At 73.1% G+C, this 230686-nt stretch carries 205 protein-coding genes, 3 pseudogenes and 1 riboswitch (2 of these 209 cut by a window edge); of the genes and pseudogenes, 141 read left to right on the plus strand and 67 right to left on the minus strand.

All coding sequences use genetic code 11. From position 1 onward, the window contains the following. Nucleotides 1–1569: the 3' portion of an MMPL family transporter gene (locus MicB006_RS06855; RefSeq protein WP_116504624.1), read on the plus strand. The gene continues 648 nt to the left of window position 1, outside the view; the window shows 1569 of its 2217 coding nt (coding positions 649–2217); its start codon lies off the left edge, out of view; the stop codon is at nt 1567–1569. 144 nt (nt 1570–1713) lie between these two features. Here the strand turns inward: MicB006_RS06855 and MicB006_RS06860 are convergent, their stop codons facing one another. Together MicB006_RS06860 and MicB006_RS06865 are read right to left on the minus strand one after the other, a co-directional pair. Continuing rightward, nucleotides 1714–2583 carry an endo alpha-1,4 polygalactosaminidase gene (locus MicB006_RS06860; RefSeq protein ID WP_116504626.1) on the minus strand — a complete coding sequence of 290 codons (870 nt, stop codon included), beginning with the start codon at nt 2581–2583 and terminating at the stop codon, nt 1714–1716. A 77-nt stretch (nt 2584–2660) separates the two neighbouring features. Beyond that, the gene (locus tag MicB006_RS06865) at nt 2661–3875 is read right to left on the minus strand and encodes a CAP domain-containing protein (protein ID WP_116504628.1); all 1215 of its coding nucleotides are present in this window, start codon (nt 3873–3875) and stop codon (nt 2661–2663) included. 373 nt (nt 3876–4248) lie between these two features. Here MicB006_RS06865 and MicB006_RS06870 point away from each other — a divergent pair, with 373 nt between their 5' ends. The 3 genes from MicB006_RS06870 (at nt 4249) to MicB006_RS06880 (ending at nt 8972) form a co-directional block, all read left to right on the plus strand. Further along, entirely contained in the window at nt 4249–4443 is a 195-nt protein-coding gene (locus MicB006_RS06870; RefSeq protein WP_013284566.1) for a hypothetical protein, read from the plus strand. 315 nt (nt 4444–4758) lie between these two features. Further along, nucleotides 4759–8358: a chromosome segregation protein SMC gene (smc, locus tag MicB006_RS06875; protein WP_116504630.1), complete on the plus strand. Its 3600-nt coding sequence runs from the start codon at nt 4759–4761 to the stop codon at nt 8356–8358. After that, complete coding sequence (locus MicB006_RS06880) at nt 8355–8972, plus strand: HAD family hydrolase (RefSeq protein WP_116504631.1); 618 nt, start codon at nt 8355–8357, stop codon at nt 8970–8972. Before smc ends, MicB006_RS06880 begins: the two co-directional genes overlap by 4 nt. Nucleotides 8973–8978: 6 nt before the next feature. Here the strand turns inward: MicB006_RS06880 and MicB006_RS06885 are convergent, their stop codons facing one another. The 5 genes from MicB006_RS06885 to MicB006_RS06905 all read right to left on the minus strand — a co-directional run bounded on the left by MicB006_RS06885 (nt 8979) and on the right by MicB006_RS06905 (nt 13911). Then, nucleotides 8979–9506 carry a DinB family protein gene (locus MicB006_RS06885; protein ID WP_116504632.1) on the minus strand — a complete coding sequence of 176 codons (528 nt, stop codon included), beginning with the start codon at nt 9504–9506 and terminating at the stop codon, nt 8979–8981. A gap of 62 nt (nt 9507–9568) precedes the next feature. Further along, on the minus strand, nt 9569–10057 hold the full coding sequence (locus tag MicB006_RS06890; protein ID WP_116504634.1) for a universal stress protein: 489 nt from the start codon (nt 10055–10057) through the stop codon (nt 9569–9571). A 2-nt stretch (nt 10058–10059) separates the two neighbouring features. Then, the gene (locus MicB006_RS06895; RefSeq protein ID WP_116504635.1) at nt 10060–11649 is read right to left on the minus strand and encodes an MDR family MFS transporter; all 1590 of its coding nucleotides are present in this window, start codon (nt 11647–11649) and stop codon (nt 10060–10062) included. Between the two features lie 110 nt (nt 11650–11759). Then, complete coding sequence (locus tag MicB006_RS06900; protein ID WP_073830382.1) at nt 11760–12185, minus strand: MarR family winged helix-turn-helix transcriptional regulator; 426 nt, start codon at nt 12183–12185, stop codon at nt 11760–11762. A gap of 13 nt (nt 12186–12198) precedes the next feature. Continuing rightward, nucleotides 12199–13911 (minus strand): alkaline phosphatase D family protein, encoded by a 1713-nt coding sequence (locus MicB006_RS06905; RefSeq protein WP_116504636.1) that lies wholly within the window; start codon nt 13909–13911, stop codon nt 12199–12201. A 146-nt stretch (nt 13912–14057) separates the two neighbouring features. Between MicB006_RS06905 and ftsY the strand changes: the two genes are divergently transcribed. The 9 genes from ftsY to MicB006_RS06945 all read left to right on the plus strand — a co-directional run bounded on the left by ftsY (nt 14058) and on the right by MicB006_RS06945 (nt 23534). After that, nucleotides 14058–15239 carry a signal recognition particle-docking protein FtsY gene (gene ftsY, locus MicB006_RS06910; protein WP_073830380.1) on the plus strand — a complete coding sequence of 394 codons (1182 nt, stop codon included), beginning with the start codon at nt 14058–14060 and terminating at the stop codon, nt 15237–15239. Between the two features lie 8 nt (nt 15240–15247). Further along, entirely contained in the window at nt 15248–16111 is an 864-nt protein-coding gene (locus tag MicB006_RS06915) for an aminoglycoside phosphotransferase family protein (protein WP_174537508.1), read from the plus strand. 166 nt (nt 16112–16277) lie between these two features. After that, entirely contained in the window at nt 16278–17633 is a 1356-nt protein-coding gene (locus tag MicB006_RS06920; RefSeq protein WP_116504638.1) for an ammonium transporter, read from the plus strand. Between the two features lie 25 nt (nt 17634–17658). Further along, nucleotides 17659–17997, plus strand: a complete 339-nt coding sequence (locus MicB006_RS06925; RefSeq protein WP_174537509.1) for a P-II family nitrogen regulator — start codon at nt 17659–17661, stop codon at nt 17995–17997. Nucleotides 17998–18014: 17 nt separating this feature from the next. After that, on the plus strand, nt 18015–20279 hold the full coding sequence (locus tag MicB006_RS06930) for a [protein-PII] uridylyltransferase (protein ID WP_116504640.1): 2265 nt from the start codon (nt 18015–18017) through the stop codon (nt 20277–20279). A gap of 187 nt (nt 20280–20466) precedes the next feature. Next, complete coding sequence (gene ffh / locus MicB006_RS06935) at nt 20467–22020, plus strand: signal recognition particle protein (RefSeq protein ID WP_073830377.1); 1554 nt, start codon at nt 20467–20469, stop codon at nt 22018–22020. Nucleotides 22021–22086: 66 nt separating this feature from the next. Further along, nucleotides 22087–22284, plus strand: coding sequence for a hypothetical protein (locus MicB006_RS32250; RefSeq protein WP_225980669.1), 198 nt, complete (start codon nt 22087–22089; stop codon nt 22282–22284). Further along, nucleotides 22254–22436 (plus strand): hypothetical protein, encoded by a 183-nt coding sequence (locus MicB006_RS32255; RefSeq protein ID WP_225980670.1) that lies wholly within the window; start codon nt 22254–22256, stop codon nt 22434–22436. Before MicB006_RS32250 ends, MicB006_RS32255 begins: the two co-directional genes overlap by 31 nt. Before the next feature lie 18 nt (nt 22437–22454). Next, entirely contained in the window at nt 22455–23534 is a 1080-nt protein-coding gene (locus MicB006_RS06945; RefSeq protein WP_116504641.1) for an amidohydrolase family protein, read from the plus strand. 25 nt (nt 23535–23559) lie between these two features. Here the strand turns inward: MicB006_RS06945 and MicB006_RS06950 are convergent, their stop codons facing one another. Next, the gene (locus MicB006_RS06950) at nt 23560–24135 is read right to left on the minus strand and encodes a TetR/AcrR family transcriptional regulator (RefSeq protein ID WP_073830374.1); all 576 of its coding nucleotides are present in this window, start codon (nt 24133–24135) and stop codon (nt 23560–23562) included. A 92-nt stretch (nt 24136–24227) separates the two neighbouring features. Between MicB006_RS06950 and proS the strand changes: the two genes are divergently transcribed. The 12 genes from proS to MicB006_RS07010 all read left to right on the plus strand — a co-directional run bounded on the left by proS (nt 24228) and on the right by MicB006_RS07010 (nt 32589). Further along, entirely contained in the window at nt 24228–25643 is a 1416-nt protein-coding gene (proS, locus tag MicB006_RS06955) for a proline--tRNA ligase (protein ID WP_116504643.1), read from the plus strand. A gap of 75 nt (nt 25644–25718) precedes the next feature. Next, nucleotides 25719–26366 carry a DUF402 domain-containing protein gene (locus tag MicB006_RS06960; RefSeq protein ID WP_116511232.1) on the plus strand — a complete coding sequence of 216 codons (648 nt, stop codon included), beginning with the start codon at nt 25719–25721 and terminating at the stop codon, nt 26364–26366. A 242-nt stretch (nt 26367–26608) separates the two neighbouring features. After that, the gene (gene rpsP / locus MicB006_RS06965; RefSeq protein ID WP_116504645.1) at nt 26609–27067 is read left to right on the plus strand and encodes a 30S ribosomal protein S16; all 459 of its coding nucleotides are present in this window, start codon (nt 26609–26611) and stop codon (nt 27065–27067) included. Then, nucleotides 27042–27302 carry an RNA-binding protein gene (locus MicB006_RS06970; protein WP_030500803.1) on the plus strand — a complete coding sequence of 87 codons (261 nt, stop codon included), beginning with the start codon at nt 27042–27044 and terminating at the stop codon, nt 27300–27302. Before rpsP ends, MicB006_RS06970 begins: the two co-directional genes overlap by 26 nt. Further along, complete coding sequence (rimM, locus tag MicB006_RS06975) at nt 27302–27841, plus strand: ribosome maturation factor RimM (RefSeq protein WP_073830371.1); 540 nt, start codon at nt 27302–27304, stop codon at nt 27839–27841. The genes MicB006_RS06970 and rimM overlap by 1 nt, the downstream gene beginning before the upstream one ends. Before the next feature lie 27 nt (nt 27842–27868). Continuing rightward, entirely contained in the window at nt 27869–28657 is a 789-nt protein-coding gene (trmD, locus tag MicB006_RS06980; protein ID WP_116504647.1) for a tRNA (guanosine(37)-N1)-methyltransferase TrmD, read from the plus strand. A 143-nt stretch (nt 28658–28800) separates the two neighbouring features. Continuing rightward, nucleotides 28801–29160 carry a 50S ribosomal protein L19 gene (gene rplS / locus MicB006_RS06985; RefSeq protein WP_073830369.1) on the plus strand — a complete coding sequence of 120 codons (360 nt, stop codon included), beginning with the start codon at nt 28801–28803 and terminating at the stop codon, nt 29158–29160. A 168-nt stretch (nt 29161–29328) separates the two neighbouring features. Beyond that, nucleotides 29329–30213 (plus strand): signal peptidase I, encoded by an 885-nt coding sequence (lepB, locus tag MicB006_RS06990; protein WP_116504649.1) that lies wholly within the window; start codon nt 29329–29331, stop codon nt 30211–30213. Then, complete coding sequence (gene lepB, locus MicB006_RS06995) at nt 30210–30842, plus strand: signal peptidase I (RefSeq protein ID WP_043325910.1); 633 nt, start codon at nt 30210–30212, stop codon at nt 30840–30842. Before lepB (MicB006_RS06990) ends, lepB (MicB006_RS06995) begins: the two co-directional genes overlap by 4 nt. Nucleotides 30843–30932: 90 nt before the next feature. After that, nucleotides 30933–31400, plus strand: coding sequence for an NUDIX hydrolase (locus MicB006_RS07000; protein WP_116504651.1), 468 nt, complete (start codon nt 30933–30935; stop codon nt 31398–31400). Further along, complete coding sequence (locus MicB006_RS07005) at nt 31394–32269, plus strand: ribonuclease HII (RefSeq protein ID WP_116504653.1); 876 nt, start codon at nt 31394–31396, stop codon at nt 32267–32269. Before MicB006_RS07000 ends, MicB006_RS07005 begins: the two co-directional genes overlap by 7 nt. Next, nucleotides 32266–32589 (plus strand): DUF2469 domain-containing protein, encoded by a 324-nt coding sequence (locus tag MicB006_RS07010; RefSeq protein ID WP_011905215.1) that lies wholly within the window; start codon nt 32266–32268, stop codon nt 32587–32589. Before MicB006_RS07005 ends, MicB006_RS07010 begins: the two co-directional genes overlap by 4 nt. Nucleotides 32590–32614: 25 nt before the next feature. On the opposite strand, the gene MicB006_RS07015 is transcribed toward MicB006_RS07010, so the two are convergent. Then, complete coding sequence (locus MicB006_RS07015; RefSeq protein ID WP_116504655.1) at nt 32615–33721, minus strand: sulfite oxidase; 1107 nt, start codon at nt 33719–33721, stop codon at nt 32615–32617. Beyond that, entirely contained in the window at nt 33718–34377 is a 660-nt protein-coding gene (locus MicB006_RS07020) for a methyltransferase domain-containing protein (RefSeq protein ID WP_116504657.1), read from the minus strand. The genes MicB006_RS07015 and MicB006_RS07020 overlap by 4 nt, the downstream gene beginning before the upstream one ends. A gap of 269 nt (nt 34378–34646) precedes the next feature. On the opposite strand from MicB006_RS07020, the pseudogene MicB006_RS07025 reads away from it, so the two are divergent. Beyond that, nucleotides 34647–35120: pseudogene (locus MicB006_RS07025) on the plus strand (murein hydrolase activator EnvC); the annotation flags it as partial. Nucleotides 35121–35228: 108 nt separating this feature from the next. Here MicB006_RS07025 and MicB006_RS07030 read toward each other — a convergent pair. Continuing rightward, nucleotides 35229–36410: an aminotransferase class V-fold PLP-dependent enzyme gene (locus tag MicB006_RS07030; RefSeq protein WP_116504659.1), complete on the minus strand. Its 1182-nt coding sequence runs from the start codon at nt 36408–36410 to the stop codon at nt 35229–35231. A gap of 49 nt (nt 36411–36459) precedes the next feature. Further along, the gene (locus MicB006_RS07035) at nt 36460–37386 is read right to left on the minus strand and encodes a tyrosine recombinase XerC (RefSeq protein ID WP_192900266.1); all 927 of its coding nucleotides are present in this window, start codon (nt 37384–37386) and stop codon (nt 36460–36462) included. A gap of 422 nt (nt 37387–37808) precedes the next feature. On the opposite strand from MicB006_RS07035, the gene MicB006_RS07040 reads away from it, so the two are divergent. Next, nucleotides 37809–38150 (plus strand): hypothetical protein, encoded by a 342-nt coding sequence (locus MicB006_RS07040; protein ID WP_073830362.1) that lies wholly within the window; start codon nt 37809–37811, stop codon nt 38148–38150. Nucleotides 38151–38196: 46 nt separating this feature from the next. Here the strand turns inward: MicB006_RS07040 and MicB006_RS07045 are convergent, their stop codons facing one another. The 4 genes from MicB006_RS07045 to MicB006_RS07060 all read right to left on the minus strand — a co-directional run bounded on the left by MicB006_RS07045 (nt 38197) and on the right by MicB006_RS07060 (nt 41899). Then, nucleotides 38197–38583, minus strand: coding sequence for a hypothetical protein (locus tag MicB006_RS07045; RefSeq protein ID WP_116504663.1), 387 nt, complete (start codon nt 38581–38583; stop codon nt 38197–38199). A gap of 259 nt (nt 38584–38842) precedes the next feature. Next, nucleotides 38843–40021 (minus strand): DNA-processing protein DprA, encoded by a 1179-nt coding sequence (locus MicB006_RS07050; RefSeq protein ID WP_116504665.1) that lies wholly within the window; start codon nt 40019–40021, stop codon nt 38843–38845. After that, the gene (locus MicB006_RS07055; protein ID WP_116504667.1) at nt 40018–41538 is read right to left on the minus strand and encodes a YifB family Mg chelatase-like AAA ATPase; all 1521 of its coding nucleotides are present in this window, start codon (nt 41536–41538) and stop codon (nt 40018–40020) included. Before MicB006_RS07055 ends, MicB006_RS07050 begins: the two co-directional genes overlap by 4 nt. 1 nt (nt 41539) lies before the next feature. Continuing rightward, nucleotides 41540–41899 (minus strand): YraN family protein, encoded by a 360-nt coding sequence (locus MicB006_RS07060; protein ID WP_116504670.1) that lies wholly within the window; start codon nt 41897–41899, stop codon nt 41540–41542. Nucleotides 41900–42142: 243 nt separating this feature from the next. Between MicB006_RS07060 and MicB006_RS07065 the strand changes: the two genes are divergently transcribed. The 11 genes from MicB006_RS07065 to MicB006_RS07115 all read left to right on the plus strand — a co-directional run bounded on the left by MicB006_RS07065 (nt 42143) and on the right by MicB006_RS07115 (nt 63124). Then, the gene (locus tag MicB006_RS07065; RefSeq protein WP_152037827.1) at nt 42143–42643 is read left to right on the plus strand and encodes a hypothetical protein; all 501 of its coding nucleotides are present in this window, start codon (nt 42143–42145) and stop codon (nt 42641–42643) included. Nucleotides 42644–42776: 133 nt separating this feature from the next. Continuing rightward, nucleotides 42777–53591, plus strand: a complete 10815-nt coding sequence (locus tag MicB006_RS07070) for a LamG-like jellyroll fold domain-containing protein (protein WP_152037828.1) — start codon at nt 42777–42779, stop codon at nt 53589–53591. After that, entirely contained in the window at nt 53588–54139 is a 552-nt protein-coding gene (locus tag MicB006_RS07075) for a hypothetical protein (RefSeq protein ID WP_116504676.1), read from the plus strand. Before MicB006_RS07070 ends, MicB006_RS07075 begins: the two co-directional genes overlap by 4 nt. Before the next feature lie 128 nt (nt 54140–54267). Continuing rightward, entirely contained in the window at nt 54268–55347 is a 1080-nt protein-coding gene (locus MicB006_RS07080; protein WP_116504677.1) for a hypothetical protein, read from the plus strand. A 329-nt stretch (nt 55348–55676) separates the two neighbouring features. Continuing rightward, entirely contained in the window at nt 55677–56579 is a 903-nt protein-coding gene (gene rpsB, locus MicB006_RS07085; protein WP_116504679.1) for a 30S ribosomal protein S2, read from the plus strand. A gap of 127 nt (nt 56580–56706) precedes the next feature. After that, nucleotides 56707–57534, plus strand: coding sequence for a translation elongation factor Ts (gene tsf, locus MicB006_RS07090; protein WP_073830340.1), 828 nt, complete (start codon nt 56707–56709; stop codon nt 57532–57534). A 157-nt stretch (nt 57535–57691) separates the two neighbouring features. After that, on the plus strand, nt 57692–58459 hold the full coding sequence (gene pyrH / locus MicB006_RS07095) for a UMP kinase (RefSeq protein ID WP_116504681.1): 768 nt from the start codon (nt 57692–57694) through the stop codon (nt 58457–58459). Nucleotides 58460–58546: 87 nt separating this feature from the next. Next, nucleotides 58547–59104: a ribosome recycling factor gene (frr, locus tag MicB006_RS07100; RefSeq protein ID WP_030504243.1), complete on the plus strand. Its 558-nt coding sequence runs from the start codon at nt 58547–58549 to the stop codon at nt 59102–59104. 252 nt (nt 59105–59356) lie between these two features. Further along, nucleotides 59357–60661 (plus strand): phosphatidate cytidylyltransferase, encoded by a 1305-nt coding sequence (locus MicB006_RS07105; RefSeq protein ID WP_116504683.1) that lies wholly within the window; start codon nt 59357–59359, stop codon nt 60659–60661. 104 nt (nt 60662–60765) lie between these two features. Further along, nucleotides 60766–61911 (plus strand): 23S rRNA (adenine(2503)-C(2))-methyltransferase RlmN, encoded by a 1146-nt coding sequence (gene rlmN / locus MicB006_RS07110; RefSeq protein ID WP_116504685.1) that lies wholly within the window; start codon nt 60766–60768, stop codon nt 61909–61911. A 22-nt stretch (nt 61912–61933) separates the two neighbouring features. After that, entirely contained in the window at nt 61934–63124 is a 1191-nt protein-coding gene (locus MicB006_RS07115) for a DivIVA domain-containing protein (protein WP_116504687.1), read from the plus strand. A gap of 75 nt (nt 63125–63199) precedes the next feature. Here MicB006_RS07115 and MicB006_RS07120 read toward each other — a convergent pair whose 3' ends face one another. Beyond that, on the minus strand, nt 63200–63424 hold the full coding sequence (locus tag MicB006_RS07120) for a hypothetical protein (RefSeq protein ID WP_073830336.1): 225 nt from the start codon (nt 63422–63424) through the stop codon (nt 63200–63202). A gap of 247 nt (nt 63425–63671) precedes the next feature. Between MicB006_RS07120 and MicB006_RS07125 the strand changes: the two genes are divergently transcribed. Both MicB006_RS07125 and MicB006_RS07130 read left to right on the plus strand, forming a co-directional pair. Then, the gene (locus tag MicB006_RS07125) at nt 63672–65252 is read left to right on the plus strand and encodes a Rieske 2Fe-2S domain-containing protein (protein ID WP_116504689.1); all 1581 of its coding nucleotides are present in this window, start codon (nt 63672–63674) and stop codon (nt 65250–65252) included. Nucleotides 65253–65360: 108 nt separating this feature from the next. After that, entirely contained in the window at nt 65361–65999 is a 639-nt protein-coding gene (locus tag MicB006_RS07130) for a TMEM175 family protein (RefSeq protein WP_192900268.1), read from the plus strand. A 55-nt stretch (nt 66000–66054) separates the two neighbouring features. Here MicB006_RS07130 and MicB006_RS07135 read toward each other — a convergent pair whose 3' ends face one another. Then, nucleotides 66055–67653, minus strand: coding sequence for an NAD(P)/FAD-dependent oxidoreductase (locus tag MicB006_RS07135; RefSeq protein WP_116504692.1), 1599 nt, complete (start codon nt 67651–67653; stop codon nt 66055–66057). 67 nt (nt 67654–67720) lie between these two features. Here MicB006_RS07135 and MicB006_RS07140 point away from each other — a divergent pair, with 67 nt between their 5' ends. Beyond that, a complete protein-coding gene (locus MicB006_RS07140; protein WP_116504694.1) occupies nt 67721–68140 on the plus strand; it encodes a ribosomal protein L7/L12 in 420 nt (139 codons plus the stop codon). A gap of 104 nt (nt 68141–68244) precedes the next feature. Beyond that, complete coding sequence (locus MicB006_RS07145) at nt 68245–69414, plus strand: alkaline phosphatase PhoX (protein WP_116504696.1); 1170 nt, start codon at nt 68245–68247, stop codon at nt 69412–69414. A 10-nt stretch (nt 69415–69424) separates the two neighbouring features. On the opposite strand, the gene MicB006_RS07150 is transcribed toward MicB006_RS07145, so the two are convergent. Next, a complete protein-coding gene (locus MicB006_RS07150) occupies nt 69425–70267 on the minus strand; it encodes a YhjD/YihY/BrkB family envelope integrity protein (RefSeq protein WP_116504698.1) in 843 nt (280 codons plus the stop codon). 51 nt (nt 70268–70318) lie between these two features. On the opposite strand from MicB006_RS07150, the gene MicB006_RS07155 reads away from it, so the two are divergent. The 7 genes from MicB006_RS07155 to ispG all read left to right on the plus strand — a co-directional run bounded on the left by MicB006_RS07155 (nt 70319) and on the right by ispG (nt 76060). Then, nucleotides 70319–70864 carry a GNAT family N-acetyltransferase gene (locus MicB006_RS07155; protein ID WP_116504700.1) on the plus strand — a complete coding sequence of 182 codons (546 nt, stop codon included), beginning with the start codon at nt 70319–70321 and terminating at the stop codon, nt 70862–70864. Between the two features lie 46 nt (nt 70865–70910). Beyond that, nucleotides 70911–71384, plus strand: a complete 474-nt coding sequence (locus MicB006_RS07160) for a YcxB family protein (protein WP_116504702.1) — start codon at nt 70911–70913, stop codon at nt 71382–71384. A gap of 125 nt (nt 71385–71509) precedes the next feature. Continuing rightward, complete coding sequence (locus MicB006_RS07165) at nt 71510–71707, plus strand: hypothetical protein (RefSeq protein WP_116504704.1); 198 nt, start codon at nt 71510–71512, stop codon at nt 71705–71707. After that, entirely contained in the window at nt 71667–72287 is a 621-nt protein-coding gene (locus MicB006_RS07170) for a Uma2 family endonuclease (protein ID WP_161565912.1), read from the plus strand. Before MicB006_RS07165 ends, MicB006_RS07170 begins: the two co-directional genes overlap by 41 nt. 129 nt (nt 72288–72416) lie before the next feature. Further along, nucleotides 72417–73631, plus strand: coding sequence for a 1-deoxy-D-xylulose-5-phosphate reductoisomerase (dxr, locus tag MicB006_RS07175; protein WP_116504708.1), 1215 nt, complete (start codon nt 72417–72419; stop codon nt 73629–73631). Further along, nucleotides 73628–74875 (plus strand): RIP metalloprotease, encoded by a 1248-nt coding sequence (locus MicB006_RS07180; RefSeq protein WP_116504710.1) that lies wholly within the window; start codon nt 73628–73630, stop codon nt 74873–74875. Before dxr ends, MicB006_RS07180 begins: the two co-directional genes overlap by 4 nt. Nucleotides 74876–74884: 9 nt before the next feature. Next, the gene (ispG, locus tag MicB006_RS07185) at nt 74885–76060 is read left to right on the plus strand and encodes a flavodoxin-dependent (E)-4-hydroxy-3-methylbut-2-enyl-diphosphate synthase (protein ID WP_116504712.1); all 1176 of its coding nucleotides are present in this window, start codon (nt 74885–74887) and stop codon (nt 76058–76060) included. Nucleotides 76061–76115: 55 nt separating this feature from the next. Here the strand turns inward: ispG and MicB006_RS07190 are convergent, their stop codons facing one another. After that, entirely contained in the window at nt 76116–76790 is a 675-nt protein-coding gene (locus MicB006_RS07190) for a helix-turn-helix domain-containing protein (RefSeq protein ID WP_116504714.1), read from the minus strand. Nucleotides 76791–76919: 129 nt separating this feature from the next. On the opposite strand from MicB006_RS07190, the gene MicB006_RS07195 reads away from it, so the two are divergent. Continuing rightward, entirely contained in the window at nt 76920–77738 is an 819-nt protein-coding gene (locus tag MicB006_RS07195; protein WP_116504716.1) for a class I SAM-dependent methyltransferase, read from the plus strand. Between the two features lie 49 nt (nt 77739–77787). Here MicB006_RS07195 and MicB006_RS07200 read toward each other — a convergent pair whose 3' ends face one another. After that, a complete protein-coding gene (locus tag MicB006_RS07200; RefSeq protein ID WP_116504717.1) occupies nt 77788–78375 on the minus strand; it encodes a PadR family transcriptional regulator in 588 nt (195 codons plus the stop codon). A gap of 121 nt (nt 78376–78496) precedes the next feature. On the opposite strand from MicB006_RS07200, the gene MicB006_RS07205 reads away from it, so the two are divergent. The 6 genes from MicB006_RS07205 to MicB006_RS07230 all read left to right on the plus strand — a co-directional run bounded on the left by MicB006_RS07205 (nt 78497) and on the right by MicB006_RS07230 (nt 87760). Continuing rightward, nucleotides 78497–79723, plus strand: coding sequence for an MFS transporter (locus MicB006_RS07205; protein WP_116504719.1), 1227 nt, complete (start codon nt 78497–78499; stop codon nt 79721–79723). A gap of 76 nt (nt 79724–79799) precedes the next feature. Beyond that, the gene (locus tag MicB006_RS07210; protein ID WP_073830321.1) at nt 79800–80639 is read left to right on the plus strand and encodes a DUF4081 domain-containing GNAT family N-acetyltransferase; all 840 of its coding nucleotides are present in this window, start codon (nt 79800–79802) and stop codon (nt 80637–80639) included. Nucleotides 80640–80731: 92 nt separating this feature from the next. Continuing rightward, complete coding sequence (locus MicB006_RS07215; RefSeq protein ID WP_116504721.1) at nt 80732–81433, plus strand: ATP-binding cassette domain-containing protein; 702 nt, start codon at nt 80732–80734, stop codon at nt 81431–81433. Beyond that, complete coding sequence (locus MicB006_RS07220) at nt 81430–83580, plus strand: YhgE/Pip family protein (RefSeq protein WP_116504722.1); 2151 nt, start codon at nt 81430–81432, stop codon at nt 83578–83580. The genes MicB006_RS07215 and MicB006_RS07220 overlap by 4 nt, the downstream gene beginning before the upstream one ends. A 10-nt stretch (nt 83581–83590) precedes the next feature. Continuing rightward, nucleotides 83591–84184: a TetR/AcrR family transcriptional regulator gene (locus tag MicB006_RS07225; protein WP_073830318.1), complete on the plus strand. Its 594-nt coding sequence runs from the start codon at nt 83591–83593 to the stop codon at nt 84182–84184. 90 nt (nt 84185–84274) lie between these two features. Continuing rightward, nucleotides 84275–87760 (plus strand): ABC transporter ATP-binding protein, encoded by a 3486-nt coding sequence (locus MicB006_RS07230; RefSeq protein ID WP_116504724.1) that lies wholly within the window; start codon nt 84275–84277, stop codon nt 87758–87760. An 88-nt stretch (nt 87761–87848) separates the two neighbouring features. On the opposite strand, the gene MicB006_RS07235 is transcribed toward MicB006_RS07230, so the two are convergent. The 4 genes from MicB006_RS07235 to MicB006_RS07250 all read right to left on the minus strand — a co-directional run bounded on the left by MicB006_RS07235 (nt 87849) and on the right by MicB006_RS07250 (nt 92028). Next, nucleotides 87849–88916, minus strand: coding sequence for an NADH:flavin oxidoreductase/NADH oxidase (locus MicB006_RS07235; RefSeq protein WP_116504726.1), 1068 nt, complete (start codon nt 88914–88916; stop codon nt 87849–87851). 68 nt (nt 88917–88984) lie between these two features. After that, a complete protein-coding gene (locus MicB006_RS07240; RefSeq protein WP_181373726.1) occupies nt 88985–90265 on the minus strand; it encodes a dicarboxylate/amino acid:cation symporter in 1281 nt (426 codons plus the stop codon). A 136-nt stretch (nt 90266–90401) separates the two neighbouring features. Then, a complete protein-coding gene (locus MicB006_RS07245) occupies nt 90402–91070 on the minus strand; it encodes a DUF998 domain-containing protein (RefSeq protein WP_116504729.1) in 669 nt (222 codons plus the stop codon). Next, the gene (locus MicB006_RS07250; protein WP_116504731.1) at nt 91063–92028 is read right to left on the minus strand and encodes a glutathione S-transferase family protein; all 966 of its coding nucleotides are present in this window, start codon (nt 92026–92028) and stop codon (nt 91063–91065) included. The genes MicB006_RS07245 and MicB006_RS07250 overlap by 8 nt, the downstream gene beginning before the upstream one ends. Nucleotides 92029–92127: 99 nt before the next feature. Between MicB006_RS07250 and pcaF the strand changes: the two genes are divergently transcribed. The 6 genes from pcaF (at nt 92128) to MicB006_RS07280 (ending at nt 99256) form a co-directional block, all read left to right on the plus strand. Next, nucleotides 92128–93333 carry a 3-oxoadipyl-CoA thiolase gene (gene pcaF, locus MicB006_RS07255; protein WP_116504733.1) on the plus strand — a complete coding sequence of 402 codons (1206 nt, stop codon included), beginning with the start codon at nt 92128–92130 and terminating at the stop codon, nt 93331–93333. 117 nt (nt 93334–93450) lie between these two features. Further along, nucleotides 93451–94269, plus strand: coding sequence for an SAM-dependent methyltransferase (locus MicB006_RS07260; protein ID WP_116504735.1), 819 nt, complete (start codon nt 93451–93453; stop codon nt 94267–94269). A gap of 4 nt (nt 94270–94273) precedes the next feature. Then, complete coding sequence (locus MicB006_RS07265) at nt 94274–96421, plus strand: bifunctional diguanylate cyclase/phosphodiesterase (RefSeq protein WP_116504737.1); 2148 nt, start codon at nt 94274–94276, stop codon at nt 96419–96421. Between the two features lie 90 nt (nt 96422–96511). Next, a complete protein-coding gene (locus MicB006_RS07270) occupies nt 96512–97012 on the plus strand; it encodes a DUF456 domain-containing protein (RefSeq protein WP_116504739.1) in 501 nt (166 codons plus the stop codon). Between the two features lie 262 nt (nt 97013–97274). Continuing rightward, complete coding sequence (locus MicB006_RS07275; RefSeq protein ID WP_116504741.1) at nt 97275–98849, plus strand: amino acid permease; 1575 nt, start codon at nt 97275–97277, stop codon at nt 98847–98849. 29 nt (nt 98850–98878) lie between these two features. After that, nucleotides 98879–99256 carry a nuclear transport factor 2 family protein gene (locus MicB006_RS07280; RefSeq protein WP_116504743.1) on the plus strand — a complete coding sequence of 126 codons (378 nt, stop codon included), beginning with the start codon at nt 98879–98881 and terminating at the stop codon, nt 99254–99256. Nucleotides 99257–99296: 40 nt separating this feature from the next. Here the strand turns inward: MicB006_RS07280 and MicB006_RS07285 are convergent, their stop codons facing one another. Together MicB006_RS07285 and MicB006_RS07290 are read right to left on the minus strand one after the other, a co-directional pair. Beyond that, on the minus strand, nt 99297–99491 hold the full coding sequence (locus tag MicB006_RS07285; RefSeq protein ID WP_116504745.1) for a DUF397 domain-containing protein: 195 nt from the start codon (nt 99489–99491) through the stop codon (nt 99297–99299). Further along, nucleotides 99482–100282: a helix-turn-helix transcriptional regulator gene (locus tag MicB006_RS07290; RefSeq protein WP_116504747.1), complete on the minus strand. Its 801-nt coding sequence runs from the start codon at nt 100280–100282 to the stop codon at nt 99482–99484. Before MicB006_RS07290 ends, MicB006_RS07285 begins: the two co-directional genes overlap by 10 nt. A 407-nt stretch (nt 100283–100689) precedes the next feature. Between MicB006_RS07290 and MicB006_RS07295 the strand changes: the two genes are divergently transcribed. Both MicB006_RS07295 and MicB006_RS07300 read left to right on the plus strand, forming a co-directional pair. Continuing rightward, on the plus strand, nt 100690–100983 hold the full coding sequence (locus tag MicB006_RS07295) for a hypothetical protein (RefSeq protein ID WP_225980672.1): 294 nt from the start codon (nt 100690–100692) through the stop codon (nt 100981–100983). Beyond that, on the plus strand, nt 100983–101231 hold the full coding sequence (locus MicB006_RS07300) for a flavin reductase (protein WP_116504750.1): 249 nt from the start codon (nt 100983–100985) through the stop codon (nt 101229–101231). Before MicB006_RS07295 ends, MicB006_RS07300 begins: the two co-directional genes overlap by 1 nt. Before the next feature lie 30 nt (nt 101232–101261). Here the strand turns inward: MicB006_RS07300 and MicB006_RS07305 are convergent, their stop codons facing one another. Then, nucleotides 101262–102440: a sorbosone dehydrogenase family protein gene (locus MicB006_RS07305; RefSeq protein WP_116504752.1), complete on the minus strand. Its 1179-nt coding sequence runs from the start codon at nt 102438–102440 to the stop codon at nt 101262–101264. Between the two features lie 86 nt (nt 102441–102526). On the opposite strand from MicB006_RS07305, the gene MicB006_RS07310 reads away from it, so the two are divergent. The 6 genes from MicB006_RS07310 (at nt 102527) to MicB006_RS07335 (ending at nt 112147) form a co-directional block, all read left to right on the plus strand. Continuing rightward, nucleotides 102527–103891, plus strand: coding sequence for a glutamine synthetase family protein (locus tag MicB006_RS07310; RefSeq protein WP_116504754.1), 1365 nt, complete (start codon nt 102527–102529; stop codon nt 103889–103891). A gap of 116 nt (nt 103892–104007) precedes the next feature. Next, the gene (locus tag MicB006_RS07315) at nt 104008–105354 is read left to right on the plus strand and encodes an aldehyde dehydrogenase (protein ID WP_370013467.1); all 1347 of its coding nucleotides are present in this window, start codon (nt 104008–104010) and stop codon (nt 105352–105354) included. Nucleotides 105355–105359: 5 nt separating this feature from the next. Then, nucleotides 105360–106127: a 3-oxoacyl-ACP reductase gene (locus MicB006_RS07320; RefSeq protein WP_116511234.1), complete on the plus strand. Its 768-nt coding sequence runs from the start codon at nt 105360–105362 to the stop codon at nt 106125–106127. Continuing rightward, nucleotides 106124–106843 carry a gamma-glutamyl-gamma-aminobutyrate hydrolase family protein gene (locus tag MicB006_RS07325; RefSeq protein ID WP_116504757.1) on the plus strand — a complete coding sequence of 240 codons (720 nt, stop codon included), beginning with the start codon at nt 106124–106126 and terminating at the stop codon, nt 106841–106843. The genes MicB006_RS07320 and MicB006_RS07325 overlap by 4 nt, the downstream gene beginning before the upstream one ends. Nucleotides 106844–107049: 206 nt before the next feature. Beyond that, the gene (locus MicB006_RS07330) at nt 107050–110718 is read left to right on the plus strand and encodes a SpoIIE family protein phosphatase (RefSeq protein WP_116504759.1); all 3669 of its coding nucleotides are present in this window, start codon (nt 107050–107052) and stop codon (nt 110716–110718) included. A 67-nt stretch (nt 110719–110785) separates the two neighbouring features. After that, nucleotides 110786–112147: an aromatic acid exporter family protein gene (locus tag MicB006_RS07335; RefSeq protein ID WP_116504761.1), complete on the plus strand. Its 1362-nt coding sequence runs from the start codon at nt 110786–110788 to the stop codon at nt 112145–112147. On the opposite strand, the gene MicB006_RS07340 is transcribed toward MicB006_RS07335, so the two are convergent. Both MicB006_RS07340 and MicB006_RS07345 read right to left on the minus strand, forming a co-directional pair. Next, nucleotides 112137–112760: a DUF4352 domain-containing protein gene (locus tag MicB006_RS07340; protein WP_116504763.1), complete on the minus strand. Its 624-nt coding sequence runs from the start codon at nt 112758–112760 to the stop codon at nt 112137–112139. The two genes, MicB006_RS07335 and MicB006_RS07340, sit on opposite strands and share 11 nt — an antisense overlap. 374 nt (nt 112761–113134) lie before the next feature. Beyond that, the gene (locus MicB006_RS07345) at nt 113135–113449 is read right to left on the minus strand and encodes an STAS domain-containing protein (protein WP_225980673.1); all 315 of its coding nucleotides are present in this window, start codon (nt 113447–113449) and stop codon (nt 113135–113137) included. Between the two features lie 95 nt (nt 113450–113544). On the opposite strand from MicB006_RS07345, the gene map reads away from it, so the two are divergent. Together map and MicB006_RS07355 are read left to right on the plus strand one after the other, a co-directional pair. Next, nucleotides 113545–114402 carry a type I methionyl aminopeptidase gene (gene map, locus MicB006_RS07350; protein ID WP_073830294.1) on the plus strand — a complete coding sequence of 286 codons (858 nt, stop codon included), beginning with the start codon at nt 113545–113547 and terminating at the stop codon, nt 114400–114402. Continuing rightward, nucleotides 114399–115115, plus strand: a complete 717-nt coding sequence (locus MicB006_RS07355) for a VIT1/CCC1 transporter family protein (protein WP_116504764.1) — start codon at nt 114399–114401, stop codon at nt 115113–115115. The genes map and MicB006_RS07355 overlap by 4 nt, the downstream gene beginning before the upstream one ends. A 19-nt stretch (nt 115116–115134) precedes the next feature. Here the strand turns inward: MicB006_RS07355 and MicB006_RS07360 are convergent, their stop codons facing one another. The 7 genes from MicB006_RS07360 to MicB006_RS07390 all read right to left on the minus strand — a co-directional run bounded on the left by MicB006_RS07360 (nt 115135) and on the right by MicB006_RS07390 (nt 121632). Then, entirely contained in the window at nt 115135–115863 is a 729-nt protein-coding gene (locus MicB006_RS07360) for a nucleotidyltransferase domain-containing protein (RefSeq protein WP_116504766.1), read from the minus strand. 105 nt (nt 115864–115968) lie between these two features. After that, entirely contained in the window at nt 115969–116436 is a 468-nt protein-coding gene (locus MicB006_RS07365) for a nitroreductase family deazaflavin-dependent oxidoreductase (RefSeq protein WP_116504768.1), read from the minus strand. A gap of 175 nt (nt 116437–116611) precedes the next feature. Further along, entirely contained in the window at nt 116612–119284 is a 2673-nt protein-coding gene (locus MicB006_RS07370; protein ID WP_116504770.1) for an FtsX-like permease family protein, read from the minus strand. Further along, the gene (locus MicB006_RS07375) at nt 119281–120012 is read right to left on the minus strand and encodes an ABC transporter ATP-binding protein (RefSeq protein WP_116504772.1); all 732 of its coding nucleotides are present in this window, start codon (nt 120010–120012) and stop codon (nt 119281–119283) included. Before MicB006_RS07375 ends, MicB006_RS07370 begins: the two co-directional genes overlap by 4 nt. Nucleotides 120013–120031: 19 nt before the next feature. Next, entirely contained in the window at nt 120032–120613 is a 582-nt protein-coding gene (locus MicB006_RS07380) for a PadR family transcriptional regulator (RefSeq protein ID WP_073830288.1), read from the minus strand. A gap of 69 nt (nt 120614–120682) precedes the next feature. After that, nucleotides 120683–121129 (minus strand): ferritin-like domain-containing protein, encoded by a 447-nt coding sequence (locus MicB006_RS07385; RefSeq protein WP_116504774.1) that lies wholly within the window; start codon nt 121127–121129, stop codon nt 120683–120685. Further along, complete coding sequence (locus tag MicB006_RS07390; RefSeq protein ID WP_370013427.1) at nt 121126–121632, minus strand: hypothetical protein; 507 nt, start codon at nt 121630–121632, stop codon at nt 121126–121128. Before MicB006_RS07390 ends, MicB006_RS07385 begins: the two co-directional genes overlap by 4 nt. 206 nt (nt 121633–121838) lie before the next feature. Here MicB006_RS07390 and rimP point away from each other — a divergent pair, with 206 nt between their 5' ends. From rimP to MicB006_RS07450, 11 genes and pseudogenes are all read left to right on the plus strand, one after another. Continuing rightward, nucleotides 121839–122495 (plus strand): ribosome maturation factor RimP, encoded by a 657-nt coding sequence (rimP, locus tag MicB006_RS07395; protein ID WP_116504778.1) that lies wholly within the window; start codon nt 121839–121841, stop codon nt 122493–122495. Then, the gene (gene nusA, locus MicB006_RS07400) at nt 122492–123535 is read left to right on the plus strand and encodes a transcription termination factor NusA (RefSeq protein ID WP_116504780.1); all 1044 of its coding nucleotides are present in this window, start codon (nt 122492–122494) and stop codon (nt 123533–123535) included. Before rimP ends, nusA begins: the two co-directional genes overlap by 4 nt. A 15-nt stretch (nt 123536–123550) precedes the next feature. Beyond that, nucleotides 123551–123887: pseudogene (locus MicB006_RS07405) on the plus strand (YlxR family protein). A gap of 93 nt (nt 123888–123980) precedes the next feature. Further along, nucleotides 123981–126956, plus strand: coding sequence for a translation initiation factor IF-2 (gene infB, locus MicB006_RS07410; protein WP_116504781.1), 2976 nt, complete (start codon nt 123981–123983; stop codon nt 126954–126956). Nucleotides 126957–127038: 82 nt separating this feature from the next. Beyond that, entirely contained in the window at nt 127039–128082 is a 1044-nt protein-coding gene (locus MicB006_RS07415) for a TRM11 family methyltransferase (protein WP_116504783.1), read from the plus strand. A gap of 41 nt (nt 128083–128123) precedes the next feature. Next, nucleotides 128124–128417, plus strand: coding sequence for a DUF503 domain-containing protein (locus MicB006_RS07420; protein ID WP_116504785.1), 294 nt, complete (start codon nt 128124–128126; stop codon nt 128415–128417). 181 nt (nt 128418–128598) lie between these two features. Next, complete coding sequence (gene rbfA, locus MicB006_RS07425) at nt 128599–129084, plus strand: 30S ribosome-binding factor RbfA (protein WP_116504787.1); 486 nt, start codon at nt 128599–128601, stop codon at nt 129082–129084. Next, a complete protein-coding gene (locus MicB006_RS07430; protein ID WP_116504789.1) occupies nt 129081–130127 on the plus strand; it encodes a bifunctional oligoribonuclease/PAP phosphatase NrnA in 1047 nt (348 codons plus the stop codon). The genes rbfA and MicB006_RS07430 overlap by 4 nt, the downstream gene beginning before the upstream one ends. 136 nt (nt 130128–130263) lie before the next feature. Further along, on the plus strand, nt 130264–130671 hold the full coding sequence (locus MicB006_RS07435) for a hypothetical protein (RefSeq protein ID WP_116504790.1): 408 nt from the start codon (nt 130264–130266) through the stop codon (nt 130669–130671). Beyond that, nucleotides 130671–130880: a DUF6186 family protein gene (locus tag MicB006_RS07440; RefSeq protein ID WP_175438725.1), complete on the plus strand. Its 210-nt coding sequence runs from the start codon at nt 130671–130673 to the stop codon at nt 130878–130880. Before MicB006_RS07435 ends, MicB006_RS07440 begins: the two co-directional genes overlap by 1 nt. 1095 nt (nt 130881–131975) lie before the next feature. Beyond that, nucleotides 131976–133298 (plus strand): MATE family efflux transporter, encoded by a 1323-nt coding sequence (locus MicB006_RS07450; RefSeq protein WP_116504792.1) that lies wholly within the window; start codon nt 131976–131978, stop codon nt 133296–133298. Between the two features lie 6 nt (nt 133299–133304). Here the strand turns inward: MicB006_RS07450 and MicB006_RS07455 are convergent, their stop codons facing one another. From MicB006_RS07455 to MicB006_RS07465, 3 genes are all read right to left on the minus strand, one after another. After that, complete coding sequence (locus MicB006_RS07455) at nt 133305–134243, minus strand: hypothetical protein (RefSeq protein ID WP_116504793.1); 939 nt, start codon at nt 134241–134243, stop codon at nt 133305–133307. Between the two features lie 85 nt (nt 134244–134328). Beyond that, complete coding sequence (locus MicB006_RS07460) at nt 134329–134628, minus strand: hypothetical protein (protein WP_116504795.1); 300 nt, start codon at nt 134626–134628, stop codon at nt 134329–134331. Nucleotides 134629–134668: 40 nt separating this feature from the next. After that, nucleotides 134669–135664 carry a hypothetical protein gene (locus tag MicB006_RS07465; RefSeq protein ID WP_116504797.1) on the minus strand — a complete coding sequence of 332 codons (996 nt, stop codon included), beginning with the start codon at nt 135662–135664 and terminating at the stop codon, nt 134669–134671. Between the two features lie 108 nt (nt 135665–135772). Here MicB006_RS07465 and truB point away from each other — a divergent pair, with 108 nt between their 5' ends. The 7 genes from truB (at nt 135773) to MicB006_RS07500 (ending at nt 143555) form a co-directional block, all read left to right on the plus strand. Next, nucleotides 135773–136657 (plus strand): tRNA pseudouridine(55) synthase TruB, encoded by an 885-nt coding sequence (gene truB / locus MicB006_RS07470; protein ID WP_116511236.1) that lies wholly within the window; start codon nt 135773–135775, stop codon nt 136655–136657. A gap of 31 nt (nt 136658–136688) precedes the next feature. Continuing rightward, the gene (locus MicB006_RS07475) at nt 136689–137615 is read left to right on the plus strand and encodes a bifunctional riboflavin kinase/FAD synthetase (protein ID WP_116504799.1); all 927 of its coding nucleotides are present in this window, start codon (nt 136689–136691) and stop codon (nt 137613–137615) included. A gap of 181 nt (nt 137616–137796) precedes the next feature. Continuing rightward, nucleotides 137797–138066, plus strand: coding sequence for a 30S ribosomal protein S15 (rpsO, locus tag MicB006_RS07480; RefSeq protein ID WP_013284678.1), 270 nt, complete (start codon nt 137797–137799; stop codon nt 138064–138066). Nucleotides 138067–138286: 220 nt separating this feature from the next. After that, complete coding sequence (locus MicB006_RS07485) at nt 138287–140689, plus strand: polyribonucleotide nucleotidyltransferase (RefSeq protein WP_116504801.1); 2403 nt, start codon at nt 138287–138289, stop codon at nt 140687–140689. Nucleotides 140690–140810: 121 nt separating this feature from the next. Next, nucleotides 140811–142184: a pitrilysin family protein gene (locus MicB006_RS07490; protein ID WP_116504802.1), complete on the plus strand. Its 1374-nt coding sequence runs from the start codon at nt 140811–140813 to the stop codon at nt 142182–142184. Nucleotides 142185–142238: 54 nt separating this feature from the next. Further along, the gene (dapB, locus tag MicB006_RS07495; RefSeq protein WP_116504804.1) at nt 142239–143000 is read left to right on the plus strand and encodes a 4-hydroxy-tetrahydrodipicolinate reductase; all 762 of its coding nucleotides are present in this window, start codon (nt 142239–142241) and stop codon (nt 142998–143000) included. 84 nt (nt 143001–143084) lie between these two features. Beyond that, nucleotides 143085–143555, plus strand: a complete 471-nt coding sequence (locus MicB006_RS07500) for a GNAT family N-acetyltransferase (protein WP_116504806.1) — start codon at nt 143085–143087, stop codon at nt 143553–143555. A 167-nt stretch (nt 143556–143722) separates the two neighbouring features. On the opposite strand, the gene MicB006_RS07505 is transcribed toward MicB006_RS07500, so the two are convergent. Beyond that, on the minus strand, nt 143723–144316 hold the full coding sequence (locus tag MicB006_RS07505; RefSeq protein ID WP_116504808.1) for a GNAT family N-acetyltransferase: 594 nt from the start codon (nt 144314–144316) through the stop codon (nt 143723–143725). 35 nt (nt 144317–144351) lie between these two features. On the opposite strand from MicB006_RS07505, the gene MicB006_RS07510 reads away from it, so the two are divergent. Beyond that, nucleotides 144352–145656: a glycosyltransferase family 87 protein gene (locus MicB006_RS07510; RefSeq protein WP_116511238.1), complete on the plus strand. Its 1305-nt coding sequence runs from the start codon at nt 144352–144354 to the stop codon at nt 145654–145656. Here MicB006_RS07510 and MicB006_RS07515 read toward each other — a convergent pair. Then, the gene (locus tag MicB006_RS07515) at nt 145561–146106 is read right to left on the minus strand and encodes a GNAT family N-acetyltransferase (protein ID WP_116504810.1); all 546 of its coding nucleotides are present in this window, start codon (nt 146104–146106) and stop codon (nt 145561–145563) included. The two genes, MicB006_RS07510 and MicB006_RS07515, sit on opposite strands and share 96 nt — an antisense overlap. A 97-nt stretch (nt 146107–146203) precedes the next feature. Here MicB006_RS07515 and MicB006_RS07520 point away from each other — a divergent pair, with 97 nt between their 5' ends. The 6 genes from MicB006_RS07520 (at nt 146204) to MicB006_RS07545 (ending at nt 153545) form a co-directional block, all read left to right on the plus strand. Then, nucleotides 146204–147427, plus strand: coding sequence for a winged helix-turn-helix domain-containing protein (locus tag MicB006_RS07520; RefSeq protein WP_116504811.1), 1224 nt, complete (start codon nt 146204–146206; stop codon nt 147425–147427). Beyond that, nucleotides 147417–148124: a DUF2752 domain-containing protein gene (locus MicB006_RS07525; RefSeq protein ID WP_370013428.1), complete on the plus strand. Its 708-nt coding sequence runs from the start codon at nt 147417–147419 to the stop codon at nt 148122–148124. Before MicB006_RS07520 ends, MicB006_RS07525 begins: the two co-directional genes overlap by 11 nt. Before the next feature lie 239 nt (nt 148125–148363). Then, the gene (gene thyX / locus MicB006_RS07530; protein ID WP_064447262.1) at nt 148364–149101 is read left to right on the plus strand and encodes an FAD-dependent thymidylate synthase; all 738 of its coding nucleotides are present in this window, start codon (nt 148364–148366) and stop codon (nt 149099–149101) included. A gap of 52 nt (nt 149102–149153) precedes the next feature. Further along, nucleotides 149154–150080 (plus strand): 4-hydroxy-tetrahydrodipicolinate synthase, encoded by a 927-nt coding sequence (gene dapA / locus MicB006_RS07535; RefSeq protein WP_116504813.1) that lies wholly within the window; start codon nt 149154–149156, stop codon nt 150078–150080. 51 nt (nt 150081–150131) lie between these two features. Next, a complete protein-coding gene (locus MicB006_RS07540; RefSeq protein ID WP_073830262.1) occupies nt 150132–151820 on the plus strand; it encodes a ribonuclease J in 1689 nt (562 codons plus the stop codon). 174 nt (nt 151821–151994) lie between these two features. Continuing rightward, nucleotides 151995–153545 carry a S1 family peptidase gene (locus MicB006_RS07545; RefSeq protein WP_116504815.1) on the plus strand — a complete coding sequence of 517 codons (1551 nt, stop codon included), beginning with the start codon at nt 151995–151997 and terminating at the stop codon, nt 153543–153545. A 92-nt stretch (nt 153546–153637) separates the two neighbouring features. Here the strand turns inward: MicB006_RS07545 and MicB006_RS07550 are convergent, their stop codons facing one another. Then, entirely contained in the window at nt 153638–155290 is a 1653-nt protein-coding gene (locus tag MicB006_RS07550; protein ID WP_116504817.1) for a YbjN domain-containing protein, read from the minus strand. Beyond that, the gene (locus MicB006_RS07555) at nt 155287–155766 is read right to left on the minus strand and encodes a YbjN domain-containing protein (protein WP_073830259.1); all 480 of its coding nucleotides are present in this window, start codon (nt 155764–155766) and stop codon (nt 155287–155289) included. Before MicB006_RS07555 ends, MicB006_RS07550 begins: the two co-directional genes overlap by 4 nt. Before the next feature lie 113 nt (nt 155767–155879). Here MicB006_RS07555 and MicB006_RS07560 point away from each other — a divergent pair, with 113 nt between their 5' ends. After that, nucleotides 155880–158336: a DNA translocase FtsK gene (locus tag MicB006_RS07560; protein ID WP_116504819.1), complete on the plus strand. Its 2457-nt coding sequence runs from the start codon at nt 155880–155882 to the stop codon at nt 158334–158336. A 63-nt stretch (nt 158337–158399) separates the two neighbouring features. On the opposite strand, the gene MicB006_RS07565 is transcribed toward MicB006_RS07560, so the two are convergent. Next, on the minus strand, nt 158400–158642 hold the full coding sequence (locus MicB006_RS07565) for a hypothetical protein (protein ID WP_013474454.1): 243 nt from the start codon (nt 158640–158642) through the stop codon (nt 158400–158402). 84 nt (nt 158643–158726) lie between these two features. Continuing rightward, entirely contained in the window at nt 158727–159041 is a 315-nt protein-coding gene (locus tag MicB006_RS07570) for a multidrug efflux SMR transporter (protein WP_116504820.1), read from the minus strand. A gap of 57 nt (nt 159042–159098) precedes the next feature. Next, a riboswitch (guanidine-III (ykkC-III) riboswitch) is annotated at nt 159099–159164 on the minus strand. Between the two features lie 96 nt (nt 159165–159260). Between MicB006_RS07570 and MicB006_RS07575 the strand changes: the two genes are divergently transcribed. From MicB006_RS07575 to MicB006_RS07605, 7 genes are all read left to right on the plus strand, one after another. After that, nucleotides 159261–160184, plus strand: coding sequence for an ornithine cyclodeaminase family protein (locus tag MicB006_RS07575; RefSeq protein WP_116504822.1), 924 nt, complete (start codon nt 159261–159263; stop codon nt 160182–160184). Nucleotides 160185–160234: 50 nt separating this feature from the next. Then, nucleotides 160235–161737, plus strand: coding sequence for a 30S ribosomal protein S12 methylthiotransferase RimO (gene rimO, locus MicB006_RS07580; protein WP_116504824.1), 1503 nt, complete (start codon nt 160235–160237; stop codon nt 161735–161737). A 47-nt stretch (nt 161738–161784) separates the two neighbouring features. Beyond that, nucleotides 161785–162366, plus strand: a complete 582-nt coding sequence (gene pgsA, locus MicB006_RS07585) for a CDP-diacylglycerol--glycerol-3-phosphate 3-phosphatidyltransferase (protein ID WP_192900200.1) — start codon at nt 161785–161787, stop codon at nt 162364–162366. A 49-nt stretch (nt 162367–162415) separates the two neighbouring features. Continuing rightward, complete coding sequence (locus MicB006_RS07590) at nt 162416–162961, plus strand: CinA family protein (protein WP_116504828.1); 546 nt, start codon at nt 162416–162418, stop codon at nt 162959–162961. Nucleotides 162962–163168: 207 nt separating this feature from the next. After that, nucleotides 163169–163618 carry a helix-turn-helix domain-containing protein gene (locus MicB006_RS07595; protein WP_073830252.1) on the plus strand — a complete coding sequence of 150 codons (450 nt, stop codon included), beginning with the start codon at nt 163169–163171 and terminating at the stop codon, nt 163616–163618. 127 nt (nt 163619–163745) lie between these two features. Beyond that, the gene (locus MicB006_RS07600) at nt 163746–164597 is read left to right on the plus strand and encodes a PspA/IM30 family protein (RefSeq protein WP_116504830.1); all 852 of its coding nucleotides are present in this window, start codon (nt 163746–163748) and stop codon (nt 164595–164597) included. An 18-nt stretch (nt 164598–164615) separates the two neighbouring features. After that, nucleotides 164616–165377 carry a hypothetical protein gene (locus MicB006_RS07605; protein WP_116504832.1) on the plus strand — a complete coding sequence of 254 codons (762 nt, stop codon included), beginning with the start codon at nt 164616–164618 and terminating at the stop codon, nt 165375–165377. Nucleotides 165378–165660: 283 nt separating this feature from the next. Here MicB006_RS07605 and MicB006_RS07610 read toward each other — a convergent pair whose 3' ends face one another. Then, nucleotides 165661–169392, minus strand: a complete 3732-nt coding sequence (locus MicB006_RS07610) for a multicopper oxidase domain-containing protein (RefSeq protein ID WP_370013429.1) — start codon at nt 169390–169392, stop codon at nt 165661–165663. 78 nt (nt 169393–169470) lie between these two features. Then, nucleotides 169471–170262 (minus strand): DNA-formamidopyrimidine glycosylase family protein, encoded by a 792-nt coding sequence (locus MicB006_RS07615; RefSeq protein WP_116504836.1) that lies wholly within the window; start codon nt 170260–170262, stop codon nt 169471–169473. Between the two features lie 108 nt (nt 170263–170370). On the opposite strand from MicB006_RS07615, the gene MicB006_RS07620 reads away from it, so the two are divergent. Next, the gene (locus MicB006_RS07620; protein WP_116511242.1) at nt 170371–171621 is read left to right on the plus strand and encodes a hypothetical protein; all 1251 of its coding nucleotides are present in this window, start codon (nt 170371–170373) and stop codon (nt 171619–171621) included. Between the two features lie 144 nt (nt 171622–171765). Here MicB006_RS07620 and MicB006_RS07625 read toward each other — a convergent pair whose 3' ends face one another. From MicB006_RS07625 to MicB006_RS07635, 3 genes are read right to left on the minus strand one after another with little or no spacing between them, the layout of a single operon-like run. Then, entirely contained in the window at nt 171766–172626 is an 861-nt protein-coding gene (locus tag MicB006_RS07625; protein WP_225980674.1) for an S-adenosyl-l-methionine hydroxide adenosyltransferase family protein, read from the minus strand. Beyond that, nucleotides 172623–173126: a GNAT family N-acetyltransferase gene (locus MicB006_RS07630; protein ID WP_116511246.1), complete on the minus strand. Its 504-nt coding sequence runs from the start codon at nt 173124–173126 to the stop codon at nt 172623–172625. Before MicB006_RS07630 ends, MicB006_RS07625 begins: the two co-directional genes overlap by 4 nt. Nucleotides 173127–173166: 40 nt before the next feature. After that, complete coding sequence (locus MicB006_RS07635; protein ID WP_116504838.1) at nt 173167–177900, minus strand: DEAD/DEAH box helicase; 4734 nt, start codon at nt 177898–177900, stop codon at nt 173167–173169. Between the two features lie 178 nt (nt 177901–178078). On the opposite strand from MicB006_RS07635, the gene MicB006_RS07640 reads away from it, so the two are divergent. The 10 genes from MicB006_RS07640 (at nt 178079) to MicB006_RS07690 (ending at nt 188761) form a co-directional block, all read left to right on the plus strand. Next, the gene (locus tag MicB006_RS07640; RefSeq protein ID WP_116504840.1) at nt 178079–178399 is read left to right on the plus strand and encodes a hypothetical protein; all 321 of its coding nucleotides are present in this window, start codon (nt 178079–178081) and stop codon (nt 178397–178399) included. A 532-nt stretch (nt 178400–178931) separates the two neighbouring features. Next, nucleotides 178932–181766 carry a Na+/H+ antiporter subunit A gene (locus tag MicB006_RS07645; RefSeq protein WP_116504842.1) on the plus strand — a complete coding sequence of 945 codons (2835 nt, stop codon included), beginning with the start codon at nt 178932–178934 and terminating at the stop codon, nt 181764–181766. A gap of 115 nt (nt 181767–181881) precedes the next feature. Beyond that, complete coding sequence (locus MicB006_RS07655) at nt 181882–182361, plus strand: Na(+)/H(+) antiporter subunit C (RefSeq protein ID WP_116504844.1); 480 nt, start codon at nt 181882–181884, stop codon at nt 182359–182361. Next, the gene (locus MicB006_RS07660; protein ID WP_116504846.1) at nt 182358–183863 is read left to right on the plus strand and encodes a Na+/H+ antiporter subunit D; all 1506 of its coding nucleotides are present in this window, start codon (nt 182358–182360) and stop codon (nt 183861–183863) included. Before MicB006_RS07655 ends, MicB006_RS07660 begins: the two co-directional genes overlap by 4 nt. Continuing rightward, nucleotides 183860–184507, plus strand: coding sequence for a Na+/H+ antiporter subunit E (locus MicB006_RS07665; RefSeq protein ID WP_116504848.1), 648 nt, complete (start codon nt 183860–183862; stop codon nt 184505–184507). Before MicB006_RS07660 ends, MicB006_RS07665 begins: the two co-directional genes overlap by 4 nt. Beyond that, the gene (locus tag MicB006_RS07670; RefSeq protein ID WP_116504850.1) at nt 184504–184767 is read left to right on the plus strand and encodes a monovalent cation/H+ antiporter complex subunit F; all 264 of its coding nucleotides are present in this window, start codon (nt 184504–184506) and stop codon (nt 184765–184767) included. Before MicB006_RS07665 ends, MicB006_RS07670 begins: the two co-directional genes overlap by 4 nt. Beyond that, entirely contained in the window at nt 184764–185099 is a 336-nt protein-coding gene (gene mnhG, locus MicB006_RS07675; RefSeq protein WP_116504851.1) for a monovalent cation/H(+) antiporter subunit G, read from the plus strand. The genes MicB006_RS07670 and mnhG overlap by 4 nt, the downstream gene beginning before the upstream one ends. Nucleotides 185100–185262: 163 nt before the next feature. After that, complete coding sequence (locus MicB006_RS07680) at nt 185263–186618, plus strand: hemolysin family protein (protein WP_116504853.1); 1356 nt, start codon at nt 185263–185265, stop codon at nt 186616–186618. Next, complete coding sequence (locus MicB006_RS07685) at nt 186615–187679, plus strand: hemolysin family protein (protein ID WP_116504855.1); 1065 nt, start codon at nt 186615–186617, stop codon at nt 187677–187679. Before MicB006_RS07680 ends, MicB006_RS07685 begins: the two co-directional genes overlap by 4 nt. A gap of 152 nt (nt 187680–187831) precedes the next feature. Continuing rightward, nucleotides 187832–188761, plus strand: a complete 930-nt coding sequence (locus MicB006_RS07690) for a sporulation protein (RefSeq protein ID WP_116504857.1) — start codon at nt 187832–187834, stop codon at nt 188759–188761. A 60-nt stretch (nt 188762–188821) separates the two neighbouring features. On the opposite strand, the gene leuE is transcribed toward MicB006_RS07690, so the two are convergent. Continuing rightward, a complete protein-coding gene (gene leuE / locus MicB006_RS07695) occupies nt 188822–189484 on the minus strand; it encodes a leucine efflux protein LeuE (protein WP_073830236.1) in 663 nt (220 codons plus the stop codon). Beyond that, nucleotides 189481–190729: pseudogene (locus tag MicB006_RS07700) on the minus strand (bifunctional pyridoxamine 5'-phosphate oxidase family protein/GNAT family N-acetyltransferase). The gene leuE and the pseudogene MicB006_RS07700 overlap by 4 nt, the downstream one beginning before the upstream one ends. A 38-nt stretch (nt 190730–190767) precedes the next feature. Here MicB006_RS07700 and MicB006_RS07705 point away from each other — a divergent pair. Next, on the plus strand, nt 190768–192105 hold the full coding sequence (locus tag MicB006_RS07705; protein ID WP_116504861.1) for an aminotransferase class I/II-fold pyridoxal phosphate-dependent enzyme: 1338 nt from the start codon (nt 190768–190770) through the stop codon (nt 192103–192105). Nucleotides 192106–192186: 81 nt separating this feature from the next. After that, nucleotides 192187–192885 carry a UdgX family uracil-DNA binding protein gene (locus tag MicB006_RS07710; protein ID WP_116504863.1) on the plus strand — a complete coding sequence of 233 codons (699 nt, stop codon included), beginning with the start codon at nt 192187–192189 and terminating at the stop codon, nt 192883–192885. A 1-nt stretch (nt 192886) separates the two neighbouring features. On the opposite strand, the gene MicB006_RS07715 is transcribed toward MicB006_RS07710, so the two are convergent. Continuing rightward, nucleotides 192887–193543: a 4a-hydroxytetrahydrobiopterin dehydratase gene (locus tag MicB006_RS07715; RefSeq protein ID WP_116504865.1), complete on the minus strand. Its 657-nt coding sequence runs from the start codon at nt 193541–193543 to the stop codon at nt 192887–192889. A gap of 82 nt (nt 193544–193625) precedes the next feature. Between MicB006_RS07715 and MicB006_RS07720 the strand changes: the two genes are divergently transcribed. The 8 genes from MicB006_RS07720 to rny all read left to right on the plus strand — a co-directional run bounded on the left by MicB006_RS07720 (nt 193626) and on the right by rny (nt 202067). Then, nucleotides 193626–194153, plus strand: coding sequence for a hypothetical protein (locus tag MicB006_RS07720; RefSeq protein ID WP_152037829.1), 528 nt, complete (start codon nt 193626–193628; stop codon nt 194151–194153). Nucleotides 194154–194173: 20 nt separating this feature from the next. Further along, nucleotides 194174–195316, plus strand: coding sequence for an acyl-CoA dehydrogenase family protein (locus MicB006_RS07725; protein WP_116504869.1), 1143 nt, complete (start codon nt 194174–194176; stop codon nt 195314–195316). Nucleotides 195317–195383: 67 nt separating this feature from the next. Further along, nucleotides 195384–196682, plus strand: a complete 1299-nt coding sequence (locus MicB006_RS07730) for an MFS transporter (protein ID WP_116504871.1) — start codon at nt 195384–195386, stop codon at nt 196680–196682. A 4-nt stretch (nt 196683–196686) separates the two neighbouring features. Next, nucleotides 196687–196887: a DUF3046 domain-containing protein gene (locus MicB006_RS07735; protein ID WP_073830228.1), complete on the plus strand. Its 201-nt coding sequence runs from the start codon at nt 196687–196689 to the stop codon at nt 196885–196887. 185 nt (nt 196888–197072) lie between these two features. Beyond that, the gene (gene recA / locus MicB006_RS07740) at nt 197073–198122 is read left to right on the plus strand and encodes a recombinase RecA (RefSeq protein ID WP_073830227.1); all 1050 of its coding nucleotides are present in this window, start codon (nt 197073–197075) and stop codon (nt 198120–198122) included. An 11-nt stretch (nt 198123–198133) separates the two neighbouring features. Then, nucleotides 198134–198826, plus strand: a complete 693-nt coding sequence (locus MicB006_RS07745) for a regulatory protein RecX (RefSeq protein WP_073830226.1) — start codon at nt 198134–198136, stop codon at nt 198824–198826. 51 nt (nt 198827–198877) lie between these two features. Next, on the plus strand, nt 198878–199576 hold the full coding sequence (locus MicB006_RS07750; protein WP_116504873.1) for a 3-keto-5-aminohexanoate cleavage protein: 699 nt from the start codon (nt 198878–198880) through the stop codon (nt 199574–199576). A 724-nt stretch (nt 199577–200300) separates the two neighbouring features. Next, complete coding sequence (gene rny / locus MicB006_RS07755) at nt 200301–202067, plus strand: ribonuclease Y (RefSeq protein WP_116504875.1); 1767 nt, start codon at nt 200301–200303, stop codon at nt 202065–202067. Nucleotides 202068–202123: 56 nt separating this feature from the next. On the opposite strand, the gene MicB006_RS07760 is transcribed toward rny, so the two are convergent. From MicB006_RS07760 to MicB006_RS07775, 4 genes are read right to left on the minus strand one after another with little or no spacing between them, the layout of a single operon-like run. After that, entirely contained in the window at nt 202124–203089 is a 966-nt protein-coding gene (locus tag MicB006_RS07760) for an amino acid ABC transporter permease (protein WP_116504877.1), read from the minus strand. Further along, nucleotides 203086–203793, minus strand: a complete 708-nt coding sequence (locus tag MicB006_RS07765) for an amino acid ABC transporter permease (protein WP_073830222.1) — start codon at nt 203791–203793, stop codon at nt 203086–203088. Before MicB006_RS07765 ends, MicB006_RS07760 begins: the two co-directional genes overlap by 4 nt. Nucleotides 203794–203829: 36 nt before the next feature. Further along, nucleotides 203830–204708 carry a glutamate ABC transporter substrate-binding protein gene (locus MicB006_RS07770; protein ID WP_116504879.1) on the minus strand — a complete coding sequence of 293 codons (879 nt, stop codon included), beginning with the start codon at nt 204706–204708 and terminating at the stop codon, nt 203830–203832. 52 nt (nt 204709–204760) lie between these two features. Continuing rightward, entirely contained in the window at nt 204761–205516 is a 756-nt protein-coding gene (locus MicB006_RS07775) for an amino acid ABC transporter ATP-binding protein (protein ID WP_116504880.1), read from the minus strand. A 198-nt stretch (nt 205517–205714) separates the two neighbouring features. Between MicB006_RS07775 and selD the strand changes: the two genes are divergently transcribed. Both selD and MicB006_RS07785 read left to right on the plus strand, forming a co-directional pair. Continuing rightward, complete coding sequence (gene selD / locus MicB006_RS07780) at nt 205715–206704, plus strand: selenide, water dikinase SelD (protein ID WP_116504882.1); 990 nt, start codon at nt 205715–205717, stop codon at nt 206702–206704. A gap of 215 nt (nt 206705–206919) precedes the next feature. Continuing rightward, the gene (locus tag MicB006_RS07785) at nt 206920–207399 is read left to right on the plus strand and encodes a hypothetical protein (RefSeq protein ID WP_073830218.1); all 480 of its coding nucleotides are present in this window, start codon (nt 206920–206922) and stop codon (nt 207397–207399) included. Nucleotides 207400–207526: 127 nt separating this feature from the next. Here the strand turns inward: MicB006_RS07785 and MicB006_RS07790 are convergent, their stop codons facing one another. Continuing rightward, entirely contained in the window at nt 207527–207754 is a 228-nt protein-coding gene (locus MicB006_RS07790; protein WP_013284740.1) for a DUF2277 family protein, read from the minus strand. A gap of 52 nt (nt 207755–207806) precedes the next feature. Between MicB006_RS07790 and miaB the strand changes: the two genes are divergently transcribed. Continuing rightward, nucleotides 207807–209306, plus strand: a complete 1500-nt coding sequence (gene miaB, locus MicB006_RS07795; RefSeq protein WP_116504884.1) for a tRNA (N6-isopentenyl adenosine(37)-C2)-methylthiotransferase MiaB — start codon at nt 207807–207809, stop codon at nt 209304–209306. Between the two features lie 98 nt (nt 209307–209404). Here the strand turns inward: miaB and MicB006_RS07800 are convergent, their stop codons facing one another. Then, complete coding sequence (locus MicB006_RS07800) at nt 209405–211039, minus strand: cellulase family glycosylhydrolase (RefSeq protein WP_116504886.1); 1635 nt, start codon at nt 211037–211039, stop codon at nt 209405–209407. A 329-nt stretch (nt 211040–211368) separates the two neighbouring features. Then, a complete protein-coding gene (locus MicB006_RS07805; protein WP_116504888.1) occupies nt 211369–212577 on the minus strand; it encodes a DUF349 domain-containing protein in 1209 nt (402 codons plus the stop codon). 205 nt (nt 212578–212782) lie between these two features. Between MicB006_RS07805 and MicB006_RS07810 the strand changes: the two genes are divergently transcribed. Genes MicB006_RS07810 through dapF form a run of 3 tightly spaced genes read left to right on the plus strand, consistent with a single transcriptional unit; the run spans nt 212783 to nt 215275 of the window. Continuing rightward, on the plus strand, nt 212783–213502 hold the full coding sequence (locus tag MicB006_RS07810; RefSeq protein WP_116504890.1) for a class III extradiol dioxygenase subunit B-like domain-containing protein: 720 nt from the start codon (nt 212783–212785) through the stop codon (nt 213500–213502). Then, the gene (miaA, locus tag MicB006_RS07815) at nt 213487–214404 is read left to right on the plus strand and encodes a tRNA (adenosine(37)-N6)-dimethylallyltransferase MiaA (RefSeq protein WP_370013469.1); all 918 of its coding nucleotides are present in this window, start codon (nt 213487–213489) and stop codon (nt 214402–214404) included. Before MicB006_RS07810 ends, miaA begins: the two co-directional genes overlap by 16 nt. Before the next feature lie 7 nt (nt 214405–214411). Next, nucleotides 214412–215275: a diaminopimelate epimerase gene (gene dapF / locus MicB006_RS07820; RefSeq protein ID WP_116504893.1), complete on the plus strand. Its 864-nt coding sequence runs from the start codon at nt 214412–214414 to the stop codon at nt 215273–215275. A 574-nt stretch (nt 215276–215849) separates the two neighbouring features. Here the strand turns inward: dapF and MicB006_RS07825 are convergent. Further along, nucleotides 215850–217322 carry an NAD-dependent malic enzyme gene (locus MicB006_RS07825; protein WP_116504895.1) on the minus strand — a complete coding sequence of 491 codons (1473 nt, stop codon included), beginning with the start codon at nt 217320–217322 and terminating at the stop codon, nt 215850–215852. Between the two features lie 196 nt (nt 217323–217518). Here MicB006_RS07825 and hflX point away from each other — a divergent pair, with 196 nt between their 5' ends. Together hflX and MicB006_RS07835 are read left to right on the plus strand one after the other, a co-directional pair. Then, on the plus strand, nt 217519–218982 hold the full coding sequence (hflX, locus tag MicB006_RS07830) for a GTPase HflX (RefSeq protein WP_116504897.1): 1464 nt from the start codon (nt 217519–217521) through the stop codon (nt 218980–218982). Nucleotides 218983–219032: 50 nt separating this feature from the next. Next, the gene (locus MicB006_RS07835; RefSeq protein ID WP_116504898.1) at nt 219033–220784 is read left to right on the plus strand and encodes a hypothetical protein; all 1752 of its coding nucleotides are present in this window, start codon (nt 219033–219035) and stop codon (nt 220782–220784) included. Nucleotides 220785–220839: 55 nt separating this feature from the next. Here the strand turns inward: MicB006_RS07835 and lexA are convergent, their stop codons facing one another. After that, entirely contained in the window at nt 220840–221622 is a 783-nt protein-coding gene (gene lexA, locus MicB006_RS07840; protein WP_116504900.1) for a transcriptional repressor LexA, read from the minus strand. Nucleotides 221623–222111: 489 nt separating this feature from the next. Between lexA and nrdR the strand changes: the two genes are divergently transcribed. Continuing rightward, nucleotides 222112–222612, plus strand: a complete 501-nt coding sequence (nrdR, locus tag MicB006_RS07845) for a transcriptional regulator NrdR (protein ID WP_073830207.1) — start codon at nt 222112–222114, stop codon at nt 222610–222612. Between the two features lie 34 nt (nt 222613–222646). Beyond that, a complete protein-coding gene (locus MicB006_RS07850) occupies nt 222647–225544 on the plus strand; it encodes a vitamin B12-dependent ribonucleotide reductase (protein WP_116504902.1) in 2898 nt (965 codons plus the stop codon). A gap of 70 nt (nt 225545–225614) precedes the next feature. Here MicB006_RS07850 and MicB006_RS07855 read toward each other — a convergent pair whose 3' ends face one another. Continuing rightward, nucleotides 225615–225782: a DUF397 domain-containing protein gene (locus MicB006_RS07855; RefSeq protein WP_116504904.1), complete on the minus strand. Its 168-nt coding sequence runs from the start codon at nt 225780–225782 to the stop codon at nt 225615–225617. A gap of 316 nt (nt 225783–226098) precedes the next feature. On the opposite strand from MicB006_RS07855, the gene MicB006_RS07865 reads away from it, so the two are divergent. From MicB006_RS07865 to MicB006_RS07875, 3 genes are all read left to right on the plus strand, one after another. Further along, on the plus strand, nt 226099–226278 hold the full coding sequence (locus tag MicB006_RS07865; protein ID WP_116504908.1) for a hypothetical protein: 180 nt from the start codon (nt 226099–226101) through the stop codon (nt 226276–226278). A 49-nt stretch (nt 226279–226327) separates the two neighbouring features. Further along, nucleotides 226328–227272 (plus strand): DUF2332 domain-containing protein, encoded by a 945-nt coding sequence (locus MicB006_RS07870; protein WP_116504910.1) that lies wholly within the window; start codon nt 226328–226330, stop codon nt 227270–227272. Nucleotides 227273–227377: 105 nt separating this feature from the next. Then, nucleotides 227378–228013, plus strand: a complete 636-nt coding sequence (locus tag MicB006_RS07875; protein ID WP_116504912.1) for a class I SAM-dependent methyltransferase — start codon at nt 227378–227380, stop codon at nt 228011–228013. 62 nt (nt 228014–228075) lie between these two features. Here MicB006_RS07875 and MicB006_RS07880 read toward each other — a convergent pair whose 3' ends face one another. Next, nucleotides 228076–229029 carry a hypothetical protein gene (locus tag MicB006_RS07880; protein ID WP_116504913.1) on the minus strand — a complete coding sequence of 318 codons (954 nt, stop codon included), beginning with the start codon at nt 229027–229029 and terminating at the stop codon, nt 228076–228078. Continuing rightward, nucleotides 229026–229622, minus strand: a complete 597-nt coding sequence (locus tag MicB006_RS07885) for an RNA polymerase sigma factor (protein ID WP_073830488.1) — start codon at nt 229620–229622, stop codon at nt 229026–229028. Before MicB006_RS07885 ends, MicB006_RS07880 begins: the two co-directional genes overlap by 4 nt. 164 nt (nt 229623–229786) lie before the next feature. On the opposite strand from MicB006_RS07885, the gene MicB006_RS07890 reads away from it, so the two are divergent. Further along, nucleotides 229787–230020 (plus strand): DUF5522 domain-containing protein, encoded by a 234-nt coding sequence (locus tag MicB006_RS07890; protein WP_116504915.1) that lies wholly within the window; start codon nt 229787–229789, stop codon nt 230018–230020. 86 nt (nt 230021–230106) lie between these two features. Further along, the gene (locus tag MicB006_RS07895; protein ID WP_116504917.1) at nt 230107–230655 is read left to right on the plus strand and encodes a hypothetical protein; all 549 of its coding nucleotides are present in this window, start codon (nt 230107–230109) and stop codon (nt 230653–230655) included. Nucleotides 230656–230668: 13 nt separating this feature from the next. Here MicB006_RS07895 and MicB006_RS07900 read toward each other — a convergent pair whose 3' ends face one another. Beyond that, nucleotides 230669–230686, minus strand: partial view of a metal-dependent transcriptional regulator gene (locus MicB006_RS07900; protein WP_116504919.1) — the final stretch only. It continues 669 nt past the right edge of the window; 18 of the gene's 687 nt are visible here — the last part of the coding sequence; the start codon falls outside the window, past its right edge; its stop codon occupies nt 230669–230671.

Here is a 230686-nt window from a genome sequence, read left to right on the forward strand (position 1 = left end):
GGACTCTCCACACTCGCCTCGCACCTGGTGCCGGCCACCGACACCACCGCCAGCGTCATCCTGCTGATCGGCATGGCGGTCGGGGTGGACTACTCGCTGTTCTACGTGCGGCGGGAGCGTGAGGAACGAGCGAAGGGCCGGTCCGGCCTGGACGCGGTGGAGATCGCGGCGGAGACCTCCGGGCACGCCGTGGTGGTCTCCGGCACCGCCGTGATCATCTCGATGGGCGGTCTGCTGCTCGCCCAGGACGCGATCTTCTCGTCTCTGGCCGTCGGCTCGATCCTGGTGGTGGCGGTCGCCGTGATCGGCTCGCTGACCGTGCTGCCGGCGCTGCTGGCGAAGCTGGGCCGCTGGGTCGACCGGCCCCGGGTGCCGCTGCTCTGGCGTCTCACCGCGCCGCGCGACGGTCGGCCCGCCCGGCCCCGGTTCTGGCCGGCGGTGCTCAAGCCCGCGCTGCGCGCGCCGGTGGCCACGCTGCTGATCTCGGTGGCGCTGCTGCTCGCGCTGGCCGCGCCCGCGCTCGGCATGAAGCTGAAGTTCCCCGGCCCGGAGGACGTGCCGCGCAACACCGCGGCCATGCAGGAGTACGACCGGCTCACCGCCGCCTTCCCGAGCAACGGCACCAGCCACACCGTCGCCGTGCGGGCGCCCGCCGAGCAGGCCGACCGGGTGCGGGCCGCGCTCACCGACCTGGCCGGCCGGACCGCCACGGACACGCTCTTCGCGCCAGCCGAGGCGGACGGCCCGGAGATCCGGGTGTCGGCGGACCGGCGGGTGTCGGTGCTGGAGGTGGCGACGCCGCACGCCAGCCGCTCCGACGAGGCGTCCCGGTCGCTGCACGAGCTGCGCGAGGACCTGGTCCCGGCCACGCTCGGCGGCATCCCGGGCGTGGAGTACGCGGTCGGCGGCGGCGTGGCCGCCAGCGAGGACTACGCCGCCCACATCTGGGCGAAGCTGCCGATCGTCGCCGCGTTCGTGCTGGCGCTGACGTTCCTGGTGATGGCGTGGACGTTCCGGTCGGTGGTGGTGGCGCTGACCTCGATCATGCTGAACCTGCTCTCCGCCGGCGCCGCGTACGGGCTGCTGGTGCTGGTCTTCCAGAGCACCTGGGCGGAAGGGCTGCTCGGCTTCACCTCGATGGACGCGATCGTCACCTGGCTGCCGCTGTTCCTGTTCGTGGTCCTCTTCGGACTGTCCATGGACTACCACGTCTTCGTGGTCAGCCGGATCCGCGAGGCGGTCGACCGGGGCATGCCCAACCGGGAGGCGGTGGCACACGGCATCACCTCCTCGGCCGGGGTGGTGACCAGCGCGGCGGTGGTGATGGTGGCGGTGTTCTCCATCTTCGCCACGCTCAGCATGATCGACTTCAAGCAGCTCGGCATCGGCCTGGCGGCGGCGATCCTGCTGGACGCCACGATCATCCGAGCGGTCGTGCTGCCCTCGGTGATGACGCTGCTGGGGGACGCGAACTGGTGGGCGCCGCGCTTCATGCGCCGCCGCACGGTCGTCGCCCCGGCGGTCGAGCCGCCGCCCGCCCCGGCGCCGGAGTTGGTCGGCGCCCGCTGAGCCCGATCGGACCCGCGCCGGCTCGTGCCGACCGCCGAGAAGGCATCCGTGTTCGCGCGGTATACCTGAGAGTCATAGTTCAGCGACGCCGCCACCGGCTGAGCTGTGCCCCGGCGCCCCCGTTCCCACCCGGGAGCGGGGGCGTCACGGCAGCACGCAGGGTTCCCGCCAGGCGTCCAGTTGCCGATCCTTGCGGATCGAGGCGAAGCCGTAGCCGACCGAGGTGACGCAGAAGTCCGCCGGCTCACCCGTGTACTCGACGTGGAAGACCGGCTTGCCGGCGTCGACGAACGGCAGCAGTTTCGCGCACTCGCGGTGGCGTACGCACTCCTGGTTGACCGCGAAGTCGAAGTCGGGCGCCAGCGCGGCCACCTGCGCCACGTCGTCGACCAGTCCGGGGGAGAGGCCGAGCTTGCGGGCCAGCCCGGCCAGCCGGCGGTTGAACAGCAACTGGTCGTCGAAGTCCAGCGGGAAACCGGAGCGGTACCGGTAGCCGTCCGCGTCGGCCAGCGCCACCGCGCCGAAGCCCTTGCCCCGGCACAGCCGGAACCGGTCGGCCAGCACCGGTGACAGCGCGTCCCAGCGCCGTACGTCCAGGAAGCGGCTCCCCGGCCGCCCGGGCACTGCCGAGCCGCGTACGGCGGCGGGGAAGCGGGTGGCGTCCGGATCGTCGGCGGCGTACGTGCCGACCCGGACGTGGCAGACCAACCGGCGGCCCTGCTCGCGCAGCGCGGCGGTCTCGGTCGAGGTGGTCGCCACCGGGTCGAGGAGGAAGACGTCGGCGTCGACGGTGACGTCCACCGGGGTGGCGAGCTGCCACTGCCACCGCCACCTGTCGGCCTGCGCGACCGGCCACGGCGTGGGCGCGCCGGGCGGCGTGATCGGCCGCCGGCAGGCCGGCGCCGGGGCGAGCAGCAGAGCGGTCAGCGCGAGCGCCACGCCCCGGCGCGGGCCACGTCGGCGGACGCGGGCCGGCCGGGCGCGCGGCACGGCCCACCCCGGCCGGATCCGCATCGACGACTCCCCGGACGCGGGCGGCCCGACGCCGCCCCCGACCGGTCAACGAGCGCCGGGCCCGTCACGACGCGCGGTCAGCGCGGCGTGCCGAAGACCTGCGTCCAGTACGGCCCGTTGCTGCGCGCCAGACCCATTCCGATCTGGGTGTACCCGCAGTTGAGGATGTTCTTCCGGTGCCCGTCGGATTTCATCCAGCCGTCCATCACCTCGGCCGCGCTCTGGTAGCCCCAGGCGACGTTCTCGCCCACCATGCTCCAGCTGTAGCCGGCGCGCTCCACCCGGTTCTTGGGCTCGCTGCCGTCGCTGCCGTTGTGGTCCATCTTCTTGTGGTCGGCCTGGTCCTGGCTGTGCCGCTGGGCGGCCAGGTTCAGCTTGGCGTTCACGGTCAGCGCCTTGCAGCCGGCCTTCGCCCGCTCCTGGTTCACCAGCGTGACGACCTTCTGGAGTTCCGCGCTCAGCGCGGTCGTGGCGGTGGCCTTGGTGGCCCCGGTGCCGCCGCCGCTCGGGGCGCTGCTGCGCTCCTGCTGCCGCGACGGCGCGGTGCTGCGGCTCGGCTTCGGGGTGGCCTTCTTCGACGGGCTCGGCGCGGCGGTGGTCGGTGCGGCCGACGGGCTGCCCGACTCGGCAGCGAGCGCCTCCGCGGGGCCGTCCCCGGCATCCTCGGGAGCCTGCGGTGCGGCGGCCACCGGGGCGTCGGCGGAGGACCGCTTCGTGCCCTGGTCGTCGCCGGGCAGCAGGACCGCGCCCACGCCGAGACTCACCACGAGCGTCGCCGCGGCGGCGGCCCCGCCGATCACGAGCGGCCGGGACAGGCGCCGCTTGCGGGGTCGCGGCTCGTCGGCCGGGATGTCGCTCGCCGGCTGCCAGGTCGCGGCGGGCTGCTCCCAGCCGCCGGCCGGCTGCTCGTGGCCGTGCCACGCGGGCTCCTGGCCGTGCCACGCGGCCGTGGGCTGCTCGTGGCCGGTCCTGGCCGGCCCCTGGGCGTGCCAGGCATCGGCGGGCTGCTCCTGGCCATGCCAGGCATTGGCGGGCTGCTCCTGGCCGGGCCAGGCGGCGGTGGGCTGTTCCTCGCCGTTCCACCGGTCGCGGGGCGGCGGGTAGGAGCCGGCGGGCTCGGGGTCGTAACCGGCCGGGCCGTAGCCGGCGGGCGGCTGCTGCGCTCCGTCTCCGAAGAGGTACGACGACCGCGGCTCGGGCCGGTCGGTGAGCCACGCCGGACCCTCGTCGGTCGGCTGCTCGGGGCGCCGGGCGGTGCCCTCCGGGTCGATCGGGTCGTTCCAGCGGTACACGCCTGTCCCCTTCACGGGTTGGTTGCGGGCCGGGGTGACGCTACGGGCGCGCTCGGAGCTGCAGCAACGTGGCTAAGGAAGAGTTAAGGCGAAGCAGCCGCCGGGAGTGAGGCGTTCACACATTTCCGGCGTACAGTAAAGGCGTCCGGACAGAGCGTGTCCGCGCCTTGTGGCAGCCCCCCGGTGAGTGGCCCGGCCGACGTGGAGATGATCTACGGCCTTGGTCAACTTGACGAAGCAGGGGGTTTCGGCTCAATATAGTGGTGTCGCCAGTCGCGCCCAGCCATGCCCCGATGCAGTGGGAATGGTAGCCGCGAACATCATGGGCGCGCGTTGGCCGGCCTTTCCGGCAGCGCACATCAAGGAGTTCAGCATGGCGAAGGCCCTCTACGGCCACGTAAGTGCAGCGCCCGACCGGCGCCTGCTCGACGAGGTCACCCGTCTGCGTGCCAGGGTTCAGGCACTGGAGTTCGAGATCACGCGTCTGCGTGCCGACAACGATCGGCTTGCGGCGGCAGCGGCGGAGGCCGACGACCTCCTCCGTCTGGCCGAGCCCGCGCTGACCTGATCTCCAGTCGCCGGAAAACTGAATCGCACCACACCGAAAAGCGCGCCGACACTCAAGTGCCGGCGCGCAGCCATGTGCGTACCCCTTTTCGTGGTTCCCGCCGTAATTCTCGATCTTGCGAAACCGCCCGGAATTGCGCCCGGTAATTGTGATCATGCATTTCCGTTCCCCCCACGACGGCCGGGCGGAAAACGGACACCGCGGGCGTCGGGTGGGTCGCGTCGCGGCGGCGTCGCGGTCCCGGGTTAGTCTGCGGGTTCACCAGGTCCGCGCAGCCGGCGACGGTACGGCGGCCACCGGACGAGGATCGAGAAGGTGCATCTCAAGAGCCTGACGGTGAAGGGCTTCAAGTCCTTCGCCTCCGCCACGACGTTGAAGCTGGAGCCCGGGATCACCTGCGTGGTGGGCCCGAACGGCTCCGGCAAGTCCAACGTCGTCGACGCCATCGCCTGGGTACTCGGCGAGCAGGGCGCCAAGGCGCTGCGCGGCGGCAAGATGGAGGACGTCATCTTCGCCGGCACCGCCGGACGCGCGCCGCTGGGCCGGGCCGAGGTCACCCTCACCATCGACAACACCGACGGCGCGCTGCCGATCGAGTACACCGAGGTCTCCATCACCCGCCGGATGTTCCGCTCCGGCGAGAGCGAGTACGAGATCAACGGCGACTCCTGCCGCCTGCTCGACATCCAGGAGCTGCTCTCCGACTCGGGCATCGGCCGCGAGATGCACATCATCGTCGGGCAGGGCCGGCTCGACGGCATGCTGCACGCCAAGCCGGAGGACCGGCGGGCGTTCATCGAGGAGGCGGCCGGCGTCCTCAAGCACCGCAAGCGCAAGGAAAAGGCGCTGCGGAAGCTCGACGCGATGCAGACCAACCTCAACCGCCTGACCGACCTCACCGCCGAGCTGCGCCGCCAGCTCAAACCGCTGGGCCGGCAGGCCGAGGTGGCCCGCCGCGCCGCCGCCATCCAGGCCAACCTGCGCGACGCCCGGCTGCGGCTGCTCGCCGACGACCTGCACACGCTGCGGACCACACTGGACAAGGAGATCGCCGACGAGACGGCGCTGCGGGAGCGGCGCGAGGTGATCGAGGCCGAGCACGGCGAGGTGCAGGGCCGCCTCGGCGAGCTGGAGGCGGCGCTGGCCGAGGACGCGCCGCTGCTGGCGGCGGCGCAGGACACCTGGTACCGCCTCTCCGCGCTCCAGGAACGGTTCCGCTCGATCGAGCAACTGGCCCGGGAACGGCTGCGTCACCTCAGCGCAGCCGGCGACGACGAGCGCCCCGGCCGCGACCCGGAACAGCTGGAGGCGGAGTCGCGGCGGGTCCGTGAGCAGGAGGAGGAGCTGCGCGCCGCGCTCACCGAGGACCAGATCCGGCTGGCCGAGGCGGTCGAGCACCGGCAGGAGCTGGAACGGCAGCTCGCCGCCGCCGAGCGGGAACTGGTCGCCGCCGCCAAGGCGATCGCCGACCGGCGCGAAGGGCTGGCCCGCCTGACCGGCCAGGTGAACTCCGCCCGGGCGCGGACCACCAGCGCCGGCGAGGAGATCGAACGGCTCGCCGCCGCGCACGCCGACGCGATGGGCCGGGCCGAGAAGGCGCAGGCCGACGTGGACGCGGTCGCCGAGCAGTCGACCGAGGCCGACCGGGACAACGCCGACCTGGACGCCCGGCACGACGAGGCGGTGGCCGTACACGAGCGGGCCCAGGCGGCGGTGCGCAGCCTGACCGACGGGGAGCGCGCCGCGGAGAAGGACGCCGCCACCTGGAAGGCCCGCGAGGAGGCGCTCGCGATGGGCCTGCGCCGCAAGGACGGCGCAGGTGAGCTGCTGGCCCGCGCCGACCAGGTGCCCGGCCTGCTCGGCAGCCTCGCCGGGCTGCTCACCGACGCCCCCGGCGACGAGGCGGCGCTCGCCGCCGCGCTGGGCGGGCTCGCCGACGCGGTGGCCGTCACCGGCGTGGACGAAGCGGTCGAGGCGATGCGGCTGCTCAAGATCTCCGACGCCGGCCGGGCCGGGCTGCTGGTCGGCAGCCCCGCCGGGCCGGGCATGGACGGCTCCGCGGACGCCCTGCGCCCGAAACTGCCCGAGGGCGCGCGCTGGGCGCCCGACCTGGTGGAGTGCTCGGCCGCGATCCGGCCGGCCGTGCACCGGGCGCTGCGCGACGTCGCGCTCGTCGACGACCTGGCCGCCGCGTCCGCGCTCGTCGCCGCGAACCCGGAGCTGCGCGCGGTCACCCCAGACGGCGACGTGGTCGGTGCCTGGGCGGCGGCGGGCGGGTCGGCGAAGGCGCCCAGCTTCATCGAGGTGCAGGCCGCCGTCGAGGAGGCGCGGGCGAACCGCGCCACCGCCGAGCGGACCGCCGCCGAGCTGCGGGAACAGCTCGCCGAGGCGCGCGCCGAGGTGGCTGCCGCCAAGGAGGCCGTGCAGCACGCCGCCGCCGCCAAGCGGGAGGCGGAGAGCCACCGCAACGCCGCCGCGCGCCGCCTCGCCGAACTGGGCGCGGCCGCCCGGTCGGCGAAGGCGGAGACCGACCGGCTCGGCGAGTCCCGGGCACGCGCCGAGGCGGCCCGGGAACGGGACCTCGCGGCACTGGCCGAGCTGGAGGAACGGCTGCGCCTGGCCGAGGCCACCCCGCTCGACGCCGAACCGTCCACCGAGGAACGCGACCAGCTCGCCGCCATGGTGCCGCAGGCACGGCAGAACGAGATGGAGGTCCGGCTCGCGGTGCGTACCGCCGAGGAGCGGGTGGCCTCGATCGCCGGACGTGCCGACTCGCTGGCCCGGCAGGCCACCGCCGAACGCGCGGCGCGGGAGCGCGCCGCCGCCCGGCGCGCGGCCCGCGCCCGCGGCGCCCAGATCGCCCGGGCCGTGGTCGGCGGCGCCCGGGAGGCGCTCACCCGGCTCACCGTCTCGATCGCCCGGGCCGAGGAGCACCGCGACGCCGTCGCCCGCGAGCGCGCCGCCCGCGAGGCCGAGTTGTCCGAGGTACGCGGCGCGGCCAAGCGCCTCGCCGCCGAGCTGGAACGGCTCACCAGCCAGGTGCACCGCGACGAGGTGGCCCGCGCGGAGCAGCGGATGCGCATCGAGCAGCTGGAGGCCAAGGCCGCCGAGGACTTCGGCCTGGACGTGGCCACGCTCGTCGCCGAGTACGGCCCGGACCGGCTCGTCCCGCCCACCGACGCGGACGTGGCGCTGGCCGAGAAGGACGGCCGGCCGGTGCCGGACCCGGTGCGCTACGAGCGGCCGGTGCAGGAGAAGCGGGCCGCCAAGGCGGAACGGGAACTGGCCCTGCTGGGCAAGGTGAACCCGCTCGCGCTGGAGGAGTTCGCCGCGCTGGAGGAGCGCTTCAAGTTCCTCTCCGAGCAGCTGGAGGATCTCAAGGCCACCCGGCGTGACCTGCTCACCGTGGTCAAGGACGTGGACGACCGGATCCTGGAGGTCTTCGCCAGCGCGTTCGAAGACACCGCGCGGGAGTTCGAGCAGGTCTTCACGGTGCTGTTCCCCGGCGGCGAGGGCCGGCTCGTGCTCACCGACCCGGAGGACCTGCTCACCACCGGCGTCGAGGTCGAGGCCCGGCCGCCGGGGAAGAAGATCAAGCGGCTCTCGCTGCTCTCCGGCGGCGAGCGGTCGCTGACCGCCGTGGCGATGCTCGTGGCGATCTTCCGCGCCCGGCCCAGCCCGTTCTACATCATGGACGAGGTGGAGGCGGCGCTCGACGACGTGAACCTGGGCCGCCTGATCACGCTGCTGGCACAGTTGCGGGAGAAGAGCCAGCTGATCGTGATCACGCACCAGAAGCGGACCATGGAGATCGCCGACGCGCTGTACGGGGTGACCATGCGGGCCGGCGTGACCCAGGTGATCAGCCAGCGGCTCAACCGGGCCGACGACGAGGAACAGGTGACGAGCGAGTGAGTCGGGAACGCGCCACGGCGCTCCTGGTGGACTTCGACGGCGTGCTGCGCCGCTGGGATCCGGCGGTGGCCGCCGGCGTCGAGCGGGAGTACGGGCTGACCGAGGGTGTCCTCGGTGAGATCGCGATGTCCTGGGGACTGCTCCAGCCGGTGCTGACCGGCCAGGTCAGCCACGCCCAGTGGATGGTGAGCGTGGCCGACGCGCTGACCCCCGCGGTCGGCGCGGACCGGGCCCGTGCGGCGGTCCAGGAGTGGCAGAGCTACCGCGGCGAGGTGGACCCGGACGTGCTGGCGTTCATCCGCGAGGTGCGGGCGGGCGGCATCCGGGTCGGGCTGGGGACCAACGCCACCGACCTGCTCGACGCCGACCTGGCCGCGCTGGGCCTGACCGAGGAACTGGACGTGATCGTCAACTCCTCTGTCGTCGGAGTGCACAAGCCGGCGAAGGAGTACTTCCAGGCCGCCTGCGAGGCGCTGGGGACGCCCCCGGCCCGGGTGCTGTTCGTCGACGACGAGGACCGCGCGGTGGCCGGGGCCCGGGTGGCCGGGCTGTCCGCCCACCGCTGGAGCGGCCCGGCCGACCTGCGCTACCTGCGGGCGGCGCTGGCGTACTGATCCGGCTCAGGTGCCGGTGACGCCGTCGATGCGTTCCCGGATCAGATCGGCGTGGCCGTTGTGCCGGGCGTACTCCTCGATCATGTGGACGTACACCCAGCGCAGGCTGATCTCGTGCGTGGTGTCGCCCCGGCGGTGGCGGAACGTGTGCTCCAGCGGCAGGCCGGCCACCGCTGCCTGGGCCGCCTCGATCTCGGCGCGCAGCGTGGCGAACGCCTCGGCCGGGTCGGCGTCGGCGATGTCGTTGAGGTCCGCGTCCGGGTCGGCGTCGTAGTCGTAGAGGTCGGGCAGTTCCTGGCCGGTGGCGCGGACGCGGAACCACCAGCGCTCCACGTCGGCCATGTGCCGGACCAGGCCGAGCAGCGTCAGCCCGGAGGGCTCCACGCTGCGGGTACGCAGTTGCTCGGCGGTCAGCCCGGCGCACTTGTGCACCAGCGTGTCGCGATGGTGGTCGAGCCAGCCTTCGAGCATGGTGCGCTCGTCGGCGACGTAGGGCTCGTGGCGGCGGTCGATCTCAGGCACGGTCCAGGTCATGGGCGCAGATGTTAAGAGGGGTCCCCTGTACAACGCGAGGCGTTAACAGGGGGCCCTTCCTTTCAGGGCACCACGACGACGGGCCAGCGGCCGGTGCGGACCAGCCGGGTGGCGACCGAGCCGACCAGCTTGTGCCCGGCCTGCTCGGAGGAGCCGACCACGACCATGTCGGCGCGGTGCTCGTCGGCGGCCCGGCACAGCTCGGTGTAGGCGTCGCCGCGCCGGCACAGGAACGTCACCGGCAGGTCCAGTTCCTCGGCCCCGCGCCGGCACTCGTCGCGCAGCTCGGCGGCCAGCTCGTCGTGGGTCTGCTGGAGCGCGCCGGCCACCACGCCGGAGAGCATCGCGCTGTACGTGGCCGCCGCGCTGACGAACACCGCCACCAGCGCGGCGCCCTGGCGGCGGGCCAGGGCGGCGGCGTAGGCGGCGGCACGCATCGAGGTGCGGCTGCCGTCCACGCCGACGAGCACCACCCGCGGCCCGTCCGTACCCCGCTCGTAGGGCGACGGCCGGGTCTGCGGGCCGTACCGCTCACGTTCCGCGGCGTCCATCGTCAGTCCCCCGCTCCGGCCGGGACCGCCTCGGCCGTCTCCCGCGCGGCGGGGACCGGCTCGGCGTTGGAGCGGCGCAGCGGCACCTCCCGGATGAGGACCACAGCGACCAGGGCGAGCAGCCCGAACGGGGCGGCGGCCAGGAAGATGTCACCGGCGGCGTGCCCGTACGCGGACTCGACGACGGTCCGGATCGGGCCGGGGAGCGTGTGCACGTCCGGCAGGCCGCCGCCACCCGAGCCGGTGGCGGGGATGCCCAGCCGGCTCAGGCCGTCGGCCAGGTAACCGGTGACCCGGTGCCCGAGCACCGCGCCGAGCGCGCTCACGCCGATCGCGCCGCCGAGGCTGCGGAAGAAGGACACCACCGAGCTTGCCGCGCCGAGTTCGTCCGGACGGACCGTGTTCTGCACGGCGAGCACCAGGTTCTGCATGGACATGCCGACGCCGAGACCGATGAGCGCCATGAACACGGCGAGGTGCCAGTACGGCGTGTCCGCCCGCATGGTGCCCATCAGCGCGAAGCCGGCGGTGAGCAGCACCGAGCCGATGACCAGCCAGCTCTTCCAGCGGCCGGTGGCGGTGATGATCCGGCCGACCACCGTCGAGGAGACCAGCAGGCCGCCGATCATGGGAAGCGTCATCAGGCCGGACATGGTGGGGCTGGCGCCGCGGCTGATCTGGAAGTACTGCCCGAGGAACACCGAGGCGCCGAACATGCCGACGCCGACCGCGATGCTGGCGATGACGGCGAGCGTGATGGTGCGGTTGCGGAACAGGTGCGGCGGGATCATCGGGTCGGCGGCACGCTTCTCGACCCGGACGGCGAGCGCGCCGAGCAGCGCGGCGCCGGTCACCATCGCACCGCTGGTCCAGGAGATCCAGTCGTACTTGTCACCGGCCAGGGTGATCCAGACCAGCAGCAGCGACACGGCGGCGGTGATGAGCGTGGCGCCCCACCAGTCGATCTTCACGTCGCGCTTGACCACCGGCAGCCGCAGCGTCCGCTGGAGCACGATCAGGGCGAGCACGGCGAACGGCACGCCGACGTAGAAGCACCAGCGCCAGCCGAGCCAGGAGGTGTCCACGATCACGCCGCCGATCAGCGGGCCGCCGATCGTGCCGACGGCCATGACGGCGCCGAGGTAGCCGCTGTACCGGCCGCGCTCACGCGGGGCGATCATCGTCGCCATGATCACCTGGGCGAGGGCGGTGAGGCCGCCCGCGCCGACGCCCTGCACCACCCGGCAGGCGATCAGCTCGCCGGTGGTCTGGGCCTGCCCGGCGAGCACCGAGCCCAGCACGAATACCACCAGGGAGATCTGGACCAGCAGCTTCTTGCTGAACAGGTCGGAGAGCTTGCCCCAGATGGGCGTGGTCGCTGTGGTCGCCAGCAGCGTCGAGGTGACCACCCAGGTGTACGCGGACTGGCCGCCGCGCAGGTCCGTGATGATCCGCGGCAGCGCGTTGGAGACGACCGTGGAGGAGAGGATCGCGACGAACATGCCCAGCAGCAGGCCGGAGAGCGCCTCCAGGATCTGCCGGTGGGACATGTCGACGGCGGTCGCCCGGGCGGGCGCAGTCGCCTGAGTCATCGTGGATTGCCTCCGGAACGGGGGAGAAATGTTGCCTCGGGCAACCGTAGGGTGTGGTTGCCTAAAGCAACAACTTGTGGCGGGGCGGCTTTGTTCCGGAACGGGCCCTGTCAGAACGACTCGTTGAAGCGGTGCATCAGCCGGGCGAGGTCCGCCACATCCTCTTTCGGCCAGCTCTCCAGCGAACGCCTTATTTGTCCGAGTCGGGCCGCGCGAGCCGCGTCAAACCGCCGGGTGCCCTCCTCGGTCAGGCTGAGCTGGGCCGCCCGCCGGTCGGTGGGGTCCGGGTCCCGGCGTACCAGGCCCAGCGCCTCCAGCCCGCCGATCTGCCGGCTCAGCGTGCCCTTGCCGATGCCCAGCTTGACGGCCAGGTCGGTGAGCCGGGTCGACCCCGACCGCCGCAGCCAGAGCAGCAGGCCGTACGCGTTGGGCTCCAGGTTCGGATGGACCTCGCGGGCGATCTCCCAGGACAGCGCCCGGCCGCGGCGCAGCAGCGCGGTCAACTCGTGCTCCACGGCGCGCAGCGTCTCGTCCACGCTCAGAGGGTACTCAGTCGCCCTCGCTGAGTTGCTGTTGCGCCACCGGTCGCAGTTCGCCGTCGCTGGTCGTGCCCTCGATCACCACGGCGGCCCGACGGCCCTGGTGGGTGAGCGTGGCCACGGCGTTGCCGAAATAGGGCCCGGCCAGCTTCCGCCAGCGCACCGGCGGGCGGCGTACCCCGGCCGAACGCGCCAGCGCCCGGGTCGCCCCGGCCGGCCCCGGATTCCAGCCCAGCGTCATCAGCGGGCGCATGCCGGCCGGCACCTGGTTGTGGATCGGCGAGCAGGTGAGCTGGTGCACCGGCGTGCGGACGTCACGGTCGGCGAACCGGGCCCGCGCCACGTACGAGTGGTGCACGTCGCCGGAGAGCACGCTGATCGACGCCGGTCGCGCGTACGCCGGCCCGGCGCCCACCCGCGCCCCGGTGCGCGGCGCGGTGCCGCTGCCCAGCCGCGCGAACAGCTCGCCCAGCGCCTCGAACGAGCGCCGGAACGCCGCCCAGTGCTCCAGGTCCAGGCCCCGGCGGATCTGCTCGGAGATCCGGGCCACCCAGGGCCGGCTGGAGTCGGCCAGGCGCTCGTTCCACGCCTCGACGTGATGGATGCCGGGCGGCAGCAGCCACGGCAGCGAGCTGCCCACCACCAGGTGGTCGTACTCGCCGTGCGCCTGGTCGAGGAACCACGACCACTCGCCCGGCGGCAGCATCGCCCGGCTGCCGGGCAGGAGCACCCGGCTGGAGCGGTTGTCCAGCATCACCAGGCGGGTGCGGCCCAGGTCCAGCGCGTAGCTCCACTGGTACTGCACGGCCCGCCAGCGCTCGGTGTCGTGCGCCAGGTCGGCTTCCTTGTCGACCCGCTCGCCGAACTCGTGCAGCACGCCGGTGGCGTCCTCGGCGGCCATCACCTTCGCGTACACCGGGTCGGCGGCGATCTCGTCCGGGCTCAGGTTGCCCAGGTGCTGGTAGACCCAGTAGGAGGCGAGGCCGCTGCGGATCCGCTCGGCCCACCACGGCTGCTCGCGCATGTCCGCGCGCCACGACTGCGAGGTGTTCCAGTCGTCGATCACCTCGTGGTCGTCGAAGATCATCACGCTCGGCACGGTGGCGAGCAGCCAGCGGATCTCCGGGTCGCGCCACGACTCCAGATAGAGCTTCGTGTACTCGTCGAAGCTGACCACCTGCGTCGCCGGGGCGTCCTTCGGCCGCTTGCGGCGACGCTTGAGCAGCCGCCGCACGGTCGGCGAGGTCTCGTCCGCGTACACCTGGTCGCCGAGCAGCACCAGCAGGTCGGGCAGCACGGCCTGCTCGGGCGCGGCCATCACCCGCCGGGCGTACGCGTCCAGCGCGTCCGGCGGCAGCTTGCGCGCGGTGGAGTGCTGGGTGGTCTCCCGGCAGGAGCCGAACAGCAGCCGCACCGGCTGGTCGGCGTCGTCGAGCGCGCGCGTCCGGATCACGCTGGGCGGGAACGACGAGTCCGGCAGCGGCCAGGCCACCTCGCCGTCGATCAGCACCTCGTACGTCGTGGCGCTGTCGGGGGTGAGCCCGGTCACCACGACGATCGCGTAGTGGTGGTCGTACGCGGAGAAGGTGGGCGCGCTGCCGGTGGCGCCGTCGGCGGTGCGGACGGTGACCACGGCGGGCGAGCTGGTCTCCACCCAGACGGTCGCCCGCGTGTCGACGACCCGGCGCAGCAGCGGGCCGATGAGCAGGCGGGAACCGGGCACGACGCACCTCCGTCAAGATCGTTTCGGCTGTTCCCTACCCGGCCGGCGGTTGCGGTACGCCTTCCGGTGCGAGCGTACCCGCAGGTTGTTCGCGTGCCGAGGCGGTGAGTGGGACGCCGTCGCCGGCATCTGACAGGATTTCGGGCATGACGGAATACCTCCTCGTCGCTCTCGCCCTGCTCGGCGTGCTGATCATCGGCGGCCTGAGCCTCGTGGTGCCCCGGCTGCGCCGGCGCCCGGAGCCTCCGCTGCCGCGCACGGAGGTCGACACCCGGGCCGAGGAGGATCTGGCCGGCCCGCCGGTGGAGGCCCCGGAGGCGGATCTCACCACCGGCGTGGTGGTCGAGGTCCCACCGGTGGAGGCCCCCCCGGTCGAGGTGCCGGAGCCGACCGCCGGGCGGCTGGTCCGGCTGCGTTCCCGGCTGTCCCGCTCGCAGAACGCCCTCGGCAAGGGCCTGCTCGGCCTGCTCAGCCGCGACCGGCTGGACGAGGACACCTGGGAGGAGATCGAGGACAGCCTGATCACCGCGGACGTCGGTATCGACGCCACCCGGGAGATCGTCGACCGGCTGCGCGAGCGGACCCGCGTGCTCGGCACCCGCACCGGGGAGGAGCTGCGCGCGCTGCTCGCCGCCGAGCTGGTGAACGCGCTCGACCCGAGCCTGGACCGCTCGCTGCGGACCGCGCCGAAGGAGGGCGTCCCGGCGGTCGTGCTGGTGGTCGGCGTCAACGGCGCCGGCAAGACCACCACCTGCGGCAAGATCGCCCGGGTGCTGGTCGCGGACGGCCGCAGCGTGCTGCTCGGCGCGGCCGACACGTTCCGGGCCGCCGCCGCCGACCAGCTGGAGACCTGGGGTGGCCGGGTGGGCGCCGAGACGGTCCGCGGGCCCGAGGCCGCCGACCCGGCCAGCGTCGCGTTCGACGCGGTCAAGCGGGGTATCGACACCGGCGTGGACACCGTGCTCATCGACACCGCCGGCCGGCTGCAGAACAAGATCGGCCTGATGGACGAGCTGGGCAAGGTCAAGCGCGTCGTGGAGAAGCACGGCCCGATCGACGAGACGCTGCTGATCCTCGACGCCACCACCGGCCAGAACGGGCTGGAGCAGGCACGGGTCTTCACCGAGGTGGTCAACGTGACAGGCGTCGTGCTGACCAAGCTCGACGGGACGGCCAAGGGCGGCATCGTGATCGCCGTGCAGCGCAAGCTGGGCATCCCGGTCAAGCTGGTCGGCCTCGGCGAGGGCAAGGACGACCTGGCCCCGTTCGACCCGGCGCAGTTCGTCGACGCGCTGCTCGGCACCGAGCCGCTCGCCCGGGACGCGTAGCCTCTCCCGTGACGACTGACGATCGCGCCTACGCGGGGTGGCGCGACCCCAGCCACCCGTCGCCACGCCTCGGGAGACCGTACGTGACTTCGCAGGAGATTCCGCTGCACGGCGGGAACGTGAGCACAGTGGTCCGTGTGGGAGACACGGTCCGGCGCAACGCCGGCCCGTGGACGCCCTCCGTGCACGCGCTGCTGCGTCACCTGGAGTACGTCGGCTTCACCGGCGCGCCCCGCGCGCTCGGCATGGACGAGCGCAACCGGGAGGTCCTGTCGTACCTGGAGGGGGAGTGCGGGGAGTACCCGCTGGCCCCGCACTGGGTCACCGACGAGGCCCTGGTCACGGTGGCCACCATGCTGCGGATGTTCCACGACGCCCAGTACGGATTCACCCCGCCGCCCGGCGCGGTCTGGCGCTCGTTCGGTCCGCCCCCGCCGGACACCGAGGTGATCTGCCACCACGACGCCGCGCCGCACAACGTGATCTGGCGGCCGGACGGCACGCTCGGGCTGATCGACTTCGACCTCGCCTCGCCCGGCGCCCGCATCTACGACGTGGCGTACGCGGCCTGGACCTGGGTGCCGATCTTCTCCGACCGTGACTCGGTGACGCTCGGCTGGAAGCGCCCCGACCGTCCGCGCCGGCTGCGCCTGTTCGCCGACGCGTACGGGCTGATCCCGCGCGACCGGCACCGGCTCATCCGGACCATCCGCAAGCGCATCGTCGACCACGTCGAGGGCATCCGGCGGATGGCCGCCGCCGGTGAGCCGGCGTTCGTCCGGATCGTCCACAAGGGCCACCTGCGTCGCCCTATGCGTGACCTGCGGCTGCTCGACTACGAGCGGCACCAGCTGGAGTACGCGCTGCGCTGACCAAGATCGGCGTTCTTCACACGCCGGAAACAACCCGTCACGCGTCGGAAATCGCGCGGTGTCGCTGAAGGAAACAGCCGGCGACAAAGCTTCCGCGCAACCGGCTGACGGGCGATGCTGCCAGGACTCAGTCGGAGGGAGGAATACGACAACGAGAGGAGGCAGCGTGGAGATCGACACCGGGAACACTGCCTGGTTGCTTGTCTCGACTGCCCTCGTGCTGCTCATGACCCCCGGTCTCGCGCTGTTCTACGGCGGCCTGAACCGGTCCAAGGGCGTTCTGAACATGATGATGATGAGCTTCTCGTCCATCGGGCTCGTCAGCATCCTGTGGCTTTTCTACGGCTTCACCGTCGCCTTCGGCGAGGGCGGCAAGTTCTGGGGTGACCTGGGTCAGTACCTGGGCACCAAGACCTTCGTCGGCGAGAACGACCTGTGGGGCGAGACCGGCATCCCGATCTACGTCTTCATCGCCTTCCAGATGATGTTCGCGGTCATCACCGTGGCGCTGATCAGCGGTGCGCTCTCCGACCGGGTGAAGTTCGCCGGCTGGCTGCTGTTCGCGTTCGGCTGGGCCACACTGGTCTACTTCCCGGTCGCCCACATGGTCTGGGGCGGCGGGCTGATCGGCGGCGACATCGGCGCGCTGGACTTCGCCGGTGGTACCGCTGTGCACATCAACGCCGGCGCCGCGGCGCTCGCGCTGGTGCTCGTGCTCGGCAAGCGGGTCGGCTGGCCGCGCGAGAGCATGAAGCCGCACAACGTCCCGATGGTCGCCCTCGGCGCCGCGCTGCTGTGGTTCGGCTGGTTCGGCTTCAACGCCGGCTCCGAGCTGACCGCAGACGGGGTCACCGCGCTGGCGTTCATCAACACCCAGGTCGCCACCGCCGCGGCGCTGCTCGGCTGGATCGTGGTGGAGTGGGTGCGCGACGGCAAGCCGACCCTGGTCGGCGCCTCGTCCGGCGCCATCGCCGGTCTGGTCGCCATCACCCCGGCCTGTGCGTTCATCACCCCGGCCGCAGCGGTGCTGCTGGGCGTGGTGGCCGGTGCGGTCTGCGCCCTCGCGGTCGGCCTGAAGTACCGGCTCGGCTACGACGACTCCCTCGACGTGGTCGGCGTGCACTTCGTCGGCGGCTGGATCGGCTGCCTCTGGATCGGCCTGTTCGGCACCGCCTCGGTGAGCTCGCTGGTGGAGACCGACGGCCTGTTCGTCGGCGGCGACGCCACGCTGCTCGGCAAGCAGGCGATCAGCGCGCTGATCGTCAGCGTCTACTCCTTCGTCGTCGCCTTCGCCCTGGGCTTCGTGATCGACAAGACGATCGGCCTCCGGGTCTCCGCCGAGTCCGAGGTCGACGGCATCGACATCGCCGAGCACGCGGAGAGCGGCTACGACCTGTCGCCCACCACGGGCAGCAGCGGTGGCGCGTTCGCGATGGCCGGGATCGGCGCCGGCAAGCCCGGCTCGGATGCCGCCGTCGAGCCGGACGAGTCCGCGCCGGTCAGCGAGAAGGTCGCCGGTTAACGTTCCTGGGATGGAGGGGTTGGACATGAAGCTGGTGACCGCGGTCATCAAGCCGTACCAGCTGGACGCGGTGAAGGAGGCTCTGCACGCCCTCGGCGTGGCCGGGCTGACGGTCAGCGAGGTCCAGGGCTACGGCCGGCAGAAGGGGCACACCGAGGTCTACCGGGGTGCCGAGTACACGGTCGAGTTCCTGCCCAAGATCCGGGTCGAGGTGCTCACCGACGAGATCGACGTCGACAAGATCGTGGACGCGATCGTCGGCGCCGCCCGGACCGGCAAGATCGGCGACGGCAAGGTCTGGGTGACCGGCGTCGAAGAGGTCGTCCGGGTACGCACCGGCGAGCGCGGGCTCGACGCCCTCTGACGGCCGAACCCGCTGACATGACCTCGTTGACCACGGCCGCCGCCCCCACCGGGGACGGCGTGCCCGTGGTCAACGAGGTCGTCGGCGTACCCGGAGGCATCGGTGAGCCGGCCCGGATCGCGCGGGCCGAGGCGCTCGAGGCCTGGCTGCGCCGGACCTTCCCGGCCCGGGACGGGGTCGCGCTCGTGGCGGTGGGCGGGCTGGGCCGCCGCCAGTGCGCCCCCTACGGCGACCTCGACCTGGTGCTGCTGCACGCCGGGGTACCCGGCATCGACGAACTCGCCGCGTCGCTCTGGTATCCGATCTGGGACGCCGGGCTGCGGCTGGACCACTCGGTGCGTACCGTCGCCGAGGCGCTGTCGGTGGCCCAGGACGACGTCAAGGTCGCCCTCGGCCTGCTCGACGCCCGGCACGTGGCCGGCGACCCGGCCCTGACCGACCAGCTCGCCCGGACCGCCACCGACCACTGGCGGCGGACCGCGATCCGCCAGCTCCCCGGCCTGCGCGAGATCACCGCCGCCCGGTGGGAGGCGCACGGCGAGCTGGCGTTCCTGCTCGAAGGGGACCTCAAGGAGGCGGCCGGCGGGCTGCGGGACGTGGGCATCCTGCGGGCCATCGCCACCGCCGGGGTCACCGACGCGCTCCGCCCGGCCGTGTACGCCGCGCACCGGCGGCTGCTGGACACCCGCGACGCGCTGCACCAGCAGGTGGGCCGGCGGGTCGACCGCCTGGTGGCGCAGGAACGCGACGGCGTGGCGCGGCTGCTCGGCGCCGAGGACGGCGACGCGCTCCTGCGGCTGGTGGCCGGCGACGCCCGCACCGTCAGCCACGCCCTGGACGACGCCTGGCGCGCCGCCGACCGGCTCCGCTCCGGCCGGCACCGCGCCGCCCCGGGCCGCCCGCTGCGCCGCCCGGTCGCCCGGGACGTGGTGGAGCAGGACGGCGAACTGGTGCTCGCCCGCACCGCCATCGGGGCCCGCCCCGACCCGAGCCTGTCACTGCGGGTGGCCGCCGCTGCCGCCACCACCCGGCTGCCCATCGCGCGCGCCACCTGCGAGTGGCTGGCCGCGTACTGCCCACCGCTGCCCGCGCCGTGGCCACCGGCGGCCCGGGCCGCGCTGATCACCCTGCTCGGGGCCGGTCCCGGCCTGGTGCCCGCCTGGGAGACCTGCGACCGGTACGGGCTGATCGACCGCTGGCTGCCCGAGTGGACCCGGATGCGCAGCCTGCCCCAGCACAACCCGGTGCACCGGTTCACGCTCGACCGGCACCTCGTGCAGACCGCGTACGAGGCGAGCCGGCACACCCGCGACGTGGAACGCCCCGACCTGCTGCTGCTCGGCGCGTTCCTGCACGACATCGGCAAAGGGCTGGACGGGGACCACTCGACTGTCGGCGCGCCGCTGGCCGGGGCGGTGGCCACCCGGATCGGGCTGCCGCCGGCCGAGGCGGACCTGATCGGCACGCTGGTCCGGCTGCATCTGCTGCTGCCCGACGTGGCGACCCGCCGGGACCTGTCCGACCCGAAGACAGTCGCCGGTGTCGCCGAGCGGGTCGGCGACACCGCCACGCTGGAACTGCTGCACGCCCTGGTCCGCGCCGACGCCGACGCCACCGGCCCGGCCGCCTGGTCCGCCTGGAAGGGCCGGCTGATCGCCGAGTTGGTGGCCCGGGTGCGGACCACGCTGGACACCGGCGAGGTGCCCGCCCCGCCGGCCCCCGACCCGGCGCTGGTCGCCGGGCCGCTGCCGGTCGTACACCTGGGGGAGGACCGGGTGTCGGTGGCCGCCGCCGACCGGCGGGGGCTGCTCGCCACTGTGGCCGGTTGCCTGGCCCTGCACCGCCTGGAGGTGATCTCCGCGGACGCCGCCACCGTCGACGGCCGCGCCCTGGTGCAGTGCCGGGTGCAGCCGCGCTACGGGCTGGCCCCGAACCCGATCGCGCTCAGCGCCGACCTGCGCCGCGCGGTCAGCGGCGACGTCTCGGTGATCCAGCGGCTGCGTGGCCGGGCGCTCGCCGCCCGGAGCCAGGGCGCCGCGCCCCGGGTCGTCTGGCACCGGGAGGCGGCCACCGACGCGGTGCTGCTGGAACTGCGCGCCGCCGACGCGGCCGGGCTGCTGTACCGGGTCACGTGCGCGCTCGACGACGCGGGCGCCCAGGTGCGGGCGGCCCGGATCTCCACGCTCGGCGGTGACGTGGTGGACGCGTTCTACCTGGTCGGCGGCTGGCCGCCGGACGAGGAACGGTCCCGGATCGAGGCCGCCGTGCTCGCCGCCGTGTAAGGAAGGGCCCCCTGTTAACGCCTCCGGTAGAGGAAGGGACCCTTGTTAACACCCCGCCGACGAGCGGCGCGGGCCCGTGGACGGCCGGGCCGGAGCGGGGGTGCGGGCGGCGGGCTACCCTAACGGTGGGCTGGACCACCGGCCCGACCAGCATGTGCCCGCCGAAAACGACAAACGGGATGTTCGCGTGTTTGACACCTTGAGTGACCGCCTGTCCGGCATCTTCACCAAGCTCCGCGGCAAGGGCCGGCTCACCGACGCCGACGTCGACGCCACCGCGCGCGAGATCCGGATGGCGTTGCTGGAGGCCGACGTCGCCCTGCCGGTGGTCAAGGGCTTCATCGCGAACGTCAAGGAGCGGGCGCGCGGCGCCGAGGTCTCCCAGGCGCTGAACCCGGCCCAGCAGATCATCAAGATCGTCAACGAGGAGCTGATCAACATCCTCGGCGGCGAGGGGCGGCGGCTCCAGTTCGCCAAGCAGCCGCCGACCGTGATCATGCTGGCCGGTCTCCAGGGCTCCGGCAAGACGACGCTCGCCGGCAAGCTGGCCCGCTGGCTCAAGAGCCAGGGCCACCAGCCGCTGCTCGTCGCCGCCGACCTCCAGCGCCCGAACGCCGTCGGGCAGCTCCAGGTGCTCGGTGGCCGGGCCGGCGTCGAGGTGTACGCCCCGGCGCCCGGCAACGGCGTCGGCGACCCGGTGCAGGTCGCCCGCGACTCGATCGAGCACGCCCGCCGCGCCGCCCGGGACATCGTGATCGTCGACACCGCCGGCCGGCTCGGCATCGACGCCGAGATGATGCAGCAGGCCGCGAACATCCGCGACGCGGTACAGCCCGACGAGGTCATCTTCGTCATCGACGCGATGGTCGGCCAGGACGCGGTCCGCACCGCCGAGGCGTTCCGCGACGGCGTGGGCATCACCGGCGTGGTCCTGTCCAAGCTCGACGGCGACGCCCGCGGCGGTGCCGCGCTCTCCGTCCGCGAGGTCACCGGCCAGCCGATCCTGTTCGCCTCCACCGGCGAGAAGCTGGAGGACTTCGACGTCTTCCACCCCGACCGGATGGCCAGCCGGATCCTCGGCATGGGCGACGTCCTCACTCTGATCGAGCAGGCCGAGGCGGCCTTCGACTCCGATCAGAAGGACAAGATGACCGCCAAGCTGATGGGCGGGGAGACCTTCACGCTGGAGGACTTCCTCGATCAGCTCATCGCGGTCCGGCGGATGGGTCCGATCGCCAACGTGCTGGCCATGATGCCGGGCATGGGGCAGATGAAGGACCAGCTCGCCGAGCTGGACGACAAGCACTTCGACCGGGTGACAGCGATCATCAGGTCGATGACCCCGGCCGAGCGCACCAACCCGAAGATCATCAACGGCTCCCGCCGGGCCCGGATCGCCAGCGGCTCCGGCGTCACCGTCATGGACGTCAACCAGCTGCTCAACCGCTTCACCGACGCGCAGAAGATGATGAAGCAGATGGGCGGCATGATGGGCCTGCCCGGCGGTGGCCGGCGCAAGGCGACCAAGTCGCCGAAGAACAAGCGCAAGGGCACCAAGGGCGGCGGGCGGCCGCGTACCGGCGCCGGGATGCCGGGTGGCTTCCCGGGCGGGATGCCGCAGCTCCCGCCGGGCCTGGACCCGGGTGACCTGGCCGGTGGGCAGGGCCTGCCGCCGGGCTTCAAGCTTCCGAAGATCGACTTCAACAAGCTGGGCAAGGGCGGTGACAAGGGCCCCCGCTAGCGTGTCGGTGACGGTGGGTGATGTGATCATCACCTAGGGCCGGCTCGCCCCCTGGGAGGAGATGTCATGACCGCGGCGCCGATCTCCGAGCGGCACGAGTGGACGGTCGACGACCTGGGCGACCTGCCCAAGGACCTTCCGTACGAACTGATCAACGGAAGGTTGATCGTGCCGTCGCCCACCGCCCTGCACCAGGATCTGTGTGTCCGTCTCCTACTCGCGCTTGAGGTCAGGTGGACCCGCAGCACGAGCGGATCGCGCTGACCGAGTACACGCGCGACGGCGCCGCCCGCGAGTACGAGCAACTGGCACACACCGAGGACCTCTTCGTCACCGAGCGGCCCTGGAAGGTCTCTGTCGATCTGCCGGCGCTGACCGCGCGCCGCAACGACCTGCCCGCCGTCGAGGAGGACTGATCGGGTAGGACTGTGCACATGGCTCTGCACGTGCGCGGTGTGTTCCTCCCCGACGACGAGGTCCGGGACGTCTGGCTGGTCGGCGACCGGGTCACCTTCGAACCGGTGCCCGGCGCCGAGACGGTGGCCGACGGCGGCTTCGTGCTGCCCGGCCTGACCGACGCGCACTGCCACATCGGCATCGCCCGCGGCGGCAGCCCGATCACCTCCCTCGACCAGGCGCGGGACCTGGCCCGGATCGACCGGGACGCCGGTGTGCTGGCGATCCGGGACGCCGGCTCGCCGTACCCGTACCCCGAACTGGAGGACGAGCCGGACCTGCCGCGACTGGCCCGCGCGGGCCGGCATGTCGCGCCGCCCAAGCGCTACCTGCGCGACATCGGCGTGGAGGTCGGCGCGGCGGAGGTGGCCGAGACGGTGGCCGCGCAGGCCGCGGCCGGCAACGGCTGGGTCAAGCTGGTCGGCGACTGGATCGATCGCGGGGTGGGCGACCTGGCGCCGGCCTGGGACGCCGACTCCATGACCGCGGCGGTCGCCGCCGCGCACGCCGCCGGGGTACGCGCGGCGGTGCACACGTTCTCCGAGTCGGCGGTGGAGATCATGGTGCGGGCCGGGGTGGACTCGGTGGAGCACGGCACCGGGCTGAGCCTCGACCTGATCGACCTGATGGCCCGGCAGGGCACCGCGCTGGTCCCCACGATGATCAACATCCGGACGTTCGGCCACATCGCGGAGCAGGCCCGGCCCAAGTTCCCCGGGTACGCCGACCACATGCTCGCGCTGCGCGACCGCTTCCCCGAGGTGGTGCGCGCCGCGCACGAGGCGGGCGTGCCGATCTACGTCGGGACCGACGCCGGTGGCGGCATCGACCACGGGCTCGCGGCCGAGGAGATGCTGCTGCTGCACGAGCAGGCCGGCATGTCCGCGCCGGACGTGCTCGCCGCCGCCTCCTGGCGGGCCCGGGAGTGGCTCGGCTTCCCCGGGCTGGTCGAGGGCGGCCTCGCCGACCTGGTGGTCTACCCCGAAGATCCGCGCCGCGACCTGCGGGTCGTCCGGACGCCGAGCCGGATCGTGCTGCGCGGCCGGGTCGTCCGCTGACCGGCCGCCGTCGTCGCGGTCGGCTCTAGCGGGCCGTCGCCGCCATCAGGAACAGGCGCACGGCCAGGTCGGCCAGCCGGTCGGCGGTCTCGTCGACCGGGCCGCCGGGCAGCACGATGTGGCTCACCACCAGGCGTACGACGCTGTCCGCCGCGAACGCGAGGGCCGCCGGATCGGCGTCAGGCAGGCGTTTCCCCGTCCACTCCAGCAGCGCCGCCGCGGCCTCGGCGAGCACCAGTTCCGAGCGTGTGGTCAGGTACGGCAGCAACTCCTCCGAGCCGCCCCGGGTGCTGGTCAGCACGGCGCGTACCAGCGGGTTCTCGGCGGCCGAGGCGAGCGTGCGGTGGATCGCCGCGTACGCGGCCGCCCGCACGTCGGTGTCGTGCTCGCCGAGCGCGGCCCGGACCTCGCCGACGAAGCGGTCCACCTCGTGCCGGGCGAGCGCCTCGCCCAGGCCCGCCTTGGTGCCGAACTCGTTGTAGACCGTCTGCCGGCTGACGCCGGCGACGGCGGCCACCGCGCCCATCCGGACGCGGTCCCACCCGAGGGCCACGGTCTGCGCCCGGGCGGCCTCGACGATCGCGTCCCGTGTCTCACCCATCGCCGTCGAAGTCTACGGCCGCGCCGCACGACACGGCGCGGCCCGGCTCCCCGGCGCACCCCCGCCCCGCGCGGCGCATAGGATGTGCGGTCATGGCACGCGTGCTCACTCCCCGTGCGGAGGACTTTCCCCGCTGGTACCAGGACCTGATCGCCAAGGCGAAGCTGGCCGACAACGGCCCGGTCCGGGGGACCATGGTGATCCGACCGGCCGGCTACGCCATCTGGGAGCGGATGCAGGCCGAGATGGACGCCCGCATCAAGGCGGCCGGCGCGGAGAACGCGTACTTCCCGCTGTTCATCCCGGAGAGCTACCTCAAGCGGGAGGCCGAGCACGTCGAGGGCTTCTCGCCGGAGCTGGCAGTCGTCACGCACGGTGGCGGCAAGCAGCTCGCCGAGCCGGTGGTGGTGCGCCCCACGAGCGAGACGGTCATCGGCGAGTTCATGGCCAAGTGGATCGACTCGTACCGCGACCTGCCGCTGCTGCTCAACCAGTGGGCGAACGTGGTCCGCTGGGAGCTGCGCCCGCGGATCTTCCTGCGCACCAGCGAGTTCCTCTGGCAGGAGGGGCACACCGCGCACGCGACCCGCGAGGACGCCCGCGCCTACGCGCGGCGGATCCTGCACGAGGCGTACGAGGACCTGATGGTCAACGTGCTCGGCATCCCGGTGGTCGTCGGCCTGAAGACCGCCCGCGAGCGCTTCGCCGGCGCCACCGCCACGTACACGTGCGAGGGCATGATGGGCGACGGCAAGGCGCTCCAGCTCGGCACCAGCCACGAGCTGGGCCAGAACTTCGCCAAGGCGTTCGACATCAGCTACTCCTCGGCCGAGGGCGGCCGGGAGCACGCGTGGACCACCTCCTGGGGCACGTCCACCCGGATGCTCGGCGGCCTGATCATGTGCCACGGCGACGACAACGGGCTGCGGGTGCCGCCGAAGCTGGCGCCGATCCAGGCGTACGTGATGATCGTCAAGGACGGCGAGGGCCCTGGCGGCCCTGCCGAGGCGGCACAAAAGCTTTGTGACGCGCTGCGCGACGCCGGGGTGCGGGTGGCGCTGGACGACCGGACCGACACCGCGTTCGGCCGCCGCGCCGTCGACGCCGAGCTGCGCGGCTACCCGGTACGCGTCGAGGTCGGCCCGCGTGACCTGGCCGCCGGCAACGCGGTGGTGGTCCGGCGTACTGACGGTTCGAAGGCCCCGACGGCGGTGGCCGACGTGGTCGGCGCGGTCCTGGCCGCGCTGGAGGCCGACCAGCGGGCGCTGCACGACCAGGCGCTGGAGTTCCGCCGGTCCCGCACCGTCGAGGTGTCGACGCTCGCCGAGGCGATCGAGGCGTCCGCCACCGGCTGGGCGCGGGTGCCGTGGTCGGCGGTCGGCGTCGAGGGCGAGGCCGAGGCGAACGGCCAGGGCGTGACGGTCCGCTGCCTGGTACGCGCCGACGGCTCGGTGCCGGACTCGGAGGACGAGCCCGACCTGGTGGCGATCCTCGCCCGCGCCTACTGAGGTGTAAGGAAGGGCCCCCTCTTAACGCATTCCGCATAGGCGGGGGCCCTTGTTAACACGACACCGGGGGTGAGCGTGCGGTTCGAACCTGGGCGGCTGATCATGCACCGGAACGTGCGGCACGGCCGGATCGGCTGGGTCCGGTCGGCCCGCGTGGTCGCCGACGACGAGCGCGGCCTGCTGCTCTGGGTGGCGCGGACAGCGCCCGTCGCGCACGAGGTGACGGCGGCCGGCCTGGGCATGCGGGCCGTGCCGTTCGCCGAGTGGGTGACGTCGTCCTACCGGCTCGCGCAGGGGCTGTGGAACGGGCCGCCGGTGCTGAAGTTCCTGCCCGCTGGCGCGGCCCACTCGGTCTGGTGGTTCCGCGACGCGGCGGGCCGCTTCCAGAACTGGTACGTCAACCTGGAGGAGCCCGGCGTCCGCTGGGACGACGGCGCGGTGGCCGGCGTCGACATGGTCGACCAGGACCTCGACGTCGTGGTCCACCCGGACCTGAGCTGGGAGTGGAAGGACGAGGACGAGTTCGCCGAGCGGCTGGCGTTCCCGGAGCACTACTGGGTGACCGACGAGAAGGCGGTACGCGCCGAGGGCGAGCGGGTGATCCGGATCGCCGAGGCGGGCGAGTTCCCGTTCGACGGCACCTGGTGCGACTTCACCCCGCCCGCCGAATGGGACGTACCGGACGAGCTCCCGCCCGGGTGGGACCGCCCGCCGGTGCGCTGAGCGAGTGTCGTCCGTCACGGCCCGGCCCGCCCCGGGCGTGGTGTCCGGGTCCGGTGTGAGAGTTCCGGGCCGGATCTGGCAGAATGGTCCGCTGGTATCCGGCACGCGTCCGGCGCCCTCTAACCCGGGCGCGTCGCCAGTTCACCGAGCAGTCTCCGGCCCAAACCCCACTGTGCCGGTCGGCGCTCACCCGCCACACCGCCCGTACGGGCCGGTGAGATCGCAACAGGAGCGAAACAACTGTGGCCGTAAAGATCCGGCTCCTGCGGATGGGCAAGATCCGCAACCCGCAGTACCGCATCGTCGTCGCCGACTCGCGCACCAAGCGTGACGGTCGCGCGATCGAGTTCGTCGGTGTGTACCAGCCGAAGGAAGACCCTTCGGTGATCGAGGTCAAGTCGGAGCGGGTCCAGTACTGGCTGTCGGTCGGCGCTCAGCCGAGCGAGGCCGTGCAGCGCCTGCTGGAGCTGACCGGTGACTGGCAGAAGTTCAAGGGCCTGCCGGCCCCGCCGCCGCTGAAGGTCGCCCCCGAGCGGGCCGACCGCAAGGCGGCGTACGAGGCCGAGGCGAAGGCCGCCGCCGGCGTGGCGGACACCCCGGCCAAGCCGGCCAAGAAGGCCGCCGTCAAGGCGGAGGAGCCGAAGGCCGCCGAGGCCAAGGCCGAGGAGCAGACCGGTGCCGAGTCCGGCGAGCAGGCCTGACATGGCGCTGCGTCCCGCCCTGGAGCACCTGGTCAAGGGGATCGTCGACCACCCGGACGACGTCCGGGTGCGAATGGTCGACTCGCGTCGGGGCAAGCGCCTCGAAGTCCGCGTGCACCCCGAGGACCTCGGCACGGTGATCGGGCGGTCCGGCCGGACCGCCAAGGCGCTGCGCCAGGTGATCGGCTCCATCGGCGGGCGTGGGGTACGCGTCGACATCGTCGACTCGTACTGATGCTTCTCGTCGTCGGCCGCATCGGCAAGCCGCACGGCATCCGCGGTGAGGTCACCGTGGAAGTGCGCACCGATGAGCCCGAAGCACGGTTCGCCCCCGGTTCGGTGTTGACCACCGAGCCGGGGGTGGTCCCGTCGGAGCCCGGCGCCTGGCGGGTGCCGCCGACGCTCACCGTCGAGTCGGCCCGCTGGCACCAGGGGCGTCTGCTCGTGGTCTTCGAGGGCGTGCTGGGCCGCGACGTCGCCGAGGCGCTGCGCAACACGCTGCTCGGCGTGGACAGCGCCGACGTCGCCCCGCCGGAGGACCCGGAGGAGTTCCACGACCACCAGCTGGTCGGGCTCACCGTGGTCACCCGGGACGGGGAGCACGTGGGCGAGGTGGCCCGCATCGACCACGCGCCCGCGTCCGACATGCTGGTGCTGCGGCGTCCCGAGGGGCGTACCGCGCTGGTTCCGTTCGTCAAGGCGATCGTGCCCGAGGTGGATCTGGCCGGCGGTCGCGTCGTCGTCGACCTGCCCGGTGGCCTGCTCGACCTCTAGCTCTCGACCTCCGGCTGGAGCCACCGCATGCGCGTCGACATCGTGTCGATCTTCCCCGAGTACTTCGCCCCGCTGGACCTGTCGCTGATCGGCAAGGCCCGCGCGATCGGCACGCTGCGGCTGGCCGTACACGATCTGCGGACCTGGACCCACGACGTGCACCGCACCGTCGACGACACGCCCTACGGGGGCGGTCCGGGCATGGTCATGCGGCCGGAGCCGTGGGGGGAGGCGCTGGACGCGCTGGCCCCGGGTGAGCTGAGCCCGGACGGGCACACGCTGCCCCGGCTGCTCGTCCCGTCCCCGGCCGGCGTGCCGTTCACCCAGGCCATGGCGCACGAGCTGGCCGCCGAGTCGCACCTGCTCTTCGCCTGCGGCCGGTACGAGGGCATCGACCAGCGTGTTCTGGACCACGCCGCGACCCGGATGCCGGTGACCGAGGTCTCCCTCGGCGACTACGTGCTCTTCGGCGGCGAGGTGGCCGTGCTGGTGATCCTGGAGGCGGTCACCCGGCTGCTGCCCGGCGTGCTGGGCAACGCCGGCTCGCTGGACGAGGAGTCACACGCGCACGGGCTGCTGGAAGCCCCGCTCTACACCAAGCCGGCGACCTGGCGCGGGCTCGACGTGCCGGAGGTGCTGCGCTCCGGCGACCACGGCCGGATCGCCCGCTGGCGCCGGGACGAGGCGCTGCTGCGCACGGCCGAGCGCCGGCCCGACATGCTCGGCGCGCTGGCCCCGGAGACGCTCGACAAGCGGGACCGGGCGGCGCTGGACCGGGGCGGATTTTCCTCGCCACCCGGGCATGTGGCAAAGTAGAGGGGTTGCCGCATCCGCCCACGCCGTGAGCGGCTGCGAGGACCCTCGACCGGGGCCGGCGAAGCCGGTCACCACCCGGGGGTCAGAATCACCCGTTCGCGCATCGACTGACGATGCGCCGTGAGCCTCACGAGGACGCAGCGATGAACATCCTGGACGCCCTTGACGCCCAGTCGAAGCGTACCGACCTGCCCGACTTCCGTGCCGGTGACACCGTCAAGGTGCACGCGCGAGTCGTCGAGGGCGCCCGGTCCCGGGTCCAGATCTTCCAGGGCGTCGTCATCCGCCGCCAGGGTGACGGTCTGCGCGAGACCTTCTCGGTCCGCAAGGTCAGCTTCGGCGTCGGCGTGGAGCGGACCTACCCGCTCAACGGCCCCGGCATCGACCGGATCGAGATCGTGACCCGCGGTGACGTGCGCCGGGCCAAGCTCTACTACCTGCGCGAGCTGCGGGGCAAGAAGGCCAAGATCAAGGAGCTGCGCGAGAAGCAGCCGGCGAACTGACTTTCGCTCGCCACGCCGCCCGAGCTGCGCGGATGTCGTATCGACCAGACCGCATTACCCTGGTCGGTACGGGCGCAGCCGGACGGCGCGAAGCGGTCCACTGCCGCCCGTGGGGTCTCCGAGGAGACTCCCGGGCGGTAGTGTCGTTTCCGCGGACCGGAGAGTGGCATGGTGCAGATGGTTGACGAGGACGGCGCCGTCGATCCCTGGCGCCGGCGAGCCCGGCGCGGGCGTCGCCAGATGCCGCTCTGGCAGGAGTTGCCGCTGCTGCTCATCGTGGCGTTCTGCCTCGCGGTGCTGATCCGTTCGTTCCTGCTCCAGGCCTTCTTCATCCCCTCCGGGTCGATGGAGAACACGCTGCTCGTCGGCGACCGGGTGCTCGTCAACAAGGTCGTCTACGACGTCCGGGACCCGGTCCGCGGCGAGGTGGTGGTGTTCCGCGGCACCGACCGCTGGGTCGCCCAGGAGGCGCCCGCGCCGCCGACCAACTTCGCCGGCCAGGTCAGCCGCACGCTCGGTGACCTGGTGGGCGTCAGCCGCCCCGGTGAGAAGGACTTCATCAAGCGGGTCATCGGCGTGCCGGGCGACAAGATCTGGTGCTGCGACGACGGCCGGGTGGTGGTCAACGGGACCCCGCTGGACGAGCAGGCGTACGTCTCCGAGGACTCGCCCGCCGAGCTGCCGCCCAACCCGAAGGAGTGCCGGTCCCGGCAGTTCACCGAGGTGGTGGTGCCGCCGGGGCAGATCTTCGTGATGGGTGACCACCGGCTGGTCTCGCAGGACGCCCGATGTCAAGGGCCGGTGCCGATCGAGAACGTGATCGGCCGGGCCTTCATGATCGTCTGGCCGTCACAGCGGTGGACCACCCTGCCCGTACCGGAGACGTTCACGAACGTGCCGCGCGCGGACGCCGCGGCCGCCTCCGGCCCGGTCCCGGTGGACCCCGACCCGGTGGGCGGAGTCGTCCTGATTGTGCCGGTCGCGGCGACGCTCGCCGTTCTCGCGGGTTCGGGGCGACTGCGCCGCACCCGGGGACGTAGGCTCCTCCCGTGATCGACGAGCAGACCGAGAAGCCACGCAACTCCTTCTGGAAGGAGCTGCCCATCCTCCTGGGTGTGGCGATCCTGGTCGCAGTGCTGGTTCGCGCCTTCGTGCTGCAGACCTTCTTCATCCCGTCGCCGTCCATGGAGAACACGCTCAAGATCGACGATCGGGTGCTGGTCAACAAGCTGGTCTACGACTTCCGCTCGCCGCACCGGGGCGAGGTGATCGTCTTCAAGGCGCCCACCGAGTGGAGCGGAAACCCCGACGGCGAGGACTTCATCAAGCGGGTGATCGGCGTCGGCGGCGATCACGTGGTCTGCTGCGACCGTACGGGCGGGCAGGACCGGCTGGTCATCAACGGCAAGCCGGTCGACGAGCCGTTCATCTTCCCCGGCAACAAGCCCGCCGACCAGGACTTCGACATCACCGTGCCGAAGGGCCGACTGTGGGTCATGGGCGACCACCGGGAGGCCTCCGGCGACTCGCTGGAGCACTGGCAGCAGTCCGGCGAGGACATCACCGTCGCCACCATCCCGGAGGGCGAGGTCGTCGGGCGGGCCTTCACCATCTTCTGGCCGGTCAGCCGCGCCACCTGGCTCAGCGTCCCGAAGCAGTTCGAGGGGATCCCCAATCCCTGACCCGACGGCTTCCGCGCACCCCCACGCCCACCCCCGGCCGCCGGCGGGAGGGCGTGGTCGTTCGTCGCAGCCGTCTGGCAGGCTGGTGCGGTGACCGTCTACACCCCTCGTCGCGCGGCCCGGGTGCTGCTGGTCGACGCGTCCGACCGGGTGCTGCTCTTCGAGGGCAGTGATCCGGCCCGGCCGGGTCACCGCTACTGGTTCACCCCCGGCGGCGGGCTGGACGCGGGGGAGTCCCCGGCCGACGGCGCGGCCCGCGAGCTGGCCGAGGAGACCGGCCTGCGGCTGGCCCCGGCCGAGCTGGGCGCGCCGGTCTGGTCGGAGACTGTCGAGTTCCCGTTCGACGGCGTCTGGTACCGCCAGGAGCAGCAGTTCTACCTGGTCCGGGTGGCGGGCTGGGAGGTCGACACCACCGGCTTCAACGAGGTCGAGCGCGCGAGCGTGCACGGGCACCGCTGGTGGACGGTGACCGACCTGGCCACCTCCGCCGAGCGCTACTACCCGCCGGACCTGCCCGGCCGGCTCGGCGCCGTGCTGACGGGAGGCGGCGCATGCTGACCCCGCCGCGCACCGTGGTGCGCCGCGACGGCGGCCTCTACGCGCTGGAGCGGGCCCTGCAACGGCGGGGCTTCCGGTACGTGGCGGGCGCCGACGAGGCGGGCCGTGGGGCCTGCGCCGGGCCGCTGGTCGCCGCCGCCGCGGTGCTGCCCGAGGGGCGCCGCGGCGAGATCGACGAGCTGGCCGACTCCAAGCTGCTCACCCCGGCCGCCCGGGAGCGCGTCTACGACGAGGTGGTGGCGCGGGCGCTCGCGTACGCCGTGGTGGTCATCCCGGCCGAGGAGGTGGACGCCCGCGGGCTGCACGTGTGCAACCTCGCCGCGATGCGCCGGGCGCTCGCCTCGCTGACCACCCGCCCGGAGTACGTGCTGACCGACGGCTTCGGCGTCGACGGGCTCGACGTGCCGGGGCTGGCGGTCTGGAAGGGTGACCGGGTGGCCGCCTGCGTGGCGGCGGCGAGCGTGCTCGCCAAGGTCACCCGGGACCGGATCATGGTGGAGCTGGACGAGCGGTTCCCCGGCTACGGCTTCGCCGAGCACAAGGGCTACATCACCGCCGAGCACAGCGCCGCGCTGCGCGCGCTCGGGCCCTGCCGGGAGCACCGCTTCTCGTACGTGAACGTGGCCGCCGTCTCCGGACGGGACGGCCGGCCTCCCCGCGCCCGCCGCCCGGCGGGCGCGGACGCGGCGCCGCCCGAGCCCGCGGCCGGGCTGCCGGGACTCGGGCCCAGTGCGTTCGCCGGGCGCCCGGACGAGCCGATGGGGCGCTCCGGCGCGCCAGGGGGTACCGTCGGCGTGGCGTTGGGCGAGCAGCCGCGACCTCCGGCGTCGGTGGGGGAAGATGTGGTCATGGAAGGCGGAGTGCGATGAGCGCGGAAGATCTCGAGAAGTACGAGACCGAGATGGAGCTGCAGCTCTACCGGGAGTACCGCGACATTGTCCGCCAGTTCTCCTACGTGGTGGAGACCGAGCGCCGTTTCTATCTGGCGAACCAGGTCGACCTGCACGTCCGCAACTCGGACGGTGAGGTCTACTTCGAGGTCGAGATGCACGACGCCTGGGTGTGGGACATGTACCGCCCTGCCCGTTTCGTCAAGAACGTCCGAGTAATGACGTTCAAGGACGTCAATGTGGAAGAGCTCGAAAAGCCCGACATCTCGCTTCCCGCAGATTCCGGATTCGGGAGCTGAGCCCCGGGCGGCCCGCCGCCCCGGATCACCGCTCCGGCACGACCACGTCGACCCGCTGCACCAGGTTGTTCGCGAACCCGCCCCGGTTCCACGGCTGCTCCACCGGCTGGGTACGCCCCGAGGCGTCGGTCGCCCGGGCGCCCAGCACGTACCGCCCCGGGGTTGCCGTCCAGCTCACCGACCACCGGCGCCACGCCCACTCGCCTCCGGCCGGCTCGTCCAGGACCGCCGGCGTCCACGTCCCGCCACCGTCCATCGTCACCTCGACGGACGTCACCGGCGCGTGCCCGGACCAGGCCCGGCCGTCCACCGTGCACGGCCCGGGCCGCACCACCCGGGTACGGGACATGAAGTCCGGGAAGCCGGGCGGGCGAACCAGGGCACGCGGTTCGATCCGGGTCACCGGCACGCCCGGGTCGTCGGCGTCGCGCCGCAACCGGTACGCCACCGCGTTCTGGTAGCCGTCGAACGGCTCGGTCGTCACCGTGATGTCGCGCAGCCACTTCACGTGCGCCATGCCGTACCAGCCGGGCACGATCAGGCGCAGCGGCGCGCCGTGCTGCGGCAGCAGGGGAGCGCCGTTCATCTCGTACGCCAGCAGCACCTCCTCGCGCAGCGCGTCGCCCACCGGCAGCGCCCGCTGGTAGTCCTGCTCGACGCCGCGCTCCACGCCGTGGTCCGCGCCGGTGAACACCACGTCCACCGCGTCGCCGGACAGCCCGGCCTCGCGCAGCAGCGGCGCCAGCGGCGTACCGGTCCACTCGGCGTTGCCCACCGCCTCGACCAGCCAGGGCTGGCTGACCGGCCGGGGATGCAGCAGCGCGCGGCCGTTGCCGGCGCACTCCAGCGTGACCCGGTGGGTCACCCGGGGCCGGTCGCGCAGCGCCGCCAGGTCCAGCCGCAGTGGACGCTCGACCGCGCCGGACACGGTCAGCGCGTACGCGGCCGGGTCGACGTCCGGGATGTCGTAGTGGATGAGCAGGTAGTGCAGGCCCGCCGGGGTCACGTCGTAGCGCAGCGCCTCCAGCGGAATGCCGTGGTTACGCGCGGCGAGCTGAAGCTCCTCGGCGCTGATCGCCTCGCCCGGCCCGGCCACCCGGGCGGGCCGGCTGGCGTCGTCCACAGTGGTCATTGCCGCTCCGTCCGCTCCAGCACGTCGTAGCCCACGAACTCGAACATCCGCTCGCCCCGCGTCAGCGGGCGGGGAGTGCCGGTGAAGCGGTGCGCGCCGACGCCCACGCCGTCGGCCGGGCTGCCCACCGCGACCGGCGTGAACCCCTCCTCGGCGAACCACTCGCAGATGACCGGCACCAGATCCGGCTCCCGCCGGTGCCGCGTCCACAGCACCGTGCCGCCGGTGGCGCAGAGCGAGGCGCAGTGGCGCACCGTGGCCCGGATGTCGTCGTCGGTGATGTTGCCGAAGATGCCGCAGACCAGCACGAGATCCGCCGGGGCCAGGTCGGCGTAGCTGTCGGTCAGCGCGGCGTCCCCGGTCACCACCTCGACGCCGGTGAGCCCGGCGTCGGCGGCGGCGCGGCGGGCCAGATCCGCGTTGCGCGGGTCCAGCTCGACCAGGCGGGCGGTCACGTCGCCGCCGCGGGGGTGGGCGGCCAGCACCGGGATCAGGTCGCGGCCCTGGCCGGCGCAGAGGCTCAGCGCACGCAGCGGACCGGGTGGCGCGGCATCGAGCGCCTCGGCGACGCGCTGCCGTACCTCGGCGAGCCGCCGGGCCAGTGCGGATTCGGGCTGGTCGTAGTCGCGGTGCCAGGCGTACCAGTCCTTCGTCACCCGGCCAGCATAGGCGTCCCGGCCGTAGCAGATCGGCCCCGATTTCGGCGCTCGTCCACAGTGGGGGCGTCGTCCACAGGACGGCCGCGTGGTGCGCGCGGGGCAGCGCGCGGCCGGTCAGGGTACGCGGTGTGCGAATCTCGATCGGTCGGGCCGGCAAGGGTCTGGTGCTGGTGCTCGTGCTCGCCTTCTGGTTGCCGGGCGGCTCGGCGGCGGACCTCGACGGTCCGGCGGCAGCGGGCGGCTCGGCGGCGGGCCTTGACGGTCCGGTGTTAGCGGGCGTCTCGGCGGCGGGGTACCAGGGCGTGCCCGGCGGGCCGGCGACCGCCGGACGATTCCGGTGGCCGCTGCCCGGTCCGCCCCGCGTGGCACGCCGGTTCGACCCGCCGCCGCAGCCGTGGATGTCCGGGCACCGGGGCGTGGACCTGGCCGCCGCGCCGGGTGCGCAGGTCCGCTCGGCCGGCGCCGGGACCGTCCTGTTCGCCGGCTCGGTCGCCGGCCGGCCGGTGCTCACCGTCGGCCACCACGACGGGCTGCGCACCACCTACGAGCCGGTCCGGTCCCGGGTCACCGCCGGCACCCGGGTGGACGCCGGCACCCCGATCGGTGACCTGCTCGCCGGGCATCCCGGCTGCGCCGATGCGGCCTGCCTGCACTGGGGGCTGCGGCGCGGTGCGGAGTACCTGGATCCGCTCGCGCTGCTCGGGCTCGGCAGCGTCCGGCTGCTGCCGCTCGATCCGGGAGCCGACGCCGGTCCCCTGAGTCGTGGCGCCACTGCCGGCCCGGGTCCGCCCGCTGCCGGCCCGGGTCCGCCCGATGCCGGTGGGGCCGACCCGCGCCGGACGCGCCGCTCAGCGTTGAGCGAGCAGCGTGGGCAGCCGCACGGCCAGCCGGTCGTACTCGTCCGGGGTGTTGTAGACCTGACCGCACAGCCGCAGGTAGCCGCGCCCGTTCCAGCCGGCCACCGACACCTCGGCGGAGAGCCGGTCGGCGATCCGGGCCCGTAGCTCCCGGGCCGCGTCCAGGGTCGTCGCGACGCCCGGCGGCAGCGGCACGAGACGCATGGCGACCGCCGGTCCGCCGGGCTTCGGCAACCGCTCGGGCGCCACACCCAGCGCGTCCCCGACGACCCGTTGCCCGTACGCGGCCAGCGCCGCGTTGTGCGCCCGTACCCGGTCCACCCCGAGGCTGCGCAGCGTGAACAGGCCCACCGGGGCGGCCAGCCAGCCGGTGTAGTCGAGCGTCGCCTGCCATTCCACCCGGGTCGGGAAGCCGCTGTCCTGCTCCCACGAGACGACGAGCGGCTGGATCTTCTCCCGCCACTGCGGCGCCACCACGAGCGCGGCGGTGCCGCGCGGCGCGTACGCCCACTTGTGCAGGTTGCCCACCCAGAAGTCGGCGCCGATCGACGCGACGGTGGCCGGCAGCATGCCGGGTGCGTGCGCGGCGTCCACCAGCACCGGCACGCCCTGCTCCCGGGCCACCGCGACGAGCGCCGCGGTCGGGAACAGCCGGGCGGTCGGCGAGGTCAGCTGGTCGACGATGAGCAGCCGGGTCCGCCCGGGCCGCAACCCGGTGCGGACGATCTCGACCACCTCCTCGTCGGTGGCGGTCAACGGCACCGGGAGGGTGCGCGAGACCGCCCCCGTGCGGGCGCACTCCCGCGCGATCGAGAGGGCCACCGCCCCGTACCCGTGGTCGGTGGTCAGGATCTCGTCGCCGGGGCGCAGCGCCAGCGACTGCAACACGACCGCCGCGCCGGCGGTGACGTTGCCGACCAGCGCGGTGCCGTCCGGGTCCGCGCCGAGGAACGCGGCCAGATGCCGCCGGGCGTGGGCGATCCGGTCGACCAGGCCCTGGGTGAAGAACCGCAGCGGGTTGGCCTCCATCTCGTCGCGCAGGCGCTGCTGGGCGCGTTGCACGGCGATCGGCACGGCGCCGAACGAGCCGTGGTTGAGGTGGCTGACGGAGGGATCGAGGGAGAAGAGCAGCCGAGCACCGGGAATCGGCTCGGGCGGCTGCGGCACCGTCATCCGTCGATCCTAGCCCGGGATGGATCATCACCCGGACGGATTGCGTCGGTCAGGCGCGGGGGTGCGCCTGCCGGTACGCCGCGCGCAGCCGCTCCACGGACACGTGCGTGTAGATCTGCGTGCTAGCCAGCGACGAGTGCCCGAGCAGCTCCTGTACCGCCCGCAGGTCCGCGCCCCCTTCGAGCAGGTGGGTGGCGGCCGAGTGACGCAGCCCGTGCGGCGTCACCCGGGGCACTCCGGCGGCCTCTGTCCAGTCGGCCACGATCCGCCGTGCGGTGGTCGGGTTGAGCCGTCCGCCCCGCGCCCCGAGCAGCAGCGCCCGGCCCGAGCCGGGCGTTGCCAGAGCCGGCCGCCCGAGGTTCAGCCATGTGTCGAGCGCCCGCTGCGCCGGCACCCCGTAGGGCACCGACCGCTCCCGGCCACCCTTGCCGAGCACGCGCACCACCCGGCGGCCCTGGTCGACGTCGGTCACGTCCAGGCCGCACGCCTCGCTGATCCGTACCCCGGTGCCGTAGAGCAGTTCGAGCAGCAGCCGGTCACGCAGCAGCACGGCCTCGGGCGTGTCCGCGCCCGGTGCTCCCTCGGGCTGCGGGGCGTCGGCGGGCCGAGGCGCATCCATCAGGGCGGCGGCCTGGTCGGCCCGCAGCACGGTGGGCAGTTCCCGCCGGGCCCGAGGGCTCGCCAGCGGCGCGGCGATGTCGTCGGCGAGCAGACCGGTGCGGTGCGCCCAGGCGCTGAACGTCCGGGCCGCGGCGGCGCGGCGGGCCATCGTCGTCCGGGCCGCGCCCATGGTCCGCTGCTTCGCCAGCCAGGTGCGCAGCACGGCGAGGTCCAGCTCCGGCAGCTCGGCGCAGCCCATCCGGACGGCGTGGTCGAGCAGCGACACGAGATCCGTGACGTACGCCCGGACGGTGTGGACGGACCGGTTGCGCACCCGCGAGAGGTGGTCGGCGAAGTCGTCCACCGCCTCGCGCATCGACGCCGGGAGTTCCTCGTGCGCGGCCCTGGTGCCACGCCGCCCCTGGCTCACCGCGGCGCCCCGACCTGGCGCACGCGGTAGTGCCGGAGGCGGACAGCGATCACCGGTCCAGCGTACGGCCGGAGCACCGCCGCGCGCTGAGCCGCCGCACCGCCCTCACCGCGCCGGCCGGGTCGTCCCCGTCGCGTCCGCGGTATGCCCTGGGCCGCCGCGCCCGTGCCTTCGGTATGACGATCGCGCCGCGCCGAGCGGGGGTGGCTAAAGCGGGCCTGGACCGAGGAAACTCATGCTGCGGCCAGGCACAGGGCGGCAACCGGACGGCAGCGTGGCTGAGCCGGCGCCCCACGGGTGGCCGATCCGGCCGCGATCGGACAGCCGCGTCCCGCGACGGTGACGCCCGGTACGAAATGGGGCCGACAGTGGGAGTGGACGCGGTCCTCTACCGACAGATATCGGCGGGCAGCAGTCGCCGCCGGCCCGCGTACGTCTCGATCGAGGTCGTCGCGGACCCGCAGGACGTGCTGCTCGGCCTGCTGGCGCGGGTCCGCGGAGGTGGCCGGACGCCGCTGCTGGATCGCGTCGACCCGCTCGGCGAGCTGAGCGTGGACACCGAGCGGATGTCGCAACTGCTCGCCGACCTGCGGTGCCTGGCCGAGGTGGCCCGGGCGCCGGCGGAGGCCGACCACATCCGCCGGCTGGCCCGGCTGGCCCGCCGCTGCGCGGAGCGCCGCGACACCGAGATCCGGTTCGAGGGCGACTGACACCGCGACGATCGCGCGTCCCGTCCCGTCGCGGCGCCGTGCCGGCTCAGGTCGCGGCCGGCTGCCGCGTGGCCCGGATCCGCCGCGTGCCCCACACGATCAGCAGGACTCCGGCCACGAACAGCGCCGGACCGGCGACGAAGCCGATGTCCCGGACCATCAGGTCGAGGTCGTGCTGCTTCTCCGCTTCGGCCTTCTGCGCCTGGTAGGAGCCGTCGCCCGCGCCGAACATGCACCGGTCCCGGGGCGTCATCACGTCCTCGCCGCACATCGTCGGGCCGTTCGGGTCGTAGTCACCGATGTCGCGGTGGGACAGGAACGCGAAGAACAGCACGAAGAGGCTGACGACGGCCAGCATCCCGCCGAGCGCCCGCCGCCCGGATCCGGGTGGGCCCGCCGCCGGGTTGCGGCGCGAGGTCTCCTGCGTGCTCATCGGCCACCTCCGCGCGCCAGCGGGATGGCCGACGCCGGCACGGTGAGCCGTGCCTCGGCGCGTGGTCCTGGCCATTGTGGACGTATTCGACGGTTCGCTGCCCCAGTCATCCTTCTCCCCGTGACGGCGCCCGGCATTCGGCCCGGCGCGATCGTTCCCGCAACGGCTTCCGCCGCGCGGGAAATGGTGATCCTAGAAGACCGAGGCCGGTCCCACGGCCCCGTCGCAGGGCGGTTCCGAGGGGGCGCGCGCCGGCCGTTCACGTCGGGCCGGCCGTTGCCGGGGCGAGCGCGTACCCGCCGTCGCGGCGCACCACCATCGCGAGTTCCTCGAGCAGGGACAGCTTGCGCATGGCGGTACGCAGGTCCACGCCGGCCCGGGCGGCGACGCTCTCCAGGTCGAGCGCCCGGCGGCGGGGCAACGCCTCCAGCACCTGGGTGGCCTCCTCGTCGAGCCGGTCCCGTGGGCGCTCCGGCGCGCGGGCCGGCGGGGCCAGGTCGTACCCGATCCGCCCCACCTCCTCCAGCACGTGCGCCAAGCCGGTGACCAGCCGGGCGTCCGGCCGCTCGCGCAGCACCTCGTGCCCGCCGACCGACATCGCGGAGGTGACCGGCCCGGGAACGACCATGCCGTGGCGCCGGAGGCCGAGCGCCCGGTTGAGCGTCTGGGTGGCGCCGCTGCGCGCCGCCGCCTCCACCAGCACCGTGCCGCGTGTCGCCGCCGCTATCACCCGGTTGCGGATGAGGAACCGTGGCCGCAGCGGCTCCGCGCCCGGCATCCACTCGCTCACCAGGAGGCCGGTCTCGGCGATCCGGTCGAACAGCGCGGCGTTGCCCATCGGGTACGGGCGGTCCACCCCGCACGCCAGCACGGCGACCGTGCGCCCGCCCGCTGTCAACGCGCCACGATGTGCGGCGGAGTCGATGCCGAACGCCCCGCCCGACACCACTGTCCACTCCCGGTCGGCCAGGCCGTAGCCCAGTTCGGTGGCGACGTGTGAGCCGTAGGGGGTGGCCGCCCGGGCGCCGACCACCGCCACCGAGTGCGCCAGCGTCTCGCCGAGCGGCCACGCGCCGCGTACCCAGAAGCAGAGCGGCGGGTCGGTCTCCACGTCGACCCGGCGGGTGGCGCCGGACAGCGCCAGCCGCCGGAGGTCACGGACCTGGGCCGGCCACTCGTCGTCGTCCGGGGTGACCAGCCGGGCGCCCAGCCGCTCGCCCCGGGCCAGCGCCTCCGCCGCGACCGCGCGGGCGTCACCGGCCGCGACCCGCGCCGCCACGGCCGAGCGCAGGGTCCGCTCCGGCGCGCCGCCGGACAGCAGCAGGTCGAGCGCGGCGACCGGGCCGATCCGCTCGACCAGGGCGTACACGGATCGGGTGCCGGGCTCGGCGAGCCAGGTGAGCGCGACCCGCGCCAGCTTGGTCTCGTCGGTGCTCACGCGGCCTCTCCCGTCCGCAGCTGGATGGCCTCCGCGACGTCGTCGTGGCCGGGCCGGTCCCGCCCGTCCAGGTCCGCGATGGTCCAGGCGATCCGCAGTACGCGGTCGTAGCCGCGCGCGGACAGCGAACCGGTGTCGAGACGGTGCCGCAGGTCCGCGGTGACCCGGGCCGGCAGGTGCCACGGCGGGCGGCGCAGGTGCGGGCCGGGGACGTCGGCGTTGACCCGGTGACCGGTGGCCGCCCAGCGATCGGCGGCAGCCTGCCGCGCGGCGGCGACCCGGGCGGCGACGGTGGCCGAGGACTCGTGCGCGGCGTCGGTCCGCAACAGTTCCGCCGCGCGTACCGCCTGCAGTCGGACCTGCACGTCCACCCGGTCGAGCAGCGGCCCCGACAACCGGCCCAGGTAGCGCCGCCGGGCCAGCGGCGTGCACTCGCAGTCGACGTCGCCGGACGGCTTCGCGCAGGGGCACGGGTTGGCAGCCAGCACCAGTTGGGTGCGGGCCGGGTACTCGGTGGCGCCACGAGTGCGTGCCACACGTACCCGGCCGCTCTCCAGCGGCTGCCGCAACGCCTCCAGGGCGCCCTTGCCGAACTCGGGCGCCTCGTCGAGGAACAGCACCCCGCGGTGGGCCAGCGACACCGCTCCGGGCCGGGCCAGCCCGGAGCCGCCACCGACGAGGGCGGGCACCGTGGCGGTGTGGTGCGGCGCCTGGAACGGGGGACGGCGCAGCAGCCCGCCGCCGGGCGGCAGCAGGCCGGCGATCGAGTGCAGCGCTGTCACTTCCAGGGCGGCCTCGTCGTCCAGTTCGGGCAGCACCGACGGCAGCCGTTCGGCGAGCATGGTCTTGCCGGCCCCGGGCGGGCCGAGCAGCGCGAGGTGGTGACCTCCGGCGGCGGCGATCTCCAGCGCGCGCCGCCCGAGCGGCTGGCCGGCCACGTCGACGAGGTCCGGCCCGGGTGGGGTCCCGGCCGGCGCCGGAGCGGGCGGGGTGAGCAGTGGCGCGCCGGTGCGGACGTGGGCGACGAGCCGGTGCAGCGTGTCGACGGCGTGCACCCGTACCCCGGGGATGACTGCCGCCTCGGCGGCGTTGCCGGCGGGCACGACGACGCGGGTGTGCCCGGCGCGGGCGGCGGCGGCGACCATGGGCAGCGTGCCGCGTACCGGGCGCACCGCGCCGTCGAGGCCGAGTTCGCCGAGCACGACAGTGGCGTCCAGCGCGACCGGCGGCAGCTCGCCCGAGCCGGCAAGCACGGCGACGGCGATGGCCAGGTCGAACGCCGAGCCGTACTTGGGCAGGGTGGCGGGAAGCAGGTTGAGGGTGATCCGACGGTTGGGCCACTTCTGGCCGGAGTTGACGATCGCGGCGCGGACCCGGTCGCGCGCCTCGTGCAGCGCGGTGTCGGGCAGACCGGAGATGACCACGGCGGGCAGGCCGGGGGCGAGGTCCGCCTCGACCTCGACGACGTGCCCGGCGACTCCGGCCAGGCCGACGCTCAGCACTTTCGCGTACCCCATGTCAGAACGCGCCACGGAGGTGCTCGACGCGGGCGGGGCCGGTGAGCGGGAGCCGGACGGACAGCACGTCGAAGCGGACCTCGTCCGCGGTGGTGCCGGTCTCGGCGAGCCACCGGGCGGCCAGGCCGCGCAGCCGCCGGGCCTTGGCCCGGACGACGGCCTCGGCGGGGGAGCCGAACTGCTCGGTACGGCGGGTCTTGACCTCGCAGATGGCGAGGACCGGGCCCTCCCAGGCGATGATGTCGATCTCGCCGTCAGGGCAGCGCCAGTTGCGGGCGACCGGGCGCAGGCCCGTCTCGATCAGGTGCCGCAGCGCGCACCGCTCGCCGTACGCGCCGACGGCTCGGTTCCGGTTCGTCATGCCGGCCAGGATGCGTGCGGCGGGTCCGGCGGAGGGGATGCGCGGGCTCGGCCTGTGGACGAGGACCGTTCTGTGGACGGGCTCACGATCATGCACCCGACGTGCTACGGCTGCGACTGCGACCCGCTGCCGCCAGGTTGTCGGCGGTCCTGTTCCTGGGCGACCGGGCCCCGGCCCGGGGCCGCGAGCCGTATCTTGCTCCCGCCGGGTGTCGCAGCCGGCGACGGCGGAGGGAGTCTCGCGGTGTTCGCAGTGGACAGACGGTGGCGGTTGGTAGCGGTTGTGACGGCGGGCCTGTTGGCCGTCGCGGCGCTTGCGTGGCTGCTCTGGCCCGAACCCGCCCCGCCGCCCCGGGAACGGCAGTACCGGGCGTTCACGGCCTGCATGCTGACCGACGACAGGGGTCTGGCAGGGCCCGAGGCGGCGGCCAGCTGGCAGGGGATGCAACGGGCGTCGTCGGCCACCTCGATCAAAATCCAGCACCTGGCGGTGGTCGGAAAGCAGACGCCGGAGAATGCCGAAGGCTTCTTCAATACGCTCGGCGTCCAGCGCTGCCGGATGGTGGTCGCGGTGGGCGCAGCGCCGGTCGCAGCCCTGGTCGCGGGGCACAAGCGTTTCCCCGACGTGCAGTACCTCGTGGTCGGCGTGTCGCCGGACCCGGCCGTTCCGGCGGTGTCCGGCGAATCGGCCGAGGATCTGGCGGCGGGCGTGGAGCGCCAGGTGGCCTCCGCCGCCGATCGATGATCTTCTAGATTGACCATTGCTTTTTCAGCAAACCTCCAGGAAGCTTCCGCTGGGTTCGATTACCACGGGGGAGGCTGCCATGGGCGGTCAATACGATCCTGCCCTGCGCCCGACGGCGGCCAGGCAGATCTCTGTGCGAAGCGGCGTGCGCCGGGTCGCGACAGTGCTGATCCTGGCGCTGGCGCTACTCACCGCAGCACCACGTGAGCCGCTGCCGCCGGTCGCCGGAAACGGATGGCCGACCAGTTGGCTCACCGACATGCTGTCGCTGCGTCCGTCGTGGGGCTCCGAGCCGCCCACCCCGAAGCAGACAGCGGGCCGGGCACCCGGCGGGCACTACGTCGCCGCGGCGCGCGACCGCGCCCGGCCCAGCGGCGAGCGGGCCAAGGGCGAGCTGCCCCGTTTCCAGCCCCACCGGCCGGCCGGACAGGTGCGCCAGACCGGTCCCGGACGGCAGGGTTACCAGCCCCGCACCAGCAAGCGGTTGCCTGCGGCGTCGACCACCACGTCAGACATCTTCCAGAACGCCGACGGGTCGGTCACCCGGCGCGTCTACCAGCGGCCGGTCAACTGGCGCGACGCCGACGGCACCTGGCGCTCCATCGACCCGGCGATCGTCCGGCGGCCCGACGGGCGCTTCACCGTCAAGGCGCATCCTCTCGGCGTCACCTTCGCCGCCGCTGGTGAACCCGGGCAACCCCTGGTCGACCTGGCGCTCGACGACGATCGCAGCCTCGGCTTCGACCTGGCCGGCTCCGTTGCGCCCACCGCCCGGGTGAACGGCAACGAGCTCACCTACGAACGCGCGTTGCCGGACGTGGACGTCACGATGGCCGTGACCGGAACCGACGTCAAGGAAACGCTGGTCCTGCACTCGGCGAAGGTGCCGACCGAGTACGTCTACCCGCTGCGCCTGCGTGGGTTGACCGCCGGCATCGACAAGGACGGCGACGCGGTGTTCCTCCGGGCGGACGGCACCGAGGCGGCCCGGATGCCGGTCGGCTACCTGGAGGACGCGAGCGTGGACGCGTCCGGCACGGGTGCGATCTCGCACTCGGTGCGCTACGCCCTCGTCCCGCACGGCACCGGGCAGGCGCTGAAGGTCACGATCGACGGCGCGTGGCTGCGCGACCCGAAGCGGAAGTTCCCGGTGCTGCTCGACCCGTCCACCGGCACGATCAAGACGGCGACCGGTGACACGTACGTGCAGTCCGACGTCACGGAGACCCAGCGCTCCGGCGAGGACAACGTGGCCGCCGGCACCTTCGACGGCACCGCCACCGGCAAGGCGCGGGCCCTGCTGCCGTTCTCCACCTTCGGCAGCACCTACGCGGGCAAGAGGCTCAGCGCGGCCGACCTGAACATCTTCATGAGCTACCAGGGCGTCGGCACCGGCTGTGTCGCCCGCCGGTTCGACGTCTACCGGGTGACGCAGAACTGGGCCGCCTCCACCGTCAAGTTCGGCACGTTCCCCACCCTGTCCGCCTCGATCGGCAACGCCTCGCCCTCGAACACGGCTGCCTGCGGGAACACCGCCAAGACCCGGAACGTGGGCACGTGGGTCTCGGTGCCGCTGAACGCCACCGAGGTCAACGAGTGGGTGACCGGCGCCGGCACCTACGGGCTGGCGATCAAGGCCAGCGAGACCGACTCCACGGCCTGGAAGCGGTTCACCTCGGCGAACTCGCCGTTGAACTGCGCGCACTCCACGTACGGCACGATCTCCTGCACGCCGTTCATCGACGTCACCTACACCGACAACGTGGCGCCGCAGATCGACGTGCGGTACCCGGCGGACAACTACACGGTCTCCACGCTGACGCCGGAGCTGGCCGCGAGCGGCCGTGACTCGGATGCCTGGCCGAACAAGGGGCTGCGCTACACGTTCGTGGTCAAGGATTCCGCCGGCACGCAGGTGGCCGCCTCCGGGTGGGTGACGAGCGGGGTGTGGAAGGTACCCGCCGGCGCGCTGTCCTGGGGCAAGACCTACACCTACACGGTCCAGGTCAACGACTGGTCCTCCACGGCGCCTGCCACACCGGTGGCGTACGCGTTCACCACTGCCGTTCCGCAGCCGATGATCAGTGCGGACCTCGGTCAGAACGGCGGCAAGGGGTTCGAGCCGAGCACCGGCAACTACACCACCTCGGACAGCGACGCCGAGGTCGCCACCGCCGGTCCGGCGCTGTCGATCACGCGGGACTACAACAGCCGCGACGTACGGGCCGACAGCGCGTTCGGTCAGGGCTGGTCGTCGCTGCTGGACATGCAGGTGCGGGAGCAACCCGACGCCTCCGGCGCGGTGCAGACCGTCGCGGTCCGCTATCCCTCCGGCGAGGAGGTCGCGTTCGGGCGCAACGCGGACGGCGTCTTCGTTCCCCCGTCCGGCCGATTCTCGGTGTTCAAGCCGATCACCGGCGGCTACTCGCTGACCGACAAGGACGCCACCGCGTACGAGTTCACCCGCTCGGTCGGTGGTGGCGTCTACCGGCTGACCCGGATCGCCGACTCCTCCGGGCGCGCGGAGACCCTGCGGTACGACGCGAACGGGCTGGTCGACCTGCTCACCTCCGTCTCGTCCGGCCGGACGCTGGCGGTCAGCTGGTCGACCCCGGCCGACGCGGGGTATCCGCACGTCACGCAGGTGACCTCCGACCCGGTGACCGCCGGCGATGCGACCACTCGCCTGACCTGGCAGTACAGCTACGACAAGGATCTGCTGAGGACGGTGTGCCCGCCGGGCACGACGACCGACTGCACCCGGTACGACTACACCACCTCCTCGCAGTACGAGGCGACCACGCTCAACGCCGGGCCGTACTCGTACTGGAGGCTGAACGAGCCGGCCGGCGCGACCAGCGCGATGAGCACGGTGCTGTCGAACGACGGCGCGGACAACGCCGCGTATACGAACGTCACCCTCGGCTCGCCGGGCCCGCTCGCGGGTTCGTCGGCGACGGCGGCCGGGTTCAACGGCACCACCTCCAGCGTGCAGTTGCGGCAGAAGGCGATCAACGAGGCGTCGTACCAGTCGGTCAGCCTCTGGTTCAAGACCGGTACGGCCGGCGGGGTGCTGCTGGGCTACTCCGACGATCTGGTCACGCCGGGCGCCACGACGACGAAGGCGTACGTCCCGGCGCTGTACATCGGCACCGACGGCAAGCTGCGCGGCGAGTACCTGGTGAGCCCGGCCTCGGCGATGGCCTCGGCGGCGGTGGTCACCGACGACCGCTGGCACCACGTGGTGCTCGCCGGCAACGGCGGCAGCCAGACGCTGTACCTCGACGGCTCGGTTGCCGGCACGCTGACCGGCGCCATCAACATGGCTTTCAGCGGCGTGCCGAACGTCTACGTCGGCGCCGGGTTCCTCGGCGGTGCGTGGCCCGCGCAGCCGAACACCACCGGGACGGCCTCGTTCTTCAACGGGTCGGTCGCCGAGGTGGCGATGTTCAACAGCGCCGTGACCGCGAGCACCGTGACCGCGATGTGGAACAGCGGCCGCGCGGCCGCCCCCTCGCTGTCGAAGATCACCAGCGAGGCCGGCCGGGTCCAGGCGCAGGTCACGTACGACCCGGTGTCCGGCCGGGTCGGCCAGGTCACGGACGAGAACGGCGGCACCTGGAAGATCGGTGTGCCGCAGGGCATCTCGTCCAGCCAGGGCTACGTCTCCGCAGTCCTCGGCACCCGCCCGCGCGACTACTTTCGCCTCGGCGACATCGACGCCCCGGCCCAGGCGGTGAACGAGGTCGTCGGCGGTTCGATGCAGTACCACAACGTCACGTTCGACACCTCGCAGCCGAACACCACGAGCCCGTTCCCGGACCGGTTCGGCGCGAGGTTCAACGGCACCTCGTCGTACCTCAGCGGCACCGGCACGACCGCGGCCGGAACCGTGGAGTTCCCCGCGTCGGTGGAGATGTGGTTCCGGATCCCGGCCGGCACCACCAAGAGCGGCGTGCTGTACAGCATCGACAGCACGCCCACCGGATCGTCGAACATCCCCGCCTTGTACGTCGGGTCGGACGGTGTGCTGCGGGGCGGCCTGGAGCAAACCGGAGCCGCCATCACGATGACCTCGGGCTCCACGAAGGTCAACGACGGCAAATGGCATCACGTCGTGCTGGGCAAGCACTGGCCCAACGGGCAGGCGCTCTTCCTGGACAACAAGCTCATGGCGACCAAGAACGAGGGATACCAGGGGATCGGTGGGCCGGCCTTCATCGGAGCTGGCTACACCTCGGGGCTTCCGGGGTCGTCCGGCACGACGAGCTACTTCACCGGTGAGATCGCCGAGTTCGCGTTCTACGACAAGCTGCTCACCGCCGCCCAGGTCAACGCGCACTACGAGGCGTCGAAGGCGGTCGGGTCGCCGACTGCTGACACCACCGGCCCGACCTTGACCCCGGTCTCCAAGGTCACCGTGACGGACCCGGGTAACAAGGTCTCCAGCCGCTACTTCGACCTGGTAAACGGCAACCGGCTGATCGCCGAGACCGACGTGCTCGGCAACACCACGAGCTACGGCTACGACGTGGGCGGCTTCGCCTCAGTGGAGTACGACCCGCTGGGTCAGCTCACCGAGTCCGGCAAGGACGTGCGGGGCAACACGATCCGCTCGACCACCTGCGCGCGACCGCACGACGACTGGCTCAGCGAGTGCGACACCACCTACTACAGCTTCTGGCCCGACGCGACCACCACCCAGCTCACGCCGGACGCGCGCAACGACCAGATCACCGACATCCGGGATCCGCGCTCTCGCAACGACAAGGACGAGCGTTACCGCACGAAGTTCACCTACGACACCGCCGGCAACCGCACCTCGATGGTGTCGCCGCCGGTGGCCGACTTCCCGGCCGGTCGTACCGTGTCGATGACGTACACGACGGCTACCACGCCCGCCGTCGGTGGCGGCGTCACCCCGCCGGGGCTGCCGCTCACCACGACCTCGGCCGCCGGGTCGGTCCAGCAGACCGACTACAACGCCGCCGGCGACGCCGTCAAGATCACGGATGCGGCGGGGCTGGTCACCGAGTTCGCGTACGACGGTCTGGGGCGTGCGACGAGCCGCAAGGTGATCTCGGACGCCTACCCGGCCGGGCTGGTCACCACGTTCCGCTACGACGCCGACGGGCAGGTGACGGAGTCCACCGAGCCGGCGGTGACCAACCGGGTGACCGGCGCGGTGCACACGCTGCGCACCGTCGACACGTTCGACGCCGACGGCAACGTGCTGACCCGTACCCAGCAGGACCTCACCGGCGGCGACGCCAGCCGGACCGTGACGAACAGCTACGACGAGCGCGGCCGGCTGGTCAAGGTGGTCGACCCGGTCGGCGTCGTCACGCTCCAGGAGTACGACGCCTACGGCAACCAGACCACCGAGACGACCTGTGACAGCAACCCCGCGCCGTCGTCTCCCTGCCCGAGCGGTGACGTGCTGCGCCGGCTGCGCACCACGTACGACGGCGAGGGCCAGGTTCTCACCGCCACGCTGACCGGCAAGGACGGCACCACCACGCAGATCCTGTCCCGCGCGTACTACGCCAACGGCGACCTGGCGTCCGAGACGGACGCGATGAACTGGACCACGAAGTACGACTACTACACCGACGGCAAGCTGAAGAAGGTCAGCCGGACCGACGGCACCACCACCCAGGTGCTGGAGGAGAACACCTACGACGAGGCCGGCAACCTCGCCGTCAAGAAGGAGAACAACGGCGCGACCACCACCAGCTACCTCTACGACCCGGCCAGCCGGGTGGTCTCGTCGACCGTCAGCCCGGACGGGGTCGACCGGGTCAGCACGTACGCCTACGACGGCGACGACCGCGTCACCGCGACGCGCACCATGTCGGGTGCGAAGCGAACGGTGCTGAGCACCACCCGCACCGGCTACGACCCGATGGGCCGGCCCACGTCGAGCAGCGTGGGGCGGAGCGCCGACAGCGGCCCGGTCGGCTGGTGGAAGCTCGACGAGACCAGCTACGACGACAACGCGGGCTTCATCGCTATGCGCCCGTTCATCAGCTACGACTCCTCCCCGTCGCACAACGACATGGAGTTTCCCGCGTACAGCGTGACCACAAGCGGCGGCGTGGCGACGTTCACCACCGCCGGATACATGCAGACCCCGAACAAGTTGCTGGACACCACGGCCTCGTACTCGGTGTCGGCCTGGGTCCGGGCCGGGAACCTGACCGCCACGCAGACCGCGCTCGGGCAGGGCGGCACCAAGAACGCCGCGTTCTCCCTCCAGTACAACAGCAGCCTCGCGAAGTGGGCGTTCAGCGCTCCGGCCACCGACGTAGCCTCGCCGTCGACCACCTACTCGGCGACGTCGGCGACCGCTGTCGCCGCGAACACCTGGGTGCACATGGTGGCGGTGTTCGACGCCCCGACCAAGCGGATGTCGCTGTACGTCAACAACGTCGCCGGCACCTCGGTCACCAATCCCACCCCGTTCGCCTCGGCCACCGGAATGACCATCGGTGGCAACTCGTGGAGCACCGGCGGCAGCACGTTCGTCGGTTCGGTCGACAACGTGCAGGCGTACCAGCGGGCGTTGTCGACCGCCGAGGTGTCCACCCTCTACAACGGCGGCAACGGCCGGACCGCGGCGGCGCTGTGGACCAACGAGATGACCACCGTCAACACGGTGGACAAGCGTGGTCTCACCACCGCGGTCAAGGACCCGCTCAACAACGTCACCAACTACGACTACGACGAGGCGGACCAGGCCGTCCAGACTGTCGCGCCCGCCGTCACCACCGAGTCGTACGGCGCCGAGACGGTCAACTCCCGCCCGGTGAGCCGGATCGGCTACAACACCTTCGGCGAGCAGGTCGAGGTGCAGGACCCGCTCGGCAACGTCACCCAGAGCCGGGTCGACGCGCTGGGCCGCCCGCACCAGATGATCCTGCCCGACTACACGCCGCCCGGCGGCGGTGCCCCGATCGTGGGCGCCCGCACCGTGACGACCTACGACAAGCTGGGCCAGGTCGTCGCCAGCACCGATCCGCTCGACAAGACCACCGCCTTCGAGTACGACATGTTCGGCAACGTCACGAAGGTGACCGGGCCGACCGGCCGCTCCGCGACCGCCCTCTACGACAAGGTCGGTGACCTGCTCGAATCGGTCGACGCGACAGGTGCGAAGACCACCGCCACCTACGACATGCTCGGTCGCACGCTGACCAGCAGCGAGGTGGTCCGCCAGCCCACCCCGGCCACCAACACCAGCGTCAACGACTACGGCACCGGCGCGTACGGCACCGGTCCCTGGCTGCAGAAGACCACCACCCCCGAGGGCGTGGTCACCTCGTACGGCTACAACTCCGCGGGTGAGACGATCAGCGTCAAGGACGGCGCGAACAACGTCACGCTGCTGGAGTACGACGGTCTCGGGCAGGTCGTCAAGACCACCAACCCGGACTCGACGAAGCAGGTCGTCACCTACGACGGTGCGGGCCGGCAGACCCGGGTGCAGCAGCTCGATCCGGCGAACGCGGTGCTCACCACCCAGTCGGCGGGCTACGACGACAACGGCAACCTCACCTCGGCCACCGACGCCCGCACCACCACGACCACGTTCACGTACGACGCGATGGGGCGGATGACCGGCGAAACCCAGCCGATTACGCCCACCACGTCGATCCAGACCTCGTTCGGCTACGACGCGGCCGGCAACCGCACCAGGTTCACGAACGGCCGGGCACTGGCGTTCTGGACCACGTACAACTCGTGGGGCAAGCCGGAGTCCCAGATCGAGCCGGCCACTCCGGCGTTCCCGGACGCGGCCGACCGCACCTTCAGGCTGGTCTACGACGCGGCCGGCCGGGTGACCGACCAGCTTGCGCCGGGCGGCGTGCGGGTGCACAACGACTACGACGACCTCGGCCGGCTGACCGGTCAGACCGGCAGCGGCGCCGAGGCGGCCACCGCGACGCGCAGCTTCGACTACGACGACGCGGGCCGGATCACGTCGCTGTCGGTTCCCGTCGGCACCAACACCATCACGTACGACGACCGCGGCCTCCCGCTGTCCATCACCGGCCCGCAGGACAACGTCTCGTACGCGTACAACCGCGACGGCAACGTCACCTCGCGGAGCGACGCGGCCGGCGCCACCACGTTCGGCTACGACGGCGCGGGCCGGCTGCGGACCGCCGCCAACACCACGACGGGCGTCAACCTGACGGTCGGCTACAACGTCATGTCGCAGATCGCCACCATGACCTACGGGTCCGGCAACGTGCGGACGCTGGGCTACGACTACCTGCAACGGCTGAAGACCGACACGCTCAAGAACGCAGCGGGCACCACGACGCTGGCCTCCATCACGTACGGCTACGACAACAACGGCAACGAGACGTCGAAGGTGACCACCGGCTTCGCCGGGTCGGGTTCGAACACCTACACCTACGACCTGGCCGACCGGCTGACGTCCTGGAACAACGGCAGCACCACCATCGGGTACGCCTACGACGGCGCCGGCAACCGAACCCAAGCTGGCTCCCGGACCTTCACGTACGACGCCCGCAACCAACTGGCGACGGCCAGCGACGGCGTGACGTACGCCTACACCGCGCGGGGCACCCTCCGGCAGACGTCATCCGGCGGCGGCGTCCTCACCACGGTCGCGGACGCGTACGGACAGGTGCTCTCGCAGCAGTCCGCGACCGGGACCAGCACCTACTCCTACGACGCGCTGGGCCGGGCGATCCAGCCCGGATTCCGCTACAGCGGCCTCGGCAACGACCTGGCCCAGGACTCCGGGACCACCTACACCCGCGGAACGAACGGCGAGCTGCTGGCCACCGGCGCCGGCAACGGGGCGAACTCGGTCTACACCTGGACCGACCAGCACGACGACGTGGTGGGGCAGTTCACCGCCACGGGCACGGCGCTGAGCGGCTCCCGGACCTACGACCCCCTGGGCAATGTCGTCGCCGGCTCCGGGTTGTTGGGCAACCTCGGCTACCAGTCCGAGTGGACCGACTCGGCCACGGGCCGGGTCAACATGCTTGCGCGCTGGTACAACCCGGCGACCGGGCAGTTCGACACCCGGGACACCGCCGCCAACGACCCGGTGCCGGACTCCATCGCCGCGAACCGCTTCCAGTACGGCGACGGGAACCCGCTCACCACCACCGACCCGACGGGGCACTGGGGCCTGCCGAGTTGGAAATCAGTCGTCAACGTGGTGACCCGCCCGGTCGCGGCCGCGCAACAGGTCGTCAACTACACCTACAAGGCAGCAGTCAACACGTACCGCGCGACTGTGAACACCTACCACTACGTCGCCTCGGGCAAGGCGTGGAAGGACGTCAAGAAGGGCGCCAAGAAGGTCCAGAAGAAGATCAAGAAGGCCAGCCGGGTGGCCTGGGACTCGACCAAACGCTGGGCGAAGAAGAAGGTCCAGAAGGTCTCCGACGCCTACAACGCCACGAAGAAATGTTTGAAGAAGGGCACCTCCAAGTGTGTGCGGGAGGCCGCCAAGAAGACGGTCAAACGCGCCGTGGCGAGCGTGAAGTCCACAGTGGCGGCGATCAAGAAGGATCCCTGGAAGTTCGTCGCCACGGCAGCGGTGGCGATCGCCGCCACTGTCGCGGTCGGCGCGCTCTGCGCCACCGGGGTCGGCTGTCTCATCCTGGCCGGCGCGGTCGCCGGGGCCATGTCCTCCGGCGCCGGCTACATGGTCGACGTCTCCCGGGGTGACGAGGAGTTCTCCTGGAGCGGGCTGGCCGGCACCATGATCGAGGGCGGCCTGGACGGCGCGCTGTCGGCCGGCATCAGCAAGTTCACCGGCGGCGCGAGCAAGATGCTCGCCGGCGGGGCCAGCCGGGCCCCGGGGCTCGGTGGAAAGCTGCCGTCGCTGGGGCGCGGCAATGACCTGCACGGCGCGGGCGGACCGAACCCTGCCGCCCGGCCGCGCTCAAGCGCGAACTCCTCGTCCAGCAGGTCCGCCGAGGGGTGTCCCACCCCGCACAGCTTCGATCCCTCGACCCGGGTGCTGATGGCCGACGGGTCCAGCAAGGCGATCAAGGACGTCGCTCTGGGGGACAAGGTCGCGGCGACTGAACCCGAGGGCGGGCGGACGGCGGCGAAGCCGGTCACCGCCCTGCACCAGAACCGGGACCGTGACCTCACCGACGTCACCGTCAAGGACGGCACCGGCAAGACGACGGTGCTGAAGACCACGCAGCACCATCCGTTCTGGGACGCGACCGACAGTGCCTGGGTGGACGCCGCAAAGCTCGCCGTGGGCCACCGGCTGCTCGTCCACGACGACAAGCGGCTGGAGGGTGACGGCACCGGCGCGGGCATGGGCGGCGGTGGACCCGGACTCGAGGTCACCGTCGTCGCTGTCGACAACTTCGCCGGCGACGAGGAGATGCGTGACCTGACGGTCGCCGACATCCACACCTACTATGTGTTTGCCGGCGAGACGCCTGTTCTTGTGCACAACTGCAACCGTGACTTCTACGACCACGGCGGCAGGGTCAAGTACGGGAAGCTCGACAGCCTCAACCGGCCCACGGGGGTCCACGCCTCGATCAACAAGGCGATGCTCGACAGCGGGCAGCCGGCCAAGGGGTTGTCGATCACCGGCTTCCCGAAGGGCAAGGGCACTCTTCTCAACCTGGCTCGGGGCCACCTGCTCGCCGACCGGCTCGGGGGCAAGCGAAACAAGCACAACCTGGTTGCGTTGACGCAGGACCCGGTCAACTCGCCGATCATGCGTGACGGCATCGAGCAGGCCATCTACGACGCGGTCAAGGGTGGCCAGACGGTCCAGTACAATGTTGTCCCGAAGTACGACGGTGATTCGCTCATTCCGCGGGCTCTGGAAATCAGCGCCTATGGAAGCGGTGGTTTACGAATCGATCCGTTTGAGATCAAGAATCCGGCCGGAATGTTTGGCGTTGGGGATGAGGACTGGTGACCGAGTTTCAGGAGTTGCTGGCGGCCGTCCCGCCGCCGGCAGGTCGCTCGTCCCGCTTCGACCAATGGGATGAACTCGACCGTCGGCTGGGTTTCGTCGTGCCGCAGGACTATAGGCTTGTCATCGACGCCTACGGCCCGGGCTGCTTCGACGGCTATCTGCACGTGCTGCAGCCCAAATCCCCGTTCGAGTCCATCCGTTTGGGCTCATTCGGCGCGCAATACCGGGAGCGGATACGAGCTCAGAACGAAACGGGGAGAGTGATCCCGTACGCTCCTGACCGGCTGCAACCGGTTGCTCGCACCGAGGACGGTGACGTCGTCTCATGGGTGGTGGCGTCAACCGGAGAATCGGACTCCTGGAGTTTGGCGATAAACAACTCAAGTCGCTCGGAATGGTTGAGCTTCGAGGGTGGTATCGCATCGTTCCTTCATGCAGTGTTTGTCGGCGGGCTGCGGCTGCCCTTCTTTCCCGAAGGGTTTCCGTCGAGCAGTCCGGTCTTCGAGACGTATCCCTCGGTGGAGGAAGTCCGGTCTCTGATCCAGTAGTCGACACCACCGCGTCGCTGATGCTCGTCCGCCGCCGCTGTGTCCCGGCGGCAGCTCGCGGGCGTCCCGCTGAGCTGGGCTGACAGCCGAGGTGACCCGAATGGCGCGGCTGGAGCCGGTCGCATACCGTGCCCGTCGTGGACGGACGACGGAGCTATCCCGAGGATGAGCAGGGGTCGCGATGGGGCGACCGCGGATACGAGTCGGACTGGCGCGCCGCGGGTGAGCCCCGCTACCGCGACGACGACTACCGCACGCCGGAGCAGCGCGCCGGTGAGAGCCGGTACGCCGAGCCGGGCCGGTACTCCGCCGCCGACCCGCTGGTGGACGACACGAGCAGTTGGCGGTCGCAGCGGCCGGACGACCCGGAGGTCTCCGGTGAGCTGCCCGGGACGCGCGCCGGCCGGCGCGCGGCGCGCGAGTCGGCGACCCCGCTCGGTGGGGACGACCCGCTCGCCGCGGTGTCCCGCAGCGGTGTGGACGCGCTCGGTACCGCCGCGCACGGCAACCCGCTGAGCGCGGTGCCGGCAAGCCCGCTCGGCGCCCCGGCCTCCGACGACGCGTCCCGTACCGGCGGTGACCCGTACGGCCTGGCCGCTCACAACGCCGACCCGCGCGGTGGCGGTAACGCGCTGGCCCTCGGCGCCGCTGCCGGCCAGGCTCGTCCGGGGCCGCTCGGCGGTTACCCGATCGTGGACACCGGCCGTTCGGCCGAGCCGCCGGCGACCGGTGGGGCGGACCCGTCGGCCGCGGCGCGGCTCAATCCCGGCGAGGCGACTCCGCTGCGGATCGGTGAGCGCCCGGCCGGTCCGGCCGAGCCGGCGGCGGCCCCGAACCCGCTGGAGATGCCGACCGGCCCGATGCCGGCACTCATGCCCCGGCCGGAGGGTCCGCCGCCCGGTGACGGCGTGTACCGGACCCGGCGCCCGGCGCTCGCGGTGCTGCTGGCGGTGATGGTGCTGGTGCTGGAGGTGCCGGCGGTGCGGGTGTTGCTGCACGGCCTGTTCGGCGACCCGGTGTCGACGTCGCACGTGGTGGTGGGCATGTTCCTGGTGGTCGGCCTGCCGATCTTCGGCACCGGCCTGTACGGGCTGCGTACCGGCGGGCTGGCGCTCGCCGACGGCAGCCGGGGCTGGCTGCGCCCGCCGACGGCCTACCTGACCGTCGGGCTGGTCCTCTTCCTCGCCGCCGCGCTCGCAGCGGGCTGAGCTTTCGCTGAACCAGTACGCCGGAGTGGCGGTGTCACCGACAGGTCGATGCCGCCACTTCGCCGTACTGGAGACGATCAAGCGAGACGATCAAGTCGAGGCGGCCTTCCGCACCCGAGGGCCGTGCGGCGGACAGGGCGCGTACACTGGTCGACTGGCGACCGCCTCGCGCGGTCGACCTCGCGTGCCCTCTCCACGGTCTCCTCCGTGGGGCGACGGCCTCCCTGGTCCCGGTTCTTCATCCGGGCCCACCCAGGCCGGCGATCGGGCGCCAGGCGTCCGGTCGCCGACCGGACGGACAACCAGGGACAAAGTAGGAGTAACCCACCATGGCCGTCGTGACCATGCGTCAGCTGCTGGAAAGCGGTGTGCACTTCGGGCACCAGACCCGGCGCTGGAACCCGAAGATGAAGCGCTTCATCTTCACCGAGCGCAACGGTATCTACATCATCGACCTGCGCCAGACGCTCGACTACATCGAGAAGGCGTACGAGTTCGTGCGCACCACCGTCGCCGGTGGCGGCAGCATCCTGTTCGTCGGCACCAAGAAGCAGGCCCAGGAGGCCATCGCCGAGCAGGCGACCCGGGTCGGCCAGCCGTACGTCAACCACCGCTGGCTCGGTGGCATGCTGACGAACTTCCAGACCGTGTACAAGCGGCTGCAGCGGATGAAGGAGCTGGAGGCCCTGGGTGACCTGAGCGGCACCGCCGCCGGTTACACCAAGAAGGAGACGCTCCAGCTCTCCCGCGAGAAGATCAAGCTCACCAAGACCCTCGGTGGTCTGCGGGACATGCAGAAGCTCCCGGCCGCGGTCTGGATCGTCGACACCAAGAAGGAGCACATCGCCGTCGACGAGGCCCGCAAGCTGGGCATCCCGGTGATCGCCGTGCTCGACACCAACTGCGACCCGGACGAGGTCGACTTCCCGATCCCGGGCAACGACGACGCCATCCGCTCGGCCGAGCTGCTGACCAGGGTCGTCGCCGCCGCCGTCGCCGACGGTCTGATCGCCCGCTCCGGCCGTAACCGGGGCGCGGACGAGAAGCCCGAGGCCGGCCAGGTCGCCGCCGACGAGCCGCTGGCCGAGTGGGAGCGCGAGCTGCTCGAGGAGCCGAAGAAGGCCGACGAGCAGCCCGCCGCCGCGCAGCCGGCGCCCGCCGCCGCCGAGCAGCCCGCCGCTGCCGAGCAGCCGGCCGCTGCCGAGCAGCCGGCGACCGCCGCCGCGGAGTGATCTCGCCGTCGCGTCCCCACCGTCCGGATCCCCGGCGGTGGGGCGCGACGGGTACGCCGGGTCAGCACCGGCCCGGAACCGGGTAACCAGCACCCCAGACCACCTCACTGACACCGAAGAGAGAGTCATGTCCAACTTCACCGCCGCGGACGTCAAGAAGCTCCGCGACCTCACCGGCGCCGGCATGATGGACTCCAAGAAGGCGCTGACGGAGGCCGAGGGCGACTTCGACAAGGCCGTCGAGATCCTGCGCGTCAAGGGCGCCAAGGACGTCGGCAAGCGGGCCGGCCGCACCGCCGCCAACGGGCTCGTCGCCCACTCCGGCCAGGCGCTGCTCGAGCTCAACTGCGAGACGGACTTCGTCGCCAAGAACGACGCCTTCATCGCGCTGGCCCAGCAGCTCGTCGAGCACGGCGTGGCCAGCGGCGCCACCAACGCCGAGGAGCTGCTCGCCAGCAGCATCGACGGCAAGAGCGTGGCCGACCTGATCCAGGAGCAGTCCGCCAAGATCGGCGAGAAGCTGGTGCTCAACCGCTTCGCCAAGCTCGACGGCACCACCGCTGTCTACATGCACCGCAAGAGCCAGGACCTGCCCCCGGCGGTCGGCGTGCTCGTGGAGTTCACCGGCAAGACCGACGAGGCGGCGGACGCCGACGCGCGCGCCGTGGCCATGCAGATCGCCGCGATGCGGCCGAAGTACCTCACCCGCGACGAGGTGCCGGCCGAGACCGTCGAGTCGGAGCGGCGCATCGCCGAGCAGACCGCCCGCGAGGAGAACAAGCCCGAGGCGGCGCTGCCGAAGATCGTCGAGGGCCGGGTCAACGCCTTCTTCAAGGACTTCGTCCTGCTGGAGCAGGCGTCGGTTGCCGACAACAAGAAGACCGTCAAGCAGGTGCTGGCCGACGCCGGCATCGAGGTGACCCGCTTCCTGCGGTTCGAGGTCGGCCAGGCCTGAGCCGCCGCGCCGGGCCTTCCGGGCCCGGGCACAGGGGAAACGTCGACGAGGAGGCCGCCGGTGTACGTGACAGGCACCGCGGCCTCCTCGTCACATAGGGTCGGCAAGGGCACGTACGCGACGCTCGCGCGATGCGCGGGGAGAAGGGGCGGGGCGGATGACGCAGGTTGTGAGTGACCGGAGCCTGGCGATGGAGGATCCGACCGCGCCTCCTCCCGGTCGGTCCCGCCGGGTGGTGCTGAAGCTCTCCGGTGAGGTCTTCGGCGGCGGCGCGATCGGCGTCGACCCCGACGTCGTGCAGGGCATCGCCCGCCAGATCGCCACCGTGGTACGCCTCGGCGTGCAGGTCTCCGTGGTGGTCGGCGGCGGCAACTTCTTCCGGGGCGCCGAGCTGCAGAAGCGGGGCATGGACCGGGCCCGCGCCGACTACATGGGCATGCTCGGCACGGTCATGAACTGCCTGGCCCTCCAGGACTTCCTGGAGAAGGAGGGCATCGAGACCCGGGTGCAGACCGCGATCACGATGGCCCAGGTCGCCGAGCCGTACATCCCGCTGCGGGCGATCCGGCACCTGGAGAAGGGCCGCGTGGTCATCTTCGGCGCGGGCGCCGGCATGCCGTACTTCTCCACCGACACGGTGGCAGCCCAGCGGGCGCTGGAGATCCGCGCGGACGTGGTGCTGATGAGCAAGAACGGCGTGGACGCGGTGTACACCGCCGACCCCCGGATCGACCCGACCGCGAGCAAGCTCGACTCGATCACCTTCTCCGAGGTGCTGCGCCGCAACCTGCGGGTGGCGGACGCCGCCGCGTTCAGCCTCTGCATGGAGAACGGCCTGCCGATGCTGGTCTTCGGCGCCCAGGGCGACGACACCATCGTCCGGGCCGTCGCCGGTGAGAAGATCGGCACCCTGATCACCGCCTGACCGGCCCGCCGGATCGACAAGCGGTCCCTCTGCCACGGCGGCACCCGCACTACCCACGACGAGCGACAGAAGGAGGCGAGGAGACCGGTGATCGACGACACCCTCCTCGAGGCGGAGGAGAAGATGGAGCGTGCCATCGAGCACGCCAAGGAGGAGTTCGGCGGGATCCGTACCGGTCGCGCCAACGCCGCCATGTTCTCCCGGATCGTCATCGACTACTACGGCAGCCCGACCCCGCTGCCGCAGATGGCCTCCATCGCGGTGCCCGAGCCCCGCATGGTGATCATCAAGCCGTACGACAACTCGCAGCTGGGCGCCATGGAGAAGGCGATCCGCGACTCGGACCTCGGGGCCAACCCGAACAACGAGGGCAACCAGCTCCGCATCGTCCTGCCGCAGATGACCGAGGAGCGGCGCCGGGAGATGATCAAGGTCGCCCGGCAGAAGGGCGAAGAGGCCAAGGTCGCCGTCCGCAACATCCGCCGCAAGGCCAAGGAAGAGCTGGACCGCCTGGTGAAGGACGGCGAGGTCGGCGAGGACGAGGGCCGGCGCGCGGAGAAGGAACTGGACGACCTGACCCACCGTTTCGTCGCAGGAGTCGACGAGCTGGTCAAGCACAAGGAGAGCGAGCTGCTCGAAGTCTGAGCGCGCGCGTACCCCGCACGGCACCGCCGCCGTCGCCCGCACGGGCGGCGGCCCGGTGCCGTCGTCGTGCCCGGCGGCGCACACCCTCGGGGCTCCGGCGGGTGCAGTAGGCTCGGCACGATTCCCGACCACCACGGGGTGAACGGCGGGGGTCGCCCGGCCGTCGGTCGGTCAACAGGAAGTCTCACGCCGGTAGGGGATGGTTTTGGTCTTGCGTCATGTGGTGGCTCTCGTACCGGCTGCCGGTGCGTGATGTCCCACCCCGACCCCTACGGCAGCACCGAGCCGCGTGGCTGGGACCGTCCGGCCCCCGCCCTGCCCTGGCCGGACACCGACCTGGAACCCGGCCCCTGGCGGCCCGGTCCGGCGGCGCCCGCCCACCCCGCCGAGCCGGACACCTACGCCCGCCCGGACGCGTACGACACGTACGCCGGCCCCGACAACACGTACGCCGGGCCGTACCCGACGACGTCGCGGCACCACGACGGACCGGGCCGGTACGACGGACCGCAGGCCGGCGACCGCGGCCGGCCCGGCGGGCCGGAGCACGGCGGCCCGGGGGGTGAGCCGCCCCGCGACGACGAGTACCCGACCGCGCAGATCGCGCCGGTGCGCGACGAGCCCACCGACCAGATCCCGGCGGTACGCGACGAGCCCGAGCCCGAGCCGCAAACCGGCCGACGGGGCCGGGGGCGGCGGCGGGCGAGCGCGGAGCGACCGCCGACCGTCGTGCCGAAGACGTCCCGGGCGGGGCGCAACCTGCCGGCCGCGATCGGCGTCGGGGTGGCCCTCGGCGCCGCGGTGGTGGTGCCGCTTTTCTTCTTCATGCCGGCGTTCCTCGCCGTGCTCGCGACAGCGGTCGGGATCGGCATCTGGGAGATGGCCCGGGCGGTACGCCGCAGCGGCGCCCACCCGCCGCTGGCGCCGCTGGTCGCCGGCGGTGTGATCACGGTGGGCCTGGCCTGGTTCGCCGGCCCGGACGCGCTCTGCCTCGGCCTGCTGGTCACGGTGCTGGGCACGATGATCTGGCGACTGGGCGACGGGCCGGGTAACTACCAGCGCGACCTCACCGCGGCCACCCTGATCGCGGTGTACGTGCCGTTCCTCGCCGGGTTCGCGGCCATGCTCGCGGCGGCGCCGGGCGACGGGCACCTGCGGGTGCTCGTGACGCTGGTCGCGGTGGTGCTCTCCGACACCGGCGGGTACGCGGCCGGGGTGACGTTCGGCAAGCACCCGATGGCGCCCACGATCAGCCCGAAGAAGTCCTGGGAGGGCTTCGCCGGCTCGGTGGCCGCCGCGGCGGCGGGCAGCGCGGTGCTGTTGTGGGTGTTGTTCGACGTGGCGCCCTGGTGGGGCGCGCTGTTCGGGATGGCGATCTCGGTTTCCGCGGTGCTCGGCGACCTCGCCGAGTCGATGATCAAGCGGGATCTGGGCGTCAAGGACATGAGCAACCTGCTGCCCGGGCATGGCGGTCTGATGGACCGGCTCGACTCGGTCCTGTTCGCGGTGCCGGTGGCCTACCTGCTGCTCGCCGTGTTCGTCCCGGTGGTGAGCTGAGGCATGCGTCACGGCGGCGACCCGTGGCGGGCCGGGCGGCCGGGGGCGATTCGACACGTACGGACGGGTGCGTCCGGGCGGGAGCGTGTCAGACTGGACGCGCCATGACGAGTCTTCCGCTGATCTCCGTAGACCCCGACGCCCGCGGCCGCCGACCCTCGATGCCCCCGCGCCACCTCGCCGACCTGGACCTGCCCGGCCGGCAGGCGCTCGTCGCCGAGCTGGGCGAGCCGGCGTTCCGCGCCAAGCAGGTCTCCAACCACTACTTCGGCCGCCTCGTGCGCGACCCGGAGCGGATGACCGACCTGCCGGCGGCGACCCGGGAGCGGCTGGCCGGCACGCTGCTGCCCACCCTGCTCACCCCGGTGCGCGAGCTGGCCTGTGACGACGGCGCGACCCGCAAGGCGCTCTGGCGGCTGCACGACGGCTCGCTCGTGGAGAGCGTGCTGATGGGCTACCCGGACCGGGTGACCGTCTGCATCTCCAGCCAGGCCGGCTGCGGCATGGCCTGCCCGTTCTGCGCGACCGGCCAGGCCGGGCTGACCCGCAACCTGTCCACCGCGGAAATCGTCGACCAGGCGGTCTACCTGGCCGGGGTGGCCGCGTCCGGCGCGGTGGCCGGCTCGCCGCCGCGGCTGTCGCACGTGGTGTTCATGGGCATGGGCGAGCCGCTGGCCAACTACTCGCGGGTGGTGGCGGCGATCCGCCGGCTGGTCGCTCCGGCGCCGGAGGGTCTGGGCCTGTCGCAACGGCACATCACCGTCTCCACTGTCGGGCTGGTCCCGGCGATCCGGCGACTGGCCAGCGAAGACCTCTCCGTGACCCTTGCGTTGTCGCTGCACGCCCCCGATGATGAGCTGCGCGACGAACTCGTCCCGGTCAACCAGCGCTGGAAGGTGTCCGAGGTGCTGGACGCGGCGTGGGACTACGCGGCCACGACGGGGCGTCGCGTGTCCATCGAATACGCGATGATCAAGGACGTGAACGACCAGCCGTGGAGAGCAGATCTGCTCGGGCGGCTGTTGGCCGGCAAGCTGGCCCACGTGAACCTGATCCCGCTCAACCCGACTCCGGGCAGCCGCTGGGACGCCAGCCCGAAGCCGGTCGAGCGGGAGTTCGTCCGGCGGTTGCGCGACGCCGGGGTGTCGACCACCGTGCGGGACACCCGGGGGCGCGAGATCGACGGGGCGTGTGGCCAACTCGCCGCCGCCGGGGACACGGACGGCGACTCACGCGCGGCAACGGCGTAGCGGTACGAGACCAGGAGACATAGTGGCGAGTCAGGGTCAGCGTTTCCGGCGTAAGGCGCTCCGCCGGGGATACAAGGTCGACGAGGTCGACGCCTTCCTGGACCGGGTCGAGGCGACACTCGCCGGTCAGCCGGTCGGCGCGCCCGTGGCCTCCCAGGAGGTCCACGACGTCGTCTTCCGGGTCCGCTTCAACGGCTACGACGAGTGGCAGGTGGACCTGCACCTCGACCGGGTCGAGCGGCAGCTCGCCGAGCTGGAGGAGCGCGGTGGCGCCCCCGCCGGGCGCGGTGGCGACCCCCGGATGGCCGACCGGCTCGGCCCGCCGATGCGCGACGACCGGGGCATGTCGCCGGTGCCGCAGCCGCCGATGCCGCCCCGGCAGATGCCGGCCCAGCCCGGCCCGCCCGCCGCCCGCTACGGCAGCCGCTACGACGAGCCGACCGGCGCGTTCGCCGGCGGGTACGACGGTCCGCGCGGTGGCTACGACGGCCCGCGTGGCCCGGGCGGCCCCGGCCCGATGGGTCCGGGCGCGCCGATCGGGCACGGCGGCCCGCCGCCGCGCGGCCTGCCGCCCGGCCCTGGCGGCTACGGCCAGGACACCGGCCCGGGCGGGTACGGCCAGGACAGCGGCCCGGGCGGCTACGGCCAGGACAGCGGCCCCGGCGGGTACGGCCAGGAGGAGCGCTTCGACGGCTTCGAGGCGGGCCGGCGCGGGCGTGCCGACATGACTGCCGAGATCCGCATGCCCGAGCGTGAGCTGCGCGGTCGTGGCCCCGGTGGCCCGCCGGCGCTGCCGCAGCAGGGTTACGGCGCGCCGGAGCCCGGTTACGGGCCGCCGGACCCGGGTTACGGACCGCCGGACCAGGGCTACGGCCCGGGCCCTTCGATGACCGGCCCGCCGCTGGTGACCCCACCGGTCGCCGGCCCGCCCATGGTGGGACCGCCGATGGCCGGCCCGCCCGGCAGCGACCTCTACCGGGTCGACCAGATCCGGCGCAGCTTCCAGGTCCGCCGGTTCGGCAGCGGGTACGACCCGGACCAGGTCGACCGGTTCTTCGACACACTGCTCGGCGGCATGCAGGGCCGCAACCCGATGCCGGTGAACCCGAAGGAACTCGACACGCTGCGCTTCGGGCTGGTGCCCGGCGGCTACTTCGAAGCCGAGGTCGACGCCGCGCTCAAGGACGTGCAGGACATCCTGCTCGGCCGCTGACCCGCCCGGTCACCCGACGACGAAGGGCCCACCCCGCGAGGGGTGGGCCCTTCCGCGTACCGTGGGCGCCGCGCGTCAGGACCGCAGGCCGTTGCGGCGCAGCACGGCGTCGCCGATGACGATGGCGATCAGCAGCCCGGCGATCCCGAACAGCCAGATGTGCTCCACCCGGCCCTCCTCGATCCCGCAGAACGCCATCAGAACCAAGACCAGCGCCGACAGCACCGCGCCGATCCGTCCGGACTTGCGATGCCCGGGCTTGTGCTGATCTGGCGCGGTTACCGGCTCGTCTCCTGCCACTGTCGGTCCTTCCCTCGCGATCGGATCTCCGATCAGTCTGGCACGCCCCCAACCGGCCCCGGCGCAGGGTCCGGCCTCCGGTGCGCTGGATGACCCGGGCGGGCGACAGCGCTGTTGTCGCGTGACCCGGGCCGTAGGTCCCGTCCGGGTCGGGGCGGTTGGGCACTACCGGCGTCGCGGGACGGCGAGCACACTGCCTCCGGTAGCGTCTTGACGTACACCTGATGCCTTTTTGAGGGGGACTGCGGTGCGAGTGACCGGTACGGGCCATGCCAGCATGCGGATCGACACGGCCGCGGGCAGCATCCTGTGCGACCCGTGGGTCAATCCCGCCTACTTCGCCTCGTGGTTCCCCTTCCCGGACAACTCCCTGCTCGACTGGGAGACCCTCGGCCAGGTCGACTACCTGTACGTGTCGCACCTGCACCGGGACCACTTCGACGCCAAGCACCTGCGCGACTTCGTGTCGAAGGACGCCACCGTCCTGCTCCCCGAGTTCCCCACCTCGGAGATGGAGGACGAGTTCCGGGAGCTGGGCTTCACCAAGTTCCTCAAGGCCCCGAACGAGCAGGTCGTGGAGCTGCCCGGCGGCCTGAAGATCATGATCCAGGCGCTGACCAGCCCGACCGACGGCCCGATCGGCGACTCCTCGCTCTGGGTCGAGTACGACGGCGTCCGGCTGCTCAACCAGAACGACGCCCGCCCGACCGACCTGAGCGTCTTCGCCGAGCTGGGCCACGTGCACGCGCACATGCTGCAGTTCTCCGGCGCGATCTGGTACCCGATGGTCTACGAGCTGCCGCAGGCGGCGAAGACGGCGTTCGGCAAGCAGAAGCGGGACCGGCAGTTCGACCGCACCTGGCGCTACATCGACGACCTGAAGGCCGACCACGTCTTCCCGATCGCCGGCCCGCCGTGCTTTCTCGACGACGAGCTGTGGCAGTTCAACGACATCTTCGGCGACGAGGGCAACATCTTCCCCGACCAGTCGGTGTTCCTCTCCGAGTACGCCAAGGTCGGCGGCACCAACGGCATCGTCCTGCTGCCGGGCAGCGTCTCGGAGATCACCACCGAGGGCGCGACGACCACGCACCCGGTGCCGGTGGAGGAGTTCTTCGCGAACAAGGTCGCCCACCTGGAGGAGATGCGGGAGCGTAAGCGCCCGGTGATCGAGGCTGAGAAGGCGTCCTGGCGGCACCCCGAGGTCGACGTGCTGGGTGAGATGAAGCGCCGGATCGAGCCGCTGCTGGACGAGTCGATCTACCTGGCCAAGGGCGTCGGCGGTCCGGTCCGCTTCGACCTCGTCGGCTACGACGGCGACAGCGTCGAGTCGATCGTGGTGGACTTCCCGGGCAAGGAGGTACGGCCGTACGCGGACGAGAAGGTCCGCTACCGCTTCCGTACCGAGCGGGCGCTCATCGAGCACCTGCTGCACATCGGCGAGGTCGACTGGGTCAACTCGCTCTTCCTGTCCTGCCGCTTCTCGGCGGCCCGCATCGGCCAGTACAACGAGTTCGTCTACGCCTTCTTCAAGTGCCTCTCCGAGGAGCGTCTCCAGTACGCCGAGGGCTGGTACGACGAGCACGAGCGGGCCGTCGACGCCGAGGACATCACGCTCGACGGCTGGGTGGTGCAGCGGCGCTGCCCGCACCTGAAGGCGGACCTGAGCCGGTTCGGCATCGTCGACGGCGACCAGCTGACCTGCCAGCTGCACGGCTGGAAGTTCGACCTGGCCAGCGGTCGCTGCCTGACCAGCGTCGGGCACAAGATCCGGGCGCACCGCGCGGACGCGGAGACCCCGGCGCCGGCCGGGGAAGCGGCCATCTGACGGTTTCCGCCCCGCCCGCCGCCCCCGGCACGCGACCATCAGGCGTGAGGGGGCGGCGTGACGGGTGCGGACAGGGAACCGGTCTACCGGTTCGGGCGCGGCAGCGAGATGGCGCGCGACGCCTCCCGGGTGGAGGCGTTCAGCGACGCGGTGATCGCCATCGTGCTCACCCTGATGGCCGTCGAACTGCTGGCGTTCGACCCGGACCTGCCGCAGGACGACGGGCTGGCCGCAGTGCTCGTGCAGGAGTGGCGGGCCTACCTGGCGTACGTGATCACCTTCGCCATCGTCGGCCAGGTCTGGCTGACCCACCACAACATGTGGCGCTACGTCCGCCGGGTCGACCAGATGCTGCTGGTGCTGAACCTGCTGCTGCTGATGTTCGTGGCGGCGATCCCGTTCACCGCCGACCTGCTCGCGGACAACCTGCGCGGCACCGTCCGCGACCAGCGGCTGACCGCCGCGCTGTACGTGGGCGTGGTGCTCGGCGAGGCGCTCTTCTTCAACCTGAGCTGGTGGTGGGCGCGCCGCCGCGGGCTGCTGCACCCGGATCTGGACCCGAGGCTGGCGAGCGCGGTGGCCCGCCGGTTCCGGCTCGGCCCGCTGCTCTACCTGGTCGCGTTCGCCATCGTGTTCATCGACCCGCTGCTGAGCCTGCTGGCGTACCTGCTGCTGGTCGGCGTTTACCTGGTGCGGGGTCCGGGCGATCTCCCACCCGCCGGCCAGGAGGCGCCCGACACGCCGTGAGGGTTGTTAAGAAGGGGCCCTTCCTCTACCTGAGGCGTTAATAGGGGGCCCTTCCTTACATCTCGGCGAGGATGCGGCGGGCCGCGTTGTGGCCGGCGGCGCCGATCACGCTGCCCGCCGGGTGGCAGCCGGCGCTGCCCGCGTACACGCCGTCCACACCCGTCGCGTACGGCATCCGGTCGGTGAACGACACCGTGTTGTCGACGTGGTGGATGTGCCCGCCGGTGATGCCGAAGTGCGCCTCGATGCCGGGCGGCGGCAGCGGCACCGCGTCCGCGACGAGGTCACCGGCGCCCGGGGCGTACCGCTCGCAGATCGCGATCAGCCGCTCCACGTAGCCGGGCAGCGCCGCGTCCCAGGTGGTGCCGGCCAGCTCGTAGGGGACCGACTGCACGAACAGCGCCGACGAGTGGTGCCCCGCGTCGTCGGACAGCGACGGGTCGACTGTGGTGTGCAGGTACCACTCGATGGTCGGCTCGTCGGGCAGCCGCCCGGCCCGCACGTCCGCCCACATGCCGCGCAGCGCCGCCATCGGCGACTCGCCGCCGCCGTCGCCGACGAGCGAGGCCGAGCCGGGCAGCAGGTGGATGGTCGAGCCGAACGGGCTCGGCGCGTCGTCCGGCAGGCAGGAGAAGCGCGGCAGCCCGGTCAGCGCCAGGTTGAGCTTGAGCGTGGTGCCGGGGCGGCGGACCGCCGCCATCCGCGCGCCGAGTTCCGCCGGGAGCGCGCCGTCGGGCAGCAGCTCCATCAGCCGGTACGGGTCGCAGGCGCCGAGCACCACCGGGGCGTCCACCTCCCGCCCGTCGGCGAGCGTCACCCCGGCGGCGGCGCCGGAGGCCAGCCGGATCGCGGTGACCGGCGCGTCGGCCACGATCCGCGCCCCGGCGCGCACGGCTGCCTCGGCGAACGTGCGCGACACGGTGCCCATGCCGCCCCGGGTGATCATCCAGGTGCCGTCCGCGCCCGGCAGCCGGCACATGTTGTGCACCAGGAAGTTGTGCCCGGTGCCCGGGTCGTCCGGGCCGGCGTTGAGCCCGGACAGGCCGTCGGTGACCGCGTACATGCTGACCAGCAGCTCGGAGCGGAAGTCGAAGCGGGCCAGGTGGTCGGCGACCGAGCCGCGGACCAGGTCGACGAAGACCTGCCGCAGCGCGGGCCGCACGTAGCGTTCGGCGGTCTCCTCGGCCGGCAGCGGTTCGGCCAGCCACGCCGGGGCGAGATCCTCCCGCAGCTGGGCCAGCTCGGCGTGCAGCGCGTCGTCGGCTGCGACGTCGGCGGGGGAGAACATCTCCGCGAGCTGTCGCCGGCTCGCCGCGACGTCGCTGCCCGCCAGCAGGTACGGCGAGCCGAGCCCGCCCGGCGTGGGCAGGAAGTAGTGCGGGTCGCGGCGCAGCACCGGGATGCTCACGTCGAGCGTGGCCAGCAGTTCCGGCGGCATCAGCCCGAGCAGGTACGACCCGGTGGAGTGACGCAGCCCTGGCACCTTCGGGAACGGGTTCTCGGTGCGGGTCGCCCCGCCGATCACCCCTGATGCCTCCAGCACCAGCACGTCCAGGCCGGCGCGGGCCAGCAGGATCGCCGAGACCAGGCCGTTGTGCCCGGCGCCGACCACCACGACGTCGGCGCGGGACGGCAGCTCACTCGCGTCGCTCATGGGCCGGAGCGTAGCGGCGGGCGAGCCCTTGCGGGAGGGTTCGCGCTGGGGCGCTACCGTTCCCGGCATGTCCCCGGCTGTCCAGATCGCGCTCGCGGTGGCGCTCGTCGTGGTGGTGTTCCTTCTCCTGCTCGTGCTGCGGCGCGACCGTCCCCGGGACCTGGTCGCCCCGGATCGCCCGGCCGGCGGCGGGCAGGCCGAGGTGCTCCGGCTGGCCCGGGCGGGGCGTACGGTCGAGGCGGTCAAGGTGCTGCGCGAGCAGACCGGGCTGTCGCTGCTGGACGCGAAGCGGGCGGTGGACGCGCTGGCGGCCGGCGGGTCCTGGTCGCCCGGCCCGCCGGCACCGGGAAAGGGCGTCGACGAGGCGGTGCGGGCCGAGGCCGCGCGGCTGCTGTACCAGGGGAAGAAGATCCAGGCGATCAAGGTGGTGCGGGAGCACACGCACATGTCGCTCGCCGACGCCAAGCGGTACGTCGAGGGCCTCTGACGCCGGACGGCCGTCACCGGGCGTTCACCTTATAGTGGCAGTTGTCGATGCATTTCCGTCTTACCGTCGACGGGACACCCGCCGCCTCCGGGAGGTAATCCCCGATGGATCGTCGTACCGTCCTGCGTGCCACAGCCGTCGGCGGCGCGGCCGCTTTCGCCGGTGGTCTCTGGGCCGCGGCGGCCGCACCGGCCCAGCCCGCCCAGCCCGGCCCCGGCCCGTACGGCGACCTGCTGTCCGCCGACGCCAACGGCCTCCAGGTGCCCGCCGGCTTCACCAGCCGCGTGATCGCACGTTCCGGGCAGCGGGTCGCCGGCACCTCGTACACCTGGCACCCGGCGCCGGACGGCGGCGCCTGCTTCCCGGCCGGCGACGGCTGGATCTACGTCTCCAACTCGGAGGTGCCGCTCGTCGGCGGCGCCTCGGCGGTGCGGTTCGCGGCTGACGGCGCGATCGCCGCCGCGTACCGGATCCTCGGCGGCACCAACGTCAACTGCGCCGGCGGGCCCACCCCGTGGGGGACGTGGCTGTCGTGCGAGGAGGTGCCGCTGGGCCGGGTCTTCGAGACCTGGCCGGAGGGGGGCCGGTCCGGCGAGGAGCGGACCCGGATGGGGCGCTTCAAGCACGAGGCGGCGGCCTGCGACCCGCAGCGGCGGGTGGTCTACCTGACCGAGGACGAGTCGGACGGCTGCTTCTACCGGTTCGTGCCGGACACCTGGGGCGACCTGCGCACCGGCAAGGTGCAGGTGCTCTGCGCCCCGGACGGCCAGGTAACCGGCCCGGTCACCTGGCGGGACCTGCCGGACCGCGACGGGTTCCCGGTGCCCACTCGCTACCAGGTGGGCGCCGCGCAGACGTTCGACGGCGGCGAGGGCTGCTGGTACGCCGACGACACCTGCTGGTTCACCACGAAGGGCGACAACCGGGTGTGGGCGTACGACGCGGTGAACCAGCGGCTCGACCTCGCGTACGACGACTCGCTGGTGCCGGCCGGGGCCGCGCCGCTGACCGGCGTCGACAACATCACCGGCACCGCCGGCGGCGACCTCTACGTGGCCGAGGACGGCGGCAACATGGAGATCAACATGATCACGCCGGCCGGCGTGGTGACCCCGTTCGTGCGGGTCCTCGGGCAGTCCGAGTCGGAGATCACCGGGCCCGCGTTCTCCCCGGACGGCAGCCGGCTCTACTTCTCCTCCCAGCGCGGCACCAGCGGCGCCCGGGCCGGGACCGGCGGCATCACGTACGAGGTGCGCGGCCCGTTCCGGCGCTGACCCACCGCCGTCAGGCGCGGGCCGCCTCCCGGGTGGCCCGCCACCGGCTCGCCGCCAGCGTCGCGGAATAGCCGGACAGCACGATCACGTGGAACAGGTACAGCCAGAGCAGCACCGCTACGCCGCCGCCGATCTCGTCGAACCCGCCGAACGGCACGCCCAGGTCCAGCGGCAGCGAGCAGAACAGCACGAACCCGTGCAGGAAGCCCGACAGGTTGGCCGCCGTGAACGAGCCCAGGACGATGGTGGCGAGCCAGTCCGGGGAGGCCGGGCCGACCACCCGGAACACCCAGATCAGCACCGGCGTGAGCACCAGCCACACCGCCAGGAACGACAGCACCACGCCGAGCGCGCCGATCCAGCCGCCCTGGCGTACCAGCCGTGTGGTCATCGGCAGCCCGAGCAGGATCGACAGCAGCAGCACCGGGGCCGGCGCCAGCAGGGGGAGCAGCAGCAGCCGGCCCCGCCAGCCGACCAGCGCGCCGGACTCGGCGCGCGGCTCGGCCACCGAGACGAACGCGCGGCGCAGCCCTTCCCCGTACAGCGAGGCCGGCAGCAGCGAGGCCAACGCCAGCAGCGGGGTCAGCCCCAGCCCGGCCTCGACCAGCGCGGCCGCCGCCCGGTGCGCGCCGATATCGGTGGGCAGCGTGTCGATGGCGTACCCGGTCAGCCGTCGCACCCGGTCCGCCCCCGCGAGCAGCCCGGTCAGCCAGATCGCCAGCAGCGCCACCGGCACCACGGCGATCGCGCCGTAGAACGTGATCGCGGCGGCGTGCAGCGAGAGATCCCGGCCGCGGACCGGCCGGAACGCCGCAGCCGTGATCCGCTTCGCCCGATCCCACCCGTCGCCCATCGCCCTCTCGTTCCCCGTACGACCCCGCGCCACGCATTACGATCCGGCGGCATGACGATCGCCACGACCGACCGGCTGGTGCTACGGGACTGGACCGAGTCGCCGGACGACCTGGCCCGGATCTACGACATCTACTCCCGGGACGAGGTGATGCGCTGGCTCGGCGGCGGCAAGGGCCGGATGACCGACCCGTCCGAGGCGCGCGAGCGGGTCCGGTCCTGGCACGAACGCTGGGCGCCGTACGGCGGACGGTGGGGCCTGTGGGCGATCGAGCCGCGCGACGGCGGACCGGTGGCGGGGAGCATCCTGCTCAAGCCGCTACCGGGACGCGACGGCGTCACCCTGACCGACGACATCGAGGTCGGCTGGCACCTGCACCCCGACGCCCAGGGCAACGGCTACGCCACCGAGGCGGCCCGCGCGGTCCTGGAACGCGAGTTCGCCACCGGCACCCCGAGGGTGTACGCGGTGGTGATGGCCGGGAACGACCCGTCGATGGCGGTGACCCGGCGCCTCGGCATGACGCACGTGGGCGTGCGCACCGACTGGTACGGCGGGGTCGAACTGGAGACCTTCGTCCTGGACCGCCCCGCCTGACCGTTCGGCGGAGCTGGCCGGGCGAGGACGCGGTTTACCGTACGTCGTGCTGATCGAGTTCGAGGCCGCGCCCGAGCGCGGCCCATTCACCGTGGCGTGGCGCTGGCTCCTGCGGCGCGCGGTTCTGCCCTATCGGTGGGTGGGCGGCACGCTGGCGCTACTGGCGGTCTTCACGCTCGTCGCGGAGCCCCGTCTCGTCGCCGCCGCGCTGGCAGGTGGGGCCGTGCTCTGCTGGTTCCTCGCCCCGGCCGTGATGCTGCACCGCGCGGTGGGGGCGGCCTGGCAGTGGGGCTCCGTCGCGGCCCGGTGGAACCTCTCGGACGAGGGTCTGCGGTGCGAGAGCCCGGAGGGTGTCACGCTGGTGCGGTGGTCCGCCGTGTCCGCCGCCGAACAGGTCCACGACCAGTTGCTGGTGCGACTGTCGGGAGGGCGAGTGCTGATCGTGCCCTTGGCCCAACTGACGCCGGAACAGAATCAGGAGGTTCTCGACTTCCTCCGCACCCGGACGTTGCTTGCCTGACCGTCCGGTTCGACGCTGGGCCGCACCATCTGTGCGATGGACGGCTCGGAAACGGGCGAAGCTCCACCCGAGCGGCCCGGCGACGTCGTCGGGTGGGAGGACGGCGTCTTCGGTGAGGTGCAGGCATGTCGACTGATGCGGAGGGGAATCCGAACCCGCCGGGTACGGCTCACGTGCCGGCCGTTGAGCTCGCACGCCGCCAAGGCGTCGAGCCGGTCACCAGCCTTGACGACCTGGCTCGTCCGGACCTGATCGAGTCGGACGAGGAACTGGAGCATCTCCTTGCCGACCTGCAAACCTCGCGGAACTGGAAACTGGCCTGACCGCGACCCGACCGGCGGGTCGCTGGATCTGCTCGGCCGCCGGGATCAGCCCTGGACGGCCGCGGCGGCACTCGACCTGCTGCCGGAGAACAACGGCCCGAGAATCGAGGTGCTGCGCGGCTGCGTGATCGTCACGCCGGGCAGCGGCGTCGACCGGCGTACGGCGCATCTTCATCTCGCGTACCGGATCGGGGTGGCGGCCCGGGCCGCCGGCTGGGGGGGCTGTCGATCGGTCAACCTGGTGTCCGGTGACGACCTGTTCGTTCCCGACCTGGTCGTGCTGCGACGGCCGGCCGGCGGTCTCCGGGCCGTGATCGTGGCGGACGCGCTGCTGGTGGGGGAGATCGCACCGTCCGGCGTGATCGACAGGCCGCGGGAGTACGCCGCCGCCGGTGTGCCGTACTTCCTCCGGGTCGACCTGCGTAACCGGGTGCCGGCGCTCGCCCTCTACGAACTGGTCGAGGGTGAGTACCGGCCGCTGGCCGCCGCGGCCGCCGGTACGACGTTCGTGATGCGGGAGCCGTTCGAGTTCAGCGTCGACCCGGCCGACCTGCTCGACGAGGAGGCGCCGCAAGCGTGATCGACACCGGTTCGCCGAAGTGGTGGCATCGGGGCGCGTGGGATGGCGCCACCTCGGGGAAGTGGAGTCGATCATGCCGTCGGGCACTCCGGGACGAACCGGGGTGAGGCGCTGGGGAACAATGGTCCGGTGACCACTCCCCGAGATCTCGTGCTGCTCGGTTCGACCGGCTCGATCGGCACCCAGGCCATCGACATCGTCAAGCGCAACCCGGACCGCTTCCGGGTGGTGGCCCTCGGCGCGGGTGGCGGCAACGTGGAGTTACTCGCCGCGCAGGCGCTGGAGCTGGGCGTGGAGGCGGTCGGCGTGGCCCGCGCGTCCGCCGCGCAGGACCTTCAGCTCGCGTTCTACGCCGAGGCGAGCAAGCGCGGCTGGGCCACCGGTGACTTCAAGCTGCCCAAGATCGTGGCCGGGCCGGACGCGATGACCGAGCTGGCGCAGTGGCCGTGCGACGTGGTGCTCAACGGCGTGGTCGGCTCGCTGGGCCTGCCGCCGACGCTGGCCGCGCTGCACGCCGGGCGTACCCTCGCCCTGGCCAACAAGGAGTCCCTCGTCGCCGGCGGCCCGCTGGTCAGGGCCGCCGTCTCGCGGCCGGGGCAGATCGTCCCGGTGGACTCCGAGCACTCGGCGCTCGCGCAGTGCCTGCGCGGCGGCGCCCGGGGCGAGGTGCGGCGGCTCGTGGTCACCGCCAGCGGCGGCCCGTTCCGGGGGCGGCGGCGCGAGGAGCTGACGGCCGTCACGCCGGAGCAGGCGCTGGCGCACCCGACCTGGAACATGGGCCCGGTCGTCACGATCAACTCCGCCACGATGGTCAACAAGGCGCTGGAGGTGATCGAGGCGCACGAGCTGTTCGACGTGCCGTACGCCGACATCGAGGTGATGGTCCACCCGCAGTCGGTGATCCACTCGATGGTCGAGTTCACCGACGGCTCGACGCTGGCCCAGGCCAGCCCGCCGGACATGCGGCTGCCGATCGCGCTGGGGATCGGCTGGCCGGACCGTGTGCCCGGCGCCGCCGCGGCGGTGGACTGGACCACTGCTCACACCTGGGAGTTCTTCCCGCTCGACGACGCCGCGTTCCCGGCGGTCGCGCTGGCCAAGGCGGCGGGTGAGGCGGGGCGCTGCCGCCCGGCGATCTACAACGCGGCGAACGAGGAGTGCGTGGCCGCGTTCGTCGCGGGCCGGCTGCCGTTCCTCGGGATCGTCGACACCCTCCAGCGGGTGCTGGAGGACGCACCCGATTTCGACGAACCAGGTACCGTCGAGGACGTGCTCGCCGCCGAGTCGTGGGCACGGGCGCACGCCCAGGAGATCATCGTCGGGTCGGTGGAAGGAGCTCGATGAGCTATCTGCTCGGGGTGGTGCTGTTCGCCCTGGCGATTCTCATCTCGGTGAGCCTGCACGAGGCGGGGCACATGCTGACCGCCAAGGCGTTCGGGATGAAGGTCACCCGCTACTTCGTCGGCTTCGGCCCGACGCTGTGGTCGTTCAAGCGGGGCGAGACCGAGTACGGCATCAAGGGCATCCCGCTCGGCGGCTTCTGCAAGATCGTCGGCATGACGCCGCAGGACGACGACGTCGAGCCCGGGGACGAGAAGCGCGCGATGTGGCGCTACCCGGTCTGGAAACGGACGATCGTGATGTCCGCCGGCTCGATCACCCATTTCGCGCTCGCCCTGATCGCGCTCTGGATCATCGCGATCACCGCCGGCCTGCCGAACCCGAAGTTCCCCTCCACCGAGGACGGCTTCAAGGCGGAGCCCGCCGTGATCGCGCTGGCCCCCTGTGTCGTGGTGGAGAACGCGGCCCGCGCCTGCCAGGCCGACGACCCGGCCAGCCCGGCCGAGAAGGCCCAGCTCGAGGACGGCGACCGGATCACCGCGGTGAACGGCAAGCCGGTCTCCACCTGGGGCGACATGCTTGACGTGGTCCGGGCCACCCCGCCCGGCGCGGCCACCGTCACCTTTGAGCGCGACGGCCGGTCGCAGGAGGCCCGCGTCGACCTGGCCGCGGTGCAGCGCCCGCCGCTGGACGACCCGAAGGGTGCCACCTCGTCGGTCTCCGCGCTCGGCGTGGCCCTGCGGCCGAGCACCCCGCCGCGGGTCGAGTACGGCCCGATCGCCGCGTTCGGCGCCACCGCCGACTTCACCGGCACCATGGCGGTGCAGACCGCGCACGCCATGCAGCGCATCCCGCAGAAGGTGCCCGCGCTGTGGAGCGCGATCACCGGCAGCGAGCGCGACATGGACACCCCGATCAGCGTGGTCGGCGCCACCCGGCTCGGCGGCGAGGCCGTGGAGAACAACGCCTGGCTGGTGTTCTTCATGCTCTTCGTGTCGCTGAACTTCTTCATCGGCGTGTTCAACCTGCTGCCGTTGCTCCCGCTGGACGGCGGTCACATCGCCATCGCCTGGTTCGAGCGGGCGCGTTCCTGGCTGTACGCGCGCATCGGCCGCCGGGATCCGGGCCGGGTCGACTACCTCAAACTCATGCCGTTCACGTACGCGGTGATCCTGATCGGTGGCGCGTTCACGCTGCTGACTGTCACCGCTGATGTCATCAACCCCATCACGCTCTTCTCAAGGTGAGTGCCTGAAGTGACCGCTGTCAGTCTCGGTATGCCCCCCGTACCGCCGCCGCCGCTGGCCCCGCGCCGGGCCAGCCGCCAGATCATGGTCGGTTCGGTGCCGGTCGGCGGCGGCGCGCCGGTCTCGGTGCAGTCCATGACCACCACCCTCACCGCCGACGTCAACGCCACGCTCCAGCAGATCGCCGAGCTGACCGCGTCCGGCTGCCAGATCGTCCGGGTCGCCGTGCCGTCGCAGGACGACGTGGAGGCGCTGCCCGCGATCGCCAAGAAGTCGCAGATCCCGGTGATCGCCGACATCCACTTCCAGCCCAAGTACGTCTTCGCGGCGATCGACGCCGGCTGCGCCGCGGTGCGGGTGAACCCGGGCAACATCCGGCAGTTCGACGACAAGGTCAAGGAGATCGCGCGGGCCGCCGGCGACGCGGGCGTGCCGATCCGGATCGGCGTGAACGCGGGCTCGCTGGACAAGCGCCTGCTGGCCAAGTACGGCAAGGCCACCGCCGAGGCGCTGGTGGAGTCGGCGCTGTGGGAGTGCTCACTGTTCGAGGAGCACGGCTTCCGGGACATCAAGATCTCGGTCAAGCACAACGACCCGGTGGTGATGATCCGCGCGTACCGGCAGTTGGCCGAGCAGTGCGACTACCCGCTGCACCTCGGCGTCACCGAGGCCGGCCCGGCGTTCCAGGGCACGATCAAGTCGGCGGTGGCGTTCGGCGCGCTGCTGGCCGAGGGCATCGGCGACACCATCCGGGTCTCGCTGTCCGCCCCGCCGGTCGAGGAGATCAAGGTCGGCAACCAGATCCTGGAGTCGTTGGGGCTGCGTGAGCGCGGCCTGGAGATCGTCTCCTGCCCGTCCTGCGGGCGGGCGCAGGTCGACGTCTACAAGCTGGCCGAGGAGGTCACCGCCGGCCTGGAGGGCCTGCCGGTGCCGCTGCGCGTCGCGGTCATGGGCTGCGTGGTGAACGGTCCGGGTGAGGCCCGCGAGGCCGACCTGGGCGTTGCTTCCGGCAACGGCAAGGGCCAGATCTTCGTCAAGGGCAAGGTCGTCAAGACCGTGCCCGAGGCGCAGATCGTGGAGACGCTCATCGAGGAGGCGCTGCGGATCGCCGACGAGATGGGCGCCGAGATCCCCGAGGAGCTGCGCGACCTGGTCCCCGGTGGCGCCACCGTGACCGTGCACTGATCCACTTCGCGTCGCCGTGCGGCCGTCCCCGTCGGGGGCGGCCGCACGCGCCGTCTCAGGGCCGGGGCACGGCGGCGAAGGGGGAGAGGGTGAACCAGCCGGGCGCGGCGCGCCGCAGCGCCTCCGGCCCGGTCACCTCCACCGCGCCGCCGCGCAGCGCCACGGCCCACTCCAGGTCGCCCATCCAGACCTGGACCAGGGCACGCAGGTCCGCCGTGACGGTCACCGTCACGTCGTGCCCGGGGTCGATGTCGCAGACGTCGGCCTCGCCCCCGGCGATCACCATCCACCAGTCGCGCTGCGACGCCGGCACGTCCCGGAAGCGGAACCGCACGACGGTACGCCCCGGCGGGACCGCGTCGTGGTCGACGTGCCGGTGCATGTCCCACAGCAGCAGCTTCGGATCCAGGTCGGCGTCGCCCAGCTCGCCGATCCAGCGCACGCCCCAGGCGCCGAGCGCCTCCAGCACGGGCCGCAGCTCCCGCCCGGCGGCGGTCGGGACGTAGCGCACGTCGGCGCCGTCGACCCGCCGCTCCACCACCCCGGCGCGGACGAGTTGGTGCAGCCGGCGGGACAGCAGCGTTGGCGACATCCGGGGCAGGCCCCGGCGCAGCTCGTTGAAGCGTTCCGAGCCGCTGACCAACTCCCGGACCACGAGCAGCGTCCACCGCTCGTCGAGTAGTTCCATGGCCTTCGCCACGGGGCAGAACTGGTGGTAGGAGGCCCCCATGGCGGGCACGCTACGCCCGGCCCGGCGGCCCGGCCAGGCGCCTGTCGGGAGCGGTACAGATCTCGTACTGGGGGCCGGGGCGTCCGCTGCCTAGCGTCCCTGACAGGGACGACAGGTGAGGAGCGACTGATGATCGAGGAACGGGAGCAGGACGCGGCGGTGAAGGCCCGGCACCGCGCGATGTGGGCGCTGGGCGACTACTCCGCAGTGGCCGCGCAGGTGATCCCGCAGTTGGGGGCGACGCTGGTCCGGGCGGTGGGGGTGGGACCGGGCATGCGGGTGCTGGACGTGGCGGCCGGAACCGGCAACGCGGCTCTGCCGGCGGCCCGGACCGGCGCGGAGGTGGTGGCCGGTGACCTCACCCCGGAGTTGCTGGCGATCGGGCGGGCGTCGGCCGAGCGGGAGGGCGTGACGCTCACCTGGGAGGAGGCGGACGCGGAGGCGCTGCCGTACGCCGACGGCGCGTTCGACGCGGTGCTGTCCTGTGTGGGCGTGATGTTCGCGCCCCGGCATCGGGTCGCTGCCGACGAGTTGCTGCGGGTGTGCCGTCCGGGCGGGACGATCGGCCTGGTCAACTGGACCCCGGAGGGCTTCGTCGGTCAGTTGTTCGCGGCCATGCGGCCGTACGCGCCGGCCCCGCCGCCGGGCGCGCAGCCGCCCCCGCTCTGGGGCGACGAGGACCACGTCCGGGAGTTGTTCGGCGACCGGGTCGACGCGCTCAGGCTGGGGCGCGACGCCGTGGTGGTGAACCGGTTCGCCACGCCCGCGGAGTTCCGGGACTTCTTCGCGACCCACTACGGACCGACTGTGGCGGTCTACCGGGCGAACGCGGACGACCCGGAGCGTACGGCCGGGCTCGACCGCGCGTTGACCGACCTGGCTGCCCGGCACCTGGACGGCGGCGTGATGCGCTGGGAGTACCTGCTCGTCACCGCGCGCCGCGCCTGACGGCACGCCGGCCGTCGTCCGGCCGGCGTGCCGTCGCGGGCGGCGGTGCTCACTCGGACTCGGCGAGGATGGCGTAGAGCTTGCGCCGGGTCTCGTCGAGCACCTGGGCGGCCCGGGCGCGCTGGTCGTCGGTGCCGGTGGTCATCACCTGCCGCAGCGCCTGCATGGCCTGCGCGCCGGCGTCGCGGATGTCATGCCAGCTGTTGACTGTCTGCTCGGCGAACTCCGCCCAGGGCGGGGTCTGCGCCGCGGTGGCCGCCTCGGCCTGGCCCTGTTCGGTGAGCGCGAACCGCTTGCGTCCGCCCTCGGAGTCGGCGGCGGTCGCGATGACGCCCTCGTCCTCCAGCAGTTGCAGCGTCGGGTAGATCGAGCCGGGGCTGGGCCGCCAGGCCCCGCCGGTGCGGGAGTCGATCTCCTGGATCATCTCGTAGCCGTGCATCGGCCGCTCGGTGAGCAGGGCCAGCACGGCGCCGCGCACGTTCGGCCGCCGGCCGCGTCCGCGCCCGCCCCGGCCTCGACCGTGACCGTGCGGTCCGGGCGGGAAGGGCGGCGGACCCGGGGGTACGGGAGGGAAGCCGAAGCCACCCCGGCGGCGCATCTCGTCGTGCATGGCGTGCATGCGTCGATGGAAACCCATCAGGGCTCTCCTTCTTTCGTCGTATCACTGATGCATCAACGATATATCGGCAATGCATCGCCGACAAGACGCTTGTCAAACCGGGCTGCAAACCGTACGTGCGTACTGTTAGGCTGCCGGCGTGCGGCTGCTTCCCGAACCAGGCCCGTCCCGGATCCTCGCCCTCTCCACGCTCGTCAACACCGTCGGGCGGGGCACCTGGCTCACCGCCAGCGCGCTCTTCCTCACCCGCTCGGTCGGCCTCTCCGTGGCCCAGGTCGGCGTGGCGCTCACCCTCACCGCGCTGGTCAGCCTGGTGGCGAGCACCCCGATGGGCTACCTGGCCGACCGCCTCGGGCCGCGCGGGCTCCAGATGGCCGCGCTGATCGCCTCGGCCGGGTGCACGGCCGCGCTGGTCGCGGTGCGCTCGTTCACCGGCTTCCTGGTCGTCGGCGTGCTGATGGCGCTCGCCGACGCGGGCACCCGGGGCGCCCGGGGCGCGCTCATCGCCGGGGCAGTCCCACCCGACCAGCGGGTCCGCACCCGCGCCTACCTGCGCGCGGTCACCAACGTCGGCATCTCGGTGGGCACCGTGCTGGCCGGGTTCGCGCTCGCCGCCGACACCCGAGGCGCGTACGTCACCCTGATCCTGCTCGACGCCGCGACCTACGTGCTGGCGGCGGCGGTGCTGCTGCGGCTCCCGCCGGTGCCGCCGGTGCCCGCCCCGGCGCACGGGCCACGGCTGATCGCGCTGCGGGACCGCCCGTTCCTCGCCTTCACCGTGCTGGACGGGCTCATGTCCATGCACTTCTCGCTGATCAACATCGCCCTGCCGCTCTGGATCGCCGGGCACACCACGGCCCCGACCTGGCTGATCTCCGTCTGCCTGCTCGTCAACACGGTGGTGGTGATCCTGTTCCAGGTCCGCGCCTCGCGCGGCACTGAGGACCTGACCGGCGCGGGCCGGGCCTCCCGCCGGGCCGGCGTCCTGCTCGCGGTCGCCTGCGCGCTGTTCGCCGCAGGTGGCGGCGTGCCGGTCGCGGCGGCGGTGCCGCTGCTGCTGGCCGGCGCGCTCGTGCACGTCGTGGGGGAGCTGTGGCACGCGGCGGCCGGCTGGGGCATCTCGTTCGGGCTGGCCCCGGCGCACGCGCACGGCCAGTACCAGGGCGCGTACGGGATGGGCATGCAGCTCGGTTCGATGGTCGCCCCGGTGGTGGTGACCACCCTCGCGATCGGCTGGGGCGTGCCGGGCTGGCTGCTGCTCGGCGGGGTGTTCCTGGTGCTCGGCGCGCTCGTGCCGCCGGTGGTGCGGTGGGCCGCCCGGACCCGGCCGCCCGCGCCCGAACCGGAGCCCGCGCCGGTCGGCTGAGCCACCGCTCACCACAGTGCTCCGGGGTGTCCGGTCGGCCCCCGCGCCCCGGGGCGGATCTGGCAGGCTGGTAACCGTGCTCACGATGCCGGTACGCCAACTGGGGGAGTCGGAGCGCCGTGCCGTCGAACGGCTGCTCGACCTCGACCCGTACGCCGGCGCGCAGGTCGCCGAGCGGGTGGCGGCGCGCGGGCTGGCCTGGTGGCGGGCCGAGGCCCGGATCCTCGGCTACGGCTCCCGCCGCAACCTGGAGTCGATCTGCTGGCTCGGCGGCAACCTGACCCCGGTGCTCGCGTCCGAGCCGGCGGTGAGCGCGTTCGCCGAGCAGTTGAGCGCCCAGGAACGGCTCTGTTCCTCGATCGTGGGCCGCGCCGACGCCGTTCTCGGGCTCTGGGACCGTCTCGGCCCGTACTGGGGGCCCGCCCGGGACGTACGCCCGAACCAGCCCCTGCTGGCCACCGACGCGCTGCCCGCCGTGGCGCCCGACCCGGACGTGCGGCGGGTGCGCGGCAGTGAGGTCGACCGGCTCTTCCCGGCCGCGGTGGCGATGTACACCGAGGAGGTCGGGGTGTCGCCGCTGGCCGAGGACGGTGGGCGCGGCTACCGGCGGCGGGTGACCGAGCTGGTGCGCGCCGGCCGCGCCTACGCCCGCTTCGTCGACGGGCGGGTGGTCTTCAAGGCGGAGCTCGCAGTGGTGACCCGCCGGACCGCGCAGGTGCAGGGCGTCTGGGTGGCGCCCGAGTGGCGCGGCCGGGGCATCGCCACCGCCGCGATGGCCGCAGTGGTGCGCGACGCCCTGGACCGGGTCGCGCCGACAGTGAGCCTCTACGTCAACGACTTCAACCTGCCCGCCCGCCGGGTCTACGAGCGCTGCGGCTTCCGCCCGGTCGGCACGCTCGCCACAGTGCTGTTCTGAGGATCACTCCCGCCAGACGTCCCGAACCGGACACCCGGCGCTAGGCTGGGCATGTTTTTATACTGACTAGTCAGTTCGGAATTCGGGGTCTGATGAACATCGTCGAGACCAGCGGCCTGGGGCTGCGGACGCGCCGCGGTTGGGTCTACCGGGACGTCGACCTCACCGCCGCGAGCGGTGAACTGGTCGCGCTCACCGGCCCGCCCGGCAGCGGACGCACCTCGCTGCTGCTCACCCTGGCCGGGCGCTTCCCGCACAGCCACGGCGAACTGCGCCGCCGGGGCCCGGCCGCGCTCGGCCAGGTGGCCGGCGTGCACGAGCCCGACCCGACGCTCACCGTCGCCGAGCACATCACCGAACGCCTGCTGCTGCTCGGGCCGGTGCCGCGCCGCCGTCGGCGGCTGGTGCCGGTCGCCGCGGTGCGGGCCCGCCGGGCCTACCGCCGCGACGCCTACGCCACCGCCGTCGCCGGCGCCGGCCTCACCGACGCCCCACTCGACCCCGACCGGTACGGCAGAGACCTCACCCCTGTCGAACGTCAGGTGCTCGGGCTGGTGCTGGCCAGCCTCGGCGGCCCCAGCCTGATCGTCGCCGACGACGTGGACGCCGGCGCCGACCGCCCCGAGCGGGAGTGGATGTGGGGTGCGCTGGAACGCCTCGCCGACCAGGGGTACGCGGTGGTCGCCAGCGCCCGCGCCGTCGAACCCGGCGTGGCCGCCACCGCCCACCGCATCGGTGACCCGGCGGTGCCCGCCCTCGCCCTTCCCGCCGAGCCCACCGAGGTGCCCGCATGAGCGTCCTGCGACTGGCCCTGTTCGAGCTGCGCCGGATGACCCGGGGCCGGCTGCCACGCGCCGCCCTGGCCGTGCTCACCATCGTCCCGCTGCTCTACGGCGCGCTCTACCTGTACGCGTTCTGGGATCCCTACGGGAAGATGGACCGCATCCCGGTCGCCCTGGTCAACGCCGACCGCCCGGCCACCGCCGGTGACGGCAGCGAGGTGCACGCCGGGCGCGACCTGACCGAGAAGCTGCTCGACCGCAAGGTTTTCGGCTGGACCGTCACCGACCAGGCCGACGCCACCAGAGGGCTGCGCGACGGGCGCTACCACCTGATCTTCTCCATCCCGCAGGACTTCTCCGCCACGCTCGCCGCCGGCCCGGAGCCGGACCGAGCGGCCCGGCAGGGCGAGCTGAAGGTCGTCAACGACGACGCCACCAACTACCTCTCCGGCCTGCTCGCCCGGTCGGCGTTCAGCGAGATCCGGGCCGCCGCGGCGCAGAGCACCGCCGCCACGTACTTCGACAAGATGCTGATCGGCTTCACCGACGCCAAGGCCGAGACCGGGCGCGCCGCCGACGGCGCCGGGAAGATCGCCGACGGGCTCGGCAGCTCCCAGCGGGGCGCCGACCAGCTCGCCGACGGGCTCGGTGACGCCACCGACGGCGCCGGGCAGCTCGCCGGTGGACTGAACCAGTCCGTCCAGGGCGCGGACAAGCTCGCCAAGGGCCTCGACCAGTTGCGTACCGGCGCCGCCCAGCTCGCCGACGGCGCCGGGCGTGCCGCCACCGAGACCAAGGCCGCCGCGGCCACCGTGAACGCCGCCGCCGACAGGTACGAGCCGGTGCTGCGCCGCAACGCCGACAAGATCCAGAAGGCGGCCACGCTGGTCGCCGACGGCGCGCAGCAGCTCGCCGCCGGACTGGACGCGCTCCCCGGCAAGGCCGCCGAGGTGGTCGCGACCGCCGAGGAGGTCCGCGACCGGCTCGACGCGGTCGCGAAGGAACACCCCGAACTGGCGGACGACCCGGACTTCGCCGGCGCCCGCAAGGCCGCCGACCGGGCCGTCACCCAGGCCCGCTCGGTGGTGGCCGCGCTGGACAGGACCGACATGGCCACGCTGCGCAAGCAGATGACCGACGTGGCGAAGACCGCCCGCGAGGTGGCCGCCGCCGCGCCGCACCTGGCCGACGACGTCGCCTCCGCCCGCGCCAAGGTGAACGAGCTGGCCGGTGGGCTCGCCGAGCTGGCGCAGGGCAGCGCCAAGCTCCGCGACGGGCTGGGCGACGCGTCTTCCGGGGCGAGCGAGCTGCGCGGCGGCCTCTACCGGCTCGCCAGCGGCGCCCGCCAGCTCGACGGCGGCCTGGCCCAGCTCGGCAGCGGCAGCAACCGGCTGGTCGACGGGCTGACCCGGCTGGAGGGCGGCGCCGGTGACCTCGCCGACGGGCTCGCCTCCGGGGAGCGGAAACTGCCCGGGTACGACGACGCGGCCAGTCGCGCCGACGTGCTCGGCGACCCGGTCGGTCTGATCCGCGACACGCAGAACCCGGCCGGTTCGTACGGCGTGGGCTTCGCCCCGTACTTCCTGTCGCTGGCGCTCTGGGTCGGCGCGATGATCACGTACATGCTGTTGCGGCCGGTCAACCGGCGGCACGTGATGTCCGGCGCGCCCGGCTGGCGGGTCGTGCTCGCGGGGTGGCTCCCGGCCGCGGGCATCGGCCTGGCCCAGGTCGCGGTGCTCTACACGGTGGTGACGCTGGCGCTCGGGCTCGACCCACGGCACGGGGCGGCCACGTTCGGGCTGCTCGCCCTCACCTCGCTGGCGTTCACCGCGATCATGCAGCTGCTCGGTGTGGCGCTCGGCCCGGCCGGCCGGCTGGCCGCGCTGGCGCTGCTGATGCTCCAGCTCACCTCGTCCGGCGGCACCTACCCGGTGCAGACCTCGCCCGGCTTCTTCCAGGCGATCCACCCCTGGCTGCCGATGACGTACGTGGTGGACGGGCTGCGGCACACCATCAACGGCGGCACCACCGCCCCGGTGGTCACCGCCGCGCTGGTGCTGCTCGCGTTCGGGCTGGGCGCGATGGCGCTCACCGTCGGCGCGGCCCGCCGCTCCCGCCGGCTGACCCCGGCGAAGCTGCACCCCGAACTGACCATGTGAGGATGAGCCGGTGACGGACGGACGGACGCGCCGGCGCGAGGACACCCGCCAGCGCCTCTTCGTGGCGGCGGTGGACCTCATCGCCGAACAGGGCTTCTCGGCCACCACGGTGGACGACATCGCGGCCCGGGCCGGCGTGGCGAAGGGGACCGTCTACTACAACTTCGAGTCGAAGACCGTCCTGTTCGAGGAGCTGCTGCGGCACGGCATCGGCCTGCTCACCGCCGAGTTCCGGGCCGCCGTCGACGGGTTGCCTCCGCTGGAGGCGCTCGGCGCGCTGGTCCGCGCGCAACTGGAGTACATCCGCCGCTACCGCGCCTTCGCCCAGCTCCTGCTCTCGGAGATGTGGCGGACCAACAGGGAGTGGCAGCAGACGCTGCGGCTGCTGCGCGGCGAGGCCATCGCGGTGATCGCCGACACCGTGCAGGCCGGCGTGGACAGCGGTGACCTCCCGGCCGATCTGGACGTGCGTACCGCCAGCTCGGCGCTGTTCGGCGTCGGTCTGGTGGTGGCGGTGGACTGGCTGGTCTTCTCGCCGGAGCGGCCGATCGACGAGGTGCAGGAGTCGCTGCTCGGCATCGTCCGGCGGGTCGCCCGGACCTGACCAGCGGTCGGTAATTCGGTTGATTCCGGGCCGCCGGAAGGGTGAGGGTGAGGTCACCGCCCCCACCGATCCGAGTCCGGAGGACCTTCCATGCGCCTGCTCCGAGATCTCTGGGCCACGGCGCCCCGGCGGATGGCGGCGGTACTGCTGCTGATCGTGCTCGGCGCCGGTGGCCAGGCGGCCGCGTCCGCGCTGGCCGGGCCGGTGCTGGTGCACCGCTCGTCCGGCTGGTTCGTCGCGCTCGCGGTGGCGCTCGTCGCCGCTGTCGTCACCGACCTGCTGATCGGCCTGATCATGGCCCGGCTCACCGCCGACTGGTCGGCCGACGTGCGGCGGCGGCTGTGCCGCGTCGCGCTCGGCCAGGACCTGCCCACCCTGGAGACCACGCCGGTCGGCGAACTGCTCGACCGGATCGACAACGACGTCTACCAGGTCGCCGCCGAGATGCGGAACACCGGCGTACGGCTGGCGCAGGGCCTCGCGGTCTGCGCGCTCTCGGCCGTCAGCGCGCTGATCGTCTGGTGGCCCGCCGGTGTCGGCATGATCCTGCTGACCGCGCTGCTCGCGGTGACGCTGCGCCGCCCGACCGCCCGGATCGCCCTGGCCCGGATGGCCGAGGAGGAGGCGTGGTCCGACCTCGCGGCGGTGATGGAGGAGGCGGTGCACGGGCAGGACGACGTGCGCACCAGCCTCGCCCGGCCGTACGTGCTGCGCCTCTACGCCCGTCGCGCGGCCGAGGTGATCGCCCGGTGCGTCCGGGTGTTCCGGCTCTCCGCCCGGGTCACCGCGGCCGCCGCCGGCGCGGTACGGGTCGGCATCGCCGGTGTGGTGCTGGGCGGCGCGTGGGCGCTCGCCACCGGCCGCGTGGACGCCGCCCGGCTGACCGGAATCTGGCTGCTGGCCATCGCGTTCGGCGCGACTGTCGAGCACATCGCCCGCTGGGTGCCGCACCTTCAGCAGGCGTTCGGCGCGTGGGCCCGGGTGCAACTGCTGGCCGGGTCGCCGCAGGAGCCGGACGGCGGGGCCACCCCGGTCGACGGTGACCTGACCGTACGCGGGCTCACCTACCGCTACCCGGCCGGCGGGGACGACCGCGGTCCGGCGCTGCGCGACGTGCGCCTCGACTTCGTCCGCGGCCGTTCGTACGCGCTCGTCGGGCGGACCGGCTCGGGCAAGTCGACGCTGGCCAAGGTGCTCACCCGGGCGGTGGACGTGCCGCGCGGCACGGTGTTCCTCGGCGGCACCGACCTGGTCGACCTGGACGTCGAGGAGCTGCGCCGGTGGATCGCCGTGGTGCCGCAGCGCACCGAGATCCTGGCCGGCACGCTCGCCGAGAACGTGGCGCTGTTCGACCCGGAGCTGCTGGACGCCGCCGAGCGGGCGCTGGCCGAGCTTGGCCTGACCGCCTGGATCGCGGAGCTGCCCGACGGCGTGCACACCCGGCTCGGCGACGGCGGGTACGTGCTCTCCGCCGGGCAGGAACAGCTCGTCGCGTTCGCCCGGATCCTGGTCCGCGACCCGCACGTGGTGATCCTCGACGAGGCCACCGCGCGGCTCGACCCGGTCACCGAGAACCGGGTACGCGAGGCCACCGAACGGCTGCTCACCGACCGGATCGGCATCGTCATCGCGCACCGGCTCTCCTCGGTGCGCCGCTGCGACGAGGTGGTGGTGATGGCCGACGGCGCGGTGCTGGAGGCCGGCCCGCTGCGCGAGTCGGCCCGCTTCGCCGAACTGCTCGCCACCAGCCACGCCGGGGCGTACTCCGGGGTGGGCGCCCGGCGCGGCGGCGTGGAGCTGCTCGACGCGCCCGCCTGGGACGACGCGCCCGCCACGCCGGCCGCGCCCGCCACGCGGCCGGCCGCCGTGCCGCGCGCCGACCCGCCACCGGCGCCGCCCACGCCGCCCGCGCGGACCATGCGGGAGATCCTCCGGCTGGGCTTCAACGACCCGCGGTACGGCCTGCTCTCGGTCGCCCTGTTCATCGTGATGACGGTGCTCGGGATGGACGGCGCGGTGCTGCCCTGGCTCTGGGCCGATCTGGTCGGCGGCGGCGACCCGTGGCTGCCGGCGCTGGGCATCGTGGCCGCGCTGCTAGTGGTGCTGCCGCTGCCGTACCTGACGAACCTGTGGTTCCCGCAGTGGTGGATCCGGCAGATGCTGCGGATCAGCGCCCGGCTGGTGCACGGGCAGACCGGCGCGCGCCGGGTCAGCGGGCACACCCCGGCCGAGGTGGTGGCCCAGGGCGGCGACACCGACCGGGTGGTGCACCTCGCCGACAACCTGATGGACCAGTTCATCTCGCTGGTCATCGTGGTGACCATGACGCTGGTGACCGGCAGCTTCGTACCGGCGTTGTTCTTCGTCGGCACGATGGTGGTCTCCGGGCTGGCGGCGACGCTGTTCGGGCCCCGGCTGGAACGCACCGCGGCCGGCACGGTGAAGGCCCGCGCCGCGTTCGCCACCGCACTGGTCTCCGCGCTGTCCGCCGCCCGGACGGTGAAGCTGGCCGGAGCCACCCGCCCGGTGCTGCGTCACCTCGCCCGGCTGGACGAGGTACGCAGCGAGCGGCAGCGCCGCGAGATCGCCATGCAGGTGTGGGCCCGGTCCACCCCGGCGGTCGCCAGCGGCCTGCTGCCGATCGGCGCGTGGGCGCTCTATCTGACCGGCGGGCTGTCCGCCGGCGCCACGCTCGTGGCCGTCTCCACGCTCGGCGCGGCCCGCTGGTTCGCGTGGACCACCGCGTCACTGGTCTCGCAGTACCCGTCGGCGCGGGTGTGGACGAAGCGGACGGTGGCGATGACCGGCGAGGCCGTGTACGCCGCGCCGGTGCCCGGACTGGACCTGGTCGCGGGCACCGCGCCCGCGCCCGAGCCGCCGCCCCGGCACCCGCTGCGCCGCCTGGAGCTGTCCGGCTTCGGCGCGCTGCACTCCGACGGCATGCTCGCCGTCCGCGACGTCGACCTGGTGGTCGAGCGCGGGCAGTTGGTGCTCGTCGTCGGCCCGGTCGGGTCCGGCAAGTCGTCGGTGCTGCGCGCGCTCGCCGGGATCGTGCACCACGTCGGTGAGCTGCGCTGGAACGGCGACCCGGTCACCGAGCCGGAGATGTTCCTGCGCCCCAACCAGGTCGGGTACGTGGGTCAGCTGCCCCGGGTGCTCTCCGGCACGGTGGCCGACAACATCGCGCTCGGCCACCAGGTGGACGCCGCCGGCGCGGTCTCGACCGCCCAGCTCGAACACGACCTGGCCGCGGCCGGCGGCGGGCTCGGGTTGCTGATCGGGCACAAGGGCACCCGGCTGTCCGGTGGTCAGCTCCAGCGGCTGGCGCTGGCCCGGGCGCTCGCTCCGCGTACCGAGTTGCTGGTGGCCGACGACGTGTCGTCGGCGCTGGACGTGAGCACGGAGCTGGCGCTGTGGGCGGCGCTGCGCGAGCACGGGGTCACAGTGGTCGGCTCGACCGCGAAGCGGGCCGCGCTGGTCCGCGCCGACCACGTGGTGGTGCTGATCGACGGCACCGTGGCCGACCAGGGCACCTGGACCGACCTGGAACCCCGCTGGAACCACCTGGCCGGCTGACCGCCCGGGTTTTTCCCCGGTTGACCATGAAGTTGGCGGCGACAGAACGGACGCAGAACGCCGCCAACTTCATGATCGACGCGCAAGGTCAGAAGGCTCGGGCGTACTGCTCGGGCCAGGCCGGGGTGGCGCCGAGCTTGGCGGCGGCGCGGCGCGGCCAGTACGGGTCGCGGAGCAGCTCCCGGCCCAGCAGCACCAGGTCCGCCTCGCCGCCGGCCACGATCTGCTCGGCCTGCTCGGGTTCGACGATCAGGCCGACGGCGCCGGTCGGCACCCCGGCGTCGCGGCGGATCCGGGCGGCCAGCGGCACCTGGTAGCCGGGTCCGACCGGGATGGACGCCCGGGCTGCCGCGCCGCCGGAGGAGGTGTCGACCAGGTCGACTCCGGCGGCGGCCCGCTCACCGGCGAGCACCACGCTGTCCTCGATGCTCCAGCCGCCGTCGGTCCAGTCGGTGGCGGAGATCCGGGTCAGCACCGGCACTGACTCGCCGACGGCGGCGCGTACCGCGCGGGCCACCTCCAGCGTGAGCCGCATCCGGGCGGCCCGGTCGCCGCCCCAGCCGTCGGTGCGCCGGTTGGTCAGCGGGGACAGGAACTCGTGCAGCAGGTAGCCGTGCGCGGCGTGGATCTCCACGGCGGCGAACCCGGCGTCGAGCGCTCGCCCGGCGGCGGTGGCGAAGGCGTCCACCACGGCGGCGATGCCCGTCTCGTCCAGCGCGGTGGGCGTGCGGTAGTCCGGCACGAACGGCTGGTCGCCCGGGCCCACCGGGGTCCAGCCGCCCTCGGCGTCCGGGACGCCTCCGCGCGCCGGCGCCCACGGCCGGTACGTGGACGCCTTGAACCCGGCGTGCGCGAGCTGCACGGCCGGGACCGCGCCCTGACCTGCCACGAACGCGGTGATCGGCCGCCAGGCGTCGACGTGCGCGCCGGACCAGAGGCCGGTGTCCTGCGGGCTGATCCGGCCCTCGGGCACCACGGCTGTCGCCTCGGTGATGACGAGCCCGGCCCCGCCGACCGCGCGGGAGCCGAGGTGGACACGGTGCCAGTCGGTGGGCAGGCCGTCGGGCCCGGCGCTGTACTGGCACATGGGCGCCAGCGCGATCCGGTTGGGCAGCGTGACGCCGCGCAGGGCGAGCGGGGTGAACAGGGCGCTCATTCTCGGATCCTCCGGTCATGGCTTCGGGTGCGCCCCCGGTTCGGAAGACGCACCCGAAGAAGTGTGGATCAGGCGGGTACGGGGTCGAGCCGCTCGGTTTCGACCGGCTCGATCAGGTCGCGCTTGCCGGCCGAGTCGTACGCGGCCCGGTCGAGCGTGCCCTCCCGGGCGGCCACGATGGTCGGCACGACGGCCTGCCCGGCCACGTTCGTGGCGGTACGGATCATGTCCAGGATCGGGTCGATGGCGAGCAGCAGACCGGCTCCGGCCAGCGGCAGGCCCAGCGTGCTCAGGGTCAGCGTGAGCATGACGATCGCGCCGGTCAGGCCGGCGGTCGCGGCCGAGCCGACCACCGAGACGAACGCGATGAGCAGGTAGTCGGTGACGCCCAGGTTCACGCCGAACACCTGCGCCACGAAGATCGCGGCGAGCGCCGGGTAGATGGCGGCGCAGCCGTCCATCTTCGTGGTGGCGCCGAACGGCACCGCGAAGGAGGCGTACTCGCGGGGGACGCCGAGGCGCTCGACCGAGCGCTGGGTCACCGGCATGGTGCCCACCGAGGAGCGGGAGACGAAGGCCAGCTCGATGGCGGGCCAGGCGCCGGCGAAGAAGCGCAGCGGGTTGAGCTTGCCGGCCACCGCTAGCAGCACCGGGTAGACCACGAACAGCACCAAGGCGCAGCCGACGTAGACGGCCGTGGTGAACTTCGCGAGCGGGGCGAGCAGGTCCCAGCCGTACGAGGCGACGGCATTGCCGATCAGGCCGAGCGTGCCGATCGGGGCGAGCCGGATGACCCACCACAGCGCCTTCTGCACGATCGACAGCAGCGAGCGGTTGAGCGACACGAACGGCTCGGCGGCGTCGCCGACCAGCAGCGCGGCGGCACCCACCACCAGGGCGAGGAAGACGATCTGCAGGACGTTGCCCTCGACGAACGCGCCGACCGGGTTGGTCGGGACGATGCCGGTGAGGAAGTCGATCCAGGAGCCGGTGGTCTTCGGCGCGGTGGCGCCGGCCGGGTCCAGGTTGACGCCCCGGCCGGGGTCGGTGAGCAGGCCGAGGCCGATGCCGATGCTCACCGCGATCAGCGCGGTGACGGCGAACCAGAGCAGCGTCTTGACGGCGAGCCGGGCGGCGTTGGCGACGCCGCGCAGGCTGACCACGCTGACCACGATGGCGGTGAAGACCAGCGGCGGCACTGCCAGCTTGAGCAGCTGGACGAAGAGGCCGCCGACGGTGTCGAGCGTGCTGGTCAGCCAGGCGAGGTCGGCGGCGCGGGCGAGGAAACCGAGCGCCACGCCGAGCACGAGGCCGAGCAGGATCTGGACGGAGAAGGGGATTCTGCGCAGGGCGGAGGTCATGAGGACGAATCCAAGGTCTGGAGAGGGAAGGCGGGCGTCGGGGCGTGGAACTACGCCGGACAGACGCCGCTGGCCTGCCGCCGGAGATCGACGTACAGGCGCTCGGTGAGGCACCAGACATTGGTCATCGTCGCGACACGTTACTCCTCTCCGGCGCCGGAACGGAAGGACCGTCGCCGGTGAGGCTCCTTACAGCCAGGTAGCCGGAGGTGACCAGTCCCCAGGCGGCGACCACGACCAGCAGCACCCGTTCCGACACCCCGAGCAGCGCACTGCGCCCGACCAGCAGCAGCGCCGCCGCTACTACGGCGGCCACCGGCAGCGCCACCGCCGCGCCGACCGCGGCGATCCGCCGCAGCCCGTGGTCCGCCGCCGGGGAGAACAGCAGTACGAGCATGGCGAGCACCACCGCGGCGGTCGCCGCGATGCTCGCCCCGCCGTGCACCAGGTCGGCCACCGTGGTCGCCTCGAACGGCGGCAGCGGGCAGCCCTCGCTGCACGTGACAGCGCCGGAGAGCACCGTGGCGACCGCGCCGACGCCGAGCAGCCCGGCCGCCGCCCGCACCCCCGGCGGCAGCGCCCCGGCGAGCAGCAGCAGCGACGCGGCCACCGAGAAGATCCCCATCCGGTACGCCCCGGCGTACCCGCTGTCGGCGATGCCCGCTTCGCTCACGTACGCGATGGGTCCGGGACCGGGACCGGCGATCACCGCGACCGTCACCGCGGCCACGCCGGCGGCCAGGCAGACGGTGGCGAACGCGGCGGCGATCCGGCGGGCTGTGCCCTCAGCCACGTCCGTGCGGGGTGGTCCAGCCGGACAGGTCCGGGCCCAGCGGCACGATCCGGGTCGGGTTGATCATGTCGTGGGTGGCGTAGTAGTGCCGCTTGATGTGGTCGAAGTCCACCGTCTCGCCGAAGCCCGGCGTCTGGAACAGGTCCCGCGCGTACGCCCAGAGCACCGGCATCTCGGTGAGCTTGCGCCGGTTGCACTTGAAGTGCCCGTGGTACGCCACGTCGAAGCGCACCAGCGTGGTGAACAGGCGCACGTCCGCCTCGGTGATCGTGTCGCCCATCAGGTAGCGCCGCCCGGCCAGCCGCTCGCTGAGCGCGTCGAGGCGGGCGAACAGCGCGGTGAACGCCTCGTCGTACGCCTCCTGGGAGGTGGCGAAGCCGCACCGGTAGACGCCGTTGTTGACGTCCCGGTGGATCTCGGCCATCAGCGCGTCCATCTCCGGGCGCAGCTCGACCGGGTAGAGATCCGGCGCGTCCGGCGCGTGGAACCGCCGCCACTCGGTCGAGAAGTCGAGCGTGAGCTGCGGGTAGTCGTTGGTGACCACCCGTCCGGTGAGCGTGTCCACGAGCGCCGGCACCGTCACCCGGCCGGTGTAGTCCGGGTCGGTGGACAGGTACGCCTCGGAGAGGAAGCCGATGCCGAGCACCGGGTCGAAGCCGTCCGGGTCGAGCGCGAACCGCCAGCCCCGCTCGTCCCGGATCGGGTCGACGGTGCCCAGCGAGATCACCTCGTCCAGCCCGAGCAGGCCGCGCACGATCCGGGCCCGGTGCGCCCACGGGCAGGCCCGGCACCAGATCAGCCGGTACCGGCCCGCCTCCAGCGGCCAGCGCCCCGCCTCGTCCGGCCCGCCGCCCTCCGGTGAGGTGGAGTGCGGGGTGACCCGGCCGGTGAACCGGTTGGGCTGGCGGACGAACGCGCCGCCGCCGCTGGTCTCTGCGCTGAACTGGGCCCCGGACATGCGGCAAACCTATCCGCTCCGGTCACGGATATCCTGGCGCCGGGTACCCCCGCGACCCGCCGACCGACCCCTTCCCACCCCCCGAAGGACGTACGCGCGATGACAGTGGCCTATCTCGTTGCCGGAGTCCGTACCCCGATCGGCCGGTACGCCGGCGCGCTGGCCGGGGCCGGCCCCGACGACCTGGCCGCGCACGTCGTCCGCGAGCTGGTGACCCGCCACCCGTCGGTCGACTGGACCCGCACCGACGACGTGATCCTGGGCTGCGCCAACCAGGCCGGCGAGGACAACCGCAACGTGGCCCGGATGGCCGCGCTGCTCGGCGGCCTGCCGGAGGAGGTGCCGGGCAGCACCGTCAACCGGCTCTGCGGCTCCGGTCTGGACGCGCTCGCCTCCGCCGCCCGCGCGATCGTCGCCGGGGAGGCCGACCTGGTGGTGGCCGGCGGTGTGGAGAGCATGAGCCGCGCGCCGTTCGTCATGCCGAAGGCGGCCACGCCGTTCGCCCGCACCGCCGAGGTGTACGACACCACGATCGGCTGGCGGCTGGTCAACCCGCTGATGCGCAAGGGCTGGGGCATCGACTCGATGCCGGAGACGGCGGAGAACGTGGCGGCCGAGTTCGGCGTGGACCGCGCCGCGCAGGACGCCTTCGCGTACCGGTCGCAGCAGCGGGCCGCCAAGGCGCAGGCCGACGGCCGGCTGGCCGAGGAGATCGTCCCGGTGACGGTGCCCGCCGGCAAGCGGGAGACGAAGCTGGTCGAGGCCGACGAGCACCCGCGCGAGACGACGCTTGCGAAGCTCGCGGCGCTGCCCACCCCGTTCCGCGAGGGCGGCACTGTCACCGCCGGGAACTCCTCCGGCGTCAACGACGGCGCCGTCGCGCTGCTCGTCGCCTCCGCGGCCGCCGTCGAACGCTACGGCCTCACCCCGCTGGCCCGGGTACGCGGTGCCGCGTCGGCAGGCGTACCGCCGCGGATCATGGGCATCGGTCCGGTCCCGGCGACCCGGAAGCTGCTCGACCGGACGGGCCTGTCGCTGGGCGACGTGGACGTGATCGAGCTGAACGAGGCGTTCGCCGCGCAGTCGGTGGCGGTGCTGCGCGAGCTGGGCCTGCCGGAGGACGCCGAGCACGTCAACCCGGGCGGCGGGGCCATCGCGCTGGGGCACCCGCTCGGTGCCAGCGGCGCCCGGCTGGCGCTGACCGCCGCGCTGGAACTGCGCCGCCGGGGCGGCCGGCGGGCGCTCGCCACCATGTGCATCGGCGTCGGGCAGGGCATCTCGCTGCTGCTGGAATCGGCCGACTGACCCGGGCCGGCAGCATCGCCCGCTGTGGATCTCCCGTACCCGGCCGTACCGGCCTAGAGTGGTCTGGACCACATGATCCGCCATCGACGGCGGACGACGACCTGGGGGGACCGAGCGATGCAGACGCCGGAGAGCCTGCCCACCGAGATCGACCTGAGCCGGCCGAGCGCCGCCCGGGTCTACGACTACTTCCTCGGTGGGGCGCACAACTTCGAGATCGACCGGCAGCTCGCCGAACAGATCGCAGCCATGACGCCGAACCTGGCCGCCACCATGCGCTCCGGGCGGGAGTTCCTGCGCCGGGCCGTACGGGTGCTGCTCGACGCCGGCATCGACCAGTTCCTCGACATCGGCTCCGGCATCCCCACCGTCGGCAACGTGCACGAGGTCGCCCAGGCCGCCGACCCGGACGCCCGGATCGTGTACGTCGACATCGACCCGGTGGCCGTGGCGCACAGCCACGAACTGCTCGCCGGCAACGACCGGGCCACCGCGGTCCTGGCCGACCTGCGCGAGCCGAAGCTGATCCTGGACCACGCCGCCGCCAGCGGCCTGATCGACTTCGACCGGCCGCTGGGCATCCTGCTGGCCGGCGTGGTGCACTTCGTGCCCGACGCCGACCGCCCGGCCGACATCCTGGCCACCCTGCGCGCCGCCGCCGCGCCCGGCAGCTACCTGGTCATCTCCCACTCCACGTTCGAGGACCAGCCGCAGGAGATGCTGGACGCGCAGCGGCTGTCGGCGCGTACCGCCACCGAGATCACGCTGCGCTCGCGGGCCGAGATCACCGGCTTCTTCGGCGACTGGACGATCCTCGAACCGGGCGTCGTGCACATGCCGCTGTGGCGGCCCGACTCCCCCTCGGACGTGGACGAGCACCCGGAACGGTTCGGAGCCTTCGGCGGCGTCGCCCGGCACGACCGCACAGCCGGCTGAGCCCATGCGCGCCCCGGACAGCGACGGGGGAGACGTCAGCCGGCCCGGCGCCGCCGCGTACGCCGCCGAGTGGGCTCGCGCGGTGCGCCGCATCGGGTTCGTGCCGCTGAGCGCGGCCGAGACCGAGCGCCTGCTGGCGCCGCTCACCGAGCGGCTCGGCGAGGCCCTGCTCGCCCCCGCCTTCTCCGCCCGCCCCGCGGAGGAGGTGGGGCGCGCCCTGGTCGAGGCGCACCTCACCGAGCCCGGCGTGCTCGACTGGTCGGTGCAGGCACTGGGCGACCGGTTCCTGCCCTGGGTGCTGCCGTCGCGGACCGAGTCGCCGGAGTTGCGCGAGCGGGTCGCGCTGCTCCAGGGCGCGTTCGCCGCCGGGTTCGCCCGCGCGCTGCGCGACCGGGTCTTCAGCCAGCAGGAGCGGATCGCCCGGTCCGCGTGGCAGGCCCGCGACACCGTCGAGCAGGCGCTGCGGGACAGCGAGGCGCGTTTCCGGGCGGTCTTCACCGGCGCCGCCATCGGCATCGGCATCGCCGGTGTGGACGGGCAGATAATCGAGGTCAACCAGTCCTTCGCGGACATGCTCGGCTACACCGTCGCGGAGATGCGGCGGATGAACGTGTCGGCGCTGGCCTATGCCGACGACGCGGCCGGGATGTGGGAGCTGTACAAGGAGTTGATCGAGGGCAAGCGGGACAGCGCCCGGGTGGAGAAGCGCTACTACCGCAAGGACGGCAGCGTGGTCTGGACCGACCTCGCGGTCTCGCTGATCCGGCACGACGACGGCCGGCCCCGGTTCACCGTCGCCATGGTGGAGGACATCACCCAGCGGTACGAGTTGCAGCAGCGGCTGCGCTTCCAGGCGCTGCACGACCCGCTGACCGGCCTGCCCAACCGGACGCTGTTCTTCGAGTCGCTCGGCGAGGTCTTCGACGGCGCCGGCCCGGACCAGCGCGTCGGGCTCTGCTTCATCGACCTGGACGGCTTCAAGGCGGTGAACGACAGCCTCGGCCACGACCTGGGCGACCGGCTGCTCAAGGTGATCGCCCGCCGGCTCAGCGACTGCGTGGCCGGGCGGGGTCACCTGGTGGCCCGGATGGGCGGTGACGAGTTCGTGATCCTGGTCGACTCCGACGGCGGCATCGACGACGCGGTGGAGGTCGCCGAGCTGGCCCTGGCCGCGGTGTCCGCGCCGGTGCACGTCGGTGACCAGCAGCTCGCCGTGTCGGCCAGCATCGGCATCGTGGAGTGTCCGGCGGCGGAGACGAGCGTCGGTGACCTGATGAAGGCCGCCGACACCACGCTCTACTGGGCCAAGGCGGAGGGCCGGGGACGCTGGGCGGTGTACGACCCGGAGCGCAGCGCCGCCGACATCGCCCGCTCCGCGCTGGCCGCCAACCTGCCCGCCGCGCTGGACCGGGGCGAGTTCGTGCTGCACTACCAGCCGATCGTGTCGCTGCTGGACGAGACGATGGTGGCGGTCGAGGCGCTGGTGCGCTGGCAGCACCCGGAACTGGGGCTGATCGGGCCGGACCGGTTCATCGGGCTGGCCGAGGAGACCGGCCTGATCGTCCGGCTCGGCGCCTGGGTGCTGCGTCAGGCGTGCCGCGACGCCGAGTCGTGGCGGTGCGCGTACCCGGAGACGTCGCCGGTGGTCAGCGTCAACCTGGCCGCGCGGCAGGCGGACGACCCGGCCATCGTGGAGACGGTCGCCGAGGCGTTGCAGCACACCGGGCTTCCGGCCGAGCTGTTGCAGCTGGAGCTGACCGAGAGCGCGGTCATGGGCAGCGCCGGTGAGCCGCTGCGGACCCTGCACCAGCTCGCCGACCTGGGGCCGCGGCTGGCCATAGACGACTTCGGCACCGGCTACTCGAACCTGGCGTACCTGCGGCGGCTGCCGATCCACTGCGTGAAGCTGGCCGGCCCGTTCGTCGAGGGGATAAAGGGTGACGGGGACGCGGTGGCCGACCACCGGGACGAGCGGATCGTGGACGCGCTGGTCCGGCTGGCGCACGCGCTGGAGCTGTCGGTGACGGCCGAGGCGGTGGAGACCGAGGTGCAGGCCGAGCGGCTGCGGGCGCTGCGGTGCGACACCGGTCAGGGCCGCCTGTTCGGCGCCCCGATGCCCGCCGACGGCATCCGCACCCGCCTGGGCGGGTAAGGAAGGGCCCCCTGTTAACGCCTCCGGTAGAGCAGGGGGCCCCGCTTAACACCTCCCGCTCACGCGGCGGCAGGCGAGGAAGGGAGAACGGTGAGCCTCACCGATTCGCAGGCCGTGGTGTCGGTGGTCGCCGCGCTGGCGATCATCGCCGGGCTGGCCGGGGTGGTAGTGCCCGGGCTGCCGGCCCTGCCGCTGTGCTGGGGCGGCGTACTGGTGTGGGCGCTGTTCGGCGGCGCCGGGCCGGGCCGCTGGGCGGTGCTCGCCGCCGCCACAGTGATCGCCGCCGGTGGCACCGTGCTCAAGTACCTGTGGCCGGGCCGCAACCTGAAGCGGACCGGCGTGCCCACGTCGTCGCTGCTGGTCGGCGGTCTGCTCGGGGTGGTCGGTTTCTTCGTCATCCCGGTGGTCGGGCTGCCGATCGGGTTCATCGGCGGGATCTTCGGCGCGGAGCGGCTGCGGCTGGGCGACACCCGGCTCGCCTGGCCGGCCACCGTGCAGGCGCTCAAGGCGGCCGGGCTGTCGATGCTGCTGGAGTTCATGGCCGGCCTGATGGTCGCCGCGCTCTGGGTCGCCGGGTTGCTGTTCGTCTAGAGGTGCGGCGGCGCGGGGCGTCCGGAGGGTACGGCCGATCGCCGTACATCAGTGAGAGAGAGGTGGACGCCGCGCGCCGCCGCGGACCGGGCGTTGCCGAGCGCCCGGTGCCGGCCCGTCGGGTCGGGCCTGGTCACGCCCACAATGATGCCCCCGGCGGGATCCGGCGACAACGCAATTACCGGGGTACGTATTGACCACCTTGATCGGCCGGGAGCACACTGCGAGCACTCGCACGAGGATCGCCTCGAGGAGGTGTGCAGTGGCCACGACGCCCGCGCCGACCGCCGAGCAGCCGATGGACGACGACGCCCGACGACTCGCCGAACTCGGCTACAAACAGGAGCTGCGCCGCAAGTGGAGCGGCTTCTCCAACTTCGCGATCTCGTTCTCCATCATCTCGATCCTGGCCGGCTGCTTCACCACGTTCGGCCAGGCGTGGAACAACGGCGGCCCGGTGGCGATCTCCTGGGGCTGGCCGCTGATCTCCCTGTTCATCCTGATCATCGGCTTCTGCCTGGCCGAGTTGGTGTCCGCGTACCCGACCGCGGGCGGGATCTACTGGTGGGCGGCGACCATGGGCCGGCCCGTGCACGGCTGGTTCACCGGCTGGCTCAACCTGATCGGGCTGGTAGCGGTGACCGCGTCGGTCGACTACGGCTGCGCCACGTTCCTCAACCTGACGCTGTCGGCGCTGTTCGACGGCTGGGCCGGCACCGGGCACCAGACGTTCGGGCTGTTCGTGGTGATCCTCGCGCTGCACGGGCTGATCAACATCTACGGGCACCGGATCATCGACGTACTCCAGAACGTCTCGGTCTGGTGGCACGTGGCCGGCGCGGCAGCCGTGGTGCTGATCCTGGTCCTGGTCCCGGACAACCACCAGAGCTTCCAGTTCGTCTTCACCGAGCGGTTCAACAACTCCGGCTTCGGTGACGGCGACACCGGCGGGCTGGCGTTCTGGTTCTACGTGCTGCCGCTGGGCTTCCTGCTCACGCAGTACACGATCACCGGCTTCGACGCCTGCGCGCACGTCTCCGAGGAGACCCGCGGCGCGTCCAAGGCCGCCGCGCAGGGGCTGTGGCGGTCGATCTTCTACTCGGCGGTGGGCGGCTGGATCCTGCTGCTCGCGTTCCTGTTCGCGGCCACCGACGTGGACGCGATCAACGAGGCCGGCGGCTTCTCCGGGGCGATCTTCGAGACCGCGCTGACGCCGTTCTTCTTCAAGGCCGTCATCATCATCTCCACCATCGGGCAGTTCTTCTGCGGCATGAGCTGCGTGACGTCGATGTCGCGGATGGCGTACGCGTTCAGCCGCGACCGGGCGGTGCCCGGCTGGCGGCTGTGGTCGACCGTCGACCGCAACGGCACCCCGGTCAAGGCCATCATCGGGGCGACGCTGGCCGGGCTGGTGCTCACGCTGCCCGCGCTCTACCAGCGCGGCGGCATCCCGGTCGCGTTCTACGCGGTGGTGTCGGTGGCGGTGATCGGGCTGTACCTGTCCTTCATCATCCCGATCTTCCTGCGGCTGCGGATGGGCGACCGGTTCAAGCCCGGTCCGTGGACGCTCGGCCGCCGCTACAAGCTGCTCGGCTGGATCGCGGTGGTCGAGATCGCCGTCATCTCGATCTACTTCGTGCTGCCGATCGTCCCGGCGGGTGTGCCCGGCAACCCCGACTTCAGCTGGACGGCTGTCAACTACGCGCCGATCGCGATCGGTGGCGTGCTGCTCGGCGTCGCGATCTGGTGGTACGCCTCGGCCCGCAAGTGGTTCACCGGCCCGCGCCGCACCGTCGACCAGGCCGAACCGGAGCCGGAGCCCGCCGAGCCGTCGTAGCTGTCGGTGGGTACTGCCATGATCCGGCGATGGAGTCGGAAGCGGTGGTACGCGCGTTGTGGGATCGCATGCAGGCCCGGGACTGGGCCGGCGTCGGCGAGCTGCTGGCTGACGACGTGGTGGTGGAGTGGCCGGCCAGCGCCGAGCGGATCGTGGGCCGCGAGAACTACGTGAAGGTCAACGCCGAGTACCCGGAGGGCTGGTCGATCCGGGTGCTGCGGGTGGTGGCGTCCGGGGAGACGGTGGTGTCCGAGGTGGAGGTGCCGCACGAGGGGATGGGCGTGCACCGGGTGGCGTCGTTCTGGACCGTGCGCGACGGGCGGATCGCCGATGGCCGGGAGTACTGGATCGCCCTCGGCCAGGACCCGTCCCCGCAGTGGCGATCCGCCTGGGTCCAGCCGATGTGAGCGCTGGGCTGTCCGGAGATCTTGGCGATGGCTTTGTCGGTCAGGTTGCAGGCCCCATCTGCTTGGCCAGTGTGACGAACGACCGCCACGACGTCGGGGTGACGTGGAGCGTGCCGCCGTCCCGGTCCTTGGAGTCGCGTACCAGCACCACTTCCGTCAGGTTGTCAGCCACCTCGACGCAGTCGGTGTTGCCGCTCCGGGTCGCCTTTCGCCAGGTCGCGCCGCTCAGATCCATGACGTCTCCACCTCTTTCAGAAGCTCGAGAGACTGCCGGCGGGGCAAAGCTTCACTCCGGATCATCTCCCATCTCGACTGAAGCGTAGCCACGTCGGCATCGCCGTCGATCACGCTCGTGGTGAGCTGGCATTCCATGCTGGCGACCCAGCCACCCTCCGCGCCTCTCGCCAGAGTGAACGGACCGGACAAGCCGATGTGCAGCCCGACCTGTAGTGGAAGCACGTGGATACTGATGTGCGGGCGCTCGGCACAGACGACCAGGTGCTCGATCTGCTGAGCCATCAGGCCGCGGAAGCTCTCCTCGCGGCGGTGCAGCATTCCCTCGTCCAGTACAGCGACGAGCTGGGGCGGAGATGGCTGCCGCAGGACTTCCTGGCGATCCATCCGAGCTGCCACGCGGCTCTCCACGTCGGCGTCGCTGAGTAGGTCGTCACAGCGAATTACCGCTCGGGCGTAGTTCTCCGTCTGGAGCAGGGCTGGAATGAGAGTCGGGTGGAAGCACCGGAGCTGGCGAGCGTTGCGTTCCGCATCGAGCCATGGTCTAAGCCAGGACGGCAAGCCCTCGCGTTCGGCCATATTGAGCAGGGACACGAGCAGGCCGCCGGAGTTCAGCACCTCGTCGGCACGAGCCAGAAAGAGCCGGTCGTACGGACGGCTGCCGGTCTCGACGGCCGACACCATGGACGGGGAGTAGTGGACCAGCCGGCCAAACTCCTCCTGATTGAGACCGGCAACGTTCCGTAGTCGGCGGAGCTGCGCGCGGATCAACTCTGCTGTCGGTTCCTCCACAGTTCCTCCACAGTCTGTGCGTGAACTTCATTCGACATCCGCCGGCCGGCTCGGTGCTTCACTCGTGCGCCGTGACCAGGCTCGATGCCTTCCGACCGTAGCGGTGTCCTCACCAGACTGTCACGCATGCGGATCCGCTCGTCGCAGGCGAGCACGGGCGGATTCCAGCCCGGGGCCGCCCGGTCCCGACGATGCCGGGCGGCCCCCTCCACCAACGAGGAGGCCGATGTGCGTGTCCGATGGTTCCGGTGCCGTACCCGGGAGCTGCCCACCCTGCCGAAGCGCGACCCCGGCACCAACCTGCCGGCGTGGATGCGCGAGCCGACCCGGGTGTTTCCCACTGTTCGCCCGGGCAGCCCAGGTCGTCTGACAAGGGCGCAGGAGTGGCGGGCGAACGGGGGCCGTTGGTGACGGCTCTGGTCGGTGTCCTCAGCGCCATCGGGCACATCGGGTACCAGCCGGACTGGAAATGCGAGCGCTGTCAGGAGCCGTGGCCGTGTCCCACTCTGCGTCGCATTCCGCGCGATCAGCTCGATCCGGCAGCGCTCATCCGGATGATGGCGTTCCTCGTGCGCGGCGCGATCCGGGATCTGCGTGGCCGAGTCGAGGGGCCCGAACCGCCCGAGATCGTCCGGCGGTTCTTCTGGTTCCTTCCGCTCAGCGACGACGAGGCGCGTGCAATCGCTCGAAGGCTGCGGTGATGGGCCGGCGCGTGGTTCCGCACCTGCCTATGCGCCCGCTCTGGCGGTGCCGCAACTGCGGCGCGGAGTGGCCCTGCCAGCCGGCCCGGCTGTCGCTGCTCGTCGAGTACCGGGAGGACCGCACCGCGCTGCTTCTCTATCTGGGCGGGCTGATGGCCGAAGCGCGGGAACAACTCGCCCAGCTGAATCCGGACCATGCGCCGGACCTGCACGGCCGCTTCCTGGCCTGGGCGCGGGTTCGTGGCTGACGCGGCGCGGGCTGTCCGCGTACCCCCGGGTCAGATCGTGAGGCGGCGGTGGGTGAGCGGGAAGCGGAGGATGCGGTCGTCGCCGGCCGCCGGGGTGCCGCGGCCGTCGCGGTTGCTGGTCGCGACCCAGAGTGCGCCGTCCGGCGCGACCTCGACGGTACGCAGGCGGCCGTACGTGCCGGCCAGCTCCGCCACGGGTACGCCGACGCGGCCGGCGGCGTCGACGGGCACCGCCCAGAGCCGGGCGCCGCGCAGCGCGGCGACGTAGAGCGTGCCCCTGGTGAACGCGGCGCCGCTCGGGGACGCCTGGGCGGGCGGCCAGACGACGACCGGGTCGCGGAACCGGGCATCGCCGGCGATGCCCTCGACGAGCGGCCAGCCGTAGTTGCCGCCGGGCACGATCCGGTTCACCTCGTCCCAGGTGCTCTGCCCGAACTCGGTGGCGAACAGCCGGCCGTGCCGGTCCCAGGCGAGGCCCTGCACGTTGCGGTGGCCGTAGCTGTAGACGAGCGAGCCGGGGAACGGGTTGTCCGCGGGCACCCGGCCGTCCGGGCGGATCCGCAGGATCTTGCCGTTGCGGCTGGTCAGGTCCTGCGCGCGGGCCGCCACCCCGGCGTCGCCGATCCCGGCGTAGAGCATGCCGTCGGGGCCGAACGCGATCCGGCCGCCGGCGTGCACCGAGCTGCGGGCGATGCCGCTGACCAGCACCCGCGGCGCGCGGGACGAGCCGAGGCGGAACCGGACGATCCGCAGGTCGCTCGTGGTGGTGTAGGCGGCGTAGACCCACCGGTCCCGGCGGTACGTGGGGGAGACCGCCAGCCCGAGCAGGCCCGTCTCCCCACCGGCGACCACGTCGGCGATCCGCGCCACCTGGCGGGCCGGGCGTCCGGGGCGTACCCGCAGGATCGTGCCCCGGTCCCGCTGCGCGACCAGGGCGCTGCCGTCGGGCAGGAAGTCCAGCCCCCACGGCGCCTCCAGCCCGGTGGCGATGACCTGGGGGCGGCTCAGGTCGTAGCCGGACCAGCCGGTGCGCCCGTCGAAGCCGCGCAGGTCGAGCGTGACCGGACGCGGTCGCGTGTCGGCGGTCGCCGGCCGGTCCGGGCCGGCGGCGGGTCGCCGGTCGGCGGGACTGCGGTCGGCGTGCGCGTCGGTGGCGGCCAGCACGAGCGCGAGGACGGCGGCGACGACCGCGACGGTACGACGGCGCATGTGCTCTCCTCGGTTTCGCACCCGCCCCCGCCGGGGCATTGACGGTGATCCGGTTTGCCAGTAGACCTTGGTGATGGAGGCCCCTGATGAAGCAAACGCCGCTCTCGCTGGAACAGTTGCGGGTCGCCGTCGCCGAGGGTGAGATCGACACGGTGGTGCTCGCTCTCACCGACATGCAGGGCCGACTGCAGGGCAAGCGGTTCCACGCGCCCTACTTCCTCGACCAGGTGGTCTCGCACGGCAGCGAGGGCTGCAACTACCTGCTCGCCGTGGACGTCGACATGAACACCGTCGACGGGTACGCCATGTCGAGCTGGGAACGCGGCTACGGCGACTTCGCCATGCGCCCCGACCTGGACACGCTGCGCCGGACGCCCTGGCAGCCCGGCTCCGCGCTGCTGCTGGCCGACCTGGAGTGGCTGGACGGCTCCGGTCCGGTGGTCGCCTCACCCCGGCAGATCCTGCGCAAGCAGCTCGACCGGCTGGCCGCGCACGGGCTGACCGCGTACGCCGGCACCGAACTGGAGTTCGTGCTCTACCGCGACTCGTACGAGGAGGCGTGGCGGCGCGGCTACCGCGACCTGACCCCGGCCAACCAGTACAACGTGGACTACTCGCTGCTCGGCACCGCCCGGGTCGAGCCGCTGCTGCGCCGCATCCGCACCGAGATGGCCGGCGCCGGGCTCACCCCGGAGAGCGCCAAGGGCGAGTGCAACCTCGGCCAGCACGAGATCGCCTTCCGGTACGACGAGGCGGTGCGCTGCGCCGACCACCACGTCATCTACAAGAACGGCGCGAAGGAGATCGCCGCCCAGGAGGGGATGGCGATCACGTTCATGGCGAAGCCGAACGAGCGGGAGGGCAACTCCTGCCACATCCACTTCTCGCTGCGCGACGCCTCCGGCTCGTCGGCGATGCTGGGCGACGGGCCGGCGCACCTGAGCGTCACCGGGCAGCGGGTGCTGGCCGGGCTGCTCGCCACCATGCGCGAGTTCAGCCTGTTCTTCGCGCCGAACATCAACTCCTACAAGCGCTACCAACCCGGCTCGTTCGCGCCGACCGCGTTGCGCTGGGGCACCGACAACCGCACCTGCGCGCTGCGGCTGGTCGGGCACGGGCAGGGGATGCGGGTGGAGAACCGGGTGCCGGGGGCCGACGTCAACCCGTACCTGGCGATCGCCGCGCTGGTGGCCGGGGCGGTGCACGGCATCGAGAACGAGCTGGAGCTGGCGGACGAGTGCACCGGCAACGCGTACGACGACCCGGACGCCGAGCGGGTGCCCACCACGCTGCGTGACGCGCTGGACCTGTGGCAGCGCTCCGAGGTGGCCCGGACGGCGTTCGGCGACGAGGTGGCCGCTCACTACGCCAACCAGGCGAAGGTCGAGCTGACCGCCTTCGACGCCGCGGTGACGGACTGGGAGCTGACCCGTGGCTTCGAACGCCTCTGACCCCAGTTTCCGCGCCGATCTTGCACTTGCGGCCCCCGGTCGGGGTGTTGTGCGGCTTTTGCCGGGGCAGCACCTGCAAGATCGCCGAGGTGAGGGGAGGGGGACGCGTGGGTGAGGTGATCTCGCCTGTTGACGGAGCCGGGATCGGGGTTGTTCCGGGGTGCTCCGTCGACGACGTGGATGCCGCCGTTGCGCGTGCGGCTGCGGCGTTCGAGACGTGGCGGCGGGTGGCGCCGGGGGATCGGGGGCGGCTGCTGCGGCGGTTCGCCGCCCAGGTCGACGCGCACCTCGAGGAGCTGGCTCTCCTGGAGGTACGCAACGCCGGGCACACCATCGGCAACGCGCGCTGGGAGGCGGGCAACGTCCGCGACGTGCTCGACTACTACGCGGGCGCGCCGGAACGGCTGACCGGGCACCAGATCCCGGTGCCCGGCGGGCTCGACGTCACGTTCCACGAACCGCTGGGCGTGGTCGGCGTGATCGTGCCGTGGAACTTCCCGATGCCGATCGCCGGCTGGGGATTCGCCCCGGCGCTCGCCGCCGGCAACACGGTGGTGCTGAAACCGGCCGAGCTGACCCCGCTGACCGCGCTGCGCCTGGCCGAGCTGGCCCGCGACGCCGGGCTGCCCGAGGGCGTGTTCACCGTGCTGCCCGGTCAGGGCAGCGTGGTCGGCGAGCGGTTCGTCACCCACCCGGCGGTCCGCAAGATCTGCTTCACCGGCTCGACCGAGGTCGGCACCCGGATCATGGCCGGCTGCGCGGCCCAGGTGAAGCGGGTGACGCTGGAACTGGGCGGCAAGTCGGCGAACATCGTGTTCGCCGACGCGGACCTGGAGAAGGCGGCGGCCACCGCGCCGTACGCGGTCTTCGACAACGCCGGCCAGGACTGCTGCGCCCGCTCCCGGATCCTGGTCCAGCGCCAGGTGTACGACAGGTTCCTGGAACTGCTCGAACCGGCCGTACGGGCGGTGCGGGTGGAGGACCCGGCCCTGGACACGGCCGAGATGGGCCCGCTGATCTCCGCCGCGCACCGGGACCGGGTCGCCGGGTACGTCGACGGCGCGGACGTGGCCTTCACCGGCTCCTGCCCCGACGGCCCCGGCTTCTGGTACGCCCCGACGGTGCTGCTCGCCGGCTCCCCGGCCGATCGGCACTGGCGGGAGGAGGTCTTCGGCCCGGTCGTCTCGGTGCTGCCGTTCGACGACGAGGCGGACGCGATCCGGCTCGCCAACGACACCGAGTACGGCCTCTCCGGCTCGATCTGGACCCGGGACGTCGGGCGCGCGGTGCGGGTGGCCCGCGCTGTCGAGGCCGGCAACCTCAGCGTCAACTCGCACTCCTCGGTGCGCTACTGGACCCCGTTCGGCGGGATGAAGCGTTCCGGCCTGGGCCGGGAGCTGGGTCCGGACGCGCTGCACGCCTTCACCGACGTCAAGAACGTGTTCATCGGCACCGAGGAGTGATCACAGTGCAGGGACGGCTTTCCGACCGGGTGGCGGTGGTGACCGGCGCGGGCAGCGGCATCGGGCTGGCCACCGTGCGGCGCTTCGCCGCCGAGGGCGCGCGCGTGGTGTGCGTGGACATCGACGCCGACGCCGGCACCCGGGCCGCGCAGGAGGTGGACGGGGACTTCGTGGCCGCCGACGTGGCCGACGAGGCGGCGGTCCGCGACCTGTTCGACGGGGTGGTGGAGCGCCACGGCCGGGTGGACGTGTCGTTCCACAACGCCGGCATCTCGCCCCCGGACGACGACTCCATCCTGGAGACCGGCCTGGACGCCTGGGAACGGGTGCTGCGGGTCAACACCACGAGCGTCTACCTGTGCTGCAAGTACGTCATCCCGCACATGCGCCGGCAGGGCAAGGGCTCGATCATCAACACCGCCTCGTTCGTGGCGCTGATGGGCGCGGCGACGTCGCAGATCGCGTACACGGCTAGCAAGGGCGGGGTGCTGGCGATGACCCGGGAGCTGGGCGTGCAGTTCGCCCGCGAGGGCATCCGGGTCAACGCGCTGTGCCCCGGTCCGGTGGCCACGCCGCTGCTGCTGGAACTGTTCGCCAAGGACCCCGAGCGGGCCGCCCGGCGGCTGGTGCACGTGCCGATGGGCCGGTTCGGCGACCCGACCGAGATCGCCGCCGCGGTGGCGTTCCTCGCCAGCGACGACGCCTCGTTCATGACCGCCGCGCAGTTCGTCGTCGACGGCGGCATCACCGGCGCGTACGTGACACCCCTGTGAACGGGCGACGGCCGGTCATCGGCATCACCGCGTACGTCGAGCCGGCCGGCTGGGCGGTGTGGCGGGACGTGCCGGCGACGCTCGTGCCGCACGCGTACGTCCGGTCGGTCACCGCGGCGGGCGGCCGGGCCGTGGTGCTGCCCCCTGACGACGCCGACGCGGACGTGCTGGGGCTGCTGGACGGGCTGCTGCTGGCCGGCGGCGCGGACGTCGGCCCGGAGCGGTACGGCCAGCCGCCGGACCCGCGTACCGAGAGCCGGCCGGAGCGCGACGCCGGGGAGTCGACGCTGCTGGCCGCCGCGCTCGCCGCCGACCTGCCGGTGCTGGGCGTGTGCCGGGGGATGCAGCTGCTCGCCGTGGCGTACGGCGGCCTGCTGCACCAGCACCTGCCGGACGTGGTCGGGCACGACGGGCACCGCCCCGCGCCGGGCGTGTACGGGACGCATCCGGTGCGCTTCGCCGCCGGCAGCCGGACCGCCGAGGTGATGGCCGGAGTGGACCGGGTCAACTCGTACCACCATCAGGCGGTGGCCGACCCCGGCGGCCTGGCGGTCACCGGCTGGGCCGACGACGGGGTGATCGAGGCGGTGGAGGATCCGGCGCGGCGCTTCGTGCTCGGGGTGCAGTGGCATCCGGAGAACGAGCCGGACCCGCGGCCGGTGGCCGCGCTGGTCCGGGCCGCGATGTCGGCCAGATCACACACCGACGTTTCATAGGTGGGGAAAAGCTGGATCGGCGGCCCCTCGTCGCCCCCGGCGGGACCGCCCGAGTCGCCCCGGCACGTCTGTTACGCCAGGATGAGGCGGAGGTAACCAGCGTCGAACGGTGCGGGTGCGTTACGTTGCTCGTCCGTCGGGGTAGTAGGCGGGGCAGTCGGCGGAGCACGCCGACCGTTGTGATCATGGCCGGAGCGGGAGGCTGCATGGGCTCGGCCCTGGGGGGCGGGGACGACCGTCGTTCGTCCCCGGCGGCCGGCGAGGCGTCACTACCGCCGCTGCTGTCCGCGGCGTTCGCCGCGGGCGGCGAGATGGGCGAGCGGCTGCACGGCTTCGACTGGTCCACGACCTCCCTCGGCAGCCCGGAGCGCTGGCCCGCCGCGCTCTCCCACGCGGTCAGCACGATGCTGTCGTCCCGCGCCCAGATCGTCATCTTCTGGGGTGAGGAACACCTCGCCTTCTACAACGACGCCTACCGGCCGACGATCGGCGAGAAGCACCCGGCCGTGATCGGCCAGTCCGCGCGGCGGTACTGGGCGGAGACCTGGGACGTGCTCGGCCCGCTGCTGGACGGGGTGCGCCGCACCGGCGTGGCCTACCGGGGCGAGAACCATCCCTTCGTGCTCAACCGGCACGGCTTCCTCGAGGACGTCTACTTCGACATCTCGTACGACCCGATCCGCGGCGCCGACGGCACCGTCGGCGGCGTGTTCTGCTTCGTCAACGAGACCACCGGCCGGGTGCTCGGCGAACGCCGGCTGCGCGCCCTCGCCGAGCTGGGCAACGAGCTGGGTGACGTGCCGGACATGCTGGAACTGGGCCGGGCGGTCACCCGGGTGCTCGACGCCCACCGCGCCGACGTGCCGTTCAGCGCGCTGTGGTTCCAGGGTGAGGGCGGGTCGCTGGTGCCGGCCGGCTGTTCGGGTGTGGACCCGGCCACCGTCGCCGGCCCGCCGCCCGGACTGGCCGACGACGGGCCGCTCACCGAGCCGCGCTGGATCGCCACCGCCGAACTGCCCGGCGCGGTGCCGCCCGACGCCGCCGACCAGGCGCTCCTGCTGCCGCTGACCGCCACCAACGAGCCGGCCGGCGTGCTGCTGCTCGGCGTGTCCCGCCGGCTGCCGTTCACCGACGACTACCGCGACTTCGTCGACCTGGTCGCCGCGCAGGTCAGCCGGGCCGTGGGCAAGCAGCGGGCGTACGAGCAGGAACGCGCCCGCGCCGCCGAGCTGGCCGCGCTCGACCGCGCCAAGACCAACTTCTTCGCCAACGTCAGCCACGAGTTCCGTACCCCGTTGACGCTGGTCCTCGGACCGCTGGAGGAGTTGCTCGCGGACCGGGAGCTGCCCGGGGGGTACCTCGACCGGCTGACGGTCATGCACCGCAACGGGCTGCGCCTGCTCAAGCTGGTCAACACGGTGCTCGACTTCTCCCGGCTGGAGTCCGGCCGGCTGGCCGCCCGCTACCAGCCCACCGACCTGTCCGACTACACCTCCCGGCTGGCCAGCACGTTCCGCTCGGCCACCGAGCGGGCCGGCCTGGACCTGGTGGTGGACTGCCCGCCGCTGCCCGCCCCGGTCTACGTAGACCGGGACATGTGGGAGAAGATCGTCCTCAACCTGGTGTCGAACGCGCTCAAGTTCACCTTCGACGGCGAGATCCGGGTCCGGACGCGTGCCGCCGACGGCGCCGCCGTCCTGGAGGTGAGCGACACCGGCGTCGGCATCGCGCCGGAGGAGCTGCCGCAGGTCTTCGAGCGGTTCCACCGGGTCGCCGGCGCCCGCTCGCGTACCCACGAAGGCACCGGCATCGGCCTGGCCCTGGTCCGCGAGCTGGTCGAGATGCAGGGCGGCACTGTCACCGCGCACAGCGTCGTCGACCGGGGCACCACGTTCACCGTGACCATGCCGTTCGGGTACGCGCACCTGCCCGCCGACCGGGTGTCCGCCCTCTCGCCGGTGCCGCTGACCGAGCCGGAGCAGGCCCGCCTCTACGTCGCCGAGACGGCGCTCTGGACCGACGAGGTGGCCCGGCCCGTCGGGTTGCCCGAGCCGAACGGCACGCCGGGCGGCGCGGGCCGGATCCTGTTCGCCGACGACAACGCCGACCTGCGCGAGCACGTCGTCCGGCTGCTCTCCCCGGCGTACGAGGTGGTGGCCGTGCCGGACGGCGCGGAGGCGCTGCGGCTGGCCGTCGAGACCCCGTTCGACCTGGTGCTGACGGACGTGATGATGCCCCGGCTGGACGGCTTCGGGCTGGTCGCCGCGCTGCGCGCCAAACCGGCCACCAGGTACGTGCCGATCGTGCTGCTCTCCGCCCGGGCCGGCGCCGCCGAGGAGGTCGCCGGCCTGTCCGCGGGCGCCGACGACTATCTGACCAAGCCCTTCTCCAGCCAGGAACTGGTGGCCCGGGTCCGGGCCAACGTCGAGCTGGGACAGTTGCGCGGGCAGATCATCCGCCGGCTGCGGGCGCTCGCCGACGCCGCCGTGGAGATCAACACCGCCCGATCCACCGCCGACGTGGTACGGGTGGCCGCCCGGCACGCGCTGCGCCTGGCCGAAGCCGGACGGGTCCGCGTCACGACCACCGGGGCCCGCCACGAGGAGGACGCCGGCGGCGCCCTGCCCGCCGACCCGTCGGTGGCGCTGCCGCTCACCGGCACGTCCGGCGAGCAGCTCGGCGAGCTGCTGGTGTGGCGGCGCGAGGGGGGCGGCACCGAGCAGGCGGCGCTGACCGAACTGGCCCGGCTCGTCGGCGTACGGCTGGAGAACGCCCAGCTCTACGAGGCCGAGCACCACATCGCCACCACGCTCCAGCACAGCCTGCTGCCGCGTACGCTGCCGCAGCTGCCCGGCGCGGTGGTGGCCAGCCGCTACCTTCCCGGCAGCGCCGACGTGGAGGTCGGCGGCGACTGGTACGACGTGATGGCCACCGCCGACGACGACCTGGTGCTGGTCATCGGCGACGTGGTGGGCAAGGGCGTGCGGGCCGCCGCCGCGATGGGCCAGCTCCGCAACGCGCTGCGGGCGTACGTCCTGGAGGGCTACGACCCGGGCGAGGCGCTGACCCGCCTCAACCGGCTGGTCCACTCCGCCGGCAGCGGCTCCTTCGCCACCGTCGTCTGCCTCGGCTTCTCCCCGCGCACCGGCCGCATCCGGTACGCCAGCGCGGGTCATCCCTCACCCCTGCTGATCCGAGGAGACGACGTGGCGTTCCTGCACGATCGGGCCCTCGGACCGCCGATCGGGGCGATCCCCGGCACCGTCTACCCGGCCGCCGAGGGGGAACTCGCCCCGGGCAACCGCCTTCTGCTCTACACCGACGGCCTGATCGAGGACCGGTCCGCGGGCATCGACGCCGGGCTGGGCCAGTTGCGGGCGGACGCGACGGCCCGCGCCCAGCATGTGGCGGACCTGGTCGACGCCGTCATGGCGCGGGTCGCCGAGCGCTCCCGGCACGACGACGTGGCCGTACTCGCGCTGGAGGCGACCGAGCTGAACCGGTTCGCGCTGCGCCTGCCCGCCGACCCGACCCGGCTCAGCGTGCTGCGCAAGCGGCTGGAGGACTTCCTCGTCGCCCACCAGGTCGGCGAGACCGACCTGTTCGACCTGACCGTGGCGGTCTCCGAGGCGGCGGCGAACGCCATAGAGCACCCGGTCGACCCGGTCGACCCGACCATCGAGGTCGAGGTGACGATCGCCGACCGTACGGTCACCGCGACCGTCCGGGACACCGGGCGCTGGCGGGAGTCGAGCGGGTCGAGCTTCCGGGGGCGCGGGCTGGCGCTGATCCAGGCGCTGGGGGAGATGAACGTGACCCGTACCGAGACGGGCACCGAGTTGACGCTGCGCCGCCGGCTGAGTGACCCGAACTGATCCGACCGCCCCGGGCCGGTTGCCGGGTTGAGCCGATCAAATAGGGCAAAATTACTAGTATCGCCTCATGGGGCGTGAGCCGTTCCGTCCTTCCCGCGGCAGCGGGAACGACCCGGTAGGTGCGGCGTGGACGGCGATTCGCCGTACCGGCCGGGCCACCGCGCGGGATCGGCTGCAGCGGGTGCGGTTGAGCCTGCTCGTGGCGGTGCAGTGCGGGGTGGCCGCCGCAGTCGCGTGGTGGGTCGCGAAGGATCTGATCCACAACCCCCAACCGCTGTTCGCGCCCGCCGTCGCGGTCGGCACCATCGCCAGCTCGGTGAGCCAGCGCTTCCGCCGTACGCTGCTGCTGATCGCCGGCGTGGCGGTGGGCATCGCGCTGGGCGACCTGCTGGTCTCCTGGGTCGGGCAGGGATACGTCCAGATCGGCGTCATCGTCGCCGCCGCGATCCTCGTCGCCGTCCTGCTCAGCGACGAGGGCGCGTTCGTCACCCAGGTCGGCGGCAGCGCGTTGGTGATCGCCGTGCTCTTCCCGGCCCGGACCGACATCGCGCTGCCCCGCTTCCTCGACGGCGTCGTCGGCGGGGTGGTCGGCATCCTGGTCGCGGTCGTGGTGCTGCCCCTGCACCCGATCTACCGGATCCGGCGGGCCGGCCGGCCCCTGCTCAACCAGATGTCCGTCGAGCTGGACCGCCTCGCCGACGCGGCCCTGGCCCGGGACGCCGAGCTGGCCCGTCAGGTTCTCGACAGGCTGCGCCGGCTCAACACCTCGGAGGTGGAGACCGCGATGTCGGCCGCCGACGAGGTCGTCCGCATCTCGCCGTTACGGTGGCACAACCAGAGCGCGCTGCAGGGATGGCGGCACGGCGCCATCCTCATGATCCGGTCCCTGCTGCACAGCCGCGACGTCGCGCTCAACCTCGAACGCGCGATCCGTGACGACGAGCCCGTTCCGCCGTCGCTCGCCGAGGCCGCGCGGTGCCTGGCCGAGGCCGCGCGCACCGTCGCCACGGGCTGGTCTCCGTCCGCCAGCCGCCCCTCCCGCTCCCAGCGGGCCGCGATGTCGGCCCTCCGCCTGGCTCAGGAGGCGTTGCGCAGCGGCCTGCGCGTCAGCGGCATCAACGTGGCGAACGAACTCACCATCATCGCGGTGAACACGATCCGAGCGAGCGGGGTGCGTAAGCGCGACGCCGAGTCGCTGCGTCGTGAGCTCGCCCCGGACACCGCGGGGGAGACGGGAGAGTGGCACCCCGCGTCGGATCGCGGGCAGCCGGAACCGGTCGGGCCTGCCGCCCGCGATGGGAGAGGCCTCCTAGCCGGAGGACAACCGAGTCGGTCCAAGGCCCAGCTCTCAACCGGGAACTGGGCCTTGGACATGCTCCGGCACAGGAGGCGTCGTCCAGGTCAGGCCGGCGGGGCGGTCAGAGCGTGACCTCCGCGTCCTCGGCGAGGGTGAAGAGCCCGGCGTCGAACACCAGCTTCACCAGCTTCGTTCCCTTTGGTACGTCGAAGTAGACGTTCGCCTTCACGGCGTTCCCCGGGTTGATCTCGTCGAGGAAGCCCTCGCCGTCCTCGTTGCCGTAGATCGCCGCCTCACCGTCGGCCTCGTACTCCCGGCCACTTCCGTCGCGTGCGCTGACGGTGCCGTCGGCGTGGAACAGCTTCGCCTTCTTGGTGACGTTCTTGGCGGTCAGGACGACCCGGCAGAAGCTGCCCTGCGCCTTCTTGTTGAGGAAGTCACTGCCAACCTTGGCGATGCCGCACTTCATGCTGTGTGCGGTGAATTCGAAGTCACCACCGCGTACCGTGTCGCCGATCCGGTAGATCTTCGGCGCGTCGGCGGGCTTCTCGCTCTTGACCGGCGGCGGTGCGGCAGCCGAGGTGGGAGCGGACGTCGGGGCCAGCCCGGCGCCGTCAGCGGCGGGGGCGACGGGAGCGCTGCTGCCGGCCGTGCCGGGGCTCTTGTCGTCGCCGGTCAGGGCGAGCAGGGCCGGTCCACCGCAGCAGAACACCACCACGACGGCGACACCGATGAGCACCGGCATGAGCCACTTCTTCTTCGGCGGCGGTCCGAAGCCGGGCTGACCGGGCGGTGGCGGATACGCACCAGGGGGACCGGGCGGTGGCGGGGGATAGGAGCCCGGGGGACCGGGCGGCGGCGGGTACGAGCCAGGGTTATGCGGTGCGGTCATGGTGATGCGCTCCCAGGAAATCTGCCCCCGCGCCCCGCGGAGGCGATCACCGACGCTGCCACATAGCCCTTGGCCCGCATAGATCGTTCACTGTCCGGTGCCCGACCGCGTTCACCCGAACAGTTCGCGCACCGTGACCTCGACGGCCGCGAGAATTCCACCGCAGTCGTACGGGAATGGCCGGAACGGGCGAGCACGCCTCCGGAATCCGGACAGGTTCCGCGCCGTCAGGGCTGGGCGAGCCAGTCCTGGTCGCCCAGGCCGGAGATGTCCAGCACGCGCCGGACCTGCGGGGACGGCAGCACGGTGAGCGCGTTCGGGAACCGCTGGGCGAGCCGGACCACCGCGTGGATGGCGGCCGAGTCGAAGAAGGTTACCGCCCGCAGGTCGAGTGTGAGCTGCTTGGCGGGCTCGCGGAGCGCGGTCTGGAACATCGTGTCGGCGGTCGCCATGTCGACCTCGCCGGTCACCTGGACGCGCAGTTGATCGCCGTCGACCTGCGTCGTGACGGAGAAGACGGGCGCCGCGCCCCCTTGATCCACGGAGCAACAATGGCACAGCGTTTGTGGCACGGCAACAACCTGCCGGGCAGGGCTGTGGCGGGGGGGCACACCGCCCCCGGCGATAGGCTTGCGTCATGACCGTCCGTGCGCCGCTGACCCCCGGCACGCTCTCCCCGTGGCGAGCGGTTCCCGCCCACATCCCGCGCCCGGAGTACGTGGGTAAGAAGCGTCCGCAGGAGTGGCGCGGCTCGCACGTGCAGACGCCGGAGACGATCGAGAAGATGCGGGTGGCGGGGCGTCTCGCCGCCCAGGCCACCCAGCTCGCCGGTGAGCACTGCAAGCCCGGGGTGACCACCGACGAGATCGACAGGGTGGTGCACGAGTTCCTCTGCGACCACGGCGCGTACCCGTCGACGCTCGGCTACCGGGGCTTCCCGAAGTCGTGCTGCACCAGCCTCAACGAGGTGATCTGCCACGGCATCCCCGACACCACCGTGCTCCAGGACGGCGACATCATCAACGTCGACGTCACCGCCTTCCTGAACGGCGTGCACGGCGACACCGACGCGACGTTCTGCGTGGGCGAGGTGAGCGAGGAGGCCCGCCTGCTGGTCGAGCGGACCCACACGGCGATGATGCGGGGCATCAAGGCCATCGCGCCGGGCCGGCAGATCAACGTCATCGGCCGGGTGATCGAGTCGTACGCGAAGCGCTTCGGCTACGGCGTGGTCCGCGACTTCACCGGGCACGGCATCGGCGAGGCGTTCCACAGTGGCCTCTACGTGCCGCACTACGACAGCCCGCGTCCCACCGACGTGATGGAGCCCGGCATGACGTTCACCGTCGAGCCGATGATCACGCTCGGCACCTACCAGTACGACATGTGGGACGACGGCTGGACCGTGGTCACCAAGGACCGCAGGTGGACGGCCCAGTTCGAGCACACCATCGTCGTGACCGACGACGGCTACGAGATCCTGACGCTGCCGTGACCGACACCCCGGCGGCGCTGCGCGAGGCGCATCACGCGGACGTCTCCGGCGGCTGGCTGCGTCCGGCCGTCTTCGGCGCGATGGACGGCCTGGTCACCAACATCGCGCTGATCGCCGGTGTGGGCGGTGGCGGGGTGTCCCCGCGCAGCGTGGTGCTCACCGGCACGGCCGGCCTGGTGGCCGGCGCCATCTCGATGGGCCTCGGCGAGTACACGAGCGTCCGGTCCGCGAACGAGCAGGTCGCGGCCGAGGTGGCCAAGGAGCGGCGCGAGCTGGAACGCCACCCGGAGGCCGAGGCCCGGGAGCTGGCCGACGCCTGGGTCGCCCGTGGACTGCCCCGGGAGCTGGCGACGCAGGTCGCCGAGGCGGTACGCGCCAACCCCGAGGAGGCGCTGCGGGTGCACGTGCGGGAGGAGCTCGGCGTCGACCCCGACGACCAGCCCAGCCCGTGGGCCGCCGCGATCTCGTCGTTCGTCTGCTTCTCCATCGGGGCGCTGGTGCCGCTGCTGCCGTACCTGCTCGGCTTCACCAGTCTCTGGCTGGCGCTCGCCGTGGGCGGCGTGGGGCTCTTCGTGGCCGGCGCGATCGTGGCCCGGTTCACCTACCGGCCCTGGTGGACCAGCGGTCTGCGGCAGTTGCTGCTCGGCGCGCTGGCGGCCGGGGCGACCTACCTGATCGGCGCGCTGATCGGCGTCGGCGGCGGCATCGGCTGAGGCTGAACCAGCCCGGCCGTCAGCCGGACAGCAGGTCGTCGATCGTGCCGTCGACCGGCCGCCCCCGGGCGGCGAGTTCCTCGGCCTGGCGGGTCAGCGCCGCGCCGACCTCGGTCATGTCCGCCCCGGCCAGCCCGGTACGCCGCACCGCGTCCCCCGGGTCGCGGAAGTAGGTGCGGCTGAACAGCCCCTGCACCGTCGCGGCGGCCAGCCGCGCCTCGCCGAGCATGAGCAGCGCCTGGTCCGTCTCGTACCACTCGGCCAGCCGCAACGCCCGGGCGTGCGCCGCGCTGCCCCGGTACCACGACTGCCGGGCCGCGCCGGTGAACTCGGCGGGCCGGGCACGGGCAAGCCGCGCCAGGTGCTCGTCGCGCAGCTTCGGCAGCCAGCCGGTCGGATCGTGCAGGGCGCGGGTGGTGACGTACCGGTCTGCGACAAGTGGCCAGCGGGACGTGATCGTCGTCGCCCGGCGCAGGTAGTCGTCCGCCCCGGCCACTGTGAGGTCGACGAGCACCCCGTCCACCCGCCGGGTGGCCGGTGGCGGCCCGGCGCCGTGCCGGTACGTGACGACGAGCAACCCGACCTCGCGGTCACCGCCGCCGTCGTCGTCGCCGTGCGCGAGCGGACCGTGTACGGCGACCGCCAGCACGTCGGCCGGGAACCGCCGCAGGACGGCGTCACCGACGCGCTCGGCCACCTGCCACCGCGGGTCGTCCAGACGCCGCTCGGCATTCACGTCGACAGCCACGGTCCACCTCCGTCCGAGCGCTCGCCTGCGGCAACCCTAGCCAGATCGCGGGCGGCGGCCTCGGCGGCGCGGATGTCGGATTGTGCGCGGCTGCGGCGAGGGCGCTCAGGCGTTCGGGACCAGCCGGAACACGCGGATCTCGCGGCCACCGGCGCGCTCGACGTACGTGCGGTACGCGGGCCACTCCTGCACCAGCCGCTGGAACAGCCGTTCCCGGTCCTCGCCGGTGACCTGCTCGGCGGTGACCGGGATCCGGCGTCCCTTGACGTCCACCTCGGCGTCCGGGTTGGCCAGCAGGTTGAACGTCCAGGACGGCTGGTGCTGCTGCCCCCAGTTCGAGCCGATCACCACGTAGGCGTCGCCGTCGGGCACGTACACCAGGGGGTTGCTGCGGGGCTTGCCGGAGCGGCGGCCGGTGGAGGTGAGCACCAGTGTGGGCACGAGCCCGAAGGCGACCACGCGCCCCTTCGTCATCCGGCCGACCAGCCGGTCGGCCGGGACGAGCAGGCGCATGGTGGCGCCGAACCAACGCTGGTGACCGAGACGGCGGGTGAGGGTTCCCAGGGCGGACATCCGACAAGTGTGCCGCCCACACCGCGCCCCGTCACCCCCTCGGACGGTCAGTCCGCCCCAAGGTCGACTCCATCTCCCCGAAGTGGTGGCATCCACCCCGCCGCGATACCGCCACTCCGGCGAAGTGGTGTCGATCATGGCCGGGAAAGGTGTGGATCATGGCCGGGAGGGCACCTCAGTCGAGGCGGCGTTCGATCGGCAGGCGGGACCGGGTGAACAGGGCCGCGCCGCCCATCGCCACCAGCGGCACCACCACCAGCACGGCGAGCGTCACGCCGGGCACCGTCACCGGGTACGGCGGCTGCGCCGGCCAGGAGTCCGCGTACCGCTGGTTGAGCGCCGCCAGGACGACCGCGGCGGAGCCGAGCCCGGCGAGGATGCCCAGCGCCGAGCCGAGGACCGCGATGACCCCGGCCTGACAGAGCGACAGCAGGCGGCGTACCCGGGGATCGGCGCCGACCGCCGCGAGCGTGGACAGGTCCCGGCGGCCCTCCGCGGCGGCGAGGGCGGTGGCGACCGCGGCGGCGCCGAGCGTGATCACCCCCGAGGCGACGGCCAGCAGGAGCAGCATCGGGCGCTGGTCCGACGGCGGGTCTGCGGTCGCCACCTGCGCCGACATGGGGATGATGTCGTACAGCTCGTCGGTCAGCAGCTCGATCTGCCGGTCGGTCGGCGAGGCGGCGGTGTCCAGCAGGTAGCCGAGCGGCACGGCGGTCAGGCCGAGCGCCTTCGCGGCGGCGGGGGAGAGCACCAGCCGGTCCACCGGGAGACCGCCGCGCAGCACGTACGCGGGCAGGAAGCGCCCGGTCGGCGCGCTGCCGGAGCCGTAGTTGACTTCCACCCGGGCCTGCCCGTCCACCACCCGGCGGAAATCGGTGACCACCACACCTCCGGCGGCGAGCGTCCGGCGCGCGGCGGCCAGCTCGTCGGCGGGCGCACCGGTGAGCGCGGGCAGCGCCGCGCCGTCGTCCACGAGCGTCGGCAGGTACACGTCGACCGGCTCCTGGTAGGACGCGCAGCGGGGATCGTCGCGGGCCGAGGCGCGGTCCGGGTCCGACTCCTCGTAGGGGCAGCGATGCTCGGGCGGAATGATCGCGGACGGAGCGCAGTCCTCCTTGTCGGAGGGGCCGGCGCAGCCAGGGACGGCGACGGGCGCCACCGTGGCGTCGGGCAGGACCGTGCGGGCCCGGGCCGCGACCGCGTCGGCCGACGGCGGGTCCGCCGGGGTGTCGCCGGAGGGGACGAGCAGCACGTTCCCCGGCGGCAGGCCGGGTTGCCAGAGCTCCCGCGCGCGGGTGTCGTCGCTCGCCACGTAGACGCCGAGGGCGACGCTGCCGGCGACCGCGGCCATCACCGCCGAGATGGCCGGGGCGGCCGACGAGCGGTTGCGGCTGGCGTCGCGCAGCGCGAGCCGTGGCGTCAGCGGCAGCAGCCGTCCGGCCCGGCCCAGCGCGCCGACGAGCGCCGGAGTGCAGAACACCAGCCCCAGTTCGCCCAGGGCGACGCCGGCCAGCACACCGGTCTGCGAGGTGCGGCCCGCGGCGAACGCGGCGACGGCGGTCCCGACGACGGTGAGCGACGCCCCGAGCAGCAGCCAGCGGCGGCGCGGCCGGGTCGCGTCCCGCCGGCCGGCCAGGCCGGTCACCACGTCCTGCCGGGCCGCCGTCCAGGCCGGCGCGACCGCCGCCAGGACCCCGGCCAGCACCGCCGTCGCGGCGATCGCCACGAGCGCGGCCGGGAAGATCCGGTACGCCCCGAGCCGCTCCCCGAGCAGGTACTGCTCGACCAGCGGACGGCCGGCGAACGCGGCGCCGATGCCGAGCACCAGGCCGAGGGCGGCGCCGCCGGCGCCGAGCACCACCCCGTCGGCGAGCACGATCCGGCGCAGGTGGGCGGCGTCGCCGCCGGCCACCGCGACCAGCGCGAGGTCCCGCCGCCGGCGGCGGACGCTCACCGCGAAGGCCGGCCCGACCAGCAGCACCACCTCCAGCAGGCCCAGCCCGCCGATCAGGCCCACCGTGCCGGCCTCCTCCGCGTCGGGCACCGACATGCCGTGGGGAAGCTCCTCACGGCCGGGCAGCGGATCGCGGGAGACGACCTGGACGCCCTGCCCGTTCAGCCGGTCGACGAGCGCGCGGTCCAGCGGACCGGGCAGGTCCACCAGCCAGGTGTCGCTGCCGTACGGCACCTCCGGGACCACCCCGGCCAGCGTGACCACCTCGCGGAGGTTGTCCGGGTACTCGACCACCCCGACCACCCGGTACGTGGCGCCGTCGGTGGTGCGGACCGGGTCGCCGACGCGGGTGTCCAGCCGGCTCAGCGCCGCCGGGCTGACCGCGATCTCGTCGGGGCGTACCGGCGGGCGGCCGTCACGCACCCGGGCCAGCGGCCGGGCGAGCGGGTCGGTCAGGTCGACAGCGCGCGCGTCGAACGACTCGACGCGCCTGTCGATCCGTGTCGAGAACGTCAGCCACCACCGGGCCCGGGTCAACCGGCTGCCCTCGGGCAGCAGCGCGCGTACCTCCTCGGCGGTGGGGGGACGGCTCCGGCCGACCCATTCGCCCTGGACCGGCCAGGCCGTCTCGCCCCAGGCGTCCTGTTTCACCGGCGTCAGGCTCTCCCACTGCAACGCCACGTCGGCGCCGCCGAGGCGACGGTCGATGCGCTCGGCCCGGGTGAGGTCCCCCATGTCGTAGCTGACCGCGGCGAAGCTCAGCCCGAACACCGGCAGCGCGATCATCACCAGCACCAGCAGCGTGCGCCGCCGCGAGCGCCGGGCCTCCCGCTGGGCGATCCGCAGCGCCGTCCGCCACGATCCGCGTGCGGCGGCGAGGCGGCCGCCGATCACCGGCCGCTGCCGCTGAGCAGGTGCTCCACGCCGATCAGCGGGGCGGTCGAGTCGACCATCACCCCGTCGCGGAGGAAGACCACACGGTCCGCCCAGCCGGCGTGCCGGGCCTCGTGGGTGACCAGCACCCCGGCCGCGCCGGCGTCCACCCGGCGGCGCAGCAGGTGCAGCACCGCCTCGCCCGACTGGGAGTCGAGCGCGCCGGTCGGCTCGTCGGCGAGGACCAGCCGGCGTTCGCCCACGAGCGCCCGGGCGATCGCCACCCGCTGCTGCTGACCGCCGGACATCTGGTCCGGAAAGCGGTCGGCCAGCTCGGCCACGTCCACCTCGCGCAGCGCCGTCAGGGCGAGCTGGCGGGCCGCCCGTACGCCGGTGCCGTCCAGCTCCAGCGGCAGCGCCACGTTCTCCACGGCGGTCAGGCTGCCGAGCAGGTTCAGGTCCTGGAAGACGTACCCGATCCGGCGGCGGCGCAGCCGGGCCAGCTCGCGTGCGGACAGCCCGCCGAGCGCCTCGCCCTCGACCACCACCTCGCCGCTGGTGGGCCGGTCCAGGCCGCCGGCCAGTGCCAGCAACGTGGACTTGCCGGACCCGGAGGGGCCCATCACCGCCACCAGCTCACCGGCCCGGACGGTCAGGCTCACGCCCCGCAGCGCGTGCACCGCCGCCTCGCCGGCGCCGTGGATCCGGCGTACGTCCTGCAGTTCCAGCACCCCGTCGGTCGGGTTCATCAGCGCCTCCCGTGCCGGGTCACCGGCGGGCTTCGTCGCCGGCCCGGTCCACCGCCTCGGGGTGGTCGACCGCCCGGAGCGGCGCCGGGCGGTGCCGGACCAGGCTGGTCTCGCAGTGGTCGAGCCACCGCACCTCGGCCTCGGTCTGGAAAATCATCGCGTCCAGCACCAGCCGCCAGGGTAGATCCTCCGGCTTGTCGCTCGTGTACTTCAACCGGGTGAATTCCTGCAGCGCGCGCATGGTGGCGGTGCGCTGGGTCTGCACCACCGCCTGCACGTCGACGCCCGGCGTGGTCAGCGCCAGCGCCAGCTTGATCGACAGCTCGTCGCGGGGCCGGTCGGCGCGGCTGATCGGGGTGGCGAACCACATCGCCAGGTCCGCCCGTCCGGCGTCGGTGATCTCGTACGGCCGCTGCCCGCTCTCGTTCTCCGGCAGCGGGCGCACCAGGCCGTCGCGTTCCAGCCGGGCCAGCGTGGTGTAGACCTGCCCGATGTTCAGCGGCCAGGTCGACCCGGTGGACTCCTCGAACGCGGCACGGAGCTGATAGCCGTACATCTGGCCGCGTTCGAGCAGGGCGAGCAGGCCGTGACGGATGGACATGGCCTGGAGTATGCATACCTGGTATGCGCTGCGCAACCGGAGGGTTCCGCCGGGTGACCGGCGCCGCGCTCAGGCCGGGCGTCCCGGGAAGGGAACGGTGAGCGGGGTCACGCCCGCCGTCCGCCGCCAGCGGGTGGCCCGCAGCGCGCAGTCGGTGAGCGCGGCGAGCGCCGTGTTCCGCTCCGCGCCGCCGGTGTGCGCGAGCGCGGCCCGCCAGTGCCCGGCGGTCCGCTCCTCGATCTCCACCGCCAGCCGCAGCGCCCCCTCCCGGTCGGTGACCGGATAGGGCAGCGCGTAGCCGGCCCGGTCCGCGGGGACCTGCCCGGAGCCCTCGGCGAGTTGCAGCAGCAGCGCGTCCCGGCGGGACCGGTGAGCCGCCTCGGCGGCCCGGGCCGCCGTCCGCGCCGCGCCGGTGAGGTGCACGCCGATCACCCCGTACGCCCAGATCGCCGCGTACTCGGCGGCGAGCGCGTCGGCGAGGGCCTGGCCCGGACTGGGACTGCTGGTCGGGTTCATTTGAGCGCCTCCACGTGGGTCGCACGGGCGGCGGCGATCGAGCCGAGCAGCGCGGCCCGCTCGGCCGGCGCCTCGGCGCAGGCCTTCGCCGCGTTGGTCCGGCCCTCCTGCTCGGCCTGACGCAGTTCGGTGAGCACCGCGTCGGGGGCGCCGCCGGTCGCCGGGGCGCCGGTCGCCGGGGCGCCGGAGGGAGCCGGCCGGCCGATGACCCGGCGTAGCTCCTCGGCGTGCGCCTTGTGCGCGTCGGCGATCGGGGTGAGCCGCCCGGCGAGGGCCGGGTCGGCGGCGGCGGCGGCCCGGTAGCGGGCCTCCAGCGCCAGCGCCTCGGCGGCCAGCGGCTCCAGCGCGTCCGGCGCCGGTGGCTCGTCGTCGCGGTCGAAAAGATCACAACCGGTCAGCGGCGCGGCCGCGCCGCCGAGCGCCACGAGCCCTCCGGCGCGCAGCAGCCAGCGCCGGGAATGCCCCGCTCTGACCTGGTCGGATGGTGTTCTGCCGGTCCCCACCTGACAGAGTCAACACCATCCGTGCCGCCTCATGGGGCAGGGTCTCGGTGCGCCGCCGGGTCGGTCGGCGGCCGTAAGCGTTACGCTCTGCGCAACCACCGGGCGCGGACGCCCCGGTGGCGTGCCGGTATGGCGGGCCGACCGCTCGCACCGGCCCGGGACAACACGGCCCGTGGGTCGTGGCAACAGCAGGAGAGGTGCGCGGAATGACGCAGCGTGGCCGTGCCACCCGGTCGACGGGGCCCGCCGGGCGGCCCCGCCGGTCCGACGGCCCCCGCGGCGCGGACCGCAGCGCCGCGCCCCGCGGCGATCTGAACGCGCGCCGCAACCGGCTGCGCGAGGTGATCGAACCGGTCGTCACCGCGGCCGGCTACGACCTGGAGGACCTCTCCGTCTCCCGTGCCGGGCGACGACACGTGGTCCGGGTGATCGTGGACGCCGACGGCGGGGTCAACCTGGACGCCGTGGCGGACGTCTCCCGCGCGGTGTCGGCGGCCCTGGACGCGGCGGAGGAGTCCGGCGGCGACATCGTGGCCGGCGAGTACCAGCTGGAGGTCAGCTCGCCCGGCGTGGACCGCCCGCTCACCCTGCCCCGGCACTGGCGGCGCAACGTCGGACGGTTGGTCAAGGTCACCGTCCGCGGCGACGCCGGGGACCGCCAGCTCACCGGCCGGATCACGGCCGCCGACGACGAGCGCGTGGAGCTGGAGACCGACGCCGGCGCCGCCGCACACCCGTACGCCGAACTCGGGCCCGGCCGGGTCCAGGTGGAGTTCAACCGCCTGGACGACCTGGCCGACGAGGACCTCGGCGACGACACCGACACCGACGACGACGAAGATCTGGAGGACGAGGAGAGGTGAACATCGACCTCGCGGCGCTGCGCGCCCTGGAGCGCGAGCGGGAGATCCCGTTCGACACGATCCTCGCGGCGATCGAGACCGCGCTGCTGACCGCCTACCGGCACACCGAAGGCGCCGAGTCGCACGCCCGGGTGGAGATCGACCGTAAGAGCGGGGCCGCCTCGGTCTTCGCGCAGGAGCTCGACGCCGACGGCACCGTCACCCGGGAGTGGGACGACACCCCGCACGACTTCGGGCGGATCGCCGCCATGACCGCCAAGCAGGTGATCCTCCAGCGGCTGCGGGAGGCCACCGACGAGGTGCACTTCGGTGAGTACGTGGGCCGCGACGGCGACCTGGTCACCGGCGTGGTGCAGGCGCACGAGACCCGCCGGGAGAAGGGCATCGTCAGCGTCGACCTGGGCAAGCTGGAGGGCGTCCTGCCGCAGTCCGAGCAGGTCCCCGGCGAGCGGTACGAGCACGGCGAGCGGATCCGCTGCGTGGTGGTGCACGTCGCCAAGGGCATGCGCGGCCCGCAGATCACGCTGTCCCGCTCGCACCCCGGGCTGGTGAAGAAGCTGTTCGCGCTCGAGGTGCCGGAGATCGCCGACGGCACCGTGGAGATCGGCGCGATCGCCCGTGAGGCAGGTCACCGTACGAAGATCGCGGTCCGCTCGACCACGCCCGGCGTCAACGCCAAGGGCGCCTGCATCGGCCCGATGGGGCAGCGGGTCCGCGCGGTGATGAGCGAGCTGCACGGCGAGAAGATCGATATCATCGACTGGTCGGACGACCCGGCGACGTTCGTCGGCAACGCGTTGTCGCCGGCCAAGGCGCTGCGGGTCGAGGTGGTCGACCTGGCCACCCGTACCGCCCGGGTGACGGTCCCGGACTTCCAGCTCTCGCTCGCGATCGGCCGGGAGGGGCAGAACGCCCGCCTGGCTGCCCGGCTGACCGGTTGGCGCATCGACATCCGGTCCGACGCGGAGACCGCCGCGCCGCAGGGACGGGGCGGAGCTGATCACGTCCCGGAGCCGGGCGGAGCGATCTCGAGCAGCTAGGGGTAGACTTTCTCAGTGGCACGACGCGCGCTGCCGGAGCGCACCTGTGTGGGCTGCCGGAAACGGGCGTCGGCCAGCGAGTTGTTGCGGATCGTCGCGATCGGCGACGAGACTGGTCGCACCAGCCTCAGGCCCGATCCGGCCCGCACACTGCCGGGTCGGGGAGCGAACATGCATCCTGATCCGGCCTGCTTCGCGCAGGCGGTGCGGCGTCGCGCCTTCGGGCGGGCACTGCGCCTCACCGGGGTTCCTGACCACGGTGCGCTTGCGGAGCACGTCGACGCGCAACCCCCGACGACCGGTCAAACCCGACCGGCCGCGGGTCGCTAGCAAGGTAGGACGACCGACATGAGCACACGATGAAGTCCCTGAAATGACCAGGCTTCAAGTGCACGAGTGAGGTCGCTGCGGGTGCTGCCCGCACGACCTCGGAGTGAGGAGTGCAGTGGCAGGAAAGGCCCGCGTACACGAGCTTGCCAAAGAGCTCGGGGTCGAAAGCAAGACCGTTCTCGCCAAGCTCAAGGAGATGGGCGAGTTCGTGAAGTCCGCATCCAGCACCGTCGAGGCGCCTGTCGCCCGACGTCTGCGTAGCGCCTTCGTAGCCGGTTCGTCGGCGCCTGCCGGCCCGCCGGCTGCCGCGCCCAGCGGCCCGGCGCCGACCCCGACGCCCACCCCGACCCCGGGTGCCCCCCGGGTCTCGGCCAGGCCGACGCCGCCCCGGCGTCCGACTGCGCCGACCCCTGGACCGAAGCCCAAGGGCCCGGTCCCCGGCCCGCCGCAGCCGGCGACCCCGGTCGCCAAGCCGGCGAGCGCGCACGACATCGAAGTGGCGGCCGCCGAAGCGCGTGCCGCCGCGCTCAAGGCTGAGCAGGAGGCCGCGGTCAAGGCCGCCCAGGCCGCCCGCCAGCAGCAGCGCGAGACCGTACGCCGGGAGCCTCCGGCCGAGGGCGGTCCCCGTCCCGGCCCGCGTCCCGGCCCGAACGCCATGCCGCCGCGTCCGGGTTCTCCGGCCGCCGGTCGTCCCGGCGGTCCGGGCCAGGGCCAGGGTCCCGGTGCCCGGCCCGGCGGTCGTCCGCCGGCGCGTGGCGCCGGTAACAACCCGTTCGGCATCCAGGGTGGCCAGCAGCGGCCTCCGGCCGCCGGTGGGGGCGGTCCCCGTCCCAGCCCGGCCGGCATGCCGCCGCGGCCCAGCCCGGCGTCGATGCCGCCGCGGCCGAGCCCGGCCTCCATGCCGAGCCAGCGCCCGACCACCGGCCGCCCCGGCGGCCCCGGTGGCGGTCGTGGTGGACCCGGCGGTGGCGCCGGTCGTCCCGGTGGTGGCGGCGGCGGTGGCGGTGGCTTCCGCGGCGGTCCCGGTGGTGGCGGCGGTGGCGGTGGCTACCGTGGCGGTCCCGGTGGTGGCGGCGGTGGCGGCGCTCCCGGCGGTGGTTTCCGTCCGGGTGGTCCGGTCGGCGGTGGCCGTCCCGGCGGCGGCGGTCGTGGCCGTGGCGGTGGCGCGGCGGGTGCCTTCGGGCGTCCGGGCGGTCGGCCGACCCGCGGTCGCAAGTCCAAGAAGCAGCGCAGACAGGAGTTCGACAACCTGTCGGCCCCGACCATGTCCTCGGGCGCGCCCCGCGGTCAGGGTCAGGTCGTCCGGTTGTCCCGTGGCGCCTCGCTGTCGGACTTCGCCGACAAGATCAACGCCAACCCGGGTTCGCTGGTCCAGGAGATGTTCAACCTGGGCGAGATGGTGACGGCTACCCAGTCGTGCTCCGACGAGACCCTGCAGCTGCTGGGTGAGCACCTCGGCTTCGACGTGCAGATCGTCAGCCCGGAGGACGAGGACCGCGAGCTGCTCGCGCAGTTCAACATCGACCTCGACGCCGAGGTCGCGGAGGACCGCCTGGTCAGCCGTGCGCCGGTGGTGACCGTCATGGGTCACGTCGACCACGGTAAGACCAAGCTGCTCGACGCGATCCGCAAGGCGAACGTGGTGGCCGGCGAGGCGGGTGGCATCACCCAGCACATCGGCGCCTACCAGGTCCACGTCCCGCACGAGGGCGAGGACCGCGCGGTGACGTTCATCGACACCCCGGGTCACGAGGCGTTCACCGCCATGCGTGCCCGTGGTGCCCAGGTCACGGACATCGTGATCCTGGTGGTCGCGGCGGACGACGGCGTGATGCCGCAGACCATCGAGGCGCTCAACCACGCCAAGGCGGCGGACGTGCCGATCGTGGTCGCGGTCAACAAGGTCGACAAGCCCGAGGCGAACCCGGACAAGGTCCGCCAGCAGCTGACCGAGTACGGCCTGGTCGCCGAGGAGTACGGCGGCGACACCATGTTCGTCAACGTGGCGGCCAAGCCCGGCATCGGCATCGAGGAACTGCTCGAGGCCGTGCTGCTGACCGCCGACGCGTCGCTGGAGCTGACCGCTCCGATCGACGGGCCGGCGCAGGGTGTCGCGATCGAGGCGCACCTGGACAAGGGCCGTGGCGCGGTGGCGACCGTGCTGGTGCAGAAGGGCACCCTGCGTGCCGGTGACTCGATCGTCGCCGGTGGGGCGCACGGCCGCGTGCGGGCCATGCTGGACGAGAACGGCAAGCCGGTCGACTCGGCCGGTCCGGCGCGTCCGGTCATGGTGTTGGGTCTGACCACGGTGCCGGGTGCGGGTGACACCTTCCTGGCCGCCGAGGACGACCGCACCGTGCGGCAGATCGCCGAGCAGCGCCAGGCGCGGAGGCGGGCGGCTTCGTTCGCCAACTCCCGTGGCCGGGCCACTCTCGAGACGCTCATGGAGCAGCTCAAAGAGGGCGAGAAGACCTCGCTCAACCTGGTGCTCAAGGGCGACGTCTCCGGTTCGGTGGAGGCGCTCGAGGACGCGCTGTTCAACCTGGACATCCCGGAGGAGGTCCAGCTTCGGATCATCCACCGGGGCGTGGGCGCGATCACCGAGAGCGACGTCATGCTCGCGAGCGCCTCGTCCGAGGCGGTCACGATCATCGGCTTCAACGTGCGGGCCTCGAACAAGGTCCGCGAGATGGCCGACCGCGAGGGCGTGGAGATCCGGTACTACACCGTGATCTACCAGGCCATCGAGGAGATCGACGCCGCGCTCAAGGGTCTGCTCAAGCCGGAGTACGAGGAGGTCGAGCTGGGCACCGCGGAGATCCGCGACGTCTTCCGCTCGTCCAAGATCGGCAACATCTCCGGCTGTATCGTCCGGTCCGGCCTCATCCGCCGCAACGCCAAGGCGCGGCTGCTGCGGGACGGGGCGGTCGTGGCGGACAACCTCACGATCAGCTCCTTGAAGCGGTTCAAGGACGACGCGACCGAGGTCCGCGAGGGCTTCGAGTGTGGTCTGACGCTGGGCGGCTACAACAACGTCCAGGTCGGCGACGTCATCGAGACGTTCGAGATGCGCGAGAAGCCGCGCGCCTGAGAACCACGCGTACGACCGGTCGGCGGCCGGGGCCTTCGGGCCCCGGCCGTCGCCGTTTCCGCAGGCTGCGACAATCTCCGGCGTGATCCGGTACGCACTGCTCCTCGCTCCCTCCGCCAACCGCGTCTACGCCGACGCGGCGGCCCGGCTGGCGCGCGCCGAACTGGCCGTGTTCGCCGGCTCCGGCGTGCTCGACGTCGTACCGGGCGACGCGGAGGTGACCGGGATCGGCGGCGTGGAGTACCTGACGTTCACCGCCCCCGGACCGGGGCTCGGCGAGCGGGACGTGGCCCACCTGGCGAACCTGTCGGCGGCGTACGCGCTGTTCGAGCGGGTGGGCGACGACCTGCTGCGGCCGGTGCCGCTGCGCCCGCTGGCCCGGTACGACTCCGACCTGATCACCATCCCGAAGTACGCCGGCAAGACCAACGAGCAGTTCACCCGGCTGCTGCTCAACGTCACGGTGCTCGCCTCCGCCGCCGCGCCGCGGATGCTGGACGGGCCGGTGGTGGTGCTGGACCCGCTCTGCGGCCGGGGCACCACGCTCAACCAGGCGCTCATGTACGGCTACGACGGCATCGGCATCGAGCGCGACAGCCAGGACGTGGACGCGTACGCGGCGTTCCTGCGTACCTGGCTGCGCCGCAAGCGGCTCAAGCACACCACCGAGTCGACGTCGGTGCGCCGGGACCGCAAGCTGGTGGCCCGCCGGTTCGAGGCGGTGCTCGCGCCGTCGCGGGACGAGCACCGGGCCGGGGCCACCCAGCGGGTCACCGTGCTGAACACCGACACCACCCGGGCCCGCGAGGCGTTGCGCCCCCGCTGCGCGGACGTGATCGTCACCGACGCGCCGTACGGGGTGGCGCACGGCAGCCGTACCGGTCAGGGGTTGTCCCGCAGCCCGCTGGAGCTGCTCACCGCCGCCGTGCCGGTGTGGCGGGAGCTGCTGCGCCCGGGTGGGGCGCTGGGGCTGTCCTGGAACACCCACGTGACCCCCCGGGCGCAGGCGGAGGCGGTGCTGGCCGACGCCGGTCTGCGGGTGCTCGACGGCCCCGGCTTCGGTGACTTCGCCCACCGGGTCGACCAGGCGATCGAGCGGGACGTGCTGGTGGCGGTCGCGCCTTAATCGCGTGCCCGGGGTGCGCGGCAGGCGTACCGTTGCTCGCCGTGTATACCGGAACCGCACTGTTCGACCTGTTGCTCCCGGGTGACTCCCGGTCCCTGAAGGCCAAGCGGTCCTACGTTCGGCCGATCGTCGCCGCGTTGCGCAAGTTCGAGGTCTCCGCCGCCGAGGTCGGCGCGCTGGACCTGCACGGGCGGGCCGAGATCGCGGTGGCCGTGGTGGCCGCCGAGCCGGCCCACGTCCGCGAGGTGCTCGACTCCTGCGAGCGCCTGGTCGCCGCCCGTCCGGAGACCGAGCTGCTGTCGGTGCGCCGTCGCCTGCACGGTGAGGACGACTGAACGGCGCGTCGCGCGGCAGTCCGCCCGTGCCGCGTGAGGTCCGGTGGGACGCGGGTAGTGTTCTTCTGCGTTGGGCGGTCGGACCCGGCGGCGCCGACGCGCCCGCCGTCTCCGGCCGACGGTCCGGGTCGCACGCCGATCCGGCGCCGTCATCGGTACAGGTGATCCCGGAGGTGGGGACATGACGGATCAGGCAAAGGTTCGCCGGCACGCGGAGCGCATCCGGGAACTCGTCGCGTCGGTGGTGCGCAGCCAGATCAAGGACCCCCGGCTCGGCATGATCACGATCACCGACGCCCGGATCACCGCCGACCTGCGTGACGCCACCGTCTTCTACACCGTGCTCGGCGACGCGGCGGCGCAGGCGAGCACCGCGGCCGCGCTGGAGAGCGCCAGGGGCATGCTGCGCAGCACCGTCGGCAAGGCGCTCGGGCTGCGGCACTCGCCGACGCTGACGTTCGTCCTCGACGACGTGCAGGACCAGGTCAAGCACATCGACGACCTGCTCACGGCCGCGCGTAGCGCCGACGCCGAGGTGCAGCGGCTGGCCGCCCGGGCCTCGTACGCGGGCGACGCCCAGCCGTACCGGGTCGAGGACGACGAGGACGCCGCTGACGACGACGAGCCGGCCGCCGACGACGAGCCGCGCGACGGCGACCGCCGGTGACCGAGGTCGCGGCAATGGGTCGCGCGCCGGCCGGCCCGGTCGAGGCCGACTGGGCGGCGGCCGTCGCGGCGGTACGTGACCTTCCCGCCGACGCGCGGGTGCTGCTGATCTGCCACGTGAACCCGGACGGGGACGCGCTGGGCAGCATGCTCGGCTTCGCGCTGGGGCTGCGCCGGCTCGGCGTACGCGATCTCCAGGCCACGTTCCCCGGCCCGGCCGAGGTGCCCGAGCCGTTCCGCTGGATGCCCGGCGTGGAGCTGCTGGTGCCGCAGGACGACGCGTACCCGGATCCCGACCTGGTGATCTGCTTCGACGCGGCGAGCGAGTCGCGGCTGGGCGACCTGGTGGGCCGGCTGGCCACGGCCGGCGCGTCGCTGGTGCTGGACCACCACGCCTCGAACACCGGCTTCGGCCGGATCAACCTGGTCGACCCGCATGCCGCCGCCACCTCGGTGGTCGCGCTGGAGCTGCTGGACCGGCTCGGCGTGACGCTGGACGCGGAGATGGCGACCGGGCTCTACGTCGCGCTGACCACCGACACCGGCTCGTTCCGTTTCGAGGCGACCACGCCAGCCGTGCACGAGATGGCCGCCCGCCTGGTGGCCACCGGCATCCGGCCCGGCGACATCTCCCGGCGGGTCTTCGACACCCGCCCGTTCGGCGCTGTCCGCCTCTTCGGCGAGGTGCTCGGCCGGGCCACGCTGGAACCGGCGGCCGCCGCCGGGCACGGGCTCGTCTGGACGTACGCGACCCACGACGACCTGGCCCGCCACGACCAGCCGGCGTACGTGCTCGAGGCGCTCATCGACTCGGTCCGGTGCACCGAGGAGGCGGACGTGAGCTGCGTGATCAAGCAGTCGGGCGAGGCCGAGTGGGCGGTGTCGCTGCGCAGCAAGGGCGCGGTGGACGTGAGCGCGGTGGCGGTGGCGCTGGGTGGTGGCGGGCACCGGTTCGCGGCCGGCTTCACCGGGCGGGGCGCGCTCGACGAGCTGGTCGGACGGATCCGCGCCGAACTCGCCACCGCGACGCTGGTAGCCCCTTAGAAGCGGAATTGTGCCGAAATTTCCGTCGCGCCGAGGTGCGGCGGCGATCAATAGTGTGAGCTGATCGGCGGCTTTTCCAGCGATTACGAGGTGTGCCAGCCTTTCCGCCGTCCGTGACGCTGGGGACAATCGGGTGATGGATCATCCCCGTGAGCTCACCGTCGAGGCGCCCCGGGCCTGGGACCGGCCGGTCGTCTCCGTGCCGGTGCTGATCTGCCTGTCCCTGGTCGGCGGTCAACTTCCGTCCTTCTCGACCGCGGCCAACCTCTACATCCTCACCACCGGCGGAGGGTTGATCTGGGTCGGCCTGAGCAACCGGGTGCCCCGGCGTCCGGCGCCGCGCCGGCTGCCGTCGGTCGCGCTCTGGTGGCTGGTGCCGGTGACAGTCTTCGGGGTCTTCGAGGGGGCGACGTTCATGGCGGCGGCGGGTGACGACTTCCCCACCCTCTCCCGGCTGGCCGATCCGTTCCTGGAGGACAGCGTGATCCGCTCGGCGGCCTGGTTCGCGTGGCTGTCCACGTTCTGGGGACTGGTGCGCCGATGATGCGGGCACTGGCGATCGGTGGGTTCGGAGTCTCGATCGTGCTGTTCGCGGTCGTCGAGTGGGCGGCGCGCCGGGAGGGGTCACGGATCCCGTCGCTGGCCGATGTCTGCGCCTTCGTGATGCGGTACGAGGTGGGCCCGGTGCCGGTCGGGCGGATCGGTCTGTTCGGTTTCTGGTGGTGGCTGGGCTGGCACTTCCTGGCCCGCTGACCGCCCCTGCCGGGCCGGGACGATGACGTTGATCTTTCCGCATTTCGGGAACAGTGGGCAGCATCTGGAAAGTGAACGTTAATTTGGGTGCGGGACCGGCGCTTCGCGGCGCTGGTCACGGGCGGTGGTGCCGCACCCGGCCTCGCCTCCCTCCAGGGTCAGACCGACCCGGGCTCCCGCTGCCAGGCGAGCCGCTCCGGTGATCCCGGACCGCTGCCGGGCGCTCAGCCGCCGACGACTCCCGTCGCGGCGCGATCAGTGGTCGCGCCGAGCCGGAGCGCCGGGCGCCCGTAGGGCCACCGTGTCCCGGTGGTCCGCACCCTGGAAGGACCTCACATGCCCAGCAAGCGCAAGCCGCAGACCGAGACCACCACCGACGAGGCGCGCGAGCAGATGCGCCGCGCGCTGCAGACCTCGATGGACACCCGTCAGTGACGTACGCCGTCCGGCGGTGACGCCGGCCGGGCCGCACCCGTGGCCCGACGCCGACGTCACCGCCGCTCGGGACCGACCGCCGTGCCGGACGGCGCTACCGTCGCCCGGTGCGACGCATCCTGGTCGTCGGCGCCTCCGGTGCCGGCAAGACGGCCCTCGCCGGTGAACTGGCCCGGCGACTCGACCTTCCGCTGATTCACCTCGACCGGCACTACTGGCGCCCCGGCTGGACCGCGTCCGCCCCGGCTGACTTCCGCGCCGAGGTGGCCGCGCTCGCCGCCCGCCCGGCCTGGGTGATGGACGGCAACTACGCGAGCACGCTCGACCTGCGGCTGCCCCGCGCCGACCTGCTGGTGCTCTGCGACACCTCCCGGCTGCGCTGCCTGGTCCGGATCGTCCGCCGCCGGTGGGCACATCGCGCCGCGCCCCGCTCCGACCGGCCCGAGGGCTGCCCGGAGCGCCTCGATCTCGACTTCCTGCCCTACGTATGGCGTTACCCTCGCGACTCCCGACCCCGGGTGCTGGCCGCGCTGTCCGGGCACGCCCCCGGGCTGCCGGTGCGCCGTCTGCGCGGGCACCGTGACACGGCCCGGTTCCTGGCCGAAGTAAGTAGTCCCCTGCCTTGCGGACCTTACCGGGGGCGTGCCAGGATCGGCGGCGATGAGCACGACTGCCGCCCCCGCCACCGCCGCCACACCCCGGCGGATCGCCGCGCTCGCGCTGCCCGCCCTCGTGGTGCTGGCCGCCGAGCCGCTCTACGTCCTGGTCGACACCGCGGTGGTCGGTCATCTCGGCCGGGTGCCGCTGGCCGCGCTCGCCGTCGGCGGCACCGTCATGACGCTCACCGCGTGGGTCGGCACCGTCGTCGCGTACGGCACCACCGGGCGCTCGGCCCGCCGCTTCGGGGCGGGGGACCGGGCCGCCGCGGTGGCCGAGGGCGTGCAGGCGTCCTGGCTCGCGTTGGCAACCGGAGTGCTGGTGGCGATCGCTCTCGGGATCGGCGGGGGCCCGCTGGCGCGTACCCTCGTCGGCGGCCCGGGCGAGGTGGCCGACGCCGCCGCCGGATGGCTGCGGGTCGCGGCGCTCGGCGCGCCCGGCCTGCTGCTCGCCGCCGCCGGCAACGGCTGGCTGCGCGGCATCCAGGACACCCGCCGGCCGCTGCTGTTCGTGCTCGGCCCGAACCTGCTCTCCGCGGTGCTCTGCCCGCTGCTGGTCTATCCGGCCGGGCTCGGGCTGGTCGGCTCGGCGGTGGCGAACGCGATCGCGCAGACGCTCTCCGGCGTCCTGTTCGCGGGCGCGCTGGTGCACGAGCGGGTCTCGCTGCGGCCCCGGCCCCGCGTGATCGGGCAGCAGCTCGTGCTCAGCCGCGACCTGCTGGTGCGTGGTGTCGCGTTCCAGGCCAGCTTCCTGTCCGCCACAGCCGTCGCGGCCCGCTTCGGCGCCGCCGCGGTCGGCGCGCACCAGATCGCCCTGCAACTGTGGTTCTTCACGGTGCTGGTGCTCGACGCCCTCGCCATCGCCGCGCAGTCGCTCGTCGGCGCCGCGCTCGGCGCCGGCGACGCGGCCGGCGCGCGGTTCCTGGCCCGCCGCGTCGCGCTGCTCGGCGGGCTGTGCGGCGTGGCGTTCGCGGTGCTGATCGCCGCCGGCGCCGGCGTGGTGCCGTCGTGGTTCAGCTCCGATCCACAGGTACGCGAGCAGGCCATGACCGCCTGGCCCTGGTTCGTCGCGCTCCAGCCGATCGGCGGCGTGGTGTTCGCGCTCGACGGGGTGCTGATCGGCGCGGGCGACGTGCGCTACCTGCGCAACCTCACCATCGTGTGCGCGTTCGGCGGATTCCTGCCGGCGATCTGGCTGGCCTACGGGCTGGAACTCGGGCTGGGCGGGATCTGGGCCGGGCTGACGCTGTTCGTGGTGCTGCGGCTGGCCGGCCTGCTGCTGCGGATGCGCTCGGGCGCGTGGGCGGTGGTCGGCGCGGTCCGCTGACGCCGGTCAGCAGGGCTTGAACGAGCCGGGACCGCCCATCCACGGCTCGACCACGAAGAAGCCCTCCGCCAGCCGGGAGCAGTTGACGTTGTTCGTGCTCGACTTCGCGGAGATCAGCCAGAGGCCGCGTTGCGTCGCCGGCAGATCCTCGGGCTGGAAGATCTCCCAGACCACCTGGTCGCGGATGCTGGCGATCCCCGCCGGGCCCGGCGTCGTCCGCGGGATGTCGAACGCGTACATCCAGACGTACTTGGTGGTGATCCGCAGGCTCGGTTCGCCGTCCTCGGCGGTGAACACCTCGTAGCTCGTCTCGCCCCGGACCCGGATCTCGTCCACGTCGGCCTGGGAGTCGATCCGGGTGGCGTAGTGCACGAACGACTGGTCGTCGAAGTGCCGGCGCAACCGGGTGCGGGAGTCCGGCGCCAGCAGCGCCAGGAACGGCTCCGCGTCACCGACGCGCATGGACAGGGCGAGCCGGGCCTGGACCAGCGCGGCCCGGACCTGGGTCAGCGCCGCGGCCACCTCACGGGCGGTGAACGGCGGCTGCGCCGTGGCCGGCGGCAGGACGATCCCGGCCTCACCCACCGCGAAGTCCGCACCGGCGGTGCCCACGAACAGGTCGCGCGGCTCGCCCACCTGGCTGAGCGGAGCCGGAGACGGGCTGGCCTCGGCCGAGGCCGCGGCGGTGCCGGACCGTACCCGGTCGACGGTGACCCGGCCGAGCACGGCCGTGCCGCCGATCAGCACCAGGGCGAGCACCACCACGAAGGCGACGTGGCGCTTGCCGCGCTGCCGGGACCAGACCATGCGGAAGCGCTCGGCACGCGTCAGCGGGACGTCCGCGTCCGCGCCGGTCATCCAGCTCGGCAGCTGGATCTCCTCGCCCCGGGAGGCGACGGCGTAGGGATCCGGCTCGGGTGGGGTGGTCCCGGGTTCGGTGCTCATGCGGCGTTCCAGAGGGGGTGCAGGGGCTGGGGGCGCATGATCATTGCACCCGGCCGCCGATCCCGCTGTCCCGTTTCCGTGCCGGTCAGATCCGCCCCTGCCGGATCGCCCACGCGAGGTAGAGCATGCCGACGACCAGCAGCGTCGCGGTCACCAGGACGAACACGAACGACCCGATCGCGGCCACCGTGGGGTGCCGCTCGCCGAACCGGGTCCGGCCCTGCCAGGCCCACATCCGGCGGCGCGCCGCCGCCAGTGCCGGCACGCCGTCGACCAGGCCGGACAGGCGGCGGCCGAGGGTGCGGCGGGGCGGTTCCGGATTGCGCATCCAGTCCGGCAGGTCGACCCGGGCGCGGTGCGGTGGCGGGGGTGGGGCGTCGCTCATCGGAGGCTCCTGCGGCGGGTGGCGTGGTGAGGCGGGCGGGTCAGCAGGTGTCCGGCAGGTCGACGGTCTTGTCCGGGTCGAAGACCGCGTCCGGGTCCGGGTCGGCCGGCCCGCCGAACGAGGGCTTGCCGAGCGCCAGCAGCCCCTTGTCCAGTGCGGCGCAGTCGATGTTGGAGGCGTACGAGTCGGCACGCTCGATCCACAGCCCGGCGGAGGCGGTGGTCACGTCGGCCGGGTGCGGCATGCTCCACTTCACCGTGTCGTGGACCACCACGACGCCGTCGCCCGGCGTGGGGCTGGTGGTTGGGAACGCGTACGCCCAGACGAAGTTCGTGGTCACCTCCAGGATGCGGATGCCGTCCCGGTCCTTCGTCGCCCGGTAGCTGATCCGCCCCTTGACCCGGGGCTGGTCGTCGGTGAGCCGGGCGCCGGGGGCGAGCCGGGTGGCGTAGGTGCCCGCCTCGCCGGTGGGGAAGTCGTCGCGTACGCCGGCCCGCGCGTCCGGGGCGAACTGGCGGACCAGCCGTTCCGGGTCCTTCGCGGTGAAGAACGTGCGGTCCAGCCGGGCGGTGATCAGCGCCTTGCGTACCTTGGCCAGCGTGTCGGCCACCTGCTTCTCGGTGAACGCGCCGGTCCGCTTGGCCCGGGGCAGCGCGATCCCGGCCGCGCCCTCCGGGAAGCCGGCCGCCGGGGTGCCGTCGAACGGGCCGGCGGCCGGTGGTGGCGAGGCCGACGAGGACGCCTGCTCGCCGACCGGCAGGCTGACCGTCGGGTGTTCGGCGGCCGGCTCGCGCCAGCGCTGGAAGCCCTGGTAGCCGAGGCCCCCGACGAGCCCGAAGAACGCGAGCAGCGCCAGCACGACCACGCCGCCGAGCAGCTTGCCGGAGTGCCCGCCGAGCGCGATCCGCAGGCGGTCGCCGCAGCCCGGCTCGACCTCGGGCGCGGGCTGGCGCAGCCACTCGGGCACCCGTCCCAGCGTGTCCTCCGACGGGCGGTCGGCGGAGTGGGGGTCGGGGACGGAGCGGTGATCGGTCATCGGACTTCCCGGGCAGACGGGGCGGGGGCGCACGATCTTGACACCCCGCCGAAGCAGGGCGGTATCCCCCGCAGGGAGGATCGGCGCCGTCTGGCAGGCTTGGCGGTCGTGAGCACAGACGGTCTGATCGTGGTCGACAAGCCCGGCGGCATGACGTCGCACGACGTCGTGGCCCGCATCCGGCGGCTGGCGCGTACCCGCCGCGTCGGCCACGGCGGCACGCTCGACCCGATGGCCACCGGCGTCCTCGTGATCGGGGTGGGCCGGGCGACCCGGCTGCTCACGTACGTGATCGGCGCCGGCAAGAGCTATGCCGCGACGATCCGCCTGGGCCAGTCCACCGTCACCGACGACGCCGAGGGCGAGGTGGTCGCCATCACCCCGGCCGGCGCGGTCACCGACGACGGGGTACGCGCCGCGCTGGCCGCCCTGACCGGCGAGATCGACCAGGTGCCGAGCGCGGTCAGCGCCATCAAGATCAATGGTCAGCGGGCGTACAAGCGGGTCCGCGACGGCGAGACGGTCGAGCTGCCCGCCCGCCGGGTCACCGTCTCCCGGCTGGAGGTGCGGGCCATCCGCCGGGACGTCCCGGACGTGGTGGATGTGGACGTGGACGTGACCTGCTCGTCCGGGACGTACATCCGGGCCCTGGCCCGCGACGCGGGGGCCGCGCTGGGCGTCGGCGGTCACCTCACCGCGCTGCGCCGCACCGCCGTCGGCGGGTTCACGCTCGCCGAAGCGGCCACGCTCGACCAGTTGGAGCAGCGCGCGCCGGACGTGGTCAACCTGCCGCTGGACGCCGCCGCCGCGCGGTTCTTCCCGCGCCGGGACGCCACCGCCGACGAGACCCGGGTGCTCTCCCACGGCGGGCCGCTGACCCCGGCCGGGATCACCGGGCCGTACGCGGTCTTCGACCCGGCGGGCGGGCTGATCGCTATCGTCAGCGAGCGGGACGGGCGGGCCCGCGCGGAGATCGTGCTGGCCCCGGCCTGAACGGCGCGTGGGCGGACAGGGGAGGAACGGCATGCAGCGGTGGCGGGGGTACGAGGCGGCGCCCGGCGGCTGGGGACGCTCGGTCGTCACCATCGGCGTCTTCGACGGCGTGCACCGGGGGCACCAGGCCACCATCGGGCACACCGTGGCGCGCGCCCGGGAACTGGGCGTCAAGTCGGTGGTGGTGACGTTCGACCCGCACCCGGCCGAGGTGGTGCGCCCGGGCTCGCACCCGGCGGTGCTCACCGAGCCGGCGCGCAAGGCCGAGCTGATCGAGGCGCTCGGCGTGGACGTGCTCTGCGTGGTGCCGTTCACAGTCGAGTTCTCCCGGCTGCCACCCGAGGCGTTCGTGCACGACGTCCTGGTCGAGCACCTGCACGCCGCGCTCGTGGTGGTCGGCGACAACTTCCGGTTCGGCCACCGGGCGGCCGGGGACGTGCCGCTGCTGGAACGGCTCGGCCGTACCTTCGGCTTCGCGGTGGAGGGCGCGCCGCTCGTCGCCGAGGCGGGGACGGTCTTCTCCTCCACGTACATCAGGTCCTGCGTCGACGCGGGCGACGTGGGCGCGGCGGCGGCGGCGCTCGGCCGCCCGCACCGGGTCGAGGGCGTGGTGGTCCGCGGCGACCAGCGCGGACGTGAGCTGGGTTACCCCACCGCCAACCTGCTGACCCACCGGCACGCGGCGGTGCCCGCCGACGGGGTGTACGCGGCCCGCCTGGTGCGCCGCGACGGCGAACCGCTCGCGGCGGCGGTGTCGATCGGCACGAACCCGACGTTCTCCGGCCGGGAACGGCGGGTGGAGGCGTACGCGCTGGACTTCAGCGGCGACCTGTACGGCGAGCGGCTGGCCCTGGACTTCGTGGCGCACCTGCGCGAGCAGCGGACGTACGACGCGATCGAGCCGCTGGTGGCCCAGATGGCCGAGGACGTGGAGCGCACCCGCCGGGCGGTGTCCTGACCCGCGTGGGCGACCTTGACCGGCCGTCCGGGCCGAGGGCTGGTAGGCTGGCGGAGACGTCGGCTGACCGACGGGGGCCTCGCGTGCCTGCACGACGCCGCGGGTGCGAGGAACCGGTCCGTTGCACCGGTCACCACGACCGCTCCGGACCTCATCGAATGACCCACGAAACAGGGAGAACATGGCGCTCGACCAGGAAGCCAAGGCCAAGATCCGCCAGGAGTACGCGACCGCCGAGGGCGACACCGGCTCGCCCGAGGTGCAGGTCGCGGTCCTGACCAAGCGGATCGCGGAGCTCACCGAGCACCTGAAGGTGCACAAGCACGACCACCACAGCCGCCGTGGGCTGCTGCTGCTGGTCGGCCGGCGCCGCCGGCTGCTGAACTACGTCCAGAAGAAGGACATCAACCGCTACCGGTCGCTCATCGAGCGGCTCGGCCTGCGCCGATGACCTGACGGGGGAGTGGCCGCCTGGCTGCTCCCCCGTTGCAGTACCACCGAAGAACCCGGCCGCGCGACACCCGAAGAGGGAGCCGGTCAGCACCGGTCTCCGGTAGTGGCCCCCGGGAACCCCGGCACGACGCCGGCCTCCCCGGGCGCTTCGATCGAAGACCGGCCGCCTGAGCAGTTCCCGTGTCGTCGGCCGACGACGCGAAGGAGCACCACAGCACATGACCGAGACCAACCTCGGCACCGAATCCCGCACCGCGGTGATCGACAACGGGGCCTTCGGCACCCGCGAGATCACCTTCTCCACCGGCCGCCTGGCCCGCCAGGCCGCCGGCTCCGTCGTCGCCCAGCTCGGCGAGACGGTCGTCCTCTCCGCGACCACGGCCGGCAAGCAGCCGCGCGAGTCGTTCGACTTCTTCCCGCTGACGGTGGACGTCGAGGAGCGGATGTACGCCGCGGGCCGGATCCCCGGCTCGTTCTTCCGCCGCGAGGGCCGGCCCAGCGAGGACGCCATCCTCACCTGCCGGCTGATCGACCGGCCGCTGCGCCCGTCGTTCGTCAAGGGCCTGCGCAACGAGGTCCAGGTCGTCGAGACCGTCCTGGCGCTCGACCCGCAGCACCCGTACGACGTGGTGGCGATCAACGCCGCGTCGATGTCGACCAAGCTCTCCGGCCTGCCGTTCTCCGGCCCGATCGGCGCGACCCGGGTCGCGCACGTCGACGGCCAGTGGGTCGCCTTCCCGACGTTGGAGGAGCTGGAGCGGGCCACCTTCGACATGGTCGTGGCCGGCCGCACCCTTGCCGACGGCGAGGTCGCGATCATGATGGTCGAGGCCGAGGCCACCCCGAACGCGGTGACCCTGATCTCGGGCGGCGCCACCGCGCCGACCGAGGAGATCGTGGCCAGCGGCCTGGAGGCCGCCAAGCCGGCCATCCGTGAGCTGTGCCGGGCGCAGAGCGAGCTGGCCGAGGTGGCCGCCAAGCCGGTCGCCGAGTTCCCGGTCTTCCTGGACTACTCCGACGACGCGTACGACGCGGTGGCCGACGTGGCCCGCGCCGACGTCGCCGAGGCGCTGAAGATCGCCGGCAAGGCCGACCGCGAGGAGGCCCTGGACCGCATCAAGGCCAAGGTCGCCGAGCAGCTGACCGGTCGGTTCGAGGGTCGCGAGAAGGAGCTGTCCGCCGCGTTCCGTTCGCTGACCAAGTCCGAGGTCCGCAACCGGGTGCTGCGCGAGCAGGTCCGCATCGACGGCCGCGGCCCGCGTGACATCCGTCCGCTGTCCGCCGAGGTCGGCGTGCTGCCGCGGGTGCACGGCTCGGCGCTGTTCGAGCGCGGCGAGACCCAGATTCTGGGCGTCACCACGCTGAACATGCTGCGCATGGAGCAGATGGTGGACACGCTGTCCCCGGAGAACCGCAAGCGCTACATGCACAACTACAACTTCCCGCCGTACTCGACCGGTGAGACCGGCCGGGTCGGCTCGCCGAAGCGGCGCGAGATCGGCCACGGCGCGCTCGCCGAGCGGGCGCTCCTCCCGGTGCTGCCCTCGCGCGAGGAGTTCCCCTACGCCATCCGGCAGGTCTCCGAGGCGCTCAGCTCCAACGGCTCCACCTCGATGGGTTCGGTCTGCGCCTCGACGCTGGGCCTGCTCTCGGCCGGTGTGCCGCTGAAGGCGCCGGTCGCCGGCATCGCCATGGGCCTCATCTCCGACGAGGTCGACGGCAAGACCCAGTACGTGACGCTGACCGACATCCTCGGCGCCGAGGACGCGTTCGGCGACATGGACTTCAAGGTCGCCGGCACCCGGGACTTCGTCACCGCGCTCCAGCTCGACACCAAGCTGGACGGCATCCCGTCGGACGTGCTGGCCGCCGCGCTCCAGCAGGCGCACGAGGCCCGGCAGACCATCCTCGACGTGATGCAGCGGGCCATCGAGGCGCCGGCCGAGATGTCGGACTACGCGCCGCGGGTCACCACCGTGAAGATCCCGGTCGACAAGATCGGCATGGTGATCGGCCCGAAGGGCCAGACCATCAACGCGATCCAGGACGAGACCGGCGCCGAGATCTCCATCGAGGACGACGGCACGATCTACGTCGGCGCGACCAACGGGCCGGCGGCCCAGGCCGCTGTGGACCGGATCAACGGGATCGCCAACCCGACGCTGCCCAAGGTCGGCGAGCGGTTCCTCGGCACCGTGGTGAAGACCGCCGCGTTCGGCGCCTTCATCTCGCTGCTGCCCGGCCGCGACGGCCTGCTGCACATCTCCAAGGTGGGCGACGGCAAGCGGGTCGAGAAGGTCGAGGACTTCCTCAACGTCGGCGACAAGGTCGAGGTGGAGATCGCGGACATCGACGCCCGCGGCAAGATCTACCTGGACAAGATCCGTCCGGAGGGCGCCGAGGCGCCGGCCGCCGGTGAGGCCGCCGGTGGCGACCGTCCGTCGGGCGGCCGGGACCGCGGCGGCGACCGTGGCCCGCGTGACCGCGGCGACCGGGGCGGGGAGCGTGGCGAGCGCCGCTCCGAGGGTGGCGAGCGCCGTTCCGAGGGTGGCGAGCGCCGCTCCGAGGGTGGCGAGGGCGGCGGCGACTCCCGTCCGCGTCGCCGGACCCGGCACAGCTGATCCACCGACCGGCCCGGGTGACGTCCGCGTCACCCGGGCCGGACCACGGCTCCAGGTCGCCTGCGCGAACTGGAGCCGTCGTACGTCCCGCCGTTCCTCGTCACCCGGAGAGCAGGTTCTCGTGAGTTCGTCAGTCGCCTCCACGGGACGGGGGACGGCACCGACCGGACCCGGCGCAGCGGCCCGCGCGGTCACCCGGACGCTCAGCGACGACCCGCTCGGCGGCACCGTCCGCCGTACCGTGCTGCCCAGCGGGCTGCGGGTGCTCACCGAGGCGATCCCGGCGATGCGCAGCGTGTCGTTCGGCATCTGGGTGGCGGTCGGCTCGCGCGACGAGACCGGTCCGCAGGCCGGCGCCGCGCACTTCCTGGAGCACCTGCTGTTCAAGGGCACAAACAAGCGCAGCGCGCTGGAGATCTCGTCCCAGATCGAGGCGGTGGGCGGCGAGACCAACGCCTTCACCACGAAGGAATACACCTGCTACTACGCGCGGGTGCTGGACGAGGACCTGCCGCTGGCCATCGACGTGATGTGCGACCTGGTCGCCGACTCGGTGCTGACCGCCGCCGACGTGGAGACCGAGCGCGGCGTCATCCTCGAAGAGATCGCCATGCACGACGACGAGCCCGGCGACGAGGTGCACGACCTGTTCGCCCGCGCCGTCTACGGCGACCACCCGCTGGGCCGGCTCATCTCCGGCACCGAGGAGACGGTCACGCCGATGACCCGGCGGCAGATCCAGGGCTTCTACCGCCGCCGCTACACCGCGCCGCAGATCGTGATCGCCGCCGCCGGCAACCTCGACCACGCGACAGTGGTCAAGCTGGTCCGGCAGGCGGTGCGCGGCACCCCGCTGGACACCGACCCGGCGGGGCCGGCGACGCACCGCCCGGCCACCCCGGCGGTACGCACCAAGCCGGCCACCACGCTCGTCGAGCCGAAGGAGACCGAGCAGGCGCACGTCGTGCTCGGCTGCCCGGCTATCGACCGCACCGACGAGCGGCGCTTCGCCCTCGGCGTACTGAACAACGTGCTCGGCGGCGGCATGTCCAGCCGGCTGTTCCAGGAGATCCGGGAGCAGCGCGGCCTCGCGTACTCGGTCTACTCCTACGCCAGCCAGTACGCCGACAGCGGCGTGTTCGCCGTCTACGCCGGTTGTGCTCCGGGCAAGGTGGACGAGGTGCTGCACCTGACCCGCGCCGAGCTGGCGCGGGTGGCCGCCGAGGGGATCACCGAGGCGGAACTGGCCCGGGGCAAGGGGATGAGCAAGGGCTCGTTCGTGCTCGGGCTGGAGGACACCGGCTCGCGGATGAGCCGGCTGGCCAAGGGCGAGCTGCTCTACGGCAACCTGATGCCGGTGGACGACCTGCTGGCCCGGGTGGACGCGGTGACGCTGGCGGACGTGAACACGCTCGCCGCCGAGCTGCTCGGCCGGCCGATGTCCCTCGCCGTGGTCGGCCCGTTCGACTCCGGCAGTTTCACGGTCACGGGCTGAGCGCCGTACCGGTCCGCCGGACCGCGTGCCGGGCGCTGGGATAGGTTGTGGCCCGTGACTGAGCAGCAGAACACGGTGGCCCGGGTCGGTGTGCTGGGTGCCCGGGGCCGGATGGGCATGGAGGTCTGCAAGGCGGTCGACTCCGCCGCCGACCTGGAGCTGGTGGCGGCCGTCGACCAGGGTGACGACCTGGCCACCGTGGCGCAGGCGGGCGCCGAGGTGGTCGTCGACTTCACCACCCCCGACGCGGTCATGGACAACCTGCGCTGGTGCGTCGAGAACGGCGTGCACGCGGTGGTCGGCACCACCGGCTTCACCGAGCAGCGGCTCGCCCAGGTGCGCGAGTGGCTGTCCGGGCGGCCCGGCGTGGGCGTGGTGATCGCCCCGAACTTCGGCATCGGCGCGGTGCTGATGATGCAGTTCGCCGCGCGCGCGGCCCGGCACTTCGAGTCGGTGGAGATCGTCGAGCAGCACCACCCGCGCAAGCTGGACGCGCCGAGCGGCACCGCCACCCACACCGCCCGGCTGATCGCCGCGGCCCGCGCCGACGCCGGCCTCGGGCCCGCGCCGGACGCCACCCGTGACGAGGTGGCCGGCGCCCGCGGCGCCGACATCGACGGGGTACGCGTGCACGCGGTACGCGCCACCGGCCTGGTCGCCCACCAGGAGGTGCTGTTCGGCACCACGGGTGAGACGCTGACCATCCGGCACGACTCGTACGACCGGGTGTCGTTCATGCCCGGCGTGCTGCTCGCGGTCCGCGAGGTGGGCCGCCGGCCCGGTCTCACAGTCGGCCTGGACGCCCTGCTCGACTGACCCGTGGCGGGCGCGGCGCTGTCGTTCCGCCCGCAGCGGGAAACCATTTTGCCTGCTCGGGGGCGGCGACCTAGGCTGCTCTCCATGATCGATTCCGGGCATTCCGACCGCACCGGCCGCCGGGTGACGCTGCGGCCGGTGGACGACGACAACTGGCGGGCCGTCGCGGACGTCGCCCCGCGTGACGACCAGCGTGCCTTCGCGGCCGCGCTGGCCGCCCGCTACCTGCTGCTCACCGAGCGCTCGGACGTCTGGAACTCGCTGGCCGTCTACGCCGACGAAACTGTCGTCGGGCACGTCATGTGGGGCGTGGACGACGACGGGTCGCGCTGGATCGGCGGCATGGTCATCGACGCCGCCGAGCAGGGCCGTGGCCTGGGCCGCGCGACCGTGCGGACGCTCGCCGACTGGCTCGCCGAGGCGGGCGAGCCGATCCGCCTGAGCTACCACCCCGACAACAAGCCCGCCGCCGCCCTCTACACCGCACTGGGCTTCCACCCCACCGGCGCCATGGAGGACGACGAGCTGGTAGCCGAACTCCGCCCCCCGGCCTGACCCCCGCCGCCAACCCCGTTGATCATGAGGTTGGCGGCGTTTTCGATCTCCCTGGCTGCCGCCAACTTCATGATCGACCGCATCGGGGCGGGTGGGGTGGCGGTCCTGCCCCGTGCCGGGACCGCCGGCCCACCCACGCGAGGGTGGACCGGCGGCCGGGCGGGAACTCATCGGTCGGCTGAAGGATTTTCCTCGGCGGATTCCGGGACTGCGACGTGGAAGCGGAGCTGGGGGACGAGCATGTCGTCCACGTCCAGCGCGCGGGTCGCGCCGTCCGCCTCCCAGCCGGTCGAGCCGAGGAAGTCGCGGGTCGCCGTGTCGGCGTCGAACGCCCACGCCACCGCCCGGGTCAGGCCGTCGGCGCGCCAGTGCTCGACCGCCGCGGCGAGCAGCCGGCTGCCGTGCCCGCGTCGCCCCCACCGGGGCTCCACCAGCAGATCGGTCACCGCCGCGACGCCCGACGCGAGCGCGTCGGCCGGCTCGCCGGGAGCGAGCGCCTCGGCGTCGGCCGGACCGGAGGCGATGAACCCCACCAGATAGGATTGCGCCGCCTGTTCGACGGCGACCAGCACCCGGTGCGCGCCCGAGGGCGGCTCCTGCACCGCGGCGCTCCACTGCCGGGCGAGGTACGCCTCGTCCAGGTTGTCGAGCACGTGCCGGGGCAGGATCCGGCGGTACGCGACCCGCCAGGTCGCGAGCTGGACGCGTGCGATCTCGCCGGCGTCCTCGGGACGCGCGGGCCGGACGTAGCCTGCAGCCATGGCACGTGAGCCTACGCAGGGCGAGGAGGGTGACGGTGGCGCAGGGTGCCGGGCGCACGATCACGCAGGCCGTCGCCGTGGCGGCGCTCGCCGCGGCGGTCACCGTGTTCCTGTCCGTGGCGGCTGTGCGGCACGGCTTCTTCGACCTCCAGGTCTACTACGGCGCGCTCACCTACTGGGCGCGTGACGGCGGCGAGATCTACGACTTCCTGCGGTCCGGCACCCAGTACGGCTTCACCTACCCGCCGTTCGCCGCGCTGGTGATGCTGCCCATGGCGTACCTGCCGTGGGGCGCCGCGATCGTGGTGAGCGTGACGCTGACGGTGCTGGCGAGCGCCGTGGTGATCTGGCGGCTGCTGGACCCGGTGGCCCGCCGCTCCGGCTGGACCCGCTGGTTCGCCCTCGCCGTCGCGCTCTGCCTGGCCGCCGCGTACGAGCCGATGCGGGAGACGGTCAACTTCGGCCAGGTCAACATGCTGCTGCTGTTCCTGGTGGCGGTGGACCTGCTGTGGCTGCTGCCGGCGCGCAGCCGCTGGGCGGGCGTGGGCATCGGCCTGGCCACCGCGATCAAGCTGACGCCCGGCATCTTCATCGTCTACCTGCTGGTCACCGGCCGCTGGCGGGCCGCGCTGACCACTGTCGGCACGGCCGCCGTCGCCACGCTCGTGGCCGCCGGCCTCTTTCCGGACGCCTCCCGCGAGTTCTGGACCGAGGCGCTGTGGAACACCGACCGGGTCGGCGAGCTGGCGTTCGTCTCCAACCAGTCGCTGCGCGGCGTGGTGGCCCGGCTCGACCCGCAGCACCCGAGCACGATCGCCTGGCTGCTGCTCGTACTCGTGACGCTCGTGGTGTGGGCGTGGCGGTCGCGGGCGGCGGTGGCCGCCGGCGACGAGGCCACCGGCCTGGCCCTGACCGGCGCCGTGATGTGCCTGGTCAGCCCGGTTACCTGGGTGCACCACCTGGTCTGGCTGCTGCCCGGGCTGATCCTGCTCGTCGACAACGGCATGGCGGCGCCCGCCCGCAGCCGGCGACGCCGTCTGCTGCTGGCCGCCGCGTTGATCGGGTACGCGCTGCTGTGCAGCCGGATCGTCTGGTCCTGGGAGAAGGACTTCACCGGCGTGGACGGCTTCCTCGGCAGCAACACGTACGTGTGGATCAGCCTGGCGCTGCTGCTCGGGCTGCCGATCCGCCGCTGGCTCACGCCGACGGGCGGCGCGCGTCCCGCCGGTGACGCGCCGGCCGGGTCAGCTTCCGGCGATGTACCGCAGCTCGCGGAGCAGGATCGGGGCGCGTCCGCCGGACAGCGGCACCGGATAGGTGGACTCCTCACCGTCCGGTGAGTGCCCGGCCCGCTCGTAGAAGCGGCGCGCCCGGGCGTTGTCGGCGAGCACCCAGAGCCGGTACCCGGTCCAGCCCCGCTCGGCCAGGCCGTCCCGGGCCGCCGCGAGCAGCGTCCGCGCGACGCCGGAACCCCAGTGCGCGGGCTCCAGGTAGATCGCCACCAGCTCGCCGTGGGCCGGGTCGAGGTCGTCGCGGTCCTGGTTGTTCCGGTACGGCCCGAACGTGGTGAAACCGACGATCGTCCCGCCGGTCTCGGCGACGAGCGTGGTGAACGGGTGCTCCGGGTCGGCGGTGCCGAGGTCGCGGCGGCGCTGGGCCCAGGCGCGCGGGTTCAGCCGGGTCAGCACCTCCGCGGGCATGATCCCGGCGTAACCGGCCTGCCAGCCGTGGACGTGCACCCGGGCGATCGCCTCGGCGTCGTCCGGTTCCTCCCGGCGAATGGTGAGCACCTGTCCGTTCTATGCCCCGGCGGGCGATCGGTCCAGCCGCCGCTCCCGCCCGCCGCGTCCGGCATTGTGTCGGACCGCTGGATTAGGGTCGCCGACGATGGCCGAATCGCTCTCCCTCGCCCAGGCCCGCCGGGTGGCCCTGGCCGCACAGGGCTTCGCCGACCCGGCGCCCACCGGCGTGCCCACCCGGCGGCATCTGCGCCGGGTGCTCGACCGGGTCGGGCTGATCCAGATGGACTCGGTGAACGTGCTCCAGCGGGCGCACTACCTGCCGCTCTACAGCCGGCTCGGGCCCTATCCGACCGAGCTGCTGGACACCGCCGCCTATCGCCGCCCGCGTGAGCTGTTCGAATACTGGGCGCACGAGGCGTCGCTGGTGCCGGTCGGGCTGCACCCGGCGCTGCGCTGGCGGATGGCGAAGGCCCGCGACGAGGCGTGGGGCGGCATGCGCCAGATCGCCGAGGAGCAGCCCGGGCTGCTCGCCTGGGTCCGCGACGAGGTGGCCGCCCGGGGCCCGCTGACCGCCGCCGAGATCGAGCACGACGCGCCTCGCGAGACCGGCAACTGGGGCTGGAACTGGTCCGTCGTGAAGCGGGCGCTGGAGTTCATGTTCTGGGCCGGCGAGGTCGCCGCCGCCGACCGCACCAACTCGTTCGCCCGCCGCTACGACCTGCCCGAGCGGGTGCTCCCGGCCGCCGTGCTGGACGCGCCCACCCCGACCGACGCCGAGGCGTACCGGGCTCTCGTCTCGATCGCGGCCCGGTCGCTCGGCGTGGCGGCCGAGCCAGAGCTGCGCGACTACTTCCGGCTGCCGGTGGCCGGTGCGCGGCAGGCGGTGGCCGAGCTGGTCGAGGCGGGCGAGCTGACCCCGGTCACGGTGCAGGGCTGGCGGCATCCCGCCTATCTGCACGCCGACGCCCGGATGCCCCGCTGGGTACGCGGGAACACGCTGGTCAGCCCGTTCGACCCGCTGGTCTGGGAGCGGGCGCGCACGGAGCGGCTGTTCGGCTTCACCTACCGGATCGAGATCTACGTGCCGGCGCCGAAGCGGGTGTACGGCTACTACGTGCTGCCGTTCCGCCAGGGCGAGCGCTTCACCGCGCGCGTCGACCTCAAGGCGGACCGGAAGGCCGGCGTGCTGCTGGTGCCGGCGGCCTGGGTCGAGCCGGGCGCCGACCCGGGGGAGACCGCTGTGGCGCTCGCCGCCGAGCTGTACCGGCTGGCCGGCTGGCTCGGCCTGGAGGCGGTCGCCCCGCCGGCGGCGGGCGATCTGGCGGCGCCGCTGGCCGCCGCGCTGGTGGGCGTGGCGGGTGTACGGTGAGCGCGTGACGAGCGTTGACCGGCCTGCCACCGAGCCCGACCCGCACGCCGACCCGCACCCGTCGGCGCCCTCGCTCGCGCATGCCGGGGCGCACGCCCACGCCGGGCCGCCTTCGGGCGCCGAGCCGCACGCCCACGCCGGGCCGCATGTTCACGCCGGGCCGCATGTTCACGCCGGGCCGCACGCTCCGGCCGGCGCGCCCGACGGGCCGTGGCAGGGGCCGTACCCGGTCGCGTACCAGCCGGTCGAGACCGACCGGTTCACCCGCATGGTCCTGCGCCTGCACGCCCGCGCCCCGCGCTGGGCGGTGCCGCTGGCCGCGCTCGGCTGCGTCGTCCTCGGCTTGGCGTACGCGCTGATCAGCAACCCGACCCAGAGCGACCCGGACGCTCGCCCGACCTGCCTGCTCAAGCTCACCACCGGGCTCGACTGCCCGGGCTGCGGCGGCACCCGCGCGCTCTGGTACGTGCTGCACGGCGACCTGCCGGCCGCCGCCCGGCACCACTTCCTGTTCGTGTTCGCGCTGCCGTTCCTGACCTGGCTCTTCGTGGCCTGGGCCGGCAACCGGGCGTTCGGCTGGAAGCTGCCGGAGCCGCGGTTCAGCCCCAAGGCCATCGGGTTGTTCCTGGCCGCCTGGGGTGTCTTCTCGGTGGCCCGCAACCTGCCCTGGGCGCCCTTCACCTCGCTCTACGTCTAGCGTCCCGCCGGACGCGGTTGGTCGCGTACCGCACCGGCGGCTTCACCGACGCTGTCGCACCGATCCCGCTAGTCGGAATCGATGTCCCGAAAGGTGGGACGAGGGGAGATCTTGGAAGCGTAGCGCCCCTATATAGGGGCCTTCTCCTACCAAGATCTCCAGATCTGGAGCGGCGGCGCTGCCGCGTGCCCGATTTCCTCGCCGGGCGCGGGCCAACTACAGTCGCAGGAATGCCGGAGATGGTGCAGCCCCAGGTCAAGTTGATCGCGTGGACCCAGTTCCAGGCGCCGGAAGAGGTGCCCTGGTCCACCGACGCCGACGGCGGGCAGGCGCTCGCCGAGTTCGCCGGCCGGGCCTGCTACCAGAGCTGGAAGAAGCCGAACCCGGCCACCGCCACCAACGCGGGCTACCTGGCGCACATCCTGGAGGTCGGCCACCTGAGCGTGCTGGAGCACGGCTCGGTGAGCTTCTACTTCAGCGGCGTGTCGCGCTCGTTCACGCACGAGCTGATCCGGCACCGGCACTTCTCCTACTCGCAGCTCTCCCAGCGGTACGTGCCGGAGCGGGACGCGGCGATGGTCGAGCCGTCGGTGATCGCCGACGACCCGGAGCTGCACAAGAAGTTCGTCGAGGCCACCGACGCGGCGGTGCGGGCGTACACCGAGTTGCTGGAGGGGCTGGAGGCCCGCTTCACCGACGAGCCCAACCCGACGCTGCGCCGCAAGCAGGCGCGCCAGGCGGCCCGGGCGGTGCTGCCGAACGCGACCGAGACCCGGATCGTGGTGACCGGCAACTACCGGGCGTGGCGGCACTTCGTCAAGATGCGCGCCACCGAGCACGCCGACGTGGAGATCCGCGAGCTGGCGGTCGAGTGCCTGCGGCAGCTCAAGGGTGTCGCGCCGAACGTCTTCGCCGATTTCGAGATCTCCACCCTGCCCGACGGCACCGAGGTGGCGGCCTCCCCGTACGCCGAGTGACTCGTCACCCTTCGCCGCCGGGCCACCGGTGGTCGTCCGCTAGGTTGTGAGCATGACGCACGACCACTCCACCGACCCGGGCCGGGGCGCGTCGCGCCCGTTCGGGCGTGTGATGACGGCCATGGTGACCCCGTTCACGCCGGACGGCGGGCTGGACCTGGACGGCGCCGTCCGGCTGGCCGAATACCTCGTGGACGAGCAGAGCAACGACGCGCTGGTCCTCAACGGCACCACCGGCGAGTCCCCGACCACCACCGACGCGGAGAAGGAGTCGCTGATCCGCGCCGTGGTCGAGGCGGTCGGCGACCGGGCCCGGATCGTCGCCGGGGTGGGCACCAACGACACCCGGCACACCGTCGAGCTGGCCGCACAGGCCGAGAAGGCCGGCGCGCACGGCCTGCTGGTGGTGACGCCGTACTACAACAAGCCGCCGCAGGCCGGGCTGCTGCGTCACTTCACCACCGTCGCGGACGCCACCGGCCTGCCGGTCATGGTCTACGACATCCCGCACCGCTCCGGTGTGGCGATCGCCACCGAGACGCTCGTGAAGCTGGCCGAGCACGGCCGGATCGTCGCCGTCAAGGACGCCAAGGGCGACCTGTTCGCCACCGCGGAGGTGCTCAGCCGCACCGACCTGGCCTACTACAGCGGCGAGGACGCGCTCACGCTGCCGCTGCTGTCGGTCGGCGCGGTCGGCGTGGTCGGCACCTCCACCCACTTCACCGGCGCGCTGACCAAGCAGATGATCGACGCGTTCGTGGCGGGCGACAACGCCGGCGCGCTCGCGCTGCACCGGCAACTGCTGCCGCTCTACACCGGCATCTTCCGCACCCAGGGCACGATCCTGGTCAAGGCGGGTCTCGCGGCCCAGGGCCGCCCGGCCGGCCCGGTGCGACCGCCGCTGGTGGACGCCACCGGCGACGAACTGGCCCAGCTGCGCGCCGACTGCGCCGCGGCGGGCCTGCCCCTGCCCGAATGAACAAACGACACGACGGACGCCGCGCGACGGCGTCGCAGAATGAGGTGACGCGTGACCGAGGCGCACATCGAGAGTGAGCTGCCCCCGCCGCTGCCCGAGGGCGGCCTGCGGATCATCCCGCTCGGCGGACTCGGCGCCATCGGCCGGAACATGACCGTCTTCGAGTACGATGGCAAGCTGCTCATCGTCGACTGCGGGGTGCTGTTCCCCGACGTCGAGCAGCCGGGCGTGGACCTGATCCTGCCCGACTTCGCCCCGATCCTGGACCGGCTGGCCGACGTGCAGGCGATCGTGCTCACGCACGGCCACGAGGACCACATCGGCGCGGTGCCGTACCTGCTCGCCCACAAGCCGGACATCCCGCTCGTCGGCTCCCAGTTCACGCTCGCGCTCGTCGAGGCGAAGCTGGCCGAGCGGCGGATCCAGCCGTACACGCTGACCGTGCGGGAGGGCGGCCGGGAACGGCTGGGCCCGTTCGAGTGCGAGTTCTTCGCGGTGAACCACTCGATCCCGGACGCGCTGGCGGTGGCCATCCGTACGCCGGCCGGCCTGGTGCTGCACACCGGCGACTTCAAGATGGACCAGCTTCCGCTGGACGGGCGGATCACCGACCTGGCCGGGTTCGCCCGGCTCGGCGCCGAGGGCGTCGACCTGCTGCTGTCCGACTCGACGAACGCGGAGATCCCCGGCTTCGTCACGCCGGAGCGGGAGATCGGCCCGGTCCTGGACTCGATCTTCGCGAAGGCCAAGGGGCGGATCATCGTCGCCTCGTTCGCCTCGCACGTGCACCGGGTGCAGCAGGTCTTCGACTCGGCGGCGGAGCACGGCCGCAAGGTGGCGCTGATCGGCCGGTCCATGGTCCGCAACATGGGCATCGCCCGCGACCTGGGCCTGCTCAACATCCCGGCCGGCCTGGTGGTCGGCATCGAGGAGGCCACCAACCTGCCGCCCGAGCAGATCGTGCTGATGTCCACCGGGTCGCAGGGCGAGCCGATGAGCGCGCTGGGCCGGATGGCCAGCGGCGACCACCGGCACATCACCATCGCGCCCGGCGACACCGTGGTGCTGGCGTCCTCGCTGGTGCCCGGCAACGAGACGTCGGTCTACCGGGTGATCAACCGGCTGGCCCGCGCCGGCGCCGTGGTGGTGCACAAGGACGTGGCGAAGGTGCACGTCTCCGGCCACGCCCCGGCCGGCGAGCTGCTCTACCTGCTCAACGTCGTACGCCCGAGCAACCTGATGCCGGTGCACGGCGAGTGGCGGCACCTGCGGGCGCACGCCCGGCTCGGCATCGAGTCCGGCGTCGCGCCGGACCGGGTCGTGCTCTGCGAGGACGGCGACGTGGTCGACCTGGTCGAGGGCCGCGCCAGCCTGGTCGGGCGGGTCAAGAGCCGGTACGTCTACGTCGACGGTCTCGCCGTCGGCGACGTCAGCGAGTCGCTGCTCACCGAGCGCCGGATCCTCGGCGACGGCGGGTTCATCGCCGCGACGGTCGTTGTCGACTCGGTCACCGGCAAGGTGGTGGCCGGGCCGACCGTCTCGGCGAAGGGCTTCTCCGAGGACCAGGCCGCCTTCAACGCGGTGATCCCGCTGGTCACCGAGGCGCTGAACCGGGCCGCCGCGGACGGCATCACCGACCCGCACCAGCTCCAGCAGATCGTCCGCCGCACCGTGGGACGCTGGGTCAACGACGCCTACCGCCGCCGGCCGATGATCGTCCCGACAGTCGTCGAGGTCTGACCCGACCGCGCCGCGCGCCGGTCCACCGTCCACGGTGGGCCGGCGCCGTCGCTTTCCGGGTACGTCCCGACACGCCGCGTCGAAACCCTCCGGTAACCCTCATCCGATCGGCGTCCGTCTCCGTACTCCGGGACGGCCGGCGTGCCCCTGCGCCGGCCGGGAGGAGCGTGGCGGATGGACCGCAGACGGATGACAGCCATCGGCGTACTGGTGGCGGCGGCCGGGTTGACGGCGGCGGTGACCGTACCGTCGTTCGCCGGCGAGGAACCCCGGCGGGCCGCGCCGGCCACCGACGGCGTCGCCCCGGAGGTCCTGGACGCGATGGGCCGCGATCTCTCGCTCACCCGTGACCAGGCGGTGAAGCGGCTGCGCACCGAGCGGTGGGCGGCCGGCACCGTCACCCGGCTGCGTACCGAACTCGGCGCCGGGTACGGGGGCAGCTGGCTCAGCGCGGACGGCGCGACGCTCACCGTGGCGGTGGCCGACGCGGCCGGCGAGGCGCGGGTCAAGGCCGCCGGCGCGGTCCCGAACCGGGTCGCCCGCGGTGTCGCCGAGCTGGACGCGGTGAAGTCCCGGCTCGACGCGGCGGGCGGCGCGGCCAGCCCGGACATCGCCGGCTGGTACGTCGACGTGACCGACAACGCGGTAGTGGTGGTGGCCCGTCCGGGCGCGGAGGCCGACGGCCGACGGTTCGCCGCCGCCGCGGGGTCGAAGACCGCGATGGTCCGGGTGCGCACCGCCGACGAGGCCCCGCGTCCGCTGTTCGACGTGCGGGGCGGCGACGCCTTCTTCATCAACAACGCCGGCCGCTGCTCGGTCGGCTTCTCGGTGGTGGGCGGATTCGTCACCGCCGGGCACTGCGGCCGGCCGGGGGACCGCACCACCGGATCCAACCGGGTCGCCCAGGGGACGTTCGCGGCCTCCTCGTTCCCCGGCGACGACTGGGCGTTCGTGCGGGTCAACGGCGACTGGACGCCGCAGGGCGTGGTGACCGACTTCAACGACGGCGGCACGGTGGCGGTGAACGGCTCCACCGAGGCGCCGGTCGGGGCCTCGGTCTGCCGCTCCGGCTCCACCACCGGCACCCGCTGCGGCCTGGTCCAGGCCAAGAACGCCACTGTCAACTATCCGGAGGGGACTGTCACCGGGCTGACCCGGACGAACGTCTGCGCCGAGCCGGGCGACTCGGGCGGCGCGTGGCTCTCCGGCGACCAGGCGCAGGGCGTCACCTCCGGCGGCTCCGGCGACTGCACCCGGGGCGGTGTCACGTTCTTCCAGCCGGTCAACGAGATCCTCCAGCGCAACAACCTCACGCTCGTCACCGCCGGTGACCAGCCGGCCCCGACGCAGCCGCCGGCCGGTGGCGGGGAGACCACCCCGCCGTCGACCGTCCCGCCCACCCCGCCGGCCGGCGACACCGAGTGCGCCGGCCAGGTGAGCCGGACCGGCCGGATCGCCGCCGGGCGGGTCCAGGTGCAGCCGGACGGGCGCTTCTTCCGGGTGCCGGGCGGCACCCAGGAGGCGTGCCTGGCCGCGCCGGACGGCGTCCGGGTGACGTTGGAGCTGCAACGCTTCACCAATGGCGCGTTCCGCACGGTGGCCCGCGCCACCAGCGCCGACGGCGTGGCCCGGCTGACCGCCGAGGGCCCGGCCGGCGCCTACCGGTACCGGGTGACCGGACTGTCCGGCTCCGGCGAGTACACGCTGGCGTTCTCCGCCCGCTGACCGCCGCACCGAGACCGCGGCCCCCGACCACCACCGCCCGGTGGTTCGGGGGCCGCGCCGCGTCGCCGGTCGGCCGGTTGGGGCGGCGGGAGTCAGGCCAGGGCGGCTACCGCTTCGGCGTACGCGGCGCCGGTGCGGACCGCCGCGGCCACCAGCACCTCCAGCTGCGCCGGGGCGACCCCGCAGGACAGGTCCGTGGAGACGCCCGCCGCCAGCACCAGCGTCCCGTCGCCGGGCTCGTGCACGTAGGCGGCGGGCAGCAGCCGGTCGTGGTTCCAGGCGTTGCAGAACGCGTACGCCTCGGCGCGCCGCTCGGCCGGCAGCGTGCGCGCCGCCACCACCCGGGCGTGCAGCACGTCACAGTGGCGGCCGAGCAGACGGAACTGGATCGTCGCCTCGCCCCAGCGGCCGACGAGTGTGCCGTCCGGCTCAGGCGTGTACGGCTCGCCCCGGGCGTCGAGCGCGGCGGCGAGCAGCGCCGCGTCCAGCGGGGCCGGCTCCTCCGGGCCGGGCGGGCCGGGCTCGGCCGGGTCCGGTTCCGGCTCCTCGTCGAACTCGCTCTCGGCGGCGAGCGAGACCGGCGCGGCGAGCGGCCGCTCGGCCAGCCAGGAGGCGATCCGACCGGACTGGTGCCCGGTGCCGTTGCGGGCGTCGAAGCTGCCGGCGAGCGCCGTGGCCAGCGCCTGGAGCTGCGCCCCGAGTGTCGCCACGTCGACCTCGGCCGCCGGCCGCGAACCGTGCCCGGGGCGGTGGATCCGCCGCCCGCCGAGCCCGGCCTCGGCGGCCAGCCCGCAGAGCAGCGCGCCGGCCGCCGCGAACTCCATCGCGGACAGATCGTCGGCCGGGTGGTCCAGCCGGGGCAGCTGCTCGGTCAGCACCTCCAGCCCGCGGTGCAGGTAGCCGCCCAGCGCGCAGAAGCGCAGGTGCGTGGCGAGCATTCCGAACGCGGCCCGCTCACGCCGGTGCCGGCGGTACGCGCGCACGTGCGCCCGGGCCGCCTCGGTCACCGCGCCGGTACGCAGCCACGGCAGCAGTCCCACGGCGAGCGCCCGTTCGGGCTGGTCGGTGCAGACCGTCGCCCCGGCCGCGGCCGCGGCGGCCTGCCGCTCACCCCGCCGGGTCGGTGGCGTCTGCGGCGCGACCCAGCCGGTCAGCGCCGGCGCCAGCGCCGCCAGCGCCGCCTCCGGCTCGCCCCAGCCCGCCAGCAGCTCGGCCCGTCGCGCCGGGGCGCAGCCCGGGCAGCCGCCCACCGGGTCCGTGGCGTCGGCTGCCGACCAGCGTTCGTATGCCCGCCGGGCGGCCGGCTCGTCGCCGAGGTGGTCGGCGACGCGGCACCGCAGCTCCGCGACCGGCGCGGCGTCCTCGCCCAGCTCCCCGGCGAGCGCGTCCAACAGGGACCGGGCCTGGTCCAGGCCGACCCGGGGCGTGCCGAACAGCGCCTCCACCGCCTGCCGCTGGTGCCGGCGCAGCCGGGTCAGCTCGTCGGGGCGGGCGTCCAGCAGCCCTGGGTGCCGCGCCACCGTCTCCCGCATCCGCCGGACCGGTTCCACGGTGCGCCACCGCTCACCCAGGTGCAGGTACGCCTCGACCAGCGCGAACCGCGCCGACAGGGCGGTACGCGGGTCACCGGTGGCGTCCGCGCGGGAGGCGATCCTCTCCAGCTCGGCGCAGCGCTCCTCGCCGTCGGGCCGGTCCCGGGCGTCGGCGAGCGCGGCGGCCAGCCCTCGGTCGCGGGCCGTGGTCATCGGAGCGTCCCGCCGGTCAGCTCCTCGACGGCGGCGGCCAGCTGGCAGCCGGTGGTGACACCGCAGTCGACCAGCCGGTCGAGCTGGTGCGGTGTGACCCCGCGCTCCAGGTCGGTGGTGACCTCGCCGCAGATCTGGGCCGACCCGTCGTCGGCGACGTGCACGTACGCCTTCGGCCAGAGCCGGTCGTGGTTCCACATGTTGCAGAAGACGTGCAGCTCGGGCACGTGCTCGATGCCGAAGTGCCGCGCGACGACGGTGCGTACCTGGAGCAGCTCACCGGCCGCGCCCCGGCGGTGGAACCAGATCAGGTTCCGTTCCCAGCGGCCCACGAGCGCGCCGTCGGGCTCCTCGACCACCGCGTACCCCCGGTGGGCCGCCACCGCGGCGATCAGCTCGCCGGTCAGCGGGCGCAGCGCCTGCGGGTGTCCGGTCAGCGGACCGTCCGGACCGTCCTCGATCTCCGGCGACGCCATCGGGCATCCCTTCTGAGGCGAATAACACAAACGACGGTCCGACCCGTGCTGCGACGCGCGGACACGACCCGGAAAAGCGGCGTTCCACCGGGTGCCGCCGTTACCGTGACTCTATGGCGGGGCGTACCTCTCAGGCGAGCCGGCGGCGCGGCGCGTCGCCGCGTGGCACCACGAACAACCGCGCCCGTCAGCCGGCGAAGAAGGCGGCGGCGCGGAAACCGGCGCGGCGGCCGGCGCGCCGCGGGCCGGCTCCGGCCGCGTTCGTCGGCCGGGCCGCGGGCGCCGTCTGGATGGGGCTGGCCCACACGGTGGGCTGGGGGTTCCGGGCCGCCGGCCGGCAGGCCGCGTCCACCCGGGAGCTGGATCCGGAGCACCGCCGCGACGGCGCCGGGCTGCTGCTGTTCGGCCTGGCCATCCTCAGCGCGGTGGGCATCTGGGGCGGCGGGGCCGGGCCGGTGGGCCGGCACCTGGCCGACACCGTACGCCTGTTCATCGGCGCCATCTCGATCATCCTGCCGGTGCTGTTCATGGTGGGCGCGTGGCGGCTGATGCGGACCCCGGCCGACCCGGAGCACCGCGGGCGTGGCCTGGTCGGCTGGGGCTCGATGATGCTGGCGACCGCCTCGATGCTGCACATCGGGCAGAACCCGGTCGACGAGGTCCAGCGCGACTACGCCGGCGGCCTGCTCGGCGCGGGCGTGGGCGACCTGCTGAAGTCGGCGGTGACCGCCTGGGTGGCGATGCCGCTGCTGCTCCTGCTGCTGGTGTTCGGCCTGCTCGTGGTCACCGCGACCCCGATCAACAAGATCCCGGAGCGGCTGGGCCTGCGCGGTGATCCGGGCGTGCCCGAGGACGACGAGGAGGAAGCCGGGGCCGAGGCGGCGGCGAAGCCGGCCCGCAAGCGGCCGGCGAAGCGGCTGTCCTCGCCGCTGGAGCCACTGGACCCGGACGACGAGCTGGCCGGCGTCGACCTTCAGGAAACCATCGTGCTGCCGCGCAAGACGCCGCGCGTGCCGGCGAACCGCAAGCCGGTCGAGCCGCCGGAGCACTCGCCGCTGCCCACCCGCGCCGAGCAGCTCGCGCTCACCGGGCTGGCCGGCGACTACACGCTGCCGCCGGCGAACATGCTCGGCAGCGGCGCCGCGCCGAAGACCCGGAGCAAGGCCAACGACGAGGTGATCGCCGCGCTCACCGGCGTCTTCGAGCAGTTCGACGTGGACGCCGCGGTCACCGGCTTCACCCGCGGGCCGACCGTGACCCGCTACGAGGTCGAGCTGGGTCCGGGCGTGAAGGTCGAGCGGATCACCCAGCTCTCCCGCAACATCGCGTACGCGGTGAAGTCGCCGGACGTGCGCATCCTCAGCCCGATCCCGGGCAAGAGCGCGGTCGGTGTGGAGATCCCGAACACCGACCCGGAGAACGTGTCGCTCGGCGACGTGCTGCGCTCGCGCGCCGCGACCAGCGACCACCACCCGATGGTGGTGGCGCTGGGCAAGGACATCGAGGGCGGCTACGTGGTGGCCAACCTCGCGAAGATGCCGCACATCCTGATCGCGGGCGCGACCGGCGCGGGCAAGTCGTCCTGCCTGAACTCGCTGCTGGTGTCCGTCCTGACCCGGGCCACGCCGGACGAGGTACGGCTGCTGCTGATCGACCCGAAGCGGGTCGAGATGACCGGCTACGAGGGCATCCCGCACCTGGTCACGCCGATCGTGACGAACCCGAAGAAGGCGGCCGACTCGCTGGAGTGGGTCGTGCGCGAGATGGACATGCGCTACGACGACCTCGCCGCCAACGGGGTCCGCCACATCGACGACTTCAACCGCAAGGTGCGCAACGGCGAGATCAAGGCCCCGCCGGGCAGCGAGCGGGAGATGCGGCCGTACCCGTACCTGCTGGTGATCGTGGACGAGCTGGCCGACCTGATGATGGTCGCGCCGCGCGACGTGGAGGACTCCATCGTCCGGATCACCCAGCTCGCCCGGGCCGCCGGCATCCACCTGGTGCTGGCCACCCAGCGTCCCTCGGTCGACGTGGTCACCGGCCTGATCAAGGCGAACGTGCCGTCCCGGCTCGCGTTCGCCACCTCCTCGCTCGCCGACTCGCGGGTCATCCTGGACCAGCCCGGCGCGGAGAAGCTGCTCGGCCGCGGCGACGGCCTGTTCCTGCCGATGGGCGCGTCGAAGCCGCAGCGCATCCAGGGCGCCTGGGTGACCGAGCGCGAGATCGCCGACGTGGTCAAGTTCTGCAAGGACCAGCGGGAGCCGGAGTTCCGTCCGGACGTGCTCGCCCCGGCGCAGGACAGCAAGAAGAAGATCGACGAGGACATCGGCGACGACCTGGACCTGCTCGTGCAGGCGGTCGAGCTGGTGGTCACCTCGCAGTTCGGCTCGACCTCGATGCTCCAGCGCAAGCTGCGGGTGGGCTTCGCCAAGGCGGGCCGGCTGATGGACCTGATGGAGACGCGCGGCGTGGTCGGGCCGTCCGAGGGCTCCAAGGCCCGCGACGTGCTGGTCAAGCCGGACGAGCTGGAGGAGGTCCTGGCCGGGCTGCGCGGCGGCGAGGACTGACGACCCACGACGCACCACGGCGGCCCCCACCATCAGGTGGGAGCCGCCGTGGGCGGTTCCGGGTCAGTTGAGCAGCGCGGCGACGAGCACGGCGCCGATGATCGCGCCGACCACGCTCGCGGCGGCGGCGTACCAGCCCAGCGGCTTGTCGCCGAGGACCGCGCCGACGATGCCGAGGATCAGGCCGAGGACGCCGAAGATCAGCGGGGACAGGAAGATCGCGAGAGCCGCGAAGACGAACGCGACGATCGTGCAGATCCGGGCGGCGTTGCTGCGCGGACGGGCGCTGGCGTGCATGTCGGCCATGGGGTCCTCCGTGATGATCGCTCTGTCGGTCAACGGGAGACCGGGTACCCCGGGCGTCGCATCGTCCAAACCGGATGCGGATGATCAGCCGAAGAGCTTGAGCCCGATCACGCCGGCGACCACCAGCAGCAGGCACGCGACGCGCGGCAGGTTCACCGGCTCGCCGAGCGCGAGCATGCCGACCAGCGCGGTGCCCACCGCCCCGATACCGACCCACACCGCGTATCCGGTGCCGACCGGGATGTCGCGCAGCGCGTACGCCAGGCCGGCCATGCTGCCGACGAGCGTCACGGCGAAGACGGCGGAGGGGAGGGGGCGGGTGAAGCCGGCGCTGCGATCGAGCGCGATCGCCCACGCGGTCTCCAGGAGTCCGGAGAGCACCAGTACGAGCCAGGCCATGAGATCACCTCTGACGGGCGGGCCCGGCGCGGAGCGGGCCGGGCGACGGTTGGGTCACGCGGGGCGTCTTGGCCTGACCGGGTACGCCCACCACTCGTCCGGGACGGCCCGTGGGCCGTCGTGGCCGACGGTAGCACCGGCCGGGGCGGACCGGTGGCGGGGTGAGAAAGCCCACCTCGGGTGGAGTTGACGTCAACTTGAGGTTGCAGGATTGACCGCATGACCGTGCTCTTCTCCGACGACGACGTCGCGGCCGCCGTGGGCGCCCCGCTCACCGTCGCGGCCATGCGGGACGCGCTGCTGGCCGCGTACGCCGGGCGGCTCATCGCCCCGCCCCGGGCGTCCGCGCCGCTGGGCGGGGGCCGGATGGTGCTCACCGCCGGGCACCTCACCGGCGAGTGGTACGGCTTCCGCTCGTACGACACGTTCGGCCGCCCGGAGAGCGGTCAACTCGTCGTGCTGCACGACGCGAGCACCGGAGCGGTACGCGCCATCGCCGTCGGCGAGGAACTCGGCTCCCGGCGTACCGGAGGACTCGGTGGCGTGGCGGTGGACGCGCTGGCCCGCGCGGACGCCGCCACGCTCGGCGTGGTGGGTTCCGGGCGGCAGGCGTGGACCCAGGTCTGGGCCGCGGCGGCGGTCCGGCCGCTGCGCGAGGTGACCGTCCACAGCCGCTCGGCGGCCCGGCGGGAGGCGTTCGCCGCGCGGGTCCGCGCCGAGCTGGGCGTGCCGGCCCGCGCCGTCGGCTCGGCCGCCGCCGCGGTGCGCGACCGGGACGTGGTGGTGCTCGCCACCACGAGCACCGTCCCGGTGCTGGACGCCGCCGACCTGGCGCCCGGCACGCACGTCAACACGGTCGGTTTCAAGCAGACCGACCGGCACGAGTTCGGCACCGACCTGCTCGATGCCGCCGACCTGCTGGTCACCGACTCGCCGGGGCAGGCCGCCGCGTACGTCCCGCCGATGCTCGCCGCCGTCGAGCCGTACGCCGGGCGGTTGCGCGACCTGGGCGCGGTGCTGGCCGGGGCGGTTCCCGGCCGGACCGGCGCGGACCAGATCTCGGTCTTCTGCTCCACCGGCCTGGCCGGTACGGAGGTGTTCCTCCTCGACCGGCTGGCCCGTGTGGCTGCTCCCGCCCGCTGAGCGCGCCGGACGGGCGGCGTGGCGGTGCGGAACCGGCCCGGTACCCTCGGATGGTGTCTGCCACCTCCTCCACCCCGCAATCCGACGGGCGACGGGTCGCCCTGCTGACCCTCGGCTGCGCCCGCAACGAGGTCGACTCGGAGGAGCTGGCCGCCCGGCTGCATGCCGACGGGTGGCAGGTGACCACCGACGGCGAGGGCGCCGACGTGGTGGTGGTGAACACCTGCGGCTTCGTGGAGAAGGCCAAGCAGGACTCGATCCAGACGCTGCTCGCCGCCGCCGACACCGGCGCGAAGGTGGTCGCCGCCGGGTGCATGGCCGAACGGTACGGCCGTGAGCTGGCCGACAGCCTCCCCGAGGCGCAGGCGGTGCTCAGCTTCGACGACTACCCGGACATCGCCGCCCGCCTCGACTCGGTGCTGGCCGGCGAGGCGATCGGCGCGCACACCCCCCGCGACCGGCGGGAACTGCTGCCGCTGACCCCGGTGAAGCGCCGCGACGCGGCGGTGTCGCTGCCCGGGCACGGCACCCCGGCCCGGGTCGCGCCGCAGACCGACGCGCACACCCCGGCGCACCTGCGGCAGGTGCTGCGGCACCGGCTCGACACCGGCCCGGTGGCCTCGCTGAAGCTCGCCAGCGGCTGCGACCGGCGGTGCGCGTTCTGCGCCATCCCGGCCTTCCGCGGGGCGTTCGTCTCGCGTACCCCGGACGAGCTGCTCGCCGAGGCCGAGTGGCTGGCCAAGACCGGCGTACGGGAGCTGGTGCTGGTCAGCGAGAACTCCACCTCGTACGGCAAGGACCTGGGCGACCCGCGCGCGCTGGAGAAGCTGCTGCCGCAGCTCGCCGCGATCGACGGCATCGTGCGGGTGCGCGCCAGCTACCTCCAGCCCGCCGAGACCCGGCCCGGCCTGGTCGAGGTGATCGCCACCACGCCCGGCGTGGCCGCGTACTTCGACCTGTCGTTCCAGCACTCCAGCGAGCCGGTGCTGCGCCGGATGCGGCGCTTCGGCTCCACCGACCGGTTCCTGGAGCTGCTCGCCTCCGCCCGCGCGCTCGCGCCGGACGCGGGCGCGCGCAGCAACTTCATCGTCGGCTTCCCCGGCGAGACCAAGCAGGACGTGGCCGAGCTGGTCCGGTTCCTGACCGAGGCGCGCCTGGACGCGATCGGCATGTTCGACTACAGCGACGAGGACGGCACCGAGGCCGCCGGGCTCACCGGCAAGGTCTCCGCCGCCACGATCAAACGGCGGTACGACAAGCTCAGCGCGCTGGCCGACGAACTGTGCTCGCAGCGCGCCGAGGAGCGCCTCGGCGCGACTGTGGAGGTGCTCGTGGCCTCGGTCGCCGACGGCGTCGTGGAGGGCCGGGCCGCCCATCAGGCGCCCGAGGTCGACGGATCGACCACGCTCGTCGCGCCGGACGGCGGCGGCGTCGACCTGGCCGCGTTGCGCCCCGGTGACCTGGTCCGGGCCACTGTCACCGCGACCGAGGGTGTCGACCTGGTCGCCGTACCGGATGAGATGATCTCGGCGGCGCCCGGCGCGGTACGGTGACGGCGGGCCCGGACGGAGCGGGGAAGCCACGTGGGGCGATGCGGGACATGACGGGAGCGGAGTCGACGGCGGCTGCCCCCGTACCGCTGCTCAACGCGGCGAACCTGCTGACCGGCGCGCGCCTGGTGCTGGTGCCCGTCTTCGCGGCCACCGTGGTCGCGTCCGCCATGACCCACGCGGGCTGGCGGATGGCCGCCTGCCTGATCTTCGCGGTGGCCTCGGCGACCGACCTGATCGACGGCTGGATCGCCCGCCGGTTCGAGCTTGTCACCTCGCTGGGCAAGGTCGCCGACCCGATCGCCGACAAGGCGCTCACCGGCGCCGCGCTGGTGCTGCTCTCCGTGTACGACCGGCTGCCCTGGTGGGTGACGGTGGTGATCCTCGCCCGCGAGCTGGGCATCACCGCGCTGCGCTTCTGGGTGATCCGGCACGGCGTGATCGCCGCCAGCCGGGGTGGCAAGGTCAAGACGGCGCTCCAGATCCTGGCGATCACCTGGTACCTCTGGCCGATGCCGGAGGCGCTCGCCGCGATCGGCCCGTGGATCATGGGGGCGGCTGTCGTGGTCACCGTGGTCACCGGGTTCGACTACATCGCCCAGGCGTTGCGGCTGCGGCGTCCGGCCCGTTGATCCGGCGGCCGACGAGTAAGCCGCCCGGGCGCGGGAAGAGAGGGCGGGCATGAACACCGACGCGAGACACCAGCAGCCCGCCGGCAGCCCGGCGGCCTCCGTCGTGCACCGCCTGCACGAGTGCGGCCAGACACTGGCCACCGTCGAGTCGCTGACCGGCGGGCTGCTCGCCGCCGCGGTCGTGGAGATCGCCGGGGTCAGCTCGATCTACCGGGGCGGCATGGTGGTCTACGCCACCGAACTCAAGGCGACGCTCGCCGGCGTACCGGAGGACCTGCTGGCCGACCGCGGCCCGGTCGATCCCGACGTGGCCGCCGCCCTGGCCGAGGGCGGACGGCAGCGGTGCGGCGCGGACTGGGGTCTGGCCACCACCGGTGTGGCCGGGCCGGAGCCGCAGGACGACAAGCCGGTCGGCCTGGTCTACGTGGCGGTCGCCGGGCCGGACGGTACGCAGGTGCGCCGGCTCGACCTCGACGGCGGCCGCGACCACATCCGCGCGGCCGCGGTGATCGAGGCGCTGCGCCTGCTCGCCGACCGCATCGAGCTTCCCGAGGACGCCGACGCCGACGCGGCGGCGGGGGCCGGCCGCCGATGAGCCGGCCCGGCGCCGACACGCCCGGCGGCGGGTCCGCCGACCGGCCGATCCGCACGGATTTTCAGAGGCGGGGTGGGATGTCGTCGTGGCAACCAACGGGTACGGTTGCGGGAAGGCTCCGACGGTCGTCGTCGGCGTCGGAGCGGTTCCCGCGTCCGGCGCGGCGTGGTCGGCCGGAGATGGTGGTCCCGTTCAGGGGGAGGTGCGATGGTCCTGCTACGCCGGGTGATCGGTGACGCGCTGCGGACACGCAGGCAGGGGCAGCACCGCACCCTCCGCGAGGTGTCGTCCGCCGCCAACGTCAGCCTGGGCTACCTCTCCGAGATCGAACGCGGCCAGAAGGAACCCTCGAGCGAACTGCTGGCCGCCATCTGTGACGCGCTCGGCGCCCGCCTGTCGGAACTGCTGCGCGAGGTGAGCGACACCGTCGCCCTCGCCGAGCAGATGCCCGGCGTGCTGGTCCCGGTGGCCGACGAGCCGGTCGAGCCGGCCCCGGTGGCCCCGACCGCCGTGCGCAAGGCGACGAACCGCGGCGTCCGGCAGGTCACCTCCGACGGCGCTGTCGCCGTCCAGGTCCGGCAGGACTCGCCGCTCAAGGCCACGCTGCGCAGCACCCGGGTACGCCCCGCCGAGCGGGATGTGGTCTGCGCCGCCTGATCCCGCCTGTCACGTCGTGGGCGGTGCTGGCGCCCGCGTCGTACTGTTGATCAGGAGCGTACGGGTGCCGGAGTGGCGTCCGGCTGGGACGATGTAGGCGCGACGCTACTGAGGGGACGAGGCGGAGATGGCTAACCCGTTCGTCAAGGGTTGGAAGTACCTGATGGCGCTCTTCGGCGCGAAGATCGACGAGCACGCCGATCCGAAGGTGCAGATCCAGCAGGCCGTCGAGGAGGCGCAGCGCCAGCACCAGGCGCTCGTCCAGCAGGCGGCGGCGGTGATCGGCAACCAGCGTCAGCTGGAGATGAAGCTGTCCCGGCAGATGACCGAGGTGGAACAGCTCCAGGGCAACGCGCGGCAGGCGCTGGCGCTGGCCGACCAGGCGCGGGGCAAGGGCGACGAGACCGAGGCGGGGCGCTACGAGCAGTCCGCCCAGATGCTGGCCACCCAGCTCGTCTCCGCCGAGCAGGCGCTGGAGGACCTGAAGACGCTGCACGACCAGGCGCTCGGCGCGGCGGCCCAGGCCCGCAAGGCGGTCGAGAACAACTCGATGATCCTGCAGCAGAAGCTGGCCGAGCGCACCAAGCTGCTCAGCCAGCTGGAGCAGGCCAAGATGCAGGAGAGCGTGGCCCGCTCGCTGGAGTCGATGTCGTCGCTCACCGCGCCCGCCAGCACCCCGTCGCTGGACGAGGTACGCGACCGGATCGAACGCCGCTACGCCACCGCCATGGGCCGGGCCGAACTCGCCGGCAACTCGGTCGAGGGCCGGATGCTGGAGATCCAGAAGGCCACGCTCGACTCGTCCGGATCGGCGAGACTGGAGCAGATCCGGTCGAGCATGGCCGGCGAGCAGCTCGGCGGCCGGCACGAGACCCCGGCGGTGGGGCAGCCGACCGACCCGGCCGCCACCGCCCGGCTCGACGAGATCCGGGCCAGCATGAGCCGGGAACGCGGCACCGGGGAGAGCACGACCGGCTGACGGAGGGGCGGACACACCATGGCGGACGAACGGGCCCGACATTTCCGCAGGTTGCGCCGGCTGCGCAACTCGGCGCGACGGTGGAGCGTGATGGCCGGAGGGCTCGGCGGCGCCGCCGCGGTGCTCACCCCGTACGCCGGGCTGGGCCTGCCGGACGCGGCCTGGGCCGGCGCCGCGGGCAGCGCGATCGCGATCGCCGCCTGGCGCTGGGCCGACCACCGGGCGCTCGCGGCAGTGCCGGCGCCGCCCGCTCTCGACCCGGCGGAGGCAGCCGCCCGCTCCCGCGCGCGGCTGGTCGCCGCCGTCGAGCGGCTGCCCGTCGGGCCGGGTGTCCTGGCCGAGGTACGCCGGGTCCGCTCCCGCATGGCGTTGCGCGGCACCGCCGCGGCCGAGCCGTGGGCCCGGCTGGACCGGGCCGCGCTCACCCTGGCCGGGCTGGCCGGGCGGCTCACCGGGCTGGCCGAGCCGGCGGTCCGGGAGGCGGCCGAGGCCGATCGTTCCCTGCGTGAGCTGGCGAACCGGGTGGCGGGCGTGGAACGCGCGGCGAAGCTGACCCCGCGGAGCACGCTGGACGAGGTGCACGCGACGCTGGTGGCCCAGTTGGAGGACGGGGTGGCCGCGTACGAGCGGCTGGTGGTGGCCGCCGCCGGCTACGTCGCCGAGGACGCCCGCCCGAACACCGCGCACCCGGCCGCCGCTCGGCTGACCGAGGCCACCGACCTGCTGCACGGGGTGGCCTCCGCCCTGGCCGAACTCCGCACCCCCCTCCGAGCCCCCTAACCCCGGCCGGCATCGCCCCGCGCGTCGATCGCCCCGCGCTGATTGTTCCGCGCGTTGATCAAGGAGTTTGTGTCCTGAGGCGGGCCGAATCCGTACACAAACTCCTTGATCACCGACGCAGCCAGGGCCGGGCGGAGGGCTTCAGGCCTCCCGGGCGGGGGCAACTCGCGGTCAGGTGCCCCGCACTCACGCGGCGCCCCGCCCACCCGGTGATCATGAAGTTGACGGTGTTGTTGATCTCGGAAGCTGCCGTCAACTTCATGATCGACCCTGACTGGGAGGGCTAGGTGGGGGTGGTTATGGGGGTGGGCGGGGTCCAGGGGGAGGTGCCTACGACGTTCGTCGCGCGTACCCGGTAGTAGTAGGTGGTGGCCCGGGCCAGGCCGGTGTTGGTGAACCCCCGGCCGGTGACGCGGAACGTGGCCGGCTCCCTGGTGAACGCGGCGTCGGTGGCGCGCTGCACGATGAAGCCGGCGCCCGGCCCGGCCGGCGCCTCCGCCGACCAGCTCAACGTCACGGTGGCGGTGTCCGGTCCCGGCGCGCTCGCGATGACGCTCACCGCCGTGGGCGCCGTCGGCCGGGCCGGGGTGGTCACCCGGGCCACTGTCGACCAGGGGGACGCCGCGCCCAGGTACGTCGTGCGTACCCGGTAGTAGTACGTGGTGTCCGGGGCGACGGCCGGGTCCAGGTGGGCCTCGCCCACGGCGATCGCTGTGGTGCCCGGGCCGCTGGTGAACGTCGGGTTGGTGGCGCGCTGCACGTCCACACCGGTGGCGAAGGAGTGGTTCGCCCAGCGCAGCGCGACCCGCAGCGGCGCGGTCGGCAGCACCGCCGAGGTGAGCCGGGCCGGCGCGGCCAGGCGCACCGCCGCCGGTACGGCATTCGACCAGGACGAGCAGCTCACCGCGTTCTCGGCCCGGATCCGATAGTGGTAGGTGACGCCGGGGGTGACTGTCGCGTCGGTGTAGCGGGTGGCGGTGGCGGCCACGGTGATCTCGGTCAGCCCGGCGGTGAAGGTGCTGTCGGTGGCGCGTTGCAGCAGGTGGCTGGTGGGCACCGGGCGGCTGCCGTTGCCGGTCCAGGTCAGCGCGATGGCGGGCAGCGCGGTGGCGCTGCCGGGCGCCGGGGTGGCGGTCAGCCCGGTCGGTGCCTTGGGCGCCACCCGCAGCACCAGTGGACGGCTCATGCCCTGGTCGCGCAGCCCTGCCGAGCGGGTCTGCCAGCGGTACTCCCAGCCCAGGTTGACGAGTTGGTTGACCACCGTGGCGGGGCGCCCGTCGGCCGGGCTGACCGGGCTCGCGTCCAGCCGCGCGCCGACGGGCCGGGACGGGTCGAGCAGCCGTACGCTGTCGCTGATCTTGAACGGCAGGGGCGGCGGCGCGGGACGCAGCGCCACCACGACGTCCTCGCGGGGGTTGACCCGGACGGTGTCCTTCCAGCCCAGCTCGCCCGGCTCGGGCGGGCGCAGCGTGCCGTCCCAGCCGACCCGGTTGACCAGTTGCACGTCGCAGCCCTCGATGTGCACCGGGTGGGTGCGCGGGGCGTCGCCGACGACCCGCCACAGTTGCGTGCCGTCGCCCGGCGCGCCGACTGGCACGGCCGGGTCGGTGGCGTGCAGCACCTCGGTGGCGGGTTCCATCGGGCCCAGCGGCAGGGTGGCCGGGAGCAGCGGCCCGCTGACCGGGTGGCCGACGCCGAGGCGGCCCACCGCGCGGCCGTGCCGGGGCTCGAACACCTGCCCGACCGACTTCACCGCCACCGGCAGCGTGACCGGGGCCGCCGCGCCGGGCGGGGTGAACGTGACCGAGCCGTCCCGCGCGCCGACGAGCGTCGGACGCGGGGTGTGGGTGCCGAACGCGGCGTCGTACGCGGGCTGCGGCACGATCGGCGGCGGCTGGCTGTGCGCGTACGCCCCTGGTAGCCGGTCGGCGAGCCGGCGCGTGTCGTACGGCTCGGCCGGGATGCCGGTGACCCGGATCTGGAGCAGTGTGCGGGTGTTCGGGCCGTAGCCGGGCCGGGTCGGCGGCAGCCCGCCGGAGCCGCTCCGGTCGGGCGCGCCGGTGTGGTGGTCGTAGCGCGGGTCGAACCGGGGCAGCGGCGCGGGGCAGTCGTTGTACAGGATGAGCGTGCTGCCCGGCGGCACGGTGGCGAAGTCCACGATCACGTCGGCCCGCTCGCCGGGGGCCAGCAGCAGCGCGTGACCGTCCACGTTGAGCACTGTCGGGTCCTGCCTGTCGTACCGGTAGTCCACCGGCCGGTTGGCCAGCACCACCGGGGCGGGGAGCAGCCCGCTCTCGTTGCCGATCTGGATCAGGTCGGGTCCGGCGGCGGCCGGGTCGGGCACGCCGCCGTCGCGGCCGTCCACCGGCCAGTACGCGGGGCGCCCTGGTGCGCGTACCGCCTCGACCATCGGCACCTCACCGGCGGCCGGGTCGGCCGGGCTGCCGTCGTCGGCCCACATCGGGCCGTCCGAGGCGGCCCGGTAGAGCTGGAGGTTGAGCGCCCGGTCCGCGCAGGCGTTGAGGATCCGGAACCGGTACGCGCGCGGCGCGACCTCCAGGTACGGGTAGGCCACGCCGTTGACGAGCGGGGTGTCCCCGTACGCCTCGGGCACCGCCGACGGGTGCGGCACGGCGGGTACCAGCGGCGGCTCGTCCGGGTCGGCATCGGGGTCGTGGTGCGGGTTCGGCACCGGGGCGACCCACGGGCTGGCCCCGCCGTCCGGGTCGTGGGTCCACGGGCCGTAGTCCCAGCGGCCGGTCGGGTTGCCGCCGGTGAGCCGGTACGGGTTCTGCCGGGGCTGGTAGACGTGCGGGTGCCAGAGGCTGCCCTTGGCGCCCCAGCGGTCCCGGTCCCAGGTGGGGTCCTGGGCGGCGAGCTGCGCGTCGTCCGGCACGAACGTCTTGTCCTCGATCACCAGCGGGAACTGGTCGGCGGGGAGCACGCCGTCGTCGACGAGGCGTTCCTCGGCCGGGTCGGTGAGCAGGTACAGCGCGATCTGCCCGGAGTAGACGTTGAGCCGGGACAGGCCGAGCGTGTTGTCGTGCAGCCACATCAGCCGGCCGCTCTGCTCGTTCGGGAAGTACAGCGTGGTGGCGCCCGCGCCGGGCGGCGGCATGTCCGGCACCGGGGTGACACCCACCCCGGCCGGGTACGGCGTGATCTCGCCGGCCGGGGTCACCCACTGCCACGGGTTGCCGGCGCTGATCCACCCGGTCTGCGCGCCGGACAGGTGCGGCACGGCCCGGTTCTGCGGGTACGGCGCGGGACCGTCCAGCGGGCCGGCGCCGGCTCCGTCGACGGTCTCGTCCACCGGCAGGAACAGTTCCCCGGCCCGCCCGGTGGGGAGCTGGTTGATGAACTTGATCCGGACCGGGCGGCCCCGCCGCGCGACGATCATCGGGCCGAGGTGCCAGGGGCGGGCCGGCGGGCCGACCGTGTTGTGGCCGGCGGCGTCGGTGCCCAGGTTGAGCTGGCGGTATCCGCGCAGCCGGGTGGCCGGCAGGTCGCGGTGCAGGCGTTGCGCGTACTCCTGGAGGCCGATCTCGTAGTAGTCGCAGCCCGGCCACGTGATGGTGTCCGGGACGGCGACCGGCAGGCGGGCGCCGAGCCCGGCGGTGGCCGGTTGCCCGGGCAGCGGCAGCGGGTCGACGAACTTGCGGATGCCGGTGCCGGGCGCCGGGCGGCCGTCCGCGTCGAGCGTGGGCAGCGGGCTGGCGGCGGTGTTCGGCACCGGGCCGAACAGGCGTGGGACGGCGGCCGGGTCCAGGCTCGCCGGGGTGGCTCCGTCGCCCGGCTCCTCGTCGCCGGCGCGCGCGGCTGGTACGCCCCGCGCGGCGGAACCGGCGAACGTGGTGGGCGCGGTCTCCTCGGCGACTCCGGCGCGGTCCGGCCGTCCGGGCCGGAGTCTGCGGAACAGCACCATGGCTCTCCCCGGGGTCGGGGCGCGCCGGCCGACACCCCGGCGTGGCGGCGTACGCGCTGCTGACGAACGGTGAGCGGTCAATCGCAGCATGCGACGTCGCGGGGGTGCGACGGAAGTACCCAATCGTCCCTATCTCGGCGATCTTTGGCGTTTCGTGGAAGTTCTACGTCAGGCGCGGTCGGGCTGGCAGACCGGGCACCAGTAGGTGACCCGCTCGCCCAGTTCCTCCTTGCGGATGGCGGTCCCGCAGCGCCGGCACGGCTGGGCCCGGCGGCCGTAGACGTAACTGGTGCCGCCCCGGCGCAGCACCCCCGTCGTGCTCTGCGTCCAGCGGCCCCGGTTCGCCGCGAGCAGCCGCTGGGCCAGCGCGACGGTGCCGGGCAGGTCCGGCACCGCGCGGACCGGCGTCCAGGGGGACACCCCGCGCAGGAACAGCACCTCGCACTTGTAGAGGTTGCCCACCCCGGCGAGGTTGCGCTGGTCGAGCAGCGCCTCACCGATGGTGCGCTCCGGCTCGGCGGCGAGCCGGCGTACCGCCTCGTCGGCGTCCCAGTCCGGGCCGAGCAGGTCCGGGCCGAGGTGACCGACGAGCGACTCCTCCTCGGCCGTCGCCACCAGCGCCAGCTCGTGCAGGTGGTAGCCGACGGCGACCGCGCCGGGGGAGCGGAGCACCACGCGGATCAGGTGCGCCGGCCGCGCCGTCCAGCGTTCGCCCGGGGTGTACGCGCGCCAGACGCCGTCCATTCGCAGGTGCGAGTGCAGCGTCCACTGCCCGCCGGTGGGCGCGGTGAGGCGCAGCAGCAGGTGCTTGCCCCGGCTGGCCGACTCGCGCACGGTCCAGCCGGCCAGGTCGGTGGCGGCGAGCTGCGGCACGCGGAAGTCGGACCCGGTGAGCCGGGCCCCGGCGAGCGCGCGATCCAGGACGCGCGCGGTGTTCCAGACGGTGTCGCCTTCGGGCACCTCGCCATTGTCCCCTACCGAACAGAATTCGCATGTGTCGCCATTTGTACTGAGGTTCCACTTGATCAGCGGAAACGCAACGATCAGGGGGTTCTGAGGAGAATGCTGATGGCTCATTCTGGACGTCGTATCGTCGTCGCCCTGACTGCCCTGCTCACCGTCGCCGCCGGCCTGCCCGGCACGCCCGCGTCGGCCGCGCCCCCGTCCACCGTCGTGCCGGCACGCGCCGGCGCGCCCGACCCCGAACGCTGGTCCGTCGACCTCGCCGTCGCCGGCGGCGACGACGTCAACGTCGCCTGGCGTTCCGGCCGCCTCCGGCTGGCCGACCCCCGCCCCACCGCCCGCACCCGCCCGGCCGCCGTGGGCGGCCCGGTCGCCGAGGGCATCCTGCTCTCCGCGCCGCGCGTCCTGGACCGGCCCGCCACCCGGGTACGCGCCCGGCTCACCGCGAGCACCGGCGACGGGGGCACGGCGGTGGCCCAGGTACGCGGCTGGCGCGCCCGGGGCTGGACCGAGTGGCGGGACGCCGCCGAGGCCGTGTTCGACGAGCCGGTCCGCCGGGTGCAGGCGCGCGTCGTGCTGACCACCCGGGACGCCGCCTCGGAGGCCACGGTGACCGGCCTGACGCTGGCCGCCGACCGGGTCGCCACCACGGCGGTCCAGCCGGCCGCCGCGCTCACCTACCGGGTGTACGCGACCCGGATCGGCCTGGTCGGCGGCACCACCGCCAACGGGCACACGGTGCGCGCCCGGGACCACTTCGCGGCGCTGCCCAGCCGGCGCGGACTGTCCCCGCGCGGCACCGGCGACTACACCGTCAAGGTCTGCACCACCAGCGGAAGCCGCTGCGAGTACGCCCCGGTCTGGGACGTCGGCCCGTGGAACACCCGCGACGACTGGTGGAACCCGTCGTCCATCCGGGAGAACTGGAAGGACCTGCCGCGCGGGCGGCCCGAGGCCCAGGCGGCGTACCAGAGCAACTACAACGGCGGGCTGGACCAGTTCGGACGCACCGTGCGCAACCCGGCCGGGCTGGACCTGGCCGACGGCACGTTCTGGGACGGGCTGCGGCTCACCGACAACGCGTGGGTGGACGTGACGCTGCTGTGGACAGGCGGCGGGGCACGGGCCGTCGTCGGCTCCGGGCCGCTGAACCTGCGCGCCGGGGCGGGCACCTCGTACGCCAGCCGCGGTCTGGCCGCCACGTACGCCCACGTGCCGGTGCAGTGCTACGTGACCGGCCAGCGGATCGCCGGCACGTACCGCACGACGACGCGGTGGTACCGCCTGGTCGGCGGCACCTACGTCAGCCACGCGTACCTGTCCTCGATCTACGGCGGCACAGTCCCCCGCTGCTGACCCCCCTCGCCCGCCCCGCCCTCGCCCGCCCCTGACCCCCGTTGATCTTGCAGTTTCGGCCCTTTTCGTAAGGCATTTGTCCTTTGTGTCGGGGCACCAACTGCAAGATCGCGGGGGTCAGGGTGCGGGGGGTGAGGGCGCGGGTCAGGGGGTGGTGAGGGTGATGAGGGCGCCTGGGGTGGTCTTGAGGGTGTCGGCGGCTCGGCCGGTGTTCACCGCTATGGCGACCAGGCCGGCGGAGTCGACGTAGACCACCAGGGCGCCGGGTGGTGCGTCGCCGAAGGTGCGGCCGTGGACCGCCTCGTGGCCGTTCACCAGCACCCGGGGCGGCAGGCCGTCGAGCAGCGCGCCGGGCGCGGCGAGCTGGACGTTGCCGAAGTGGTCGACGGTCAGCACCTCGGCGGTGAGGCCGCCGGTCCCGGCGCGGACCACCGGTTCCGGCAGCCGGACCAGCGTGCCCGGATCCACCGCCGGCCCGGCCCCGCCGAGCGGCGCGCCCAGCGCCAGCCGGGCGGCCACCGGCGCGAACACGTCCCGCCCGTGGAACGTGCGGGAGACGACGGGGCCGAGCCAGTCCGGGTTGGTCAGCTCCACCGCGGCGCTCACCCCGCCGAGCGCCTCCGCGGCCGGAACGAGGAGCCCGTTGTCCGGCCCGACGAGCAGCCCGCCGGGCGCGGCGAGCGCGAGCCCGCGCCGAGTGGTGCCGACGCCCGGGTCGACCACCGCGACGTGCACGCCCCACGGCAGGTACGGCACTGTCTGCGCGAGCACCGCCGCGCCCCGGCGCACGTCGGCGGGTGGGATCAGGTGCGTCACGTCGATCACCCGGACGGCCGGGGCGAGCCGGGCCAGCACCCCGTGGCACGCCGCCACGAACCCGTCGGCCAACCCGTAGTCGGTGGTCAGCGAGACACAGCTCGGACCGCCGCCCGTCGGCCGCGCGTCGTCCGGCGTCGTTCGGCCCTGGCCTCCGGCGGCCGGGGCGCGTTCGTCCGCGCCGCTCATAGCTGGTCCGCCCCGGTCAGGTGCCGGGCCAGGCGCAGCTCGTCGTGCAGCGGGATGCCGTCCGCGCCGACGTGCGGGATCGTCGGCTTGAGCGCCCGGGCCCGGTCGACAGCGCCCGCGTCCACCGCGACGATGCGCAGCCCTCGGCGCTGGTAGAAGCGCAGCGCGCCCAGGTTGTCGTTCGTGGTGACCAGCCAGATCCGGTCCGCCCCGGCGGCAGTGGCCGCCTCCTCGGCGGCGGCCAGCAGCGCGGTGCCGGCGCCGTTGCCCGGGGCCGAGGCGGCCAGGCTCACCACTTCCAGCCCGTCGGCGTCGACCCGGTACGCCAGCGCCCCGGCGAACGCGCCGGTTTCGTCCACCGCGACCAGCGTGGACAGGTCACTCAGGTCGTAGCGGGTGTCGTGGACCACCACGATCGGCCCGCCCCACTCCCGCTCGTGCAACGCCGCCAGCGCCGCGCGGTCCTCCTCGCGCGCCTGGCGTACCCGGATCGAGGCCACCGGCACACCCTACGTTCCCGCTCCTCGGAACTCCGGGCGGTCAGCCGCGCAGCCGCAGGCCGCGCGGGGTGGCGCGGAAACCGGCGGCGGTGAGCGCGTCGCGCAGCGGGGACGCGTTCACGGCCTCGCCGTCGGCGCGTTCCACCGAGATCGCGCCCAGCGCGCCGGAGTGCACCGCGTCCGCGAGCGCCTTGCCGGCCGCGCCGAGCGTGTCGGTGTCGTCGGTGAACGACAGGATCGTCCGGCCGCCCCGCTCGACGTAGAGCACCACGTCACCACCGACCAGTACGACGAGCGCGCCCGCCTTGCGCCCGGCCCGGTGCCCGGTGGCCGGTGCCGCGCCGTCCCCGGAGTCGACCACGCGCTCGGGCCAGGGCAGCGCCGCGCCGTACGGGTTCGCCGGGTCGGTGGCGGCGAGCACCACCGCCGGGCCGCCCCGGCCCTGGTTGTCGTCGGCGAGCGCCCGGATCCGGTCGACCGCGCCGGGCACCGCGAACTGTGCCGCGCCCAGCCCTTCGACGAAGTAGCCGCGCCGGGCCGCCCCGCGTTCCTCCAGTGCGGACAGCACCGGGTAGACCCCGGCGAAACCGCCGGTGACCTGTTCGGCCACGACCGCGCCCCGGGTCACCACGCCGTGGCGTTCCAGCAGCAGGTCGGCCAGGGCAGCCGCTCGGCGGGTGGGATCGCTGTCGCGTTCGGGCAGCCGGGACCAGCGGCCGGCCATTGTGGGCGGGCCGCCCCGGCTGGGCAGCGCCACCCGGCCGGGCCGGCGGTAGCGGGTGCGCGGCGCCGAGGGCCGGGACCGGTGTGCCCCGCCCGCGCCGAGCGCGGCCCGCAGCGGGGCGAGCGTGTCGTTCGTGAGGTGACCGGCCCACACCAGGTCCCACACCGCGCCCGACAGGGCGGCGTCGTCGGTGGCCCCGACCCGGTCGGAGAGCGAGCGGAAGAACAGCGCCTGCCCGTCGGCGAGCGCGTCGAGCACGGATTCGTGCAGCGGGGCCAGCGTCAGCGCCTCGTCCGGCGGGGGAAGCAGCAGCGGCGCGGCGTCGGCGTACACGAGCGTCACCCACCCGTCGCCGCCGGAGATCGCGCCCGCGCCGGCCCACACCACCTCGCCGCTGGCGCACAGCTCGTCGAGCTGGGCGGGGGAGTAGTCGGCGACCCGGGCGGGCAGCACCAGACGTTCCAGGGCGGACGCCGGCACGTTCACGCCCTGCAACTGTTCGAGGGCGGCGGCGACGGCCTCGACGCCCCGGGCCGACGAGCCGACCTGCTGCCATCGGGGCAGGAACGTGGCGAGCGCGCGTGGCGGCACCGGTTCGATCTCCCGGCGCAGGGCGGCCAGGGAGCGGCGGCGCAGCAGGCGCAGCACCTCCGCGTCGCACCACTGCGTGCCGACCGTGTCCGGGGCGAACTCGCCGGAGACCACCCGGCCGTTCGCGGCGAGCCGCCGCAGCGCCTGCTCCACCACGAACACGCCGAGCCCGAACCGGGCGGCGCAGGTGGCCGCCGCGAACGGGCCGTGCGTGCGGGCGTACCGGGCGACCAGGTCGGTGAGCGGATCTGCCACCGGCGCCAGGTACGCCTCGGCGACTCCGACGGGCAGCGCGACGCCGAGCGCGTCGCGCAGCCGGGCGGCGTCCTCCACGACGACCCAGCGGTCCTCGCCGGCGATGCGGACCCGCAGGACCCGCCGGGCCGCCGCCAGCTCGTCGGTCCAGGATTCCGGCACGCCCCGCTCGGCCAGCTCGGCCGGGCTCAGGTCGCCGACCACGCGCAGCAGCTCGACCACGTCCTCCGCGTCACGGGGGCGGCGCTGCTCGGTGAGCCAGCGCAGTTGGCGGGCGGTCTCGGCGAGCACCTCCGGGTCGAGCAGTTCCCGCAGGTCGACCCGGCCGAGCAGCTCGCCGAGCAGGCCGGAGTCGAGCGCCAGCGCGGCGGCCCGCCGCTCGGCCAGCGGGGCGTCGCCCTCGTAGAGGAACGCGCCGACGTACCCGAACAGCAGCGACCTGGCGAACGGCGACGGGCGCTCGGACTCGACCTCGACCAGGCGTACCTTGCGGGCGGCCAGGTCACGCATCAGCTCAGCCAGGGCGGGCTGGTCGAAGACGTCCTGGAGGCACTCCCGGGCTGCTTCCAGCGTCACCGGGAAGTCGGCGTACTCGCGGGCCACGTCGAGCAGTTGCGCCGCGCGCTGGCGCTGCTGCCACAGCGGCTGCCGCCGTCGGGGGTCGCGGCGGGGCAGCAGCAGCGACCGGGCCGCGCACTCCCGGAACCGGGACGCGAACAGCGCGGACGTGCCGACCGACTCCTCGACGAGCTGGGCGATCTCGTCCGGCTCGAAGACGACCACGTCGGCGCCGGGCGGTGTCTCGGCGGTGTCCGGCAGGCGGACCACGATGCCGTCGTCGGAGGGCATGACCTGGGCGTCCACGCCGTACCGCTCGGCCAGCCGGCGGCCGATCGCGAGCGCCCACGGGCCGTTGACGCGCGCGCCGAGGACCGAGTGCACGGCGAGCCGCCAGTCGCCCAGCTCGTCGCGGAACCGTTCGACCACCACCGTCCGGTCGTCCGGCAGCGACCGGGTGGCCGCCTTCTGCTCGCGCAGGTAGTTCATCAGGTTGCCGGCGGCCCAGTCGTCCAGCCCACCGGCGCGCAGCGCCGCCACCGCGTCGGCGTCGGACTGCCGCAGCAGCGCCCGCACCCGGGCGCCGATCGCCCGGCCCAGCTCGACCGGGCGGCCGAGCTGGTCGCCCTTCCAGAACGGCATCCGGGCGGCCTGGCCGGGCGCGGGGGAGACCAGCACCCGGTCGGGGGTGATCTCCTCGATCCGCCAGGACGACGAGCCGAGCAGGAACACGTCACCCACCCGGGACTCGTAGACCATCTCCTCGTCCAGCTCGCCCACCCGCGCGGCCCGCTCCGCGCCGGCCAGGAAGACCCCGAACAGGCCCCGGTCGGGGATGGTGCCGCCGCTGGTCACGGCGAGCCGCTGAGCGCCGGGGCGGCCGGTCAGCACGTCGGTGGCGCGATCCCAGACCAGCCGGGGACGCAGTTCGGCGAACGCGGTGGACGGGTAGCGCCCGGAGAGCATGTCGAGCACCGCGTGCAGCGCCGAGTCCGGCAGCTCCGCGAACGGCGCCGCCCGCCGGACCAGCACGGCGAGGTCGCCGAGCCGCCACGGCTCCAGCGCCACCATCGCGACGATCTGCTGGGCCAGCACGTCGAGCGGGTTGCGCGGGTAGTGCAGCTCCTCGATCGCCCCGATGCCCATCCGCTCGGCCACCACCGTGCACGAGAGCAGGTCGCCCCGGTGCTTGGGGAAGACGACGCCGCGCGAGACCGCGCCCACCTGGTGCCCGGCGCGACCCACCCGTTGCAGCCCGGCGGCCACGCTCGGCGGCGCCTCGATCTGCACCACCAGGTCGACAGCGCCCATGTCGATGCCCAGCTCCAGGCTGGACGTGGCGACCACGGCGGGCAGCCGGCCGGACTTGAGCGCCTCCTCGATCTGCTTGCGCTCCTCGCGGGACACGCTGCCGTGGTGCGCCCGGGCGATCACCGCCGGCGCCCCGGCCGCCGCGCCGGACTGCGCCATCACCTCGGCCGGCTGCCGCGGCGCGCGTACCGGCCCCACCGGCCCGCCGAACGCCCCCCGCCGCGCCCTGCCGCCATCGCCCGGACCACTGACGTCTGGCCCTGCGCCGTCCCCTGGACCGCCGTCGCCGGCCGCCGGGCCGTCGGCTCCGGGCAGCAGACCGGATACGCGCACCGGCTCCCCGCCCCGGGCCACGCGGCTGCCCTCCGGCGCGGACGCCGCCTCGATCTCCTCGGCGGCCAGCTCGTTGAGCCGGGCGCAGAGGCGTTCGGCGCTGCGCCGGGAGTTGGTGAAGACGATCGTCGACCGGTGTGCGCGGATCAGCGAGAACACTCGCTCCTCGACGGCCGGCCAGATCGAGGGACGGCGGGGAGCGAGCCCGCCCAGGTCGTCCTCCGGTGGCTCCTGCTCGTCGAGGCGGGTCATGTCCTCCACCGGGACCTGGACGCTCACCTCGATGGTCTTGTCGGCCGGTGGCTGCACGACGTCGACCGGGCGGGCACCGCCGAGGAAACGGGCGCACACGTCGATCGGCCGAACCGTCGCGGAGAGCCCGATCCGCTGGGCGGGCCGCTCCAGCAGCGCGTCGAGGCGTTCCAGGGACAGCGCGAGGTGGGCGCCGCGCTTGGTGCCCGCCACCGCGTGCACCTCGTCCAGGATGACCGTGTCCACTCCGCGCAGCGAGTCGCGGGCGGCGGAGGTGAGCAGCAGGAACAGCGACTCGGGCGTGGTGATGAGGATGTCCGGCGGGGTGCGGGCGAAGGCGCGGCGCTCGTCGGCCGGGGTGTCGCCGGTACGCATGCCGACTGTGACGTCGGGCGGCGCCAGGCCGAGCCGGGCGGCGGCCTGGCGGATGCCGGTGAGCGGGGCGCGCAGGTTGCGCTCGACGTCGACCGCGAGGGCCTTGAGCGGGCTGACGTAGAGCACGCGGCAGCGTCGGCGGGGGTCGGCCGGCGGAGGTTCCTTGGCGAGCCGGTCCAGCGACCAGAGGAAGGCCGCGAGCGTCTTGCCGGAGCCGGTCGGTGCGACGACCAGGGCGTTGCGTCCGGCGGCCACCGAACGCCAGGCGCCCTGCTGAGCCGGGGTGGGCGCGGCGAACGCCGCGGTGAACCACTCCCGGGTCGCCGCGCCGAACTCCTTGAGCACCCCGCCTGACCGGGTCACCTCGTCCGCCACGACCCCATCCTGCCGCGCCGGTGTGACATCCGGCCGATCGCCGGAGCGTTCTGTCCCGACGACGGCGTTCAGGAAGGGAAATGGGAGGTTATTCCGTTAAGTCTTACTTAACTGGTTGCTTGTGGGCTGCAACATAAAGTAACTTCACTCGCGATGCGGCGTGGGCTGGAGGGCGTGGATGACCGTCGAGGAACGAGGCTCCGGGCCCGGCACCGACCTGCTCCTCCGGCAGGTCGACGGCCGGCTGGCCGCGCTCCGCGCCGGGCTGCGCGGTCCCGACCTGGAACTCGCCGAGGATCTGGCCCGCCGACTGCGCGAGATGATCCTCGCCACCGCCCGTTCCAGCGCTGCCGACCGGGCGCGCGTGCGGGCCGCTGTGCACTACTTCGTCCAGCGCCGGGAGAGCCGGGACGCCCGGCTGCCGCTGCGGTCGCTCGCCGTCGCCCAGCGCGCCGTCGACCGGGCCGCCCGCCAGTTGGACTCCACCACCCTGTCCTGACCAGCCCAGCCAGCCCAGCCGGTCCACCCGTCCCAGCGGGCCCAGCCGGTCCACCGGGCCCAGCCGGTCCACCCGTCCCACCGGGCCCAGCCGGTCCACCGGGCCCAGCCGGTCCACCGGGCCCAGCCGGTCCACCGGGCCCAGCTGGTCCACCGGGCCCGCCCGGCGGCCGAACCGCGGGAGGGTCGGGGTGGGTGACCCCACCGGCGGCCTCCGGCGCGGCCCGCTCCTGCCCCCACTGCCCCGCCTCCGGCGGCGCAATTCGGGTGCCCCCACCCTCCCCCCACCCGCCGCCCCACTTCCGCGGTGATCAAGGAGTTTGGGTGGTGAGGAGTGCTGTCTCCGGACACAAACTCCTTGATCAACGCGAGAGGGGCGGGGCTGGGGCGGCGGGGAGGGTGGCGTGGTGGGAGGTGGGGGTGGGGGGAAGGGTGGCTTTTGGGGAAACGGGCGCGGTTAGGGGTGTTTGTGGCGTCTGATCGGTTGTGTCCCAGCGTGTTCCGGCGCGCTGTCACCTCGACCGGGAGTACGCGTGCTCGTCCTGCTGATCGTGCACCTGGTGGCGGCGCTGCTCGCCCCGCTGCTGGTCCGCCGGTGGGGTCCGCGCGCCTGCCTGCTGCTCGCGCTCGCCCCGGCCGCCACAGCGGTCTGGGCGGCGGCCCACACCGGGGCGGTACGCGACGGCGGCGCGGTGGTCGAGACGTACCCCTGGATCCCGCAGCTTCAGTTCGACGTGGCGCTGCGGGTCACCACGCTGTCCTGGCTGATGCTGCTGCTGGTCGGCGGCGTCGGCGCGCTGGTGCTGGTCTACTCCGCCCGCTACTTCGAGCCCGGGTCGGTCGGGCTGGCCCGGTTCGCCGCCGTCATGGTGGCCTTCGCCGGGGCGATGCTCGGCCTCGTCGTCTCCGACGACCTGCTGCTGCTCTACGTCTTCTGGGAACTGACCACGGTCTTCTCGTACCTGCTGATCGGGCACAGCACCGAGCGCCGGTCCAGCCGGTGGGCGGCCGCGCAGGCGCTCACCGTGACCACGCTGGGCGGCCTGGCCATGCTCGTCGGGTTCCTGATGCTCGGCCACCACGCGGGCGGCTACCGCTGGTCGTCGGTGGCGTCCGCGCCGCTGCCCGGCGGCGGGTACCTGGCGCTGGCGGTGCTGCTCGTCCTCGCCGGGGCGCTGGCGAAGTCGGCGGTGTTCCCGTTCAACGCGTGGCTGCCGGTGGCGATGGCCGCGCCGACACCGGTCAGCGCGTACCTGCACGCGGCGGCGATGGTGAAGGCCGGCATCTTCCTCATCGGACTGCTCGGCCCGGCGCTCGCCGCGGCCGGACCGTGGCGGCCGGTCACCGTCGTCGCCGGACTGGTCTCGCTGGTGCTGGGCGGCTGGGCGGCGCTGCGGCAAACCGACCTGAAGCTGCTGCTGGCGTACGGGACGGTCAGCCAGCTCGGCCTGCTCGCCGTGGTGTTCGGGGCGGGCACATCGAAGGCGGCGCTGGCCGGCGTGGCGATGCTGGCGGCGCACGCGCTGTTCAAGGCGGCGCTGTTCCTGGTCGTCGGCATCCTCGACCACGAGGCGGGCACCCGCGACCTGCGGGACCTGTCCGGTGTGGGGCGGGCCGCGCCGGTGCTGGCGACTGTCGCCACGCTCGCCGCCGCCTCGATGGCCGGCGTGCCGCCGCTGCTCGGGTTCGTGGCCAAGGAGTCGGTGCTCGCCGCGTTCACCGGCGACCCGCTCGTGCTCGTCGTGCTGGTGGCGGGCAGCGCGCTCACCGTCGCGTACAGCATCAGGTTCGTCTGGGGCGCGTTCGGCACCCGGCCCGGCGTCGCCGACACGGCTGTGGACCGGCCGCCCGCCGCGATGCTCGTACCCCCGGCGTTGCTCGCCGTGGCCGGGCTCGCCGCCGGCCCGGCCGCCGGGTGGCTCAGCGGCCTGTTCGAGCCGTACGCGGAGCTGTTCGGACCGGTCGAGGAGCACCTGGCGCTCTGGCACGGGCCGACAGTGGCGCTCGGCCTCTCCGCCCTCGTGCTGGCCGGCGGCGTGGCGCTGCACCTGGTCCGCGGCCCGCTCGCGCCCGCGCTGGCGCGGCTGCGCTCGCCAGTGGGCGGCAACCAGGGGTACGAGTGGGTGACGCACGGCTTCGACCGGCTCGCCATCGAGGTAACCGGCGCCACCCAGCGCGGTTCGCTGCCGCAGTACCTCGGCACGGTGCTGCTCGCGCTGGTGTTCGTGCCCGGCGGGGCGATGCTCGCCACCGCGCCCTGGCGGGTCGACCTGGCGGCCTGGGACAACCCGGCCCAGCTCGTGGTCTGCGTGGTGATCGCGGTCGCCGCGCTGCTCGCGGTCGGCGCGCGTCGCCGGCTCACCGCGATGCTGCTGGTCGGGGTCACCGGCTACGGCACCGCGATGATGTTCGTCCTGTACGGCGCGCCGGACGTGGCGCTCACCCAGTTCCTGGTGGAGACCGCCACGATCGCCGTGTTCGTGCTGGTGCTGCGCCGGCTGCCGGAACGCTTCTCGGCCCGTCCGCTGCGCCGCAGCCGCTGGGTGCGGCGCGGCATCGGGATCGCCGCCGGAGTGGTGATGGCCGGTCTGGCGCTGACCGCGGCCGGAGCCCGCCGGGCGCCGTCGATCTCCGCCGACTTCCCCCAGCTCGCCCTCGTCGAGGGGTACGGCCGCAACGTCGTGAACGTGACCCTGGTGGACATCCGGGCCTGGGACACCATGGGGGAGATCTCGGTGCTCGTGGTGACCGCGACCGGCGTGGCCAGCCTGATCTACGAGCGTTCCCGCACCGGGCCGCGTCCGCGCCGCCCCCGGCCGCTCGCGATGCGCGCCGGTGACCGGCGCACGGTGTGGCTGCGCGGCGGGCAGACGCTGCCGGAGCGGCGCCGCTCGATCGTGTTCGAGGTGGTCACCCGACTGATCTTCCACACCGTACTGATCTTCTCGCTGTTCCTGCTCTTCTCCGGGCACAACGCCCCCGGCGGCGGTTTCGCCGGCGGCCTGGTGGCGGGCCTCGCGCTGGCCCTGCGTTACCTGGCCGGCGGCCGGTACGAGCTGGCCGAGGCGGCACCGGTCGGGGCCGGCACGGTGCTCGGCGCGGGCCTGGGCATCTCGGTCGGCAGCGGCGTGCTCGGCCTGGTGCTGACCGGCGAGGTGCTGCAGAGCGTCAAGGTCGGCCTGTGGCTGCCGGTGATCGGCGACTTCTACCTGGTCACGTCGATCTTCTTCGACATCGGCGTCTACCTGGTGGTGGTCGGGCTGCTGCTGGACATCCTGCGCAGCCTGGGCGCCGAGGTGGACCGGCACGTGGAGGCCGCCGGTGAGGCGGGACGCGGGCTGGTCGTCCAGCGGGACGGGCCATCGTGAGCGCGAGGAGTGAGCCGGGTTTGCGAGCCCCGCAGTCGCGAACAGAGGTGGCACCCGTGAGCGCGAGGAGTGAGCCGGGTTTGCGAGCCCCGCAGTCGCGAACAGAGGTTGCTCAGTGAGCAGGGGCGCGGCCGCGCCGACGATGGTGCTGGTGCTGGCGGTCGGGGTGCTCGTCGCCGCCGGTGTCACGCTGCTGCTGGAACGCAGCCTGACCCGGATCCTGCTCGGCATCATCATGCTCGGCAACGGCGTGAACCTGCTCATCCTGCTCGGCGGGCGAGCCGGCGCCGCACCGTTCGTCGGCTCCTCCCCGCAGGGTGAGATGAGCGACGCGCTGCCCCAGGCCATGGTGCTCACCGCAGTGGTGATCACGTTCGGGCTGACCGCGTTCCTGCTCGCTGTCGCGTATCGCAGCTGGTTCACCAGCGGCGACGACGAGGTGCAGGACGACCTGGAGGACCGGCAGATCGTCCGGCTCGCCGAGAGCAACGAGGTGTCCACTGCGGACCACGGCGGCGAGGGCCCGGACGACGACCCGGAGCAGGTGGACCCGGAGCCGACCCGTCGGCGGTTGCGCCGGGACGGTGACACATGAGTGCCCTGGTGCCGCTGCCGGTGGTGGTGCCGCTGCTCGGCGCGGCGCTGACACTCCTGCTGTCCGGGCGGCCCCGCCTGCAGCGATGGACGAGCGTGCTCTGCCTGTCCAGCGTCCTGGTGGTGGCGGCGGTGCTGCTGGTCGAGGCGTACCGGTTCGGCCCGGTGGTGGTGCAGGTGGGCGGCTGGCCGGCGCCGGTGGGCATCGTGCTGGTGGCCGACCAGCTGGCGGCGCTGATGGTGCTGGTCTCCTCGGCGGTGACGCTGTGCGTGCTGCTCTACTCGATCGGCCAGGGCCGGGGGGAGACCGGCGAGACCGCGCCGGTGAGCATCTACCACCCCACGTACCTGGTGCTGACCGCGGGCGTGACGAACGCCTTCCTGGCCGGGGACCTGTTCAACCTTTTCGTCGGCTTCGAGATCCTGCTCGCCGCGAGCTTCGTGCTGATCACGCTGGGCGGCACCGAGGTGCGGCTGCGTACCGGGTCGACGTACGTGGTGGTCAGCGTCCTGTCGTCGCTGCTGTTCCTGTCCGCGGTGGGCCTGGTGTACGCGGCCACCGGCACGCTGAACATGGCGCAGCTCGCCGGCCGGCTGGACGCGTTGCCGTCGGGCGTACGCCTGACCCTGCAACTGATGCTGCTGCTCGCGTTCGGGATCAAGGCGGCGGTGTTCCCGCTGTCGGCGTGGTTGCCGGACAGCTACCCGACCGCGCCCGCGCCGGTGACTGCCGTCTTCGCGGGCCTGCTCACCAAGGTCGGCGTGTACGCGATCATCCGCACCGAGACGCTGCTGTTCCCCGGCGGCCAGGTCGCCGGCCTGCTGATGGTGGTGGCCGGCCTGACCATGGTGGTCGGCATCCTCGGCGCGGTGGCCCAGTCGGACCTCAAGCGGCTGCTCTCCTTCACGCTGGTCAGCCACATCGGCTACATGATCTTCGGGGTGGCGCTGAGCAGCGTCGCCGGACTGTCCGGGGCGATCTTCTACGTGGTGCACCACATCACCATCCAGACCACGCTGTTCCTGGTCGCCGGCTTGGTCGAGGAACGCGCGGGCAGCACCGACCTGCGCCGCATCGGCGGGCTGGCGCGGATCGCCCCGATGCTCGGCGTGCTCTTCTTCGTCCCGGCGATGAACCTGGCCGGCATCCCGCCGTTCTCCGGCTTCCTCGGCAAGCTCGGCCTGCTCCAGGCCGGGGTGGCGGCGGGCGGGACGCTGCCCGCCGTGCTCGTCGGGGCCGGCACGCTGACCAGCCTGCTCACCCTGTACGCCGCGTCCCGGGTGTGGAACATCGCGTTCTGGCGTGAGCCCCGGCTGGCCTCCACCACCGTGCCGGCCCGGCTGCCCGGCCTGATGGTCGGCGCCACCACCGCCCTGGTCGCGCTCGGCGTGCTGTTCACGCTGGCGGCCGGGCCGCTGTTCCAGGTCACCGCGGACGCGGCCGCCGACCTGCGCGAACGCACCCCGTACGTGCGGGCGGTCCTGCCCCAGGACGTGCCATGACCGACGACCTGCCCCCGGGCCGGGGCGCGACCGGGGAGCCGGAGGGCGTACCCCGGGCCGTGCCCGAGCCGGACGGGCCGATGCCGGTGGTGGGCCGGGGTGGGCGGCGCCGCGACCAGGCGCTCGCGCTCGGCTGGCTCGTCGTCGCCTGGATGCTGCTGTGGGGCGACGTGTCCTGGGGCAACCTGATCGCCGGGCTGGTGGTCGGCGTGGCCGTACTGGTGTTCTTCCCGCTGCCGCCGGTCACCTTCGGCGGCCGGTTCCGCCCCCGCGCGCTGCTGGTCTTCCTGACCACCTTCATCGCGGAGCTGGTGAGCGCCAGCCTGCACGTCGCCGCCGTGGCGCTGCGCTTCGGCTACCGCCCGCGCGGCGCGATCATCGCGGTGCCGCTGCGCGTGCGCACCGACCTCAACCTGGCGCTCACCGCCGAGGTGATCTCGCTGGTGCCGGGCACGCTGATCATTGACGTCGACCGGGTCGAGGGCGTGCTCTTCGTGCACGTGCTCGACGTGCGCGGCCCCCAGGACATCGCCGGCAGCCGCGAGCGCGTGCTCGCCGTCGAACGGCGCATCGTCCGCGCCATCGGATCTCCCGCCGAGGTACGTCAGCTCGACCTCGAACCCGTCGAACGGAGGAACCCGTGACCGTCCTGCTCGCCGGCGCGCTCACCGTGCTGCTCTCGGCCACCGCGCTGCTCGCCCTGGCCCGCATCTACCGCGGCCCGTCCCTGCTCGACCGGGTCGTCGCCGCCGACCTGCTGCTGACGGCGATGCTCGCCGCGGTGGGGGCGGAGGCCGCCGTCAACCGGCACGCCACCACGCTGCCCGTGCTCGTGGTGCTGTCCCTGCTCGGCTTCGTCGGTTCGGTGTCGCTGGTGCGCTTCGCGGTCCGGGCCGAATCATGAGCGCCGGCACGATCGCGGACTGGGCGGGTGGGGTGCTGCTGCTGGCCGGCGCCGCGCTGGGGCTGGTCGCCGGCATCGGGCTGGTCCGCTTCCCGGACGTGCTGGACCGGATGCACACGGCCACCAAGCCGCAGGTGCTCGGCGTCCTGCTGCTCCTGGCCGGGCTGGCGTTGCGCCTGCGTACCCCATCGGACCTGGGCATGCTGGTCCTGGTGGCGCTCTTCCAGCTCTCCACCGCGCCGGTCGCCGCACAGATGATCGGGCGGGCGGCCTACCGGTCCGGCCGGGTCGACCGGAGCCTGCTGGACGTGGACGAGCTGGCCGGGCGGTGAACCGGACGTGGGGGAGGGTTCCCGGCACCCTCAGCGGACGTCCAGCGGGTACCGATAAAATGGGCCGCATGATCGACTCTCCTGCCCCGGAGGGCAGCAGTAGCCGGCCGGGTCGTACCCGGCGATTTCCCTCCCCGACGACCCCGGGAGCCCTGAACCTCCCGTGTTGATCCTCGTCGGTCTCCTTCTCATCACCGTTCTCACCGCCGCCACCGGTTACTTCGTGGCCCAGGAGTTCGGTTACGTCGCCGTGGACCGGGGCAAGCTCAAGCAGCTCGCCGACGGTGGCGATCGTGCCGCGTCCCGGGCCCTGGAGGTCACCGCGCGGCTCTCGTTCATGCTGTCCGGCGCCCAGCTGGGCATCACCGTGACCGCCCTGCTGGTCGGTTACGTCGCCGAGCCGTTCCTGGGCGCCGGGCTGGCCGACCTGCTCGGCCTCACCGGCATCTCCAGCACGGTGGCGTTGCCGCTGTCGGTGGCGCTGGCCCTGGTCATCGCCACAGTGGTGCAGATGGTCCTGGGTGAGCTCGCCCCGAAGAACCTGGCCATCGCGCGGGCCGAGCCGCTGGCCCGCGCGCTGTCCCGGTCCACCCTGATGTACCTGAAGATCGCCGGCCCGCTGATCACGCTCTTCGACCGGGCCGCGGTACGGCTGCTCCGCCGCATCGGCATCGAGCCGATCGAGGAGCTGCCCAGCGGCGCCACCCCGCAGGACCTGGAACAGATCATCGCCGAGTCCCGGGAGGAGGGGCACCTCGACGCCGAGATGTCCGACCTGCTGGACCGGGGCCTGGACTTCCGTGAGCTGACCGCCGGCGAGGCGATGGTGCCCCGCGTCGACGTGCACACCGTCCGGGCCGACGAGCCGGTCAGCCGGATCGTCGAGCTGCTGGACACCGGCCACTCCCGGTTCCCGGTGAGCGGCGCCGAGGGCGTCGACGACCTGATCGGCGTGGTCGGCATCGCCGACGTGCTCGGGGTGCCCCCGGCGGAACGCGCGACCACCCGGGTCGACGCGGTGGCCGTACCCCCGTTGCTGGTGCCCGAGACGCTGCCGCTGCCGACGGTGCTCGACCGGCTGCGGTCCGGGCACCGGCAGCTCGCCTGCGTGGTCGACGAGTACGGCGGCTTCGCCGGCGTGATCACGCTGGAGGACCTGGCCGAGGAACTGGTCGGGCCGATCCGCGACGAGGACGACCCGCCGGACCGGGCCGCGGCACGGCAGGAGGACGGCTCCTGGGTCGTCCCGGCGCGCTGGCGCATCGACGAGGTCGCCGACAGCACCGGCATCGAGCTGCCCGAGGCCCCCGAGTACGACACGCTCTCCGGTCTGGTGATGCGGGAGCTGGGGCGGGTGCCCGAGGTCGGTGACCGGCTGGAGATCCCGGTCGCGACCGACGGCGACGTGCCGGCGTCCGGCCCGCGGGTGCTGGTCGAGGTGCTCGCAGTGGACCGGCACGTGGCCGACTCGGTGCGGCTGCGGTCCACCGCCGACGTCTCCGGGGAGGGTGCGGCATGACCCCCGGGTTCGCGTTGTTCTTCTCCGTGGTGCTGCTGGCGCTCAACGGGTTCTTCGTGGCCGCCGAGTTCGCGCTCGTGGCGTCCAAGCGGTACCGGCTGGAACAGGCGGCCGCCGGTGGCGGCCGGGCTGCCCGCGCGGCGCTCGACGGCGTCCGCGAGCTGAGTCTGATGCTGGCCGGCGCGCAGCTCGGCATCACGCTGTGCACGCTGGGTCTGGGCGCGCTGGCGGAGCCGGCCATCGAGCGGCTGATCAGCCCGCTGCTGCACGCGGTCGGCCTGCCCGCCGCGGCCAGCCACGTGGTCGCGCTGGTGTTCGCGCTGTCCCTGGTGACGTTCCTGCACCTGGTGGTCGGCGAGATGGCCCCGAAGTCCTGGGCGATCACCGACGCCGAGCGTTCAGCGACGCTGCTGGCGCTGCCGTTCCGGGCCTTCGCCCGGATCGTCCGGCCGGTGCTCTCCGTGCTCAACGGGCTCGCGAACGCGATGCTGCGGCTGTTCGGCGTGCAGCAGCAGGACCAGCTGGCCCAGGTGCACGGCCCGGACGAGCTGCGCATCCTGCTGGAGCAGTCCCGGGAGCACGGGCTGCTCGGCGCCGAGCAGCACCAGCTGCTCAGCAGCATGCTGGAGCTTCAGGGCACCACAGTGGCGCAGGTGATGGAGCCGTTCGACCAGATCGTCACGGTACGCCGGGACGAGACCGCCGAGCGGATCGAGCACGTCTCCCGCGACAGCGGCCGGTCCCGGCTGGCCGTGGTCGACACCGGCGGCGAGGTGTGCGGCCTGGTCCACGTACGCGAGGCGGTGCGCGCCGTCACCACCGGCCGCCCGGCGACCGCGGAGGAGTTGATGACCAACGCCTTCACGCTGCCGGCCGAGGCGTCGGTGACCGAGGCGGTGGCTGCGATGCGGGCACAGCAGGCGCAGCTCGCGCTGGTGAGCAACGGCGGCGGGCCGACCCGCCCGATCGGGTTCGTCGCGCTGGAGGACCTGCTGGAGGAGGTCATCGGCGAGTTCGACGACGAGACCGACACGGTGCCGCGAGGCCGCCGGATGCGCTGAACGTCGTGATCAGTGCCGGCCCGGCGAGGTGGTGTCCCCATCTCGCCGGGCCGGCGTCGTTTCGGTAGATCGGCGTGGGCGGCGCGTCCGTTGCGGCGGCCGGCCTCCGCTTCGGCCGGGCATGGCCCGGCGGGCAGCGGGAATGCCCCGGCATGCGGTTGACCGGGGTGTCGCGGGACTCCGCCTGGAGCGGGCTCTCCGTGAGCACCGCCCTGCCCAATCCGAGCACCCGGCCGGGCCTGCGACTGCCGGGCCGGGTGACGCTCACCGCCGGTGACTCGGACGTCCCGGTCCGGCACATCCGGCTCGGGCTGGTCACGCAGGTCGAACCGGAGGACCCGGAGTCGCCGCGCCGGCTGGTGCAGTACCACCAGTGGCTGATCGCGGGGCGCTTCGTGGTGCCGGCCGGGCGGCGGCGGGCGGTCGACTTCGCCGTGCCGCTGCCGTGGGAGGCGCCGGTGACCACGTACGGCGGTGTGCCGTTGCTGACCCTGCGGACCGGGCTGCGTACCGAGGTGTCGGTGGACCCCGACGTCGACCAGGGCGCGATGGTGCCGGTCCTGATCCACCCGCTGCCCACGCAGCAGCACGTGCTCGCCGCGCTGGACACCCTGGGCTTCGCGATCCGGCAGGCGGGGCTTCGGCAGGGCCGCCTGCCGGGGGTGGAGCAGACGCTTCCGTTCCAGCAGTGGTTCGGGTTCTGGGCCGCGCCGCTCTACGCCGGCCCGCTGACCGAACTGGAAGTGATCATGCTGACCAACTCGGCCGGCATGGAGGTGCTGTTCTGGCTGGACCGGCGGCTGTCCCTGGCCGGGATCACCCACCAGAGCATCAGCCGGTTCCGGGTCTGGCACGCCGGGGCCGACCAGCGGGACTGGGTGGCCACGGTGGACGGCTGGCTGCGGCACGCCATCGACAGGCACGCGGCCGCGGCGGCGCACGCCGACTGGTCGGCCACGATCCGCGAGTCGGCGCACGTCAGCCGTCCCCCCGACCGCCCGGTCGCGCCGGGCTACGGCCTCGGGGGCACGGCCGGTGGCGCGGGCATCGGCGGCGGTGGCGGGGGCGGCGACGGGACGTGATCTCGTTAAGAAGGGACCCTTCCTCTACCGGAGGCGTTAAGAAGGGGCCCTTCCTTTCCGTCAGCCGGCGGCGAGCTTGAGGCTGAACCCGAGGAACAGCACCGCGACAGCTGTGGTCCCGCTCGCGGCCAGCCGACGGCGCTGCCGGAACTGGGCGGCCAGGAACGTGCCGGTGAAGATCAGCGCGGTCAGGTAGAGCGCGCTGGCGACCTGCGCGATCAGCCCGAGCAGCAGGAACGACAGCGCCGGCCACGCGTACCCGGGGTCGACGAACTGGATGAAGAACGAGACGAAGAACAGGATCGCCTTCGGGTTGAGCAGGCTGATCACCAGCGCCCGCCGGAACGGCTCCTGCGGCCCGGCCGGCTCGACCTCGTCGATCAGGCGCGGCGTGGCCGGGTCGTTGCGGTCGCGCCAGCGCCGCCACGCGCCGCGCAGCATGGCCAGCCCCAACCATCCGAGGTACGCCGCGCCGGCGTACTTGATCACCAGGTAGAGCGGCGGGTACGCCTGGAGCAGCGAGGCCACCCCGGCGGCGGAGAGGACCATCAGCACCGCGTCGCCGACGAACACCCCGGACGCGGCCCGGTAACCGGTGGCCACTCCCCGGCGGGCGGCGGTGGCCAGCACGAAGAGCGAGTTCGGGCCGGGCAGCAGCACGATCGCCACGGTGCCCAGCACGTACGTCCAGATGTCGGTGATCCCCAGCACGCCGGACATCATGACGCCACGGAGGCCCCCGGGCGAAGACGTTCCCGCAGGCTGGCCTGTGCGCTCGGCCACTCCTGCGCGAGCATCGAGTACTGCACGGTGTCCCGCCAGGAGCCGTCGGCGCGCTGCTTGTGCTGCCGCAGCACGCCCTCGCGGCTCGCGCCGAGCCGTTCGATGGCCCGCTGCGAGCGTTCGTTGCGGATGTCGGTGTGCCAGACCACGCGCACCGCGTCCAGCTCGTCGAAGGCCCGGCCCAGCAGGAGCAGCTTCGCCTCGGTGTTGACGCCGGTACGCCACCACGGGCGGCCCAGCCAGGTGTAGCCGATCGCCAGTGACCGGCGGACCGGGTCGATCTCGTAGTAGGAGGTCGTGCCGATCACCGCGCCGGTGGTGGCGCAGCGCTGTGCCCAGCACGCCTGCTCGCCGCGCTCCTGCGCGTCCAGGTAGCCGCTGATCACCCGGCGCATCTCGTCGGCGTCGGCGGGCTGCGTACCGCCCAGGTGCCGCCACACCTGCGGGTCGTCGGTGGCGGCGTACAGCTCGTCGGCGTGGGCGAGGTCGAGCGGCTCCAGCACCACGTGTTCGCCGCGCAGCACCGCCGGCTCGTGCCACGGTGAGCGGGCCGTGCGCAGGTACGCCGGCACCGGCGCGCTCACTCCGGGGGCGGGTTCGGGGCGGCCCAGCGTGAGCCGTAGCGGCACCACCCCGGCCCAGTACGGCAGCGCCTCGTCGGCCGGCTCGTCGTTCACCCCGCCGGTGCGTACCCGTACCGACACCTCCCGCAGCGGCAGCGCCAGCACCGCGGTCTCGGCCAGTTCGCGCCGGTTCGGCGGGCGGCTCTCGGCGGAGCGGCCGGTGGCCACCTTCTCCACCAGGGCGGTCATCACCGCCGCCTTCTCGTCGGCGTCCTCGACCAGCCGGGCGGTGCCGTGCGCCACCACGGACCGGTAGTTGGCGCTGTGGTGGAACTGCGACCGGGCGTAGACCAGCCCGTCGAGGTGGGTGACGGCGACGCAGACCGGCAGCCCGGCCTCGCCCCGGGCGGCCAGCAGTGGCCGGCTGCCGGTGGAGCCGTGCAGGTAGAGCGTGTCGCCGACGCGCACGTGCAGCGTCGGCAGGACGCGCGGCTCGCCGTCGACAGTGAACGACAGCGCGCAGTGATACGCCTCGTCGAGCAGCGCGTGCGCGGTGGCCGCGTCGTAGTGCATCCGGTCGCGGACGCGGGTGGCTGTGGTGCGGGGGGGTCGGAGGGTACATGTGACATCCCACCTTTGTTCTAGTACAATCACCAAACTGTGGCAGCACATTATCAGGTCAGCGGGTCCACGTCGGCCGCGATTTCGGCGAGCGTCGAATCGGGCATCCGCAGCGGTGACCTCGCGCCGGGCGACGCCCTGCCCGCCGTCCGGGCGCTCGCCGCCGGACTCGGCGTCAGCCCGGCCACAGTCGCGAAGGCGTACCAGGAACTGCGGCAACGCGGCCTGGTCGCGACCGCCGGCCGGCACGGCACCCGGGTCCGCCCCCGCCCGCCGGTGGCCGCCCGCCGCGCCGCGCTGCTGCCCCCGCCGCTGACCGGTGGGCGCGACCTCTCCGCCGGTCAACCCGACCCCCGGCTGCTGCCCCCGCTCGGGCCGCACCTCGCCGCGCTCGCCGCCGAGATCGGACCCCCCGGCGGGTACGCGACCGACGCGACGCTGCCCGACCTGGCCGCCCTGGCCCGGGAGCGGCTCGCCGCGGACGGCGTGCCAGAAGGCGCGCTCACAGTCACCGGCGGCGCGCTCGACGGCATCGAGCGGCTGCTCGCCGCCCACCTGCGCCCCGGCGACGCGGTGGCGGTGGAGGACCCGGGCTGGGCCAACCTGCTCGACCTGATCGCCGCGCTCGGGCTGCGTGCCGTCGGCGTGCCGGTGGACGACGACGGCCCCACCGTCGGCGGCGTCCGGGCGGCGCTGGCCGCCGGGGTCCGGGCGCTCGTGGTGACCAGCCGGGCCCAGAACCCGACCGGCGCAGCCGTCTCCGCCGACCGTGCGGCGGCGCTGCGAACGCTGCTGGACGGTCGCGCCGACCTGCTGCTGATCGAGGACGACCACGCCGCCGAACTGGCCCGCGTACCCCTTCACCCGCTCGCCGGGGCGACACCGGCGTGGGCCTTCGTCCGGTCGGTGAGCAAGCCCTACGGGCCCGACCTGCGGCTCGCCGTGCTGGCCGGCGACGAGGCCACAGTGGCCCGGGTGGCCGGCCGGGCGCGGGTCGGCGCCGGCTGGGTGTCCACGGTGCTGCAACGCCTGGTCGTGTCACTCTGGCGCGACCCGGCCACGGCCGATCTGGTACGGCGCGCGGCGGACAGCTACGACCGGCGGCGCGACGGGCTGGTGGCCGCGCTGGCCGCGCGCGGGGTGGCCGCGCACGGGCGTACCGGGATCAACGTCTGGGTGCCGGTGCCCGACGAGACGGTGGCGGTCACGACGGCGCGCGACGCCGGATGGTCGGTGGCGCCCGGCCGGCTCTACCGCATCGCCGCCGACCCCGCCGTGCGCGTCTCGGTGAGCGCGCTGGACGAAGCCGGCATCCCCGCGCTCGCCGACGCGCTCACCGCCGGAAGGAAGGGCCCCCTCTTAACGCATTCGGTATAGGAAGGGCCCCTTGTTAACACCTCCCGCAGAGCGCGGCGGGCCGCTCGCGTGCGCGGCGGCGGACGGGGTAGAACGATCGGCATGGCCGAGACCGAGAGCGCACCCGGAGCGCAGGAGTTCATCCCGCCGTCGGCGGACACCATCGACGAGCTGCGCGCCGCCGCAACCGGCTGCCAGGGCTGCGAGCTGTACCGGGACGCCACCCAGACCGTCTTCGGCCGCGGTGACGAGCACGCCCGCGTGGTCTTCGTCGGCGAGCAGCCGGGCGACATCGAGGACCAGAAGGGACTGCCGTTCGTCGGCCCGGCCGGACGGCTGCTGCGCAAGGCCGTCGACGACGCCGCGCTCGACCCCGCCCAGATCTACCTGACCAACGCCGTGAAGCACTTCCGCTTCGAGCTGCGCGGCAAGCGGCGCATCCACCAGACCCCCGACCGGGTGCACGTCACCGCCTGCCGGCCCTGGCTGGTCGCCGAGTTCGCCCGGCTGCGCCCGGAGATCGTGGTGGTGCTCGGCGCCACCGCCGCCAAGGCGCTGCTCGGCCCGAGCTTCCGGGTGACGAAACAACGCGGTGAGCTGCTGCCCTGGCCGGCCGCCGCGCAGCACCCGGAGGACTTCGAACGGGTGCCGGTGGACCGGACGGGCGCGGTCGCCGACGCCCCGGCGGCCCGGCTGCTGGCCACCATCCACCCGTCCGCGGTGCTGCGCGCCGACAACCAGGACGTCGCGTACGAGGGCCTCGTCGCCGACCTGAAAGTGGCCGCCAAGGCGCTGCGCTGAGTCAGGAGCGCTGCTGCCAGGTGCACAGGCAGACCCGGTTGCCGTCCGGGTCGGCGAGCACCCAGAAGCTCGGCGCCTCCGCGTCGCTGACCAGCGTGCCGCCGGCCGCCAGCGCCGCCGCGATGCGCGCGTCCACCTCGGCCGGATCCACCCACACGTCCGGGTGCCACCGCTGCCGTGGCTCCTCCCGGCCGGAGCGCTGGAACCAGACGGTCGGCAGCACGCCGTCCCGGTCGCGTACCTCGTCGGTGTCCGGGCCCGGGCCGGGCGGCGCCCCCCACGCCAGGACCGCGCGCCAGAACGGCAGCACCGCCGCGTGCTCGGGGGTGTCCAGCGCCAGTTCCAGCCGGGCCAGCCCGGCCGCCGACAGGGTCAGCCCGGAGTCGGCGGCCAGCTCCGAGACGAACCGGGCCAGCCGCAGGTCACGCTGGGTCACCCCGCCCACGTCGTGCGACCACAGCCGCACGTCCACGTGGGTGTAGCGCAGGTCCAGATCGGGATGATGATCGACCCGCTCGGCCTCCGCGCCCACCGCGGCCACGAGCGCCAGCCCGGCCGCGAAATCGGGGGTACGGATGCGCGTCTGCAACGCCCCCAGCAGGTACGTCCACCCGTCCAGCCCGGCCTCGGCGACCTGTTTCCCCGTGAGTGTGCTCATCCGGCCATCCTGACGTGCGCCACGGCCGTCCGCCACCGTCGACACGGGATCACAGATCGACACGCGGGGATACGATCCGGGCATGGCCGACTCCCGACCTCGTGTGTCGCTGCTCCGGTTCGGCGCACCCGTCCCGTACGTGGTCTCCATGCTGATCGCCGGCCTCCTCTGGCTGCCCATCCGGCTCTGGGAGCGGGACGGGTCCGTTCAGGACGCGGTGGTCGAGGCCGGCCTGAACGCGGTTCTCTGGGGGTTCGCGTTCTTCTTCACGCTGAGCCGGTTCGCGAAGCCGCGCCCCGCCGAGGCGGACCGGGTCGCCGCCTGGGCGGTCGCCGAGACCGCGCTGCGCCGGGGCGAGCCGCCGGCCGACGAGGCGGGGCGCGCGGCGGTGGCGGACAACCTTCCCGCGGTACGCCGGGGAGCGCTGGTCGGGGCGGCCGGTGGCGTCGTGCTGCTCGGCGCGCTGATCGTGCTCGCGATCGGCGCCGGGTCGGAGGTCGCCGCCGTCGGGTTCGGCATCGTGCTGGTAGCGGTGCTGGCCGAAGCCGTGCGTACCGGCCGCCTGGAGCGCCGGCTGCGAGCGGCGCTCGCCTCTGTCCAGGGCGGGTGAGCGGTGCCAGACTTGCCGCCATGGAGCAGCATCTCTACGAGCCCGTCCACGACGAGTTCCGCGACCTGTGCCGCCGTTTCCTGACCCGGGAGGCGGTGCCGCACCACGAGCGCTGGGAGGCCGACGGGATCGTCGACCGGCAGGTGTGGCGGGCCGCCGGCGCGGCCGGGCTGCTCGGCCCCGACGTCGACCCCGAGTACGGCGGCGGCGGGCAGCGCGACTTCCGGTTCAACGCGGTGCTGGACGAGGAGATCGTCGCGTCCGGGTGCTCGGGCCTCGGTTTCGGGCTGCACAACGACGTGGTCGCGCCGTACCTGACCGAGCTGACCACCGGCGACCAGCGCAAGCGGTGGTTGCCGGGCTTCTGCTCCGGCGACCTGGTCACCGCGATCGCGATGAGCGAGCCGGGCGCGGGCAGCGACCTGGCCGGCATCCGCACCAGCGCGGTGCGCGACGGCGACAGCCTGGTCCTCAACGGGCAGAAGACGTTCATCACGAACGGTGAGATGGCCGACCTGGTGGTCGTGGTGGTCAAGACCGCGCCCGAGCAGGGCGCGCACGGGGTGAGCCTGGTAGTGGTGGAGAGCGGCACGCCGGGCTTCAGCCGGGGCCGCCGGCTGGCGAAGGTCGGGTTGAAGGCCAACGACACCGCCGAGCTGTTCTTCGACGACTGCCGGGTGCCGGCGGAGAACCTGATCGGCACCGAGAACCAGGGCTTCTACCACCTGATGGCCAACCTGCCCCGGGAGCGGCTGAGCATCGCCGTGGCAGCGGTGGCGGCCTGCGAGAAGCTGCTCGCGCTCACCATCGAGTACGCCCGCTCCCGCGAGGCGTTCGGGCGGCCGATCGGCCGGTTCCAGCACAACCGGTTCCTGCTGGCCGAGCTGGACACCGAGGTCACCATCGCGCGCACGTTCGTCAACCACTGCGTCGCCGAGTTCAACGCGGGCCGCCTGTCGGTGACCGACGCGGCGAAGGCCAAGTGGTGGACCACCGAGTTGCAGACCAAGGTGGCCGACCGGTGCGTGCAGCTGCACGGCGGCTACGGCTTCATGGCGGAGTACCCGGTGGCGAAGGCGTGGCTGGACAGCCGGGTGCAGACCATCTACGGCGGCACCACCGAGATCATGAAGGAGATCATCGGCCGGGGTCTCGGCCTGTAGCGAAACCGGGTGCCGGCTCCAGGGCCGGGTGCGGGAGGATGAGGCACCCGTCCCACCAGGAGCGCGCATGGCCACCGACCTGACCGCGCCGGCCCCGCCCCGGCCCGACGCCGCCGGCATCCAGCGGCGTACCGTCCGGCTGCTGTTCCTCACCCAGATCATCGGCGGCATCGGCGTCACCATCGGCATCTCGGTCGGCGCGCTGCTCGCCGCCCGGGTCGCCGGCACCGCCCTGGCCGGGCTGGCGCAGAGCGCGGGTGTGGTCGGCGCCGCGCTGCTCGCCATCCCCGTCACCCGGCTCATGACCGCTCGTGGCCGGCGACCGGGGCTGGTCCTCGCGTACGCGGTCGGCGCGGTCGGGGGCGTGCTGGTGGTGGTCGCCACCGTGACGCGCCTGGTGCCGCTGCTCTTCGTCGGCATGCTGCTGTTCGGCGGCGGCACGGCGGCCAACCTCCAGGCGCGCTACACGGCCGTGGACCTGGCCGAACCGCAGCGCCGGGGGCGGCAGCTCTCGCTGGTCGTCTGGGCCACCACCATCGGCGCGGTGGCCGCGCCGAACTTCGCCGCGCTCGCCGACGAGACCACCCGGGGCTGGGGCCTGCCGGCGCTGGCCGGCCCGTTCGCGTTCAGCGCCGTCGCGTTCACGCTGACCGCCGCCGTACTCCTGGTCCTGCTGCGGCCGGACCCGCTGCTCACCGCGCGCCGGCTGGCGGCGGCCGAGCCGGCGCCGGGCGCCGCGCCGGCTGTCACCCGCCGCGGTGGCATGGTCGCCGCGTGGCGCACGGTACGCGGGCGGCCGGCCGCCCGCCTCGGCATCGCCGCGGTCGCGGTGGGGCACCTGGTGATGGTCGCTGTCATGTCGATGACCCCGGTGCACCTCGGCGAGTGGCACTCCGACGAGGACGTGCTGCCCGTGGTCGGCCTGGTGCTCAGCCTGCACATCGCCGGCATGTACGCGCTGTCGCCGGTGGTGGGGTGGCTCACCGACCGGGTCGGCCGGCGACCGGTGATCCTCGGCGGGGTGGCGCTGCTGCTGGCCGCGTGCGCGGTCTCCGGCACCGCCGGGCACCACACGGCGCTGCTGTCGGTGGGGCTGACGCTGCTCGGGCTGGGCTGGTCGGGCACGATGGTGGCGGGCTCGACGCTGCTGTCGGAGTCGGTGCCCACGGCCGACCGGCCCGGCGTGCAGGGCCTGTCCGACCTGCTCATGGGGCTGGCCGGGGCGGGCGCCGCGGCGGCGAGCGGGTTCGTCATGCGGGCCGTGGGGTACCCGACGCTCACCCTGCTGGCGGCGATCGCCGTGGTGCCGCTGGTGGCGCTGGCGCTGCGCCCTCCCGGCGCGGACCCACTCGACAAGGAGGACTGAACACGTGCGGCTGACCGACTTCTGGACGCGGCTCGAGGAGGCGTTCGGGCCCGGCTACGCGGCCAGCATCGCCCGGGACCAGGTGCTGTCCCAGCTCGATGGGCGGACCATCGAGCAGGCGCTCGCGGCCGGTGAGCAAACGCACGTGGTGTGGCGCGCCGTGGTCGCCGCGTATCCCGACCGGGTGCCCGCCCGACTACGCTGAGCAGCCTTTTCGTCGATCCCGCGTGTCGCTTGCCCAGTCGTACACCTGTTCGGCTATTGTCCACAGCGGGGTGCTCGTCCACAGCTCACGGCCCGTCGGCTGGTTTTCTGTCGGACCCAGCGCCTAGCGTGTCCCGCGTGACGCGAAGCTCAGGAAAGACGCCGGCGAAGGCAGGGGTGGCAACGATGGCAGCAGGGCCTGACCGGGAGAAGGCGCTCGACCTTGCTCTCGCTCAGATCGACAAGCAGTTCGGCAAGGGTTCGGTGATGCGCCTGGGGGAGCGGCCCGTCGTGCAGACGGCTGTCATCCCGACCGGCTCCATCGCGCTCGACGTGGCGCTCGGCGTGGGCGGTCTGCCCCGCGGCCGGGTGGTCGAGATCTACGGTCCGGAGTCCAGCGGTAAGACCACCGTCGCGCTGCACGCGGTGGCGAACGCCCAGCGCGCCGGCGGCATCGCCGCGTTCATCGACGCCGAGCACGCGCTCGACCCGGAGTACGCGCGGGCCCTCGGCGTCGACACCGACGCCCTGCTGGTCTCCCAGCCGGACACCGGCGAGCAGGCGCTGGAGATCGCGGACATGCTGGTCCGCTCCGGCGCGATCGACATCATCGTGATCGACTCGGTGGCGGCTCTGGTGCCGCGCGCCGAGATCGAGGGCGAGATGGGTGACAGCCACGTCGGTCTGCAGGCCCGGCTGATGAGCCAGGCGCTGCGGAAGATCACCGGCGTGCTCAACAACACCGGCACCACCGCGATCTTCATCAACCAGCTCCGCGAGAAGATCGGCGTGATGTTCGGCAGCCCGGAGACCACCACCGGTGGCCGCGCGCTGAAGTTCTACGCGTCGGTCCGGCTCGACGTGCGCCGCATCGAGAGCCTCAAGGACGGCACCGACGTGGTCGGTAACCGCACCCGGGTCAAGGTCGTGAAGAACAAGGTCGCCGCGCCGTTCAAGCAGGCCGAGTTCGACATCATGTACGGCAAGGGCATCTCCCGTGAGGGCTCGCTGATCGACGTCGGCGTGGAGCAGGCGATCATCCGCAAGTCCGGCGCCTGGTACACCTACGACGGCGACCAGCTCGGCCAGGGCAAGGAGAAGGCCCGCGAGTTCCTCCGCGAGAACCCGGACGTGGCGGCCGAGATCGAGAAGAAGATCCTGGAGAAGCTCGGCGTCGGCACCGGTGGTGCCGGTGACGCCACCGGTGGCCCGGAGTTGCCGCCGGTCGACTTCTGATCCGCTGACCTGTGGCAGGACGACGCGCCCGTACGGGCCGGGGCTGGGATGCCGGCCCTCCCCGTACGGGCGACGCCACCGGTACGCCCCGGCCCCGCCGGGGGCGCCGCGATCGCGCGGCGGAGTCCGATGCAGGGGAGGCTCCGGCTCCGCCGCGCGACGAGGCCGAGCTGGCCCGGGAGATCTGCCTGCGGCAGCTCGCGGTACGCCCCCGCACCCGCGCCGAGCTGGCCGGCGCGCTGGCCCGGCGCGGCATCTCCGAGGAGATCGCCGAGCAGGTCCTCGACCGTTACGACGAGGTGGGCATCGTCGACGACGCCGCGTTCGCCCGTGCCTGGGTGAGCAGCCGGCACAACGGCCGTGGGCTGGCCCGCCGGGCGCTCGCCAACGAGCTGCGCCAGCGCGGTGTCGACGGCGAGGTGGCCGGCGCCGCCCTGGACGGGCTGGACGAGGAGACCGAGGCGGAGACCGCCCGCGCCCTGGTGGAGCGCAAGCTGCGCAGCACCCGGGGTGAGCCGGACGCGGTGTTCCGGCGTCTGGTGGGCATGCTGGCGCGCAAGGGCTATCCGGCCGGGGTGGCGATCCGGGCGGTGAAGGACGCGCTGGCCGCGCAGAGCGCCGAGGCGGCCGAGTTCGCCGAGCACATCGACGCCGACGCGATGGCCGACGCCGAGAACGATCTCGACTCCCGCCGGCTCGACTGACCGACCGGCCGCCCTCGTCGCGGCCGCCGTCCCGAGGAGAGGCGCACACCGGTGCTGAAGGCTTGTCTCAACGGCACACGGCGGCGCGACGAGTATGCTGCCGTGCCCCTCACCCCGGCCGAGTTGGCAGCGGACGCGGTCCGCTGCGCGGCCGCCGGGGCGGCGGCGGTGCACGTGCACCCGCGCGACGACACGGGCGCCGAGTCGCTCGACCCGGCGGTGATCGCCGCGGCTGTCACTGCCGTCCGGGCCGCCCGTCCCGGCCTGCCGGTCGGCGTGAGCACCGGCGCCTGGATCGTTCCCGACCCGGCCGAGCGGGTCGCCGCCGTCCGCGCCTGGACGGTGCTGCCCGACTTCGCCTCGGTCAACGCCCACGAACCCGGAGCAGCGGAGGTCGCCGCCGCGCTGCACGAGCGCGGCGTGATGGTCGAGGCCGGCCTGTGGACCCTGGACGCGGTCGACGCCTGGCGTCGTTGGCCGACGCCCACCGGGCGGGTCCTCGTCGAATGCATGGCCGAGCAGGTCGAGACGGCGCTCGCCGACGCGGCGGCGATCCTCGCCGCGCTGCCGGCCGGGTGCCCGCCGGTGCTGCTGCACGGCGAAGGACCGGTCACCTGGCCGGTGTACGCCGAGGCGGTCCGCCGGGGTCTGCACACCCGGATCGGCCTGGAGGACACGCTGCTGCTGCCCGACGGCACGCCGGCCGCCGACAACGTCGCGCTGGTGACCACCGCCCGCACCCTCGTCTGACCCCACGCCACCGTCCCGGTGGGGTGGGCGGCTTGATCCACTGCGGATCGGGGAGGTGGCGGGGTCGCAGGCACGAGGATGCCGCCACCTCGGCGAGGTGGAGTCGATCATGGGGTCGGGGACGCCGTGCGGTGCGGTGCGCCGGTGGAAGGGGTCTGAGCAGGCCGGGAGTGCCGGGAAGTGGTGCCGGACGGCGAGGTTTGTCCGGGCCTGTCCGGCATCTGATCACCAATGAGTGACGCCGCAACTTCTCTCCGTCCGGGTGGTTTGATCATGACTTTCTTGACCGAACGGCCCCTCGCGACCTAGCCTCGCCATACAGGCTCACTTTGCCCGACCAGCGCAGGCTAAGCGCACAACATAGATCTCGTAACAGAACAGCATCACTTTGGCCAGCTACACCGGCCCTTGACGGTGCTCCGGAGCATCCGGAGTGACCGACAACTGCAACCGGCCGCCAGCGGTGCCCCTCGCGGGACACCGTCGACGGAAAGCTGCCCAGAGCCAGCCGCTCCGGTCGGGCGTACAGAGCCGCAGGCGCGCGTCCTTCGCGCGTGTCCTGCGGCGCCGACGTTCAGGGGGAGGCGGCCATGGCTGGGCGGCACAGGTTCACCGGCGGTCTGCCACACGGTCCGAGTCCTTCCCCGGAGGGCGGCACCGGCCGCCCGGCCGGCGGAGCACGGCGGGACGACGCGTCCGCGTACCACCGGTGCGGAGCGGCTCGATGAGCGCCTTCGACATCGTTCTCCTCGTGGTGGTGCTGCTGCTGGTCGTGGTGGTGGTCGGCGCCGTGCTGTTCGGCGTGCGTACCCTCAAGCGGCTCAGCCTGGCGCCCGCGCCGGAGGATCCGGCCTTCATCGCGGAGAAGGACCGGCAGGAGCAGTCCCTCGCGGCGCTGCGTACCGCCGCCAGCGAGGCGAACAGCACCATCGACGTGGCGAAGTCCGCGGCCGCGGCGGCGCGTGCCGAGGCGGCTGCCGCCAAGGCCGAGGCGAAGGCGGCCCGGGCCGAGGCGCGGCGGGTGCTCGACGACGCCCGCGCCGAGGCGGACACCGTGCTGGAGCGCGCGCACAAGCAGGCCGAGGCGGACGCCGAGCAGCTGCGCGCCACCGCGCGGCGCAGCGGCGAGCGGGAGGTGGCGGTGCTGGCCGCCACCACCCGGGAGCAGGCGGCCGAGGTGGAACGCCGGGCCGCCCGGATGGACGAGCGGGAACGGCTGCACACCGAGGAGGTGGAGCGGCTGGCCGAGCGGGAGCGGCAGCTCACCGCCGCCACCGCGGCGCTCGCCGCCCGGGAGGCCGCCCTGGCCGAGCGGGAGCGGACGCTGACCGAGGTGGAGGAGCAGCGTCGCCGCGAGCTGGAGCGCGTCGCCGGGCTGACCGCCGACGCGGCCCGCGTGGAGCTGGTCGAGTCGATCGAGGGGCAGGCCAAGCGGGAGGCCGCGCTGCTGGTCCGGGAGATCGAGGCGGATGCCCGGGGCAGCGCCGAGCAGCGCGCCCGCAACATCGTGGTGGACGCCATCCAGCGGGTCGCCAGCGAGCAGACCGCGGAGAGCGTGGTCAGCGTGCTGCACCTGCCCGGTGACGAGATGAAGGGGCGCATCATCGGCCGGGAGGGGCGCAACATCCGCGCCTTCGAGTCGGTCACCGGCGTCAACCTGATCATCGACGACACCCCCGAGGCGGTGCTGCTGTCCTGCTTCGACCCGGTACGCCGGGAGGTCGGCCGGGTCACGCTGGAGAAGCTGGTGCTCGACGGCCGGATCCACCCGCACCGGATCGAGGAGGTCTACGACCTGGCCCGGCAGGAGGTGGAGGAGCTGTGCCTCCGGGCCGCCGAGGACGCCCTGGTCGAGGTCGGCATCACCGAGATCCACCCGGAGCTGGTGACGCTGCTGGGCCGGTTGCGCTACCGCACCTCGTACGGGCAGAACGTGCTCAAGCACCTGGTGGAGACCGCGCACATCGCCGGCGTCATGGCCGCGGAGCTGCGGCTGGACGTGCCGACGATCAAGCGGTGCGCGTTCCTGCACGACATCGGCAAGGCGCTCACCCACGAGGTGGAGGGCAGCCACGCGATCATCGGCGCGGACGTGGCCCGCAAGTACGGCGAGAGCGAGGACGTGGTGCACGCCATCGAGGCGCACCACAACGAGGTGCCGCCGCAGACCATCGAGGCGGTGCTGACCCAGGCGTCGGACGCCTGCTCGGGCGGGCGGCCGGGCGCGCGGCGGGAGAGCCTTGAGGCGTACGTGAAGCGGCTGGAGCGGATCGAGGAGATCGCGGCCGGCAAGCTGGGCGTGGAGAAGGTCTTCGCCATGCAGGCGGGCCGGGAGATCCGGGTGATGGTCAAGCCGGACGACGTGGACGACATCGGCGCGGCGGTGCTGGCCCGGGACGTGGCCAAGCAGATCGAGGAGGAGCTGACCTACCCGGGTCAGATCCGGGTGACTGTGGTGCGCGAGTCCCGGGTCACCGAGATCGCCCGCTAGACCGGGGAACACGAAAGGGCTGGCCGTGGACGGCCAGCCCTTTCACGTGCGACGGGTCAGACGGCGCCGGTGCCCTCGGCCTGCGAGGCGAGCGCGGCAGGCGGCGTGGCCTGCGCCGGGATGCCGGCGGTCTTGCGGCCCTGGGAGAGCCGGTGCTGGACGTACTGGGCCAGCTTCGACAGCGAGTAGTTGATGGCGATGAACAGCACGGCGATCACCACGTACACCTGGATCGGGTTGCCCAGGACGCCGATGATCTGCTTGCCGATGTTGAGCGTCTCCTCGTAGCTGATGATGAAGCCCAGCGAGGTGTCCTTGAGCACCACCACGAGCTGGCTGATCAGCGCCGGCAGCATGATCCGGAAGGCCTGCGGGAGCAGGATCAGCCCGGTGGTCTGGAACGGGGAGAGCCCGATCGCGGAGGCCGCCTCGGCCTGCCCGCCGGGCAGGCCCTCCATGCCCGATCGCAGGATCTCGGCGATGACCACGGAGTTGTAGATGGTCAGGCCGATGACGAGGTACCAGAGGTTGTCGAACGAGGCGCCGAACTCGGGGAAGCCGCGCGCCACGAAGAAGATGGTGATGACGACCGGCAGGCCGCGGAACACCTCGACGCAGACCCGGGTCACGGCGGCCAGCACCCAGCTCAGGCCGCGCAGCAGGTACGCCACCGGTGCGGCAGCTCCGGTGAAGCGCCGCCGGGTCAGGCTCTTGAGCTGGATCCGCAGGACGGCGAGCAGGGTGCCGACGACGAGCGACGAGACGATGGCCAGCGCGGCGGCGATCAGGGTGTTCTTGAGGCCGAACCCGATCCGGTCCCAGACGAGCGAGAAGTTCTCGTTCGAGGGGTCGACCAGCGGCCCCCACAGCTCCATCGAGAACTGGCCTTTGTCGGCCAGCGGCCGGTAGATGAACAAGTAGGCGCCGGCCAGCACCACCACGACGGCGATCAGGCTGCTGATGAGCGTGACGCGTCGCTGGCGCGGCCCGGGGATGTCGTAGAGGACGCTCTGCTGGCTCATCGGGCCACCGCCTGTCGCTTCTCGATCCGGTCCAGCAGGGCGCCGAGCGGGACCGTCATGATCAGGTATCCGACGGAGATGCCGATCGCCACCGGGATGAAGGGGTAGCCGCCGGCGGAGGTGAGCTGGTCCGCGGTCTGCGAGAGGTCACCGACCACGCCGAAGAAGCCGACGAGCGCGGAGTTCTTGATCATCGCGATGATGACCGATCCGAGCGGCACCACCGAGGCCTTCCAGGACTGCGGAAGCACGACGTGCCGCAGGTTCTGGCCGAAGGTGAGGCCCAGCGAACGCGCCGCCTCGGCCTGCCCGGCCGGTACCGCGTTCACGCCGGACCGCAGGGCCTCGCAGACGAACGCGGCGGTGTAGAGGACCAGCGCGATCAGGCCGAACCGGAAGTAGGGCAGGTCGGTGCCGAGCCGGCTGAAAATCGCATCCAGGCCCGGGATGCGCAGGAAGTCGGCGTTGGAGCCCAGCGCCGGCAGGCCGAACGCGGCGAAGAACAGCACCACTGTCAGCGGCAGGTTACGGAAGACGTTCACGTACGTGGTGCCGACCGCGCGCAGCGGTGGCACCGGCGAGATCCGCAGCACCGCCACGACGGCGCCCAGGATCAGGGCGCCGATCGCGGCGAGAACGCAGATCTGGAGGGTGAGCCAGAACCCGCCCGCGAAGACGTCGAACTTGTCGATGAGCACATTCACGGGTCGGTGTCCTCCCCACCCTCCGGATCTAGCGGATCAGTAGCGGTTGACGGCGGGCGGGTCGCCCAGGGTGGCGCCGAACTTGCCGGCGGTGTCGTCCCACGCCTTCTTCCAGCTGCCGTCCTGGAAGGCCTTGTCGAGCGTGTCGTTGATGAAGTTACGGAAGTCGGTGTCCTCCTTCTTGACACCGATGCCGTACGGCTCCTTGGTGAAGTTGTCGCCGGCCATCTTGAAGGACGCCTCGTCCTTGGCGATGTAGCCGAGCAGGATCACGTTGTCGGTGGTGACGGCGTCGACCTGCTTGCCCTTCAGGGCGTCGCGGCACTTGTCGTAGGTGTCGAACAGCACCAGCTGCGTGCCGACGTCCTTGACGTACTTCTTGATCTCCTCGGCCGGGGTGGAGCCGGTGACCGAGCAGACCTTCTTGGCGCCGTCCTTGAACGAGTCGGGGCCGGTGATGGCCGCCTCGTCCTTGCGGACCATGATGTTCTGGCCGGCCTCGTAGTACGGCCCGGCGAAGGCGATGCGCTCCTTGCGCTTGTCGTTGATCGTGTAGGTGGCCGCGACCAGGTCGACGGTGCCGTTCACGATGACGTCCTCGCGGACCTTCGACGGCGTCTCGACGTACTCGATCTTGTCCTCGGGGATGCCGAGTTCCTTCACGATCAGCTTCGCGACCTCGACGTCGAAGCCCTCCGGCTTGCCCGACAGGCCCTTCTGGCCGAAGCCCGGCTGGTCGAACTTGGTGCCGACCTTGATCTTCTGGGCCTTGCTCAGCCGCTCCATGGTGCTGCCGGCCGCGAAGTCCTTGCTGCCGGCGCCGGTGCCCTCGTCGTCGCTGTCGCCACCGCAGGCGGACAGGCCGAGCGCCAGAGTCGCCGCCGCGGCAACCGCCGCCACGCGCTTGTAACGCATACTCAATCTCCTTCTTCAACGGAGCCGCCGGGACGACTCCAACTACGGACGCTCAGTGCGTGAGGATCTTGGAGAGGAAGTCCCTGGCCCGCTCGCTGCGCGGGTTCGCGAAGAACTCGGCCGGCGGCGCGTCCTCGACCAGTTGCCCGTCGGCCATGAAGACCACCCGGTTGGCGGCGTGCCGGGCGAAACCCATCTCGTGGGTCACCACGACCATGGTCATGCCCTCGCTCGCCAGGGAGGTCATCACGTCCAGCACCTCGCCGACCATCTCCGGGTCCAGCGCGCTGGTCGGCTCGTCGAAGAGCATCGCCTTGGGCTGCATGGCCAGCGCGCGGGCGATCGCCGCCCGCTGCTGCTGGCCGCCGGAGAGCTGCGCCGGGTACTTGTCCGCCTGGTTGGCGATGCCGACGCGGTCGAGCAGGGCCAGGCCGCGCTCGCGGGCGGCGGCCGGCTTCTCCTTGCGCACCTTGACCGGCCCCAGCGTGACGTTGTCCAGGATCGTCTTGTGGGCGAAGAGGTTGAACGACTGGAAGACCATGCCGACCTCGCTGCGCAGCTTGGCCAGGGGCTTGCCCTCGGCCGGCAGCGGCTGCCCGTCGAACGTGATGGTCCCCTTGTCGATGGGCTCCAGCCGGTTGATCGTGCGGCACAGCGTCGACTTGCCGGAGCCGGACGGGCCGATCACCACGACCACCTCGCCCCGGCCGACGGAGAGGGACACGTCGTCGAGCACGTGCAGCGGCCCGAACCACTTGTTGACCCCGTCGAGCACGATCAGCGGGTCGCCCGTCGTCACGTCGTCCACCGTCCCTGTCGTCCATGCCGGAATTGGGGGTCGAGCGACCCCCGGTTGGGCAACTGTAGGCGCGGTGATGTGGCAGTACGCAACTCAGATGGTCACGGAGCGGTAACACCGGTCACCTGCATACCGGCACGTCCGAATTTTGTCACAGTCCGGGTGGGCCGAGTGGCGCCGAAGGCGCTGGCCAGAGATCATGAGGCGATGACCGACCCGATCCGGCTGACCGACTACGCCCGCGGTGGCGGCTGCGCCTGCAAGATCCCTCCGGGCGAGCTGGAGGCGATGGTCGCCGGCCTCGGCGCGACCGGCGGCTCCGCCGACCTGCTGGTCGGGCTGGAGAACGGCGACGACGCCGCGGTGGTCCGGCTGGACGAGCGCACGGGCCTGGTGAGCACCGCCGACTTCTTCACCCCGGTCGTCGACGACGCCTACGACTGGGGCCGCATCGCCGCCGCCAACGCGCTCTCCGACGTGTACGCGATGGGCGGCACCCCGCTCGTCGCGCTGAACCTGCTCTGCTGGCCGCGCGGGGTACTGCCGCCGGAGATGGCCCGAGAGGTGCTGCGCGGCGGTCTGGACGTGGCCCGGGAGGCGAACTGCCACCTGGCCGGCGGGCACAGCGTGGACGACGACAGCCCGAAGTACGGCCTCGCGGTCACCGGCGTGGTCCGGCCGGAGGAGCTGATCACCCTGGACGCCGGGCGGGCCGGGCTGCCGCTGTCGCTGACCAAGCCGCTCGGCGTGGGCGTGCTCAACACCCGGCACAAGCAGACCGGCCAGCGCTTCCCCGAGGCGGTCGAGTCGATGGCCCGGCTCAACCGGGACGCGGCCCGCGCGGCGGTGGCCGCCGGTATCCGCTGCGGCACCGACGTCACCGGCTTCGGCCTGCTCGGGCACGCCTCGAAGCTGGCCCGCGCGAGCCGCCTCACGGTGGCGATCGACGCGGCGGCGGTGCCGTATCTGCCCGGCGCGCGGGAGGCGATGCGCGACGGGTACGTCAGCGGCGGCACCCGGCGCAACCTGGACTGGGTCAACCCGTGGACCGACTTCGGCAGCGCGGACGAGGGGGAACGGCTGCTGCTCGCGGACGCGCAGACCTCGGGCGGGCTGCTGGTCGCCGGCGAGGTGCCGGGCGGGATTGTCATCGGTGAGTTGTTGCCGGCCTCGGACCATCTGATCCGGGTCCGCTGAGTTCCCTCGATTCACGGCGCGGCAGGGCGGTCGCCGCGGCACCGTACCCGATAAACTGTCATCTTCCAGCTACTCTGGGCAACGTCGCCCGAGGGAATTTTGCCCGGAATGGTCACAGACCGGTAACTTGCGCCCGGCTGAGGGCAAATGCCCTCCACCATCGTCAGTAAGGCCCGATCCGGAGGCCGGTGGAACGAGCGCAGCGAGGAGGCGGCATGACCGAGCTGTGGAACTGGAGAATCGACGGCGGCGAGCCGGTGGAGGTCTACCCGGCACTGGCCGAGGCGCTCGGCCGGGTGGTGATGCCCCTGGCGGTGGCCGACCCGGCCCGGCTCCCCGCGTACGCGGTGGTCTGCGACGTGTGGGAGGCGCCCGGGCTGTACCGCACCGTTGTCGACTGTTACGGCGTGCCTGAGAATCTGGCCGAGCTGCCCGCCATCGCGGCGCTGGCCCGGCTGCTCGGCCGCAACTGCCTGCTGCGCGACGACACGCTCGACGCCGGCCGGCACCTGCTGGTCGCCCCGGACGGCACGATCCGCCCGGTGCACTTCGACGTGGCCGACACCGACGACGGCGAGGTGCTCAGCCACCACCGGCTCTGCACGCAGGCCGACCCGCGCTGCCGGGGCTGGTCGCAGTGCCACCGCTCCCGCTGGGCCCCCGACACGGTCGCCCCGGCGCTCGCCGCCGCCTGACCGCGAGCGCGCGCGAAGGCGGGCGCGACGGGCACGCGCCACCGCGCGACGGGCACCGGCGTCGCCCCGGCGTCGGAGCGGTGGCGGAGTCGGGAGCGTGTGCTCGGCGCCGAGGGCGTCCGGCCGGTCAGCCCCGGGCCGCCGGCTGCTGGCCCCGCACGACGAGCTGGTCGAGCAGCGTCGCGGTGGCGGCGGCCACGGCGTCCACCGCGGCGTCGAACGCGGCGGCGTTGTGCGCAGCCGGGGTACGGAACCCGGAGATCTTCCGGACGTACTGCAACGCGGCGGCGCGGATGTCCTCCTCGGTGACCACCGGGACGTACGGCTCACGCAGGGTCTTGATGCTCCGGCACATGGCTCCTCCTCGTTCGGTCCGACCAGCTCCACCCGGATACGCTGTCCGGGTCATGACTACCGCAGCCGCGGGCAGCCCGCGCACCTACCAGGTGCGTACGTACGGCTGCCAGATGAACGTGCACGACTCCGAGCGCATCTCCGGCCTCCTCGAGGATGCCGGTTACGTGCGCGCCGCCGAGGCCGACGATCAGCCCGACGTGGTGGTGTTCAACACCTGCGCGGTCCGGGAGAACGCCGACAACCGGCTCTACGGCAACCTGGGTCATCTGCGCCCCGTGAAGGCGAAGCACCCCGGGATGCAGATCGCCGTCGGCGGCTGCCTGGCCCAGAAGGACCGGGGCGACATCGTCCGCAAGGCGCCCTGGGTGGACGTCGTCTTCGGCACGCACAACATCGGCGCGCTGCCGGCGCTGCTGGACCGGGCGCGGCACAACGCCGCGGCCGAGGTGGAGATCCTGGAGTCGCTGGAGGTGTTCCCCTCCACGCTGCCGACCCGGCGCGAGTCGACGTACGCCGGATGGGTCTCGATCTCCGTCGGCTGCAACAACACCTGCACGTTCTGCATCGTGCCCTCCCTGCGCGGCAAGGAGAAGGACCGCCGCCCCGGCGACGTCCTCGCCGAGGTGCGCGCGCTCGCCGACGCCGGCGTGCTGGAGGTGACGCTGCTCGGGCAGAACGTCAACTCGTACGGCGTCGAGTTCGGCGACCGGTACGCGTTCGGCAAGCTGCTGCGCGCCTGCGGCGACATCGACGGGCTGGAGCGGGTGCGGTTCACCAGCCCGCACCCGAAGGACTTCACCGACGACGTGATCGCCGCGATGGCCGAGACGCCGAACGTCTGCCACTCGCTGCACATGCCGTTGCAGTCCGGCTCGGACGACGTGCTGCGGGCGATGCGACGCTCGTACCGGTCGGAGCGCTACCTGGGGATCATCTCCAAGGTCCGGGCGGCGATGCCGGACGCGGCGATCACCACCGACATCATCGTCGGCTTCCCCGGCGAGACCGAGGCCGACTTCGCCCGCACGCTCGACGTGGTCCGGGAGGCGCGGTTCTCGTCGGCGTTCACGTTCCAGTACTCCAAGCGCCCCGGCACCCCGGCCGCCGCCATGGACGGTCAGTTGCCCAAGCAGGTCGTGCAGGAGCGCTACGAGCGGCTGATCGCCTGCGTCGAGGAGATCACCTGGGCGGAGAACAAGAAGCTGGTCGGGGAGACCGTCGAGGTGCTCGTGGCAGTCGGCGAGGGCCGCAAGGACGAGCGCACCGGCCGGATGTCCGGCCGGGCCCGCGACGGCCGCCTCGTGCACTTCGCCACCGGCGAGCTGGCCGGGCAGATCCGCCCCGGCGACATCGTGCACACAGTTGTCACGTACGCCGCCCCGCACCACCTGAACGCCGACGGCGCGCCGCTGGCCCACCGGCGTACCCGGGCCGGTGACGCGGCCGAGGCGGGACAGGTCCCGCGTACCCCCGGGGTGTTGCTCGGGCTGCCGACGATCGGCGCGCCGGCCCCGTCACCGGCCCCCACCGGCGGCTGCGCCGCCCACTGACCGCCCCCGCGTAAGGAAGGGCCCCCTTTTAACACTCGGTGTTAAAAGGGGGCCCTTCCTCTACCGCAGGCGTTAATAAGGGGCCCTTCCTTGCACGGTCAGCAAGCGGTGCCGTTGAGCTTGACCGTGGCGGGGGCGGCGGCGGTGCCGTTGGCGGTGAAGCCGACGGTGACCGACGCGCCCGCCGCCAGCGACGACGCCCAGCCCGGCGCGGCTGCCGTCACGGTGGTGCCGGACTGCGTGACTGTGGCGTTCCAGCCGCTGGCGAGCGTCACCCCGGACGGCCAGGTCCAGGTGGCCGACCACGGGTTCACCGCGGCGGTGCCAGTGTTCTTGACCGTCAGCTCACCCTGGAAGCCACCCGCCCAGGAGTTGATCTGCTTGTAGGTGGCGGTGCAGCCGCCGGTGGCCGGCGGCGGGGTGGTCGGGGCCGGGGTCGTCGGCGCCGGCGAGGTGTTCGGGGTGCCGGTGGGGGACGGGCTGGTGGTGCCGCCACCGCCGGTCGGCGGGATCAGGTACGGCGTGAGGATGTCCTGCTTCGGCTGGTTGATAGTGGTCCAGTCATCGTTGGCGATGCCGCCGGTGTCACCGGAGTTCGGGTTCCACGACCAGTACGTGAACGACATCCCGTTCACGCCGGTGCCGGTGTACGCCATCAGGTTCTGCAGCCAGATCTTGTCCTTCGGGTCCTGGAGCGTGGTGCCGAACTCGCCCATCATGATCGGCGCGATGTTCTGCTTGTAGAGGTAGCCCCAGTACTTGTCCCAGATGGCCGGCATGTTCGCCGGGTAGGTCGGGTCGTCGAACCAGGCCTGGCGGTAGACCGAGGTGGCGTACTCGTGCGGCGAGTAGACCAGCCGGTTCGCCACGTTCAGCCGGACCGGGAACTGCCCGGCCTTGGACAGGTTGCCGCCCCACCAGCCGCAGTCCTCGTCGTTGCTGGGGTCGTTGTCCCAGACGTTCGACAGGCCGCCGCTCGGGCAGCTCACGCCCTCCACGAAGATCAGCCAGTTCGGCTGCACGCCGAGGATCGCGTTGCCGGCCCGCTCGGCGGCCAGCCGCCAGTCCCGGGCGGTGTCGCCGCAGCCCCAGCAGGCGCCGGTGGCGGCCGGGTTGGTGCCCTCGGCGTGCGGCTCGTTGTGCAGGTCCGCGCCGATCACAGTGGTGTTGCCCGCGTACCGCTGGGCCAGCATCTTCCAGTCGTTGATCCAGGTCGCCTCGGAGACCGTCGAGGTGTACCAGAGCGGCGACTGACCGGCCGACGTGGGCCGGTGCCGGTCCAGGATGACCCGCATCCCCTTGCTGCCCGCGTAGTCGATGACCTTGTCGAGGATCTGCAACGGGGAGAGCCCGATCAGGTCCGGGTTGACGAAGTCGTTGATGCCGGTCGCCGTCGCGCCGGACTTGAGCGCGTCGTTCGAGTACGGGATCCGCAGCGTGTTGTAGCCCAGCCGGGCCATGGTGTCGAGCTGCGAGCGCCACGGGTTGCTCGACCACAGGCCGTGGAACGTCTTGTTGTCGGTCTCCATCCCGAACCAGTTGATGCCGGTCAGCCGGACTGTCGTGCCCGTGCTGTCGACGATCTTGTTGCCGCTGGTGTGCAGGTAACCGGTGCCGGTGCCACCGGCAGCCGCGGCGGCCGGTGCGGTGGAGACGGCGGCGGCGACGAGAACGCCGGCCGCTGCGGTGGCGAGCGCCGTCAGGGCGCCGCCGAGGGCGGTGCGTCGGTGCATGGAAGCTCCACTTCGGATGCCCGCGCCGCGCAGGCGCCGCGGGCGGCAGGACCAGGAGGCACGTCCCGCTCGTCATCGAGTACGCGCGCAGCGCGCGCCGGGCCGTGTCGTGTGGACGGCCAACCGCGAAATGTCGCACCGGCGACCGTCGACGGCGAGATCAGCCGCCGGTGCCCTCGTGCCGGTGCCTGAACCTGGCTCCGCCGCTCATTCTGATCAGCCTGCCTCGATGCGTCAACCCGGCCCGGACGCAGGTGAGCCCCCGGCCGGACCGGCCGGGGGCTCACCGATGTGTCTGTCCGCCGGCCTGCCCGGCCGGGGTGCTCGCGTCAGCCGGCCTGCTCGGCGAGCTGGAGGAACTGCCGCTTCGACGCGAGCGCCTGCTCGGCCTCCTTGATCCGGCGGGTGTCACCGGCGGCCTGGGCCCGGGCCAGCCGGTCCTCGGCCTCGGCGACCTGGGCGCGCATCTGCGCCAGCAGCGGGTTGTCCTCCTTGGAGGTACGCCGCCACGCCGAGTCCATCACCTCGCGGACCTTGTCGTCCACGGCCCGCAGCCGGCGCTCCAGCCCGGAGGCGGCCTCGCGGGGCACGCGACCGGCCTCGTGCCACTGCGCCTGGATCTCCCGCAGTTTCGCCTGGGCGCCCTTCGGGTCGCCGTCGACGTCGAGCGCCTCGGCCTCGGCCAGCAGCGCCTGCTTGCGCTCCAGGTTGGCGCGCTGCTCGTTGTCGCGCGCCGAGAAGACCTCGCTGCGCCGGCTGAAGAACTCGTCCTGCGCGGCCCGGAACCGTTCCCAGAGCTTCTGCTCGGCCTCCTTGGCGGCGCGCGGCGCGGCCTTCCACTGGGCCATCAGGTCCTTGAGCTGACCGGCGGTGACGCCCCAGTCGGTGGACTCCTTGAGCTTCTCCGCCTCGGCGACCAGTTCCTCCTTGACCGTCTGCGCCTGCTTGCGCTGCTGGTCGAGGGAGGCGAAGTGGGCGCCCCGGCGGCGGGTGAAGCCGTCCCGGGCGGCCGCGAACCGCTTCCACAGCTCACCGTCGGTCTTCTTGTCGACGCCGCGGATGGTCTTCCACTCGTCGAGGATCTCCTTGAGCCGGTCCCCGGCGGTCTTCCAGCCGGTCGACTCGGCGGCCAGCTTCTCGGCCTCCTCGACCAGGGCGGTCTTGCGCGCCAGCGCCTCACCCCGGGCGGCCTCGCGGGCTGCCTTGGCCTCGCCGGCCTTCTCCTCGGCGACGACGGCGAGCTTGTCCAGCCGGGCGGCCAGCGCGTCGAGGTCACCGACCACGTGCGCCTCGGCCAGCGAACCGCGGATCCGCCGGATCGTGGTCAGGGAGTGGCCGGCGTCAGCCGCGCCCGAGTTGAGCCGGGCCTCGGTCAGGTCGACCTCGGTCACCAGATCGGCGTAGCGCCGGGCGAAATGGGCGAGCCCTTCCTCCGGTGCGCCCGCCTGCCAGGATCCGACCACCCGCTCGCCCTCGGCCGTCTTGACGTAGACGGTGCCGTCCTCGTCCACCCGTCCGAAGGCAGTCCAGTCGCTCATGTGCCCATCCTCGTTCTCCCGGCGTCGAGGGGACAGTCCCCTCGAATCGCCGCCACGGCGCAGCAAACTTTCTCCCGGCATTGTCACAGGTCCGACCCGGTCCGTGTCGAGCGCCTGCCGTCGACCGTGACCATACGGTGTCGTACGCCCTCGATGACCGGATCGGCGCGGGGACGCACCGGCGGATCCCGATAGGTTGGGGGGCGTGCCACTGGTCGCCGCCGCCGTCTGCCCCCATCCGCCGTTGATCGTGCCCGAGCTGGCCGGGGCCGCCGCGCCCGAGCTGGACGACCTGCGCGCCGCCGCCGACGCCGCTGTCGCCCGGCTGCTCGCCGCGCAGCCCGAGGCGATCCTGCTGATCGGCGGTGGGCCGGAGACCGTCCGCTTCAACGCCGCCGAGCACGGTTCGCTGCGCCCGTACGGGCTGGACCGGCACGTGCGGCTCTGGAAAGTCAACTGCGCGGGCGGGGACCGCCTGCCGCTGAGCCTGACCGTCGGCGCGTGGCTGCTCAACCGCTCCGGCACCGAACTGCCCCGCCTGGCCCGGTCGGTGGCACACGACGCCACGCCGGCCGAGTGCGCGGCGTTCGGCGCGAGCCTGATCGACGACGACGATCCGCGGGTCGCGCTGCTCGTACTCGGTGACGGGTCCGCCTGCCGCGGCGTCACCGCGCCGGGGTACGACGACCCGCGCGCGCCCGCGTACGACGAAGGGGTCGCGGTGGCCCTGGCCGGCGCGGACACGGCGGCGCTGCGTGACCTGGACCCGGTGCTGTCGGCGCAGTTGCGGGTCGCCGGGCGCGCGCCGTGGCAGGTGCTGGCCGGCGCGGTCGACGCGGCCGGCGGCGACTGGCGGGGTGAGCTGGGCTACCACCGCGCCCCCTACGGCGTGGCCTACTTCGTGGCGAACTGGGAGCGGGTGTGACAGTCGTCGCCGTGGTCGGGCCGACCGCGGCCGGGAAGTCGGCGCTGAGCATCGCGCTGGCGCACGCGCTCGGCGGCGAGGTGGTCAACGCCGACTCGATGCAGCTCTACCGGGGCATGGACATCGGCACCGCGAAGCTGACGCCGGCCGAACGCGAGGGTGTGCCGCATCACCTGCTGGACATCTGGCCGGTGACCGAGCCGGCGAGCGTCGCGGAATATCAGGCGCTGGCCCGCGCGGCCGACGACGACATCCTTGCCCGGGGGCGGGTGCCGCTGCTGGTCGGCGGCTCCGGGCTGTACGTGCGGGCGGTGCTCGAACAGTTCGAGTTCCCGGGCACCGACCCGGCGCTGCGTCAGCGGCTGGAGGCGGAGTTGGCCGCTGTCGGCCCGCTGCCGCTGCACGCGCGGCTGGCCGAGGCGGACCCCGGGGCGGCGGCGAGCATCCTGCCCACCAACGGGCGGCGGATCGTGCGGGCGCTGGAGGTGATCGAGCTGACCGGCGCGCCGTTCACCGCGTCGCTGCCGTCGCCCACGCCGTACTACCCGTCGGTGCAGCTCGGCGTCGACCTGGACACTGCAGTGCTGGACGAGCGGATCGCGCTGCGGGTGGACCGGATGTGGGCCGACGGGCTGGTCGACGAGGTGCGGGCGCTGATCGCCGAAGGGCTGCCCGAGGGGCGTACGGCCAGCCGGGCGCTCGGCTACCAGCAGGTGCTGCGGTTCCTGGCCGGGGAGCTGACCGAGGCCGAAGCGCACGAGGAGACCATCCGCGCCACCCGCCGGTTCGTCCGGCGGCAGCGCTCCTGGTTCCGGCGTGACCCGCGCATGCACTGGCTGGACTCGGCGTCGCCCGCGTTTCTCGACACTGCCCTGCGGGTGGTCGCCGAGCATCGGCCATGATGGGGGCGTGGAGTTCACCAAGGGTCACGGCACCGGCAACGACTTCGTCATCCTGCCCGACCCGGACGGCACGCTCGACCTGACACCCGGCCTGGTCGCCGCGCTCTGCGACAGGCGGCGCGGCCTCGGCGGCGACGGCGTGCTGCGCGTGGTGCGCGCCGCCAAGCACGCCGAGGGCGTCGCGCTGGCCGGCGAGGCCGAGTGGTTCATGGACTACTGGAACTCCGACGGCTCGTTCGCCGAGATGTGCGGCAACGGGGCCCGCGTGTTCGTCCGCTATCTTCTGGACCGTTCGCTGGCCGCCGCCCCGTCCTCGTCGGGCGGGACGCTGCCCATCGCCACCCGCGCCGGCCTGGTCCGGGCCCGCGTCGAGGGCGCGGACGTGGCGGTCGAGATGCGCCGCCCCCGGCTGTACGACACGGCTACCGCCACGCTCGGCGGGCTGACGCTGCCCGGCGCCGCCGTGGACGTCGGCAACCCGCACCTGGTGTGCGCGTTGCCCGCCGCGCTGGAGCTGACCGCGCTCGACCTCACGCGCGCGCCCGAGGTGGACGCCTCCACCTTCCCGGCCGGGGTGAACGTCGAGTTCACCACGCCGGGCGAACCGGTCGCCGGCACCGACGCGCACGTGCTGATGCGGGTCTACGAGCGCGGCTCGGCCGAGACGCTGTCCTGCGGCACCGGCGCGTGCGCGGTCGGCGCGGTGGCGTTGCGCGACGCCGGCCTCGACACCGGCACGGTGGCGGTGGACGTGCCCGGCGGCCGCCTGACGGTCACCGTGACAGCCGACTCCTGCTGGCTCTCCGGCCCCGCCGTCCTGGTGGCCACAGGCACCCTGACCCCCTCCGCCCTGGGCGCCCTCCCCGGTTGATCAAGGAGTTCAGGGCGGATTTCTGGCGTTCCGGTGACACGAACTCCTTGGTCAACATCCGTGCCGAGGGGTGTTCGGGGCCCTGGCACGCGTGCCCTCATCCGTCCCGCCCTGTCCGGCGCACTGCCGCCCGGCATGATCAACACCAGCTCGCGGAAGTGGTGGGGTCGCGGAGCCTCTGATGGCACTACTGCGGGGAACTGGTGTTGATCAAGGGTGATGATGCCGCCACTTCGGGGAAGTGGAGTCGATCAAGCCGGGGTGAGGGGCCTTCTGGCTGACTTGTCCGCCTCAGGGCGGGGGCGCTGTCGGAGATCTTGGAAGATTCGGGCCCCTATGGGGACTGAACAGCCCCTATGGGGGCCATTTCCTTCCAAGATCTCGCGGGACGCCTGACTGCGCTGGGTGCGGATGCGGAGACGCGCGCGCTCGTGCGCCGCACCGGTCGGAGGCGCTGCCTCGCGAGGAGCGTTGCCGCAAGAGCGCTGTCCCGCGAGGAGGTGCTGCCCTGCGAGGAGGCGCTGCCCTGCGAGGAGGTGCCCTGCGAGAGGGTGCCGGGAGCGGGGGGAACGCGTCAGGGGGTGGCGCTGGCGTTGGCGGCGATCTCGGGCAGGTCGGCGGGGCCCGGGTCGGCCGCCGGCGCCGGCGTGGCGGCCGGGTTCTGGGCGGCGGCCCGCACGGCGGCGGCCACGGCCGGGGCGACCCGGGAGTCGAACACGCTGGGCACGATCACCGTCGGGTTGATCTTCACCTCGCCGACCACGTCGGCGATGGCCCGGGCGGCCGCGAGCGCCATCTCCTCGGTGAACTCCTCGGCGTGCGCGTCGAGCATGCCGCGGAACACGCCGGGGAAGGCGAGCACGTTGTTGATCTGGTTGGGCTGGTCCGAGCGGCCGGTGGCGACCACTGCGGCGTACTTGCGCGCCTCCCGCGGGTCGACCTCCGGGTCGGGGTTGGCGAGCGCGAAGACGATCGAGTCCTTCGCCATCTGGGCGACGTCCTCGCCGGTGAGAAGGTTCGGCGCGCTGACGCCGATGAACACGTCCGCGCCGCGTACCGCACCGGCCAGGTCGCCGGAGTAGTTCTCCTTGTTGGTGTTCTCGGCCAGCCACTGCCAGGCCGGGTTGAGGTCCGGCAGGCCGCGGTGCAGGGCGCCCTGGCGGTCGTACGCGATGATGTCGCCGACGCCCTGACGCAGCAGCAGCTTCATGATCGCGGTGCCGGCCGCGCCGGCGCCGGAGACCACGACCCGGACGTCCGCGAGCTGCTTGCCCACGACGCGCAGCGCGTTGGTGAGCGCGGCCAGCACGCAGATCGCGGTGCCGTGCTGGTCGTCGTGGAAGACCGGGATGTCGAGGGCCTCGCGCAGCCGGGCCTCGATCTCGAAGCAGCGCGGCGCGGCGATGTCCTCCAGGTTGATCCCGCCGTACGCGGGCGCGATCGCCTTGACGATCGCCACGATCTCGTCGGTGTCCTGGGTGTCCAGCACCACCGGCCAGGCGTCCACCCCGCCGAAGCGCTTGAACAGCGCGGCCTTGCCCTCCATCACCGGCAGCGAGGCGGCCGGGCCGAGGTTGCCCAGGCCGAGCACGGCGGTGCCGTCGCTGACCACGGCGACCGTGTTTCGCTTGATGGTGAGCCGGCGGGCGTCGGCCGGGTTCTCCGCGATGGCCATGCAGACCCGGGCCACCCCCGGGGTGTACGCGCGGGACAGCTCGTCGCGGGTGCGCAGCGCGACCTTCGGGGTCACCTCGATCTTGCCGCCGAGGTGCAGCAGGAACGTGCGGTCGGAGACCTTGCGCACGTCCACCCCGTCGAGCGCGGTGAGCGCGTCGACCACCTGGTCGGCGTGCCCGGCGTCGGCGGTGTCGCAGGTCAGGTCGACGATCACGTGCGCGGGGTCGGAGTCGACCACGTCCAGCGCGGTGACGATGGCCCCGGCCTCGCCGGCGGCGGTGGTGAGCCGGCCGATGGAGGAGGCGTCGGCGGGTACCGCGATCCGGATGGTGATGGAGAATCCGGCACTCGGCAGTCGTGTGTTGGCCACGAGAAACTCCTCCGTCGGCGCTGAGCGGCTCGACTGGCATTTCTACTCGCCTGCCCAGGTCGCCCGGCACTCGCCCCCGCTACCCGTCGGTAGCGTCACGGGCATAAGACAGGTGCGCCCGGCGTTGACACATGTCAGGATTGCTGTCACGCGCCGAAAATTCTCGGCGATGCACATAACGGACAGGAGACGCAGTTTGCGCGAGCAGGAGACCTTCCATCCCTACGAGGACGACGAGCTCGAGGCCACCACGGGTGAGTACGAGCTGTCGGAGCGGCAGGCGCTGCGGCGGGTCCCCGGCCTCTCCACCGAACTCACCGACATCACCGAGGTCGAATACCGCCAGCTGCGGCTGGAGCGGGTCGTCCTGGTCGGGGTCTGGACCGAGGGCACGCAGACCGACGCCGACAACAGCCTCACCGAATTGGCGGCGCTGGCCGAGACGGCTGGCTCGCAGGTGCTCGAAGGGCTGATCCAGCGCCGGCACCGGCCCGACCCGGCCACGTACATCGGCCGCGGCAAGGTCGACGACCTGGGTGCCGTGGTGCTCGCCACCGGCGCCGACACGATCATCTGCGACGGTGAGCTGTCGCCGTCGCAGCTGCGCAACCTGGAGCAGCGCACCAAGGTCAAGGTGGTCGACCGGACCGCCCTGATCCTGGACATCTTCGCCCAGCACGCCAAGAGCAAGGAGGGCAAGGCGCAGGTCGAGCTGGCCCAGCTCGAATACCTGCTGCCGCGCCTGCGCGGTTGGGGCGAGACGCTGTCCCGGCAGACCGGTGGTAGCGGTCGCGGTGGTGGCGCCGGCGGCGGCGTGGGTCTGCGGGGTCCCGGTGAGACGAAGCTGGAGACCGACCGGCGGCGCATCCGCCACCGCATCGCGCGGCTGCGTCGCGAGATCAAGAGCATGGCGACGGTACGCCAGACCAAGCGCGCCCGGCGCACCCGTAACGCGGTGCCGGCGGTGGCCATCGCCGGCTACACCAACGCCGGCAAGTCCAGCCTGCTCAACCGCCTCACCGGGGCGGGTGTGCTGGTGGAGAACGCGCTGTTCGCCACGCTGGACCCGACCACCCGCCGGGCCACCACGTCCGACGGGCGGCTCTACACGCTGTCCGACACGGTCGGCTTCGTCCGGCACCTGCCGCACCAGATCGTCGAGGCGTTCCGCTCGACGCTGGAGGAGGTCGCCGACGCGGACCTGGTCGTGCACGTGGTCGACGGCACCCACCCGGACCCGGAGGAGCAGGTCCGGGCGGTACGCGAGGTGCTCGCCGAGGTGGGCGCCGACCGGCTGCCGGAACTACTGGTGGTGAACAAGACCGACGCCACCGACGAGGAGACGATGCTGCGGCTCAAGCGGCTCTGGCCGGACGCCGTGTTCGTCTCCGCGCACAGCGGGCGCGGGATCGACGAGATGCGTGAGGCCGTCGAGCGGCGGCTGCCCCGGCCGGCCGTCGAGGTGCGCGCGGTGCTCCCGTACGACCGGGGTGACCTGGTGGCCCGGGTGCACCGGCAGGGTGAGGTGCTCAGCACCGCGCACCTGCCCGAGGGCACGCTGCTGCACGTACGGGTGGGCCAGGGGCTCGCCGCCGAGCTCGCGCCCTACCGGGCGGGGGACCGGCTGACCAGCGACGAGCGGGTGGGCGCCGGACGGTGAGCCGTCCGGCGTCACCCGCCGGAAACCCCCGCCGTGCGACACTGAGCGTCATGCGGCACGTTGTCTCCTCGGTCACGCTCGCGCTCGGCCTGGTCGGCGCGGTCGTGGCGCCGGCCGGGCCGGCCCCGGCGGCACCCGCCGCGGCCCCCGTGCTGGCCGCGGCTCCCAAGAAGAAGTGCACGGTCGAGGACAACCGCCTCCGCGAGCTGTCCGGCCTGATCGCCACCAGCAGCGGGTACGTCGTGATCAACGACGGCACCGACGACGCCAGCCGCAAGCGGGTCTTCTACCTGGACGCCAAGTGCAAGGTCGACAGGGAGGTCCGGTACTCCGGCGACGGGCCCTTCGACACCGAGGACCTGGCGCTCAGTCCGGACCGCAAGACCCTCTGGATCGCCGACACCGGCGACAACGTGGAGAAGAAGACCCGCCGGGAGCGGGTCGCGGTCTGGACGATGCCGCTGAGCGGCGCGAAGCAGCCGGTGCTGCACCGGCTCAGCTACCCGGGCAAGGAGCCGCACGACGCGGAGGCGCTGCTCGTCGGCGACGACAACATGCCGCTGGTGATCACCAAGGAGCTCTCCGGCAAGTCGGAGATCTACACCCCGACGGTGAAGCTGAAGGCCGGCGGCGACCCCGAGCCGATCCCGATGAAGAAGGTCGGCGAGGTCACGCTGCCGAAGACCGACACCGAGAACAAGCTCGGCTCGCCCGGGCGGGCGCTGGTGACCGGCGCGGCCCGCTCACCCGACGGCAGCAAGGTGGTGCTGCGCACGTACGCCGACGCGTTCGAGTTCGACGTGTCCGGCGGCGACATCGTCAAGGCGCTGACCACCGGTAAGCCGCGCATCACGCCGCTGGCCGACCCGTTCGGCGAGGCGATCTCGTACACGCCCGACGGCAAGTTGTTCGTCACCGTCTCCGACGGCGGGACGCTCGACGACTCGGACCCGATCGAGATCCTCAGCTACACGCCGTCCGCCACCGGGGTGGAGGCGCTTCCGAACGGCGGCAAGGCCGAGACGAAGGCGGCCGCCGAGAAGTCCTGGCTCGAAGGGCTCTCACTCGACGAGATCACGTACCTGATCGCGGCGGTCGGGGTGCTCGGGGCGCTCCTGGTCGGCGCGGGCGTCTTCGGCATCCTGCGGTCGCGGCGCAAGCCGGCGCCCCGCGCGGCGGCCGCGGAGCCCGAGCGCAGCGGCGAGTTCCCGGCGAACGGTTTCCCGTCGGGCGAACGGCCGGACGCCCCGCGCGGCGGGGTCTACGGCGCTGGTCAGGGCGGCGTCTACGGTGGCGCGGCGAACGGCGACCGCCCGCCCTCCGGCGGTGTGTACGGCGGTGGCCGGCCGGGCGGCGGCGTGTACGGCGGCGCGCCCCAGAGCGGCGGCCGTGGCCAGGGTGGCGGCCGTCCTCCGGCCGGGACCCGCCCGCAGGGCGGTGGCGTCTACGGCGGCGGCCCGGCCGGCGGCGGAGGTCGCGGTAGCGGTGTCTACGGCGCAGGCCAGGGCGCGCCGGGCGGCGGCGCGGCCCAGGGCGGTCCGGGCCGTGGCGGCCCGGGTGGCGGCGGAGGCCAGGGCGGTTCGGGCCGTGGCGGCCAGGGTGGCGGCTACGGCGGCGGCCCGGGTGGGGCCGGATACCGCGGGCAGCCCGGCGGCGACCCGCGCGGGGGCGGCGGCCGGGCCGAGCCGCCGCGTCGCGGCCAGGAACCGCGTGGCGCGCGCCGCGACGACGACTACGACGACCGGGGCCAGTACGGCCCGGTGTCCGGCGGTGGCCGGGAGTACCGGGGCGACCGCTACTGAGACGACACGGAAAAGGGGTGACCGGCGACGGTCACCCCTTTTCGCTGCTGTCGGGTCAGATGCGGCGCAGCACCGCGACGACGCGACCCATGATGGTGGCGTCGTCGCCGGGGATCGGGTCGAAGGCCGGGTTCTGCGGCATCAGCCAGACGTGCCCGTCGCGGCGCCGGTAGGTCTTGACCGTCGCCTCGCCGTCGAGCATCGCAGCCACGATGTCGCCTACCTCGGCGTTGGGCTGCTGCCGGACGACCACCCAGTCGCCGTCGCAGATCGCCGCGTCGAGCATCGAGTCACCCTTGACCTGGAGCATGAAGACCTCGCCCTCGCCGACCAGCTCGCGGGGGAGGGGGAAGATGTCCTCCACCGCCTGCTCGGCCAGGATCGGGCCACCGGCGGCGATGCGGCCCAGCATCGGCACGTACGCCGGGGTGGGCCGCTGCGCGCGGGCGGCCTCGTCGTCGGCCTCGCCCGGGGCCCGGACGTCGACGGCGCGCGGCCGGTTCGGGTCGCGGCGCAGGTAGCCCTTCTTCTCCAGCTCCTTGAGCTGGTAGGCGACGCTGGACGGGGAGACCAGCCCGACCGCCTCGCCGATCTCGCGCACGCTCGGCGGGTAGCCGTGCCGCTCGACCCAGGTGCGGATGAACTCCAGGATCCGCCGCTGCCGGGCGGTCAGGTCGACGGTCGCCGGGTCGGGGAAGCTGCTCACCACCGGCGTGACCGGGCGCACCGCCGCGGGGGCGGTGCGGCTGCGGGCGGCGCGGGGGCGGCGGGTCGCCGGAGGACCCGCCCCGTCGTTCGGCTGCGGGTTCTTCTGCCGGCTGGCCCGGTCCTCGGTCACGTCCGTCCCTCCCTGGTCGGCGCTGGGGTGCCTCGTCGGCTCGTGGTGCGTGTGGTCTGACCGTATAGGTGAGATCGGTCATTTTCAAACATCTGTACGACCTGGTGTCGGCGTGTCGTGCCGAATTCCTGGATTTCCGAACTGTTGTTCTGATAGAAGAGTACGCCGCTCGTACAGATGTTCCATTGCGGCGGCCCGTGACTAGCACGGGACGCTGTCCGTTGGGCTCCTCGGTGGCGGCGCGCCGGACGTGATGCTGACGACGCGCCGGACACGCCGACCAGCTTGACCTCGCTTGGGGTTCGGCATACGGTCGACCCCTAGATGTAGTAGTCACACGGGCGTAAGTTGCCCACAGGTTGGGTTCAACTACCGAACGCACTCCCGCACCGCGCACTCGGCGACGGTCATCGGACGATGACTCCGCCGTGCCGACGCGTGCCCGGGAGCCGGTAGGTGTGCCCGCGATCGACGGAGGAGGTCGGGCGAATGCGGTGTCCGTACTGCCGGCACGCCGACTCCCGGGTGGTCGACTCGCGGGAGGCCGACGACGGCCAGCTCATCCGGCGGCGGCGGTCCTGCCCGGAGTGCGGCAAGCGGTTCACCACCGTCGAGGAGGCGGTGCTCGCGGTGGTCAAGCGCAGTGGCGTGACCGAGCCGTTCAGCCGTACGAAGATCATTGGTGGGGTGCGCAAGGCGTGCCAGGGGCGGCCGGTCGACGACGACTCGATCGCGCTGCTGGCACAGAAGGTCGAGGAGACCGTCCGGGCCAAGGGGGCGGCCGAGATCCCCAGCCACGAGGTGGGCCTGGCCATCCTCGGCCCGTTGCGTGACCTCGACGAGGTGGCCTACATGCGGTTCGCCAGCGTCTACCGGTCCTTCGACTCGCTCGCCGACTTCGAGCGCGAGATCGAGACGCTGCGGGCCGCCGCGCGCGCCCGGGAGGGCGCCGGTGCTCAGGCGGCCGACGCCGCCGGCGCGATCAGCTGACATTTTCGGGTTTCTGACAGGTATACGAGGCGCGGTGGGTGACCGTGCCGACGAGGGGGGCGAGGGCGTGACGACCAGTAAGTCACGGAACAAGGCCGGGGCGGGGCTGAAGATCGAGCGTGTCTGGACGACCGCGGGGGTGCATCCCTACGACGAGGTCGCCTGGGAGCGCCGCGACGTCGTCATGACGAACTGGCGGGACGGCTCGATCAACTTCGAGCAGCGCGGGGTGGAGTTCCCCGAGTCCTGGTCGGTCAACGCGGCGAACATCGTGACCACCAAGTACTTCCGGGGCGCGGTGGGGACCCCGGAGCGGGAGTGGTCGCTCAAGCAGTTGATCGACCGGGTGGTCGAGACCTACCGCACCGCCGGTGAGGAGTACGGCTACTTCGCCACCCCGGCCGACGCCGAGGTGTTCGCGCACGAGCTGACCTGGATGCTGCTGCACCAGGTGTTCAGCTTCAACTCGCCGGTCTGGTTCAACGTCGGCACTCCGTCGCCGCAGCAGGTCAGTGCCTGCTTCATCCTGTCGGTCGACGACTCGATGGACTCCATCCTCGACTGGTACAAGGAGGAGGGCCGGATCTTCCAGGGCGGCTCCGGCGCCGGGGTCAACCTGTCCCGCATCCGTTCCTCGAAGGAGCTGCTCTCCTCCGGCGGCACCGCCTCCGGCCCGGTCAGCTTCATGCGCGGCGCGGACGCCTCCGCCGGCACCATCAAGTCCGGTGGCGCCACCCGGCGCGCGGCCAAGATGGTCATCCTCGACGTCGACCACCCGGACATCGAGGAGTTCGTGGCGACCAAGGCGCGCGAGGAGGACAAGATCCGCGCGCTGCGCGACGCCGGCTTCGACATGGACCTGGGCGGCGCCGACATCGTCAGCGTGCAGTACCAGAACGCCAACAACTCGGTCCGCGTCTCGGACGAGTTCATGACCGCTGTGGAGAACGGCGGCGGCTTCGACCTGCGCGGCCGGCTCGACGGGCAGACCATCGAGACGATCGACGCGAAGAAGCTGTTCCGCACCATCTCCCAGGCCGCCTGGGAGTGCGCCGACCCGGGCCTGCAGTACGACGACACCATCAACGACTGGCACACCTGCCCGGAGACCGGGCGGATCACCGCGTCGAACCCGTGCTCGGAGTACCTGCACCTGGACAACTCCTCGTGCAACCTGGCCTCGCTGAACCTGATGAAGTTCCTCCGCGCCGACGGCGGCTTCGAGGTGGAGAAGTTCGTCAAGTCGGTCGAGTTCGTCATCACCGCGATGGACATCTCGATCTGCTTCGCCGACTTCCCGACCGAGAAGATCGGTGAGACCACCCGCGCCTACCGGCAGCTCGGCATCGGGTACGCCAACCTGGGCGCGCTGCTGATGGCCACTGGCCTGCCGTACGACTCGGAGCAGGGCCGGGAGGTCTCCGCCGCGATCACGTCGCTGATGACCGGCACCGCCTACCGGCGTTCCGCCGAGCTGGCCGGCATCGTCGGCCCGTACGACGGCTACGCCCGCAACGCCGAGCCGCACAAGCGGGTCATGCGCAAGCACGCCGCCGCCAACGACGCGATCAAGCCGATCGGCACCGTGGGCACCGCCGTGCAGCGCGAGGCGACCAAGCAGTGGACGCTCGGCAACAAGCTCGGTGACAAGTACGGCTGGCGCAACTCGCAGGCCAGCGTGCTCGCCCCGACCGGCACCATCGGCCTGATGATGGACTGCGACACCACCGGCGTCGAGCCGGACCTGGCGCTGGTGAAGTTCAAGAAGCTGGTCGGCGGCGGCTCGATGCAGATCGTCAACCAGACCGTGCCGCGCGCCCTGCGCAGCCTCGGCTACCCCGAGGAGCAGGTCGAGGCGATCGTCGAGCACATCGCCGACCACGGGCACGTGGTGGACGCCCCGGGCCTCAAGCCGGAGCACTACCCGGTCTTCGACTGCGCCATGGGCGAGCGGTCGATCGCGCCGATGGGTCACGTGCGGATGATGGCGGCGGTCCAGCCGTTCATCTCCGGCGCCATCTCCAAGACGGTCAACATGCCCGAGCAGGCCACCGTCGAGGACGTCGAGAAGATCTACTTCGAGGGCTGGAAGCTCGGCCTCAAGGCGCTGGCGATCTACCGGGACAACTGCAAGGTCGGCCAGCCGCTGTCGGCGGCGAAGAAGAGCAAGGGTGCCGTCGAGACCCCGGCCCCGGCCGCCGCGCCGGAGAAGGTCGTGGAGAAGGTCGTCGAGTACCGCCCGGTGCGCAAGCGGCTGCCGAAGAAGCGCCCCTCGGAGACCATCTCGTTCTCGGTCGGCGGCGCGGAGGGCTACCTCACCGCCTCGTCCTACCCGGACGACGGCCTCGGCGAGGTCTTCCTCAAGATGTCGAAGCAGGGCTCGACCCTGGCCGGCGTGATGGACGCCTTCTCGGTGGCCATCTCCATCGGTCTCCAGTACGGCGTCCCGCTGGAGACGTACGTCAGCAAGTTCACCAACATGCGCTTCGAGCCGGCCGGCATGACCGACGACCCGGACGTGCGGATGGCCGCCTCGGTGATGGACTACATCTTCCGTCGCCTGGCGCTGGACTTCCTGCCGTACGACCGCCGCGCCGAGCTGGGCATCTTCACCGCCAAGGAGCGGGCCGCCCAGCTCGCGGCCGAGGCGGAGGCGGAGGCGAGCGGTGCGGACCTCACCGCGATGGCCTCCTCCGCCCCGGTCGAGGCGCCGGAGCCGAAGACGGGCCCGATCGCGCAGCCGGTGCAGGAGATGGCCGACGTCGCGGCCGTCAAGCCGGCCCCGGCCGTGGGTTCCAGCACCGAACTGCTGGAGGCCGTGATCGGCAAGGCCGCCGACGCGCCGCTCTGCTTCACCTGCGGCACGAAGATGCGGCCCGCCGGTAGCTGCTACGTCTGCGAGGGCTGCGGCTCCACCAGCGGCTGCAGCTGACGACCGACCGAAGACGCGAGCGCGGCAGGGACCTCCCTGCCGCGCTCGCGCGTGCTTTGGCGAGTCGGGCTCAGCGCAGGGTACGGAGGAACACCTGCCACGGCTGACGCCCAAAGCGTAGAACCGGGCCGCCTGCATCCTTGCTGTCGCGGACTTCTACTGCCTGGTCGGCGTATCTCGCTTCGACGCAGGCTCCGTTGGTGCCGCTCCGGGTGCTCTTGCGCCACTGCGAGTCCACGTCCGCCTCCTACTCCACGGGCAGCGCGCCTCGGATCGCTTCGATCATTGCCGCCGAGTCGGTTGGCGACAGGGCCGCGGCGCGCAGGCTGTTGAACACCACCGTAGACCACCCACGGCCCGGTTCTTCCGGTGTGGAGCTGCGGTGGGGGTGGTGCCCCGTGGCCCTGCCCGACGCGGCGTCGCGAGCTGCGGGCCGAGTTCGCCGGAGCGCCGGTGTCGTTGGGCTTGTACATGGGGTCCTATCTGGTGTGGGCGGAGGATCTGACCTGGGTACCGGCCGGAGTGTTGCATCAGCGCTTCCTCGGGTGGGTGCGATGAGTGTCATTCGGCCGGGCGACGAACGGTTTCATTACTGCGACGGCTCGCACCGGTGGGTGCCGCTCGATCCTGACTTCGACCAGGAGGTCTGGGAGGCCATGGTGCGCGAGCACCAACAGCGGCACCTGGAGGAGATCTCCCGAGGACTTCGTTCCCGTCGGCCCAAACGGCCGTAGGTGCCCACTGTCACAGCCCATCGTGTACGCGAGCTGGAATGCTCGGGGGATGAGCACGGCCGACAGCTATCGGGCGTTCGCCGAGCGCGAGGCGCGCGGCGTGTCACCGGCGTACGAGCGGTTGTCGCGGGCGGTGGCGCGCGACCGGAAGCTCCTCGCGCTGCTCGACACGCTGCCACCGGCCAAGCGCCAGCCGAACCTGCTGTTCGGTGTGGTGCGGCTGGGCGGCGGGCCGGTGGACGACCCGGCGGCCTTTCGCGCGTACGTGCTGGCGCACTGGCCGGACGTGGCGGCGCAGATGCGGGTGCGGGCGACGCAGACGAACGAGGCCGGCCGTTGCGCGGTGCTGCTTCCGGTGCTCGCGGCGTTGCCGCAGCCGCTGGCGTTGCTGGAGGTCGGCGCGTCCGCCGGGCTGTGCCTCTACCCGGACCGGTACGCCTACCGCTACGGCGACCGGCGGATCGGCGACGGCGAGCCGGTGCTCGACTGCGACCTGACCGGCACCGAGCCGCCGCAGCGGCGCCCGGAGGTGGTGTGGCGCGCCGGGCTCGACGTGAACCCGCTCGACGTCACCGACCCGGCCGACCTGGCCTGGCTGGACGCGCTGATCTGGCCGGAACACCGCCACCGCCGGGAACGGCTGCGTGCGGCGGCGGCAGTCGCGGCGGCCGACCCGCCACTGCTGGTACGCGGTGACGTGGTGGACGACCTGCCGGCGCTGGCCGCGCAGGCCCCGGCCGGGGCGACGCTCGTGGTGTTCCACAGTTCGGTGCTCTACCAGGTGCCGCCGCCACGCCGGGACGCCTTCACCGCGCTGGTGCGGACGCTGCCCGGACACTGGATCGCCAACGAGGACCCATCCGTGCTGCCGCACGCGGCGCTACCCGAGCCGCCCGCCGAAGGCTTCCACAACGTCCTCGCCCTGGACGGCCACCCCCTGGCCTGGACGAGAGGCCACGGCCAGGCGATCACCTGGCTCCCGACCCCGACCTGAGCGCGTGATCATGAGGTTGGCGGCGCGACACGCCGACGCGACGACCGCCAACCTCATGATCAACGGGGCTGTGCGGGCGCGGGTGGGGGACTAGGGTCGGCGGGTGTGAGTGAACACGGGTGGCTGGTGGAGACGCGGGCCGCCTATGACACCGTTGCTGAGGACTACGCGCGGCTGCTGCCCGATGTGGTGGAGCCGCCGCTGGACCGGGCGCTTCTGACCGCGTTCGCCGAGATGGTCGGGCCGGGCCGGCCGGTGCTGGAGGTGGGCTGCGGCACCGGGCGCGTCACCGCCCACCTGCACCGGCTCGGCCTCGACATCAGCGGCGTCGACCTCTCGCCCGGCATGGTGGCGGTGGCCCGGCGGACGTACCCGGATCTGCGCTTCGAGGTCGGCTCGCTGACCGAGCTGACCGCGCCGGACGGGTCGCTGGCCGGGCTGGTCTCCTGGTACTCGCTGATCCACCTGCCACCGGAACTGCTGCCCGAGGTGTTCGCCGGCTTCCACCGGGTGCTCGTCCCGGGTGGTCACCTGCTGCTGGCGGTGAAGGCCGGCGACCGGCTCGACCGCCGGGAGCAGGCATACGGCCACCCCGTCGGGTACGACGTCTACTGGCTGTCGCCGCAGCGGCTGGCCGCGCAGCTCGCGGCGGCCGGGTTCGCGGTGACGGCGACGACTGTCCGCGCGCCGGCCGACGGCGAGCGGCAGCCCCAGGCGTTCCTGCTCGCGCACCGCTACTGAACCGGACGCGGCTCGGCCGAGCCGCCGCCGACCTCGACGGGAAGCGGGCCGGCAGCAGACGGTCAGGGCCGGCGCGGAGTCACCGAGATCTGCTCGGCGATCGCGACGACCTGGTCGACGGAGAGCCGCAGCGGCGCCTGCAGGTTGACCACTGCCCCGCCGGGCACCTCGGCCTGCAGGAACCAGAAATCCTCGGCGCGGATCAGTCGGGCCTCCCGGCCGCCCACCGTGACCCTTCGCTCCTCCCGGGCTCCCATTACGTTGCGCAGCAGGTCCGGGTCACGGCATGGAACCACCTGCACGGTGAGCGTCTCGTCGGGGGAGTCGCCCTGCAGGGTCAGGATGGTGTCGTCCTTGAACATGGCGACCCGCCAGCCGCGCGGCGCCAGCCGGACCCGCAGCGGCACCTGCTGCGGCTCGTCGACGACGTGCTCGGCCAGCCGGAGCAGCGCCGCGTCGTCGGCGAAGATGCCGTGGCCGGTCAGCGTCACCCACTGACCGGGCCTGCGTTCCCACGACATGTCGAGCCGGCGGGGCCCGCCGGGGTTCGGCTCCTCGTAGATCTCGGCCGGGCGGCCTGCGACGGCCACCGGACGCGACGTCTTCGCGATCCGTGCCGGTCGGCTGTCCCAGACGAAGAGGTAGACGTCGTCGGCGGCGCCGCGGGACAGGTACACGGCGAGAAACTGGCCCGGAGCGTAGCTGTAGCGAGGTGGGCTCAGCGTCACCGGCCGCGAGCGCAGGGTCAGCGGAAACTCCGGGATCGTCGCCGCCACCAGGGTCAACGGCTCTGCCGATCGGTCGAGCGGACGCACCGCGAGGCCGACGCCCGCCCCGGCCACCGCCACGGCCCCGGCTGCCACCAGGAGCGTCCGCCGCCGCAGCGGCGGGACGGTCCGGCGTACGGATGCGGCGGCGAACTCGCCGGCGAGGCGGTCCCTCGCGAGGCGGAGCGTCTCGGTGGACGCTTCCGGGGCGTCCGGTCCGTGCGTACGTAGCAGGTTGATCTCGTTCATGTCGGCTCCTCGAGGGCGAGCGCGAGTCGGGTGAGTCGGCGGGCACGGTGCAGGCGGGAACGGACGGTGCCGAGCGGGATGTCGAGCACGGCGGCGATCTGCTCGTACGACAGGTCCGCCCACGCGGTGAGCAGCAACACGTCCCGGTCCCGCCGGTGCAGCGAGGCCAGCGCCAGGGCCAGGTCCCGGCGCAGGGCGCCGGCGTCCAGCCGGTCGATCGCGTCCTCGATCACCGGCGGTGCCACCTCGCCGGCGGCGAGCCGGGCCAGCGCGCGGTAGCGGCGTTCCTCGGTTCGCACGTGCCGGCGTACGAGGTTGGTGGCGATCCCGAAGAGCCACGGCCGTACGCCGACGTCCGAGGTGTATGACGCCCTCCGCCGGAATGCGACCAGGAAGGTCTCGGCCAGTAGGTCGTCCGCCGGAGGACCGATGCGGCGAGCCAGATAGCGGTGCACGGGGACGGCATGCCGGTCGAACAGCGGCCCGAACCGCTCCGGCTCGGCAACGGACGCGCGTATCACGTCGTCGTCCGACGGCTCGTGGGGCGGCCCGACCCCGGGATGTTCCCGCTCGTGGGCCTCGGCCCGGCGCATCTTGTTCGTCACACCCGTTCATGCCCGGTCGGCGCGGACCGGTTCACGGCGCAACCGCATCCGGTCGTAGTGTCCCGCCCGGACGGCCAGCGCGACGGGAGGTACCAGCGCGGGCACCCAGGGCGTCGCGCGAGGGTAAGGGGCCCACTCCGTAGACTCCAGCGGTGCGTGACGAGCTGGCGGACCGGCCGCTGACCGAGCCCCACCCGTCGCGGCTGTCCTCGGATCACCCCGCGCGGGAGCGGATCCTGGCCGCGCACGCCGCCGCCCTCGCCGCCGGGGAGGCCGGCTACCTGGACCCGGAGACCGGGCTGTTCGTGCTCAGCGCGGGCTTCCTGGCGCGGCGCGGCACGTGCTGCGGGCGAGGTTGTCGGCACTGTCCGTACGTAACCGATTAGGGGCTTCCGTCCCCGCGCGGGCACGCCGTACGGTGTCCGACGGAACTCCGGCGGGTCGGACCCGCCGCCGACCGCGGAGGTCTCCCGTGCGTGCCCGAATCTGGCTGGCCGTTCCGGCCGTCCTGCTCGCCGCCGGCTGCGCCGAGGAGGCCCCGACGGTGGACGTGCCGACGGATCCGCGCCCGCCGGTCGCGGTCGCGGCCGCCTCCTCGGGCGGTGCCTGCCGCCTGCTCGACTTCGCGGTGATCGCCGAGCACACCGGCGGCGAGTTCGACGTGGCCGCCGCCACCGAGCGGGGCGACACGCACACCTGCGTGGTGCGGGCGGCCGGTGCGGTGCTGCCGGAGCTGACGCTGTCGGTGACCGAGACGTCGATCGACGCGGCCACGTTCACCATCGACGTGCAGCCCGGCGGCGCCACGAAGATCACCAAGCTGGGTAAGGCCGGCTATCGGCGCACGCTGCCCAAGGCCGCGAAGGCGGGCCCGGTCGCCGAGGTCGGCTGGCTGGCCACCGAGGGCCGGCTCGCCACGCTGCGCTGGACCGCCCCCACCGGCACCGCCAAGGCGGAGGCGGACAAGACGGCCGGCAAGCTGGTCGCGCTGGCCAAGGTGATCGACACCCGCCAGCTCTGACCAGACGATCGGGTCAGCGGGCCGCGACGAA

This window comes from Micromonospora sp. B006 (assembly GCF_003408515.1).
Classification (GTDB): Bacteria; Actinomycetota; Actinomycetes; order Mycobacteriales; family Micromonosporaceae; genus Micromonospora; species Micromonospora echinospora_A.

Coding starts and splice junctions, on each gene's coding strand:
- MicB006_RS07485 (WP_116504801.1), top strand. CDS start 138,287: ATGACCGAGACCAACCTCGGCACCGAATCCCGCACCGCGGTGATCGAC.
- MicB006_RS07250 (WP_116504731.1), bottom strand. CDS start 92,028: ATGTCCGGGGCCCAGTTCAGCGCAGAGACCAGCGGCGGCGGCGCGTTC.
- MicB006_RS07690 (WP_116504857.1), top strand. CDS start 187,832: ATGCGGTTGACCGGGGTGTCGCGGGACTCCGCCTGGAGCGGGCTCTCC.
- dapA (WP_116504813.1), top strand. CDS start 149,154: ATGACGCACGACCACTCCACCGACCCGGGCCGGGGCGCGTCGCGCCCG.
- pyrH (WP_116504681.1), top strand. CDS start 57,692: ATGACGCAGGTTGTGAGTGACCGGAGCCTGGCGATGGAGGATCCGACC.
- miaB (WP_116504884.1), top strand. CDS start 207,807: ATGACTACCGCAGCCGCGGGCAGCCCGCGCACCTACCAGGTGCGTACG.
- MicB006_RS07365 (WP_116504768.1), bottom strand. CDS start 116,436: ATGTCCGCCCTGGGAACCCTCACCCGCCGTCTCGGTCACCAGCGTTGG.
- MicB006_RS07500 (WP_116504806.1), top strand. CDS start 143,085: ATGATCGATTCCGGGCATTCCGACCGCACCGGCCGCCGGGTGACGCTG.
- MicB006_RS07380 (WP_073830288.1), bottom strand. CDS start 120,613: ATGTCCATCCGTCACGGCCTGCTCGCCCTGCTCGAACGCGGCCAGATG.
- MicB006_RS07235 (WP_116504726.1), bottom strand. CDS start 88,916: ATGAGCGCCCTGTTCACCCCGCTCGCCCTGCGCGGCGTCACGCTGCCC.
- MicB006_RS07190 (WP_116504714.1), bottom strand. CDS start 76,790: ATGGGGGCCTCCTACCACCAGTTCTGCCCCGTGGCGAAGGCCATGGAA.
- MicB006_RS07725 (WP_116504869.1), top strand. CDS start 194,174: ATGGAGCAGCATCTCTACGAGCCCGTCCACGACGAGTTCCGCGACCTG.
- MicB006_RS07385 (WP_116504774.1), bottom strand. CDS start 121,129: ATGAACCCGACCAGCAGTCCCAGTCCGGGCCAGGCCCTCGCCGACGCG.
- thyX (WP_064447262.1), top strand. CDS start 148,364: ATGGTGCAGCCCCAGGTCAAGTTGATCGCGTGGACCCAGTTCCAGGCG.
- MicB006_RS07300 (WP_116504750.1), top strand. CDS start 100,983: ATGGGCCGGCGCGTGGTTCCGCACCTGCCTATGCGCCCGCTCTGGCGG.
- MicB006_RS07450 (WP_116504792.1), top strand. CDS start 131,976: ATGAGCACGACTGCCGCCCCCGCCACCGCCGCCACACCCCGGCGGATC.
- MicB006_RS06870 (WP_013284566.1), top strand. CDS start 4,249: ATGGCGAAGGCCCTCTACGGCCACGTAAGTGCAGCGCCCGACCGGCGC.
- MicB006_RS07335 (WP_116504761.1), top strand. CDS start 110,786: ATGGGGCGTGAGCCGTTCCGTCCTTCCCGCGGCAGCGGGAACGACCCG.
- MicB006_RS07475 (WP_116504799.1), top strand. CDS start 136,689: ATGCAGCGGTGGCGGGGGTACGAGGCGGCGCCCGGCGGCTGGGGACGC.
- ftsY (WP_073830380.1), top strand. CDS start 14,058: ATGACGGAATACCTCCTCGTCGCTCTCGCCCTGCTCGGCGTGCTGATC.
- MicB006_RS07665 (WP_116504848.1), top strand. CDS start 183,860: ATGACCGACGACCTGCCCCCGGGCCGGGGCGCGACCGGGGAGCCGGAG.
- rbfA (WP_116504787.1), top strand. CDS start 128,599: ATGACGGATCAGGCAAAGGTTCGCCGGCACGCGGAGCGCATCCGGGAA.
- MicB006_RS07835 (WP_116504898.1), top strand. CDS start 219,033: ATGCGGCACGTTGTCTCCTCGGTCACGCTCGCGCTCGGCCTGGTCGGC.
- MicB006_RS07610 (WP_370013429.1), bottom strand. CDS start 169,392: ATGCTGCGATTGACCGCTCACCGTTCGTCAGCAGCGCGTACGCCGCCA.
- MicB006_RS07035 (WP_192900266.1), bottom strand. CDS start 37,386: ATGCGCGAGGCGGTGGACGACTTCGCCGACCACCTCTCGCGGGTGCGC.
- MicB006_RS07620 (WP_116511242.1), top strand. CDS start 170,371: ATGGCTCATTCTGGACGTCGTATCGTCGTCGCCCTGACTGCCCTGCTC.
- MicB006_RS07060 (WP_116504670.1), bottom strand. CDS start 41,899: ATGACGAACCGGAACCGAGCCGTCGGCGCGTACGGCGAGCGGTGCGCG.
- MicB006_RS07560 (WP_116504819.1), top strand. CDS start 155,880: ATGGCGGGGCGTACCTCTCAGGCGAGCCGGCGGCGCGGCGCGTCGCCG.
- selD (WP_116504882.1), top strand. CDS start 205,715: ATGACCGACCCGATCCGGCTGACCGACTACGCCCGCGGTGGCGGCTGC.
- MicB006_RS07505 (WP_116504808.1), bottom strand. CDS start 144,316: ATGGCTGCAGGCTACGTCCGGCCCGCGCGTCCCGAGGACGCCGGCGAG.
- MicB006_RS07260 (WP_116504735.1), top strand. CDS start 93,451: ATGCAGACGCCGGAGAGCCTGCCCACCGAGATCGACCTGAGCCGGCCG.
- MicB006_RS07280 (WP_116504743.1), top strand. CDS start 98,879: ATGGAGTCGGAAGCGGTGGTACGCGCGTTGTGGGATCGCATGCAGGCC.
- MicB006_RS07330 (WP_116504759.1), top strand. CDS start 107,050: ATGGGCTCGGCCCTGGGGGGCGGGGACGACCGTCGTTCGTCCCCGGCG.
- MicB006_RS07165 (WP_116504704.1), top strand. CDS start 71,510: ATGTCGACTGATGCGGAGGGGAATCCGAACCCGCCGGGTACGGCTCAC.
- pgsA (WP_192900200.1), top strand. CDS start 161,785: ATGACGGGAGCGGAGTCGACGGCGGCTGCCCCCGTACCGCTGCTCAAC.
- MicB006_RS07340 (WP_116504763.1), bottom strand. CDS start 112,760: ATGCCGGTGCTCATCGGTGTCGCCGTCGTGGTGGTGTTCTGCTGCGGT.
- lepB (WP_116504649.1), top strand. CDS start 29,329: ATGGTGCAGATGGTTGACGAGGACGGCGCCGTCGATCCCTGGCGCCGG.
- mnhG (WP_116504851.1), top strand. CDS start 184,764: ATGAGCGCCGGCACGATCGCGGACTGGGCGGGTGGGGTGCTGCTGCTG.
- MicB006_RS07885 (WP_073830488.1), bottom strand. CDS start 229,622: ATGCGCCGGGCCGAGGCCCACGAGCGGGAACATCCCGGGGTCGGGCCG.
- MicB006_RS07305 (WP_116504752.1), bottom strand. CDS start 102,440: ATGCGCCGTCGTACCGTCGCGGTCGTCGCCGCCGTCCTCGCGCTCGTG.
- nrdR (WP_073830207.1), top strand. CDS start 222,112: ATGCGGTGTCCGTACTGCCGGCACGCCGACTCCCGGGTGGTCGACTCG.
- MicB006_RS07715 (WP_116504865.1), bottom strand. CDS start 193,543: ATGAGCACACTCACGGGGAAACAGGTCGCCGAGGCCGGGCTGGACGGG.
- MicB006_RS07805 (WP_116504888.1), bottom strand. CDS start 212,577: ATGAGCGACTGGACTGCCTTCGGACGGGTGGACGAGGACGGCACCGTC.
- MicB006_RS32250 (WP_225980669.1), top strand. CDS start 22,087: ATGACCGCGGCGCCGATCTCCGAGCGGCACGAGTGGACGGTCGACGAC.
- rpsO (WP_013284678.1), top strand. CDS start 137,797: ATGGCGCTCGACCAGGAAGCCAAGGCCAAGATCCGCCAGGAGTACGCG.
- MicB006_RS07055 (WP_116504667.1), bottom strand. CDS start 41,538: ATGGGGTACGCGAAAGTGCTGAGCGTCGGCCTGGCCGGAGTCGCCGGG.
- MicB006_RS07870 (WP_116504910.1), top strand. CDS start 226,328: ATGAGCACGGCCGACAGCTATCGGGCGTTCGCCGAGCGCGAGGCGCGC.
- MicB006_RS07660 (WP_116504846.1), top strand. CDS start 182,358: ATGAGTGCCCTGGTGCCGCTGCCGGTGGTGGTGCCGCTGCTCGGCGCG.
- MicB006_RS07135 (WP_116504692.1), bottom strand. CDS start 67,653: ATGAGCGACGCGAGTGAGCTGCCGTCCCGCGCCGACGTCGTGGTGGTC.
- proS (WP_116504643.1), top strand. CDS start 24,228: ATGGCACGCGTGCTCACTCCCCGTGCGGAGGACTTTCCCCGCTGGTAC.
- MicB006_RS07555 (WP_073830259.1), bottom strand. CDS start 155,766: ATGGCGTCGCCGGAGATCGAGGACGGTCCGGACGGTCCGCTGACCGGA.
- MicB006_RS07010 (WP_011905215.1), top strand. CDS start 32,266: ATGAGCGCGGAAGATCTCGAGAAGTACGAGACCGAGATGGAGCTGCAG.
- MicB006_RS07015 (WP_116504655.1), bottom strand. CDS start 33,721: ATGACCACTGTGGACGACGCCAGCCGGCCCGCCCGGGTGGCCGGGCCG.
- MicB006_RS07575 (WP_116504822.1), top strand. CDS start 159,261: ATGACCGTGCTCTTCTCCGACGACGACGTCGCGGCCGCCGTGGGCGCC.
- MicB006_RS06895 (WP_116504635.1), bottom strand. CDS start 11,649: ATGACTCAGGCGACTGCGCCCGCCCGGGCGACCGCCGTCGACATGTCC.
- MicB006_RS07595 (WP_073830252.1), top strand. CDS start 163,169: ATGGTCCTGCTACGCCGGGTGATCGGTGACGCGCTGCGGACACGCAGG.
- MicB006_RS06890 (WP_116504634.1), bottom strand. CDS start 10,057: ATGGACGCCGCGGAACGTGAGCGGTACGGCCCGCAGACCCGGCCGTCG.
- rlmN (WP_116504685.1), top strand. CDS start 60,766: ATGACGAGTCTTCCGCTGATCTCCGTAGACCCCGACGCCCGCGGCCGC.
- MicB006_RS07760 (WP_116504877.1), bottom strand. CDS start 203,089: ATGAGCCAGCAGAGCGTCCTCTACGACATCCCCGGGCCGCGCCAGCGA.
- MicB006_RS07145 (WP_116504696.1), top strand. CDS start 68,245: ATGGATCGTCGTACCGTCCTGCGTGCCACAGCCGTCGGCGGCGCGGCC.
- MicB006_RS07215 (WP_116504721.1), top strand. CDS start 80,732: ATGAACATCGTCGAGACCAGCGGCCTGGGGCTGCGGACGCGCCGCGGT.
- MicB006_RS07220 (WP_116504722.1), top strand. CDS start 81,430: ATGAGCGTCCTGCGACTGGCCCTGTTCGAGCTGCGCCGGATGACCCGG.
- MicB006_RS07640 (WP_116504840.1), top strand. CDS start 178,079: ATGACCGTCGAGGAACGAGGCTCCGGGCCCGGCACCGACCTGCTCCTC.
- MicB006_RS07685 (WP_116504855.1), top strand. CDS start 186,615: ATGACCCCCGGGTTCGCGTTGTTCTTCTCCGTGGTGCTGCTGGCGCTC.
- MicB006_RS07880 (WP_116504913.1), bottom strand. CDS start 229,029: ATGAACGAGATCAACCTGCTACGTACGCACGGACCGGACGCCCCGGAA.
- MicB006_RS07375 (WP_116504772.1), bottom strand. CDS start 120,012: ATGAACCCGACCGACGGGGTGCTGGAACTGCAGGACGTACGCCGGATC.
- MicB006_RS06930 (WP_116504640.1), top strand. CDS start 18,015: ATGACCTCGTTGACCACGGCCGCCGCCCCCACCGGGGACGGCGTGCCC.
- MicB006_RS06860 (WP_116504626.1), bottom strand. CDS start 2,583: ATGCGGATCCGGCCGGGGTGGGCCGTGCCGCGCGCCCGGCCGGCCCGC.
- rimP (WP_116504778.1), top strand. CDS start 121,839: ATGACGCAGCGTGGCCGTGCCACCCGGTCGACGGGGCCCGCCGGGCGG.
- trmD (WP_116504647.1), top strand. CDS start 27,869: ATGCGCGTCGACATCGTGTCGATCTTCCCCGAGTACTTCGCCCCGCTG.
- MicB006_RS07605 (WP_116504832.1), top strand. CDS start 164,616: ATGGCGGACGAACGGGCCCGACATTTCCGCAGGTTGCGCCGGCTGCGC.
- rpsB (WP_116504679.1), top strand. CDS start 55,677: ATGGCCGTCGTGACCATGCGTCAGCTGCTGGAAAGCGGTGTGCACTTC.
- MicB006_RS07310 (WP_116504754.1), top strand. CDS start 102,527: ATGAAGCAAACGCCGCTCTCGCTGGAACAGTTGCGGGTCGCCGTCGCC.
- rny (WP_116504875.1), top strand. CDS start 200,301: ATGAGCGCCTTCGACATCGTTCTCCTCGTGGTGGTGCTGCTGCTGGTC.
- MicB006_RS07545 (WP_116504815.1), top strand. CDS start 151,995: ATGGACCGCAGACGGATGACAGCCATCGGCGTACTGGTGGCGGCGGCC.
- MicB006_RS07180 (WP_116504710.1), top strand. CDS start 73,628: ATGAGCTATCTGCTCGGGGTGGTGCTGTTCGCCCTGGCGATTCTCATC.
- MicB006_RS07200 (WP_116504717.1), bottom strand. CDS start 78,375: ATGGGTTTCCATCGACGCATGCACGCCATGCACGACGAGATGCGCCGC.
- MicB006_RS07435 (WP_116504790.1), top strand. CDS start 130,264: ATGGATCATCCCCGTGAGCTCACCGTCGAGGCGCCCCGGGCCTGGGAC.
- MicB006_RS06950 (WP_073830374.1), bottom strand. CDS start 24,135: ATGGGTGAGACACGGGACGCGATCGTCGAGGCCGCCCGGGCGCAGACC.
- rimO (WP_116504824.1), top strand. CDS start 160,235: ATGGTGTCTGCCACCTCCTCCACCCCGCAATCCGACGGGCGACGGGTC.
- MicB006_RS07800 (WP_116504886.1), bottom strand. CDS start 211,039: ATGCACCGACGCACCGCCCTCGGCGGCGCCCTGACGGCGCTCGCCACC.
- MicB006_RS07600 (WP_116504830.1), top strand. CDS start 163,746: ATGGCTAACCCGTTCGTCAAGGGTTGGAAGTACCTGATGGCGCTCTTC.
- MicB006_RS07195 (WP_116504716.1), top strand. CDS start 76,920: ATGATCGAGGAACGGGAGCAGGACGCGGCGGTGAAGGCCCGGCACCGC.
- MicB006_RS07130 (WP_192900268.1), top strand. CDS start 65,361: ATGGCGCGCGACGCCTCCCGGGTGGAGGCGTTCAGCGACGCGGTGATC.
- recA (WP_073830227.1), top strand. CDS start 197,073: ATGGCAGCAGGGCCTGACCGGGAGAAGGCGCTCGACCTTGCTCTCGCT.
- MicB006_RS07730 (WP_116504871.1), top strand. CDS start 195,384: ATGGCCACCGACCTGACCGCGCCGGCCCCGCCCCGGCCCGACGCCGCC.
- MicB006_RS07865 (WP_116504908.1), top strand. CDS start 226,099: ATGAGTGTCATTCGGCCGGGCGACGAACGGTTTCATTACTGCGACGGC.
- MicB006_RS06925 (WP_174537509.1), top strand. CDS start 17,659: ATGAAGCTGGTGACCGCGGTCATCAAGCCGTACCAGCTGGACGCGGTG.
- MicB006_RS07030 (WP_116504659.1), bottom strand. CDS start 36,410: ATGACGGTGCCGCAGCCGCCCGAGCCGATTCCCGGTGCTCGGCTGCTC.
- MicB006_RS07520 (WP_116504811.1), top strand. CDS start 146,204: ATGGCCGAATCGCTCTCCCTCGCCCAGGCCCGCCGGGTGGCCCTGGCC.
- MicB006_RS07045 (WP_116504663.1), bottom strand. CDS start 38,583: ATGAGCACGCAGGAGACCTCGCGCCGCAACCCGGCGGCGGGCCCACCC.
- MicB006_RS07150 (WP_116504698.1), bottom strand. CDS start 70,267: ATGGGCGACGGGTGGGATCGGGCGAAGCGGATCACGGCTGCGGCGTTC.
- rplS (WP_073830369.1), top strand. CDS start 28,801: ATGAACATCCTGGACGCCCTTGACGCCCAGTCGAAGCGTACCGACCTG.
- MicB006_RS07625 (WP_225980674.1), bottom strand. CDS start 172,626: ATGAGCGGCGCGGACGAACGCGCCCCGGCCGCCGGAGGCCAGGGCCGA.
- MicB006_RS06945 (WP_116504641.1), top strand. CDS start 22,455: ATGGCTCTGCACGTGCGCGGTGTGTTCCTCCCCGACGACGAGGTCCGG.
- MicB006_RS07455 (WP_116504793.1), bottom strand. CDS start 134,243: ATGAGCACCGAACCCGGGACCACCCCACCCGAGCCGGATCCCTACGCC.
- MicB006_RS07460 (WP_116504795.1), bottom strand. CDS start 134,628: ATGAGCGACGCCCCACCCCCGCCACCGCACCGCGCCCGGGTCGACCTG.
- MicB006_RS07710 (WP_116504863.1), top strand. CDS start 192,187: ATGGCCGAGACCGAGAGCGCACCCGGAGCGCAGGAGTTCATCCCGCCG.
- MicB006_RS07550 (WP_116504817.1), bottom strand. CDS start 155,290: ATGACCACGGCCCGCGACCGAGGGCTGGCCGCCGCGCTCGCCGACGCC.
- map (WP_073830294.1), top strand. CDS start 113,545: ATGACCGTCCGTGCGCCGCTGACCCCCGGCACGCTCTCCCCGTGGCGA.
- MicB006_RS07770 (WP_116504879.1), bottom strand. CDS start 204,708: ATGCGTTACAAGCGCGTGGCGGCGGTTGCCGCGGCGGCGACTCTGGCG.
- MicB006_RS07265 (WP_116504737.1), top strand. CDS start 94,274: ATGCGCGCCCCGGACAGCGACGGGGGAGACGTCAGCCGGCCCGGCGCC.
- MicB006_RS07140 (WP_116504694.1), top strand. CDS start 67,721: ATGTCCCCGGCTGTCCAGATCGCGCTCGCGGTGGCGCTCGTCGTGGTG.
- MicB006_RS07790 (WP_013284740.1), bottom strand. CDS start 207,754: ATGTGCCGGAGCATCAAGACCCTGCGTGAGCCGTACGTCCCGGTGGTC.
- rimM (WP_073830371.1), top strand. CDS start 27,302: ATGCTTCTCGTCGTCGGCCGCATCGGCAAGCCGCACGGCATCCGCGGT.
- MicB006_RS07155 (WP_116504700.1), top strand. CDS start 70,319: ATGACGATCGCCACGACCGACCGGCTGGTGCTACGGGACTGGACCGAG.
- MicB006_RS07005 (WP_116504653.1), top strand. CDS start 31,394: ATGCTGACCCCGCCGCGCACCGTGGTGCGCCGCGACGGCGGCCTCTAC.
- MicB006_RS07285 (WP_116504745.1), bottom strand. CDS start 99,491: ATGGATCTGAGCGGCGCGACCTGGCGAAAGGCGACCCGGAGCGGCAAC.
- MicB006_RS07590 (WP_116504828.1), top strand. CDS start 162,416: ATGAACACCGACGCGAGACACCAGCAGCCCGCCGGCAGCCCGGCGGCC.
- MicB006_RS07570 (WP_116504820.1), bottom strand. CDS start 159,041: ATGGCCTGGCTCGTACTGGTGCTCTCCGGACTCCTGGAGACCGCGTGG.
- MicB006_RS06885 (WP_116504632.1), bottom strand. CDS start 9,506: ATGACCTGGACCGTGCCTGAGATCGACCGCCGCCACGAGCCCTACGTC.
- leuE (WP_073830236.1), bottom strand. CDS start 189,484: ATGATGTCCGGCGTGCTGGGGATCACCGACATCTGGACGTACGTGCTG.
- MicB006_RS07720 (WP_152037829.1), top strand. CDS start 193,626: ATGGCCGACTCCCGACCTCGTGTGTCGCTGCTCCGGTTCGGCGCACCC.
- tsf (WP_073830340.1), top strand. CDS start 56,707: ATGTCCAACTTCACCGCCGCGGACGTCAAGAAGCTCCGCGACCTCACC.
- MicB006_RS07465 (WP_116504797.1), bottom strand. CDS start 135,664: ATGACCGATCACCGCTCCGTCCCCGACCCCCACTCCGCCGACCGCCCG.
- MicB006_RS07230 (WP_116504724.1), top strand. CDS start 84,275: ATGCGCCTGCTCCGAGATCTCTGGGCCACGGCGCCCCGGCGGATGGCG.
- MicB006_RS07440 (WP_175438725.1), top strand. CDS start 130,671: ATGCGGGCACTGGCGATCGGTGGGTTCGGAGTCTCGATCGTGCTGTTC.
- MicB006_RS07105 (WP_116504683.1), top strand. CDS start 59,357: ATGTCCCACCCCGACCCCTACGGCAGCACCGAGCCGCGTGGCTGGGAC.
- MicB006_RS07565 (WP_013474454.1), bottom strand. CDS start 158,642: ATGGCCGACATGCACGCCAGCGCCCGTCCGCGCAGCAACGCCGCCCGG.
- pcaF (WP_116504733.1), top strand. CDS start 92,128: ATGACAGTGGCCTATCTCGTTGCCGGAGTCCGTACCCCGATCGGCCGG.
- MicB006_RS07785 (WP_073830218.1), top strand. CDS start 206,920: ATGACCGAGCTGTGGAACTGGAGAATCGACGGCGGCGAGCCGGTGGAG.